This is a genomic window from Psychrobacillus sp. NPDC093200 (assembly GCF_050280345.1).
GTDB classification, from domain to species: domain Bacteria; phylum Bacillota; class Bacilli; order Bacillales_A; family Planococcaceae; genus Psychrobacillus; species Psychrobacillus faecigallinarum.
Window position 1 is genome coordinate 1,097,547 of record NZ_JBNNVC010000001.1, and the last position, 230,686, is coordinate 1,328,232.

General features: G+C 36.5%; 220 protein-coding genes, 3 pseudogenes and 1 other annotated feature (1 of these 224 running past the window's edge). Of the genes and pseudogenes, 182 read left to right on the plus strand and 41 right to left on the minus strand.

Annotation, left to right across the window (positions count from 1 at the left end; genetic code table 11):
• Window positions 1-446, minus strand: partial view of an ATP-binding protein gene (locus ACQKNZ_RS05330; protein WP_144537780.1) — the beginning only. 1,132 nt of this gene lie to the left of the window's left edge; the window shows 446 of its 1,578 coding nt (coding positions 1-446); the start codon lies at window positions 444-446; its stop codon lies beyond the left edge, outside the window.
• 101 nt (window positions 447-547) lie between these two features.
• Here ACQKNZ_RS05330 and ACQKNZ_RS05335 point away from each other — a divergent pair, with 101 nt between their 5' ends.
• From ACQKNZ_RS05335 to ACQKNZ_RS05360, 6 genes and pseudogenes are all read left to right on the plus strand, one after another.
• The gene (locus ACQKNZ_RS05335; protein ID WP_144537782.1) at window positions 548-1,597 is read left to right on the plus strand and encodes a M42 family metallopeptidase; all 1,050 of its coding nucleotides are present in this window, start codon (window positions 548-550) and stop codon (window positions 1,595-1,597) included.
• Between the two features lie 121 nt (window positions 1,598-1,718).
• Window positions 1,719-3,293 (plus strand): peptide chain release factor 3, encoded by a 1,575-nt coding sequence (locus ACQKNZ_RS05340; protein ID WP_154311239.1) that lies wholly within the window; start codon window positions 1,719-1,721, stop codon window positions 3,291-3,293.
• A 728-nt stretch (window positions 3,294-4,021) separates the two neighbouring features.
• Window positions 4,022-7,078 (plus strand): efflux RND transporter permease subunit, encoded by a 3,057-nt coding sequence (locus tag ACQKNZ_RS05345; RefSeq protein ID WP_427658483.1) that lies wholly within the window; start codon window positions 4,022-4,024, stop codon window positions 7,076-7,078.
• 95 nt (window positions 7,079-7,173) lie between these two features.
• Window positions 7,174-8,248, plus strand: a pseudogene (locus tag ACQKNZ_RS05350) (SDR family oxidoreductase).
• Between the two features lie 222 nt (window positions 8,249-8,470).
• On the plus strand, window positions 8,471-9,241 hold the full coding sequence (locus ACQKNZ_RS05355) for a TerC family protein (RefSeq protein WP_144537790.1): 771 nt from the start codon (window positions 8,471-8,473) through the stop codon (window positions 9,239-9,241).
• 154 nt (window positions 9,242-9,395) lie between these two features.
• Entirely contained in the window at window positions 9,396-10,748 is a 1,353-nt protein-coding gene (locus tag ACQKNZ_RS05360) for a TrkH family potassium uptake protein (RefSeq protein ID WP_151110747.1), read from the plus strand.
• Between the two features lie 197 nt (window positions 10,749-10,945).
• Here the strand turns inward: ACQKNZ_RS05360 and ACQKNZ_RS05365 are convergent, their stop codons facing one another.
• A complete protein-coding gene (locus ACQKNZ_RS05365) occupies window positions 10,946-12,709 on the minus strand; it encodes a B12-binding domain-containing radical SAM protein (RefSeq protein ID WP_191696452.1) in 1,764 nt (587 codons plus the stop codon).
• Between the two features lie 176 nt (window positions 12,710-12,885).
• Between ACQKNZ_RS05365 and ACQKNZ_RS05370 the strand changes: the two genes are divergently transcribed.
• Window positions 12,886-13,941, plus strand: coding sequence for an ATP-binding protein (locus ACQKNZ_RS05370; RefSeq protein ID WP_186318117.1), 1,056 nt, complete (start codon window positions 12,886-12,888; stop codon window positions 13,939-13,941).
• Between the two features lie 77 nt (window positions 13,942-14,018).
• On the plus strand, window positions 14,019-14,462 hold the full coding sequence (locus ACQKNZ_RS05375) for a MarR family winged helix-turn-helix transcriptional regulator (protein WP_144537796.1): 444 nt from the start codon (window positions 14,019-14,021) through the stop codon (window positions 14,460-14,462).
• A gap of 39 nt (window positions 14,463-14,501) precedes the next feature.
• Here ACQKNZ_RS05375 and ACQKNZ_RS05380 read toward each other — a convergent pair whose 3' ends face one another.
• The 3 genes from ACQKNZ_RS05380 to ACQKNZ_RS05390 all read right to left on the minus strand — a co-directional run bounded on the left by ACQKNZ_RS05380 (window position 14,502) and on the right by ACQKNZ_RS05390 (window position 16,065).
• A complete protein-coding gene (locus ACQKNZ_RS05380) occupies window positions 14,502-15,098 on the minus strand; it encodes a lipoprotein (protein ID WP_427658487.1) in 597 nt (198 codons plus the stop codon).
• 42 nt (window positions 15,099-15,140) lie between these two features.
• Window positions 15,141-15,752, minus strand: coding sequence for a CPBP family intramembrane glutamic endopeptidase (locus tag ACQKNZ_RS05385; protein ID WP_144537800.1), 612 nt, complete (start codon window positions 15,750-15,752; stop codon window positions 15,141-15,143).
• Window positions 15,753-15,876: 124 nt separating this feature from the next.
• The gene (locus ACQKNZ_RS05390) at window positions 15,877-16,065 is read right to left on the minus strand and encodes a YkvS family protein (protein WP_144537802.1); all 189 of its coding nucleotides are present in this window, start codon (window positions 16,063-16,065) and stop codon (window positions 15,877-15,879) included.
• Window positions 16,066-16,187: 122 nt separating this feature from the next.
• On the opposite strand from ACQKNZ_RS05390, the gene ACQKNZ_RS05395 reads away from it, so the two are divergent.
• From ACQKNZ_RS05395 to ACQKNZ_RS05425, 7 genes are all read left to right on the plus strand, one after another.
• A complete protein-coding gene (locus ACQKNZ_RS05395) occupies window positions 16,188-16,376 on the plus strand; it encodes a hypothetical protein (protein ID WP_144537804.1) in 189 nt (62 codons plus the stop codon).
• Between the two features lie 110 nt (window positions 16,377-16,486).
• Window positions 16,487-16,663, plus strand: a complete 177-nt coding sequence (locus ACQKNZ_RS05400; protein ID WP_144537806.1) for an aspartyl-phosphate phosphatase Spo0E family protein — start codon at window positions 16,487-16,489, stop codon at window positions 16,661-16,663.
• Between the two features lie 20 nt (window positions 16,664-16,683).
• Window positions 16,684-17,625 (plus strand): AAA family ATPase, encoded by a 942-nt coding sequence (locus ACQKNZ_RS05405; protein ID WP_144537808.1) that lies wholly within the window; start codon window positions 16,684-16,686, stop codon window positions 17,623-17,625.
• Entirely contained in the window at window positions 17,622-18,776 is a 1,155-nt protein-coding gene (locus ACQKNZ_RS05410) for a DUF58 domain-containing protein (protein WP_427658490.1), read from the plus strand. The genes ACQKNZ_RS05405 and ACQKNZ_RS05410 overlap by 4 nt, the downstream gene beginning before the upstream one ends.
• The gene (locus ACQKNZ_RS05415; RefSeq protein ID WP_427658492.1) at window positions 18,769-20,016 is read left to right on the plus strand and encodes a DUF4129 domain-containing protein; all 1,248 of its coding nucleotides are present in this window, start codon (window positions 18,769-18,771) and stop codon (window positions 20,014-20,016) included. Before ACQKNZ_RS05410 ends, ACQKNZ_RS05415 begins: the two co-directional genes overlap by 8 nt.
• Window positions 20,017-20,202: 186 nt before the next feature.
• Entirely contained in the window at window positions 20,203-21,072 is an 870-nt protein-coding gene (locus tag ACQKNZ_RS05420; RefSeq protein ID WP_342578232.1) for an NAD(P)-dependent oxidoreductase, read from the plus strand.
• Between the two features lie 67 nt (window positions 21,073-21,139).
• Window positions 21,140-22,045: a chemotaxis protein gene (locus ACQKNZ_RS05425; RefSeq protein WP_154311229.1), complete on the plus strand. Its 906-nt coding sequence runs from the start codon at window positions 21,140-21,142 to the stop codon at window positions 22,043-22,045.
• Between the two features lie 178 nt (window positions 22,046-22,223).
• Here ACQKNZ_RS05425 and ACQKNZ_RS05430 read toward each other — a convergent pair whose 3' ends face one another.
• On the minus strand, window positions 22,224-22,691 hold the full coding sequence (locus ACQKNZ_RS05430; RefSeq protein WP_144537818.1) for a YkyB family protein: 468 nt from the start codon (window positions 22,689-22,691) through the stop codon (window positions 22,224-22,226).
• Window positions 22,692-22,895: 204 nt separating this feature from the next.
• Here ACQKNZ_RS05430 and ACQKNZ_RS05435 point away from each other — a divergent pair, with 204 nt between their 5' ends.
• The 3 genes from ACQKNZ_RS05435 to ACQKNZ_RS05445 all read left to right on the plus strand — a co-directional run bounded on the left by ACQKNZ_RS05435 (window position 22,896) and on the right by ACQKNZ_RS05445 (window position 27,034).
• Complete coding sequence (locus tag ACQKNZ_RS05435) at window positions 22,896-24,932, plus strand: EAL domain-containing protein (RefSeq protein WP_195761934.1); 2,037 nt, start codon at window positions 22,896-22,898, stop codon at window positions 24,930-24,932.
• 349 nt (window positions 24,933-25,281) lie between these two features.
• A complete protein-coding gene (locus ACQKNZ_RS05440; RefSeq protein ID WP_340862822.1) occupies window positions 25,282-26,298 on the plus strand; it encodes an aminoglycoside phosphotransferase family protein in 1,017 nt (338 codons plus the stop codon).
• Window positions 26,299-26,578: 280 nt separating this feature from the next.
• A complete protein-coding gene (locus ACQKNZ_RS05445) occupies window positions 26,579-27,034 on the plus strand; it encodes a hypothetical protein (protein ID WP_427658495.1) in 456 nt (151 codons plus the stop codon).
• Between the two features lie 763 nt (window positions 27,035-27,797).
• Here ACQKNZ_RS05445 and ACQKNZ_RS05450 read toward each other — a convergent pair.
• Window positions 27,798-28,652 (minus strand): effector binding domain-containing protein, encoded by an 855-nt coding sequence (locus ACQKNZ_RS05450; protein WP_427658497.1) that lies wholly within the window; start codon window positions 28,650-28,652, stop codon window positions 27,798-27,800.
• A gap of 592 nt (window positions 28,653-29,244) precedes the next feature.
• Here ACQKNZ_RS05450 and ACQKNZ_RS05455 point away from each other — a divergent pair.
• The 5 genes from ACQKNZ_RS05455 (at window position 29,245) to ACQKNZ_RS05475 (ending at window position 34,611) form a co-directional block, all read left to right on the plus strand.
• The gene (locus ACQKNZ_RS05455) at window positions 29,245-29,400 is read left to right on the plus strand and encodes a hypothetical protein (protein ID WP_191696445.1); all 156 of its coding nucleotides are present in this window, start codon (window positions 29,245-29,247) and stop codon (window positions 29,398-29,400) included.
• A 523-nt stretch (window positions 29,401-29,923) separates the two neighbouring features.
• On the plus strand, window positions 29,924-31,399 hold the full coding sequence (locus ACQKNZ_RS05460; protein ID WP_427658499.1) for a spore germination protein: 1,476 nt from the start codon (window positions 29,924-29,926) through the stop codon (window positions 31,397-31,399).
• 4 nt (window positions 31,400-31,403) lie between these two features.
• On the plus strand, window positions 31,404-32,543 hold the full coding sequence (locus ACQKNZ_RS05465) for a GerAB/ArcD/ProY family transporter (protein WP_427658501.1): 1,140 nt from the start codon (window positions 31,404-31,406) through the stop codon (window positions 32,541-32,543).
• Window positions 32,518-33,609, plus strand: a complete 1,092-nt coding sequence (locus ACQKNZ_RS05470) for a Ger(x)C family spore germination protein (protein ID WP_427658503.1) — start codon at window positions 32,518-32,520, stop codon at window positions 33,607-33,609. Before ACQKNZ_RS05465 ends, ACQKNZ_RS05470 begins: the two co-directional genes overlap by 26 nt.
• A gap of 858 nt (window positions 33,610-34,467) precedes the next feature.
• Window positions 34,468-34,611 carry a hypothetical protein gene (locus ACQKNZ_RS05475; RefSeq protein WP_191696442.1) on the plus strand — a complete coding sequence of 48 codons (144 nt, stop codon included), beginning with the start codon at window positions 34,468-34,470 and terminating at the stop codon, window positions 34,609-34,611.
• A 52-nt stretch (window positions 34,612-34,663) separates the two neighbouring features.
• Here the strand turns inward: ACQKNZ_RS05475 and ACQKNZ_RS05480 are convergent, their stop codons facing one another.
• Entirely contained in the window at window positions 34,664-36,346 is a 1,683-nt protein-coding gene (locus tag ACQKNZ_RS05480; protein WP_427658506.1) for a sensor domain-containing protein, read from the minus strand.
• 69 nt (window positions 36,347-36,415) lie between these two features.
• Here ACQKNZ_RS05480 and ACQKNZ_RS05485 point away from each other — a divergent pair, with 69 nt between their 5' ends.
• From ACQKNZ_RS05485 to ACQKNZ_RS05515, 7 genes and pseudogenes are all read left to right on the plus strand, one after another.
• Complete coding sequence (locus ACQKNZ_RS05485) at window positions 36,416-36,745, plus strand: hypothetical protein (RefSeq protein WP_427658508.1); 330 nt, start codon at window positions 36,416-36,418, stop codon at window positions 36,743-36,745.
• A 458-nt stretch (window positions 36,746-37,203) separates the two neighbouring features.
• Window positions 37,204-37,410: a spore coat protein gene (locus tag ACQKNZ_RS05490; protein WP_144538241.1), complete on the plus strand. Its 207-nt coding sequence runs from the start codon at window positions 37,204-37,206 to the stop codon at window positions 37,408-37,410.
• Window positions 37,411-37,426: 16 nt separating this feature from the next.
• Window positions 37,427-37,789 (plus strand): spore coat protein, encoded by a 363-nt coding sequence (locus ACQKNZ_RS05495; RefSeq protein ID WP_427658510.1) that lies wholly within the window; start codon window positions 37,427-37,429, stop codon window positions 37,787-37,789.
• Between the two features lie 24 nt (window positions 37,790-37,813).
• Window positions 37,814-38,950, plus strand: coding sequence for a zinc-dependent alcohol dehydrogenase (locus ACQKNZ_RS05500; RefSeq protein ID WP_427658512.1), 1,137 nt, complete (start codon window positions 37,814-37,816; stop codon window positions 38,948-38,950).
• Between the two features lie 249 nt (window positions 38,951-39,199).
• Window positions 39,200-40,297: an L-dopachrome tautomerase-related protein gene (locus tag ACQKNZ_RS05505; protein WP_427658514.1), complete on the plus strand. Its 1,098-nt coding sequence runs from the start codon at window positions 39,200-39,202 to the stop codon at window positions 40,295-40,297.
• A 625-nt stretch (window positions 40,298-40,922) separates the two neighbouring features.
• Window positions 40,923-41,108: pseudogene (locus tag ACQKNZ_RS05510) on the plus strand (DUF1569 domain-containing protein); the annotation flags it as partial.
• 83 nt (window positions 41,109-41,191) lie between these two features.
• Entirely contained in the window at window positions 41,192-41,728 is a 537-nt protein-coding gene (locus tag ACQKNZ_RS05515; RefSeq protein ID WP_427658516.1) for a GrpB family protein, read from the plus strand.
• 213 nt (window positions 41,729-41,941) lie between these two features.
• On the opposite strand, the gene ACQKNZ_RS05520 is transcribed toward ACQKNZ_RS05515, so the two are convergent.
• Complete coding sequence (locus tag ACQKNZ_RS05520) at window positions 41,942-42,856, minus strand: LysR family transcriptional regulator (protein WP_427658920.1); 915 nt, start codon at window positions 42,854-42,856, stop codon at window positions 41,942-41,944.
• A 116-nt stretch (window positions 42,857-42,972) separates the two neighbouring features.
• Here ACQKNZ_RS05520 and ACQKNZ_RS05525 point away from each other — a divergent pair, with 116 nt between their 5' ends.
• From ACQKNZ_RS05525 to ACQKNZ_RS05595, 15 genes are all read left to right on the plus strand, one after another.
• Window positions 42,973-43,536 carry a flavodoxin family protein gene (locus ACQKNZ_RS05525; protein WP_340862830.1) on the plus strand — a complete coding sequence of 188 codons (564 nt, stop codon included), beginning with the start codon at window positions 42,973-42,975 and terminating at the stop codon, window positions 43,534-43,536.
• 315 nt (window positions 43,537-43,851) lie between these two features.
• The gene (locus ACQKNZ_RS05530) at window positions 43,852-44,634 is read left to right on the plus strand and encodes a transporter substrate-binding domain-containing protein (protein WP_144538243.1); all 783 of its coding nucleotides are present in this window, start codon (window positions 43,852-43,854) and stop codon (window positions 44,632-44,634) included.
• 33 nt (window positions 44,635-44,667) lie between these two features.
• Window positions 44,668-45,333: an amino acid ABC transporter permease gene (locus tag ACQKNZ_RS05535; RefSeq protein WP_144537847.1), complete on the plus strand. Its 666-nt coding sequence runs from the start codon at window positions 44,668-44,670 to the stop codon at window positions 45,331-45,333.
• Window positions 45,334-45,360: 27 nt separating this feature from the next.
• The gene (locus tag ACQKNZ_RS05540) at window positions 45,361-46,089 is read left to right on the plus strand and encodes an amino acid ABC transporter ATP-binding protein (protein WP_186318120.1); all 729 of its coding nucleotides are present in this window, start codon (window positions 45,361-45,363) and stop codon (window positions 46,087-46,089) included.
• Window positions 46,090-46,548: 459 nt separating this feature from the next.
• A complete protein-coding gene (fadH, locus tag ACQKNZ_RS05545) occupies window positions 46,549-47,319 on the plus strand; it encodes a 2,4-dienoyl-CoA reductase (RefSeq protein WP_154311220.1) in 771 nt (256 codons plus the stop codon).
• Window positions 47,320-47,535: 216 nt separating this feature from the next.
• A complete protein-coding gene (gene cbpB / locus ACQKNZ_RS05550; RefSeq protein WP_144537856.1) occupies window positions 47,536-47,988 on the plus strand; it encodes a cyclic-di-AMP-binding protein CbpB in 453 nt (150 codons plus the stop codon).
• A gap of 117 nt (window positions 47,989-48,105) precedes the next feature.
• Entirely contained in the window at window positions 48,106-48,981 is an 876-nt protein-coding gene (locus ACQKNZ_RS05555; RefSeq protein ID WP_427658519.1) for a LysR family transcriptional regulator, read from the plus strand.
• Between the two features lie 58 nt (window positions 48,982-49,039).
• Window positions 49,040-51,436: a hypothetical protein gene (locus ACQKNZ_RS05560; RefSeq protein WP_427658521.1), complete on the plus strand. Its 2,397-nt coding sequence runs from the start codon at window positions 49,040-49,042 to the stop codon at window positions 51,434-51,436.
• Window positions 51,436-52,365 carry an ATP-binding cassette domain-containing protein gene (locus ACQKNZ_RS05565; protein WP_427658523.1) on the plus strand — a complete coding sequence of 310 codons (930 nt, stop codon included), beginning with the start codon at window positions 51,436-51,438 and terminating at the stop codon, window positions 52,363-52,365. Before ACQKNZ_RS05560 ends, ACQKNZ_RS05565 begins: the two co-directional genes overlap by 1 nt.
• A 1-nt stretch (window position 52,366) precedes the next feature.
• Window positions 52,367-53,215, plus strand: a complete 849-nt coding sequence (locus ACQKNZ_RS05570) for an ABC transporter permease (RefSeq protein ID WP_151110697.1) — start codon at window positions 52,367-52,369, stop codon at window positions 53,213-53,215.
• Window positions 53,216-53,227: 12 nt separating this feature from the next.
• Complete coding sequence (locus ACQKNZ_RS05575) at window positions 53,228-54,655, plus strand: hypothetical protein (protein WP_427658525.1); 1,428 nt, start codon at window positions 53,228-53,230, stop codon at window positions 54,653-54,655.
• Between the two features lie 11 nt (window positions 54,656-54,666).
• The gene (locus tag ACQKNZ_RS05580; protein WP_144537866.1) at window positions 54,667-55,659 is read left to right on the plus strand and encodes an AAA family ATPase; all 993 of its coding nucleotides are present in this window, start codon (window positions 54,667-54,669) and stop codon (window positions 55,657-55,659) included.
• Window positions 55,656-56,531: a DUF58 domain-containing protein gene (locus ACQKNZ_RS05585; RefSeq protein ID WP_144537868.1), complete on the plus strand. Its 876-nt coding sequence runs from the start codon at window positions 55,656-55,658 to the stop codon at window positions 56,529-56,531. Before ACQKNZ_RS05580 ends, ACQKNZ_RS05585 begins: the two co-directional genes overlap by 4 nt.
• A gap of 11 nt (window positions 56,532-56,542) precedes the next feature.
• Window positions 56,543-58,303: a vWA domain-containing protein gene (locus ACQKNZ_RS05590; RefSeq protein ID WP_427658528.1), complete on the plus strand. Its 1,761-nt coding sequence runs from the start codon at window positions 56,543-56,545 to the stop codon at window positions 58,301-58,303.
• Entirely contained in the window at window positions 58,287-60,884 is a 2,598-nt protein-coding gene (locus ACQKNZ_RS05595; RefSeq protein ID WP_427658530.1) for a VWA domain-containing protein, read from the plus strand. The genes ACQKNZ_RS05590 and ACQKNZ_RS05595 overlap by 17 nt, the downstream gene beginning before the upstream one ends.
• A 66-nt stretch (window positions 60,885-60,950) precedes the next feature.
• On the opposite strand, the gene ACQKNZ_RS05600 is transcribed toward ACQKNZ_RS05595, so the two are convergent.
• The 6 genes from ACQKNZ_RS05600 to ACQKNZ_RS05625 all read right to left on the minus strand — a co-directional run bounded on the left by ACQKNZ_RS05600 (window position 60,951) and on the right by ACQKNZ_RS05625 (window position 67,080).
• On the minus strand, window positions 60,951-62,138 hold the full coding sequence (locus ACQKNZ_RS05600) for an MFS transporter (RefSeq protein ID WP_427658532.1): 1,188 nt from the start codon (window positions 62,136-62,138) through the stop codon (window positions 60,951-60,953).
• A gap of 603 nt (window positions 62,139-62,741) precedes the next feature.
• Complete coding sequence (locus ACQKNZ_RS05605) at window positions 62,742-63,815, minus strand: ABC transporter substrate-binding protein (RefSeq protein ID WP_427658534.1); 1,074 nt, start codon at window positions 63,813-63,815, stop codon at window positions 62,742-62,744.
• Window positions 63,812-64,618: an ABC transporter permease gene (locus tag ACQKNZ_RS05610; RefSeq protein ID WP_144537878.1), complete on the minus strand. Its 807-nt coding sequence runs from the start codon at window positions 64,616-64,618 to the stop codon at window positions 63,812-63,814. The genes ACQKNZ_RS05605 and ACQKNZ_RS05610 overlap by 4 nt, the downstream gene beginning before the upstream one ends.
• Window positions 64,602-65,426, minus strand: a complete 825-nt coding sequence (locus ACQKNZ_RS05615) for an ABC transporter permease (RefSeq protein ID WP_427658536.1) — start codon at window positions 65,424-65,426, stop codon at window positions 64,602-64,604. The genes ACQKNZ_RS05610 and ACQKNZ_RS05615 overlap by 17 nt, the downstream gene beginning before the upstream one ends.
• Window positions 65,416-66,522 (minus strand): ABC transporter ATP-binding protein, encoded by a 1,107-nt coding sequence (locus ACQKNZ_RS05620; RefSeq protein WP_144537882.1) that lies wholly within the window; start codon window positions 66,520-66,522, stop codon window positions 65,416-65,418. Before ACQKNZ_RS05620 ends, ACQKNZ_RS05615 begins: the two co-directional genes overlap by 11 nt.
• 15 nt (window positions 66,523-66,537) lie before the next feature.
• Window positions 66,538-67,080 carry a helix-turn-helix domain-containing protein gene (locus ACQKNZ_RS05625; protein WP_144537884.1) on the minus strand — a complete coding sequence of 181 codons (543 nt, stop codon included), beginning with the start codon at window positions 67,078-67,080 and terminating at the stop codon, window positions 66,538-66,540.
• Between the two features lie 200 nt (window positions 67,081-67,280).
• Here ACQKNZ_RS05625 and ACQKNZ_RS05630 point away from each other — a divergent pair, with 200 nt between their 5' ends.
• The 3 genes from ACQKNZ_RS05630 to ACQKNZ_RS05640 all read left to right on the plus strand — a co-directional run bounded on the left by ACQKNZ_RS05630 (window position 67,281) and on the right by ACQKNZ_RS05640 (window position 68,817).
• The gene (locus ACQKNZ_RS05630; protein ID WP_427658539.1) at window positions 67,281-67,724 is read left to right on the plus strand and encodes a TlpA disulfide reductase family protein; all 444 of its coding nucleotides are present in this window, start codon (window positions 67,281-67,283) and stop codon (window positions 67,722-67,724) included.
• An 86-nt stretch (window positions 67,725-67,810) separates the two neighbouring features.
• Window positions 67,811-68,470: a potassium channel family protein gene (locus ACQKNZ_RS05635; protein WP_144537888.1), complete on the plus strand. Its 660-nt coding sequence runs from the start codon at window positions 67,811-67,813 to the stop codon at window positions 68,468-68,470.
• Window positions 68,471-68,676: 206 nt separating this feature from the next.
• Entirely contained in the window at window positions 68,677-68,817 is a 141-nt protein-coding gene (locus tag ACQKNZ_RS05640; RefSeq protein WP_191696433.1) for a hypothetical protein, read from the plus strand.
• Window positions 68,818-69,209: 392 nt separating this feature from the next.
• Here ACQKNZ_RS05640 and rnjA read toward each other — a convergent pair whose 3' ends face one another.
• Complete coding sequence (rnjA, locus tag ACQKNZ_RS05645) at window positions 69,210-70,877, minus strand: ribonuclease J1 (RefSeq protein WP_151110679.1); 1,668 nt, start codon at window positions 70,875-70,877, stop codon at window positions 69,210-69,212.
• A gap of 3 nt (window positions 70,878-70,880) precedes the next feature.
• On the minus strand, window positions 70,881-71,090 hold the full coding sequence (locus ACQKNZ_RS05650) for a DNA-dependent RNA polymerase subunit epsilon (RefSeq protein ID WP_144537894.1): 210 nt from the start codon (window positions 71,088-71,090) through the stop codon (window positions 70,881-70,883).
• Window positions 71,091-71,377: 287 nt separating this feature from the next.
• Here ACQKNZ_RS05650 and ACQKNZ_RS05655 point away from each other — a divergent pair, with 287 nt between their 5' ends.
• Entirely contained in the window at window positions 71,378-72,151 is a 774-nt protein-coding gene (locus ACQKNZ_RS05655) for a Cof-type HAD-IIB family hydrolase (protein ID WP_144537896.1), read from the plus strand.
• Window positions 72,152-72,162: 11 nt separating this feature from the next.
• On the plus strand, window positions 72,163-73,098 hold the full coding sequence (locus tag ACQKNZ_RS05660; protein WP_340862840.1) for a carbohydrate kinase: 936 nt from the start codon (window positions 72,163-72,165) through the stop codon (window positions 73,096-73,098).
• A 142-nt stretch (window positions 73,099-73,240) separates the two neighbouring features.
• On the opposite strand, the gene def (ACQKNZ_RS05665) is transcribed toward ACQKNZ_RS05660, so the two are convergent.
• Window positions 73,241-73,798: a peptide deformylase gene (gene def, locus ACQKNZ_RS05665; RefSeq protein ID WP_151110673.1), complete on the minus strand. Its 558-nt coding sequence runs from the start codon at window positions 73,796-73,798 to the stop codon at window positions 73,241-73,243.
• Window positions 73,799-73,930: 132 nt separating this feature from the next.
• On the opposite strand from def (ACQKNZ_RS05665), the gene ACQKNZ_RS05670 reads away from it, so the two are divergent.
• From ACQKNZ_RS05670 to ACQKNZ_RS05705, 8 genes are all read left to right on the plus strand, one after another.
• Window positions 73,931-74,575 (plus strand): YkyA family protein, encoded by a 645-nt coding sequence (locus ACQKNZ_RS05670; protein ID WP_427658543.1) that lies wholly within the window; start codon window positions 73,931-73,933, stop codon window positions 74,573-74,575.
• 708 nt (window positions 74,576-75,283) lie between these two features.
• A complete protein-coding gene (pdhA, locus tag ACQKNZ_RS05675; protein ID WP_144537901.1) occupies window positions 75,284-76,396 on the plus strand; it encodes a pyruvate dehydrogenase (acetyl-transferring) E1 component subunit alpha in 1,113 nt (370 codons plus the stop codon).
• 3 nt (window positions 76,397-76,399) lie between these two features.
• A complete protein-coding gene (locus ACQKNZ_RS05680; RefSeq protein ID WP_144537902.1) occupies window positions 76,400-77,377 on the plus strand; it encodes an alpha-ketoacid dehydrogenase subunit beta in 978 nt (325 codons plus the stop codon).
• A 30-nt stretch (window positions 77,378-77,407) separates the two neighbouring features.
• The gene (locus tag ACQKNZ_RS05685) at window positions 77,408-78,760 is read left to right on the plus strand and encodes a dihydrolipoamide acetyltransferase family protein (protein WP_144537903.1); all 1,353 of its coding nucleotides are present in this window, start codon (window positions 77,408-77,410) and stop codon (window positions 78,758-78,760) included.
• Window positions 78,761-78,763: 3 nt separating this feature from the next.
• Window positions 78,764-80,176, plus strand: a complete 1,413-nt coding sequence (gene lpdA / locus ACQKNZ_RS05690; RefSeq protein WP_144537904.1) for a dihydrolipoyl dehydrogenase — start codon at window positions 78,764-78,766, stop codon at window positions 80,174-80,176.
• Window positions 80,177-80,254: 78 nt separating this feature from the next.
• On the plus strand, window positions 80,255-81,085 hold the full coding sequence (locus ACQKNZ_RS05695) for a polysaccharide deacetylase family protein (protein WP_427658546.1): 831 nt from the start codon (window positions 80,255-80,257) through the stop codon (window positions 81,083-81,085).
• Window positions 81,086-81,217: 132 nt separating this feature from the next.
• Entirely contained in the window at window positions 81,218-81,601 is a 384-nt protein-coding gene (locus ACQKNZ_RS05700) for a CidA/LrgA family protein (RefSeq protein ID WP_427658548.1), read from the plus strand.
• Window positions 81,598-82,275 (plus strand): LrgB family protein, encoded by a 678-nt coding sequence (locus tag ACQKNZ_RS05705; protein WP_154311207.1) that lies wholly within the window; start codon window positions 81,598-81,600, stop codon window positions 82,273-82,275. The genes ACQKNZ_RS05700 and ACQKNZ_RS05705 overlap by 4 nt, the downstream gene beginning before the upstream one ends.
• A gap of 75 nt (window positions 82,276-82,350) precedes the next feature.
• Here the strand turns inward: ACQKNZ_RS05705 and ACQKNZ_RS05710 are convergent, their stop codons facing one another.
• On the minus strand, window positions 82,351-83,820 hold the full coding sequence (locus tag ACQKNZ_RS05710) for an aminotransferase class I/II-fold pyridoxal phosphate-dependent enzyme (protein WP_154311206.1): 1,470 nt from the start codon (window positions 83,818-83,820) through the stop codon (window positions 82,351-82,353).
• 480 nt (window positions 83,821-84,300) lie between these two features.
• Here ACQKNZ_RS05710 and ACQKNZ_RS05715 point away from each other — a divergent pair, with 480 nt between their 5' ends.
• Together ACQKNZ_RS05715 and ACQKNZ_RS05720 are read left to right on the plus strand one after the other, a co-directional pair.
• A complete protein-coding gene (locus tag ACQKNZ_RS05715) occupies window positions 84,301-85,260 on the plus strand; it encodes an NAD(P)H-dependent flavin oxidoreductase (protein WP_427658550.1) in 960 nt (319 codons plus the stop codon).
• Window positions 85,261-85,271: 11 nt separating this feature from the next.
• Complete coding sequence (locus tag ACQKNZ_RS05720; RefSeq protein WP_144537910.1) at window positions 85,272-85,541, plus strand: UPF0223 family protein; 270 nt, start codon at window positions 85,272-85,274, stop codon at window positions 85,539-85,541.
• Between the two features lie 33 nt (window positions 85,542-85,574).
• Here the strand turns inward: ACQKNZ_RS05720 and ACQKNZ_RS05725 are convergent, their stop codons facing one another.
• Window positions 85,575-86,204 carry a DUF1054 domain-containing protein gene (locus tag ACQKNZ_RS05725; protein ID WP_340862842.1) on the minus strand — a complete coding sequence of 210 codons (630 nt, stop codon included), beginning with the start codon at window positions 86,202-86,204 and terminating at the stop codon, window positions 85,575-85,577.
• A 149-nt stretch (window positions 86,205-86,353) separates the two neighbouring features.
• Here ACQKNZ_RS05725 and ACQKNZ_RS05730 point away from each other — a divergent pair, with 149 nt between their 5' ends.
• Together ACQKNZ_RS05730 and ACQKNZ_RS05735 are read left to right on the plus strand one after the other, a co-directional pair.
• The gene (locus ACQKNZ_RS05730) at window positions 86,354-86,551 is read left to right on the plus strand and encodes a hypothetical protein (protein WP_144537912.1); all 198 of its coding nucleotides are present in this window, start codon (window positions 86,354-86,356) and stop codon (window positions 86,549-86,551) included.
• A gap of 156 nt (window positions 86,552-86,707) precedes the next feature.
• Window positions 86,708-87,499 carry an inositol monophosphatase family protein gene (locus ACQKNZ_RS05735; RefSeq protein WP_144537913.1) on the plus strand — a complete coding sequence of 264 codons (792 nt, stop codon included), beginning with the start codon at window positions 86,708-86,710 and terminating at the stop codon, window positions 87,497-87,499.
• A gap of 319 nt (window positions 87,500-87,818) precedes the next feature.
• Here the strand turns inward: ACQKNZ_RS05735 and ACQKNZ_RS05740 are convergent, their stop codons facing one another.
• The gene (locus ACQKNZ_RS05740; protein WP_144537914.1) at window positions 87,819-88,007 is read right to left on the minus strand and encodes a YlaF family protein; all 189 of its coding nucleotides are present in this window, start codon (window positions 88,005-88,007) and stop codon (window positions 87,819-87,821) included.
• Between the two features lie 103 nt (window positions 88,008-88,110).
• On the opposite strand from ACQKNZ_RS05740, the gene typA reads away from it, so the two are divergent.
• Both typA and ACQKNZ_RS05750 read left to right on the plus strand, forming a co-directional pair.
• Window positions 88,111-89,958 carry a translational GTPase TypA gene (typA, locus tag ACQKNZ_RS05745; RefSeq protein WP_144537915.1) on the plus strand — a complete coding sequence of 616 codons (1,848 nt, stop codon included), beginning with the start codon at window positions 88,111-88,113 and terminating at the stop codon, window positions 89,956-89,958.
• Between the two features lie 21 nt (window positions 89,959-89,979).
• Complete coding sequence (locus ACQKNZ_RS05750; protein ID WP_229653921.1) at window positions 89,980-90,303, plus strand: YlaH-like family protein; 324 nt, start codon at window positions 89,980-89,982, stop codon at window positions 90,301-90,303.
• A gap of 107 nt (window positions 90,304-90,410) precedes the next feature.
• On the opposite strand, the gene ACQKNZ_RS05755 is transcribed toward ACQKNZ_RS05750, so the two are convergent.
• A complete protein-coding gene (locus ACQKNZ_RS05755) occupies window positions 90,411-90,614 on the minus strand; it encodes a YlaI family protein (RefSeq protein ID WP_144537916.1) in 204 nt (67 codons plus the stop codon).
• 12 nt (window positions 90,615-90,626) lie between these two features.
• Window positions 90,627-91,124 carry a peptidyl-prolyl cis-trans isomerase gene (locus ACQKNZ_RS05760; RefSeq protein WP_144537917.1) on the minus strand — a complete coding sequence of 166 codons (498 nt, stop codon included), beginning with the start codon at window positions 91,122-91,124 and terminating at the stop codon, window positions 90,627-90,629.
• Window positions 91,125-91,301: 177 nt separating this feature from the next.
• On the opposite strand from ACQKNZ_RS05760, the gene ACQKNZ_RS05765 reads away from it, so the two are divergent.
• The 3 genes from ACQKNZ_RS05765 to pyc all read left to right on the plus strand — a co-directional run bounded on the left by ACQKNZ_RS05765 (window position 91,302) and on the right by pyc (window position 96,269).
• Window positions 91,302-91,583: a YlaN family protein gene (locus tag ACQKNZ_RS05765; protein WP_144537918.1), complete on the plus strand. Its 282-nt coding sequence runs from the start codon at window positions 91,302-91,304 to the stop codon at window positions 91,581-91,583.
• 63 nt (window positions 91,584-91,646) lie between these two features.
• Window positions 91,647-92,813, plus strand: coding sequence for an FtsW/RodA/SpoVE family cell cycle protein (locus ACQKNZ_RS05770; RefSeq protein WP_340862843.1), 1,167 nt, complete (start codon window positions 91,647-91,649; stop codon window positions 92,811-92,813).
• A gap of 15 nt (window positions 92,814-92,828) precedes the next feature.
• Window positions 92,829-96,269, plus strand: coding sequence for a pyruvate carboxylase (gene pyc, locus ACQKNZ_RS05775; RefSeq protein WP_340862844.1), 3,441 nt, complete (start codon window positions 92,829-92,831; stop codon window positions 96,267-96,269).
• A gap of 292 nt (window positions 96,270-96,561) precedes the next feature.
• Here pyc and ACQKNZ_RS05780 read toward each other — a convergent pair whose 3' ends face one another.
• Window positions 96,562-97,479, minus strand: a complete 918-nt coding sequence (locus ACQKNZ_RS05780) for a COX15/CtaA family protein (RefSeq protein WP_144537921.1) — start codon at window positions 97,477-97,479, stop codon at window positions 96,562-96,564.
• 323 nt (window positions 97,480-97,802) lie between these two features.
• On the opposite strand from ACQKNZ_RS05780, the gene cyoE reads away from it, so the two are divergent.
• The 7 genes from cyoE (at window position 97,803) to ACQKNZ_RS05815 (ending at window position 104,466) form a co-directional block, all read left to right on the plus strand.
• On the plus strand, window positions 97,803-98,726 hold the full coding sequence (cyoE, locus tag ACQKNZ_RS05785; RefSeq protein ID WP_144537922.1) for a heme o synthase: 924 nt from the start codon (window positions 97,803-97,805) through the stop codon (window positions 98,724-98,726).
• 97 nt (window positions 98,727-98,823) lie between these two features.
• Window positions 98,824-99,909, plus strand: a complete 1,086-nt coding sequence (gene coxB / locus ACQKNZ_RS05790) for a cytochrome c oxidase subunit II (protein ID WP_154311200.1) — start codon at window positions 98,824-98,826, stop codon at window positions 99,907-99,909.
• A gap of 32 nt (window positions 99,910-99,941) precedes the next feature.
• Window positions 99,942-101,804, plus strand: a complete 1,863-nt coding sequence (locus ACQKNZ_RS05795) for a cytochrome c oxidase subunit I (RefSeq protein WP_154311199.1) — start codon at window positions 99,942-99,944, stop codon at window positions 101,802-101,804.
• Window positions 101,805-101,806: 2 nt separating this feature from the next.
• On the plus strand, window positions 101,807-102,433 hold the full coding sequence (locus ACQKNZ_RS05800) for a cytochrome (ubi)quinol oxidase subunit III (protein ID WP_144537924.1): 627 nt from the start codon (window positions 101,807-101,809) through the stop codon (window positions 102,431-102,433).
• Between the two features lies 1 nt (window position 102,434).
• Window positions 102,435-102,770: a cytochrome c oxidase subunit IVB gene (gene ctaF, locus ACQKNZ_RS05805; protein ID WP_144537925.1), complete on the plus strand. Its 336-nt coding sequence runs from the start codon at window positions 102,435-102,437 to the stop codon at window positions 102,768-102,770.
• Between the two features lie 297 nt (window positions 102,771-103,067).
• Window positions 103,068-103,979 (plus strand): cytochrome c oxidase assembly factor CtaG, encoded by a 912-nt coding sequence (gene ctaG, locus ACQKNZ_RS05810; protein WP_151110659.1) that lies wholly within the window; start codon window positions 103,068-103,070, stop codon window positions 103,977-103,979.
• A gap of 25 nt (window positions 103,980-104,004) precedes the next feature.
• A complete protein-coding gene (locus ACQKNZ_RS05815; protein ID WP_144537927.1) occupies window positions 104,005-104,466 on the plus strand; it encodes a DUF420 domain-containing protein in 462 nt (153 codons plus the stop codon).
• A gap of 217 nt (window positions 104,467-104,683) precedes the next feature.
• Here ACQKNZ_RS05815 and ytvI read toward each other — a convergent pair whose 3' ends face one another.
• Both ytvI and ACQKNZ_RS05825 read right to left on the minus strand, forming a co-directional pair.
• On the minus strand, window positions 104,684-105,748 hold the full coding sequence (gene ytvI, locus ACQKNZ_RS05820) for a sporulation integral membrane protein YtvI (RefSeq protein ID WP_144537928.1): 1,065 nt from the start codon (window positions 105,746-105,748) through the stop codon (window positions 104,684-104,686).
• A gap of 102 nt (window positions 105,749-105,850) precedes the next feature.
• The gene (locus ACQKNZ_RS05825; RefSeq protein WP_144537929.1) at window positions 105,851-106,219 is read right to left on the minus strand and encodes a YugN family protein; all 369 of its coding nucleotides are present in this window, start codon (window positions 106,217-106,219) and stop codon (window positions 105,851-105,853) included.
• 153 nt (window positions 106,220-106,372) lie between these two features.
• On the opposite strand from ACQKNZ_RS05825, the gene ACQKNZ_RS05830 reads away from it, so the two are divergent.
• Window positions 106,373-107,440 (plus strand): CAP domain-containing protein, encoded by a 1,068-nt coding sequence (locus ACQKNZ_RS05830; protein ID WP_144537930.1) that lies wholly within the window; start codon window positions 106,373-106,375, stop codon window positions 107,438-107,440.
• A gap of 4 nt (window positions 107,441-107,444) precedes the next feature.
• Here ACQKNZ_RS05830 and ACQKNZ_RS05835 read toward each other — a convergent pair whose 3' ends face one another.
• On the minus strand, window positions 107,445-108,176 hold the full coding sequence (locus ACQKNZ_RS05835; protein WP_144537931.1) for an aspartate kinase: 732 nt from the start codon (window positions 108,174-108,176) through the stop codon (window positions 107,445-107,447).
• A 139-nt stretch (window positions 108,177-108,315) separates the two neighbouring features.
• Here ACQKNZ_RS05835 and ACQKNZ_RS05840 point away from each other — a divergent pair, with 139 nt between their 5' ends.
• Window positions 108,316-109,749 (plus strand): UDP-N-acetylmuramoyl-L-alanyl-D-glutamate--2,6-diaminopimelate ligase, encoded by a 1,434-nt coding sequence (locus ACQKNZ_RS05840; protein ID WP_427658559.1) that lies wholly within the window; start codon window positions 108,316-108,318, stop codon window positions 109,747-109,749.
• Here ACQKNZ_RS05840 and ACQKNZ_RS05845 read toward each other — a convergent pair.
• Window positions 109,695-110,195, minus strand: coding sequence for a PaaI family thioesterase (locus tag ACQKNZ_RS05845; protein WP_186318123.1), 501 nt, complete (start codon window positions 110,193-110,195; stop codon window positions 109,695-109,697). The two genes, ACQKNZ_RS05840 and ACQKNZ_RS05845, sit on opposite strands and share 55 nt — an antisense overlap.
• A gap of 85 nt (window positions 110,196-110,280) precedes the next feature.
• Between ACQKNZ_RS05845 and ACQKNZ_RS05850 the strand changes: the two genes are divergently transcribed.
• Entirely contained in the window at window positions 110,281-110,730 is a 450-nt protein-coding gene (locus ACQKNZ_RS05850) for a YlbF family regulator (RefSeq protein WP_427658562.1), read from the plus strand.
• A 247-nt stretch (window positions 110,731-110,977) separates the two neighbouring features.
• Here ACQKNZ_RS05850 and ACQKNZ_RS05855 read toward each other — a convergent pair whose 3' ends face one another.
• The gene (locus ACQKNZ_RS05855) at window positions 110,978-111,880 is read right to left on the minus strand and encodes a glycerophosphodiester phosphodiesterase (RefSeq protein ID WP_144537935.1); all 903 of its coding nucleotides are present in this window, start codon (window positions 111,878-111,880) and stop codon (window positions 110,978-110,980) included.
• Window positions 111,881-112,059: 179 nt separating this feature from the next.
• On the opposite strand from ACQKNZ_RS05855, the gene ACQKNZ_RS05860 reads away from it, so the two are divergent.
• Window positions 112,060-112,332 (plus strand): YlbG family protein, encoded by a 273-nt coding sequence (locus ACQKNZ_RS05860; protein ID WP_144537936.1) that lies wholly within the window; start codon window positions 112,060-112,062, stop codon window positions 112,330-112,332.
• 8 nt (window positions 112,333-112,340) lie between these two features.
• Here the strand turns inward: ACQKNZ_RS05860 and ACQKNZ_RS05865 are convergent, their stop codons facing one another.
• Window positions 112,341-112,727: a DUF7147 family protein gene (locus ACQKNZ_RS05865; protein ID WP_427658564.1), complete on the minus strand. Its 387-nt coding sequence runs from the start codon at window positions 112,725-112,727 to the stop codon at window positions 112,341-112,343.
• 52 nt (window positions 112,728-112,779) lie between these two features.
• On the opposite strand from ACQKNZ_RS05865, the gene ACQKNZ_RS05870 reads away from it, so the two are divergent.
• The 3 genes from ACQKNZ_RS05870 to coaD are packed head-to-tail and all read left to right on the plus strand — an operon-like array spanning window position 112,780 to window position 115,262.
• A complete protein-coding gene (locus ACQKNZ_RS05870) occupies window positions 112,780-114,195 on the plus strand; it encodes a hypothetical protein (RefSeq protein WP_427658566.1) in 1,416 nt (471 codons plus the stop codon).
• 16 nt (window positions 114,196-114,211) lie between these two features.
• A complete protein-coding gene (gene rsmD, locus ACQKNZ_RS05875; RefSeq protein WP_342578268.1) occupies window positions 114,212-114,787 on the plus strand; it encodes a 16S rRNA (guanine(966)-N(2))-methyltransferase RsmD in 576 nt (191 codons plus the stop codon).
• Entirely contained in the window at window positions 114,780-115,262 is a 483-nt protein-coding gene (coaD, locus tag ACQKNZ_RS05880) for a pantetheine-phosphate adenylyltransferase (protein WP_144537940.1), read from the plus strand. Before rsmD ends, coaD begins: the two co-directional genes overlap by 8 nt.
• 116 nt (window positions 115,263-115,378) lie before the next feature.
• On the opposite strand, the gene ACQKNZ_RS05885 is transcribed toward coaD, so the two are convergent.
• The gene (locus tag ACQKNZ_RS05885) at window positions 115,379-116,257 is read right to left on the minus strand and encodes a hypothetical protein (RefSeq protein WP_144537941.1); all 879 of its coding nucleotides are present in this window, start codon (window positions 116,255-116,257) and stop codon (window positions 115,379-115,381) included.
• A gap of 200 nt (window positions 116,258-116,457) precedes the next feature.
• On the opposite strand from ACQKNZ_RS05885, the gene ACQKNZ_RS05890 reads away from it, so the two are divergent.
• Window positions 116,458-117,504, plus strand: coding sequence for a SepM family pheromone-processing serine protease (locus ACQKNZ_RS05890; RefSeq protein ID WP_154311189.1), 1,047 nt, complete (start codon window positions 116,458-116,460; stop codon window positions 117,502-117,504).
• On the opposite strand, the gene ACQKNZ_RS05895 is transcribed toward ACQKNZ_RS05890, so the two are convergent.
• Window positions 117,505-118,719, minus strand: a complete 1,215-nt coding sequence (locus ACQKNZ_RS05895) for a nucleotidyltransferase (protein WP_427658570.1) — start codon at window positions 118,717-118,719, stop codon at window positions 117,505-117,507.
• Window positions 118,720-119,107: 388 nt separating this feature from the next.
• Between ACQKNZ_RS05895 and ACQKNZ_RS05900 the strand changes: the two genes are divergently transcribed.
• The 49 genes and pseudogenes from ACQKNZ_RS05900 (at window position 119,108) to ACQKNZ_RS06140 (ending at window position 167,658) form a co-directional block, all read left to right on the plus strand.
• Window positions 119,108-119,647 (plus strand): YceD family protein, encoded by a 540-nt coding sequence (locus ACQKNZ_RS05900; protein ID WP_144537944.1) that lies wholly within the window; start codon window positions 119,108-119,110, stop codon window positions 119,645-119,647.
• 24 nt (window positions 119,648-119,671) lie between these two features.
• Window positions 119,672-119,845: a 50S ribosomal protein L32 gene (gene rpmF / locus ACQKNZ_RS05905; protein ID WP_144537945.1), complete on the plus strand. Its 174-nt coding sequence runs from the start codon at window positions 119,672-119,674 to the stop codon at window positions 119,843-119,845.
• Window positions 119,846-119,933: 88 nt separating this feature from the next.
• Window positions 119,934-120,695, plus strand: coding sequence for an enoyl-CoA hydratase/isomerase family protein (locus ACQKNZ_RS05910; protein ID WP_427658572.1), 762 nt, complete (start codon window positions 119,934-119,936; stop codon window positions 120,693-120,695).
• A gap of 60 nt (window positions 120,696-120,755) precedes the next feature.
• Entirely contained in the window at window positions 120,756-121,157 is a 402-nt protein-coding gene (locus tag ACQKNZ_RS05915; protein ID WP_186318124.1) for a hypothetical protein, read from the plus strand.
• 222 nt (window positions 121,158-121,379) lie between these two features.
• Window positions 121,380-122,735: an acetyl-CoA carboxylase biotin carboxylase subunit gene (locus ACQKNZ_RS05920; protein ID WP_427658574.1), complete on the plus strand. Its 1,356-nt coding sequence runs from the start codon at window positions 121,380-121,382 to the stop codon at window positions 122,733-122,735.
• A 2-nt stretch (window positions 122,736-122,737) separates the two neighbouring features.
• Entirely contained in the window at window positions 122,738-122,950 is a 213-nt protein-coding gene (locus ACQKNZ_RS05925; RefSeq protein ID WP_144537948.1) for an acetyl-CoA carboxylase biotin carboxyl carrier protein subunit, read from the plus strand.
• Window positions 122,951-123,138: 188 nt separating this feature from the next.
• Window positions 123,139-124,680, plus strand: a complete 1,542-nt coding sequence (locus ACQKNZ_RS05930) for an acyl-CoA carboxylase subunit beta (RefSeq protein ID WP_427658576.1) — start codon at window positions 123,139-123,141, stop codon at window positions 124,678-124,680.
• A 154-nt stretch (window positions 124,681-124,834) separates the two neighbouring features.
• Complete coding sequence (locus ACQKNZ_RS05935; RefSeq protein ID WP_427658578.1) at window positions 124,835-125,716, plus strand: 2-dehydropantoate 2-reductase; 882 nt, start codon at window positions 124,835-124,837, stop codon at window positions 125,714-125,716.
• Window positions 125,709-126,095 (plus strand): DUF3397 family protein, encoded by a 387-nt coding sequence (locus tag ACQKNZ_RS05940; RefSeq protein ID WP_427658580.1) that lies wholly within the window; start codon window positions 125,709-125,711, stop codon window positions 126,093-126,095. Before ACQKNZ_RS05935 ends, ACQKNZ_RS05940 begins: the two co-directional genes overlap by 8 nt.
• Before the next feature lie 66 nt (window positions 126,096-126,161).
• Window positions 126,162-127,778 (plus strand): bacillithiol biosynthesis cysteine-adding enzyme BshC, encoded by a 1,617-nt coding sequence (gene bshC, locus ACQKNZ_RS05945; protein ID WP_427658582.1) that lies wholly within the window; start codon window positions 126,162-126,164, stop codon window positions 127,776-127,778.
• Window positions 127,779-128,314: 536 nt separating this feature from the next.
• Window positions 128,315-128,746, plus strand: a complete 432-nt coding sequence (gene mraZ, locus ACQKNZ_RS05950; RefSeq protein WP_151110644.1) for a division/cell wall cluster transcriptional repressor MraZ — start codon at window positions 128,315-128,317, stop codon at window positions 128,744-128,746.
• Between the two features lie 17 nt (window positions 128,747-128,763).
• The gene (gene rsmH, locus ACQKNZ_RS05955; RefSeq protein ID WP_144537954.1) at window positions 128,764-129,714 is read left to right on the plus strand and encodes a 16S rRNA (cytosine(1402)-N(4))-methyltransferase RsmH; all 951 of its coding nucleotides are present in this window, start codon (window positions 128,764-128,766) and stop codon (window positions 129,712-129,714) included.
• The gene (gene ftsL / locus ACQKNZ_RS05960; protein WP_154311185.1) at window positions 129,715-130,086 is read left to right on the plus strand and encodes a cell division protein FtsL; all 372 of its coding nucleotides are present in this window, start codon (window positions 129,715-129,717) and stop codon (window positions 130,084-130,086) included.
• Window positions 130,083-132,305 (plus strand): penicillin-binding protein, encoded by a 2,223-nt coding sequence (locus ACQKNZ_RS05965; protein ID WP_260866601.1) that lies wholly within the window; start codon window positions 130,083-130,085, stop codon window positions 132,303-132,305. Before ftsL ends, ACQKNZ_RS05965 begins: the two co-directional genes overlap by 4 nt.
• Before the next feature lie 101 nt (window positions 132,306-132,406).
• Window positions 132,407-134,272, plus strand: coding sequence for a penicillin-binding transpeptidase domain-containing protein (locus ACQKNZ_RS05970; protein ID WP_151110640.1), 1,866 nt, complete (start codon window positions 132,407-132,409; stop codon window positions 134,270-134,272).
• A 53-nt stretch (window positions 134,273-134,325) separates the two neighbouring features.
• Window positions 134,326-135,297 (plus strand): phospho-N-acetylmuramoyl-pentapeptide-transferase, encoded by a 972-nt coding sequence (mraY, locus tag ACQKNZ_RS05975; protein WP_144537957.1) that lies wholly within the window; start codon window positions 134,326-134,328, stop codon window positions 135,295-135,297.
• Window position 135,298: 1 nt separating this feature from the next.
• On the plus strand, window positions 135,299-136,657 hold the full coding sequence (gene murD, locus ACQKNZ_RS05980) for a UDP-N-acetylmuramoyl-L-alanine--D-glutamate ligase (protein WP_427658586.1): 1,359 nt from the start codon (window positions 135,299-135,301) through the stop codon (window positions 136,655-136,657).
• Window positions 136,658-136,706: 49 nt separating this feature from the next.
• A pseudogene (locus ACQKNZ_RS05985) lies at window positions 136,707-137,765 on the plus strand (FtsW/RodA/SpoVE family cell cycle protein); the annotation flags it as partial.
• 1 nt (window position 137,766) lies between these two features.
• Complete coding sequence (locus tag ACQKNZ_RS05990; protein ID WP_427658588.1) at window positions 137,767-138,564, plus strand: cell division protein FtsQ/DivIB; 798 nt, start codon at window positions 137,767-137,769, stop codon at window positions 138,562-138,564.
• Window positions 138,542-139,261 (plus strand): DUF881 domain-containing protein, encoded by a 720-nt coding sequence (locus ACQKNZ_RS05995; RefSeq protein WP_144537961.1) that lies wholly within the window; start codon window positions 138,542-138,544, stop codon window positions 139,259-139,261. Before ACQKNZ_RS05990 ends, ACQKNZ_RS05995 begins: the two co-directional genes overlap by 23 nt.
• Window positions 139,262-139,284: 23 nt before the next feature.
• Window positions 139,285-140,004, plus strand: a complete 720-nt coding sequence (locus tag ACQKNZ_RS06000; RefSeq protein ID WP_340862854.1) for a DUF881 domain-containing protein — start codon at window positions 139,285-139,287, stop codon at window positions 140,002-140,004.
• Between the two features lie 4 nt (window positions 140,005-140,008).
• Complete coding sequence (locus ACQKNZ_RS06005; protein ID WP_144537963.1) at window positions 140,009-140,359, plus strand: small basic family protein; 351 nt, start codon at window positions 140,009-140,011, stop codon at window positions 140,357-140,359.
• Window positions 140,360-140,458: 99 nt separating this feature from the next.
• On the plus strand, window positions 140,459-141,751 hold the full coding sequence (gene ftsA / locus ACQKNZ_RS06010; protein ID WP_144537964.1) for a cell division protein FtsA: 1,293 nt from the start codon (window positions 140,459-140,461) through the stop codon (window positions 141,749-141,751).
• A 40-nt stretch (window positions 141,752-141,791) separates the two neighbouring features.
• Window positions 141,792-142,955: a cell division protein FtsZ gene (ftsZ, locus tag ACQKNZ_RS06015; RefSeq protein WP_144537965.1), complete on the plus strand. Its 1,164-nt coding sequence runs from the start codon at window positions 141,792-141,794 to the stop codon at window positions 142,953-142,955.
• 136 nt (window positions 142,956-143,091) lie between these two features.
• Complete coding sequence (locus tag ACQKNZ_RS06020; protein ID WP_427658591.1) at window positions 143,092-143,217, plus strand: hypothetical protein; 126 nt, start codon at window positions 143,092-143,094, stop codon at window positions 143,215-143,217.
• A gap of 200 nt (window positions 143,218-143,417) precedes the next feature.
• Window positions 143,418-144,260, plus strand: coding sequence for a sigma-E processing peptidase SpoIIGA (locus ACQKNZ_RS06025; RefSeq protein ID WP_151110633.1), 843 nt, complete (start codon window positions 143,418-143,420; stop codon window positions 144,258-144,260).
• Window positions 144,260-144,967 carry an RNA polymerase sporulation sigma factor SigE gene (gene sigE / locus ACQKNZ_RS06030; RefSeq protein WP_144537967.1) on the plus strand — a complete coding sequence of 236 codons (708 nt, stop codon included), beginning with the start codon at window positions 144,260-144,262 and terminating at the stop codon, window positions 144,965-144,967. The genes ACQKNZ_RS06025 and sigE overlap by 1 nt, the downstream gene beginning before the upstream one ends.
• Window positions 144,968-145,056: 89 nt before the next feature.
• Complete coding sequence (sigG, locus tag ACQKNZ_RS06035; protein WP_144537968.1) at window positions 145,057-145,839, plus strand: RNA polymerase sporulation sigma factor SigG; 783 nt, start codon at window positions 145,057-145,059, stop codon at window positions 145,837-145,839.
• 88 nt (window positions 145,840-145,927) lie between these two features.
• On the plus strand, window positions 145,928-146,167 hold the full coding sequence (locus ACQKNZ_RS06040; RefSeq protein WP_144537969.1) for a YlmC/YmxH family sporulation protein: 240 nt from the start codon (window positions 145,928-145,930) through the stop codon (window positions 146,165-146,167).
• A gap of 74 nt (window positions 146,168-146,241) precedes the next feature.
• Window positions 146,242-146,931 carry a YggS family pyridoxal phosphate-dependent enzyme gene (locus ACQKNZ_RS06045; RefSeq protein WP_427658594.1) on the plus strand — a complete coding sequence of 230 codons (690 nt, stop codon included), beginning with the start codon at window positions 146,242-146,244 and terminating at the stop codon, window positions 146,929-146,931.
• Window positions 146,928-147,410 carry a cell division protein SepF gene (locus tag ACQKNZ_RS06050; protein WP_144537971.1) on the plus strand — a complete coding sequence of 161 codons (483 nt, stop codon included), beginning with the start codon at window positions 146,928-146,930 and terminating at the stop codon, window positions 147,408-147,410. Before ACQKNZ_RS06045 ends, ACQKNZ_RS06050 begins: the two co-directional genes overlap by 4 nt.
• A 17-nt stretch (window positions 147,411-147,427) precedes the next feature.
• Complete coding sequence (locus ACQKNZ_RS06055; protein ID WP_144537972.1) at window positions 147,428-147,688, plus strand: YggT family protein; 261 nt, start codon at window positions 147,428-147,430, stop codon at window positions 147,686-147,688.
• Window positions 147,689-147,864: 176 nt separating this feature from the next.
• Entirely contained in the window at window positions 147,865-148,653 is a 789-nt protein-coding gene (locus tag ACQKNZ_RS06060; RefSeq protein WP_144537973.1) for an RNA-binding protein, read from the plus strand.
• Between the two features lie 94 nt (window positions 148,654-148,747).
• Window positions 148,748-149,257, plus strand: coding sequence for a DivIVA domain-containing protein (locus ACQKNZ_RS06065; protein ID WP_144537974.1), 510 nt, complete (start codon window positions 148,748-148,750; stop codon window positions 149,255-149,257).
• A 52-nt stretch (window positions 149,258-149,309) separates the two neighbouring features.
• Window positions 149,310-149,528: a binding site (T-box leader), on the plus strand.
• 68 nt (window positions 149,529-149,596) lie between these two features.
• Window positions 149,597-152,359 carry an isoleucine--tRNA ligase gene (ileS, locus tag ACQKNZ_RS06070; RefSeq protein ID WP_427658597.1) on the plus strand — a complete coding sequence of 921 codons (2,763 nt, stop codon included), beginning with the start codon at window positions 149,597-149,599 and terminating at the stop codon, window positions 152,357-152,359.
• Window positions 152,360-152,670: 311 nt separating this feature from the next.
• Window positions 152,671-153,147, plus strand: coding sequence for a signal peptidase II (gene lspA, locus ACQKNZ_RS06075; RefSeq protein WP_144537976.1), 477 nt, complete (start codon window positions 152,671-152,673; stop codon window positions 153,145-153,147).
• A complete protein-coding gene (locus tag ACQKNZ_RS06080) occupies window positions 153,147-154,073 on the plus strand; it encodes an RluA family pseudouridine synthase (RefSeq protein ID WP_144537977.1) in 927 nt (308 codons plus the stop codon). Before lspA ends, ACQKNZ_RS06080 begins: the two co-directional genes overlap by 1 nt.
• Before the next feature lie 199 nt (window positions 154,074-154,272).
• A complete protein-coding gene (gene pyrR / locus ACQKNZ_RS06085; RefSeq protein ID WP_144537978.1) occupies window positions 154,273-154,812 on the plus strand; it encodes a bifunctional pyr operon transcriptional regulator/uracil phosphoribosyltransferase PyrR in 540 nt (179 codons plus the stop codon).
• Between the two features lie 23 nt (window positions 154,813-154,835).
• Window positions 154,836-156,155: a uracil-xanthine permease family protein gene (locus ACQKNZ_RS06090; protein WP_154311177.1), complete on the plus strand. Its 1,320-nt coding sequence runs from the start codon at window positions 154,836-154,838 to the stop codon at window positions 156,153-156,155.
• A gap of 149 nt (window positions 156,156-156,304) precedes the next feature.
• Window positions 156,305-157,183, plus strand: a complete 879-nt coding sequence (locus tag ACQKNZ_RS06095) for an aspartate carbamoyltransferase catalytic subunit (protein ID WP_427658600.1) — start codon at window positions 156,305-156,307, stop codon at window positions 157,181-157,183.
• A 1-nt stretch (window position 157,184) separates the two neighbouring features.
• The gene (locus ACQKNZ_RS06100; protein WP_427658602.1) at window positions 157,185-158,465 is read left to right on the plus strand and encodes a dihydroorotase; all 1,281 of its coding nucleotides are present in this window, start codon (window positions 157,185-157,187) and stop codon (window positions 158,463-158,465) included.
• Window positions 158,462-159,562: a carbamoyl phosphate synthase small subunit gene (locus ACQKNZ_RS06105; protein WP_154311174.1), complete on the plus strand. Its 1,101-nt coding sequence runs from the start codon at window positions 158,462-158,464 to the stop codon at window positions 159,560-159,562. The genes ACQKNZ_RS06100 and ACQKNZ_RS06105 overlap by 4 nt, the downstream gene beginning before the upstream one ends.
• Window positions 159,555-162,752: a carbamoyl-phosphate synthase large subunit gene (gene carB / locus ACQKNZ_RS06110; protein ID WP_427658605.1), complete on the plus strand. Its 3,198-nt coding sequence runs from the start codon at window positions 159,555-159,557 to the stop codon at window positions 162,750-162,752. Before ACQKNZ_RS06105 ends, carB begins: the two co-directional genes overlap by 8 nt.
• Complete coding sequence (locus tag ACQKNZ_RS06115) at window positions 162,749-163,525, plus strand: dihydroorotate dehydrogenase electron transfer subunit (RefSeq protein ID WP_427658607.1); 777 nt, start codon at window positions 162,749-162,751, stop codon at window positions 163,523-163,525. The genes carB and ACQKNZ_RS06115 overlap by 4 nt, the downstream gene beginning before the upstream one ends.
• Window positions 163,522-164,436 (plus strand): dihydroorotate dehydrogenase, encoded by a 915-nt coding sequence (locus tag ACQKNZ_RS06120; RefSeq protein ID WP_154311171.1) that lies wholly within the window; start codon window positions 163,522-163,524, stop codon window positions 164,434-164,436. Before ACQKNZ_RS06115 ends, ACQKNZ_RS06120 begins: the two co-directional genes overlap by 4 nt.
• On the plus strand, window positions 164,433-165,143 hold the full coding sequence (pyrF, locus tag ACQKNZ_RS06125; RefSeq protein WP_154311170.1) for an orotidine-5'-phosphate decarboxylase: 711 nt from the start codon (window positions 164,433-164,435) through the stop codon (window positions 165,141-165,143). The genes ACQKNZ_RS06120 and pyrF overlap by 4 nt, the downstream gene beginning before the upstream one ends.
• Entirely contained in the window at window positions 165,140-165,772 is a 633-nt protein-coding gene (gene pyrE, locus ACQKNZ_RS06130) for an orotate phosphoribosyltransferase (RefSeq protein ID WP_427658610.1), read from the plus strand. The genes pyrF and pyrE overlap by 4 nt, the downstream gene beginning before the upstream one ends.
• A 446-nt stretch (window positions 165,773-166,218) precedes the next feature.
• Window positions 166,219-166,542 (plus strand): hypothetical protein, encoded by a 324-nt coding sequence (locus ACQKNZ_RS06135; RefSeq protein ID WP_154311168.1) that lies wholly within the window; start codon window positions 166,219-166,221, stop codon window positions 166,540-166,542.
• 366 nt (window positions 166,543-166,908) lie between these two features.
• Window positions 166,909-167,658 carry a hypothetical protein gene (locus ACQKNZ_RS06140; RefSeq protein WP_154311167.1) on the plus strand — a complete coding sequence of 250 codons (750 nt, stop codon included), beginning with the start codon at window positions 166,909-166,911 and terminating at the stop codon, window positions 167,656-167,658.
• A 191-nt stretch (window positions 167,659-167,849) separates the two neighbouring features.
• Here ACQKNZ_RS06140 and ACQKNZ_RS06145 read toward each other — a convergent pair whose 3' ends face one another.
• A complete protein-coding gene (locus ACQKNZ_RS06145) occupies window positions 167,850-169,040 on the minus strand; it encodes a coenzyme F420-0:L-glutamate ligase (RefSeq protein ID WP_340862863.1) in 1,191 nt (396 codons plus the stop codon).
• A 114-nt stretch (window positions 169,041-169,154) separates the two neighbouring features.
• On the opposite strand from ACQKNZ_RS06145, the gene ACQKNZ_RS06150 reads away from it, so the two are divergent.
• Both ACQKNZ_RS06150 and psiE read left to right on the plus strand, forming a co-directional pair.
• Window positions 169,155-170,033, plus strand: coding sequence for a LysR family transcriptional regulator (locus ACQKNZ_RS06150; RefSeq protein ID WP_154311165.1), 879 nt, complete (start codon window positions 169,155-169,157; stop codon window positions 170,031-170,033).
• A 293-nt stretch (window positions 170,034-170,326) separates the two neighbouring features.
• On the plus strand, window positions 170,327-170,806 hold the full coding sequence (gene psiE / locus ACQKNZ_RS06155) for a phosphate-starvation-inducible protein PsiE (protein ID WP_154311164.1): 480 nt from the start codon (window positions 170,327-170,329) through the stop codon (window positions 170,804-170,806).
• A gap of 133 nt (window positions 170,807-170,939) precedes the next feature.
• Here psiE and ACQKNZ_RS06160 read toward each other — a convergent pair whose 3' ends face one another.
• Window positions 170,940-172,640 (minus strand): transglutaminase domain-containing protein, encoded by a 1,701-nt coding sequence (locus ACQKNZ_RS06160; RefSeq protein WP_427658613.1) that lies wholly within the window; start codon window positions 172,638-172,640, stop codon window positions 170,940-170,942.
• Window positions 172,641-173,533: 893 nt separating this feature from the next.
• Here ACQKNZ_RS06160 and ACQKNZ_RS06165 point away from each other — a divergent pair.
• The 7 genes from ACQKNZ_RS06165 (at window position 173,534) to ACQKNZ_RS06195 (ending at window position 184,206) form a co-directional block, all read left to right on the plus strand.
• On the plus strand, window positions 173,534-174,991 hold the full coding sequence (locus ACQKNZ_RS06165; RefSeq protein WP_154311162.1) for a DASS family sodium-coupled anion symporter: 1,458 nt from the start codon (window positions 173,534-173,536) through the stop codon (window positions 174,989-174,991).
• A gap of 45 nt (window positions 174,992-175,036) precedes the next feature.
• Complete coding sequence (locus ACQKNZ_RS06170) at window positions 175,037-177,832, plus strand: 2-oxoglutarate dehydrogenase E1 component (protein WP_427658616.1); 2,796 nt, start codon at window positions 175,037-175,039, stop codon at window positions 177,830-177,832.
• Between the two features lie 23 nt (window positions 177,833-177,855).
• Window positions 177,856-179,088 (plus strand): 2-oxoglutarate dehydrogenase complex dihydrolipoyllysine-residue succinyltransferase, encoded by a 1,233-nt coding sequence (odhB, locus tag ACQKNZ_RS06175; protein WP_154311160.1) that lies wholly within the window; start codon window positions 177,856-177,858, stop codon window positions 179,086-179,088.
• Window positions 179,089-179,821: 733 nt separating this feature from the next.
• Entirely contained in the window at window positions 179,822-181,090 is a 1,269-nt protein-coding gene (locus ACQKNZ_RS06180) for an ammonium transporter (RefSeq protein ID WP_154311159.1), read from the plus strand.
• 63 nt (window positions 181,091-181,153) lie between these two features.
• Complete coding sequence (locus ACQKNZ_RS06185; protein ID WP_154311158.1) at window positions 181,154-182,107, plus strand: DUF294 nucleotidyltransferase-like domain-containing protein; 954 nt, start codon at window positions 181,154-181,156, stop codon at window positions 182,105-182,107.
• 24 nt (window positions 182,108-182,131) lie between these two features.
• Window positions 182,132-182,851: an exonuclease domain-containing protein gene (locus ACQKNZ_RS06190; protein ID WP_427658619.1), complete on the plus strand. Its 720-nt coding sequence runs from the start codon at window positions 182,132-182,134 to the stop codon at window positions 182,849-182,851.
• Window positions 182,852-183,339: 488 nt separating this feature from the next.
• Complete coding sequence (locus ACQKNZ_RS06195; protein WP_427658621.1) at window positions 183,340-184,206, plus strand: alpha/beta fold hydrolase; 867 nt, start codon at window positions 183,340-183,342, stop codon at window positions 184,204-184,206.
• Between the two features lie 69 nt (window positions 184,207-184,275).
• Here the strand turns inward: ACQKNZ_RS06195 and ACQKNZ_RS06200 are convergent, their stop codons facing one another.
• The 3 genes from ACQKNZ_RS06200 to ACQKNZ_RS06210 all read right to left on the minus strand — a co-directional run bounded on the left by ACQKNZ_RS06200 (window position 184,276) and on the right by ACQKNZ_RS06210 (window position 187,914).
• Window positions 184,276-185,466, minus strand: a complete 1,191-nt coding sequence (locus ACQKNZ_RS06200) for a M14 family metallopeptidase (protein ID WP_427658623.1) — start codon at window positions 185,464-185,466, stop codon at window positions 184,276-184,278.
• A gap of 113 nt (window positions 185,467-185,579) precedes the next feature.
• Window positions 185,580-186,062, minus strand: a complete 483-nt coding sequence (gene rraA, locus ACQKNZ_RS06205) for a ribonuclease E activity regulator RraA (protein WP_154311154.1) — start codon at window positions 186,060-186,062, stop codon at window positions 185,580-185,582.
• A 166-nt stretch (window positions 186,063-186,228) separates the two neighbouring features.
• The gene (locus ACQKNZ_RS06210) at window positions 186,229-187,914 is read right to left on the minus strand and encodes an Rqc2 family fibronectin-binding protein (protein ID WP_427658626.1); all 1,686 of its coding nucleotides are present in this window, start codon (window positions 187,912-187,914) and stop codon (window positions 186,229-186,231) included.
• Window positions 187,915-188,198: 284 nt separating this feature from the next.
• On the opposite strand from ACQKNZ_RS06210, the gene gmk reads away from it, so the two are divergent.
• The 13 genes from gmk (at window position 188,199) to spoVM (ending at window position 200,732) form a co-directional block, all read left to right on the plus strand.
• Window positions 188,199-188,819 carry a guanylate kinase gene (gene gmk / locus ACQKNZ_RS06215; RefSeq protein ID WP_144538004.1) on the plus strand — a complete coding sequence of 207 codons (621 nt, stop codon included), beginning with the start codon at window positions 188,199-188,201 and terminating at the stop codon, window positions 188,817-188,819.
• Window positions 188,820-189,044, plus strand: a complete 225-nt coding sequence (gene rpoZ / locus ACQKNZ_RS06220) for a DNA-directed RNA polymerase subunit omega (RefSeq protein ID WP_144538005.1) — start codon at window positions 188,820-188,822, stop codon at window positions 189,042-189,044.
• 161 nt (window positions 189,045-189,205) lie between these two features.
• Complete coding sequence (gene coaBC, locus ACQKNZ_RS06225; RefSeq protein WP_340862871.1) at window positions 189,206-190,414, plus strand: bifunctional phosphopantothenoylcysteine decarboxylase/phosphopantothenate--cysteine ligase CoaBC; 1,209 nt, start codon at window positions 189,206-189,208, stop codon at window positions 190,412-190,414.
• Window positions 190,411-192,822, plus strand: coding sequence for a primosomal protein N' (priA, locus tag ACQKNZ_RS06230; protein ID WP_427658629.1), 2,412 nt, complete (start codon window positions 190,411-190,413; stop codon window positions 192,820-192,822). The genes coaBC and priA overlap by 4 nt, the downstream gene beginning before the upstream one ends.
• Before the next feature lie 24 nt (window positions 192,823-192,846).
• Complete coding sequence (def, locus tag ACQKNZ_RS06235) at window positions 192,847-193,338, plus strand: peptide deformylase (RefSeq protein ID WP_144538008.1); 492 nt, start codon at window positions 192,847-192,849, stop codon at window positions 193,336-193,338.
• Window positions 193,335-194,276, plus strand: coding sequence for a methionyl-tRNA formyltransferase (gene fmt / locus ACQKNZ_RS06240; RefSeq protein WP_427658631.1), 942 nt, complete (start codon window positions 193,335-193,337; stop codon window positions 194,274-194,276). Before def (ACQKNZ_RS06235) ends, fmt begins: the two co-directional genes overlap by 4 nt.
• Window positions 194,273-195,625, plus strand: coding sequence for a 16S rRNA (cytosine(967)-C(5))-methyltransferase RsmB (gene rsmB / locus ACQKNZ_RS06245; protein WP_151110599.1), 1,353 nt, complete (start codon window positions 194,273-194,275; stop codon window positions 195,623-195,625). Before fmt ends, rsmB begins: the two co-directional genes overlap by 4 nt.
• A gap of 38 nt (window positions 195,626-195,663) precedes the next feature.
• Window positions 195,664-196,410: a Stp1/IreP family PP2C-type Ser/Thr phosphatase gene (locus ACQKNZ_RS06250; protein WP_144538011.1), complete on the plus strand. Its 747-nt coding sequence runs from the start codon at window positions 195,664-195,666 to the stop codon at window positions 196,408-196,410.
• A gap of 2 nt (window positions 196,411-196,412) precedes the next feature.
• The gene (pknB, locus tag ACQKNZ_RS06255) at window positions 196,413-198,401 is read left to right on the plus strand and encodes a Stk1 family PASTA domain-containing Ser/Thr kinase (protein WP_427658634.1); all 1,989 of its coding nucleotides are present in this window, start codon (window positions 196,413-196,415) and stop codon (window positions 198,399-198,401) included.
• Window positions 198,402-198,417: 16 nt separating this feature from the next.
• The gene (rsgA, locus tag ACQKNZ_RS06260; RefSeq protein ID WP_151110593.1) at window positions 198,418-199,299 is read left to right on the plus strand and encodes a ribosome small subunit-dependent GTPase A; all 882 of its coding nucleotides are present in this window, start codon (window positions 198,418-198,420) and stop codon (window positions 199,297-199,299) included.
• A 2-nt stretch (window positions 199,300-199,301) separates the two neighbouring features.
• Complete coding sequence (gene rpe / locus ACQKNZ_RS06265; RefSeq protein WP_144538014.1) at window positions 199,302-199,970, plus strand: ribulose-phosphate 3-epimerase; 669 nt, start codon at window positions 199,302-199,304, stop codon at window positions 199,968-199,970.
• Entirely contained in the window at window positions 199,967-200,623 is a 657-nt protein-coding gene (locus tag ACQKNZ_RS06270; RefSeq protein ID WP_144538015.1) for a thiamine diphosphokinase, read from the plus strand. Before rpe ends, ACQKNZ_RS06270 begins: the two co-directional genes overlap by 4 nt.
• Before the next feature lie 16 nt (window positions 200,624-200,639).
• Window positions 200,640-200,732: a stage V sporulation protein SpoVM gene (gene spoVM, locus ACQKNZ_RS06275; protein ID WP_144538016.1), complete on the plus strand. Its 93-nt coding sequence runs from the start codon at window positions 200,640-200,642 to the stop codon at window positions 200,730-200,732.
• A gap of 61 nt (window positions 200,733-200,793) precedes the next feature.
• Here the strand turns inward: spoVM and rpmB are convergent, their stop codons facing one another.
• Window positions 200,794-200,982, minus strand: a complete 189-nt coding sequence (gene rpmB, locus ACQKNZ_RS06280) for a 50S ribosomal protein L28 (RefSeq protein ID WP_093263405.1) — start codon at window positions 200,980-200,982, stop codon at window positions 200,794-200,796.
• Window positions 200,983-201,304: 322 nt separating this feature from the next.
• Between rpmB and ACQKNZ_RS06285 the strand changes: the two genes are divergently transcribed.
• From ACQKNZ_RS06285 to ACQKNZ_RS06425, 29 genes are all read left to right on the plus strand, one after another.
• Window positions 201,305-201,667, plus strand: a complete 363-nt coding sequence (locus tag ACQKNZ_RS06285) for an Asp23/Gls24 family envelope stress response protein (RefSeq protein WP_144538017.1) — start codon at window positions 201,305-201,307, stop codon at window positions 201,665-201,667.
• Between the two features lie 16 nt (window positions 201,668-201,683).
• Window positions 201,684-203,339 (plus strand): DAK2 domain-containing protein, encoded by a 1,656-nt coding sequence (locus tag ACQKNZ_RS06290; RefSeq protein WP_154311149.1) that lies wholly within the window; start codon window positions 201,684-201,686, stop codon window positions 203,337-203,339.
• A gap of 224 nt (window positions 203,340-203,563) precedes the next feature.
• Window positions 203,564-204,226, plus strand: coding sequence for an L-serine ammonia-lyase, iron-sulfur-dependent subunit beta (gene sdaAB, locus ACQKNZ_RS06295; protein WP_144538019.1), 663 nt, complete (start codon window positions 203,564-203,566; stop codon window positions 204,224-204,226).
• Window positions 204,227-204,237: 11 nt separating this feature from the next.
• Window positions 204,238-205,137, plus strand: coding sequence for an L-serine ammonia-lyase, iron-sulfur-dependent, subunit alpha (gene sdaAA, locus ACQKNZ_RS06300; RefSeq protein ID WP_154311148.1), 900 nt, complete (start codon window positions 204,238-204,240; stop codon window positions 205,135-205,137).
• Window positions 205,127-207,175: an ATP-dependent DNA helicase RecG gene (gene recG / locus ACQKNZ_RS06305; RefSeq protein ID WP_427658639.1), complete on the plus strand. Its 2,049-nt coding sequence runs from the start codon at window positions 205,127-205,129 to the stop codon at window positions 207,173-207,175. The genes sdaAA and recG overlap by 11 nt, the downstream gene beginning before the upstream one ends.
• Window positions 207,176-207,272: 97 nt before the next feature.
• Entirely contained in the window at window positions 207,273-207,839 is a 567-nt protein-coding gene (gene fapR, locus ACQKNZ_RS06310; RefSeq protein WP_144538022.1) for a transcription factor FapR, read from the plus strand.
• Between the two features lie 15 nt (window positions 207,840-207,854).
• Entirely contained in the window at window positions 207,855-208,850 is a 996-nt protein-coding gene (plsX, locus tag ACQKNZ_RS06315; RefSeq protein ID WP_340862876.1) for a phosphate acyltransferase PlsX, read from the plus strand.
• Entirely contained in the window at window positions 208,843-209,793 is a 951-nt protein-coding gene (gene fabD, locus ACQKNZ_RS06320) for an ACP S-malonyltransferase (protein WP_154311145.1), read from the plus strand. The genes plsX and fabD overlap by 8 nt, the downstream gene beginning before the upstream one ends.
• Complete coding sequence (gene fabG, locus ACQKNZ_RS06325; RefSeq protein WP_340862877.1) at window positions 209,786-210,532, plus strand: 3-oxoacyl-[acyl-carrier-protein] reductase; 747 nt, start codon at window positions 209,786-209,788, stop codon at window positions 210,530-210,532. Before fabD ends, fabG begins: the two co-directional genes overlap by 8 nt.
• 115 nt (window positions 210,533-210,647) lie before the next feature.
• Window positions 210,648-210,884, plus strand: a complete 237-nt coding sequence (gene acpP, locus ACQKNZ_RS06330) for an acyl carrier protein (RefSeq protein ID WP_093263354.1) — start codon at window positions 210,648-210,650, stop codon at window positions 210,882-210,884.
• Window positions 210,885-211,061: 177 nt separating this feature from the next.
• Window positions 211,062-211,820 (plus strand): ribonuclease III, encoded by a 759-nt coding sequence (rnc, locus tag ACQKNZ_RS06335; RefSeq protein ID WP_151110581.1) that lies wholly within the window; start codon window positions 211,062-211,064, stop codon window positions 211,818-211,820.
• 3 nt (window positions 211,821-211,823) lie between these two features.
• Window positions 211,824-215,378, plus strand: coding sequence for a chromosome segregation protein SMC (gene smc / locus ACQKNZ_RS06340; protein WP_427658643.1), 3,555 nt, complete (start codon window positions 211,824-211,826; stop codon window positions 215,376-215,378).
• Between the two features lie 13 nt (window positions 215,379-215,391).
• Window positions 215,392-216,411 (plus strand): signal recognition particle-docking protein FtsY, encoded by a 1,020-nt coding sequence (gene ftsY, locus ACQKNZ_RS06345; protein WP_427658645.1) that lies wholly within the window; start codon window positions 215,392-215,394, stop codon window positions 216,409-216,411.
• Between the two features lie 73 nt (window positions 216,412-216,484).
• Complete coding sequence (locus ACQKNZ_RS06350) at window positions 216,485-216,811, plus strand: putative DNA-binding protein (RefSeq protein ID WP_144538029.1); 327 nt, start codon at window positions 216,485-216,487, stop codon at window positions 216,809-216,811.
• Between the two features lie 13 nt (window positions 216,812-216,824).
• Window positions 216,825-218,180: a signal recognition particle protein gene (ffh, locus tag ACQKNZ_RS06355; RefSeq protein WP_151110574.1), complete on the plus strand. Its 1,356-nt coding sequence runs from the start codon at window positions 216,825-216,827 to the stop codon at window positions 218,178-218,180.
• 103 nt (window positions 218,181-218,283) lie between these two features.
• A complete protein-coding gene (gene rpsP, locus ACQKNZ_RS06360; RefSeq protein WP_053590001.1) occupies window positions 218,284-218,556 on the plus strand; it encodes a 30S ribosomal protein S16 in 273 nt (90 codons plus the stop codon).
• Window positions 218,557-218,570: 14 nt separating this feature from the next.
• Window positions 218,571-218,801, plus strand: coding sequence for a KH domain-containing protein (locus ACQKNZ_RS06365; RefSeq protein ID WP_144538031.1), 231 nt, complete (start codon window positions 218,571-218,573; stop codon window positions 218,799-218,801).
• A gap of 118 nt (window positions 218,802-218,919) precedes the next feature.
• Complete coding sequence (gene rimM / locus ACQKNZ_RS06370) at window positions 218,920-219,435, plus strand: ribosome maturation factor RimM (RefSeq protein WP_144538032.1); 516 nt, start codon at window positions 218,920-218,922, stop codon at window positions 219,433-219,435.
• Complete coding sequence (trmD, locus tag ACQKNZ_RS06375) at window positions 219,435-220,166, plus strand: tRNA (guanosine(37)-N1)-methyltransferase TrmD (RefSeq protein WP_427658923.1); 732 nt, start codon at window positions 219,435-219,437, stop codon at window positions 220,164-220,166. The genes rimM and trmD overlap by 1 nt, the downstream gene beginning before the upstream one ends.
• A 128-nt stretch (window positions 220,167-220,294) precedes the next feature.
• Window positions 220,295-220,639: a 50S ribosomal protein L19 gene (rplS, locus tag ACQKNZ_RS06380; RefSeq protein ID WP_144538033.1), complete on the plus strand. Its 345-nt coding sequence runs from the start codon at window positions 220,295-220,297 to the stop codon at window positions 220,637-220,639.
• Window positions 220,640-220,987: 348 nt separating this feature from the next.
• On the plus strand, window positions 220,988-221,551 hold the full coding sequence (lepB, locus tag ACQKNZ_RS06385; protein ID WP_144538034.1) for a signal peptidase I: 564 nt from the start codon (window positions 220,988-220,990) through the stop codon (window positions 221,549-221,551).
• A gap of 81 nt (window positions 221,552-221,632) precedes the next feature.
• Entirely contained in the window at window positions 221,633-222,487 is an 855-nt protein-coding gene (ylqF, locus tag ACQKNZ_RS06390; RefSeq protein WP_144538035.1) for a ribosome biogenesis GTPase YlqF, read from the plus strand.
• Between the two features lie 101 nt (window positions 222,488-222,588).
• On the plus strand, window positions 222,589-223,365 hold the full coding sequence (locus ACQKNZ_RS06395) for a ribonuclease HII (protein WP_144538251.1): 777 nt from the start codon (window positions 222,589-222,591) through the stop codon (window positions 223,363-223,365).
• The gene (locus ACQKNZ_RS06400; RefSeq protein WP_191696389.1) at window positions 223,362-225,197 is read left to right on the plus strand and encodes a hypothetical protein; all 1,836 of its coding nucleotides are present in this window, start codon (window positions 223,362-223,364) and stop codon (window positions 225,195-225,197) included. Before ACQKNZ_RS06395 ends, ACQKNZ_RS06400 begins: the two co-directional genes overlap by 4 nt.
• Window positions 225,194-225,475: an EscU/YscU/HrcU family type III secretion system export apparatus switch protein gene (locus ACQKNZ_RS06405; RefSeq protein WP_144538037.1), complete on the plus strand. Its 282-nt coding sequence runs from the start codon at window positions 225,194-225,196 to the stop codon at window positions 225,473-225,475. The genes ACQKNZ_RS06400 and ACQKNZ_RS06405 overlap by 4 nt, the downstream gene beginning before the upstream one ends.
• A gap of 139 nt (window positions 225,476-225,614) precedes the next feature.
• The gene (gene sucC / locus ACQKNZ_RS06410; RefSeq protein ID WP_144538038.1) at window positions 225,615-226,775 is read left to right on the plus strand and encodes an ADP-forming succinate--CoA ligase subunit beta; all 1,161 of its coding nucleotides are present in this window, start codon (window positions 225,615-225,617) and stop codon (window positions 226,773-226,775) included.
• Window positions 226,776-226,793: 18 nt separating this feature from the next.
• Window positions 226,794-227,696 (plus strand): succinate--CoA ligase subunit alpha, encoded by a 903-nt coding sequence (gene sucD / locus ACQKNZ_RS06415; RefSeq protein ID WP_144538039.1) that lies wholly within the window; start codon window positions 226,794-226,796, stop codon window positions 227,694-227,696.
• Between the two features lie 103 nt (window positions 227,697-227,799).
• Window positions 227,800-228,684 (plus strand): DNA-processing protein DprA, encoded by an 885-nt coding sequence (gene dprA, locus ACQKNZ_RS06420; RefSeq protein ID WP_154311140.1) that lies wholly within the window; start codon window positions 227,800-227,802, stop codon window positions 228,682-228,684.
• A gap of 465 nt (window positions 228,685-229,149) precedes the next feature.
• Window positions 229,150-229,365, plus strand: a complete 216-nt coding sequence (locus ACQKNZ_RS06425) for a RusA family crossover junction endodeoxyribonuclease (RefSeq protein ID WP_195762016.1) — start codon at window positions 229,150-229,152, stop codon at window positions 229,363-229,365.
• Between the two features lie 81 nt (window positions 229,366-229,446).
• Here ACQKNZ_RS06425 and ACQKNZ_RS06430 read toward each other — a convergent pair whose 3' ends face one another.
• The 3 genes from ACQKNZ_RS06430 to ACQKNZ_RS06440 all read right to left on the minus strand — a co-directional run bounded on the left by ACQKNZ_RS06430 (window position 229,447) and on the right by ACQKNZ_RS06440 (window position 230,433).
• Window positions 229,447-229,827 carry an STAS/SEC14 domain-containing protein gene (locus ACQKNZ_RS06430; RefSeq protein WP_154311138.1) on the minus strand — a complete coding sequence of 127 codons (381 nt, stop codon included), beginning with the start codon at window positions 229,825-229,827 and terminating at the stop codon, window positions 229,447-229,449.
• Window positions 229,828-229,955: 128 nt separating this feature from the next.
• Window positions 229,956-230,081: a hypothetical protein gene (locus ACQKNZ_RS06435; RefSeq protein ID WP_340862882.1), complete on the minus strand. Its 126-nt coding sequence runs from the start codon at window positions 230,079-230,081 to the stop codon at window positions 229,956-229,958.
• A gap of 145 nt (window positions 230,082-230,226) precedes the next feature.
• Window positions 230,227-230,433: a hypothetical protein gene (locus tag ACQKNZ_RS06440; RefSeq protein ID WP_154311137.1), complete on the minus strand. Its 207-nt coding sequence runs from the start codon at window positions 230,431-230,433 to the stop codon at window positions 230,227-230,229.
• Window positions 230,434-230,686 lie beyond the last annotated feature (253 nt).

The window sequence follows — 230,686 nt, forward strand, 5'->3', positions numbered from 1 at the left end:
AGCATCATGAGGAGCAGTATAAATGCGATAAGGTCACCTAGAGTAAATATGTATGTATAGGTTGAATACTTGAAGTATATTAGCCCGAAAATTTCTGCTAATGTGAGAAAGAACAAGAATATCCTTGGTCCAATAGAATAATAGAGAACCGCTATGTAAATGGGATAAATAAAAAAAGCAATCATTACTACGTTTTCACTGTAAATATTGACGACTAAAAGATACAAGTTTAAGGATATGAACATAACATACTGAATGATTTCATTTTCGGAGTTCCCACAATACAACAGAGCTAATATTAATAAATAAATAATTGAAACGACAAGATAAGTTAAGATGTCCTTGTTTTGTAAAAGGGCTGCAAAGAAAATATGGCATATTGTAAAAACAGAAAAAATAATGAGAAATAGCTTATTTTTGTCTTTTGTAGTATTAAAAAATTCCATTTTTTCCACCTCCTTCAGTTACTTCTTATATTAGCGTATTTATAGGTATCTGAAAATACAAGATTTTGATAAAATTAAGTAAGATTAAAGGAGGAATAACGATGTCATTTACATTTCAACAGCAAGAGACAGTTTCTTTATTAAAGCAATTAGTAGAAATTCCAAGTCCCTCTGGTTACACAAAAGAAATCATGGATTTTATGGAGCAATTTTTAAAGGAAATTAATGTTGACTATAAACGTACAAACAAGGGTGCATTAATCGCCACAATCAAAGGAAATAATGACACAAAACATCGTTTATTGACGGCTCACACAGATACTTTAGGAGCAATGGTTAAGGAAGTTAAGTCTTCTGGACGATTGAAGCTTTCTATGGTGGGTGGTTTTAACTGGAACGCAGTAGAAGGTGAGTATTGTACTATTCACACAGCAGAAGGTAAAAAAATACGAGGAACCATTCTTATGCACCAAACAACGGTCCATGTATACAAAAACGCAACTGCATTAGCTAGAGATGAGCAAAATATCGAGGTAAGAATAGATGAAAAAGTTACAAATGCAGACGAAACAAGAAAGCTAGGAATAGAAGTAGGGGATTTTGTATCATTCGATCCTAGATTTGAGCAAACGGACACTGGCTTTATCAAGTCTCGTCATTTAGATGACAAAGCAAGTACAGCCCTTTTACTTCAATTAATGAAAGCTATTAAGGAAAACAGTTGGACTCTTCCTTATACTACCCACTTTTATATTTCTAATAATGAAGAAATTGGTTTTGGGGGAAATTCTAGTATTCCAGAACAGACAGTAGAATACATTGCTGTAGATATGGGAGCTATTGGTGACGGACAGGCTTCTGATGAGTATACAGTCTCAATTTGTGCGAAGGATTCTTCTGGTCCATACCATTATGAACTAACGCGAAATCTTGTAGAGCTAGCTAAAAAAGAGGGAATCGATTACAAATTAGACATCTATCCATATTACGGCTCGGATGCTTCAGCAGCGATAAGAGCTGGTTTTGATGTCAAACATGCACTGTTCGGTCCAGGGATTGAAGCATCCCATGCTTATGAGCGAACTCATGTAGATTCATTAGAAAATACCGCTAAACTTCTATATTCTTATATTAATTCTGAAATATTGTAATGGATACTAGTAGACATTTTTACGAGAAATTTGTAAAATTGTTTGCTAGTTCTTTTTTTACTTGTATTTTTGGCGTTAAATCCATATGATAAAAAAGTGAATAAGAAGGAGATATACAAATATGGACAATAAATTACAAGAAGAAATATTAAAAAGAAGAACCTTTGCAATCATTTCCCACCCCGATGCTGGTAAAACAACTATAACGGAGAAGCTGCTATATTTTGGAGGAGCAATTCGTGATGCAGGTACAGTAAAAGGGAAGAAGACAGGGAAATTTGCAACATCAGACTGGATGGAAATTGAAAAACAACGTGGGATTTCTGTAACATCATCTGTTATGCAATTTGACTTTAATGATTGTCGTATAAATATACTAGATACACCAGGACATCAGGATTTCAGTGAAGACACGTATCGCACGTTAATGGCCGTGGACAGTGCAGTAATGATTGTGGATGCTGCCAAAGGGATAGAGGCGCAAACTTTAAAACTATTTAAGGTTTGTCGTATGCGCGGTATTCCTATCTTCACATTTATAAACAAGCTTGATCGCCAAGGGAAAGAACCTTTAGAATTGATGGAAGAGCTAGAAGAGGTACTTGGAATTCAATCTTATGCAATGAATTGGCCTATTGGTATGGGTAAAGAGTTCTTAGGTATATACGACCGCTTTAATCGTCGTATTGAACAATTCCGCACCGATGAAGCTGAAAGATTCCTTCCGCTAGACGAAGAGGGAGAACTTGCAGTAGAGCATTCTATGAAAGAAACATCGTATTATACTCAAGCTATCGAAGATATTATGCTGTTAAATGAGGCTGGAAATGATTTTGATAAGGATAAAGTACTTTCTGGAGATTTAACACCTGTATTTTTTGGTAGTGCATTAACAAATTTTGGTGTGCAAACCTTCTTAGAAACTTATCTTCAGTTTGCCCCAACTCCGCAACCTCGAATGACAGATGTGGAAGAGGAAGTAAATCCTCTTAACGAAGATTTCTCTGGTTTTATATTCAAAATTCAAGCGAATATGAATCCTGCTCACCGGGATAGAATTGCTTTCGTCCGTATCGTTTCCGGAAAATTCGAACGTGGTATGACCGTTACTTTAGCTCGTACTGGTAAAACATTTAAAGTAACTCAATCCACTCAATTTTTAGCGGATGACCGCGAAACTGTTGAAACAGCAGTAGCGGGCGATATTATCGGTCTTTATGATGTAGGAAATTATCAAATTGGAGATACGGTAGTTGGAGGGAAGAAGGCATTCAATTATGAAAAGCTTCCTCAATTCACTCCTGAAATGTTCGTTAAGGTTACTGCAAAAAACGTACTGAAGTCTAAGCATTTCCATAAAGGGATCTTACAGCTTGTACAAGAAGGAGCTATTCAGTACTACAAAACACTTCATACTGAAGAAGTAATTCTTGGAGCGGTTGGACAGTTGCAATTTGAGGTATTCGAGCATCGTATGAAGAACGAGTATAATGTGGATGTACGCATGGAACCAATTGGCTCGAAGGTAGCTCGATGGATTGAAAATGAGGAAGAAGTAAAAGAATCCATGACAGGTCCAAGAAGTATGCTTGTGAAAGATCGCTATGATCATTACGTGTTCCTGTTTGAAAATGAGTTTGCGACTCGTTGGTTCCAGGACAAATATGAGCATATCAAATTGTATAACTTACTATAATAAAATTCCTATATATGCGAGGAAGTGAATGACAAATCGTTCACTTTCTCGCTTTTTTAGAGTGGAAGGTTATAAAGTATATGAATCTATTCTTTAAAAGTATGGAAGTTTGATTGGGAGATGGCTGATTTCCGCTTTCGGCGGTCGCTTTCCATGGGGTGAGCGATATGCCCTTACCGTCGCTGACGCGCCGTTTGTAAGGTCTTATCTGTCTCCCTCATCCCACTGGAGTCGCCGCCTTTCGCTCCAATCATAAGTTAAGAGTAATGGGAGAGTTGTATGGTTTCAACTAACTCAACATCTAAATACTTATTACTTAAATATAGCTTAGAGATGCTGATTTCCGCTTTCGGCGGTCGCTTTCCGCGGGGTGAGCGATAAGCCCTACCCGTCGCTGACGCGCCGTTTGTAAGGTCTTATCTGTCTCCCTCATCCCACAGGAGTCGCCGCCTGTCGCTCCAATTATAAGTTAAGAAAAATGGGAGAGTTGTGTGTGTTTCAACTAACTCAACATCAAGTCATATTACTTAAATATAAAATAGATATGGCTGAATATTTCGCTCTGATCGATAAGCCATTATCTCCGCCGTTTAGACGTCGTTTGTGATTCTTATCTATAAAATACAAAAAAAGTAAGTTAATTAATTCGATAGATAATAATAAAATTTGAACTCTTGCTTTCTAGAGCATATGATAGAAATAGCTAAAAAGAAGGTGGTCCCCTATATATGAAAATAAGTGATTTCTCCATAAAAAGACCCGTATTTACTACTGTTATTATGTTTTTAGTAATTATTTTAGGCGGGGTATCGTTTTTCAAAATACCAATCACATTAATCCCCGAGCTTAACCCTCCTATAGCTGTTGTTGTAACAAATTACCCTGGTGCAAGTCCTGTGGAAGTGGATGAAAAAATAACGAAACCATTGGAAACTTCCCTAAGTACGCTTCAAGGAATTAAGTCCATTAACAGTACCTCCCAAGAGGGGGCCAATTTCATCTTATTAGAATTTGACTGGTCTATGGATATGGACGATGTTCAACTAGATATCATGCAGCGTATTGATATGGTGCCGGTACCCAATGGAGCAGAGAAGCCTAGATTTTTAAAATTTGATCCTGCTCAATTTCCAGTTATTCAGCTATCTCTTAGAGCAACGGGAGAACAAGATATTCGATTAATAGCGGAAGAGCTAGAAAAAGAATTAGTTGGCACGGAAGGGGTAGCAAGTGTAAATATTTCTGGAACTTTAGTGGAAGAGGTTCAAATACTATTAAACCAAGAGAACCTCCAAAGTAAAGGTCTTACACAGAGTGATATTGTGCAGCTTATTCAGGCGAATAATATCTCTTTACCTGGAAACCCCGTAGAGACAGAAGAAAATATGTCGCTGACAACTCGCATCATCAGCACTCTCACATCTGTGGAGGATATTCAAAACCTGGTTGTTACGGTAAATCCGTTAGATGGATCCAAGGTGACGATTGCAGATGTAGCAACCGTTCAGTTAGCGGAGCAGGAAACTAATACCGAAACAAGAGCAAACGAAAATCCTGCTGTACTTTTATCAGTGCTCCAAGAGTCTAGTGCCAATACTGCGAAGGTTTCAACAGCTTTTCAAGAAGCATTGGACAAGCAATTAGAAAAAGATGAGTACAAGGGTGTAACCGCAGATATTCTCTTTGACCAAGGAGATTACGTCAAAATTGCTATAAACAATATTGGTTCCACTTTAATAACTGGCGGATTACTGGCAATGCTAGTGTTATTTGTATTCCTTAGAGGAGTTAGAAGTCCTATTATTATTGGGGTAGCTATTCCCTATTCGGTCATTGTGACATTTGTATTAATGTATTTTGCCGGCTTCTCCTTGAACATTATGACGCTTGGTGCACTGGCATTAGGAATAGGGATGCTAGTAGATAATTCGATTGTAGTTATTGAAAATATAGAAAGACATTTGGGATTAGGAAAGGATCCAAAGGCTGCCGCAATTACTGGAACAAAAGAGGTGCTTGGAGCTATTACCGCTTCGACTCTAACAACGGTAGCTGTTTTCTTGCCAGTCATTTTTCTCTCTGGTCTTATAGGACAAATTTTCACAGAATTTGCTTTAACTATATCCTTTAGTTTGTTTGCTTCCCTTGTGGTTGCAATAACCGTTATTCCTATGATGGCAAGCCGAATGCTTAAGAAGCCAAAAGGTAACATTGAGGCGAGAAGAAGAAGGTCAAAGGCATACAATAATTTAGATAAGTCTATCAAATGGTCATTGCAACATCGGGCAATTGTTCTCTCCCTTACAGTAGTATTGCTAGTTCTTTCTGTACTAGGGGTATTCCGAGTTGGAACAGAATTTTTACCTCCTACAGATGAAGGGTTTGTTTCTATCTCAGTAAAGCTTGAAAATGGCTCATCATTTACTGCGACAGACGAAATAGTAAATAAAATTGAAGATATACTAAAAGAGCAGGAAGAAGTAGATGTGTATGTAAGCTTTGTTGGCGGTAGTCAAGAAGGTATGTCGAGAGGAACATCTCGATCTAATATGGCTGAGATATCCGTGAAGCTTAAGCCATTGAGTGAAAGAGGTCAATCCACTTTTGAATTTGTAGATCAAGTACAGCCTACAATCGTAAAAGCTGTTAATGGAAAAGCAGATATTAATTTTAACGTCCAAACTGCTTCGGGCTCTTCGCCAAATGTTGTTTCCTTTAATGTATCTTCCTCCGATAAACAGGAGCTTTATCAGGCAGTGGAGGAACTCCAAAGTGACCTAGAGAAATTAGAAGGAGTTACAAAAGTTAATAATGATTTAATTTCTACTGTAGAAGAAGTACAAATGACGGTTAAACGTGACGCAGCTAACGAATTAGGCTTAGCTCCAGCTCAAATTGCTCAGATGGTTAATAATGTGACAAGAGGAGTTTTAGCTTCCCAGATTATTTCAGAAGAAGATGAAGTATATGGAGTGTATGTAAAGTATAATGAGTCAGATCGGGAGAGTATTGAAAAGCTTAAAAAGTTAAAATTACGTACTCCAGCTGGTCAATTTGTAAATTTAGAAGAAGTGGCCAATATAGAAGTGTCAGAAGGTCCAGTGGCGATTCGTAGTTTAAACCAAGCAAATGCTGTGGCATTTTCTATAAAATATGAGTCAGAAAACACACTAGGAGATATGTCCGATCAAATTGACCAAGTAATTGAAAATCAAAATTTTAGAGATAAAATAAATGTCAAATTCGGTGGGGACCGCGAGCTATTAGATAACGCGAAAAGTGATATGATTTTGGCGGTATTATTAGCAGTTGTTCTTGTTTACATTGTAATGGCAGCTCAATTTGAATCCTTTATATATCCTTTGGTTATTATGTTTACAGTTCCTTTAAGTCTTATCGGAATCGCTATTGCATTATTTTTTACTAGTACACCAATTAGCATTTCAGCAGTTATCGGGATCCTTATACTAGTCGGAATTGTAGTAAATAACGGTATAGTCCTTGTGGATTATATTAACCAACGTAAAGCAGAGGGCTATTCTTCTTATGAGGCAATCACGACCTCTGTTAAAGATAGAGTACGTCCAATATTGATGACTGCTTTAACTACCATTTTGGGATTAATTCCTTTAGCGCTTGGGATTGGTGAAGGGACGGAGATTAATCAGCCTATGGCTTTAACTGTAATTGGGGGATTAATCAGTTCTACCTTCTTAACCTTGTATGTAGTACCAGTAATTTATAGTTTATTTGATAAAGAAACAAGAAAAATAAAATCATCATAACATTCAGAAAAATATAAGGAAGGGTCTTCTGTTGAAGACCCTTTTTCAGTATAATTTTATAAAAGGGGCTGATTACTAGTATGAAAAATGCACTAATGACCGGATTTCCAGGATTTTTATCTAAAAATATCATAATAGAATTAAGGCAACAAAAGGCTTATACAACTATTTATGTGCTAGTTCTACCATCTCAACTAAAAAAAGCAGAGGAAGTAATAGCAGAAATATACGCGGATGGTTTGGACGATCAACGAATTGTGGTTATTGAAGGAGATATTACACTACCTAATGCAGGGTTAGATGGGCATATATTAGAAGAATTAAAGCATAAAATCGATTATGTTTGGCATTTAGCTGCTATTTATGATTTAGCTGTTCCTAAAGATATCGCATGGAAAGTTAATGTTCAAGGGACGAAGCTGTTTAATGAATTGGTCCTTCAGTTACCAAAATTAAAAAGGTATATGTATTTTAGTACTGCATACGTGGCTGGAAGAAGAGAAGGCAAGCTATTAGAGACAGAGCTCGTTAAGCCTAATGATTTTAAAAACCATTACGAGGAAACAAAATACGAGGCAGAAGTATTAGTTGATAAACTAAAAAAAACAAATTCCACTTACTATTATTAGACCGGGAATAGTGAGAGGCCATTCTAAAACAGGAGAAACGATTAAATTTGATGGACCTTATTTCTTTATCAACATGATTAATAAGCTAAAAGGTCTTCTATTTTTACCTTATATGGGAAAATCATCATCTTTTATTAATGTAGTTCCATCAGATTACATAACAAAAGCGTCCATATATAGTTGCTTTGATAAAGAAGCAGAAGGATTGACTATACATTTAACAGACCCTAAACCTTACCCGGTGGAAGAGGTATATAGAGCTTTTGTAAAAGAACTTACTGGAAAATATCCAAAGGGGAGATTACCACTAGGACTAGCAAAGGTATCAGTGTCTATTTTACCAATAAGAAAATTTCTTCAAGTAGAAAAAGAAACATTAGACTATCTTACATGGAATTCTTCTTTTGATACAACAAATGCTGAAAAAGTTTTATCAAAGGGTAATATTACTTGTCCAGATTTTATTGAATCGGTTCCCGCTATGATTTGTTTTTATAATAAACATAAAGATGATTCAAATTATCATATCCATATTAAGTAATTTTTCTTTACTAATTTGGAAAATGTGTTATTATAGTTTATATAACTAAATAGACTTTTGACATTTGTCAAAGGGGAGTAGCTATAGGGAAACCTATTTCATAGTCGTCATTACATGGCTTAGCCATCGGTTATGATAGCAATTATTTAAAATTTGCTTAGCAAGACCTTTGCCTTTTTAGGCAGGGGTCTTTTTATTTGCAAAAAAAAAGGAGGATATTTAATGGATTACGGAATTTTATTGGAGTACGGGTGGGTTTTACTAGTTCTAGTAGGACTAGAGGGACTACTAGCAGCTGACAATGCAGTAGTTATGGCGGTAATGGTTAAGCATTTACCGAAAGCTCAACAAAAAAAGGCATTGTTTTATGGTTTGCTAGGAGCGTTCGTATTTAGATTTCTCGCTTTATTTATGATCACTTTCTTGGTTAATATTTGGCAGGTACAGGCAATAGGTGCTGCTTATCTATTGTTCATATCTATTAAACATATTTACGATCAACGGAAAAATCCAGGACCGCATATTGAAACGGACAATCTTGAAGAAGGCGCAAAAGGTTCAGGTTTCTGGATGACTGTATTAAAAGTAGAGCTTGCGGATATCGCTTTTGCTATTGACTCAATGCTTGCTGCTGTGGCTATTGCAGTAACCTTACCATATTGGGGAGAATTTGAGATTGGTGGCATCAATGGAGGACAATTTGCAGTTATGTTCATTGGTGGTATCATTGGATTAATTATTATGCGTTTTGCTGCTCATAAATTTGTTCAATTACTCGAAAAATATCCAACACTCGAAACTGCAGCATTTTTAATTGTAGGTTGGGTAGGGGTTAAATTGACCGTACTGACATTGTCTCATCCTAATGTAGGAATTCTAGATGAGCATTTTCCACATTCAACTGGCTGGAAATTGACATTCTGGGTAGTATTACTGGTAATTGCAATAGGTGGTTATTTACTAGGTGTAGCTAAAAATAAAAAGACAGCTTAATATATAATAAAAAGTAGTGTAAATATATTGTATTGAAGCACTTGGATGTTTAAGAAGTTAAAAGCATAAAAAGATAGTTTAGTTAAAGCTATCTTTTTATGCTTTTTTTTTTTACAATGATGAAATAGGCTTCTTGTTGAAAGGAACATCTAAGATGATAAATAATACTTTTAAAGCAAGGTTCAAAATGACACCAGCCCAGATTATTGTGTCGTATTATTTTATAGCAATTGCAGTTTCGGTTATATTACTCTGCCTACCCGGAGTACATAGACCCGGAGTACATGTAGATTTTATTGATAGCTTGTTTACAGCAGTTAGCGCAGTTAGTGTTACTGGATTGACAACTATAAATGTTGCAGATACATACACACCTTTTGGTTATATTATGCTTATTTTGATTCTCCAGCTCGGGGGGATAGGAATTATGTCATTAGGGACTTTTATTTGGCTTCTAGCTGGAAGAAGAATCGGATTAAGAGAAAGACAATTAATCATGGTTGATCATAATCAATCTAAAATGTCAGGCGCTGTTTTACTGATAAAGGAGATTGTCAAAATTCTTTTGGTAATTCAGTTAGTTGGCTCCATATTATTAACCATTTACTTTACACAATACTACGATACATTTAAAGTTGCCCTAATGCATGGGGTGTTTACTTCTGTTTCAGCTACTACTAATGCCGGATTTGATATAACAGGTGAATCCTTAGTACGTTACCATCATGATTATTTTGTACAAATTATTACAAGTTTGATGATTATATTTGGAGCAATTGGATTTCCTGTTCTTATAGAGGTCAAGGAATTTTTGTCTAATAAAAATAAAAATTTTCGTTTTTCTTTATTTACAAAGCTGACTACACTAACTTACGGAGCATTATTAGTATTAGGTACGATAATGATATTCTTACTAGAAATGTTTAACACATTCAAAGATATGCCTTGGCATGAAAAATTCTTTACTGCCTTATTTCATTCCGTTTCTACTCGTTCTGCAGGCCTCACAACAGTTGATGTGACTTTATTTAATGAAGGCACCAATTTACTAATGAGTGCACTAATGTTTATCGGGGCTTCACCTAGTTCTGTTGGTGGGGGTATTCGCACTACTACATTTGCAATAGCTATTTTGTTTTTGATTAATTTTTCTAGAGGCAGAGAGAACATTCAAATATTTAATAGGGAAATTCATCTGTTGGATGTTTTCAGGGCATTTGCGGTAATTGTATTAGCATTCCTTATGGTATTTGCAGCTACTATTGTTTTGTCAATTTCGGAACCAGATGTACCGGTAACTTCACTTCTATTTGAGATAACCTCAGCCTTCGGGACATGTGGTATGTCGCTAGGTGTTACTGAGGAGCTTTCTTCTTTTGGTAAAGTAGTTATTATGATCCTCATGTTCATCGGAAGAGTTGGCTTGATATCCTTCCTGTTTACATTAGGAGGAAAAAGAAAAATTACAAAATATCACTTTCCAAAAGAAAGAGTTATTATCGGGTAACTTTATTCCATTTGTTTCACTGGCTCTAGAGTTTATGTATAACCGGAAAATTAAAATGAGGTTGGTTATGACATTAGTCATAACCAACCTCATTTTTTATATCATAGCTTTTATCTACTCGGTTGCCCATTATAAACTGAAAGTACAGCATTTAAACGGGATACCATTCTATCCATTAAACCGCTTGAGAGAATAACTTATAGAATAAAATCTGCTAAGTTGTTGTTCTTTTGAATATAAGAAAAATGCGGTGTATTGCCTTTATGGAAAGTTGTTAGAAGGAAACCTTGCTCTTCTTTTATGACTCCTTGTTTAAACAAATTCATGTCTATAGAAATAGGTGTAATAAATGTTTGTTTGTAAATCTCTCTTTCGGTCAAATCCATCTGCGCAAATTCTTCTCCCGCTATAGACGGACTCTCTAGAAGGAGCTTGTAGATAGCAGACTGCTCTTCCTTACTCATATCGTTTTCCCACCAAGGCTTGCGAGGCTGAAATTTTTGTTTGGATAAATAATCAAGCTTCATGACACTTTTAACAGTATTTAAGGGAATCCCCTCTAGATTTCCTAAGAAATCAAATAGACGTGTATAAAGATCCTCTAATTGATGACCGATTCTAGACCAATTTCTGTCTTCCCAAAACGTCCCGAATTGTTGGAAAAAGTCGAAAGGTGTTTCAAATATATGATTGAAAAGAAATTCTAATGTCTGATCCATTCTATGTGCATTCCAATATTTTTCTAATACGTCTTCTACTTGCTTAATGCGTAATATGTCGTTGAAGCTTAAGACATTATTCGAAAAGATTTCATAAGGAGCTTGGTCAACATATACGTACCCATATTTCTCTGCTTCAACTCGTAAGCCAGTGCCTCTAAGGAGCTTTAAAAATCCAAGTTGCAGTTCTTCAGGTCGCATTTCAAATACTTCGTTAAACGTCCTTCTAAAGGATGTATAATCTTCCTCTGGCAGGCCTGCGATTAAATCTAGATGCTGATCAATTTTACCGCCACTCTTCACCATTGTGACAGTTCGTTTAAGTTTCTCAAAATTTTGTCTACGTTTTACTAACTCATTTGTTAAATCATTCGTAGATTGGACTCCTATTTCAAAGCGGAAAAGTCCGGCAGGTGCGTTATCATTTAAAAATTGAATTACCTCAGGTCTCATAATATCTGCTGTTATTTCAAATTGAAAAACTACCCCTGGCAAATGTTCGTCTATTAAAAACTGGAACATTTCCATTGCATAGCTTCTGCTAATATTAAATGTACGGTCTACAAACTTAATCGTCTTTGCTCCGTTTTGCATTAGATAGCGTATATCTTCTTTTACCTTTTCGCGATTAAAGTATCTAACTCCAACTTCAATAGAAGAAAGACAAAACTGACATGAAAAAGGGCACCCTCTACTAGTCTCAATGTAGACAATTCGCTTGGATAGATATGCTAAGTCCTCTTCAAAACGGTAAGGTGAGGGAGACTCTCGTAAATCTAATTTTGGTGGTAGCGGATTTAGAATAAATTTGTCGTTTTGGACATATGCTAGTCCAGGTACATCTTTTACATCTTTTTTATCGGAAAGAAAGTCCAGCGTCTCCTTGAAGGCTTGCTCTCCTTCACCAACAACAATGTAATCAATTTCTTTCACTTGTCTAAGCCATACATTCGTATCGTATGAGACTTCAGGGCCACCTAGGATAATCGTTATGGAAGGATCAACTGTTTTCAGCATTTTTATCACTTTTATAGTCTCTTCAATATTCCAAATATAGCAGCTAAAGCCTACAATGCTCGGTTTTTTCTGGTACAAATCAGCTACTATATTAAAAGTAGGATCTTTAATAGTATATTCGACAATAAGGGGGGAATATTCAGGCTCAGCGTAAGCTTTAAGACAGCGTAAGGCTAAATTAGTATGAATGAACTTTGCGTTCAATGTAGTTAATATTATATTCATTTTTTCTTAACTCCTTTAGGTTTGCTTAACTATTGTAACAGTGAATATTCGTGTCGACAATATAGTCAAATATAACCATTTCCAGATTAGAATTAATGTGAAATAATCAGAATTAATTAATAATTTAAAAATTTGAAATGGTTTTCTCAGATTCTTATGAGAGGCAGGGTGAGGTAATGTTAGCAGAATACGAATACAAGCAAAGATTTGAACAGGTTTTTCAACTCTTTTCGAGTGGATTAATATTTATAAGTGAAGAAGGTAAAATTATAGATGCTAATCCTTATATAGAAAAAGTGTTGGGGCTGGACCGCACCGAATTATTGAAGATGAGTTCCAAAGCTCTTTTGAATATGCTATCTCTTAAAGGAGAGATAAAGAAAACTTTTCTACAAGATTTATCGACTAATGGACAAGCAGAATTCTTTTGTGAGCTTCAAACGTATATGGGTGACTACAAGTATCTACATTCTATTGTATCCAAACAAAGTGATTCCAATATCTTTCTTATGGAAATACATGATGAATCTGAAAAAATGTTTATGAAGAAAAGGCTCGATCATAACGAATCGCTAAGTACTCTCGGACAACTTGCTGCTAGTATAGCCCACGAGATACGAAATCCCATGACTTCCTTAAAGGGGTTCACCCAATTACTACTCAAAACAGCTACGGATGACGGTAAGAGATATTTAGATGTCATCGATCACGAGATTAACAGAATGGAAGATATATTAACCGAATTCTTGCAAGTATCCAAGCCGTGCAACAATGAATACACATACTTTGAAGTAGATCAACTTATAACAGAAGTAGCTGGCTTCATGTCCCCTCAATCTCTTATGAAAGCAATTGAGATTAATATAATTAATGAAATTTATCCCAATAATAAGGTTTTTGGGAATAGAAACTTATTAAAACAAGTTTTTATAAATGCGATTAAAAATGCTATTGAATCTATGGAAAAAAGTGGTAATATAGAGATTAGAATATCATTATATTCTAATTGTACAATTAGCGTTAAAGTTGTGGATCAGGGTAGTGGGATAGAAAAACAGGATATAGAAAACATTTTCAAGCCTTTTTTTACTACTAAATCTGCAGGAACAGGACTTGGGCTTTCCCATTCCTATGAAGTTATTGAAGCTCATGGAGGGAAAATAGAAGTAGAGAGCAATGTAGGAATAGGTACAACCTTTAATTTTCTGCTTCCATTGCACGGAACCTGCTGAGCTATTTTGACAATCTATTAGTCTGCCCTATATAATAATTGGTAATGTAATTTTTAATATAGGTGAGGATGACGACAATGACAAATGATTCAGCGAGTAGTGCTTTAAAATTATTTATAGTACTTTCCCGAGCACATAAAGTAATACATGAATGTACCAATCATTTTTTTCAAGAGAATGGACTAAATCCAACTGAATTTGCAGTTTTAGAGCTTTTGTTTCATAAAGGAAAACAACCTTTACAACAGATAGGCAATAAAATTTTGCTTGCTAGTGGTTCCATTACTTATGTGGTGGATAAACTGGAGGGAAGAGGCTTCATCAAGAGAGTGTCGAGTGATACGGATCGACGAGTTACCTATGCGGAAATAACAGAAGCAGGAACAGAGTTTATGAACGAACTTTTCCCCCGACATGAGCAACAGCTTATTCAATTAATGAATGCCTTGTCAGAAGAGGAAAAATTAGAGGCTATTGAGCTGCTAAAAAAATTAGGTTTATCGATTAAAAATTTATCCTAAAAAAAACTTCGAGCCTTTGCACGGCCCGAAGTTTTTATTTTAATCGATTTTAATTGTTTCTGCCATTTTAACAAAATCCTCTAAAGCTGGAGATTCGTTCGTATCAAAGATCGTCAATCTCACGCCTAAGCCGTCTTGTAAAAATGTGTAGCCATATACTTTGTTCTCAGTGCCTTCTGCTTCATAAGCTTTGACATCTTCTAGAAGTTTTCCTGAAGGAATAAGGTTAGCTTCTGTTATCTCATCTACCTTGCCTTCAGAAGTGGAAGCTTTTAAAATTTCTACTAAATTATTTGTTATATCAGCCATATTGACCTCAGAAGCATTATAGACTTCGATTCGCATAGATTGAACATCATTTTCTTTGTTGAATAACAAGTCCTTATTAGGTTCTTCGGCTGTTAGTTCGTAGCCATCTAATATTGTAATAGAGTATTCTTGGTTTTCACTTTTTACAGTAGTTCCTGAAACTTCGGTAGAATCTTTCTCTTGCTCGTTTTCAGTAGCCCCATTGCTAGTACTATCTTCGGACGGGCTATTGTTATCGTTAGGCGTTGCTTCTTCATCTGACGCGCCACAAGCAGCAATTAGAAATGTTAATAACAAAATAGATAAAATAGAGAAAATTTTCTTCATATGAACAGCTCCCTTTTAAGTAACGGTATTAATTGCAACGTTTCATATTATTGGTAGCACCAGGAATAAAAGTAATAGTAACACAATATGAGTTACAATATTTAGTGGCATACTTTTTTTCTTTTCATAGAGTAGGCCAAAAATTACTCCCATTATAATAGCGGCGAGTACACCAATGTAAAAGCCACTTGCAATAAAGACTGCTCCGTACAAGATGGAGCTTATAATTATAGCGTTAGTAGGGGAAAGCCAATTTTTAAGGGCTACTTGGATAAAACCTCTCCAGAATAGTTCTTCACCGGGAATAATGATGAAGAATAATAAAATGTAATGCCACAAAGCAGTAGGTGCAAAGGTTCCTAAAAAGTTAGAAACTTCTTTGGTAGTTTTAGATGGTAGAAAATCTAATAGCTGATAACCTAAAACAAATAATAAATAAGTTGCTACACCATATACTATACCCCAAAATAAGTAACTAAACGTTCTCAGTTGATCTTCTATTTTTGAAAAATAGAAAGCACCAGCTGTTAAAAATAGAGTTGTAAAAGAATAAAAGTACCAAAATACTTTTTCATTTGAAAAAGTTAGCCAGCAAAAAACAAAAGCCAGCAATAAGGATATTATTAATCCTAAAAAGAGTTTGCGGTTATTCATAAAAGCACATCCTTACCATAGTCACAACAATGAAATTTATTGATAATCATGACAGTATAGTAAAAAGAATTGCTTGCTACTTAGAAAAAAACCGTTCTTCTTACGAAGAGGAACGGCATGACGTTTAATCTTCATTACTATATAATATTTTATAACGCTTATGATTGATTACCGTTTTTTCTTCTAGTTCAAGCTCGTTGAAGTTCTCCATATAAGTTAGATCAACTATTACAGAGTTTTCATTTACTTTTTCTACTATACCTTGAAGACCATCTTTAAACTCAATAATGTTGCCGACTTCAGCGATTTTCATAGATTGTCCCATCCCCTTTAAGAACATAATATAATACAGTTTGCCTTAAAAAAAGAGGTACGTAAAGTATTTTTATCAAAAGTTTTGAAACTATACATTTCTTAGACAAAAGGAGAAACATTATGCATCCGATAGATGAACAACTTGATATGTTAAAACGAGGAGAAATAGAAAGCATTCAAGTATCCAAAGAAGATTTTTTAAATTTTAGGGAAGTACTTGTTAGAAGAGAGGATTTTAAACACTTTAGTGGCAACGCTATGCAAGGTGGGAATATAATATATACTTATCTTAATAATCCTAGAAGTTAATGTGTTCGTGCATTAACCTACCTAAAATAGTCGGTATATTCTGATTTCTAAAGGTTTAACTGTAAGTAAAATGAGGAAAATATACATTTTGCAAAAAGGGGAGTTCTCTCATGATGGAATCTATTTTAAATAGGCTAGAGACTACAAGAGAAAAGATGATTCAATCTGCTATAGAAAATGGTGTAACTAATAGAGAAACTATTCGCCTAAGTGAAGAACTTGATCATTTACTGAATGAATTTCATTCTCAAGTAAAGCAGCATAGTACTTCTGAACAGCTTGAATAGTATTTGGGGAGAGATTAGAAATGGACGCAGCTTTAATCAAACTAAAAAAAGAGTTGAATAGTTCAATCATTGGTAGAGAAAGAGAACTTGATTTTATGTTAATAGGGTTATTAGTTCAAGGTCACGTATTGTTGGAAAGTGTTCCAGGTTCTGGTAAAACAATGATGGCCAAGTCATTTGCCGAAGCTATTCAAGGGGTGTTTAAAAGAATACAATTTACACCAGATGTACTTCCCACAGATGTAACAGGGATCAGTTATTTTCACCCGAAGCAACAAGAATTCGTATTACGCGTGGGGCCAGTGATGAGCAATATTTTACTTGCAGATGAGATCAATCGTGCGACTCCCAGAACTCAATCTAGCCTCTTAGAGGCTATGGAAGAAAAGCAAGTCTCAATTGATGGAGAAACTATTAAGCTACCATATCCTTTTATGGTTTTAGCAACACAAAATCCAATAGAGTCTCAACAAGGAACTTTTCCGTTACCAGCTGCTCAGTTAGATCGTTTTCTTTTTAAGCTTAACATTGGTTATCCAACTATGAAGGAAGAAAATGATATTCTTAAACAATTTGGTAAAACACCTGGAGAAGTGAAAACAAAACAAGTTGTAACTTTGCAACAAATAGAAGAATGGTCAAAGCAAGTAAATAATATTAAAGTGCATGATGATATATATACTTATATTGTGCAAATAGTCCAAAGTTCAAGGAAACACCCATACATAGAACTGGGATTAAGTAGTCGAGCTTCTTTGGCAATGCTACAGGCTGCTAAAGCGTACGCCTTTTTAAATGGTAGAGATTATGTTATTCCTGATGATATTAAGAACATCATAGATCCAGTTTGTCTTCATCGATTAAGGCTTTCTTCACAAGGTATGCTCATTCATGATTTACAAGAAATTATGAGTGAATTGATTAGAGAAATAGAAGTGCCTGTTGAGGCGAAAATTCAATGATTTGGAAGCGGCAAGATTTAAGTTTTAAATATACAAAAAAATATGTAGAGATATTATTAATATGTGCTGTAGCATGTTTCTTCTTTAAACAAACATTACTCCCTGTTATTATTTCGTTTCCGTTATTTCTTGTACTTTTCCAGTTGTATTATTTTCGGAAGGTTGGAAATGGACTAGTGTTTGTAAATGACAAAAAAAGGGTTCGTTTAATGAAAGGGACTACTGCTTATTTGGAATTGTCTTTTCAGAACAATGGTTTACCAATTTGGAACGGTGCCATCGTATTAACATTTCAGGATTGTATTGCTCCATTCGATGCAGATTATAACTCTGCCTCAGGTTTTTATGAAGTAAATGTTCCTTTTTCAATTGGATACAAAAAATCAGTCACAGTTCAAATTCCTGTAGTAGGTATACGAAGAGGACTTTCTAGGATAAAAGGAATTGAAGTTAATATTCCGCATCCATTGACTGAAGGGTCAATTATTTTGAATTATGAACCATACATATTAATGGATGCAATTGTATATCCAACTATTTATACAATAAAAGAAGAATTTTATCCTTCACGTTTAAAGTCAGGGGAGTTGGAGTTAAATTCTTCTTTGTTTATTGATCCCTACTTTCCTGTTGGAACGAGAGATTATGAGCCAGGAGATCAATTTAATCATATTCATTGGAAAGCAAGTGCTAAAACCCAGCAACTTCAAACAAAAGTATTTACCAAAGTTGCTAATGTGTCTGTATTGTTTTTGGTGAATCTTGCAGATGGGTATAGAATGGTCCATGATTTTGAAAAAAAGATAGAGTGGCTTGCTTCTCATATAGAGGCTTGCTACAAAGCAAATGTCCCATTTGCTTTTGGTATCAACATTCGATCATCTGGAAAGAGGCCGTTTATTTATATTCCAATAGGTTCAGGAGATACACATAGAGTACAAGCGTTAGAGTGGCTTTCCATTTTATCAACTAGTAATATCACTGTTCCTTTTGAAAATATAATTAGATATATAGAAGCCCATGAGGAGTTACCGATGTCTGCATATATCCTGTCCCAACAGATGGAGAAGTATCAACCAATTTTAAGGACTTGGGAACAAAAAACGAGTGTTAACTATCTTTTGGAATACGAGGGAGAAAATTATGATTAATAATTCAAACCCTACGCATAAAATTCAAATAGTGTCATTTGAAAAATACCTTCAGGATATGTGGATTTTCGCAATTATATTTGTCATATTATTAAACGAGGCAATTGTTAGCACGCCTCTTTTATGGATTATTCTACAGTTCATAACGGTGTTTGTTGCCAATTACATTTTTTCTAAATCTGGGCCAAATATTTTAGTAGCAATAGGTCTGCCGCCTGTTTTATTAACTGTGTTATTATTGTTCGGTATTCCAATATGGTTATATGTTATAAGTGTATTAATAAGTGCTTGGAGCTTACATGCTAGATATAATTTGATACAATCTGACCCAAGTAGTGATTCACCATATTCATTAGTATTTTTTGCAACATTTCTCTCGGTTCATTTCTTATGTTATCTATTAGCTATTGAAGATTATAAACTCCCTTTGTATAGTGTATTTATAGGTGGAGTCATATTTTTTGCAGGGGCTCGATTATTTAATGTACGGAGAACATCCCATAAACAAAAAAATGAATCATTTTTAAAGGTCTCACTTTTTTATATGATAGGAATAATAGGTATATTTCTCTTAACTCTGTTTACGTATTTTCTCACCCCTCCAATCCGGACACTATTTAACTGGGTATTCCAAGGAATATTGGCTGTAGTAATGATTCCTTTAATGCCTCTTCTAAATATTCTAGAGAAGTTTTTAAGTGGAATAACAAAAAAGCCAACGGAGGAAGAGCAGAAGGACGTTGGAGCAAATGGAGCCATGATGGAAGATCTTCTTCCAAATACACAGGAAGCCTCCTCTTATACATTCAATTTTGAATGGATTGTTTTGGGAGTGATAGGGTTAGCTATTTTTGGTGTTATTGCTTATTTGATTAGTAAAAAAATAGAGCAGTCAACAGAAAAGGCAAGTAATGATATTATATATAAAAATGAGGAGTTAGTTGTCCCGCTTCAAGAAGAATCATCTTCTGAAAATACTTTATATAGAGTAGAGTCTTCTTTTTTAAGAGAATTATATTTGAGTTTTGAAAAAGAGGCTAATTCTTTTGGCTTTGAGAGAGAGAAGAGTGAAACCGTGAGGGAATGGTTTCAAAGAATGCAATGGCTTGCAAAAGATGAGTTCTTTTTTATATACGAAGAAGTAAGATATGGAGGCCATACGGTCAAAAAAGATAAGGCAGAATTATTTGTGCAAGAAATAGAAAAAATAAAAAAACTTTTTTTACAAAAAGAGGTTTAAAATATTGTGAATGGGGCATATTAATAAAGAACACAGCAACATTCTCATTTCCCCCTTTTTAAGGGCCATCTATAGGATGGCCCTCTTTTTTTATATTTTTTCGAAAAATAAACATTCTAATGAAATATACAGAACTATTTTTTTTGATACACTATATTTAATACATAGTTAATGGAGGAATGTGAAATGTCTGAACGATTGAATATCGGATTTATTGGTACTGGTGTGATGGGGAAAAGTATAGTAAAGCATTTGTTGAAAGCAGGACATAATGTGATTGTTTATACACGTACAAAAGAAAAAGCAGACGAACTGATTTCTTTGGGGGCAACTTGGGCTTCGAAACCAAGTGAAGTTGCTAGATATACACAGTATTTGTTTACAATGGTTGGCTATCCCCATGATGTAGAAGAAGTATATTTTGGAGATGATGGAGTTTTTTCTATTGAAAATCAAGGTTTAACGGTTGTTGATCTTACAACCTCTACCCCTACGTTAGCAAAGAAGATTTATGACAAAGCGAAGGAACTTGAAATGAACTCCATAGATGCGCCAGTATCGGGAGGAGATATAGGGGCTCAGTTAGGTAAGCTTTCCATCATGTGTGGGGGAGAAAAGCAAATCTTGGATTCTATATTGCCAGTGTTAGAGCTTTTTGGAGAGACTATTCTGTATCAAGGAACAGCAGGTGCAGGTCAACATACTAAAATGTGCAACCAAATAACTATTGCTTCTAATATGATTGGTGTTTGTGAAGCTCTTGCATATGGTAAGAAAGCTGGTTTAGACTTAGAACAAGTACTACGTTCTATTACTACCGGTGCTGCAGGATCATGGTCTTTGAGTAATTTGGCTCCTCGAATAATCGGTGGCGATTTGAATCCTGGTTTTTATATTAAACACTTTATTAAAGATATGAAGATAGCTTTAGAAGAATCGGAAAGAATGAATTTAACATTGCCAGGTCTGGAGCTGGCTAAGTCGATGTATGAGGAACTCTTAGCAGAGGGTTATGAAAATAAAGGTACTCAAGCACTAATAAAGTTCTATGAATAATATAGTAATATTTTACCTTTGTATGATACAATCGAATTAATCGAAGGACATAGAAAGGAAGAGTTTTGTGAACGACCACAAAGGAATATTACTAGAGAGCGGTACAAACGAGTTAGAAATTGTTGAATTTCAAGTTGGTTCAAATAGATTTGGTATTAATGTTATAAAAGTAAAGGAAATTATTCAGCCTATACCAGTAACCTTTATCCCACATGCACATCCTCATGTGGAAGGAATCATTCAATTACGTGGAGAGGTATTACCAGTTATCCAGGTGGGGAAAGTCTTAGGTCTTCCTATAGTATCCAATACCGAGCAAGAAAAATATGTGGTGGCCGAGTTCAATAAACAAAAAGTAGTGTTTCATGTTGATAATGTTACACAGATTCATCGTATCTCATGGAACCAGATCGAAAAACCATCTGACCTTTATCAGGGAGGAACATCTCATGTTATAGGAGTCATCAAAAGAGAAGAAGAGATGCTCTTATTGCTGGACTTTGAAAGAATTATCATGGACATCAATCCCGAATCAGGTATAAGTGTGGATTCCGTGAAAAAAATGGGTAAACGGGAGCGCTCCAACAAAAAAATTGTAATTGCTGAAGATTCCCCTCTATTAAGAAAATTACTTCATGACACCCTTAATGAGGCGGGTTATGTTAATTTAGAATTCTTCGAGAATGGAAAGGATGCACTAAACTATCTTGAGAGTTTAGAAAAAATATCTCCTGATGTCTCAGAGCATGTCCAAATGGTAGTCACTGATATTGAAATGCCGCAAATGGACGGTCATGCATTAACAAAGATGATTAAAGGAAATAATAATTTATCAAAGCTTCCTGTCGTTATTTTTTCTAGTTTGATCACCGACGACTTGCGTCACAAAGGAGATCAAGTTGGAGCAGAAGATCAAGTAAGTAAGCCAGAAATAACAGAACTTGTTCTCAAAATTGATCAATATATTTTATGAGTAATATTTCTAAAAAAAAGGCTATCAATTCGTAATGAATTGGTAGCCTTTCTTAATTTCTTTTAGTACGTTAAGTAACCTACTGTAATTTCATAACAGTATTTTAGTTATGAGATTACATAAGCGTTCTTTAATAGATGCTAGCCCTTAAAAGGCCTGTCCTCTTGACAAAAACAATTCATCTATCTAAATAAGATTTCATCGAGCTTGGACGCTTGTTGGATACACGCGTAAACTTAGCGGTGCAAGATGTAGAGTGATTAGTGGACTTTCTTGTAGTAGCTTGGGGAGGCCCTATATAATCGGTTAATAGTTGTTTTGCCGTTTTTAAATTCATTTTCCTGATAGGGTTTCTATAAGTATCATCTAAGTGACCAAGATGCTGTAAAGTTTTGAAATCTTCTTTTACCGGTAGAATATGGAAGTAATAATCTGCGCACTGTACTAAAACGGAGGATTGCTGTTGGCTATTTTTAGGGTTTCTAACAAAATGGAGTCCAATTTTACTTGCTCTTTTTTCTTTAATCATTTTTTTGATAGCTAGCCTTTTCAGTTCATAAAGTGGTTTATTGTCTAAAGCGGTTTTTGCATGCCTATTAACCGTATATATAGCAGTAGCCAATTGCTTGTCTGATTCAGAAATCATAAATAGTTCACTCCTTTCTTTTTATCTTTCTCTCTTATATACTATCATACCAACTTATACAAAAATTGTGTACACTAATCAAAAAATACTATATGAAAATATTTTGTAACCGCTACGTTAAGAGATGTAATTATCTGACGATATAATATAGTATAATGTGTGGATTTAGTGATATGTCTTAGTATGAGGCAACTGGAGGATTACATGAACAATAACGAACAGCTTAAGAAGAATAATTACTTAGTAGATATGATTCATGAACAGCAAAACCTACTAACCTGCCTATTTAAAAAAAACAAAAACAGTACCTATACGATTATTTATACAAATAAAGCGGCAACCAATTTTTGGGGAGAGGCACATATAAAAAACAACACTTTTAGTGAGGAATTATTGTCTCAACTGTTACCACTATTTACAAGTATTAAAGATGAACAACAAAATGTTAATAGCAATTATGAATTGTTGTTAAATGATAAACGATACACTTTTGATATCTCTATAATAGCTATTGAAGAGAAAGATATATATGGAATGATGATGTACGATAAAACAAATCAACTTCCTATAAATGATTCCTCAGAGATTACAGATAAATACATTTCTCTTATTGAGAATAATATAGATACAGTTCTTATTATTGACCAAGTGGGTATTATTCAATACGCCAATAAAATTATTTTAAAGGTTTTCGGCTACGAAGAGAAAACTCTTTTGCATCAGCCGATTGAGCAATATATCAGTGAGGAATCTCTAAGAAACTTTCAGCTTATTATTAAACAGACAATGAGTGGTTATTCTACAGAAATGCAAAATTGCTTAATTCAGCATGAAAAAGGACATTTCATCTCCACTTATTTAAAAGCAATACCAATCATTAGTGGTGGTACGGTTAAAGGTTTACATTTAGTGCTTCGTAATACAATTAGTGATTCCGAGGAACAAGACCAATTATTTTATCTTGTATACCATGATCACTTAACTGGTTTATGGAATAGACGTGCATTGAAGGAGCACCTAAGTGAAAATATCAAGCAAGCTTCTAAAACAAATAGTGAAATCTCTATTATTCGAATAGATCTGGATCGGTTTAAATTGATTAATGAATCTTTGGGATACACTTCTGGAGATGAGCTTTTAAAAAAAATTGCTGACCGGTTAAGCCTTTATATTGATAAATCGAGTAACCTTTATAGACAAAGCGGAGATGAGTTTGTCTTTTTGTTAAAAGGTAAAACGAAGGATGAAACTAGCCAGTTTGCAGAAAGCATATTAACAGAGCTTGCCAAGCCTATTTATCTAGATCATCAAGAATACTTCGGTACAGCTTCTATTGGAATTTCAATGTTCCCGTATGATGGACAGAAACAAGATGAACTTTTATTAAAGGCAGATCAAGCTTTATATGTAGCTAAAGATAGAGGAAGAGCCCATTATCGATATTTTCAGGAGCAAATGAATCTATCTTTTCCAAACGAGGCCTTGATGGAGTCGCATTTAAGAAGAGCAATTGAAAAGGAAGAGCTATCTATTCATTATCAGCCGCAAGTTAATCTATTAACTGGGGAGATTAATTCATTCGAGGCTTTATTACGCTGGAACAATAGAAAATTTGGATATGTATCGCCTATGCACTTCATACCAATAGCTGAAAAGTCAGGAATCATTTTCAAATTGGGAGATTGGGTATTGGAAGAGGTTTGTAGCCAATTAAAGCTTTGGCAAGATAAGGGCTACCGAATGGTTAGAATCGCTATGAATATTTCTCCACAGCAATTTAAGCAAGATAACTTTGCCTCAAAAATTAGAGAAAAGATAAATAAGTATAATTTATTGCCTTCATCGTTAGAAGTTGAAATTACAGAAAGTGCGATGACTGATCTGCAGGATACCTTCACTATTCTTAAGGAATTAAAGGACATAGGGGTGGTAATTTCAATTGATGATTTTGGGACGGGTTACTCTTCTCTTAGCTATTTAAGAAAATATCCAATTGACATTATTAAAATTGACCAGTCATTTATAAAGGATATGGAAACAGATGAAAAGAGTGCTGCAATCGCAACTACAATTATTCGTCTCGCTCATAGCCTTGGTATGGAAGTAATAGCTGAAGGAGTAGAAAAGGATACTCAAGTGGAAATACTAAAAGCAGCCAACTGTCAAAAGGCCCAAGGTTTCTTTTTCAGTCGTCCAGTTCCGATAGAGGACATAAACAAGTCATATATGAATTATTATTAAATTTGAAGGTCACATTTGGAGACGTCTTTTTCTAAATGTGGCTTTTTTTATCCTTGAATGTAAATAGTTTAGCTTCTTGGGCTAAGATTTTGAACCGGAAGAAACTTGCATACAACAATTCAATAGCCTGACTCCAACAGCGACGGTGCACTACAGACTATCGCGCTCAATACGAGTAGCACTAACGATATTTAAAAGAAGAAGAAATAGCACCTTCTCCCCATATTAATACAGGATCCATTAAATTAAAATCATTACTCCTAATTGAACGAACGCAGCAATTTAATTGAACAAGTAAAACAGCCTTATTTCTATAGTTAAAAGAAGTAACTCTAAGGGGAAATAAAAATTGTACCAATTATTAAAAAAAGCACTTGAACCTTACTCATTAGGAAACGAATCATTATTCATTGAAAAAGAGTTACACAAAGGAAGTTGGAATAGTGACCTCCATTACAAAATAATTGCTGATGGAAAATCTTTTTCAGCAAGATTCATTAGTAATAATCGTTCCCCAAACAATGCATTTGGTGAAATCTCAAATAATGCTTTAATTGAACAAACAAGCTTTTGTCGATTCCTTGTAAATAATCAAATTCCGTTTATGCAGTTACTACCCGCTTTAGAAGATATACCTTTTACTACTATTGAATGGGAAAATGGAATTTATCGTTTTATACTTTTTGAATGGATTGAAGGCCAACATTTAACTCATTGTGATGAGTACATTGCAGAGGAATTTGGTAAAATGGCAAGAAAAATTCACGATATTTCCAGTTTATATAAAAGTAAAAGTTCTGTTTTCCCGAAGAAATCTCAACTTGTTGGTTATTCCCAATTTGTTGATAATCTTCGAAATAAATTAAAATCAACTTACATTTCATTAAACAATTTAAAAATGTTCGATGAATATCTTGAAACAACCGAATATCATATAGAAAATGCAAGAACGAAGCATTATGACTTTATAATACAATCAGATTTAAATCCACTTAATATTATCTGGGATAAAAGTAAAAAAATAAAAGGAATTGTTGACTTTGAGTCTATAGGCTACAGCGATAGGATTGAGGGGTTAGCTTGGCTAATCAAATGGTATTCCCGAACAAATGGAATAGCTTCAACTGAGATGTCTCCAATTGTTGCAAATGCCTTTATAAATGGTTACAAAATAAATGATTTTCTTTGTAAAAATGATATTGGCCGTCTATCTTCACTAATATGGTTATCTGGCTGCATAAATTGGAACTTCGTAAGAAATACAACTAAAATCTTAGAAACTAATAATGAAGAAATATTAAGAGAACACATTGAGGCTTATAAACAGCGTGGCGAAAAATTGTTGAAATTGATTCCCAAAAATTAGGGTTATTGTTCAACTAACGGTGTGCTTTATAGGAACAGGGCTATCAGTAAACGGCCATTAATGTTATTCAACTAAAGGTGCAGGTTGTTTAATCAGGACTTGCAAATTTGGAAAAATTATGAAAGATCATTTTCATAAACATATATAATGCCAATTTTGAGGATTCTTATTAAACTAACGAATGCTTTAGTTAAAAATGTGTGTTGCTTAGGCAATTCTTTTTTCTTATTGAATTATCATTAGTGGTTAGTTACAAAACGGCATGTGAGGTAGGAATAGTATGCAATATAATTTAGCTTTCAATATACCAACCTACACGGATGATGAATCAACTTTTCCAAAGCCATTAAACGGAAATTACGATTATTGGACAGTATTATTCGAACACTTTTTAACATGTTCAAATACAATTGAAATTCATTGTTGGAACGAAGAGATTGAAACTATTTCAGAGATTAAATCTCTCTGTAAAAATGAACAAGAGATCGTTAAGGGAAAAAATCTCACTATATTTAGGTGTCAAAAACAGGCTCCCCTTTCAGATTATTTATTGAATAACTATTTAAATAAAATAGGAGAGTTCAAGTGGTTCACTGTTAATTTAGACAAGGATATGGTGTCTGCGTTTCATTCGGGGCACTGGGGGACGGAATTCTTTGTACCTAATGCATTAAAAAGTGATGTTGCATTAATCAAAAGTTTAATTCCCGATGAAACAAGTTTTCATCAAAGTTAACAATTCTTTATTCAACTTACGAGGTGCTTTACTTCAAGAAGGAGTAAAGCCTCTCCATTATCTGTCCTCCAATTTACTTTAGGTATTAATCCTAGCTTCAATACTTCTTATTAAACTAACCTTCCCCTTTAGTTCAATAAGAAAGGCGTAATAATACAAGCAGTAATGGAGTCTTTATGGACATCCATTCTACATGCACGATCAATGATTACTTCCATTGTAATCATCCTTTCTACGGCAAATAGTATTGAAGGCTGGTGCAATAACCAGAGTAGGATTAATCTCCCATGAGTGCTTCCCGTAAGGGAGCGACAGTCTGTGATGCACCGTGGTCATTGGAGTCAGACTAACGGATGGGCTCTATGGCACCATAGTTGATCGACCTTCCTTTCCCAGCCGTAGTATCCTATACCCGTTCTACAAACATTTTCATCCTCTGTAGTGTAGCGCCGAATTTGCGCTACATGGATGGCTAACGGGTGCTTCGTTAAATATTCGCTTACCGAAATAATCAATCTTTGTTCAAAATAGGGGCTATAATTTACTATTAGAATCAACATTTGTAGCTGTGTTTTAATCAATCTTTATTCAAAACCAGCAGATACACCGTGCTTATATAAATATTAGTTTACTCAAAGATAAAGCCTCCTTGCATGGTTTGGTCTCTGATAACACTCCGTTAAGTCTCGGAAAGGATATCTAGCCTCCATTCAAAAATCCCACTAGTCGTTTTGGCGTCGACTAATGGGACATCTATTTCAAATTATTTTAATGGAACCCAAATTTCTGAATAGCAATCTGGACTGAATGGATCATCTTCTGTATACATTTCGAACTCTGGAGTACCTGCATGTTGATATCCGTTAGCAGGGAACCATTCAGAAAAAATTTGTTTCCAAACTTTTGTCATTGCATCAGGCATTGGACCATGTACTTCAAAAACACCCCATTTAGAACCTGGAAGTTCGATTACTTCAAATCCTTCTTTAACGTCACCTGCATATTCTGTAGCAACCCAATAGTCAATTTTCTCATTAGGTTTTGCTACACAAATACCAAGAACTCCTTTAATTTGTCCATTATTAATTTGTGCTAGCTTGTTAGTAGTGCCATCACCATTTAATTCATCCCACATTTTAGGAATTCCGATTAAATTGCCCTCATTCTCAAGTAAAAATTCTTTCTTTACACCTATTGCTTGGAAGCCTTCACGTTCTACGATTTGATATTTCATTGGTTCTGCCCCTTTCAATCTCACCTCTATTACGAGGCGGCTATATGATTTGATCTTGCCAATATTTTTCCTAGCGTCACTTGGTGAAACCTCATGCTGACGCCTAAAGGCTTTTGAAAAAGCCTCGGGAGAATCATAGCCGTACTTAAATGCAAGGTCGATAATCTTACAGTCTGTTCTTTTTAACTCATCTGCCGCCAAAGTCAATCTTCTCCGCCGAATATATTCACCTACTGAGATCTCTGTTAATAATCCAAATGTTCGTTGAAAATTGAATGCAGAAGAGTTTACTTGATTTGCAATGTCCTCTATCGAAATTTCTTCTAATAAATTTTCTTCGATATAGTTAATTGCTTTTTGTAACGATTCTAACCAAGCTGACATGCTATTTCCTCCTTAATTAAATAGTAAAATTATTTCACATTAAATACCTGTCTTTAAATGCTCTGTTCTGTCAGGATTCATTTCTATAAATAATTTTATCTTTTAATTCACCAAAATAAAGGGGTATCCTAAAAGTTACATTGAAATAAAATTCTTAAGTAATGTGTAATAAGAATCTACTAGCTTTTCACTGGGGGGTGCAATGTTTGCTGTTTCGTTAGGAACCTCACAGGAACAGCAAAAAAGTAGCGTTTGAAATCCTTCGTTCATGCGGTGCGAGAATTCGATGGGATGTTTAATATAATGAGTGGAATAGAATAAGAATTGGTAAAAATAAAAGACTTAAAATAGAGACGTATTATAAGAACCCTACTTCCTGGGTTCTTCATTTTAAATACCTAAAAGATTGTGAAAAGATGTACTTAAAGTAACGGGTGCTTTAGCAAAATATGGCCATCTTTTAGATGGTCTATTTTTATGTCAAAACATTAAGTTGATCCCAGATATGCAACTAAAGGGGCAGATTACTTTTTAAAAAATACTGTTATCTGAAATTTATATTCACATTAACTTTTGTATAAGGATGGTTAAAATGATACTTTTATTTAAATCACTTGGATTTGGGGTTCTATTTGGATTAGTTATGTTACTTGCAAATTACGATAAGCCAAGTAAACTTTTGATTTTCCTTAAATACTTTTTAATAGGTACAGGCGGATATTTTTTATATGAATGGATTATGGGGTGAATTCCCTCTTTTTCTTTTACCAAAAGAAAGTTTGTGAAATATTGTACTTAAACTAAACCAGCTAATAGAGTGTCAAGAAAAATTGATCATTAGGGAAACGATAAAGATTCCTCTAGTTAGGGTAACAAAGACTAAGATTTATCAAAGATTAGATATTCAAGCAAGATTTGAGAAAAAAATTGATAAATTTCCTCAATGCAAGGGACTCCTTCAAGTTATTAGGAGACAGTCTGAGAAAGAAAAAAAGCTGGATAAAAATATACGTAATGACAATAGAGGAATGGAATGCAAAATATGAGGTGAAATTTAAAGAGAAAACAGGAATGACACGAATATAGTGAGCAAATTTAAATTTTGTCCTTCCATTTATTTTATGGATCGCCGTTGATTTCTTGGGTGGTTAAGGATGTGCCTCTGCATCTTATAAATTTAGTTTCGTATATTTTAAACTTAAAAAGCTAACAATGGGATTAATATGGAATTTTACCGTTCTTCCAAAAACATATAGAGGTGAGGGATGTACATGTTTTGGAAAAAACAATCAAATGAAAATAAGCCTGTTTCTCAATCAAACGCAGAATCAGAATTATCAATAGAAGCTCTAAAAAAAGCCCTCGTTCAAATGGATGATGCGGAATTTTTGGAAATCAACATTTCTGAAAATCAAAATGTTAATCTTATCTACGTAAGAACCCTGATTGACCAAGAAAGATTAAATGAAAGCATTGTAAAACCTTTATCAAACTTTTCCAAACAATCCATTCAGGAATACAATGTTCACTCAAAAATAAACTCCATTTCCACGTTTAAAGAGGCAAAAAAGCAACTGTTTAAAGGATCAGTCTTGTTATTTGACTATTCGTCAAACCTTTGGTTCGCTATCCCTTTAAAAAATCCACTTGGACGTGCAATTGAACCATCTGATACTGAAACCATCCTTTTAGGAGCAAAAGACAGCTTCAGTGAACAGCTAGAACAAAATATTACGCTCATTCGTAGACGTCTTCCAACACATGATCTGAAAACAGAGAAGTTCACCGTTGGTTCTTTAAGTGAGACAAATGTGGTCTTATTGTACATAGAAGGGCTGACCAATCCAGAATTTGTTTCAATTGCCAAAAAGAAGATTTCGGAAATTAGTTATGATCTCTTCTTTGATTCTTCTCAAGTAGCGGCATTCATTGAGGAACATCAAGACAGTATTTTCCCTCAGTTTCAGCAAACTGACCGACCTGATGTTGTTGCTTATTCACTGGGATTAGGAAAAATTACGATTCTGGTAGATAATACACCTTTTGCTCTCGTTGCTCCAATTACTATTTTTCATTTGTTCCAATCACCAGAGGATTATATTAATCGATGGGTAGTTGCCAGTTTTTTACGCATAATCCGATATGTAAGTTTTATTCTGTCTATCACATTAATCCCATTCTACGTGGCATTAACAACTCATCACTATCAAATGATTCCTTTACAAACACTTTTCGTCTTGGTGGAGTCAAGGAGCAAGCTTCCTTTCACTCCTTTTTGGGAAGCATTTATCATGTTGATTTTTATTGAAATTATAAAAGAAGCAAGCTTAAGGATGCCAACAAAGACTGGTCAAACACTTGGGGTTATTGGGGGCATAGTAATTGGTCAAGCAGCAGTTGAGGCTGGTTTGGCAAGTAAGGTGTTGATTGTCATGGTAGGTATTTCAACTATCGGATCCTTTCTTGTTCCTAATTACCTTGTGACAAAGGCGAATTCATTGATTCAATTCATTCTTCTTATTTTTTCTTCGTTTCTTGGGATAGTAGGGATTGTTCTGGCAATGATTATCATTTTAGCCCACCTTAATGGTTTGTCTTCACTCAAGCAGCCATATTTATCTCCTGTTGCTCCTTTCTACGGAAAAGATTGGCTTGACTTATTCATTCGAGGGCCTTTAGTCAAAATGAAGAAGCGTCCAGAACATCTTAAACCGCTGAAAATGAAGAGATATCAAACTAGGAGATGAACTGATGGAAGCCCTTCAATTATTTAATAAGAATGAAACCTATAATGGGTTCTATATCATGTTGATGGTAAATCGCCTCCAAATGCTTTACTTTTTTTTGATTATGCCAAGGTTTTTAATCCATTCATATATGATTTGGGTGATTATAGTGGTCGGCATATTGTCTCAACTAAACATTCTTCTTTTATCCAAATGGTTTTTAACCCGATTTTCTAGTGCCGGTTACAACGGATTTGTCCAATTATTCGGAAAAAAACTTGTTCGTCTCCTCTCATTCTTCGGTTTGTTCTTTATCCTGCTTAAACTTTTCGTGATTATGTTAGGATTCACGGAAATGGTACAAATATTTATGTTTCCAGCTACAGATTCAAATTGGCTTATCTTTTTTATCCTGTTGTCTTGTTTGTATGTAGCATGGAAGGGCATTGAAAAAACTATCCGTTTTGTCGTAATTTCATTTTTGTGCACATTTTGGATGTTCTTTTTCTTTGCTTTTTTCTTCTTTCCTCCAATAGCTCAACTCAGTGATTTGTATCCAATTATTCCAATGGAATTAAGTGGGGATTCCTGGAAAGGAATATTATTGATTTTATCTTCATTTTCCGGGCCTGAATTTCTGGTATTATTGGGACCATGGTTTAAAACAAATAATAAGACATTTCGTTATTTGTCATATGGGAATGCTCTAACCGTTATAGAGTATGTATCCTTATATATGGCTTCCTTATTCTATTTCGGTTCCAATTATTTAAGCAAAAGTCCATTTCCAATTGTCACTATGGCCCGTTATTTTCAAAATCCAGTAATTGAACGCATTGATATGGTCATGCTTTCTTTGGAATTATTTAACATCGTCTTTGCGAGCTCAATTTTTCTTCTGTTGTTTTATGGAGCATCTAAAATAGCTAATGGAAAAGTGGATAAACCACCCAGTCGAGTAGGTTTTTTATTCAGTGTATTCATTATTTTAATTGGAATGATTCTTGTGAATGAATGGATTTGGAAGTCAGATGAAAAGCAGGTTATTTTACTTAATCTTCAAATTTTAGCAGGGAGCTTAAGTTATTTAGTGGTTCCAATTATTATCGTAGCGATGAAGATAAAGGGGGTTAATAAACATGAGACTACGAAAGAAAATGGCTAAAAAATTTTCAATTATATTTTTTGCATTATGGTTAACTGGATGTGCTCCTTTTACTGAAAATAACATTATTGAAGAGCTTGCTCCAGTCACATTTTTATCACTTAGTAAAGGGGATGAAGGGAAAATAAAAATCAGTACGATATTGCCCCCTCTAAGCAAAGAAAAAAAGAGTGTAAAGACGCAAGAAGTAAGCTTAATAAAGGAGGGATTAATGGATTTTAATTTTAACTTCTACCAGGAAATGAAATCCGGGCAAATGCGAATGCTGATAATTAATGAAGACCTCGGAAAAGAGGGGATTATGTCCGTTATTAATGTGTTATTGAATGATCCGGATATTTCTTTGAGAATCTATTTAGTTATCGTAAAAGGAAATTTTGAAGAATACTTGGAAAATCAATTGGACCAACAAGAAAATCTTGATTACTCTTTTTACCGAATGCTGAAGCACTATGAGGAAAAAAATCAGGGAGAATTAAGTGTCATTAATCTACATGAATTTAAAAATTTGTTATATACTCCTTATTCAGATCCTTTCTTACCTGTATTCAAAATAGAAAATGACGCTATCAGCTATGAAGGTACAGCCCTGTTTCAAAATGATAAACTAGCTGAAATAATAACAACTTTTGATGATCGTATCTTCCAGCTGTTAAACAACGATCACTACTTAGCGGTTTTACCGATCCCAGAAATAGAAGTTGTTCTAGGTCATGTTAGGTCTAAAACGAAAGTGGATATCAATAAAAGCTTGTCTAAAATGACCTATACAGTTAATGTAGACTCAAGAATTGAAGAATACCGGGGAGAAAAGCAATTATTTGACCCAAAGGATTTAGAAGATTTGAAAAAAGATATTCAATCCAATCTTGAAAGACAAACACAAGAACTAGTAAAAAAGATGCAAGAATTGAATGTGGATCCACTACAGCTAGGCATTCATACATTAAAACCATTCTCAAAACCAATGGATGAAAAAAAATGGATTAAACTTTTCGAGAAGATGGAAATTAAGATTGATTATCAATTTAATATTCAGCCTTTGACGGATTCAAACGGACACTAAAAAACATTCCAATCAAAATGAATTGCAGTAATATACCAAGAGTTAATTCAACTTTTCCTTGTTTGTTTTTTTACAATATTGATGCTATCTTGAACCCATCTAATCGGTTAATTCTGTACTCAGCATCAGATGCCATACCTAATAATAGCTTTTCTATATGACTTTCAACTAGGTTCATATCTTAAGGACAAACGAGATTCTTCCAAAATTGAGGATTGTTTTCAAAATCCTTTTTTTGTATGCCTATGTATTTTGGCAACTTCATTTGAGTCGAAATGGGTGCTGCGCATATTTGCAGTGGAAGTATCTAGAGCGCTTTTATTTAACACACCAAGTGCTCTATTCATTGAATGACCTTAAAAAGAACAGCAAAACATTCAAGTAAAGAAATGTTCTATTCAAACAAATATTAAAGAAACTGAAACGAAGATTGATACAAATGAGTCCAAAATTGACCAAATTATGGCTCAAATCCAAGCGTTGGATAATGAAATTATGGCAACCGAGAAAAGTATTTTAGCAAGTATGGATGATGATGCTGGAACATTTGAACCTTATTTTTAAATATGTTGATAATCAAAAGAAAATACCTAAATCCACGTTGGATGATTGGGACCTTGATATAAATACAAGAACATATTCAAATTGCCATTTAACGAAATGTAGATATCGAAGTCAAGACAGGAAAAAAATGAAAGTTCATTTTTCTAAGAGGAAGAATAACCTGGATTGATCTAAAAAGAACAATTTGAAACTAAATCGCATTTAATACATTTGGATGAATGTGGAGATTTTTGTATGAAAATAGAGTCGAGTTGTTAAACATGAGATAATAAACAAAAAGAAGAAGTAAAACGATTGATAGAGGCCATGATAAAGAAAATGCCTCGAGAAAAAGCAATGGATAAATTAAGCCAACTACTACATATATCAAATGAAAACTTTGATGAGCTGACAGAATATTGTTGTATGTCAGATGAAATAGAAACCACCAACCGTTAATTTGGTAGGTGGCTGTTTTGAGATATTTTTTTGTTGGCCATAAAAGTTTTTCTTATTGGACTAAAGGAATTAGGTAGGTTTCTTCAATTTCATCCGCAGTTAAAGGTGGGTTGAACAGATACCCTTGGCCACTGGGACATCCAAACTTCCTAAGGAGATTTACATGCTTGTCTGTTTCAATTCCTTCAGCAACTACATTTAGGTTTAAATTTATTCCTATATCAATTATTGATTTAACAAGAGCCAAGTCCTTGGAGTCGTGCATTCCGCCACGAATAAAAGACTGATCAATTTTCAACGTATCTACGGGTAGTTTCGTTAATAGACTTAGAGAAGAGTAACCCGTCCCAAAGTCGTCTATAGAAATGCCAATACCCATTTTTTTTAATTGTGAAAGGATAGGAAGTACTATTTCAAAATCTTCAAAAACGCTTTCTGTCACTTCAACCTCAAAATATTTAGGTTCCACCTTTGTGGACATCATGCACATTTCTATATACTCAGTTAATTTGGTATAGCGAAACTGATGAGGAGAAACGTTCACTGACACTTTAACAAGAGAATATCCTTTTGCCTCCCATCTAGAGATCTGATTTAAAGCCTCTTTGATAACCCATTTCCCGATTTCATCTATTAAGCCTGTTTCTTCAGCAATTGGAATAAAATCCATAGGAGGTACATTACCAAGCACGGGGTTTCTCCAACGAATTAGCGCTTCCAGTCCATTGAGTTCTAAAGTGGCCAAATCTATCTTAGGCTGATAATGAAGAAGAAACTCATTATTTTCAATTGCTTTCCGCAGTTCTGTTTCAACTTTAATTTTTTGGTCTTGCTTTTCCTTTAGGCGTTTATTAAAGATCTTGAAATTATTTTTGCCAGCTTGTTTTGCAGAGTACATAGCCATGTCCGCAAGATTTACCAGTTCAGTTAATTCGGTACTATCAGAAGGAAAGTAGCTTACGCCTATACTAGTAGTAACATATATTTCATTTCCTTCAATGAAATAAGGAACCTTGATTTGTTCAATAATCTGTTCAGCAATCATAAGAGAAACATCTTGGCTTTTATTGGTGATTAATACGATAAATTCATCGCCGCTTAAATGGAACACAGAGATGGATTCATTTTGGATTGATTTTAATGTTTCAGCTATTCCTTCTAGCAACGCATCACCCACTCTATGTCCAAACTTATCATTTATCAGCTTCAACCTGTCGATGTCCATAAATAGAACTGAAACTGTATTGGAATGCTTTATGTCGGCAAGTTTTCTTTCAAGACTTCTTCTGTTAGGAAGATTGGTTAATTCATTATGATTTGCTAGGAAATCGATATGTTGTTCCTTGATTTTAATGTCGGTTAAATCCCTTACAACGCAAACAATTTTGTTTGTTTCTTCGACTTTGGAAAGCGTAAGCTCTTGCGGAAATTTCGTTCCGTCTACTCTGGTTCCAACTGTTTCGCCTCTCCAAAGCCCTCTTTCATTTAAGATGGGAATAACAGAAGAATTTAAAATTCCTTGCAATGCTTCTTCATCGTAGCAAATATGCCAGGTGTTATTCAACAGATGTTCTTTAGTAAATCCATACATGGTGGCATGAGCTTCATTTGCAAATACAAATTTACCATCTTCATCTGTAATGCCAATTCCATCTATTGAAGAATCCAAACCATATGAGTATTCAATCAAAGTCAACTCTGTCTGGCTTAATCCTTTTATATTTCGCTCTTTCATTGTAACCCCCTAATGACCCAACATAATTTACTTCTTAATCTTATTTTTTATCGGTAAAGAGAAGAGAATATGAAGGTGAAATCAGATTCACAACACTTGCAAGGGACTTCTTTAGAAACGAATTTGAATGATCAAACATCTGTAGTAGTTTCCTTAACAGACCGTCCCTGTCGACCTTGTGTGCTTGCACAAAGCCCTTTGCTTATTCCATCGATGAGCTTAATAGTTTCACTCGCCATTAATGCGATTAGTAGTTTTTTCCAGTCGCTAACTACTTTAATTTCGCTTACAGCAATTACATCTTCGGTGAGAACTTCTAACACGTCTTATGGTATGAGTTTTTCACTTAAATTTTGGTTATTCATAATTGATTCGATTATAAAATCCTTAACCGATTGATTGTCAACCATTCCTTTTATATATAATGGCTATTTTTATTTGAGAATTATGACCAATTTTTAAAGGGCGGATTACGATATCAGAACTGTTTCCTGTTTTTTGTTTAATGCCTTCAAGATTCTGGGACAAAGAGCTTTCAATGAGGTTTGGTGATCTATTGTTGGATTGATTTTGATTGTTTATCCTTTGGATCTTTCTATCATTTTTTGGATTCTTTCGTTTTAAAAATGAAAACATAGCTCAAATACCTTTCTTTTTCATCCCATTTTGTTCATGAAAGAACCTTTTTAAACACATTGGAAAAAGATTAGTCACGAATAAAAGTAAATGGAAGGTTTCTCTTGAAGATTATAAATCTATTTTAATCATACACACCGTTTAAGGATCTTAATTTTTCCGAATATAAATCTCATTTTTAGGGCAATCTTCAATGGATGATAAAATTCGGAGGTGGAGGAATGTTTGAAAAAAAATTAGCACTTCATGAAACTTTGGAATTTCATGAAGTAATTAACTTTAAGACAGTATGTTTACTCAAATCTAAAATGATGCAAGGTATCGTTTTTGACCAAGATCTAAAAGCACTACTGGAGAAGGACGTAAAACAATCTATACCTGCTTTAACTGCAATGATTAAATTATATTCAAATTCTGAATTAAAATAATCGGAGGTCGGTTCGTATGAATGACTATTTAGACCCTATAAATTCTGTTGGCATGCCGGAACTTACTGATTCAGGGATAGCCCTTGAATTTCTGTTATCAACAAAAACTGGGATTAGAAACCTTTCAATTGCATTGACAGAAACGGCAACACCTACAATTAGAAAGTTATTACAGGAGCAACTTGATGTAACCATTGCCTTATATTCCGAAATTGTAGATCTCATGATAAAAAAACAATGGTTAAACCCATATGATTTGGAACTTCAAAAACTCTTGGATATTAAATCCGCTCAAAATGCAGTAGATATAGCTAATTTAAATCTCTTTCCGGGCATTACAAATCGGAAAGGAATGTTTCCAAGCCCACCGAAGAAATAATGAATAAAGAAGGAGATTTCAATAATGAAAGCTGTTACTTTTCAAGGCGTTAAAAATGTTCAGGTAAAAAACGTGAAAGACCCAAGCATCAAAAAAACGGATGATATTATAGTTAAACTTACTACTACTGCCATTTGCGGATCAGACTTACACTTAATTCATGGGATGATACCGAACCTAGGAGAGGATTATGTTATTGGACATGAACCTATGGGAATTGTAGAAGAAGTCGGTAAGGATGTAACGAAAGTTAAAAAAGGGGATCGTGTTATAATCCCATTTAATATAGCATGTGGTCAGTGTTGGTACTGTAATAATGAATTAGAAAGTCAATGCGACAATGCGAATGAAAATGGAGAAATGGGCGCATATTTTGGTTACTCAGATACGACGGGCGGGTTCCCAGGTGGTCAAGCGGAATTTATGCGAGTTCCATATGCTAATTTTACACCTTTTAAGATTCCAGAAAACAGTGAAGTAGCGGATGAAAGTTTAGTGTTACTTGCAGATGCTGCATCAACAGCATTTTGGAGTGTAGACAATGCGGGAGTGAAAGCAGGGGATACGGTCGTAATTTTAGGATGCGGTCCAGTTGGTCTGTTAGCACAAAAATTCGCGTGGCTAAAAGGTGCTAAAAGAGTTATTGCAGTTGATTACGTTGGTTATCGTTTAAAACATGCAAAACGTACGAATAACGTAGAGATAGTTAACTTTGAAGATCATGAAAATTGTGGTGAATATTTAAAGGAAATAACAAAGGGTGGAGCAGATGTAGTCATTGACTGCGTAGGAATGAGTGGAAAAATGACTCCACTGGAATTTCTTGCATCTGGTCTAAAATTACAAGGAGGAGCCATGGGAGCTCTAGTAATTGCAAGTCAAGCTGTTCGCAAAGGTGGAACAATTCAAATTACAGGAGTTTATGGGGCACGTTATAATGCATTCCCATTGGGTGACATCTTTCAACGAAATGTGAATATTAGGACTGGCCAAGCTCCAGTTATTCACTACATGCCGCATATATATAATTTAATTGCGGAAGGTAAGGTTGATCCAAGTGATATTGTCACTCATGTACTTCCTTTAGATCAAGCTAAGCATGGTTATGAAATATTTGACACCAAAATGGAAGACTGTATAAAAGTTGTACTAAAACCGTAAATATACCGGGTTAGTTTTCGAGCATCTCTTATGAGATGCTTTTTTAGATTTTGGAAAGACTAATAATTTTATTCCTTTATAGAAAAATGCTCGTGATGAAATATTATTTAATCAGAATTTGTTAATTTGTTGTATAAACATGGATTGTCCCCATCCAATCACGATAGAAATAATTATCAATTACTAGGCATTAAAAGAAAACTTCAGCATATATAGGTATATTCGTTCAAATTTGATGAGGAGGATAACATGCAACCTATTTTACCTATGGAAAAATATTTTGGGCAGTTTGAACTGGTGCATGCTTTTTATGGGGCTATGCCTACAGGTGTCAGCGTTTCCGAAACTGGTCGTATTTTTGTTTGCTTTCCGAAATGGGGAGACAACGTTCAATTTACTGTGGGGGAAATTGTTGAGGGTGAATTGCAGCCTTATCCCAGTTTAGAAGCTAATTTGGTTAATACTAGAAATATTACGATGTCTTTCGTCAGTGTCCAAAGTATCGTTGCTGATGGAAGAGGAACACTTTGGGTATTAGACACAGGGGCACCAAATTTTTCTGAACCTATTCAAGGGGGAGCAAAATTAATTGCTGTTGATTTAAGCACGAATACAATAAGGAGAGTATATACCTTTACAGAAGATGTTGTCTTGCTAACAACTTATTTGAATGATGTCCGTTTGGATTTTCGGGTTGGAAGAGCAGGCTATGCATATATAACAGATTCTTCTTCCAGAGGGCCAGGGGGCATTATTGTCGTAGATTTAGAAAGTGGGAACGCGTTTAGACGGTTAAATGGGGCAATATCAACTTCACCTGATCCCTATTTTTTACCGAAAGTAGAAGGTGAAATTTTGATGAATCGAAACCCGGACGGCTCGACTTTCCCATTTAAATTGGCTTCCGATAGTTTAGCAATTTCTTCTGATGGAAAGGTTTTATTTTATGCTCCGCTAACCAGCCGACAGCTGTTCTCAATCTCAACAGAAGCCCTAAGAGACAGAAGGATACAGGACATTAATTTATCCCAATATGTGCAGTATTGGGGGGAAAAAGGCGCGTCTGATGGAATGATCACCGGCGCAAAAGGAACCATTTATGCGGGAGACTACGAAAACAACAGTATCCGGAAGATATTGCCGAATGGCGTAATGGAAACCATCGCACATGACCCGAGAATTTTATGGCCGGATACTTTTTCGATTGGCCCCGATCAATACTTATATGTCATAGTGAATCAATTACATCGGCAGGCGAGATTTCATTATGGAAGAGACCTGCGGGAAAAACCATACAGTTTATTTCGTATGAGAATTGATGAATTCCCTGCTCCTACCTTTTCATAATAATCTTAAACGAAGGTAGCTATCCCTCATGGGGGAGCTGCCTTTTTTGTCAGTTAAAATAAGAAACAGGCATCTGTGCAAGAAACGATTCGGATTATAAACTACAATAAAAAATCTACCTTATTCTAAAAACGAACCCTCAGATGAAAAAGAAGCAAATGGTGAAGTGGGTACGATTATAATCAACTGCTGAATAGTTTTGGTGATGGAAATCTGATGCGGTTTGAATATTTTAAACGTAATTAATCATTTTTTTATAAAATGTTAGTAAGTAAAGGAGCCGCTGTTTTTCCAGCTATTTCTTAGAATTTGTAATCGAGGAGTTAGAGTGTTTTATGGGGAAGAAGATATAACCAAATTAATAATTAAGAAGACCCCTGTCTAATAGTTAGAAAAAGTGAGATTGGACATTAATAAGTCTATTATTTCCGGTAGATTATTAGTATAGACTCCACTAATCATTCTCATTCTCTGTGGTTTAGCACTGATTTTGCGCTTCATGGATGGCTAACGGGTGCTTTACTTCAAGATGGGGTAATGCTATTTTCTTGTTGAAATAAATGGGCATTTAGTTCAGTAATCAATTAGCGATATGTGGTAACAAATATGCAAAGGGGTTACAAAAATGAAGGATATTTTTAATCAATCGGACTCAGAGGAAATTTTAAACCGAATAGACAATTTAAGCCGAAATTCAAAACCACAATGGGGTAAAATGGATGTTGCCAAAATGCTGGCACATTGTTCATCCTTCCAAGACATTGCAATGGGAAATGCTTTTCCTCCGAGAGGCTGGTTAGGGATATTAATAAGAAGGAACTGAATACTGTTTTATAGAAGTTACAATTATAAGGGGGAGAAAAATAATGATTAAATTAGTTTTAATGAATTCGGATGAGTAATCTGTCTGGTATAGTAATAGTTACATACAACGAGAAATGGGAAAAATCATTCATATTATTAGAAGGTTTCCTTAAAAAAACTTTAGGTGATTTAATAATATGCGTGGAACACGTTGGAAGCACATCAGTTAAAGGGCTGAGTGCCAAACCAATTCTAGATATAGATGTAGTAATAGAAGATTATTGTGTTTTCCCTGCTGTTATAGAAGGTCTTAAAAAGATAGGTTACTATCATCAAGAAAATTGGAGTTTTGAGGGTAGAGAAGCCTTTGGAAGAAAGGATCCATTAGTTCCGTGGGATGAAAAAAATACAAATTGGATTGAACACCATTTATATGTGTGCATTAAAGATAGTAAAGAACTAGCCAGACATTTAGCATTTAGAAATTATCTTCGTAACAATACAGAGGCAGTTGCTGAGTATGAACAGTTAAAGAAATATTTGGCAAAGAATGCGATAGACAGAGCAACTTACACTGAGGGTAAAACTAAATTTGTTAGTGAGATATTAGAGAGAGTTATGAAATAATGTATTTAGTGTGCCTATAATAATTAATATTTTTTAGTATCTTGTTCAACTAATGGGTGCTTCACTCCAAGAAGGAGTAAAGCTTTTTTTCTATTGAACTTATGCAGCAGTTTAGTTTAATTTAATAAGAGTTTTAAAGGGGGAGGGGAGAACTTGAATAAGAAAAAATTGATGTACAGTATCTTTACTTACAAGAAACCTGAAGGCAGTATTTCAGGTTTCTTTCATTTTACATTGAATGTTCTTGTAATGCCCGCGAACGATTTGAATAAAATCCTCTAAATAAGAGGGGATATGCTTGTCTTTATGCCAAGCTATCTCTGTATAAATTTGATTCAATGCTAAAGAAATAGGTAATTGTAGTAACGAACCACTGTTAAGTTCCTTTTCCACAACCATTCTGGGTAAAAGTGCAATGCCCAATCCTGCAATCGCACATTGTTTAATAGCTTCAATACTGACAAATTCTATCACGTTGTCAGGGTATATTCCTTCTAGTTGGAACTTACTTTCAAATTGTGTTCTATAAGAACAGCCTTTTTCGGTTAATAAAATCGTTTCTTTTGCTACTTCCTCTAAAGTCAGTTTTTCTTTTTTATGCAAATGATGTGTAGGGGGTGCGACTAGCATTATATCTTCTTCTAGCAAAGTTTCAGTATGGATGGTTGACACAATCTTTCGTGTATCGGTGATGAATGCCAAGTCTAGAGTATCAGTTTGTAATAAGTTCTTTGCAATTTCGTTCGTATGGACAGGTTTAAATATTAGTTTGACTTGAGGATGCAACTGTATAAATTCCTGTAGTATAACCGGTAATCTGTATGTACATTGACTTTCTTGTGCACCAATTGTCAAGATTGGTTTAAGTTCATTTTCACCTGTTATTGCATCGCGCATTTCTTTATCGAGTTTGATCATCTTTTCGGCAAAATGCTTTAATTGCATACCAGCCTCTGTAAGGAAAATCCGTTTCCCTAATCGTTCAAATAGAGGTGTTCCTAGCTCTTCCTCTATTGATTTGATTTGTGCTGTAATACTTGACTGTGCATAATCCAACATTTTAGCTGTTTGAGTAAAATTTAAAGTCTTTGCAGCAGTTAAGAATGTATATAAATGCTTTGTTTCCAATGCTTCCACCTCTATATCGAAATATCCGATTGATTTAATCATTATATTCAGCTTTATTGATTCTTGAGGCAATTATATACTTTTTACACAGCGATGCATAGGAAGGAGTACGGAATATGAAGATTACAATACTTGTTGGTAGTTCGAGAAAAGGTGGAAATAGCGAACTCTTGGCGGATTTTGTAGTACAAGATATTGAACATGAAAAAGTGTATATAAAAGACTTATACATTCGACCGATTGAGGATTTACGTCATACAAGAAATGGCTTTCAGGCAGTTAATGATGATTATGATAGATTGGTTGAAGCAATAATGAAAAGCGACGTGTTAATCTTTGCAACACCGATTTACTGGTATAGTATGTCAAGTTTAATGAAGAATATGATAGACCGATTTAGTCAAGCAATTCGAGATGAAAGATATCCAAATTTGAGAGAGCATTTAAAAACAATACGAGCAATCGTTGTAGTTGTTGGTGGCGATGACCCAAGGATAAAGGGGCTGCCTCTTATTCAGCAGTTTCAATATACATTTGACTTTTTAAATATGCCTTTTTCATCTTATATTATTGGAGAAGCTAATCAACCGGAGGAAATACTTAAAGACAGTCGCGCTTTATTGCAAGCTGCTTGGTTAAATGAAAAACTCAAATCAGAACTATACGCAGAGGAAGAATAGATGGTTATGAAAGCAACTACAGGTAGAGAATCGGAGCTCCTTAGAGAAAACATCATAAGTAAATGAGGTATAATTAGATCATTTCTAGCCGTAGCAGTAAAAAGGCAGTAGGTACCCATCTACGAGACTAGCCCTTTCATAAATGAAACGTGTAAGGTATGTGATATACAAAGAGTGTCAGTCACCATTAAAGGTGCCTGACACTCTTTTGTTTATGCGGGGAGTAAATGGGGTATTAAACATTCATTAGTTAGCTACTCAGTTAGCTAAGGGTATTGTAGAAATAAAAAAGAGTGAAAGGGATTGATAGTTAGCATGTGGTTGAACAAAAAGTTAATATTGGTTTTCAGTTTGATCGTGATTTGCTTTTTATCTGCTTGTGCCGAGAAGGATAAGCTTGCCGACGGATCTGAACTTATACATAAAGATCAATTTGTTTTTGCTGCTTCTGGTGAGTTTAAGCCATTTAGTTATATGAATGATGATCTCACCATGTCAGGCTTTGATATTGAGGTTGGCGAAGCCATTGCTAAGGAAATGGGTCTTAAGCCGGTTCAAAAGCGAATTAAATTCAAAGGGATTGTAGAAGGGGTAAAAACAGGCCGTGCGGATGCAGCTGTTGCTAGCCACACGATTAATTCGCAGCGGAGCGAACATGTTTCCTTCACTACGCCTTACTATTATTCTGGACCGCAAATTTTCACCAGACCGGACAGTCAAATTAAGACTGTCGACGATTTAGCGGGAAAAGAAGTTGCTGTAGCAAAAGGTTCGACTTATGCCGATACAGCCTCTAAGTATACAGACAAAATAAAAACATATGACAGTGATATTACAGCTTTACAAGCATTAAGCAGCGGACGTCATGATGCGGTAATCACAGATTTTGTTACTGGGAAAAATGCTGCAAAGGGAGGATTTAAGATTAAAGAGCAGCAGTTAATCGATCGTAGTGAACAAGCGATTGTGCTGCCCCAGGATAATCCAAAACTATTGAAGCGAGTAAACGAAGCGCTGGAGAAACTCCGGGAAAATGGGACCCTAACTCGAATTAGCATCAAATATTTTGGTGAGGATATTACCATTAAACCGGAATAAATCAATACCAGGGAAAGAAAGGAAGAAGATACATTGCCAAGTTTTTCACATTTTTTTCACACACTTATAGAAACAAAAGATGTATTCATACAAGCCATGATTTTAACATTAGAGCTGACTGCTGTTTCTATCTTATTCGGAATAATTATTGGTCTTTTCTTTGCCTTATTAAAAATCTCTAAAATAAAAATATTAGAATTCATTTCAGATGCATATGTCTATTTGGTCCGCGGAACACCGCTAATTGTTCAAATATTTATCCTCTACTTCGGAATAAGCGAGATTTTCCTCCTTCCTGATTTCTGGGCTGCTTCATTTGCCCTCGCGTTACATAATGGAGCTTATATTTCCGAAATCCTTCGAGGAGCGATTCAGGCAATCGATAAAGGACAGATGGAGGCAGGACGCTCTTTGGGGATGACAAAAGTACTGACATTACGGAGGGTTATTCTTCCGCAGGCATTCCGCCGGGCGCTACCGCCTTTAGGCAACCAATTTATCATCGGGTTAAAAGATTCTTCGTTAGCCGCATTTATCTCCATGAATGAACTGTTCAATGTGGCGACAACACTAGGATCCAATAATTTTGACGAAATGACCTATTTACTCATTGTAGCAGTCTACTATTTATTGCTAGTGGCGCTGTTGACATTCGTAGTGAACCGATTTGAACTGAAATTAGCAGTAAGTGACAGATAGGAGACGAGGACATTGGACACAAAGGAAATGATTAAAATTAATCAATTGAATAAATCATATGGAGACTTACATGTATTAAAAAATATCGATATGACAGTTTACGAGGGCGATGTAGTTTGTTTAATAGGAGCGAGTGGCTCGGGGAAAAGTACTCTTCTTCGCTGTTTGAACTTTTTAGAAAGGAAGGATAACGGCAATATTATAATTAAAGGAAATGAAGTCGACCCAGGCACCGATAACCTCAATAAAATTAGGGAAAAGGTAGGAATGGTATTTCAGCATTTTAACTTGTTCCCACACAAAACTGTTTTGGAAAATATTATCGAAGCACCTATTATGGTAAAAGGAGTTGACAAAGAGGAGGCTATCTCGAAAGCAAAACAATTACTGAATAAAGTAGGCTTGGAGGATAAGTTAGATGTCTATCCCAGTAAACTATCAGGCGGGCAAAAGCAACGGGTGGCGATTGCTAGAGCACTTGCGATGGAACCAGAAATTATGCTTTTTGATGAGCCAACATCGGCACTCGATCCCGAGCTTGTGGGAGAAGTTTTAACAACCATGAAAAAATTGGCTGAAGAAGGAATGACGATGGTTGTTGTTACCCATGAAATGGAATTTGCTAGAGAAGTAGCGGATTGGATTGTGTATATGCACGATGGAAAAATTGTCGAGCGCGGCAACCCTGAGCAATTTTTCAGCCATCCAAAGGAAGAGCGAACTCAGGAGTTTTTAAAGACGACATTTCTGAAATAAAATATGAAATTTTGTTTATATATTTAGGCATGACCGCGTATTTTAATTGTACTTGGACTTTTAAACCTATTGAATTTTGAGCTACCAATTATAATGTCATTGGACAATTTGTCCATTTACAACTTAGTTAGTAACCGTAGTTGTAAAGTTATGCATTAATATTCACATTTTAGTTGGATTATAAATTAAAATCACCTCTCTGATTTTCTGAGAGGTGATTTTTTAATGGATATTAATCTTTAATATTGTAAAGGCTTTGTTTAGTGTTTCTAGATAAAGGGGGAAGTATTTTGAGATGCTTGTTATTTTTTATTGCCTTATAGGAAAATCATTAAGAATAGAAAAGGTGAACTAACCGCTCTTACACTTATTCAATGTAATAAAAGGAGAGTGCTTTTACATACTTGTTATGCTAAAATATTGAGTGAATGTTCATTCAATTTATAAAGGGGTGTTTGTATGTTGTTGAAAGGGAAAACGATTATTGTTACTGGTGGATCTAACGGTATGGGTAAATACATGGCAATGAGTTTCGTTGCTGAGGGAGCGAACGTAGTTATTACGGGTCGGGACAAGGAAAGGCTTGAAAATGCAAAGCTAGAAATAGCGCAGCATGGGGACCATATTGAAGTTTTTCAAATGGATGTAAGAGATCCCGATCATGTTGCTGCAATGGTAGAATTTACTGACAAGACATTTGGCAGTATAGATGGATTAGTTAACAATGCTGCTGGTAACTTTATTGTAGAGACAGCCAAGCTTTCTCCAAATGGCTGGAAGGCAGTGATTGATATTGTACTTAATGGTACTTTTTATTGTTCTAGTGCTGTAGGCAACTATTGGATCAATAAAGGAACGAAGGGCTCTATTATAAATATGCTAGCCACATATGCATGGGGAGCAGGAGCCGGTGTGGCCCACTCTGCAGCAGCAAAAGCAGGTGTTATGTCTTTAACTAGAACTCTTGCAGTAGAATGGGGAAGTAAATACGGCATACGAGTAAATGGAATCGCTCCAGGTCCTATCGAGCGAACTGGGGGAGCAGGAAAGCTGTGGGAATCAGAAGAAGCAGCGAAAAGAACAATTCAAGCAGTGCCTTTAAAACGTTTAGGTAAGCCTGAGGAAATAGGAGATCTGGCAACATTTATTATGTCCGATAAAGCATCCTACATGAATGGAGAAATAGTAACACTTGATGGTGGTCAATGGTTAAATCAATTCCCATTTTAACTAATCATTTATTTTAGATATAAGTTAGATAAAAATATAAGTGGGATATGCTGGGGAGTATTAGTGGAGTACCTTGGTGTTAAATTGACCAACTAAGTCTAAAAAAATATAAATAAATTGTAAGCGATTTCATAGTTTTTTATTCCTTTCATATGCTATCATAGTTTTATAGGTTGTGTTTTCAATTAATGAAAACAGACAAAGGAGTAGGATTCAATGATATTTGTAAGTAGTAAGGATTTTTTACAAATTCCTATTAAGGATTTCATTATTTCAGCCGAGAAGGTTGCTCATGTGCAATTAGGCAACAATGCAGAACATGCACTTTTGGTATTAACGAAAACTGGATATTCATCCATTCCTGTGCTTGACGTTAAATATCGCCTTCAAGGATTGATTAGCACTCAACAGATTACAGATGAAATACTTGGTTTAGAGCATATTGAATATGAGCGTTTGCCAGATCTAAAAGTTGATCAAATTATGAAAAAAGACATTGCCTCTATTCATATTGAAGAAAAATTCCAAAAAGGTTTAGATCTGTTAGTTAATAATCCATATGTATGTGTCGTGGATGATGAAGGAACATTTATGGGAATTTTAACTAGAAGAGTTATTCTAAAGCAAATGAAGAAGTATTTATACCAATCCCAGGAATCTCAAGTATAATTATATATAGACAGAAAAAAAAAGGCCTTTTACAGAGGGCCTTTTTTTTATAGTGAATCCACCTAATAGTTAACTCCTGTTATTAAAAGAATACATTCTAAAGAAAGAGGCTAAAAAATGAATTCGGACTATCTTATTATCAAAACACTAGCGGAAGAACAAAATATGCGTAAAGCTGCAGAGAGACTATTCCTTTCTCAGCCAGCGTTATCTCTTCGCCTACAAACAATTGAGAAGGAATGGCAGACAAAATTGTTTTTACGTTCGCAAAAAGGTCTCACTGCTACTCCAGAAGGAGAGCTAGTAATTGAGTTTGCCAATAATATGCTACAGCAAAGAGAAGAAGTATTCGAAGCTATTCAATCATTGAGCTCTAAGGTTCATGGAACATTAAAAATTGCTTGTGCCTCTATTGTAGGTCAAAACTGGCTACCCAAAGTGCTAAAGGACTTTGTACAAACTTATCCGGAGGCTAAAATTTCCTTGTTAACCGGTTGGAGCTCCGAAATTGTGAAAGCAATATATGATGGGGAAGCTCAAATAGGAATTGTGCGTGGGCAAACAGATTGGAAAGGGAACAAAATACACTTATTTAGAGACACGCTATACTTGGTTGACAAAGACATGACAGCTATTGACGATGTTTTGACTACAGAAAAGCCATTAATCCAATTTAAGAGTGACTCGAACTATTACCAAGAAATTCAACAATGGTGGCAAAAGCACTTTTCTGTAAATCCTAAGCGTCAAATTATTGTCGACCAAATTGAAACATGTAAACAAATGGCGCTAAATGGGATTGGCTATGCTATTTTACCTTCAATTACGCTGACAGGCCATGAAAATGTGAACAAGATACCTTTAACTAATAACGAAAAAGAGTTTGAACTCACTCGAGATACATGGTTAATAGGTTACGACGCCTCTTTTGATCTTCCACAAGTTGACGCTTTTGTAAAAATTGTTAATGAACATGCGAAGAAATTCCAATAAAGGAACTTTCTTTGGGGAAAAACGTACTAAAATATATACATAATAGGAGGGAAAAAATATGCAGATACGCAAGTTTGCTTTGGCCATCATCGCACTTTTTATCATTTTTAGTATAAATCCATCAGATGCCTCAGCAGCTCCAAGCTTACAGGTCAAGATTAATCTTGGCTTTGACGGAAAGGCAAAGTATGGGGAAGGACTACCTATAACCATTACTGTGGAAAATTCAGGTGACCCCTTTTCTGGGGATATCGTGCTGGATATGTTCGAGTCTTATAATTTAGGTAATGGTCAAGCTATACCATTTGAAATAGGGGCTGGAGAAACAAAAACAATCCAAATAGCTTCTTCTGGTTTAAGCGATGATTACTTATACTCAGGCTCCAATATTCAACTTGTTCATTTTTATGAAGGTGGCTGGGAAAAAGGAAAGTCAATTGATTATAAAGGTTCTAAAAATCTTAAAGCTAACATGATGGATCCTTCTTCTATATTTTACATGACACTAACTAACAGTGCCGACCGTTTAACTGTTTTAAATCAGTTAAAGCAATCGAATGCTCAAGTAATTCATTTAGGTCAACTAAATAACTTTATTTTTCCATCAGAGGGTGTAGCCTGGCAAATGGCGGATTATATAGTTATTGATGAATTTGTCCTTGCGGATCTTTCAGAAGTTCAGCAGAATGCGCTTATAGAATATGTGAGTTCTGGGGGATATATCCTTATTGGAGCTTCTGAAAATACATCGGCTGAGCTTGGATTACTATCGCAACATCTTCCATTAAATTTACAAGGAGTCACAAAAAATCTTTCACCTGAAAAAATTAGTACTATAACAGGTGGTAAATTACTATCACAAGATCTTACTCTACACGATGCAACATTAACAGATGGAGGGCAGCCCTTAATCAACTTAGATGGGACATTGATAGCTGCTAAAAAATCACTAGGTAGTGGAGCCATTATTCAAACAACCTTTTCCTTAGGGGATGCACCTCTTGCAAAAGATGATGTTTATAAAGAGCTAATAAAAGCAGTGCTGCAGCCTGTAAATACGCAGGCAACTAATTATATGTATGGAAACAATCTAAAGGATCAGCTAGTCTATGAAATTGGAGAGACAAATTCATTGTTTGCTTCTTTTAAAGTTTCGACGCCACTGATGATTGGTATTGTAATTATTTATATGCTTCTAGTCGGTCCACTTCTTTACTTTATCTTGAAACGGAAGGATAAAAGAGAATATGCTTGGGGAATTATTCCATTGATCGCTATTTTAACTTCTGCTGGGATATTTGGCTATGGTGCAAAGGATCGCATCGCTCGACCTCAAGTGCAACAATCCTCTTTCTTATATGTTAATGAAGACGGTAGTTTAAATGGCTATTACGCCGAATCGATTTTAAGCAATAAGGGTGGAGAATTCTCTTTTACTTCACCAAATTCAACTTCTATGGTCGCACAACGAAGTTTTAATTCCTTTACAGGGAATCCTACTAATATACATGAAAATGTTATTCTAGAAAAAAGCTCCAACAGTTCAGATCTTACATTCAGGGATCTAGGGTATTGGTCCGTATCTTCTTTTTATGGAGAAACCTATATTCCAAATGCAGGGCAACTAGCTTCTGACCTTAAAGTGGAAGCCAGTAAAATAACCGGTACTTTAACTAATGATTTTCCATTTTCTCTTAAAGAAGTTTCGATTTGGTCCGGTTCAAAGCTAATTGTGCTAGGAGACCTAAAACCTGGAGAACAAATGCAAGTCGACAAAGACTTAGGATCCGTAATGTTAAGCCCAACCTCTAATCCTTTTATTAATACTAGTGGTAATTGGGGACAAAATACAATGAATCAAGAAGATTTAATGACACAACGTAAACAATCCTTATACTCTACAAGCAAATTAATTGAACAAACTGGTGGTAAGCCAGCGATTACTGCATTAGTAGAGGAGAATATTGTTCCAATTGAACTTAAAGGTAAAAAAGTAGAAATGTCTGCTCTAAACTTACTAATACAACCTTTTGAGGCAGAGACAATTTTAACAGGCGAGTTTACACTACCTGCAACTAGCTTTATGGTAAATGTTGAAACAACTTCCTTTGGAAAATATATGGAACCAGTGGAGAATAGTAATTTTGAGTGGTATTTAGACGACGGTGAATACATTACGTCCTGGAAACTACCTCAGAATCTTCCTGTAGAAGGCGTAAATTACACACAATTACAAATAGCTAATACAGATCGAAACTCCCATACTATCGAGTTATTAAATAATAAAACAGAAATATATGAGCCTATTGAAGAAAGTAGATTTACAATAAAAGAAAATATATTAGATTATATCAATCAAGATGGAGAAATTATTTATAAATTAATTAAGGATTCCAATAATGGAGATCCATATACACGACTTCCAGAGGTACGTATTAAAGGGGAGGTTAAGTAATGATAGAGATTAAAGGACTAACTAAAAAGTATGGCTCGTTCTATGCTTTAAATGATTTAAATTTAACTTTACAAGAGGGAACAGTTTTTGGATTTGTTGGAGCAAATGGAGCTGGTAAATCTACCACCTTCTCCATATTAGCAACACTACTACAGCCAACCTCTGGTGATGCGCTAGTGAATGGTAAAAGTGTTAAAACAGAGCCACATGAGGTTCGAAAACAGATTGGATATATGCCAGACTTTTTTGGTGTATACGACCAACTAAAGGCAAATGAATATTTGGACTTCTATGGAGCTTCTTATGGTATAACGGAAGCAGAGAGAGCGGTTCTAATTCCTCAATTATTAGAGTTAGTCAACCTAACACATAAAAGATACGAATATGTAGATCTTCTTTCTAGAGGTATGAAACAACGCCTATGCTTAGCAAGAGCATTGATACATGATCCAAAGGTTTTAATCTTAGATGAGCCAGCCTCTGGTCTAGATCCGAGAGCTAGAATCGAAATGAGAGACATATTAAGACAGTTAAAGGATATGGGGAAAACCATCTTAATCTCCTCTCATATATTGCCAGAGCTTGCAGAAATGTGTGACGAGATTGGAGTCATTGACGGAGGCCGATTGATTGCTCATGGTTCGGTGTCAGAAATTCAAGCACAACTTGCTGGCGAAAGGCATATAACCGTCAAAGTAAAAGGTTTGCTTGAAATTGCTACAACTTTCTTTGAAGAGGATCCTTTTGCTTCTAAAGTAGAGACTGACCCAGTTAAAAATATAGTTACCTTCAACTATAGAGGTACAGAGGAAGATCAAATTAGTCTGCTTAAAAAGGCAGTGGAACAGGAAATAAAGGTTATATCATTTGCAGAAACAGAGACAGATTTAGAGGATGTCTTTATGGAAATTACAAAGGGGGCGAAATAAGATGAAGCAAGCATTAAGTAATCCAGTGCTTATTAAAGAGATAAAATTACGTTTTCGCTCTCTAAAAAGTTTCACAGGAATCCTATTTTATCTTATTGCTATGTCTATATTTGTGTTTGGTTTTATCCTGTTAACGACCTCTTTTACGGGCACAGGTTATTTTAGACCCGAGGAAAGCTTTTTCATGTTTGTAATGCTCACATATATCCAGCTCGGTTTGATACTTTTTATCACTCCGGGTCTCACGGCTGGTGCTATCAGTTCAGAGCGTGAGAAGCAAACATTGAACATATTATTAACAACATCGCAAACTTCTTTTCAAATTATTATGGGTAAATTGTCATCGTCGATTGCATTCTTGCTGTTACTGTTAGTAGCGGGCTTACCCGTGTATAGCTTTGTTTTTCTATTCGGTGGAGTTTCACCAGGGCAGCTCGGACTAATATTTTTGTTTTTCTTTTTAACTATGTTGGCGGTCGGTGGAATAGGGATTATGTATTCTACAATTATTCGAAAAACGATTGTATCGATGATTGCAACATATGGTACGATGATTTTTCTAGCTGGGGTAACAGGTTTCATTTATCTCGTTCTTACAGGAATGAATAGCTTGGCAACTGGGGCATTGGCCACGACTCCTCAACCCATTGCCCATTTTTTTGCAACGATTAATCCAGTTATACTAATGATCAATTTAACAATGTCTAGTTCAACAGACTTTATAAGCCAAACCACTAATATAGATTTTCCAATTTGGGCTGGATATGCAATTTTTTATGTTTTGCTAACGGTTTTAACAATCTTTATAGCAGTAAAGAAACTACGGGTTAATATGAAGAAATATAAGTAAGGAGGAAAATAAATGGAGAGCAGAAAAAGATTATTGCTATGGATTAAAAGAGCAAAGCGCAGCCTTACAACAGAGCATTATTTTAAAATGTTACAAGGAGCTTTGTTTTACTCCTTTCTTTCTGTTGCTGTAATTCTACTAGTATCTCGCTTATTTGTTTTTCCCTATTACACAATATATGCCTGGTCTTTAGCGGGTATTGTATTTTTTCTTCTTTTAGGAAGAGCTTTTTGGAAGAGACCTACGAAAGAAACAGCATTGTATAAATTGGATTCTTTTTTTTCTGATAATGTCCTTTTAACTGCCGTATCATTTTTAAATAATAATTCTCCACTTGCTCATGGAGTTTTGCAAAAAGCAGCAAAGAATGGCCAGGAAGCTTTGGATAAATTTAAAAAAAGAGAAAAGCATTATTTTCAGGCAAGGTGGTCCATAGGCTTTTTAACCTCCCTTGCAGTGGTGTTTTTATTAGCATCATTTCCTGCTACCACGCAGTTAGAGGCAAAGGACATTGAACAAGAAAAGCAAGTGATCAATGACATTAAGAAGGAAGTAGAAAAATTAGAGAAAAAAGAATTAGCTAAGTCAGTAAAAAAAGATTTAGAGGAATTAAAAGAGAAACTGAAAAATACTGAATTGGCCGAAGAAGCACTTAGAGAATTAATAAAAAAACAGAAGGAACTTGCATTAAAGGAACAAAAATTAGAGGAAAAGAAAGAATTAGCGAACAATGAAGGTAAAGAAAGTTCAGCTTTGTCAGAGAAAGAGCAGAAAGAACTTGCTTCCTTGGAAACAGCGAATAGCGCATTATCTCAAAGTTCTGCCACTGCGCAGTCTACTCTTAGCAAAATGGGTAAAAAGCTTCCGTTTTCATCAAATAATGTAGCACAAGGTAATCAGAATTCTAATAATAACAGTCCTAATACTAGTTCTAATAATCAACAAGGGCAACAAGGTCAACAAGGCCAACAAGGTCAGAATCAGCAAGGTCAACAAGGCCAACAAGGTCAGAATCAGCAAGGTCAAGGCCAGGGTCAAGGTCAAGGCCAGGGTCAAGGCCAAGGTCAGGGTCAAGGTCAAGGCCAGGGTCAGGGTCAAGGTCAAGGTCAAGGCCAGGGCCAGGGTCAGGGTCAGGGCCAAGGTCAAGGCCAAGGTACGGGGGCTGGCAAAGGTTCTGGAGGAAGAGATCTGTTATCGATTCCATCAAGAATTGGGGGCACTGGAGAAACTACTATAGATGGTGGAAATCTTGGTGAAGGAAATTTCTCTAGCGAAGAACCAGCGGAGGCGCCAACTACTAGAGGCACAGCCAAACCTTATGAAGAAGTTATTAATGAATATTCAGATTCCTATTTGAAAAGCTCAGAACGAATGCAACTACCTTCTGATTTACAGCGGATTGTTCAGGATTACTTCTCGTCCGTAGAAAATAATAATTAATGGAGGAAACTATGGAGTTAACAACTGAAGACTATATGAATATGAGTAAACGATTAGAGGAAGTGCGCCATGAGATTGGTCAATTTATAGTTGGCCAAAAAGAGGCAGTAGAGTTTTCAATTTATTGTGTTTTAGCAGATGGTCATGCTCTTTTAGAGGGATTGCCTGGACTAGGTAAAACTATGCTCATTCGTACCATTTCTGAAGTGCTTGACCTTTCTTTCTCACGTATTCAATTTACGCCAGATTTAATGCCATCTGATATTACAGGTACGAGCATGATTGAACGATTAGAGAATGGAAAACAGCAATTTAATTTTCAAAAGGGGCCAATATTTAGTCAGATGGTGTTAGCTGATGAAATTAACCGAGCTACTCCTAAGACTCAAAGTGCTCTCTTAGAAGCAATGGGAGAGAAAACAGTAACTGTGCTTGGAGAAACTAAGCAGATGGATAGACCATTTTTTGTGTTAGCTACTCAGAATCCAATAGAAATGGAAGGGACTTATCCCTTACCAGAAGCACAAATGGACAGATTTTTATGTAAAATAATTGTTTCTTACCCAACTAAGGAAGAGTTAATGGAAATTTCTAAGCGAACTACTGGAAGCCAAATTATTGAGTTGAGTAAAATAATGAATGCACAAGATATTGTGACAGCACAGCAAATGGTGAAGGAAGTATTGATAGCTGATGATATGTTGGAGTACGCGGTAGATATTATCGCTGCCACTCACCCAGAATCTTCTGTAGTTTCAGAGGTACAGCAATATGTTCAATATGGAAGTGGACCTCGTGGTTTACAGAGCCTTATAAAATTGGCGAAAGCACGTGCCCTAGTAGCAGGGCGCTATCATGTTTCTATAGCAGATATTAAAACAGTGGTAAAACCAGTTTTAAGGCATCGTTTGCTGCTTAATTATGAGGGAGAAGCGGAAGGTAAAAGCGCGGATGACTTAATAGAAATTATTCTACAAACAGTTAAGCAAGGACAAAATGTATGAGTAAAGAATATTTAATCCCAAAGGATTGGAGCGGAAAGCTAAGTCGCTTGTCTTTAGCAACCAAGTCTAAACTACGCGGGCAACATAAAGGGTCTCATCGCTCGCAAAGATTTGGTGCTTCTCTAGATTTCTCTGATTTCCGAGAATATACACCAGGAGATGACGTTCGCCAAATCGATTGGAATGTGTATGCTCGGACAGATAAATACTTTATTAAGCGTTTTTTAGATGAGCAGGAAATGAGAGTACATATTTTATTAGACTCATCTAAGTCGATGGGTGATCCTCTAAAGTGGAATTTTGCAAGACAGTTAGCAGCTTCTTTAGGAATTCTTGTACTCCAAAGAGATGACAGATTATCATTTGCTGCCGTTACTAATGATAAAAATTTACCTTTTAGAAGAAAAGGAGCAACCTACCGGAAAGCATTTACCCAAGTAATAACTGATTTAAAAGAGCCTACCATGGCAGACTCCTTTGCAAAAAACGCCGTCTCATTTCTACCTAAAGACAGTACGGTATTATTCCTTATTACAGATTGCCTAGAAGACTTGGAAACATTAAAATCTCTTATACAAAAGCTACCTCGTTTTGCTGGAGATATACGAATTTTACAAGTTGTCACAAATGAGGAACTTGTTCCGTCTTATTCTGGAGATATTCAACTAGAGGATGTAGAAACTTCTCAGCGATTAAATATTTCTATGTCATCTAGAGTAATAGAGACATACGAACAAGAACATCAGTTACATCAGCGTGGTTTAGAGAATATTTGTAGTAAATTCGGAGTGAGACTTCTACAGGTAAATGCAGATGAAGGTATCTCTCATGTAATATTTCATCAATTACTACGAGCAAATTGGGTGCAATGAGGTGAGTATATATGGGTTTTAGTCAATTACCATATTTATGGACAGTAATATTTCCGATTGCCGTTCTTTTATATTACTTTTTTCGAAAGAAATATAAAAAGCAATCTGTCTCCTCAACTCTTTTTTGGGATGAAGTGATGAAAGAGACAAAGGCCTCTCCTTATTTACAGCATCTTCAACGTAATGCGTTATTTTATTTACAAATGTTAGCAATGATTTTGCTCGTAATTGCACTTATTCAACCTTTTTTGAAAAAAGAAGCACTTGCTGGTGAGCAAATTGTCTTTATTGTGGATACTTCTGCCACGATGGAGGTTAACGTGGATGACGCTATCTTATTTAACAAACATAAGCAGGAAATGCTCGATCTGGTTGAACAGTTATCTGGAAAGCCATTGACACTTATTACTACGGGAAATGAACCTGTCGCAGCTTTAAGGCAGGAAACGAATATCAATGAAATTAAAAGAGTAATAAATAAGTTAGAAGTGACTTATGAGGATGAGAATCTTTCAAAAACTTTGGATTTTGCTCAATCCTTTTTTCAAAATAAAGCTACTTCGGTATATGTGTTTACAGATCAGATAGATCGTCAGACCTTGCCGTTACAATATGAAAATGTAAGCTGGAATGTAATCGGTCAAACTAAGGAAGTATCCAACATATCTATCAAACGCCTTGGGGCAACCAAGATGAAAAATGGAACTTCAGCCTTGATCCAATTAGCTAGTCAAAATAGAGAAGAGCAAACAGTGTCCTTAACCTTGTCAAATGGAGAAGGTGAATTTGTTAAAGAATCCGTTAGATTGCCTGCGGGTGAAACAGTCACCCTTTCCTTTGATGAGTTACAGGAGGCAATTTTTCTGAAGGCAACTATAGATGTGGAAGACGATTATCTCATGGATAACGAGATGACCGTGTTCTTGCATGATCAACTCTCTAAGATTTTCATAGATAGCTCTCTTCACACTTTGGTACGCACTGCCTTTCAATCACTTGGTGTTGACATGAGTAGTATACCAGCTGAACAGGTAAGCCTAGTGAAGGAGGAGGGAATTCTAGTTACTAATCAATTTAGCTTAGTAGATCAATTAGAAAGACCTGCCTTATTTATCGGAAGGAATGATGAAAATCCTGTAGAGGTTAATGGAACTGTTCAAACGGATGATCACCCTTTGTTTTCCTTTGCTGACCTTTCGGATATCTATGTAAGTAGCGTATATCCGGGTGTGGAGGGCTATAAAACGATAGCAACAGTTGCTGAGCAGCCCTTTATACAGATCTCTCCAAGGGGAGATATTATTGTACTTTCCGATATACAAATGACAGATTGGCCGTTAAGTCCTTCTTTCCCATTGTTTATGTGGAGTGTGAAAGAGCAGCTATCTAATAGTAATACTTATTTAGGATCTTTCACTCCGAATGAGAGAAAACCACAATCCTTAGGTAGCGCTACTAATGAGTGGGAAATTTATACGCTAGACGATTCTTATGAATATTCTATTGAGAATGGAGGAGCATTTGTTGCTCCTAGAAAACCAGGTTTATATGTTATACGTTCTGGTGAGAAAGAAAAATATTTTTCAGTAGCAATATCTCAAAAAGAAAAAGAAATTATAAAAGGTTCCTCATATTCTATTGGAGGACTGGGAGTAGAACAGCAGGATGAGAACTATGAAAAGTATTCCATTGTTCCATTTTTAATTGTTTTATTATTATTGTTGTTTGTTATCGAGTGGGAGGTGCAAAGACGCCGTGGATTTACGAGTTGATCAACCACTGCTTTTACTATTATTAGTACCTATTCTCATTTATTTTGTTTGGACATGGAAAAAGGACAGAAATATATTGAGGAAAGAGGGAAGGACTGTCTTCTTTATACGAGTGCTTGCTATATTTTGCTTAGTGCTGGGTCTTACAAATCCTTATTTATTGCTGCCCATTAAAGAGGAACAGATTGTTTTTCTGATTGACCGTTCCGCTTCAGTACAAGGAACTGATCAGCAGGTAAGTGAATGGATTGAAGCAAGCTTAGATTCTCGAAAAGATAGACATTTAGTAGGCGTATATACATTTGCAGAGGATTTTCAAACGGAGATACCCCTGACTGATGAGGAAATAAAACTTCCTGTTTTTAGTCCTATGAAATCACCAGGTAACACCGATATCGCTAGAGCGTTACAGTTATCAACCGGAATAATAGAACCAAACAAAGCAACAAGAATTGTTCTATTTACAGACGGAATTGAGACTAGCGGAACTATAGCAGACGAGCTTATGAAAATAGCTGGCAGTAATGTAACCGTAGATGTAGTACAGCTTGAGAGAGTATCATCGGAGGACGTTGCTGTTACATCCTTTGAAACACCTCCTGTAGCCTTCGAAGGAGAGCAACAGCAGCTTAATGTAGAACTCCAAGCGACTAAGGCTACAAATGGCGAATTATTACTTTATCAAAATGATCAACTACTAAGTAGAGAGCAAGTCGCCTTGGAGCAAGGATCTAATAGTTATACTTTCCGCAACACCTCCAAGGGTGAGGGTCTGTTAAAATATGAAGTACAGGTAATTGTTCAGGGGGATGCCTTGATTGAAAATAATAAGCTTACGAGTGTAACTAATGTAGAGAGTTCTCCAAGGCTACTGGTTGTTACAAATGAGGATACTTCTACTAATATTCCTTTAGTTATTGACAAAGAAGCCATTACAACAGATGTTATCACCGCAAACTCTCTTCCATATGATTTATCTAATTATCTTGCGTATGATGCAATTATTTTTGACAACGTGCCAGGACACATAGTTGGCGAGCAAAAAATGAATGTGATTGAGCAGGCAGTTAAAAATTTTGGTACCGGCTTTATGATGGTGGGTGGGCAGAATAGCTTTGGATTAGGTGGTTATTTTAAAACTCCAATCGAAAAGTTATTACCTGTTGAGATGGAAGTTAAAGGGAAGCAACAATTACCTTCATTAGGGCTTATTATTGTAATGGATAGATCAGGAAGCATGTCTGGTTCGAAAATGGAATATGCGAAAGAGGCAGCTGCTCGTTCGGTAGAAATGCTTAGAGATGATGATCATTTAGGCTTCATAGCGTTCGATGATCGTCCATGGCAAATTATTGAGACAGAGCCTCTTAAAGATAGAGAAGCAGCTGTTGAAAAAATCTTGTCTGTAGGTGCTGGTGGAGGAACTGAGATATATACAAGTCTTGCCCTAGCATATGAGCAGTTACAGCCATTAAAACTACAACGAAAACATATTATTTTACTGACAGATGGTCAATCTAGTTCCTCTAATGACTATCAAACTTTAATCGAAGAGGGAAAAGAGAATAATATTACTGTTTCAACTGTAGCCGTTGGACAGGATGCAGACCGTGCTTTGCTAGAAAGCCTTGCAGAAATGGGAGGGGGAACTTTTTATGAAGTACAGGATGAATCTACAATTCCTGCCATTATGTCTACTGAAACAGCTATCATCTCTAGAACCTATATAGAGGATAACCCATTTTATCCTACCATTTATGGAGACCCTGCATGGTCTAGTCTGTTCGTTGATGGTGTTCCACAGATGAATGCATATATAGCAACTACTGCCAAGCAAACTGCAAATGTAATAGCTCAGAGCGAGAAGGAAGACCCAGTTTTGGCTGAATGGATGTATGGCTTAGGAAGAACTCTTGCCTTCACTTCTGATTCTACGGGTGCTTGGAGCGGAGATTTTGCACGTTGGAATAATTGGGGTGATTTTTGGAACACAGCTATTTCTAGAATGCTTCCATCTTATAGTGAGGTACCTTTTACCATTCAAAAATCTACCGATGGAAGTTATACGGTGACAGATCCTTCGGGAAGCTCATCCTTTATCGAGGTGGCAGCAGTTAATGAAAAAGGGGAAGAGTTAGCTGTAACCTCAGAGCCATTGGCGCCTGGAAAATCCAGAGTTACGGTTGAGAGCGAGCCGGGACTAGTATTTTTCCGAGTTTCTAATGAAAAGGATGCCCTCTATCAAGCAGGGATATCCATTCCCTACAGTGAAGAATATAAGGTTCAACAGCCAAATGTACAAAACCTTCAGTTAATCACTAGTAGAACTGATGGAGAACTTTTAAGTGAACCAGCAGAGGTATTTCGAGATATCGGTATGACTAGCTCGGAAAAGCAACCTATAAGACAGTTTTTAATCTTGGCGGCAATCATCCTATTTTTTATAGACATAACAATTAGGAGATTTGGATTTAAACAGCTTATAGCACCTTTTAGAAAAAATAAAAAAGAAGCAACTTCTCCCGCTACAAAAACGACCAGTAATATGGAAAAGCTTGTGAGAGAAAAGAAAAAAAGATAGATAAAAGCGCAATGGAAGAGATGTACCTCCATTGCGCTTTTATTGTGAGCTTTAAAATAGCTTATGTTATAAAATGACTGGATTTTTCTTTTTAACCCAGACAAGAGTGATAATCCAAGTACAGATTAAGATTACTGCACCGACTACAAATGGTATGTTGATATTCACATCAAATAAAATACCTGCTAGAGCCGGACCAATCATATTACCTAAACTCATATACGCATTGTTCATACCAGCAGCAAACCCTTGTTCATTGCCAGCAAGTTTAGAGACAATTGTATTTACAGCTGGACGAATCAATGTTGTAGCAATTGAGAAGGCAGTTGCTAAAAATAAAATAAGCCAGAAAGAGTCTACTAAAAAGAAAAGTACTAATGATACAGCCGCAACCACTAAGTTAACAAGAATAACATTTAATTCGCCAAAGCGTTTAAAGAGTCGGTCTATCACAACAGTTTGGATAACTACCCCTACAAATCCACCCACAGTTAAAATAGCAGCGATTCGTTGAGGACTATAATCATATTTGTGATCTACATACAATGAAAAGGTTGATTGGAAGTTAGCAATTCCAAATGAGAAAACAAAAATGATAAATAACATCATAAAGTAAGGCGTGTATATAGAGCTTTTCATTTGTGAAAGGATATTTTCACGTTTTTTAATAGTAGGTGTTAGTTCACTAATTACATTTTTAATGTCAGGCAAGATAACTAAGGAGACTATTGCGGAAAGAAAAGATACAACTGCAGCCATGTAAAATGGAAAGGATAAACTTACACCTGCTAAAAACCCTCCGATAGCCGGCCCTATCATAAAGCCTAATGACATGGAAGCCCCAATGTAGCCCATGCCTTTTCCACGATCTTCAAGGCTTGTTAAGTCAGCGACAAATGCCATAGTAGCTGGTACTAAAAATGCTCCGCCAACTCCCCCCATAAACCTTGCAATATAGAGCATCCATTCGTCTGTGGCTAAACCAAACCATAATTGTGATAAGGAGAAGACGATCAAACCAATAATGATTAATTTTTTTCTTCCGTATTTATCGGATAGTTCACCAGCTAATGGTGAAAATATAAATTGTCCTAAAGCATAGGAAGCAATGATAAATCCTAATGCTTGCCCAGCGACGCCAAAAGTCTCCAAATATGAAGGCATTACTGGGATAACAATTCCTATCCCTGACATTACGATAAACATATTGAACATTAGTATATATAATGCAAATTTATTTCTTTTTTCTGTCATAATGGCTCCTGCTTTCTTTCATACTATTATCATCTATCGATAATATCATATTTTCTCTATAATACATACCTTCGTGTCCCGAAAAAATTTCACTTACGACCTTCTTGAAAAACTTGATAATACATGGCTAATTTTCACTTTAGGCGAACGCTTTCCGCGGGGGGAGCAATAAGCCATCCCCGTCGCTTGTGCGTCGGTTGTGATGTCTTATCTGTCTCCCTAATCCCGCAGGAGTCGTCGCCTGTCGCTACAATCATATATATTAATGATAAAGTAGTACGGAGAAACTACCTCAAGAACATATTGTATGGTTATATGATCAATCCTATTAATAAAATTACAGTAAAATTTTGGATAATAGATGACTGATTTTCGCTTTAGGCGAACGCTTTTCGCGGGGGGGAGCGATAAGCCATCACCGCCAGCTTGCAGTTATAATCATATATGGTGTACTAATTATGGTGTAGTTTAAGCTAAAAAAAATTTTGCTGGTTTCATTGGAAAGGCAAAAGGAGGATGGCCGTGACGTGAGTCGCGACCATCCTCTCTATAATTTTTTAATAATATTTAAGTTAATTAAAGGGTAAATGTTAATTTGCTAATTTACTTTGAACCCATTTTAAATTTCAAGAACAACTCGTTATAAACACCTAACATTTCAAGTCCTAGGTTATTGTATACTTCTAAATTGTCTCGAGCTTCTTCGGAAGGATAGAAGCGTTCGTCTGTTATGACTTCTTCGTCCATTAGCTCCATTGCTGCAGTATTAGGTGTAGAGTACCCTACATAATCTGCATTTTGTGCAGCGACCTCTGGATCTAACATGAAGTTGATAAATGCATGAGCGCCTTCGATGTTTGCCGAGGTTTTAGGGATTACCATGTTGTCAAACCATAGATTAGAACCTTCTTCAGGAACAGAGTAATCTAGTTCTTCATTTTCCCACATCATATCAGCAGCTTGTCCCGACCAAGTAAGCGCAACGGCTGCTTCCTCGTTTACCATAAGCTGTGTTACTTCATCACCAATAATAGCCTTTACATTAGGCGATAGCTTTTGAAGTTTCTCTAAAGCCTCTTGAAGCTCAGTTTCATCAGTTGAGTTTAAGGAATGGCCAAGGCTATTTAACCCCATTCCGATTACCTCACGCGCTCCATCTACTAAAAGGACCTTGCCTTGTAGTGAAGAATCCCACAAATCATCCCAACTTTCAAATGACTGGCCATCTAAAAGGGAAGGATTATAAACGATTCCTACTGTTCCCCAAAAGTAGGGAACTGAAAATTCATTTTTAGGATCGAAGGATAAATCTAAAAAGTAAGGATCTATATTTGCCATGTTTGGGATTTTCGATTGATCAATTGGAAGAAGTAAGTCATTTTCCTTCATTTTTTCGATAGCATACTCAGAAGGTACAGCTATGTCATAGGAAGTTCCACCTTGTTCAATTTTCGTCATCATCGCTTCATTAGAATCGAACGTTTCATAGACAACACGATAACCAGACTCTTCTTCGAATTGATCGATTAACTCAGGATCTATATATTCACCCCAGTTGTAAATAGTAACTGTATCACTACCAGCATTGCCGGAGCTTTTCCCTAAGTAGTCATTCGCTACAAACAATCCTATACAAACAATAATAATTGCTGCTGACGCTTTCACAATATCTTTCATTTCCTTACCCCCATTCCTGTAGGGTTTTTCCCGCCACGTTGGCTAATAAAGTAATAGCCCACTACCAACAATAAAGTGACGATGAAAATAATTCCTGAAAGTGCATTAATCGTTAGAGTGATTCCGGCACGAGCCATAGAATAAATCTCTACTGATAATGTACTAAAACCATTCCCAGTGACAAAGAAAGTCACTGCAAAGTCATCTAATGAGTAAGTCAATGCTAGGAAGAATCCTGCAAAGATTCCCGGTTTGATGAAAGGGATAATAACTCTTCTTAAGATGTCTCTTCTAGTAGCGCCTAGATCGGCTGCTGCATCTATTAACGAGCTGTTCATTTCTTGAAGTTTTGGCAATACCATTAAGACTACGATTGGAATACTAAAAGCAATATGAGAAATTAATACTGAGGCAAAGCCTAACTTAACCCCAACCATAGTAAATAGGATCAAGAAGGAAGCACCAATAACAACGTCTGGGCTAACAATCAATACGTTATTCAATGATAATATTGAGTTCCTTAAGGATTTGTTTCTAATATAAACTATACCTAAGGAGCCAAGAACACCTATTACGGTCGAAATTAAAGCAGATAGTAACGCCACAATAACAGTGTTGATAAGAATCATAATTAGACGAGTGTCAGAAAACACTGCTGCATAGTGCTCCCAAGTAAAGGACTCAAAGTCATTCATCGTACCACCGCTATTAAATGAATAGAATATCAAATAAAAAATAGGTACATAAAGAATAACGAAGATCAGGGCTAAAAATATTTTTGCCGACTTACTTGTTTTTTCCATTAGAAGTGGCCCCCTTTTCTCTTTGTCCGGTAATGATCATGACAATTACCATAAAGATAATTAAAAACACGGCGATGGTTGAACCCATTCCCCAGTTTTGTGTTACAAGGAACTGTTGTTCAATAGCAGTACCTAGTGTAATTACTTTGTTCCCTGCAATTAATCGAGTAATCATAAATAATGAAAGGGAGGGGATGAATACAGCTTGAATCCCGGCCTTTACACCATTAATAGTTAAAGGAAAGATGACCTTAGAAAAAGTTGTCCAGCTTGAAGCCCCTAAGTCTCTACTTGCATCTATCAGAGATGGATTTAACTTATCGAGCGAGTTAAAGATAGGGAGAATCATAAATGGTATGAAAATGTACACCGATACAAAAATAAAACTAAAATCAGTAAATAGTATTTGCTGTTCACCTATCCCAAAAACATTTAAAAATGCATTGATTGGACCATATAAACCAAAGATCCCGATAAACGCATATGTTTTTAATAGAAGGTTAATCCATGATGGAATAATGATTAAAAGTAGCCATAATTGTTTGTGCTTTGTTTTAGTCAAAAGATAAGCTGTTGGATACGCAATGAGCAAAGAAAATAAGGTAATTAAAAATGCGTACCAGAAAGAGCTAAGTGTTAACTTTAAATATACAGAAGTAAAAAAGTTCTTATAGTTTTCTAATGTAAAGCTTCCGCTTAAGTCGAAGAAGGAATAATAAGCGATTAATGCTATTGGAGCTATGACAAAGAATAGTATCCAAGCATAGTAGGGTATCAGATAAAGCGTTTTAGCTTTTTTAGTTTCCATAAGCGTCTTCCCCATAAGACTCAAGTCGTTTGTCAAATTCTTCTTCTGTTTCATTTAGACGCATAACATGAATAGACTCCGGATCGAAATCTAATCCAATCATTTCACCTACAGCTGCTTTTTTAGTTGAATGAACTAACCACTCATTTCCTTCTTCATCGTAAGTGGATAGCTCATAGTGAACGCCTCTAAATAGTTGGGTATCTACTTTCACTTTCATCTTCCCATTATCTACTCCAGTAATTTCTAAATCCTCTGGGCGAATAACGATATCAACCTTCTCATTTGGATTTAACCCTTGGTCCACACATTCAAATTCCTTACCACCAATATGCACACGGAAATCTGCGACCATTGTTCCTTCTACAATATTAGATTCACCGATAAAGTCCGCAACAAAGCGATTGATAGGTTCATCATAAATATCCATAGGAGTTCCACTTTGTTCAATATTTCCGGCATTCAATACAAATATTTCATCGGACATAGCAAGTGCTTCTTCTTGGTCATGCGTAACAAAGATAAAAGTTTTTCCGAGACGTTGCTGTAACTCACGAAGCTCGTACTGCATTTCTGAACGTAGCTTTAGGTCAAGCGCTGAAAGTGGCTCGTCTAGTAATATAATTTCAGGGTCATTGACTATTGCACGGGCGATAGCAACACGTTGTCTTTGTCCCCCAGACATTTCTGCTATTTCTCTATACTCATAACCGCTTAAATTAACAAATCTCAATGCTTCTAATACTTTGTCTTCTATATCTTTTTTTGCTAATTTTTTTATGCGTAGACCAAATGCTACGTTTTCAAAAACATTTAAGTGAGGAAACAAAGCGTAGTCCTGAAATACGGTATTAACTTGGCGTTCGTTGGCTGGTACATTGTTGATTAGTTTTCCATTAAAATAAATGCTCCCACTTGAAGGCTGCATAAATCCTGCGATTAAGCGGAGAATAGTTGTTTTCCCACAACCTGATGGTCCTAATAACGTATAAAATTTTCCGCGTTCTAATTCAAAATTAATGTTACTAAGTACGGTAGTGTCCTCATCATAAAATTTAGTGACGTTTTCAAAGCGAATAATAGGTGTCTCTGACATAATAACCCTCCATTTTCATAAGTAAGAATTGGTGACGACATAAATAACCTTCGCGATATCATCCGATGCATTTTGTAAAAGATGGTGATCAGATGCTTCAAAATAGAGGGATTCTCCTATTGATGCGAAGTAGTGCTGCTTGCCTAATGTTAACTGGACGCGACCGTGTAAAACATATATGAATGTTTGAGATAGGGACGGTTCGAACTCTTTAAATTGCCCGCCTTTATCAAGAATAATAAGTACTGGCTCCATATCATTTTCATTGGATTCTGAGATAAGCCAGTGCAGTGTATACTTTTTTTCTTCATCTACATTAACGGTTTGTTCTTCTTTTTCAAAAACAACCTTTGTTCTACTGTGTTCATCATCAAAGAAATCCTTAGGCTTACAACCTAAAACATTTAAGATGGAAAAAAGAGTTTCAATAGAAGGAGAATTGAGGTCACGTTCAAGCTGAGAAATAAATCCCTTACTTAAATCTGTCCTTTCTCCAAGCTCCTCTTGGGTAAGTCCTTTTTTCAACCGTAATTGCTTAATTTTTTTACCTATTTGCATGTAATTACGCTCCTTCTCTTATTTGAAATAAAGAGCTTTTCCATAAAACAAAGTTTATTTTAACATAACTTTAAGTTTACTTTAACAACTTTTTAATGATTTTACAAAAAAAAATTATTCCATTTTTTATTGAATGAAATAATCGATAGTTTTTGTACTGCATACTATAACAATGGATGACAGAAAAAGGAGAGAATTTAATGCGTTTAAGAGAGGAGTTACCGGAGTTTCCGAATTCGGCAATATGGTTAAACGGAGCATGGTCAAAGGAACAACTAGTGGGAGAAAAGCCTGTTCTTGTCTATTTTTGGTCTGTTAGCTGTCAAGCCTGCAAAAGGGCTCCATCAGTGATTAACTTATGGAAAAGCAAATACGGAGATCGTTTTAATGTAATCGCTGTTCATATGCCAAGATTCCAAGAGGATGCTAATACAAATATTGTTCAATCTACAGCTGCTGCTATCGGTATAAATCATTCGATATTCTTAGATCATGATTTAACCATTTCTAAAAAATATCAGAATCAAATGGTTCCTAACTTTTACTTGTTTGATAAAAAGGGACAGCTAAGACATAGGCAAACAGGGGAGTACGGTTGGCATATGCTAGAAAAGCGACTTGTGTTGTTGATAAATGAACGTTAGTTATGAAAATGGCTATAGTGAAATCTCATAGCCGAGGAACAGCTGATGTGTTAAACTAATGGCAATTAGTTCTAGGAGGCGCAGTTATGCATAAGGAATTTGTTGTTATTGGTTTGGGTCGTTTCGGAGGAAGTATCGTAAAAGAGTTAATGGAGCAAGGCGCGGATGTAATGGCAATCGATAAAATTCAAGAACGAGTAGATGAGTTCGCTACAATAGCAACTCATGCGGTGATTGCAGATACAACAGACGAGGCAGTTTTAAAATCCCTTGGAATAAGAAATTTTGAACACGTGATTGTTGCAATAGGGGATGACATTCAATCAAGTATTTTGACTACACTTATGCTAAAAGAAATAGGTGTGAAAAAAATTACTGTGAAGGCTCAAAATGATTATCATGAAAAAGTGTTACGAAAAATAGGTGCAGATCAAGTAGTTCATCCAGAACGAGACATGGGGATACGAATTGCCAATAACATCATATCTAATAATGTATTAGATTATTTGGAGCTATCCGATGAGCATTCGATTATGGAAATCAAAGTAAACGAGAAAATTGCCGGATTCTCAATTATAGATTTGGATATCCGTGCGAGATATGGCATCAACATCGTTGCGGTTAAACGAGGAAAGGATATCATTGTCTCACCTCAAGCCCACGATAAAATGCAACTTAATGATGTACTTATTATAATTGGTGCAGATGTTGATATTAATCGTTTTGAAAAGAAAGTTTTATCTTAACTAAGCCAAGGGACTATTCCCTTGGCTTTTATATTTATTAAAATAAATAAATTTTAGATTATAAAACATTCGTTCAATATGAAATAAACAAACAAAGTATAGATGAGTCCTTAAAATGTTAAGAGCGTTCCAATTGGAGCGCTCTTTTATTTTTGTATATTTTTCTAAAAGATAGACACATTAAGCATAAGAATGGAGGGATTAGGATGAAGAATAAAAGGTATGTTCTTACTATTATGTCTGTTATTTTATCAACAGGTATACTATTCGGATGCAACGGTACCGATGAAAATGAGCCGGACCCAAGTGAAGAGCCTTCTGAGCAGCAAAAAGATGAGAATCAATAATTGCTCGTTTATAAGTCTTAAAAAGAGAGTATAAAACGTTAAATCGTTTATGCTCTCTTTTGTTTGGCAAAATCTTTGAATCGGCGATGCTTATTTTAAATATGGTAAATCTGAAAGAGCTCTCATCATACTATTATTATCTCCAAGTATTTTGAAATTTAATACTTTATTATTAGCTAACACTAGTCGATTGGAGTGAATGACTTGAAGAAACCTACGTAGCCGAAGCGCCGAGTCTGAGGTCGTGCTTTTGGAAAGCGTGGCTTATGAATATCTGAATCGACGATTTCTTACTATATATTGTAAAAAAAAGACTGTAGACAATTTCAAATTTCTTTGAATTTGCCTACAGTCCGAAGCATCAAATAAAATATTGGATGCTTTTATATAATTTATACTTCCATAATAATTGGTAAAATCATTGGGCGACGTTTTGTTTTTTCATATAAATAAGGGCTTAACACATCTGTAATTTCATTTTTTAGCTCAGACCATTCAATAGACTTGTCCTGTATAGTGTATCTTAAATGCTTGTTTAACATTTGCTGAGCTTCATTGATCATCGTGCCTGATTCTCTCATGTAAACGAATCCTCTAGAAATAATATCTGGACCTGACACAATTTTCTTTCTTTCCATATCAGCACTAACAACTACAATTACTAGGCCTTCTTCTGAAAGAATACGGCGATCTCTTAGCACAATATTCCCAATGTCTCCAATACCGCTACCATCAATATATACATCACCAGAAGGGATACGTCCTGCCACGTGAGCTTCAGTTGAGCTCAAAGCAAGAACGTCGCCATTTTCCATAATAAATGTATTTTCAATTGGTACATCACAATCTGCAGCAAGCTCGGTATGAAGTTTTAACATACGGAACTCCCCATGAATAGGCATAAAAAATTTAGGCTTCATCAAACGCAGCATAAGCTTTTGTTCTTCTTGAGAACCATGCCCAGATGTATGGACGTTATTTAAGGAACCATGAATTACTTCTGCGCCAGCACGGAACAATAGGTTAATCGTTCTGTTTACGCTTGCTCTATTACCTGGAATAGGTGAAGAAGAAAATACAACGGTATCTCCAGGCTGAATTTGAATTTGTCGGTGAGTACCGTTAGCAATTCTAGATAGGGCAGCCATTGGTTCACCTTGGCTACCGGTACATAGTATTAATACTTCGTTTGCCGGTAGTCTATTTAAAGCACTTGTATCTATAAACATTTCCTTAGGGGCTGTAATATATCCCAGCTCTCTCCCGATGGTAATGTTATTATCCATACTTCTTCCAAAAACAGCAATTTTACGATTATGATGCACTGCGGCATCGATAACCTGTTGAAGTCTATGGATGTTAGAAGCGAAGGTTGCAAAAATAATACGGCCATTCACTTTACGGAAAATGGAATCCATACTTTCTCCAACTTTACGTTCGGACATTGTGAAATTAGGAACCTCTGCATTAGTGCTATCAGAAAGTAGACAAAGAACACCATCGCGTCCGATTTCAGCCATTTTAGTCAAATTGGCTGGTTCGCCAACAGGTGTAAAATCAAACTTGAAATCTCCTGTATGCACAATATTACCAGGAGGGGTTTTCACCACAATCCCGAAAGCATCAGGTATACTATGCGTAGTCCTAAAAAAGCTAACTGCGGTTTTTCTAAATTTAATTATATCGTCTTCTTCAATCACATTCATCTTTGTTTGACGAAGTAAACCATGCTCTTCTAATTTATTGCGAAGTAATCCTAGTGCTAGTTTGCTCCCGTATACTGGAACATTAAGTTGCTTTAGTAAGTAAGGGATTCCACCGATATGGTCTTCGTGACCATGCGTAATGAATAATCCTTTAATCTTGTCTACATTTTTAACTAAATAAGTGTAGTCCGGAATAACATAATCAATCCCAAGAAGGTCATCCTCAGGGAATTTAATACCAGCATCAATCAGAATGATTTCATCTTGAAACTGAACTCCATACGTATTTTTGCCGATTTCACCTAGTCCGCCGAGGGCGAAAACAGCAGTTTGATCATTTTTTACAAATTTCATAAATTATAACTCTTCTACTTTGAAATTTGGGCTTGCTTGTTCGTATTCCAAGTGGTTTCCTTCAAGCAGCTGGATAAGCTCAATATTATACTTGCGGTCCTTTAGAAGGGAGCGAACTTCGCGTTCGGATTCACCCTCAACATATAAGCTCTTTGTGTTTTCGCGAACTGGTACTTCTAGTGCATTTTCTTGATAATAAACTTTATAAATCATTTTTATACTCTCCTTTTTCACGTTCATAATAAATCAATTCTCTTTATATTATCACGCCACTTCTTTAAAATAAAGAAAAGCCCTCCAAATTTTGAAGGGCAAGACATTTGACTTAAGCAATAGTTTTATTTCTGAGCATTCCGCCGAGTCGTCTCAACAATTTCCTTTTCAGGCGTTTCAACATGGCAATCCACTCCTTAAGACGTATTATATACGAAAAAATTAAATTTGTAAAGGTTTTTAACGGAAAAGTCAAATAATTCGAATCGGAAAAGAGGAAAATTTTGATGGTACAAAAAGTATTGATTTTTGACATTGATGGCACTATTTTAGATATGGAGAAAAATATACCTACAGGTGTAGAAGAAGCATTTAAACAAGCAAGAGCAAATGGACATATCACTGTGATTGCTACTGGAAGAGCTCCATTTCTTGCCAAAGCAATCGTAGACCAGTTACAAATAGATTCCTATATTAGCTACAATGGTCAAATTGTCCAATTTGAAGGTAAGACTATACATAAAGGAATTATTGATAAGGACGAACTAAAAAAGCTTTCTGAATTTGCTGCTTTGAAAGATCAGCCTTTAGTATACATGGACATCAATGAAATGGTTTCCAATGTTCCAGATCATCAAGATGTAATTGAAAGTATTTCAACATTAAAAGTTGGCTTTCCTCGGAAAGCAGAAGATTTCTATTTGAACAATGATATTCATCAATCTCTTGTCTTTTGCAATGAAGAAATCCAAAAGGAATATGAAGAGGCATTTCCCAACTTGTCGTTTGTACGGTGGCACAGAGTTTCATGTGATGTGCTTCCAAAAGGGATGTCTAAAGCAATAGGGATAGAAATTCTTTTAGATTATTTAGGTAAAGACAGAAAAGATGCAATTGCTTTTGGTGATGGTTTAAATGATGTAGAAATGTTGAAATTTGTAGGTACAGGAGTCGCAATGGGTAATGCAGTGGAAGAACTTAAGAAACACGCTACAATAGTGACAGATCATGTTGCTGAAAATGGGTTAGTAAATGCAATGAAGAAATTAGAGTTAATTTAAAGGAGTTACATATGAACGAGCAAAAAAACAAAAATGTATTAATTTATGGAGATGCCTTCGTTGATTATATTGCAGAGGATCAGACAAATAGAAAATTCACAAAATTTTTAGGTGGGGCTACAGTAAATGTTGCTGCAGGTATTGGTAGACTAGGGGCTTCCTCATCTTTTATTACGATAATTGGAGAGGATGAAACCTCGAAGTTTGTCAGAAGAGAATTGGAGGCAGAAGGAGTAAATCTTTCGTATGCCCAAGTGAATTCAGAGAAATGTGTAAGTGGTGTCTATGTTCATTTGACTGAAAATAATGATCGGCATTTTCACACGTACGTTGATGATACTCCTGATTTGCAAGTAGATTTCTCCCTGATTAACGAAAAAGCTTTTGAACAAGCGGCAGTATTCCATTTTTGCTCTGGGACGTTATTTCATCCAACAGCACGTAAAACTACACGGAACATTGTTAATAAAATAAAAAAATCTAGTGCTCTTTTATCTTGTGACGCAAACATACGACCTTTGCGCTGGGAAACAGAACAGAATTGTAGAGAAACGATTTGCTCTTTTCTTCATGATATAGATATTTTTAAATTGACGGAAGAAGAGCTATTCTTTTTGACAGAAACTAGTTCCCGATTGGAAGGACTTAATAAGCTAGCTCCTTACAATATTCCAATTGTTCTTGTAACGGTTGGTTCAGAGGGAACGTACGCACTTATTAACGGAGAATTGGTTCATATCCCTGTTGAAAAAGTAGTGGCTATAGATACAACTGGGGCTGGCGATGCCTTTATGGCTGGAATTTTATCGAAAATCCAAGCAGAGGGTAAGCCAGAAGCAAAAGAAGAATGGATCGAGTATATCGCTTTTGGAAATAAACTTGGTTCTATTTGTGCAACTAAGTTTGGTGCACTATCTGCGATGCCAAGACTATCTGATTTAAAATAATTTGCAGTAAGACTATAGACGTACAGCATCCATCTGGTGGTGTTTATCTATAGTCTTTTTCTAACCTTGTTATTTTTTCCAATACAAAAAAGGTTCGCCTTTTTAAAGGCAAACCTTTCTTCGGTATAACAATAATAAGATACTATTTACGTTCATATGGGAATGCGTCAGGAATTTCCTCATATGGATTTTGTGGATTGATATGGTCATAAAACATAATTCCATTTAAATGATCTAATTCATGTTGAAATGCGATAGCTGCTAAGCCTTTTAAACGTTTTTTGAAGGGAGTACCGTCTGGATGAAAACCTGTAGCGGTAATACGTGCATATCGTGGAACATAACCTTCAATAACTTCGTCCACTGAGAGACATCCTTCTCCAGCCGCTATGTACGTTTTCTCTACAGAATGGCTAATAATTTTAGGGTTAACTGCCACAAAGCTGACTTCATTTTCATCTTCGTCGGTTAAATGTAAGGCGAACATCCTTTTAGATACGTTTACTTGCGGAGCAGCAATTCCAATCCCCGGTCGAAGGTTGTATTTCTTCACCATTTCATCATCTTGACTATTTATAACATATTGCAATAAGTCATGAGCAAGTGTTTGTTCCTCTTCTGAAAGTGGAAATGTTAACTCATCTGTTTTCTTACGTAGAGTAGGATGGCCATCTCTAATTATATCTTGCATTAAAATCATCATAATCGTCCTTTCAAATTTCATATTCCTATTATATCGAATTATGTCGTTTTACTAAACAAAAAGGTATATCGTCAGTTGAATTTAATAACTAGAACAATTATAGTTGAAAATGGTATAGGAGGTTGCTGTATGAAAAAAATTAAATTCATAATTCCTTTAAGTATGCTTCTACTCCTTACGGCTTGTTCTTTTGGAGAGAGCACGGAGGAAAAACTGTCCAATGTATTAACCGAAATCTATGAAACTGAGAAAGGGTACAGAGAAGTGCAACCCTTATTAGCGGAAACTGAGTTAAAAGAACTAACCAATTTTCAAAGTATGATGGAGTTAACTCAAGACCAACAGGATGAGCTGAGTGCTCAAGTAGAGGCAACTGCTACTCTTTTAGAGGAACGTTTAGCATTGGTGAAAAAAGAAAAAGAATCGATTGCTAAGGCAAATGAAAAACTTGTAGATTTAGAAGCAGTCATCTCTGATGCAAAAGAGGAATCTGACAAGGAAAGTATACGTTTAGTGGAAGAGGCCTTAAAGAATCGCTACGCTGCCCATGATAAGTTGGTTGAACAATACAATTCTCTTGCTAGTTTGCAAGAATCGCTTTATAACATGCTGGTTGATGAGGAAGCTAATGTTACTTCGATTCAGGAGAAGGTTGCAGAGGTCAATAAGCAAAATGAAGTGGTACAACAATCTGTCAAGGAATTTAATGATTTAACTACGCATTTAAACGAAGTGAAGGATCAAGCCTTTTCAACACTTCAAAATCAAGAATAATTTCTACTAATGCAGCCCTATTAAAGGGCTGCTTTTTTTGTAAAAAAATAATATAAATTTAGCGCCATGAAACAGATGTTCATGGTATTTTTATTATTTCGAAGCTATTGCAAAGTGTTACACATCTAACGACTATTTATAGTATGAAGGATTATAAGAATACCTTACAGCGATTATTGTTGGAAAAATCACACGACAAGTGATGAAGCACTTGAGATTTCTTTTGATTAGAATGCATAAAGAAGATAGGAAGTGTAAAAAATAACAGAGGTGGTATGTATATTGAAGAGGTTGTTAAACCATATGCTTATGTTGTTTCAGTTATAAGTAAGATTTAAAATATTTTAATTTCATACAAGGTGTTTAGAGGATGTTCTTTACTATATTAAGCGAATTTCATCGATAAAATTACTCAAAAAGAAGCGTGAACTGTAATGATTGACTAAAAGATCGACCAGCAAAAAGATCCCCCTTGTATATTATTACTATTAATAAAATAAATTTTAAGCATAATACTTCAAACTGATATAGTACAGACATAATTAATTAGTAGTACAGAAAAGAATGTTTATAATATTCTAATATAAAATTAGTAGAATTCTAGATGATTGACCGACCATTTATTCTTGAGTATACTTAAATGGAATTGAGCTTGTACCAATCAAGAAGTAAATAAATTTTAATACAGAGGAAAAGGAGAGGTGCTTTATGGCTTCAAACAAGGAAAAACAGTTTGACCCAATGAAAACGCTTCATGAGATCGAAGAAAAATTTGAAATGTTCCAGATATTGAACGAAGAAGGGGAAATTGTTAACGAACAAGCGAACCCTAATTTATCTGATGAAGATTTAGTAGAACTAATGAGTCGCATGGTTTATACAAGAATTCTGGATCAACGTTCTATTTCCTTAAATCGTCAAGGACGTCTTGGCTTCTACGCGCCTACAGCAGGGCAAGAGGCTTCACAGCTTGCATCTCATTTTGCTTGTGAAAAAGAAGACTTCATCTTACCTGGCTATCGTGATGTTCCACAAATAGTATGGCATGGTTTACCTTTATGGCAAGCGTTCCTATTTTCACGTGGTCATTTTATGGGTAACCAAATTCCAGAAGGTGTAAACGTGTTCCCACCACAAATTATTATTGGTGCACAATTTATTCAAGCAGCTGGAGTAGCTTTAGGAATGCAAAAACGCGGTAAAAAATCTATTGCTATTACATATACAGGAGATGGTGGTTCTTCACAAGGTGACTTCTACGAAGGTATTAACTTCGCAGGTGCTTTCCGTGTGCCAGCTGTGTTTATCGTCCAAAACAACCAATACGCTATTTCAACTCCTCGTGAGCTACAAACAGCAGCAAAAACAATTGCACAAAAAGGTATTGCAGCGGGATTACCAAGTATTGTTGTAGATGGAATGGATCCGCTTGCTGTATACGTGGCTACAAAGGATGCAAGAGACCGTGCTGTTAAAGGAGAAGGGCCAAGCCTAATTGAGACAGTTTGTTACCGTTATGGTCCGCATACAATGGCTGGAGATGACCCAACACGTTACCGTACTTCTGAAACAGATTCAGAGTGGGAAAAGAAAGATCCTCTAGTACGTTTCCGCAAATATTTAGAAGGTAAAGGTATTTGGAGTGAAGAAAAGGAAGCAGAAGTAATTGAGAGAGCGAAAGAAGAAATTAAAGACGCTATCAAAAAAGCAGATGCTGCTCCAAAACAAAAAGTGACAGATTTGATTAATATTATGTATGAAGAAAATCCATATAACTTAGATGAGCAATTAGCTTACTATACAGAGAAGGAGTCGAAGTAACCGATGGCACAAATGACGATGATTCAAGCAATTACGGATGCTCTCCGTAATGAGCTTAAAAATGATGAAAATGTGTTAGTCTTCGGTGAAGACGTTGGTAATAACGGCGGTGTATTCCGTGCAACTGAAGGTCTACAAAAAGAGTTTGGGGAAGATCGAGTATTTGATACACCCCTTGCAGAATCAGGTATTGGCGGGTTGGCAGTGGGTCTTTCTCTACAAGGATTCCGTCCAGTTCCAGAGATTCAATTCTTTGGTTTCGTATACGAGGTAATGGATTCTATCAGTGGGCAATTAGCTCGTATGCGTTTCCGTACAGGTGGAGCATTTAATGCGCCTGTTACAATTCGTTCTCCGTTTGGTGGAGGCGTTCATACACCTGAGATGCATGCAGATAGCTTGGAGCTTCTAATGACTTCTACTCCAGGAGTAAAAGTAGTTATTCCATCTACACCATACGATGCAAAAGGTTTATTGATATCTGCCATTCGTGATAATGACCCTGTAATCTTCTTAGAACATATGAAATTATATCGTTCTTTCCGTGGTGAGGTGCCAGAGGAAGAATATACAATTCCACTTGGAAAAGCAGATGTAAAGCGTGAGGGCACTGACTTAACAATTATTGCTTACGGGGCAATGGTGCAGGAGAGCTTAAAAGCTGCTGAGGAACTAGAAAAAGAAGGTCATTCCGTTGAAGTAGTTGATCTTCGCACTGTGCAACCATTAGATATTGAAACAATTATTGCTTCTGTTGAAAAAACGAATCGTGCTATCGTTGTACAAGAAGCTCAAAAACAAGCAGGTATAGCAGCAAATGTAGTAGCAGAAATTACTGAAAGAGCTATATTAAGCTTAGAGGCTCCTGTATTACGTGTAGCTGCACCAGATACTGTATTCCCATTCTCTCAAGCAGAAACAGTTTGGCTGCCAAACTCAAAGGATATAGTAGAAACAGCGAAGAAAGTATTAAACTTCTAATAAAAACAAACAATAGAAAGGGTGAGCACTTTGGCATTTGAATTCCGCCTACCGGATATTGGAGAAGGTATACATGAAGGAGAAATCGTTAAATGGTTTGTTAAAGCCGGTGACGAAATAGACGAAGATGATATTCTTTGTGAGGTACAAAATGATAAAGCTGTAGTTGAAATTCCTTCGCCTGTTAAAGGAAAAGTAACAGAGGTATTGGTTAGTGAAGGAACTGTTGCGGTAGTTGGTGACGTACTTGTCAAATTAGACGCACCTGGCTATGAGGATCTTCAATTCAAGGGAGATCACGGCGAAGAAAAAACAGAGGCGCAAGTTCAATCTACTCTAGAGAACGGCCAGGAGGTTGAAAAAGAACCAGTTAATGCTTCTAAAAATCAGCAACCAGCTACAAAAACGGAAGTGAAAGAAACTTCTCAAGAAGCGAAGCCTGAGCCAAAAGGTGATACTCGTGTAATTGCAATGCCTTCAGTTCGTAAATTTGCTCGTGAAAACGAGGTAAATATTGCAGACGTTAATGGCACAGGAAAAAATGGTCGTATATTAAAAGAAGACATCGAAGCATTCTTATCTGGAGACCAAAAAGTAGAAGATACATCTACTTCTGTAGCTGAAGAAAAAGAAAAAGTACAAGAAACGAAAGCTTCTGCTCCAGTTAATTTAGAAGGAGAGTTCCCTGAAACTCGCGAAAAGCTATCTCCAATGCGAAAAGCTATAGCGAAAGCAATGGTCAATTCTAAGCATACTGCTCCACATGTTACGCTAATGGATGAAGTTGACGTGACTGAGCTAGTTGCACATCGCAAGAAGTTTAAAGAAATTGCTGCAGAAAAAAATATCAAGTTAACGTATTTACCTTATGTGGTTAAAGCACTTGTAAGTACGTTACGTGAATTCCCTGCATTGAACACTTCTTATGATGACGAGTCAAATGAAGTAATTCAAAAGCATTACTACAATATAGGAATCGCAGCAGATACGGACAAAGGTTTATTAGTTCCTGTTATTAAAAATGCAGATCGTAAGTCTGTATTTGCAATTTCGGATGAAATTAACTCTTTAGCAACAAAAGCTCGTGATGGTAAGTTATCTCCAGCTGAAATGAAGGGCGCTTCATGTTCGATTTCAAACATTGGCTCTGCTGGAGGGCAATGGTTTACACCTGTTATCAACCATCCAGAAGTAGCAATTCTCGGAATTGGTCGAATTTCAGAAAAACCTGTAATAAAAAATAGTGAAATTGTAGCTGCTCCTGTGTTAGCATTATCATTGAGCTTTGATCATCGCATGATCGATGGTGCGACTGCCCAACATGCGTTGAACCATATAAAACGTTTATTAAGCAGTCCAGAATTATTATTAATGGAGGCGTAAAAAATGGTAGTAGGAGATTTCCCGATTGAAACAGACACTTTAGTAATAGGTTCAGGCCCTGGAGGTTATGTAGCTGCAATTCGTGCTGCACAAACTGGTCAAAAGGTATTAGTTGTAGAAAAAGAACATATCGGTGGAGTTTGCTTAAACGTTGGATGTATTCCTTCTAAAGCACTTATTTCAGTTGGTCACCGTTTCGAACAAGCTAAACATTCAGATGATATGGGTATTACAGCGAGTGATGTTAAAATAGACTTTTCAAAAGCACAAGCTTTCAAAGAAAGCGTTGTAAAAAAATTAACAAGTGGTGTTTCAGGTCTGTTAAAAGGAAATAACATTGAAGTGGTTTCTGGTGAAGCATACTTCGTAGATGCTAACACAGTTCGTGTAATGGATGAAAAATCTGCACAAACTTATACTTTTAAGCATGCGATTATCGCAACTGGATCTAGACCAGTTGAAATACCTACATTTAAATATACAAAACGCGTTATAAATTCGACTGGCGCTTTAAATCTTCAAGAAGTCCCTGAAAAACTAGTAGTGATCGGTGGAGGTTATATTGGAACTGAGTTAGGCTCTGCTTATGCTAACCTTGGTTCTCAAGTAACAATTATCGAAGGCGGAGACGATATCTTAGCTGGATTTGAAAAACAAATGACTACAATTGTTAAAAAAGGCTTGAAGAAAAAAGGTGTGGACATCGTAGTAAAAGCTTCTGCAAAAGGTGTCGAAGAATCAGATACTGGTGTAGTAGTAAGCTATGAGGTTGGTGGCGAAGAGAAAAAAGTTGAGGCTGACTATGTATTAGTAACTGTTGGTCGTCGCCCGAATACTGATGAAATTGGTTTAGAAGAACTTGGTATTAAATTCGCAGAACGCGGATTAATCGAAGTAGATAAGCAATGTCGCACAAGCATTAGCAATATCTTTGCTATTGGTGATGTTGTAGCTGGCCCTCAGCTTGCTCACAAAGCTTCTTACGAAGGTAAAGTAGCAGCTGAAGCAATTGCTGGTCAATCATCTGTAGTTGATTATCTTGCAATTCCAGCTGTATGCTTCACTGATCCAGAACTTGCTACTGTTGGTTTATCTGAAGCTCAAGCGAAAGAACAAGGATTTGATGTAGCAGCTGGTAAGTTCCCATTCGGAGCTAACGGTCGTGCACTTGCACTTAACGCTACAGAAGGCTTTGTAAAACTAGTCTCTCGTAAAGAGGACGGATTATTGCTTGGAGCACAAATCGTTGGTCAGGGAGCGTCTGACATGATTGCTGAACTAGGCTTAGCAATTGAAGCTGGAATGACTGTAGAGGATATTGCAATGACTATTCATGCACATCCAACACTTGGAGAAATTGCAATGGAAGCTGCTGAAGTAGTAATGGGCCACCCTATTCATATTCTTTCTAAATAATCATGTAGGACCAAAAAACCGTGTAGAATTACTCTACACGGTTTTCCTTATGCCTGTTAGAATGGAAATAGAAGGGATATGGTGATTAAATTGAAACTTACAACTTGGTTATTACCCGCAGCAATATTACTATTACTCTCCGGATGCTCTGAAGAGGAGACAGAAGTTGAAAAAGAAGTTGGCGACACAATAGAAGTTACTCAACAACCAGAATTAGAAGAGGAAACGGAAGAAGTTGAATCAGCAGAAGAAGTAGTAGAAGAACCTGTTACTGAAATACAATATGAAATTAATGAAGCCAATTGGACAATAAAACCAATTGGAGATGCAAATCCTAAGGCGGTACTTTTAACTATTGATGATGCACCTGATAAATATGCTTTAGAAATGGCGAAGCTGTTAAAAGAGCTTGACGCTCCTGCAATCTTTTTTGTGAATGGTCATTTCATAGATTCAGAGGAGGAAAAAGCTAACTTAAAGGAAATCTTTGATTTAGGATTTGAGATAGGAAACCATACACAAACTCATGCAAACCTTAAAAATAGTTCAGAAGAACAACAGCAAGAGGAAATATTAAACGTAAATGAGACTGTAGAATCAGTGATTGGAGAGAAACCTAAATTCTTCCGAGCGCCTTTTGGAGTCAATACTGATTTTAGTAAATCTCTAGTAGAACAAGAAGATATGGTCTTGATGAATTGGACATACGGTTACGATTGGGAAAAGCAATATATGGAGGCTACTAGTTTAGCAGATATAATGGTTAATACAGAGTACTTAGTTGATGGTGCAAATTTATTAATGCATGACCGTGAATGGACTTTAGCAGCTTTACCTCAAATTGTAGATGGATTACGTGCAAAAGGGTACGAGTTGATTGATCCACATGCCATTAAAGTAAAAGAATAATTTCTTTCACCTCTGTTTGTTTAACAGAGGTGATTTTCTTTACATAGACATACTAAAAGAGAAGGCGTAAAATAATTTCTATTATCGTTTAGTGGAGGTGAAACTTTAAAAGATATAACTTTTAAAGTGTATATGGAAAAAATCACAAAATTAATTCAAATAATCTTTCAAGTTATTATTCTATATTTGTTTTTTCTACTTGGATCTTTGACTGTGGGATTGCTACCATTTTCGTTCCCAGGTAGTATTGCTGGATTGTTGATACTACTTGCATGTCTCCTACTAAAAATAGTTCCAGTTAATCTTATAAAAGATGGAGCAGGGTTTTTACTTGCCTTTCTTGCGTTGTTATTTGTTCCTGCAACAGTTGGAATTATGGATTATCCTCAATTATTTTCAGTCACAGGAGTATTGATTGTTCTTGCACTAATCATCAGTACCATGGTCACTATTGTATTGACAGGTAAAATATGTCAATACATTGAAGGCAAAATGATAAAGGAGGATGTTAAATGATTGCTATAGGAATGATTATAGCGACAATTCTCATTTTTATCGGAATGACCTTTGTCTATAGAAAATTTACGTATCCTTTGTTGTTACCAATATTAACTACTACTATTGTTTTGGTAGTTATCTTAAGTTTATCTGGAGTTACATATGATACATATATGTCGGGAGCTAAGTGGATTGATGGTATGCTAGGCCCTGCAGTAGTTGGGATGGCCTATCCTTTATATACACAACGAGAAAAAATCATAAAAAACAAAGTTCCAATTATATTAGGCGTTACAGTAGCAATGCTTTCAGGACTTATTAGTATTGCTATCTTATCTAAACTGATGTCCTTCGAGGATTTTCTTCAAAGATCCTTATTACCAAAGTCCATTACGTCTCCGATTGCTATGCCAATTAGTGAATCAATTGGAGGAATCCCTGCTTTGACAGCAGTTTTTGTCATTTTAGCTGGTTTAATAGGAGCATTAACAGGCTCTTTGCTATTTAAATTATGTAGGATAGATACCGCAATTGGTAGAGGAATCTCTGTAGGAAGTGCATCCCATGGAATAGGCTTATCTAAGCTGGCAGAATACGGGGAAGAAACGATGACTATGGGATCGGTAGCGATGACTCTTAGCGCTATATTAGGAGCCTTTATATGTCCGATATTTGCGCTTATAATTTTTTAATGAGAGTAAAATTATTTTGTATTAAATAAAACAGTCATTTGACAGTAGTCAAATGACTGTTTTAGATTAGTGTGTTCAAATAATTGCTTGATGCTCTTTAATCACATGAATCATTTCTAAAGTGTCGTCCTCTGGACCTTGAACTGGTAATCCAGCCTTTAAATTCATTTGAATATAGTCAATGTTCCCAGGTGTGATTATTTCCCCGGGAATAAAAATTGGAATCCCAGGAGGGTAAACCATTACGAATTCTGCAGAGATCCTACCACTTGCCTCTATTAATGGGATAGATTCAGTTTCTGCGTAGAAAGCATCACGAGGAGACATTGCTAGACCAGGAATATCAGGCAGGGTTACAGATGACTCTACAATGGTTGCTTCAGATTCATGGGCAACCACCATACGCGATAAAGCATTAACAAGCATATCTGTTTCTTTTTTCGTATCCCCAAGAGTAATGAGGCATAGAATATTATATAAATCTGAGAGTTCTACTTCGATATTTGCTTTTTCGCGGAGCCAAATTTCTGCTTCAAATCCTGTGATTCCTAAATTTTTAACGCTTATAAGAAGCTTAGTTGGATCAATATCATAAGTAGCTGAGCTTTGTAATATTTCTCTGCCAACGCAATGAATATGCTCAATTTCATTTATTCGTCTACGAGTTTCCTCGGCAATTGTTATTGCTTCACCTATTAAATCCTCACCATGTATAGCTAATTGTCTTCTAGCCGTATCCAATGATGCTAAAAGAGGATAGGATGTAGAAGTTGTTGTAAGCATGGAAAGAATGGATTGCACCCTTTTAGCTGATACTAAGCCTTCTCTTACATTAAGGACCGAGCTTTGTGTCATAGATCCGCCTAGTTTGTGTACAGACGTAGCAGCCATATCCGCACCTGCAGCCATAGCTGAAATTGGAAGGTCGTCATGGAAGTGGATATGAACTCCGTGAGCTTCATCAACTACTACAGGAATACCTTTTTCATGGGATATATCTACGATTCTCTTTAAATCAGCAGCTAGTCCAAAATAGGTAGGATTAATTACAAGTAAACCTTTTGCATCCGGATGCGCTTCTATCGCTTTTTCTACGGATTCAACAGATATGCCATGGGAAACACCAAGCTCTTTATCTACCTCAGGGTGTATAAATACGGGTATAGCACCGGCAAATACGATGGCAGACATAATGGATTTATGAACATTTCGTGGAACGAGAATCTTATCACCAGGTCCACAAATAGTAAGTATCATAGTCATAATAGCTCCGCTCGTTCCTTGAACGGAGAAAAAAGTTTCATCTGCCCCAAATGCCTCTGCGGCTAAATGTTGAGCTTTTTTTATAGCTCCCTTAGGCGAATGTAAATCATCTAATGGGGCAATGTTTATCAAATCGATTGAAAGTACATTATCTCCAACAAACTCTCGAAATGCAGGGTCCATTCCTTTCCCTTTTTTATGACCAGGAATATGGAATTGAATTGGATGACGATTTCGATGCTTTAATAGCGCATCGAAGATAGGAGTTTCTAATTGTGACAACGTTCATACCACCTCTAATTTAAAATTTTGCGCATGTAAACGATCCTAGTAGTTATAGAGACGTAGATGCTATTTTAAAACAAATGAATTATAGCATTTAAGGAAATTTATTACTATAAAAAACATCAAAATTTAGTTAATGATTCAATTTCATAATTAAATTGAATTGTAAAAAACATGGGCAATAGGAGAAAATTAATAATATATGAATAAAAAATAGCTGATTTGCGCTTTCTGCGGTCACTTTCCGAGGGTGTGAGAGATTACTCATCCCACAGGTGTCAAAAAAGTGTTGGTTTTTAATATGTAAATGAATTAATTAATAACTGAGGCGAAAATTAAATAAATACATTAATACTTTTAAATTAAATCGGAATATCCACCTAAAACAAATATTGGAGATACCCTACTTTAGGATATAGATCAATTGAATCCTTTTTAAAATATCTTTACACTAGTATAAAAGGGGAGGGCTAAGTAATGTCATTTCAAACAAGAGTCACAGATCTATTGGGAATTGAGTATCCAATCGTGCAGGGTGGACTAGCATATCTTGCATACTCAGAGCTTTGTGTGGCAGTATCGGAAGCAGGGGGATTAGGTCAGATAACAGCTATGAGTCTCTCAACGCCGGATGAGCTTCGCCAAGAGATTAATAAAGTGAGAGAGCAAACAGAAAAACCTTTTGGAGTAAATTTTGCTATTGGTCAAACAGGCAGACCCTATGAGCATATGCTTCAAATAGCTATTGATGAAAAGGTGCCAGTAATTTCCATGACTGGAGGCAACCCGGCACCTATTTTAGAAAAATTGGCAAAGACAGATATTAAGAAGTTGGTGCTGGTTGCTTCCAAGCGGCAAGCTCAAAAAGCTGAACAACTAGGAGCAGATGCAGTAATGGTTGTAGGTCAAGAAGGAGGAGGGCATCTAGGGAGAGATGACGTCGGCACGATGGTTCTTATCCCGCAAGTAGTGGATGCCGTGAATATCCCTGTAATTGCTTCTGGTGGTATCGGAGATGGTAGAGGGTGGATGGCTGCTCATGCTCTTGGCGCAGAAGGAATAGAGAAGGGTACTCGTTTTATCGCAACGAGAGAATGCGTCCATGCATCAGAAGCTTATAAAAATGCCATATTAACTAAAGAAGAAACTGACACAGTTGTTATTAAAAAAGAGTTGGGATCACCAGCACGAGCCATTCGAAACGAGTGGACAGAAACCATTCTTTCTATGGAAAAGGAAAATCCATCATATGAGCATTTGAAGCAACATATTAGTGGAGAAGCGAACAAACAATTTATTTATAAGGGATTAGAGGACCAGGGTTTTGCATGGGCAGGCCAGGTCATAGGTATGATTCATGACATCCCAACTACTAAAGAGTTAATCGATCGAATGGTAGTTGAGGCAATGGACATTAGAAAAAAATGGGAATTATAGGAGAGTTGAAAATGGAATACACATACCCTTTTTCGTTAGATTGGTCTACAGAAGAAATTGTAGATGTAGTACAGTTTTTTGAAGCAATTGAAAACGCATATGAGAAAGGAATTAAGCGAGAAGATCTTATGAAAAAATATCGTCGCTTTAAAGAAATAGTTCCTTCCATAGCCGAAGAAAAAACTTATTTTCGTGAATTTGAAAAAGAAAGTGGCTATGCAAGCTTTCCAATAATAAAAAAAATGAAAGAACAAGGAAGCGAATCAATTATTAAAGGATAAATTAAATCCCTCCAGAGTGGAGGGATAGCTTTCTTATTTTAAATTAATCATGGTTTTGTAAATGGGAAGAAGTTGTTCAAATGTATTTTCTACTAACTGGAATAACTCTTCCTCTGTTAATTTAACCGCTTGTTCTTTAGGAATGTGACGGCCAACCAAAAATTCACCCTTCTTAACGTCTCTAAGGCGCGTTAGAAGTTCTTCAAAATCCTTTGGAGTAATATCCTTTATAGAAGTAGCCTCAGGCTTCATATGGTCCCCTGAAACGATAAAATCATTTGGCAGTTTTTTTAATAGACTCTTTTTTTGAAGGAGTCGCTCAGCAATTGCAACTTTATCGGGAGCTTCGTAAATAACTGCAACTATAATAAATAAATGCGTACCCCATAATCCAATTTGGAAGTGTGGCAGCGCCTTATATCCTCTTTTATAAGGAGCAAATGCAACCCAGCTATCCTTTGGAGGGTTAACAGATCGTCGAGCATGCTTAGCTACATGACTATAATATTCATCTCCTAATACTCCTGAAAAATAAAGGCTATATTGTTTCCCTAATTCTTCAAATTTAGGTCGAACATTCTCTATAAGCGCAGTCATTCTATTTTCTAATCCTTCGATTTGAAACACTTCAAAATCTGTATCTTGCCAGAAAGTTTTACTCATATATTAACTCCTTTCAATTTCTATGTTTATTTTAGCGGATTTTTGGGTAAAAATCTTGTAAGTAGTTTTTATTAACACAATTCAATTTATAGCATAATGTAAGATAAAAGTTCCGAATATTACGATAAAATAATGGAGAGGTGTTAACTATGAAACAGGTTGTGCATATTATTCGTAAATATGATATGGAAAAGGAAAAAATTCAAACGCTAAAATTAGAGTTGGATTACCAATTAGCCACTTTATATGATGCAATGCAAGATGGAAATGAAGAAGAGATTAAAGATGCGAAGATGCAATTGTCAGAGCTTCACAAGTCACTGGATGAATTAAATGCGTTTACGTGAATTGAATTCTCCAATAGTGCCATGAAAAAACACCAGCTAATTAAAAAGACAGCCGGTGTTTTTTTCTTTATACTTATACTTAGACTGCTCATTTTGAAGAAATGATAAAACAGATGAACAAGTTATAACTAGGGAAATATTAAAAGGGGTGCTTTTATGAACATACATATGCTAGACAAATATGCAAAATCATTGATTAAACAAGCGGCTATTCAAATAAGAAGTTCATTTTCTGAAGAACTTATCATCGAATCTAAATCAGAAGCGAATGATTTGGTTACTAATATAGACAAAGAAACGGAAAAATTTTTTATTCGACATATAAAAAGTGATTTTCCAGACCATCGTATATTTGGGGAGGAAGGCTTTGGTGACAAGATAGATAATTTGGACGGCTATGTTTGGATGCTAGATCCTATAGATGGGACTACAAACTTTATACACTTCAAGAAAAACTTTGCCATATCCTTAGGTATCTACAAGGATGGTGAAGGAATACTCGGCTACATTTACAATGTAATGGATGATGATTTAATAAGTGCAGCTCAAGGACAGGGTGCTTATTTGAACGATGTGAGAATCCCTATGCTTGAAAAAGCTAGTGTAGAGAAATCCATAATTGGAGTTAACGCAAGCTGGGTTATTCCCAACAAATTTGTCCAACATGATCAAATGATAGAACTAATGCAAACAGCTAGAGGTACTAGATCATTTGGGTCGGCAGCCATTGAGATTGCGTATGTTGCCACTGGAAGACTAGACGCCTATATGTCCATGAGACTCTCACCTTGGGACATAGCTGGTGGTATGGTAGTAGCAAAAGAAGTAGGAGCTATTGTCACTACCTTATCTAACGAACCTATAAATCTGTTAAAACAAAATTCATTTATAGTTTCTAAACCTAATCTTCATGAACAACTGTTATCAAAATATATTATTTTAAAGTAAAATGGAAAACAGGCTTATTGCGGTTTTGAGAATTTAGAACTAAGCATGAACAAACAACAGTTGCTTTCCAATCTAGATGGAAGTGTTTCGCATGATAAACCGAAAAGCTATCACTAAAGCAATATAGACCTTATTAACTAAATTATCTTTAAGCTGGTTCTCCGAGCTGTAGGTGGAAGAGCAAAATTTATACTAAAAAGAGGCTATTCATGACTTAAGCCATGAACAGCCTCTCAAAGGTTCTGCGATGATAATATAGATTAAGTGCAAGTCTACCTGAAATGAGGAGATATGGCACTAAAAGTTGTTAATGCTTTAGTTATTCTAATAATCCTTGTTCACGCATTTTCTTTTTCGTTTTAAAGCCAAATCCCATGACAACAAATAACAATACTAAAAACAGTAAAGCCAACGGAATATTACGTAATGCAATTGCAATTCCTATTAAACCCATAGACAACATTGCGCCTAAAGAAAACAATACAAAAACCCATTTTATGTTACCCAAAACAATTACCCCCAAGAAAATAATGAAAAATAATATAACTTTAGTTCCACTTGTGTTATAATAGCACAGTTATGGACATGAAAAAAGAATATGGAGTGGAAATATGACAAAATTACGTCAAGATTTAAGAAACATAGCTATTATAGCACACGTTGACCACGGAAAAACGACATTAGTCGATCAATTATTAAAACAATCTGGAACGTTCCGTTCAAATGAACACGTTGACGAAAGAGCAATGGATTCAAACGACATCGAACGCGAGCGTGGGATTACTATATTAGCAAAAAACACAGCTGTAAATTATCATGACACACGCATTAACATTTTGGACACACCTGGACATGCCGATTTTGGTGGTGAAGTAGAGCGTATCTTAAAAATGGTAGATGGTGTTTTACTAGTAGTAGATGCATATGAAGGTTGTATGCCTCAAACACGTTTTGTATTGAAGAAAGCATTAGAACAAAAATTAACACCTATCGTTGTAGTTAACAAAGTTGATAAAGATTCTGCTCGTCCACTAGAAGTAGTAGATGAAGTTTTAGAACTTTTCATCGAGTTAGGTGCAGATGACGATCAATTAGACTTCCCAGTAGTTTATGCTTCTGGTGTGAACGGAACTGCTTCTTTAGACGCAGACCCTGCAAATCAAGAAGAAGATATGAAGTGTCTATTTGAAAAAATTATCGAATCTATTCCAGCGCCAGTTGACAATTCAGACGAACCTTTACAGTTCCAAGTTGCATTACTGGACTATAATGATTATGTAGGACGTATCGGTATTGGCCGTGTGTTCCGCGGAACAATTGAAGTTGGTCAACAAGTTTCATTGATGAAATTAGATGGCAAAGTTAAAAACTACCGAGTTACAAAATTATTTGGTTTCTTCGGTTTGAAACGTGAAGAAATTCAAACAGCAAAAGCTGGTGATTTAATCGCAGTATCAGGTATGGAAGAGATTAACGTAGGGGAAACAGTTTGTCCTACTGATCATCCTGACGCATTAACACCATTACGTATCGATGAACCAACTTTACAAATGACTTTCTTAACAAACAATTCTCCGTTTGCTGGTCGTGAAGGTAAATGGGTTACATCACGTAAAATTGAAGAACGTCTTCGTTCACAGCTTCAAACAGATGTATCTCTACGAGTAGAAGATACAGATTCACCAGATGCTTGGGTTGTTTCAGGCCGTGGAGAACTACATTTATCTATCTTAATAGAAAATATGCGTCGTGAAGGCTATGAGATTCAAGTTTCTAAACCAGAAGTTATCATTCGTGAAATTGATGGTAGAAAATGCGAACCAGTTGAGCGTGTACAAATTGATGTACCAGAAGATAGCGTAGGTTCTATTATTGAGTCCATGGGAACACGTAAAGGTGAAATGGTAGATATGATTAACAGTGGGAACGGACAAGTTCGTTTGATCTTCATGGTTCCTGCACGTGGATTAATCGGGTATTCAACTGAATTCATGTCATTAACTAAAGGATTCGGAATCATAAACCATACATTTGATAGCTACCAACCAGTAGTTGCAGGTCGTGTTGGTGGGCGTCACCAAGGTGTGCTTGTTTCTATGGAAACAGGAAAAGCAACAACATATGGTATGATGCAAATTGAAGACCGTGGTACACTATTCGTAGAACCAGGTACTGAAATTTATGAAGGTATGATCGTTGGTGAAAATACTCGTGATGCTGATATCACTGTAAATATCACTAAAATGAAACAAAAAACAAATATCCGTTCAGCAAATAAAGACCAAACTAATGTTATTAAGCGCCCACGTATTTTAACTCTAGAAGAAGCTTTAGAATTCCTAGGCGATGATGAGTATCTAGAAGTAACACCAGAGTCAATTCGCTTACGTAAAAAAATTCTTGAGAAGAGCGAACGTGAACGTGTAACTAAGAAAAAGAAAAGTGCAGATCAGGAATAGTAACTGAAAGGGTGACAAGCCTTGGAGGAACAAGATCTAGTCTTTGGTAGAATGTCTTCTATAGCTAGGTTTATATATGAAACAATGCCATCCTTTACTGTGGCAGGCTATATTTTATTTATCGTTATATTTTTATTGTCAGTGCTAGTGTATAAGCTTGGGTTTGCAAAGAAACTGAAGTTAAAGCAAAATGTTGTTATTTACATTTTCTTATTATTGGGTTGTTTAATGTTGACTTTCTTGGCATTTTTCCTCCCGGTAGTAGAAGCATTGTTAGTTGCTGCGTTGATTTTAATTATATACAAAATACGATTAAAGCTAGAAAAAAGAGGCTCGACTACTTAATTAGTCGAGCTTTTTTTTATGTTTAAATATAAAGAAGGAATCTTTTGTGGCATTTAATATTTTGACGACAAAAAACACTAGAGGCACATTGTGTCTCTAGTGTTTTTTTAAAACTCATTTTCAATTAATCGAGAGCTTTTGTAAAAGATAAACTTACCAGTAGCAAGCCTTTCTTTTGTTTTAACTTCAATGCGGTCGTGGCATTCATCGCACATATACGTATGAATCGGTCGATTTCTTAGTTTTTTTGCTAATGGTAAATCGGTAGAAATTTCATCGATTCGGTCACAAATAACACATTGTACCTTCATAGTCCTTCACTCCTACTCTAATCGAAATGCAGTTACGTTTCTGATTGGGTCGTTTAAGTTAGAGCCATCTTTTTTAATAATGTGGACAGGACCATCTTCTCGCAATGGTTTTCCTTTATGACTAAATTTAACTAGAATATTGTCTACTTCCTCTAATGAAATGGTATGATTACCTTCATTTGTTTCGATGACTAAATTCTTAGCCTCATTTAATGGCTCGGCGTTAAGGATAAATTGTTTAAGCTCTATGCCGTAAGTGTTTGAAAGCATCTTGGTTTTCTCATATTTTTTTTCAGATTTTAAGGTAGGTGGATTTGTTGAACCTTCAATTATTTCTCGAGACCAATGAGCAGATGTTACCTTTGTATATTCTTCATCGGCATCTTTGTATTCATACTTGCCCTCAAAAAACTCATCTAGATCGATTCGGCGATCATCAAAAATCCACACAGTGGGATCAAGCGTTATATTAAATTTAACTGCTCCTGTAATAGGTATAATAAATTCCATGGAAATTGCCTCCTCTATACTGTCTAATCTATATTAGTATACAGATAAAAGTTAAAGTTAAAAAGAATAATTCCTTATATATGTAATCTATATAAGAGAACACTTGCAATTTTGCTTATCAAAAGATACACTTTAGGGAGGTGAAGAATTAGAAATAATAATAATGGGGGCGTCCTCATGGATACTAATATACAACTTTCCTATCAAGATAAGGCGTTAGAGCTTTTAAAAAAAGATGCAGAAAAAATCGCCCAATTGATAAAAGTGCAAATGGATAACTTAACAATGCCTCAATGCCCTCTTTATGAAGAGGTTTTAGACACGCAAATGTTTGGATTATCTCGCGAAATAGATTTTGCGGTGAAACTTGGACTTCTAGAGAAGAGTGAAGGTAAAGAAATTATAGCTTCTCTTGAAAAAGAATTGTCCAATTTACACGATATCCATACAGAAAAATAAAGTTGAAACTCAAACAATCAGACTGTTTGAGTTTTTTTCTATAAAGAAATTGAGGTACCTATTATGAATATTTATTTTAAACGTTTTTTTAAAAATTTTGATTACCCTTTGTTTTTCGTTTATATTGCCCTATGTTTGTTTGGGCTTGTCATGATCTATAGTGCCAGCATGGTTTGGGCTGTTGAAAGGTACGGCTGGGAGCCGGATCATTTCTTTAACAAGCAAAAAATAAATTTGGCATTGTCCATTCCTGTATTCTTTGTGGCTGCTTTGTTTCCATACAAACATTATAAAAGTAGATTTATGATGCAGTTAATGCTTGGAGTAATGTTTATCCTCCTTATTCTCGTACACATCATTGGTGTTGGGGGAGAGAGTGGCTCTCAAAGCTGGCTTAACCTTGGTTTTGGTAATATACAGCCTTCAGAGATTGCTAAAATAGTAATAGTATTATATTTTGCAGGAATATTTACAAAAAAATATCAAAATGGAACTTTAGACAAATTGAATGAATCAGTTGGTCCTCCATTAATCGTTTTATTCTTTGTCTTCCTTCTGATCATGCTTGAAACGGATGTTGGTAATACATTGATTATAAGCTTTGTAGCTATTTCAGTTATTGCAGCAAGTGGCATAAAGTTTAAGTCATTTTCTAAAATTATTGGTTTAATAGGAATTTTGTTAACTGTGGCATTAGTGTTTCTCTATTTTTTAAAAGATTCTCTTCTTACAGATCGGAGAAGAGGCAGACTAGAAGCCTTTTTTAACCCTTTTGATTATGAGCAGGGCTTCGGTTACCAAATAGTAAACGGCTATATAGCTATCGGGTCCGGAGGTTTGAGTGGTTTAGGATTAGGGAATTCTAATCAAAAATATGGATATTTACCAGAGCCACATACAGATTTTATAATGGCTATAATAGCAGAGGAATTAGGTTTGATAGGTGTCCTCATTGTGTTATGTGGATTGTTCTTTCTGGTATTTAAGGCAATTATGATAAGTATTAAAACTAGAGATCCTCAAGCAAGAATGATAGCTGCTGGGATAGCAAGTATCATCGGTTTTCAAACATTTGTAAATTTGGGTGGAATGCTTGGCATTATCCCACTTACAGGAGTCCCTCTCCCATTCATTAGCTACGGGGGTACTTCAATCATCATTTTATCGGCAGCAATTGGGATACTGATGAATGTATCAATGTTTGTTAAACTAGAAAAGACTAAAACATAGGGAGTTGGCAATGAAATGAATAATATTAAGAAAATAGTAGTAGCAAATAGAGGCGAGATTGCTATTCGTATTTTTCGGGCTTGTACAGAGTTAAATTTGCGTACCGTGGCTATTTATTCAAAAGAAGATAGCGGTGCCTTTCACCGTTTTAAGTCGGATGAGTCCTATTTAGTAGGAAAAGGTAAAAAGCCAATTGATGCTTATCTAGACATTGAAGATATTATTCGCATTGCCAAAGAAAGTAAAGCTGATGCTATACATCCTGGATATGGTTTCCTATCGGAGAATGTAGAGTTCGCCAAAAGATGTGAAGAAGAAGGAATTATATTTATCGGTCCAACCTCTAAGCATTTAGATATGTTTGGAGATAAGGTGAAGGCCCGTGAGCAAGCTGTTAAAGCTGGCATTCCTGTTATACCAGGTAGTGACGGACCATTAGATAGCTTGGAAGACATTCGTGCTTTCGGCAATGAACATGGTTATCCATTAATGATCAAAGCTTCCCTAGGGGGGGGTGGACGGGGAATGCGGGTTGTCCAAACAGAGAGCGAATTGGAGAGTGCTTACGATAGAGCCAAATCTGAAGCTAAGGCAGCTTTTGGATCTGACGAGGTTTACGTAGAAAAGTGTATATTCAAACCTAAGCATATTGAAGTACAAATATTAGGAGATAAAGAAGGAAACCTCATTCACCTTTATGAGCGTGATTGTTCTATTCAACGTAGACATCAAAAAGTCGTAGAGATTGCTCCTTCAAATTCATTAAGCACTGAATTGAGAGATGAAATTTGTGATGCAGCAGTTAAATTAATGAAAAATGTCAGTTATATAAATGCGGGAACTGTCGAGTTTTTAGTAACCGATGATGAGTTTTACTTTATCGAAGTAAACCCCCGAATCCAGGTGGAGCATACTATTACGGAAATGATTACAGGAATAGATATTGTCCATGCTCAAATCAAAATTGCGGATGGTATATCATTAAAGGATACGAATATGGGCATACCGGATCAGAAGAATATTCCGCTTTTCGGATTTGCGATACAATCTCGTGTGACTACTGAGGATCCGTTGAATAATTTCATGCCTGATACTGGTAAACTGGCTGTTTATCGATCAGGCGGTGGATTTGGTGTTCGCCTAGACGCAGGGAATGGGTTCCAAGGAGCTATTATTTCTCCTTACTATGATTCTTTACTTGTAAAGGTATCTACATGGGGAATGTCCTTTAAGGAAGCTGCTGCTAAGATGGATAGAAATTTGCAAGAGTTTAGGATTCGTGGTATTAAAACGAATATTCCATTCTTGGAGAACGTTGTAAAGCATCCTTCTTTTCTTTCTGGCCAATTTAATACAAGTTTCATTGATACAACTCCTGAATTGTTCCTTTTCCCTAAGAGAAAAGACAGAGGTACAAAATTATTAAATTATATTGGTAATGTGACGATAAATGGATTCCCAGGCATAGAAAAGAAAATCAAGCCCGAATTTGGGCAAGTAAGAAAACCCAATTTTGATTTATCAGCTCCTCTTCAGCCAGGTACAAAGGATATATTAGAGCAAAAGGGTGTTGAAGGACTACTTCAATGGGTGAAAGAGCAAAAGGATGTATTATTAACAGATACAACCTTCAGGGACGCACATCAATCCTTACTTGCTACTCGGGTGCGTTCGTATGATATGTTCAACATTGCAAAAGAGTCTGCTCACGGTATGCCTAATCTTTTCTCATATGAAATGTGGGGAGGAGCAACCTTTGACGTTGCCTATCGTTTCTTGAAGGAAAACCCTTGGGACCGTTTGATTAAAATGAGAGAAATGATTCCTAACACGTTATTCCAGATGCTCTTCCGTGGAGCAAATGCAGTAGGCTATAAAAATTATCCGGACAATGTGATTCGAGAATTTATAGCGAAATCTGCTGAAGCAGGCATAGATGTATTCCGAATTTTTGATAGTCTTAACTGGATAAAGGGAATGGAAGTAGCTATTGATGCAACAAGACAATCCGGCAAAATTGCTGAAGCTGCTATTTGTTACACAGGGGACATTTTAGATGATTCCAGAGATAAATATACAGTTCAGTACTACAAAGATATGGCGAAGGAGTTAGAGGCATTAGGGGCACATATTTTAGCGATTAAGGATATGGCAGGTTTGTTGAAGCCAGAAGCAGCTTATCGTTTAGTTTCCGAATTAAAAGAAACAGTAGATATTCCAATTCACTTACATACCCACGATACTAGTGGAAATGGGATTTACACTTACGCAAAAGCAATAGATGCAGGAGTAGATATCGTAGATACGGCTTTAAGTACAATGGCAGGCTTAACATCTCAGCCGAGTGCTAGCAGTTTGAGTTATGCGATGCAAGGTTCTAAACGTGGAGTTATTGGTGATGTAGAAGCATTTGAAAAAATTTCTTGTTACTGGGAAGACGTGCGCAAATATTATCAGGACTTTGAAAGTGGAATGATGAGCCCTCATTCTGAAATATATGTACACGAGATGCCGGGAGGACAGTACAGTAACCTCCAGCAACAGGCGAAGGCAGTTGGACTAGGTGAGCGTTGGGAAGAAGTAAAAGAAATGTATTCCCGTGTAAATCTTATGTTTGGAGATGTAGTTAAGGTTACTCCATCCTCTAAAATTGTCGGTGATATGGCCCTATTTATGGTACAAAACAATTTAGATGAGCTGTCTGTTGTGACAAGAGGGAAAAAGATTGACTTCCCTGATTCCGTTATCGAATTTTTCGAAGGGTATATAGGGCAACCATATGGCGGATTCCCAGAGGAGCTTCAAAAAGTCGTTTTAAAGGACCGTAAGCCTATTACAGTAAGACCTGGAGAACTATTAGAACCAGTAGACTTCCAAGCTGTTAAGGAGCTATTATTTAACAAATTAGAGCGTCCTGTAACTAGTCAAGAAATATTAGCCTATACATTATATCCTAAAGTGTTTGATGAGTATTGTGCAACTGAAAAAAACTTCGGTGATGTTTCTGTTCTAGACACCCCTACTTTCTTGTATGGTATGAGATTAGGTGAGGAAATCGAGGTTGAAATAGAGGTTGGTAAAACATTAATCATCAAATTAGTTTCAATCAGTAAGTCTGACACGGAAGGAAATCGTATTATCTATTTCGAGCTTAATGGTCAACCACGTGAAATTAAGATACAGGATATGAACAAAGAGGTAAGTCATCTTTCTAAGCTTAAGGCCGATGTGTCAGATGAAAGTCATATTGGTGCTACAATGCCAGGGACTGTGCTGAAGATGGTAGTTGCAACTGGCGAGAATGTGAAACGAGGTCAGCATCTGATTATTACAGAAGCGATGAAGATGGAAACTACCGTCCAGGCCCCGTTCGACGGAGTGATAAAAACTATTCATGTAAGCGCTGGAGAAGCAATATCAACAGGGGATTTATTAATTGAAATGGATAAAGCGTAAAGTTTAAAAATCTGGAGCAAAGCTTCTAATAATAGATACTAGAATACAAAAAACGTAAGCAAGCTAGAGAATCTAGTATGCTTACGTTTTTAGTTTTTATTAAACTAAATTGCCTTGAACTATTTGCTTAGTCACTTTGAACCTAGTAGATAATTTAAAGATAAAGCTATACTCCGCAGTATTACAAGATAAATTCTATCTAAAGGGCTAAGCAAAGGGTTGAAAAGGCGTATTTGATGCTTTTATTTCTATAATTACTTAAAATAGAAGTAGAGGAATGAAATTTTGTTTTCTATTTTTGGTTGTTTAACTTGCTTCTGGATAAAAGTAATATCAAATAGCATAACAAACCAAATAAAAGAGAAATGAATAAGGAATGTAATAATGCAATATAAAGATTTAGACTTGAAAGCACTACAATCATACCTGTAATTACTTGGCAAGTAACAAGGGTTAAGGAGATAATCCAACTCCAATATATTGCTCGTTGGCTTTTATAGTACTTGATCACATGAATAGCTATGATTAAAATCCAAATGAATATAAGGCCAGCAGCAGCTCTATGTCCCATTTGAACCCATTCGTACATATTGGTTGGCAGAGCAAATTCCTTGTTGTTACAAAGCGGCCAGTCTTTACAGATTAAACTAGACTCTGTATGGCGTACTAAAGCTCCAGTATAAATAACAATATAAGAATATAAAGTTACACCTATAGTATGAAACCTTAATGTTTTACCGATTCTAATTTTGTCAGTATCAAATTTCCTATCTACCTCAAATATTAAAAGCGTTAAAAGTAAAACAGCTGCAAATGAAATAAGTGATATACCAAAGTGTAATGCTAGGATAAAATCTCCTTGGCCCCATTTAACTTGAGCGGCACCAATTAAAGCTTGTAATACTAGAAAAAAGAAGGCCATAAATGATAAGAACTTTGTTTCTCGGACATGTCCCAATGCACGCCATGACCATATAGATAATGCTACGATTAATATTCCAACTGCCCCTGTAACTAGGCGATGTGAAAATTCGATTAAGACTTCAGCTGTGATAACGTCGGGTATAAGCTGTCCATTACATCCAGGCCAATGTCTACCACACCCCATGCCACTGTCTGTTTTTGTAACAAGTGCTCCACCTAAAAGTATAAGAAGCATACCTATTGAAGAAGCTACAGCCAGCCATTTTAAATACTTGTTTATTTGCAATACCTCACCTACTCTATGTATATATGCTCGCTTTCAAAAAGCGGTGTCTGCTACTAGATAATATCGAAACCTGAGCAAAAAAACAATGTAAAACAACCGAACACTTAAATATGACAAATTACATTCACAAATTGTTCATAAAATCGTTGATTAAGATTCACACATAAGGGGGGGAAATGATTTACTATTGATATGTTCAGTAAAGAAACACTTAACAGTAGGACTATTATGCGAAAATTTCTTTGAGTGTAGAAATATGTTAGAGTTTTCGCTATAGTATAAGGTAGCGGAGTATGCTTACAACTTAGAAAGGAGGGTGCAGCATGTCAAATAGTCATTCTATAACCGCTAATACCGAAACGGAGAGCCAGCCTGTGGCTTCATCTTTTATGAAAGATTTTCTTTCATTGATAAAAATTGGAATCGTGAATTCTAATTTAGTTACAACTTTCACAGGTTTATGGCTAGCTTTCCAGTTTACTAATACAAATTTTCTTCATGAACTAGATTTATTGTTCTTTACGCTTTTTGGATCGGCTTTAATAATTGCAGGTTCTGCTGCGATGAACAATTTCATTGATCGTGATATCGACCCCGTTATGAAGAGTAAAAAAGGCAGACCAACTGTCACTGGAAGATTTAGTCCCTCAGCCGTGCTGATGACTTCTTTCACGTTTCTAATTGTAGGCGAGATTTTCTTATTTATGGCATCTACCTCTGCTGGGATTTGGGGATTAGCTGGTATAATCAGTTATGTCGTTCTTTACTCTATGTGGTCTAAAAGAAAGCATGTTAGTAACACAATTGTCGGTAGTATTTCTGGTGCAATCCCACCGTTAATCGGTTGGGCTGCTGTAGAGCCAGGACTAAGTTTGGGTGCATTAGGCTTGTTCTTAATAATGTTTGCTTGGCAACCACCTCATTTCTATGCTCTTGCTATGAAACGTACGGAAGAGTATAGAGCAGCTAATATTCCAATGTTACCTGTTGTAAAAGGATTCAAGCGTACAAAGGTTTCTATGCTTCTTTGGGTGATTTTATTATTCCCACTGCCATTGTTTTTAATGGAGCTAGGTACTGCTTTTGTCGTATTGGCTACAGCATTAAATGTTGGATGGCTAGTATTAGCTATTAAAGGATTTAAAGTAGAAGACGATATTAAATGGGCGACAAAAATGTTCGTTTATTCATTGAACTATATGACTATTCTATTTGTATCAATGATTATCTTCTCAATGTTTGTTTAATTTTTGGGATTCTTTCTTAGTCAACAAGAATTCATATAAAAGAACCACAGTCCAAATGTACTTGAACACAATAATGAAAGAGGGGTTTGATTTAGCTATGATGAAAGGGCTTAAAAAATGGCGACTTTTTTCACTGTTAGCAGCTCTTACGATTTTTCTGTCGGGTTGTGGCGAAGAATACTTATCAACGCTAGCACCTGCGGGACAAGTCGGGAGAGATCAATTCAATCTATTACTACTTGCATCTGCTATTATGGCATTAGTTATTATAGTGGTAGTAATAATCTATGTAATTGCTCTAACAAGATATAGTCGCAAAAAAGTTGGAGAAAATGTGATTCCTAAACAGGTTGAAGGAAGCCATACGCTTGAGATAATTTGGACAGTTATTCCAATTTTACTTTTAGTTATTCTTGCAATTCCAACTGTATATTACACTTACAAGCACGCAGATGTTGCTGCAATGGATCAAGTGGATGAAGAAGGAAACAAAACACATCTTACAGTAAACGTAACTGCAAAGTTATACTGGTGGGAATTTGAGTACCCAGAGCTTGGTATTGTTACAGCACAAGAATTAGTAGTACCTACAGATGAGCAGGTGTTCTTCAATTTGAAGGCTGCTGATGTAAAACACTCATTCTGGATTCCATCCATCGGTGGTAAATTAGATACTAACGTTGAAAATGTAAACAAATTCTACCTTGTATTCGATAAAGAATCAGCGGGCTTAGAAGACGGAGTGTTCTACGGTAAGTGTGCCGAGCTATGTGGACCTTCACATGCTTTAATGGACTTTAAAGTAAAATCGATGAACCGTGATGATTTTAACGAGTGGGCTGAAGCAATGAAAACCACTGTACATACTGCAGAAGGGGATCTTGCAAAACAAGGGGAAGAACTTTTCCAAACAGCTTCTTGTATCGGATGTCATGCTACGGGTGGCGAAGGTATGGCTCCTCAGACAGGACCAAGCTTAGCTACTTTTGGAGATCGTAATCGTGTAGCCGGCTTCATGGATCATACGAAAGAAAATGTAAAAGCTTGGATTAGTGATCCTCAAAAGTACAAACCAGGTAACGTAATGCCTGATGATACACAATTAAATGGCGGTAAAGAATTTACAGACGAGCAGTTAGATGCTCTTGCAGAATACTTAATGGGACTATCTATTGAAAAATAATTCCATAGATAAAAATGAGGGAGGTAAAAGTTGTGAGTTCTATAGCTAAGAAAAAGGGCTTTGGCGCAACTTTATGGGACTATTTAACAACAGTAGACCATAAAAAGATTGCTGTCCTGTACCTCGCTGCCGGTGGTTTATTTTTCGTAATCGGTGGTATAGAGGCAATGCTAATTCGTATCCAATTAGCTAAACCGGATAACGACTTTGTTAGTGCAGGTCTTTTCAATGAAATTATAACAATGCATGGTACGACAATGATTTTCCTTGCGGCCATGCCGATATTATTTGGTTATATGAATGCCGTTGTACCACTTCAAATTGGTGCACGTGACGTAGCATTCCCATTCTTAAATGCACTTGGTTTTTGGTTATTCTTATTTGGTGGTATCTTCTTAAACCTTTCTTGGTTTATGGGAGGAGCTCCTGATGCTGGATGGACTTCATATGCATCTCTATCTTTAGCATCCCCTGGTCATGGTATTGACTTCTATGCACTCGGACTTCAAATATCCGGTGCAGGTACGTATATTGCCGGGATTAACTTCCTTGTAACGATTATTAATATGCGTGCACCTGGTATGACGTATATGCGTATGCCATTGTTCACTTGGACTACATTCGTGGCAAGTGCATTGATCTTATTTGCATTCCCACCACTTACAATTGGTCTTTTCTTCCTAATCATTGACCGTATGTTTGGAGGACAATTCTTCAATCATGAAATGGGAGGAAATACAATTATCTGGGAGCATTTATTCTGGATCTTTGGACACCCTGAAGTATACATTCTGATTTTACCTGCTTTCGGTATTTTCTCAGAAATCTTCTCGTTATTTGCTCGCAAACGTTTATTTGGATATTCATCCATGGTATTTGCGACCGTATTAATCGGTTTCTTAGGATTCATGGTTTGGGCCCATCACATGTTTACAGTTGGTTTAGGACCAACAGCTAACGCAATTTTTGCTGTTGCGACAATGGCTATTGCCGTTCCAACAGGTATGAAAATATTTAACTGGCTGCTTACAATTTGGGGAGGAAGTATTAAAGTTACGGTTCCAATGCTTTACGCATTAGGATTTATCCCTTCATTCGTAGCAGGTGGTGTAACTGGTGTCATGCAAGCTGCGGCTCCACTTGACTACCAATTACATGATTCATACTTTATCGTTGCCCATTTCCACTATGTAATCGTTGGTGGGGTAGTACTTGCTATCTTAGCTGCATTACATTTATATTGGCCTTTAATGTTCAACCAAATGTTAAGTGAGAAATTAGGTAAATGGACTTTCTGGTTCTTCTTTATCGGTTTCCATATGACATTCTTTATTCAACATTTCTTAGGTTTAATGGGTATGCCGCGTCGTGTATTCACTTTCAGAGCAGATCAAGGTTGGGATTTATTCAACGCAATCAGTTCTGGTGGTGCAGTATTCATGGCAATCGGGGTAATAATCCTTGTAATTAATATTATTATGACTGTAGCTAAAAACGAAAAAGTTGGAAATGACCCTTGGGAAGATGGACGTACATTGGAGTGGGCTATTCCACAACCAATTCCATTCTACAACTTTAAACAAACTCCACTTGTTCGTGGATTAGATACTTTCTGGATTGAAAAACAAGAAGGAAACAAAGAAGGTATGACATATGCAGAGCCAATCTCTGATATCCATATGCCAAACAACTCTTTCATTCCTTTCGTAATGACATTAGGTTTATTTATCGCAGCATTCGGTGCACTTTACAACGGAGAAAAAGATTGGGCTGTTCCAGTATTAGTACTTGGTTTAGCAATCACAGTTGCATCTATGGCTGTTCGTTCACTGAAAGACGACCATGGATATCATATCCATAAAGAAGATTTAATGAATGACGAAGGGGGTAAATAAGAATGGACTTGAATAAAAAGTACTCCCCACAAACTTGGCCAGATCATCCGGAACAAGCAACAATGGAAGGTAAGAATAAATTCTTAGGCTTCTGGTTGTTCCTAGCTGGAGAAACTGTACTGTTTTCTAGTTTATTTGCTACTTATTTAGCTCTTAAAAACAAAGGACCAGAAGGTATGGAATTCTCCACTCAAACATTGTTTGAATTACCTCTAGTTTTTGTTATGACCATGATCCTGTTAACATCTTCGTTAACAAGTGTATATGCAATGTACCATTTGAAAAATCATAATTTCCGTGGTACGCAAACATGGATGGCTATTACAGTACTATTAGGTTTTACTTTCTTAGGCCTAGAAATTTATGAGTTTAATCACTATGTACATTTAGGATTCCATTATGGACAAAGTGCTTTCTCAACTGCGTTCTTTACTTTAGTTGGTACTCACGGTCTTCACGTAGTAATTGGTTTAGGCTGGATTACTCTATTACTTTTACGTAATGCTAAACGTGGTTTCAGCTTATATAACGCACCAAAATACTATACTGCTTCACTATACTGGCACTTTATTGACGTTGTGTGGGTATTCATCTTTACAGTAGTATACTTGATGGGAGTTGTTGGTTAATATGTCATCACACGACAATCATGTTTACGTAAGATCTCAAACTGAATTTGAGTACTTGAAGCGAAAAAGAAAAGAGAGTATGCGTACGCAAGTAACTACATTCTCTATTATGATTTTCTTGACATTAATCTCTTTCACAGCAGTGGTTGCAGGTTTCTCAAAATACTACATTATCCCGATTATTTTATTGTTAGCTGCAGTACAAGTAGTTTTACAACTTTACTACTTCATGCATATGAGTGAAAAAAATCATAACATTCCAGCATACTTTATTTACTTTGCGGCAATGGTTGGATTTACTTTCCTACTAACTTTTATAACAATTGTTTGGTGGTAATTACAAAAAGAGAGCTAAGATTTTCTTAGCTCTCTTTTGTTTGTTTTAAACAAAAGACTTTTCTAGAATTATGTTAAGATTGATTGAGTACAAAGCTCGAAAGAATGAGGGAGTCTCCTTAGCGTCCATTAATTTTGTTGGGAATAGTTGTCCCCATTAATGAGGGCCTATATTGGATATTAATTTGAAACATTCAACTCATAAGTATATAGTAATAATTGTCATAGTTCGTTCATTTGATGTTACTTGTACTGCCCTATATAATAAAGGTAGCAACTTAAAAAGGAGCGTAATAGAATGTCAATTAGCATATTCGGCTTCCAGGCTTTATGGAGTCCTATTTTATTAGGACTTTTAGTTTGTATAGCTATTCTATATTTTTTGATCACCGTCAAATGGAGAAATGATTTTAAAGTTTCTGAGCCATTAAAAAGAAAAGAAGCGGTATTTTTTGTATCTGGTTTATTGCTTTTATATATTGTAAAAGGTTCTCCGTTAGATTTAATGGCACATATTATGTTTACCTTCCATATGGTGCAAATGGCACTATTGTTATTATTAGTTCCGCCACTACTTATGAAAGGGATTCCATGGTGGGTGTGGAAGGTAGTTATTGAGCTGCCGGTTTTAAGAAAAGTGATTCCTTTCTTGACTAAACCACTATTTTCTTTAGTATTGTTTACCATGACATTCTCGCTCTATCATATTCCATTAGTCTTTGACGCGATTAAGATGAATGAGGTACTCCATGGAACATATACATTATTGTTATTCTTTGCAGCTGTATTTATGTGGTGGTCTATTGTTGACGTAATTGAATCAGAGAAAAAACTACATGGTCTAAAGAAAATTGGTTTTATTGTTGCTAGTGCTATATTAATTACTCCAGCCTGTGCTCTAATCATTTTCTCTAGTAACCCAATGTATGATACTTATACAGATTCAGATGTTTGGCTAAAAAATATGGAACTTTGTGTTCCTTCTGACACTTTAGCTGGTCTAAGTCTATCTGGCCCAGAGTTATTTTCTAACTTGGATCCTCTTGAGGATCAGCAGCTTGGTGGAATTGTGATGAAGATTATTCAAGAGCTTATATATGCTGCCTTCTTATTCTCCATATTCTTTGCATGGTATAAAAATGAGCAGGATAATGCAGATGAAATAACTCAAAAAGCATTAGACGACTTAAAGGTACAAGCTAAACTATAATTTTTTATATTAGAGGAGAATGAAGATGAGTGTTCCAGTATTACCTACAATAAGCACGTTTTTTATTGTCTTAAGTGCTGTACTTGTTGCAATTGGTTGGATTTTAGTGAAGCAAAGGAAAATTGAGGCACATAAAAAGACGATGTTTGCTGCAGCAATATCAGCATTAACATTTTTTATCATTTATGTTTCTCGTACATTGTTTATAGGGAATACTGCTTTTGGTGGACCAGACGATATAAAAATTTACTATACGGTTTTCCTAGTTTTTCATATTATCTTAGCTACAACAGGAGCAGTATTTGGGCTAGTTACAATTTATCTAGGCTACAAAAATAATATAAAGAAACACCGTAAACTTGGACCAATTACTAGTGTCATATGGTTCTTTGTTGCAATAACAGGAGTAGCGGTTTATGCGTTACTTTACGTAATTTATGAGGGCGGCGAAACGACTTCCGTTTTTAAAGCAATCCTTGGTGGATAATTAACAACTAAAATACACAAAGGCAATCAAGATTATTAATTCTTGATTGCCTTTGTTTTTGTACTATTATAATCGTATGTAATAGGTGAAACAAATACAAGCGGTCTATTTCGTAAGCTATTAAACCGATAGCAGGCAAAAAAATAAGGCATTCTGTTAAAAAGAACAGTAAGGCCTTAAATTGCTATTTCGTTAATAATAATGTCTTTGTAAATATTCATATTTTAAAGTTTAAGCGGATCATACCTGCTTCTCTTGCTGTAATAAACAATATGACTACTAGTGGTCCGATTAAAAATCCTAGGAAGCCAAACAACTTGGCACCGATGAACATGGCAATAAGGATAGCAAGGGGGGAAATACCCATTTGAGTACCCATTAGTTTAGGTTCCACAGCTCTTCTAATGATTAGTAAAATAAGAGCTAAAACGGTCAATTTTGTGGCAAATACAGTGTCACCAACTAAAAACAAGTAACCTGCCCAAGGAGCGAGTATAGCAATAGAACCAAGAATTGGTATTACATCTATAATCCAAATAACTATGGACATAATAACAGCCACCTTAGGGCTTACTATAAATAACAGACCTATTAAAGAAGCACCTAATATGATAAAGCTTGCTAATATTTGAGCTTTCATAAAGCCGATTACAACCTTTTTTATGCTGGAAGACATGACACGTACCTTTTCGGCAGTTCCTTCAGAGAGGAAATAAAAGAATTTTGCTCTTATATTTTCTAAGTCCAACATAAACAAAAAAAGGGCAATTATAAATACAATAAAATTAACAAGAAAGTTAGGAATATTTGTTAGCAATGCCGAGATGTTAGAATAGCTAAGAAGATCTAGGAGGGCATCTCTCATGCTGGTTAATGCAGAGTCAAACTTGTCTTGTATAGATTCTACTACTTCTAGAGGTAAGCCCTCGGTATATTTAAAAATATTATTTTGCACATTGATCCACACACCAGTCAAGCTATTTAGATGAAATGGAATTACTTTGGAAGTATATAAAAGTTGGCTTATCAGCTTCGTTACAGTGAAGTATAAGAGAGCTGAAATAATTGTCATGAAAAAAATAAAATTAGTAATAACTGCAGGTTTTCTCTTCCATTTAAATATCTTTTCAGTAAATTTTACAATTGGTTCAATAATTATAGCGGTAAGCAAAGCCAAAATAATTGGAACCGATACAGGAAGGATGAAAATAGAAATTAACAGGATAAAAAGAAAGAGGATTATATATTTAATATGCTCTTTTTTTAAAGCTTTAAAAGCCATTCCATTTTGCTCCTTTGTAGGTCGTTCTTTTAAGTATAGACAAGAAATACCAGTTTTAACAGCTAAAAAAACGTTAGAGAAATTATCTCTAACGTCTAGAAATTATTTTGATTGAATAGCAAACTCAGTTAGTTCAGCACTCAAAGCTTTTAACGTTTGATCACAAGATTTAACTAAGTGGTTTGGAAATACTTCATTTTCTCCGTACTCTACACCATGTGGATAATAGTGTTTTCCTAAAACCGGTTTTAAAAGAGTAATGTTAGCTTCATGAGCGCCTACATCGCCTTCTTTTGTAAAGCCGAAAATTCGAAGATAAAATGTACCCTCTTTTATTTCAAATTTCTTATCATAAGTCACACGCTCATAATCCCATTGCCCTGCACGAATTAAGCCATGTTTTTTCATAACATCGTCTAATACGTTAAGGTCTAAGACTTTGTTTTCTATACCTGTATTTTCAAAATACATCGAATTGTCCTCCTTCACATTGAAGTTATCCTAAGAATCTGTTCTTATTAATATTAATTCAAATTCAAAAATGTTGCAATGACAACATTGTGTATTTGTATATATCCTTGATATACTAGGAATACGAAGTAACTTCGAAGGAGCCAAGATAAAATGAAAACTCTCTTTCATATTTTAGTTGGCATTGCTATTTTGCTATTAATATTTATATATTTTGATACACCAATCCAAGAAAATGATCTAATAACAGGTTCAAATAACTCAGGACAACTAATTCCTGTGGAAAAAGAGGAAATAGTAGAAGCGGTCAATATATTCACTAGACCAAAGGAAGGTATTTCTTCGCTGATCGGTAAAGCAGCTGAAGAAGTGACAGCACTTTATGGTACTCCGACTAGAATCGATCCCTCAACCTTTGGATATGATTGGTGGGTATATAATGACTCGTTCTCTACTTATAAGCTAATAGGAGTAGAAGATAATATAGTTACACAAGCGTATGCTCTAGGAAGAAATGTGGATGCATCTCCATACAAAATTGGTCAATCACTTGAGGATATATATCGATTTACACTTGTTCAATCTGAAATAACTATGACCATTGGTGAAAATACTTATATTTTTTCTTTAAATGAAGAGGACATTAACACAAGGCTGTTAGTCCAGTTCGATGATTTATATGCAATACTCTATATCGATCAACTTGATCAGCAGCTGGAAGCGGTGAGATTTAGTGATTCCAAAACTCTATTGATGCATAAACCCTATGATATTTTATATAGTGGGGACGTTATAGAATCCAAAACACCATCTTCTGTTCTCCAAGCAGCAGCTGACAGAGCAACTGCTAAACAAGTTGTAGAAATAACCAATGTCTTAAGACTTCGCCATGGTTTACGGGTGTTAGAGTCTGATGTAGGATTACAAAATATATCCTACGAGCACAGTGCTGAAATGGCGAAGAATAATATTGTAACTAACGAAAAATTTGAAATACCGAAGTTTAAAGATAAGCTTAAAGAAGCCTCATTAGACTTCTCCAGAGCAGGGGGTAATACTGCAGCGTTTTATTTTGATGCAGGTGAAGCTGTGAATGGATGGTTGAATTCAAAAGAGCATCGAGAAACTTTGCTAGGAAGATCTTATACTCATACAGGAGTTGGAGTATACAGTAATTACTACACGCAAAACTTTATTGAGAAAAAGGATAATCTTGAATGATTATTTATTGATATACAAACGTACCATTCGTTTCTTCATACAGAGAACGAATATGAAGGGGAACGCTATGAAGGGCAGCGAATTTTGCTGCTCTTTTTTGTATGACTTCAACTGGTTCATTTATTTTAAGCTGGAGCTCTTCATAGGTCATATAAGATATTAATTCAACTTGTTTATTTGTAGATGGATCTGATGTCATGACTCCTGGAACATTTTTATAAAATTCTACGACATCTGCCTTTAAATAATGACCATATACAACAGCTGTTAAATCACTTCCTCCTCTACCTAACGTTGTAAAGTTGTTTGAATATTTGGAGACGCCTTGAAATCCAGGAACAACTACACAATGATAGGTTTCAAAGGCTTTATTAATCTCAGATATATCGACGTATTCAATATTTGCATTACCATATGACTCGTTTGTAATAATTCCAGCATTTTTGCCATATAAAATAGTTGAGTGAAGCCCCTCATTTTTTAGTTCGGCTACTAATACAGAGGCAGATATGAGCTCTCCGCAAGCAGAAAGTAAATCTGTTTCAATGCTATGTGGTGTATTCGGAATAAGATCTAGTAAAGTATCTGTAGCGTAATGTTGACCTCTTCTTCCCATGGCAGATACAACAACCAACACTTTCTTATGGGTAGTGACTGCTTTTTGGATTCTTTCGATGACTAGACGTCTATTCGAAGAATCCTGCATCGCAATACCACCATATTTTTGCACAATCATATTTTCAACCACTCTTCTCGTGACATTTCAAACACTCCGTTCATACGATACAAGGAATTCATTTTACTGTATGCGATGTAACTAGAATGGTGTAGGGAGTTGAGTTACTATTTATTCATTAAAAGAGCTATTAGACGGGTTGGAGTATAAAATTTTTGGTGATTTAAGCGGTTTGGCTATTGATCGTTTTATTGATCATTCCAAGCAAATTCAAATAGGGGATGTATTTGTTTCGGAATCGAACAATCGAGCGTATATAGAAGAGGCAATTCAAAATGGGGCAAAAATAGTTATTACAAAATATTATGTATCAGATTGTAGTATTCCCCAAATTGTCCTTCCTTCGGATATGTGCCTTTTGCAAGACAAAATTGCATACTTAACGCACAAAATGTATGGTCAAAAAATAAAAACAGTAGGAATTACAGGAACTAACGGAAAAACAACTGTTGCATCCTTTACTGGACAACTGTTAATGCAACAAAACAAATCTGTATGTGTTGTTGGTACATTAGGTGTATACGTCAACGGAAAAAAATTAGAGAAACAGTTTAGAAGTAATACAACGCTCCCTTTTTACGATTTTATCCAAGTTGTGAGATATTGTTATGAACATGATGTTGAATATATAGTTTTAGAGGCCTCATCACAAGGATTATTGGACAATCGGTTAGGCGGTTACCCAATGGACATAGCAGTATTTTTAAATATAGGTAAGGATCATTTAGAGTTCCACGGGGGCATGGTACCATATAAGAAATCTAAAGAACTGCTAATTCCATTAGCTAAACAATTGGTTATTAATAATAATGACGAATGGTGTCGCTCAGTTGCTCAAAAGTCATATATCCCTACTATCCGATTTGGAGACCGGGAAGGAAATGATGTGGTTTTCAAGAGAGAGAAGCATTTAGATGAAAACGTTAAATATGAGTATGATGTGAACGGCAGACAAACAGAAGTTACTATGAGAAACAGTGGTTATCACAATGGTATGAATTTAGCAGCAGCAATTGGAGTTTTGTTAGGATTAGGTATTTCCTGTGAATCCATTAAACCTGTAAGCCTCCCAGCTGGAAGATTACAGAGAGTGGAAAACAAAATGGGTATTGAGGTGCTAATAGACTATGCCCATACCCCCGACGCATTAGAAGCCTGCTTAAGCTCTATTTATAGTTATGCGAAGCACAATATTTACGTTGTATTCGGTTGTGGCGGTAATCGAGATAAGCAAAAGAGAAAATCTATGGGAGAAGTTGCGTCAAAGTATGCTACTAAGGCAATTATTACTTCTGATAACCCACGTAATGAGAAACCAGAAGCAATTATTGCAGATATTGTTCAAGGCATTATGCCAAGCAAAGTGATTGTGGAGACTAACCGTAGAAAAGCTATCGAATTGGCACTTGCCACCGCAAAAGTGGGAGACGTCGTTCTTGTAGCTGGGAAGGGACACGAAAAAGAACAAATTATCAAAGATGTTGTTTTACCCTTTTCCGATGTGGAAGTTGTCCATTCCTATTTTAAAGAATTGGATGTCGGTGTTATAACAAAAAATGATCCGGTTGCATAAGCAATTTTTTTTCCATCTGGCTGGGTTACCGTACATTCCATAACTAACGTTTGCCGTCCTTTATGTAAGTATGTAGAAGTAGCAATCAGTTGTTTTTCAGATGCTGCTTTTATGTAGTGGATTGTCATATTTGTTGTAACTGCACCTTTACCTTCTGCATGGAGATCTTTGTTGACTAAGAATCCCATTGCATTGTCTACTAGCGTTGCAATAACTCCTCCGTGTGGCATATCAAAGCTATTATAGATTAAAGGAGTAACTGGAAGAGTCACGATACAATGGTTATCTTCGTAGCGAGTATCCATCTGAAATGTTGCATTTAAATAAGTAGGAGCAGTGCCTTGTCGTTTATGCTGTAGACCTAGAATGAAGTCAGTCAGTAATCCTTTTTCTGTATCGGAAGCTTCCTTGGTAACTTGTTCAAAGAGCGTTTGTAATTCATTCATAATATATTCTCCTGACATTTAAGATATTAGTTTAGCAATTGTCTCCATTTTTCTGTTATGATAGACAGGATTGGAGGTTTTATTTATGATTATGACCGATGAATGGGTCGATATTATGGACCACTCAGATTTACTATGTACTATGGTTTTATCCTCTGAACAATTTTACCATTACTTAGATGCACATCGTGCTGTATATACAAAACCTGAACTCGTTCGGGAGATCAACAACTTCACCAGACTGAAGGACCAATATGAAGAGGTTCAGCGTTTTGGAAAATACCATCCAGATTATTCAAGAGTAATGAAGGATATTCGTGTAACTAAACGTAACCTTGATATGGTAGACGAAGTAGCTGCTTTAAGAGTAGCAGAAAACGAATTACAAGACCTTCTAGATGAAGTAAGCTTGATTGTAGGTAAATCTGTATCAGAAGGTGTCAAAGTCCCTGTAAGCAACCCATTTTTCGCTTCTAGTAGCTCAAGCTGTGGAAGCGGATGTGGATCTGGTGGTTCGTGTTCTTGTTCTGCATAAATTAGGAAGGATGTGTGCATTTATTTGCACACATCCTTTTTTAATGACAAGAAAGCATATGCTTTTTCAATTCGTGTATAAACTAAAGCAGGCTCCCTTTATTTCAAACAGGAAAAGGGGTGAATTATTTTTTAAAAATTGAAGTTAATTACATACGTGCTATCTATTTTTTTATTTATTGGTGTAACAGACGGTGACTACCTCGGAAAGCGTCGGCCTAAATTGGAAAGCAAGCTATTTTTATACCTTAGTCTAACTTTAGTGCGTCAATAGCTAAATCAGGTCTGTCTGTAATAATTCCCTTAGCTCCATTTTGGATGAGCTTTTTCATCACCACAGGATCGTTGATAGACCAATAGTGTACAGGAATATTTAAAGTTGATAAAAATTTTATAAATCCTGGGCTATCTAAAGATACCATTCTAGCTTTTAATGGTAGCTGGAAGACGTCTGATCTAGGGTGATATAAATGTCTAAACTGACTTGTATAAGCGGTATATGCTTTTTTAACCTCTTTTTCCCCGGCTCCTAGGGTAACAGTGTTTTGTGCATAAAGATTGAAACGATCAATTTGCTCATCAAAGAAGCTAGTTACTACCACTCGATCGAAAGCTTGTTTTTCTTCTATCAATCTCCATAGCTTAGAGGGCATTAGACTACCTTCATAGGTTTCAGGGTTGTCCTTAATATCCATGTTAATAAGCATTTGGGGATAGGCATCAAGCAATTCACCTAAAGTCAATACTTGTTCTCCCGTTCCCCTAAATGAATAAGCATCACTTAAATCTTTGAAATAATAACCCAGGTCAGCAGCCTTAAGTTCTGATAATGTGTAATCGGAGACTTTGCCTGTGAAGTCTGTTACTCTTTCTAGTGTTTCATCATGGAAAACGATAATTTCTTCATCTTTTGTTAATCTCAAATCAATCTCGAAGCCATGAACTCCTAATTTTGCAGCGTTTTCGAAGGCAGCCATCGAACCTTCAGGTGCCAGGGCAGCTCCTCCACGGTGTGCAAGAATAATGGGATGATCATACTTTAGTGCTTCTTTTGAAGGACGGCCAGTTGGCTTTGACAAAGCTTTTGTACTTGCCCATGCGGCACCAGCGGCAGCTGCAATGGCGATAGCTACATTAGATTTTTTCCCCATTCTTATCCCCCTTTTTATAAACTAACTAAAATTATAGCAAGATAATATGCTCTCATCTATCTAATTTTAAATGTCTTTTTTCTTTTATTATAGCTAATGTATATTTAACTGTCAGCTAGTTGTTGTTGCTATCAAAATCCTCCATATGTTATTCTTGAAGGAAGAAATGAGGGAAACGTATGACAGAACGACAAGGACTAATTGTCTATGTGCATCATTTAAAACAGGCAAAATCTTTAAGAAAATACGGTCATGTACATTATATTTCTAAAAAGATGAAATATGTAGTTTTGTATTGCGACCAAGACCAAATAGAAGTAGCTAAACAAAAAATGAATAAACTTCCTTTTGTAAAAGAAATTTTAGAATCGTATCGACCATTTTTAAAAACTGAGTTTGAAAATAGTAAACCAGATAAAGCGAAAGAGTACGATTATAAAATTGGGTTATAAAATACCCATTAATGGAATGGTGGTATATAATGGTTTAATCTTAATATGCCAATAATATACTGATAAAATAAATCATTGTCTGCAAAAGTAGACGAATGCTTGATAGAAATCCGAATAGGTTCCACATGTAACTCTTTTAATGTTTCTGTAAATGTACTTAGTCTTTTGGATTCAGGCAGTGTTTGGGGAATCCCTTCACGGCAAATATAAATTGGGAAAAAATTAGTATCATTCACGGGTTTTAGAGCAATTGCTATTGATATAACTTCCTTCCCGTTTTTTGGGGATGTGAAGATAAATGCTCTGTATATACGATCTTTGTTTACTCGTGCGAGTTCACAAAGCTCAAATGAATCTCCGTAACCTTCGCCAAGCTCTATAAAACGTTGGATCAATGAAAACACTTCCTTTCCAATCCATCTTACCACTTTGTTGGAGGACAATTCCATGAAAATTATTGTTGGCTTTTTATCCATGTTTTTAGTTGTTACAAACTGTGTTTTATTATTATTTCAGTATGAGGTTTACTCTTCTAATATAGATGAAGAGGGACAAGCCTTTTTATATGAACAAGAAATTGATATTCAGTTATTAAAGGATAGCGTTCAAGTGAATCAGCACTTTTTCGATCTTCCTTCAGAAAAGCTTTCTATCGCTTGGCCACTATCCAGTGAAAACAGAAGCTGTATTAGCAACAACATAGACAGCTGCGATAGATTAACTGAAGATTTAGCTAGCTTTCAAGAGGGAGAATCTTCTAGTCAAAGTATTTCTTACACTATACCTTTAAAAAAAGGCTTACAGGAAGGAATTATTCTTTCAGATTTTCTAAGTAAGATTGAAAATGGCGGTGTTTCCTTTTCTACCCTACATATTACTGATTCTTTAAAAAGGGGAGGAGTTTGGGTAAGTGGTTTGCCCAATGTTGGTAATTCATCGTTAGACTTAATTGACTATTCTCTGTTTTTTGGTGAAGGCCCAGTACAGGATTTATATTGGCAACAAGAGGTTCTACCTATACAATACGAAAATCAGAACTTTACCATTTACTCCAAGGATCCAATCACAACCGGACTTAAAGAACTATTGGATGAATTGCACTTACCTAATGCTAGTCATTCCTCGGTTTTATTTACACCAAACAAGAATGATGTGAATCCAAGCAGTATTTTATTTGTCCAAACAGATGATTTACCATCTATACAGAGGGAGCTAATTGTTAAAAATGTTCAAATGGGTTATAAGCTTCCTGCCGATAATCTTCTACTTGCAGAAGTGGTAAGCAGCTTTATAATGGAATCCCCTGTTGGAACCGAAAAATCAATTTGGATGTATGAGACACTTACTAATTATCTTACAAGTAGCCAGGCTCTAGAATGGAAGACTAAGTTAGAGGGGCAGAAACAGCTAAGTGCAGAGAAATTAGATAATCTATTATCATCCATCATTGATTCAAAGACATCGTTCTTTCATTTAAATGAACAGACAACAGAGAAATTTCCATTGCTGTTTGAGGATTCTCGAGAAGTGTATGTGAATAATAGTCTGCAAAAAGATATACATGTGTTACTAAAGGATGGAAAGGTTCTATATGCTGCGGAGCCATTGTTAGATGTTCTTGGCTATACTTATGATGACACAGATAAAGGTTTATATGTTCAAAATGCAACTAGAGCTTTTAGATTTCCGATTCAAGAGCCATTTTATGTGTATAATCAGAAGAGATATGATGCTATGTCAGAGCCATTTGAAAAAATTGGTTCAAAATTCTATATAGAAGAGACGTGGATGATTCGTTTGTTTTTATTGAACACTGATAAAAATGAAGAACGAATAAACTTGCAGGAAGCTACGTCTAACTAATGCTAGGAGAAATTGTATGAGAGTTATTTCAGGTAGTAGAAAAGGGCTTCCTTTAAAGGCGGTTCCAGGTACTAACACTAGACCAACTACTGATAAAGTAAAGGAATCAATATTTAATATGATCGGTCCGTATTTTGACGGTGGGACTGCAGTAGATTTGTTTGCTGGTAGTGGAGGTCTTGGTATTGAATCGTTAAGTAGAGGAATCGATATATGTATTTTTATCGAAAAAGATCAAAAGGCTGTTCAAACCATCAATGAAAATTTGAAAAAATGTCGGTTAGAGGATGCAAGTGAGATTTATAAAATTGATGCTTCTCGTGCTGTAAAGGCTTTTGAAAAAAGATCATTAAAACTCGAATTGTTATTCGTTGATCCACCTTACAGTAAGACCCCTTTTTACAACTTAGTTGGAGAGATAGTCGAGAAGGGTCTTATGTCTGATACAGGTATTATCGTATGTGAGCATGAGAAAATGGTCGATTTGCCAGATTCCTATGGTAATTTTGAGCTTTCACGTAGAGAGAATTATGGAGGAACGGTTATTTCAATTTACCGCCATCAAGTAGAAGAGGAGAATTTAGATGAGTAAAATTGCAGTCGTTCCAGGAAGTTTTGATCCCATTACTTACGGACATCTTGATATCATTACTCGAGGTGCTTCTATTTTCTCAGAGGTCTATGTGGTTGTCTTGAATAATTCCTCTAAAAACCCTCTGTTTTCAGTAGAAGAGCGAGTAAAGCTTATTCAAGAAGTAACAGCTCATTTGCCAAACGTGAGAGTGGAAACCTTCTCTGGTCTACTAATGGACTATGCACAAGAAGTAGGGGCAAGTGCTATCATTAGGGGGCTAAGAGCAGTGTCGGACTTTGAATACGAAATGCAGATCACCTCTATGAACCGAGTTTTAAATGATGAAATCGAGACTTTTTTTATCATGACTAAAAATCAATATTCCTTTTTAAGCTCTAGTATAGTAAAAGAAGTTGCCAAGTACGGTGGTAATATAGGAGAACTTGTTCCTTCCCAAGTGGAACAAGCCCTAAAGGAAAAATATAAACATTAAAAACCTTACCTATTGGTGAGGTTTTTTTTACGAAAAGAAAATATCTATTTTTTAGATAGATATTAGAGGTTTGTTGCAAAAGTGTTACAGGTGCCTGGCACCTGTAACACTTTTGTTTATATTATTACAAAGATTAGTGGAATGATTAACATATGGAGAATTCGGAATAGGATATACTTTCGAATAGATATCCCTGCTTTTTGGGCAAGTACAATAATTTGCATATGAATACTTAAGCCACTAAATGCAATGATAAGAGCAACAACAAAGGGCAAAGAAGTAGATCCAGAAAGTATATCTCCCGCAAGGCTTATTCCTCCAGTCATTTCAAAAAATGATGATACAAACACTAGAGCGAAGGAGGAAATAGAAGGAATGATTTCTTTTAAGGATTCAAAAACGATATAGCTGACAGTTGTAAAAAATATAACGGTCGTCCCAATAAGCAATAGTATTTGAGAGGTTTCTCTAATACTTTCTTGGAATGGAGATCCACTTATTACTTTTTCATGGTTATTCATTTGAATAGGCTTTGAAAAAATAATGAATACTAGGAGGAACAAAATATTTACCACATGAATGATGATTAACAATTTAAGTCCTGCTATCTCGGCGTTAAATATTTCAATTCCTACAAATCCAATAACAAACATGGGACTCGGTGCATGACAGATAGCCAACAGCCAGCTCGCATTTCTTGCATTTAATGTGCCTATTTCTTTTAAAGAAGAGATAATAGCTGCTCCGCTTGGAAAGCCTCCTAGAGCAGTCAGGAGGTAAATATTAAAATAAAGTTTAAATTTGTTCTCAGTCTTTAAAAATCCTTGTTGGGAGCGAATGAACATCTGAGTAATAACTAAATAAGGCAATAAATAGGGCATGAGAGCAGTAGTAAAGATGCGCATACCCTCTAAGGCACCCTTATGTGAAACCCCTGGCTGCAAGAATAGGAGAATAATTAGTGCCCAACTGCCAATCGTAACAATAATATGCATTCTAATTCATTCCTTGTCTTCTAAAGAGAAAAATGCCTTTTCTCTCAAGCTTAGTTTTATAGTTGCTCAGTTTTTATGAGCTGTGTGTTCATTTTTACTCCCGTCATTAGTAAAATTTTCTTGATATGTTTTGTCAGTCAAAAATGTAAGTGATAAACTTATACTTACATTTAATTATTTATGAAAGAGAGGGATAACTTATGAAGAAGATTAAACCAATCATCCTTCTTTTTGTTGTTGTAATCATTTTAGTGCTGGGCTTCTATCCAATGGAATCCTATATTTCTAGACCAGGTGGAGCTTATGAGCTTACGCCATTCGTTGAGGTCGATGGCGGAGATAAAGATGATGAAGGAACTTTTAGTCTTTTGACAATTGCCTTGTCCAAGGCGACACCACTGACGTATGCCTATGCCAAAGTAATGGATAGTCAAAAAATTTATAAAGCCAATCAAATTCGTCAAGAAGATGAGGATGAAGAGGAGTATAATGTCCGTCAATTAAAGCTTATGTCTGATTCTCAATTTAATGCTATTTCGGTAGCCTTCGATCGGGCTAAAAAACCTTTTACGGTTATTAACCATGGCATTTTTATTTTTAATGTTATAGATGGCGGTGGAGCAGACAATATCCTTAAAGCCGGGGATAAAATATTAGAAATGGATGAATTAACTGATTTGACAGGTGAGATCATCGCTGACTATCTGGCAAGTAAAAAAGAGGGCGATAAAATTCGTTTGAAGGTCGAAAGAGATGGAGATGAGCTGACAAAGGAGGTAACCCTTAAGGCGGTGCCAGGAGTGCTTGAAAAGGCAGGAATCGGTATTTCCTATACGGAAAACAAGGTAGTGGAAACTACCCCTGTAGTTGAGATTCATTCTGAAGATATTGGTGGACCATCTGCAGGTCTAATGTTTACTCTTGAAATTCTAAATCAGTTGCTACCAGAAGACATTACAAAAGGCTACAATATTGCTGGAACTGGTGAAATGTTACCAGACGGTACAGTTGGAAGAATTGGTGGAATTGATTTAAAGGTGATTGCGGCAGACAAAAAGGGAGCAGAAATAATGTTTGCTCCTGATGATGAGATTGCAGAGGAAATTCTTGCTAAAAATCCTGATCTAATTTCTAATTATGAAGAGGCTGTGAAATCTGCAGAAAAAATAGGCACAAAGATGAAAATTGTGCCTGTGAAAACTATTGATGACGCACTAGCTTATTTAGATAAGCTGGAGCCCAAATGATTATTGACGGAAAGGAATTTGACGAAAATCGCTTCCAACCATAGATGCTCCATAATTTGTTTGAAGACCCAAATAATAAAGATTTGCAGCTTTAATATCAAGTTGGAGTAGTATATTTTCCTTGCTTGCAGCCACTCTACTAACTAGAGGGAGCTGCAAGTCTTTTTTTATGGATTGCAGATAGGCTTGACCACTACTACTCATCGCTAGTGGACGAATATATGTCGGATACTCTATCGCTCTTAACTGCTCCCAAGTAAAATCAGTATAGATATGTGTCAGCATTCTTTGAATCCTTGTCCATGTGAAGCGTTTTGACTTAATTTGCTCCATGAAAGGCTGGAAGTGTTCATTCTTGACAGCGGCATTCCAAATTGCATTTTCTATCCCTTCTGTAACCTCAGCATATTTAGCTATGCTTTTTTTGTTCTGACGCAAAATAATTAACCTTAATAAAGGATAAAAGCGTTCCCAGCTACCGAAGTTTTCTGCATGCTCTAACCAATGCTCCAGACCAGCAATACTTGTTGATGGTAAAAAAGAATGAACCTTGGATAGCTCTTTCTCTTCAAAAAGCACCTTTCGAATTCCAGTTGCACTTGCAATGGATTCTGTTTCCCTCGCATCATCGTGGTAATTGGCAACTATTCTTTGTATAGTCGCAGGCTGAATTGGTGAATTTAATTGACGCGCTGCTTCAAGGTAGTGAAAGCCTAAAATGTTATTTGGCTTAGAGAGATCTACAAGTGGTTCTTCAGAATACCGTGAAATACTTTTGTATGCCTCGTTTAAAGCCTTTGGATAACTGATCCCTTGCTTCACAAATTGAGAAATAGCCTCGTTATACTCTATTTTTTTGGAAGAAAGCAAATTATACGTATGTTCAAAGGATGCTATGGATCCCTCCTCGCTTCCAAAACAAAAAGTATCACATTTTAGAGCGTCTAATAGGAAAATAGCTCCCTTAGCAAAATCACTTGCTTGAGCAGTGGCAAATGCATACGGTAGCTCTACAATTAAATCTACTCCAGCGTCTAAAGCCATTTTAGCTCTAGTCCATTTGTCCACAAGGGCAGGTTCTCCTCGTTGGAGGAAATTGCCCGACATGACAGCAATTGTTATGTCGCTAGATGTCTGAATTTGAGATTGCTTTAAATGATGTAAATGACCATTATGAAATGGGTTATATTCAACGACAATTCCTGTAGCCTTCATGATTTCCATTCCCTTCTTTTTTAAAGGTAAAAATATTTAATTTCTTGTTATCTAGTTTCTTTACTTTGCCCATCGAGTTCAAATGGGTAAAAAGCTGCGCAAGCAAATCTAAAATAAGTGCGTTTACTGTTGCTGAGAAAATGCCTACTCACAATTTCTCCTCTACTTGTTGGGGGTATAGAAAGGCGCTGGCGTATTTAGTGTTTCTAGCCAGATTTTCATTGGTGGAGCCATCTGAATCTTTAATTCGTCTGTTAAAAATATATGGAATGCATTTACTTTCCTTACTGAAAGTATAATGTTAAAATAAAGTAGTGACAAGAAATTATCTTGACATCTAAAACCAGTCATTATATAATCAACTTTGTTGTCTTGAGGTGATAATCGTATGAAATGGGCAATTCATCAGCTATCCAAATATCGTGAGAACGGTCTAGAATTAGATGAATTCGTGGAACTCGAAAATGTGAAGAAACGAAATCAGGACGTTCGAAAGATTTCACCCGTTCATGTAAAAGGGCACTGCACATTTGGTGCAGCGCAAATGACTTGTCATTTTCAGCTTTCAGGAACTCTAACATTACCATGTGCACGCACTTGGGAAGATGTAGAATATCCATTTGAGATTCAATCTGATGAAGTATTCAGTTGGTCTGATAGTGCACTCGCTTCTGCAAGAGCGTATGATAATTTTCATGTTGTAGAAGGGGATGTCATTAATGTCGACCCTGTTCTAGAAGAACTAGTTCTTTTAGAAATACCATTGCAAGTGTATAAAGAAGGTGCAGACCAATTTAAACACGAGGGTGGTACAGGCTGGAGCTACACAACAGATGAAGATCTGAATGATTTGCAAGAAGATGAACAACCAAAATTGGATCCAAGACTTGCTGAATTAGCTAAGTATTTTGATCAAACAGACGAATAATAGATCTGTAAGGAGGTGCCACCAATGGCAGTACCAGCTAGAAGAACTTCTAAAACTGTAAAAAGAAAACGTCGTACACATTTTAAATTATCCGTACCTGGTATGGTTGCTTGTTCAAATTGTGGTGAAATGAAATTGGCTCACCGAGTTTGTAAATCATGCGGTCAATACAAAGGGAAAGAAGTAGTGAGCAAATAATACAGTATTTGTTCCTTAAAAGGCTACCAAAGAGACCATGGCTCTTCGGTAGCCTTTTTCTCTATATTCATTTTAGGAGGTACGTTTTGTGGCTTATACAATGATAGAAAAAGAAGGCATCCTATTTTTTGAAATTAATCGACCAAATATACATAACGCTATCAACTTAGAAGTAATAGAAGGATTTAGACAGCTTGTTAATAATGTTAGAACAAACAAAACTTTTAAGCTGGTCGTTATTACAGGTGTAGGTGAAAAATCATTTTGCTCAGGCGGAGACTTGTCCGTTTTTCATAAGCTAAAAACTGCTGAGGAATCTTATAGTATGTTAAGTACTGTCGCTGAGGTGCTTTATGATGTGGCTACGCTAGAGGTTCCGACAGTTGCCTTAATCAATGGAACAGCAGTTGGCGGAGGCTGCGAGATAGCTACATTATGTGACTATAGACTTGTTAAAAAAGAAGCGAAATGTGGTTTTATTCAAGGAAAATTAGCGATTACCACTGGATGGGGTGGTGGAACATACCTTTTTGAAAAAGGAATGCGCTATGACAAAGCTTTAACAATGCTAACTGAAGCAACTCCATATGATTCAAATGAGCTTCTATCAATCGGTTGGGCTACTGATCTCTTTGAGGGGGATAAATTAGATGCACTCAATGAATTTATCGCAAAAATGATTGTTCCTCATTCAACAGTTTTGAAGGCATACAAAAAACAACTCATAAGAAAATGGGAGCAATCTCAATTATTCGAGAGAATAATGGAGGAAGTAAAAGAATGTTCAATTCTTTGGGAGGCAGATGTGCACCATGAGGCAGTAAATTCTTTTTTAACAAAAAAGAAGTAAAATAAGAGTCTATTTATACCCACTTTGCATATATTAATAAAAAAGCAAAGGGTGATTAATGTGAATGTTAAATTGAGAAAAGATAGCTGGACCCTCGAAGAAGACAATCTACTAAAAGAAATAGTATTAAAAAAGATTGAACAAGGCCACACCCAAATCTCCGGATTCCAGGAAGCAAGTGTTTTGTTAGGACGTTCTAAACAGGCTTGTGCATTTAGATGGAACAAAAATCTTCGCCCACAACTTTTCCCAAAAGAAGATTCCCCGAAGGAAGAAAGCTACAAGGAAACAGTAACTGATCCCTCTTCCCTTCAAAACCATTTGCAGCTTGCAATGCAAAGCTATGACCAGATGAAAAATTCCTATGATGAAATATCTACTGCGTATAATTTACTGAAAAGAGATTACGAGGTATTAGTGAACTGGGCCAAACAAGGTGTTCAACATATAGACAGAAATTAGCCAAGAAGTCTCTAAATTATAGAGACTTTTTATTATGGCTTCGACCATGTTAGCTTTCGAGGGGAGATGACAACTTTGTTACAGGTGCCTGGCACCTGTAACAAATTCATCATCTAGTAAACAGGAGGAATTTACCCATTTTTAGGATGAAAGTTGAATTCGCTTTCATTTATCGTATAGACTAATAGGGGGGAGAAATTTTTTGACAAAGGGGAGATACATATGAAAAAGCTATTAATAGCAAATAGGGGAGAAATTGCAAGACGTATTATTAAAACATGCAAACGGTTGAATATTGAGACAGTCGCTATTTATTCGGAGGCGGATGAACAGTTGCCTTATGTAAAAGAGGCTGATTATTCTTTTCATATCGGACCAAGCCAGGTACAGCAATCGTATTTAAAAGCAGACGAAATCATTGAACTGGCAAAGAGAGAAGGCGTTGACGCTATTCACCCAGGCTATGGTTTTCTATCAGAAAATGCAGAGTTTGCTAGAAAAGCGGAGGCTGCTGGGATTAAATTCATTGGACCTAAGCCCGAAACAATTGAAAAAATGGGTGATAAGATTGAGTCACGTATAACAATGATTAAAGCAAATGTTCCAGTAGTTCCGGGTACGGAAGAAGGGCTTAACTCTTTAGAGGCTGCACTAGAGGCAGCTAATCAAATTGGCTACCCCATTATGCTGAAGGCAAGTGCAGGTGGCGGTGGAATTGGAATGATTAAATGTGATGATGAGGCGACTCTTAGCAAGCATTTTGATTCCATTAAAACAAGAGCAAAATCCTATTTTGGAAGCGATATAGTATTTTTAGAAAAATTTATAGAGGCTTCACGGCACATTGAAGTACAAATCTTCGGAGATACAAAAGGAAATATTGTTCATTTGTTCGAGCGTAATTGCTCTGTACAAAGAAGAAATCAAAAAGTATTGGAGGAATCTCCATCTCCTAACTTTCCTGAGGAAGCTCGTTTAAAACTATATGAAGCAGCAGTAAACGCAGCTAAAGCGGTCGATTATGTAAATGCTGGTACTGTTGAATTTATCGTAGATCAAGAGCATCAATTTTATTTTCTAGAGATGAACACGCGCTTACAAGTGGAGCATCCTGTCACAGAAGCAGTAACGGGCTTTGACTTGGTAGAATGGCAGCTAAAGGTTGCTGAGGGAGAGGAGTTGCCTGTTAAGGAACAGCAAAATATTACTTCCAATGGGCACGCGTTTGAATTTAGAATCTATGCTGAAGATCCAAAAACATTTTTCCCTTCTCCGGGAACTATCTCGACTCTTTCATGGGGAGACCTGACTGAGGTGCGAGTAGATGCTGGGTATGAGGAAGGTGATAAAGTAACGCCTTTCTATGATCCGATGATCTCAAAAGTCATTATCCATGCAGATAACAGAAAATTAGCAATTGAGAAAGCACAAAAATTGTTTTCTTCTGCTAAAATAGAAGGAGTAAAAACTAATATTCCACTGTTTAATCAGTTTTTACATGATAGTAACTTTACAAGTGGAATATATTCAACGTCCGTTTTAGGGGAATGGATGGCCAAACAAAGGGAGGAAATTTAAAAATGAAGAATTTAGAATCAACAATGGCAGGGACAGTATTTACAGTAAATGTAGCAGTTGGTGAAGAAGTAGAGGCAGGACAAGTAGTAATGGTTCTTGAATCGATGAAAATGGAAATACCAGTAGAAGCAGACACTTCTGGGAAGGTTTCAGAAATCAAAGCACAAGTTGGAGACTTCGTTAACGAAGGTGACGTATTAGTAACCTTTGAATAAGTTTTTAGTTTGTAATTATTCAAGATAATTAAAACAGAGGATACCACTTACATTGGTAGTGCTCTATTGAATATTATTGGAATTGACGCAACTATGTATAAAATCATTGTTTAGTAGTTTATTCTATCAAGTTTGTATCAGTCGGTGGAATGACCGGCTGAAACTACTTGAATTGGGGGTTTTGCAAAGTGGGAGAAACAAAAGGGTATAACGAAAAATTAGAAGAAAAGCTATCGTCCATATATGCAGGGGGACATTCTAAATATCATGAAAAAATGAAGGAACAGGGCAAGTTATTCGTTCGTGACCGTCTTAAGCTATTATTTGATAATGGAGAATACGTTGAGGATGGTCGCTTTGCAAACGTGGAGGCTAGTGACCTACCAGCGGATGGCGTAGTTACTGCTACTGGTAAAGTGAATGGGCAAACTGTTTGCGTAATGGCAAACGACTCAACAGTAAAAGCGGGGTCATGGGGCTTTAGAACAGTTGAGAAAATAATTCGTATACAAGAAATTGCTGAAAAAAATAGAGTGCCTTTGTTATATTTAGTTGATTCTGCTGGTGCTCGTATTACAGACCAGTTGGCTATGTTCCCTAATCGCAGGGGGGCGGGAAGAATCTTCCATAATCAAGTAAGACTTTCTGGGTTTATCCCTCAAATCTGCTTGTTGTTTGGACCTTCTGCTGCTGGAGGAGCATATATTCCAGCATTTTGTGATATTGTATTCATGGTAGAAGGCAATGCCTCTATGTATTTAGGTTCTCCACGTATGGCTGAAAAAGTTATTGGGGAAAAGGTTACATTAGAAGAAATGGGCGGTGCAAGAATGCACTGCACAGTAAGTGGAGTTGGCGATGTCCTTGTATCAACAGAAGAAGAAGCAATTGAAGAGGCGAAAAAGTACTTAAGCTATTTCCCTGCTAACTACACAGAAAAGCCTAAAAAAATAGAACCTAAGGACATTAAAGTTGGCAGAACGCTTGAAGCAATTATTCCAGAAAATCAAAATGCTCCTTTTGATATGTACGAGGCAATTGATGCTCTAATAGATGAGGGTTCGTTCTTTGATGTTAAAAAACTTTTTGCTCCTGAGTTAATTACTGGATTCGCTCGAATTGAAGGACAAGCTGTTGGCATTATAGCTAACCAACCTAAAGCAAAAGGCGGAGTACTATTTGTTGATTCGGCAGACAAGGCAGCTAAATTTATTTCGCTTTGTGACGCTTTCTCTATCCCTTTATTGTTCTTAGCAGATGTGCCAGGATTTATGATTGGAACCAAAGTGGAACGAGCAGGAATTATCCGTCACGGAGCAAAGCTAATTGCAGCCATGAGCTCAGCAACAGTACCTAAAATTTCGGTAATTGTACGTAAAGCATATGGGGCTGGATTATATGCTATGGCAGGCCCTGCATTTGAGCCTGATGTGTGTATTGCTCTTCCAACAGCTCAAATTGCTGTTATGGGACCTGAGGCTGCTGTAAATGCGGTCTATTCAAACAAGATTGAAGCAATTGAGGATCCAAAAGAGAAACTGAAGTTTGTTCAGGAAAAGCATGCAGAATATAAGGAAGAAATTGATATTTATAAACTTGCTTCCGAAATGATTATTGATGAGATTGTTAAGCCAAGTGATCTACGCAATGAATTGGCTAACCGTTTAAGATATTATGAAAATAAAGAAATAACAATTGCACCTCGAAAACATCCAGTACTTCCTGTATAATCTTTTTTAACTAAGGTCTACCCTAGAGGTAGGCCTTTTTCAAAGGATATATATTTTTTTCAAGGTTTATATTTGTCGTTTAACATAGGACTTGTACTTTGCTTAAAGAGTTTCTTAAACAAAATGCAATAAATAATATAGGGAGGAAATGAATTTGCGCATTGGAATTGTAGGGGCGGGAGCAATAGGTATGTTATTTGGTGGCTATTTATCAAAGCATGGACATGACATAACCTTTTTAGTAAGAAATAAAAACATAGAACAACTATACATACAGCAAGAAAATTTGTCTGAGCCAGAGCCGATTAAATGTCAAATAGTCTCTTCAATAGCAACTATGAATCAAATGGAGTTAATTATAGTGGCAGTGAAATACCACCATCTCTCTTCCTTAAAAAAAGATTTAGACTCCTTACCAAGAGAAATTCCTCTAATGTTTATACAAAATGGTTTACTCCATATACAATTTATAGATACTTTAAAACAATCAAACATTATACTTGGGTCTGTGCTTCATGGAGCGACCAAAAGTAACCCCGCTACAGTCCAACATTTAGGAGTCGGTGTGACATCAATAGGGATATATAAAGGGAAATGGACATCTCTAGAGCAATTCCTACATAGTAATATAGAAAATTTCCCTATTCAATATTCTCAAAATATATACCAAATCCTGTTTAAAAAAGCATTGCTTAATAGTTTAATAAATCCACTGACGACAATTGCTCATGTACAAAACGGAGAGCTTATTAAAAATGAATCGTATAAAGAGATATTACGAAGTATTTATGAAGAAAGTTTAGAGGCATTCGTTGAGTGCAAGGAACTTTTATCGTGGGAGGAAGTAGTGTCACTCTGCCAAAATACAGAAAAAAACTACTCATCTATGTTAAAGGATTATCAAAGTGGTCGTATCATGGAAGTGGAGACCATAGTGGGAGCGATTTTAAGAGAAGCTGAAAATAGAAATAAAGCCTTACCAATCTTAAATACTTTTTATTTATTGTTAAAAGAAATGAATAAAGCAGGTGAATGACATTATTAATCTAATTTCTGCATTTATTTTAATTCCAGCCATTTTATTTATATTTACTTTCGCAGTTGCTAAGTATGCTCTAAAGAAACGAAAAAAGTCTATTGGAATTGCGGCAGACATTACTACTTTTCTATTATTTTTCTCTGTATCCATCGTTTTCAATATTGTTTTTGTTAAGGAGATAGGCTTTTTAATCATAATTATTGCCATCCTGATAGCCACGCTACTAACTATTTTGGAATGGCGTAGCAAAAAAGAAATAGAGGTCCAACCATTACTCCGTAAAATATGGAGGCTATTTTTTATTTTGCTTTGCGTTACTTATGCACTTTTATGGTTAATCGGAGTAATCCGATATGTTTTAAAGTATATAAGCTAATAATTTTTATCTCTTTATCATGAAATGATATACTCTAAAAGGATTATATTAAAGAGGTGGAAAATCGTGCGATTAGAGCAATACACACAACCATTTGTTTCCTCATTCTATCAAACATATTTAGAGGATACTGAAAGCCTATCTTCATTCTTTCACTATAACTGGAACCAAGAGGCTTTAAACAAAAGAATTCAGGAAACTGATTTTACTAATCATAAAAGAACCGAACTGGTAGAAGTAATTACTAGCTATATGAACATGTTTGGAATTTCAGAAAAAAGTAAAAAGCATTTAGAGGAATTGAAAAATAATGGTGTGGTTGTAATTGGCGGACAGCAGGCAGGTTTACTGACAGGCCCTATGTATTCCATCCATAAAGCAATTTCTGTAATTGCTCTTGCAAAGCAACAAAGAGAAATACAAGGAGTACCAGTAATTCCTGTATTTTGGATTGCGGGCGAAGATCATGATATCGATGAAATTAATCATATTTACATAGAGAAAAGTAGAATGCTTCATAAGCTCGTCTTCCCTGAAAAATCAAAGTTAAAGAAAATCGCCTCTGAAACAACATATACGAAAGAAATGATGATTGTATATTTAGAGGAAATTTTCAAAAGCTTACCTGAAACAGCATACACAAAAGATCTATATAATAAATTCGTTATTCTTATAGATGAACATTCAACCTATACATCTTTCTTTACGGCAATAATGAATGAATTGTTTAATGAAGAAGGATTGCTGATGATTGATGCTGCGTATAAGCCACTTCGTGAATTAGAATCAGCTTTTTTTCAAGAAATGATTAACCGCTCGGCTGAATTAGGATCATTAGTTTTTCATCAAGAGCAAAAGCTTGAACGATTAGACTACGGAACGCCAATTCAAGCGAAAGAAACTGCAGCAAACCTGTTTTATGTAGAGGATGGCGAACGATTCCTTCTAGAGAGAGAAAACAATCTTTTTATACATGAAGCAAAAGGTATTGCCTTTACAAAAGAGGAACTTCTCCTTATCGCTCAAAATACCCCTGAAAAGCTTAGCAACAACGTAGTTACTCGTCCAATTATGCAGGAAATGGTTTTTCCTGTTTTAAGCTTCATCGGCGGTCCTGGCGAAATTGCGTATTGGGCAACCCTAAAGCCGGCATTTGAATTATTCGATATGAAAATGCCAGTTATAACACCAAGACTTAGCGTAACACTTGTTACACCTAAGGTTCAGACGATTCTTAAGAAACTTGAATTTTCAGTTCCAGATGTATGGAGTGGAGTAGTGGGACAATCTAAGGTACAGTTTATCGAACAAAATAGAAATGAAGATATTCCAAAATACATCCAGTCTATTAAGGATGAGCTGTCCAATAAGTATGAAAAGCTTGAGGAACTACTACTAGAAAACGATCTTAAGTTAACACCTTTAGTAGAAAAAAACTTGAATTTTCATTTCAAACAGCTTACCTTTATCGACCATGCTGTGGAAGATACACTTTTATCTAAATTAGATTCGTCTATTTATCGTTACGACCAATTAATGATGGAGTTAATGCCTAACGATGGTTTACAGGAAAGAGTTTACTGTCCTGTTCAAGTGTTAAATGAAATGGGTCCAACTCTCATCCAGGAATTGTTGCAAATTCCATACAAATTCAATGGTAAGCATCAAGTAGTTTTTCTATAAGGTTTATCAATTCCCCACCTTAACTGGTGGGGGATTTTTTCGTTTTTGTAGCTTTGAGCGTTTACTTTGATATGTACGGTGTTATTTTGGTGAATGGATAGATTTCTCGTCGCCCTCAACTATAGGATTATCTATTATTCTATTATTTTCGCTAATTACAAAAATAGTAAGAATGATAATTTGGTATTTTTTTAGGATTAGAAAAATTGCTTATTTCTCGGTGGTAATTATACATTCAGCATAACTCAGTGTCATTAAGAAACCTATAAAGACGAGAAGAATGAATATCTTTTTTTGATTTGAAAAATATATTTCAGTTTTCATTTAAATTTATTCTAAATTTAATATAAAACAGGTTTATATTTTATGAATACGGGTATGCTTTTTATCTTATAAAACCCTGTCGTATTCGCTCTAAACTTGTTTCAACAAGTACTTATTACGCATTTTGAAAAATTGTATGCTTATTTAAGAAAAAAATGTGGAGGAAAGTGGAGGGATGTGGTATGTTATTGACATAAAGTGGGGTGAGTAGCATGTTCATGGGCGAATACCAGCATAACGTCGATCCTAAAGGGAGAATAATCATACCTTCTAAATTTAGAGAGCATTTAGAGGAATGTTTTGTTTTAACCCGTGGTCTTGATAATTGCTTATTTGGTTATCCTATGAATGAATGGCGAAAGCTCGAAGAAAAGTTAAAAGAACTACCCGTTACTAAAAAAGATGCACGGGCATTTACTCGTTTTTTCTTTTCTGGTGCCACTGAGGTAGAAATTGATAAGCAAGGCCGCATTAATATACCGAATAATCTTCGGTCTTATGCAAAGATGGACAAGGAGTGTATTATCCTTGGTGTTTCTAATCGTTTAGAGATATGGGCTAAGGAAGCATGGGAAACATACTTTGAAGACTCTGAGGATTCATTTAACGATATTGCAGAAAATATGATCGGCTTTGATATATAAGAAATGGAGGGAAGAGCTTGTTTCATCATACAACAGTATTACTCCACGAGACGGTAGATGGACTAGCTATTCGTCCCGATGGAATCTATGTAGACTGCACGCTAGGCGGAGCAGGTCACAGTGAGTATTTAGTAAAACAGCTTAATGAAAAAGGTAGATTAATCTGTTTCGACCAAGATACCGTAGCAATAGAAAATGCAAAGATTAAGTTAGCGCCATACCTAGAGCAAGTAACGTTTGTTCATGCGAACTTTCGATACTTAAAAGAATCATTATATGATTTAGGAATAGAAAAGGTCGATGGGATTTTATACGACTTAGGAGTTTCTTCTCCTCAGCTAGATACCCCTGAACGAGGCTTTAGCTATAACTACGATGCCCCTCTTGATATGAGAATGGACCAAACAAGCGAACTAACAGCCTATCATGTGATCAATGAATGGCCCTATGAAAAATTAGTTAAAATCTTTTTCCGTTATGGAGAAGAAAAGTTTTCTAAGCAAATTGCTAGGAAAATTGAACAGGCAAGAGAAGTATCACCTGTCGAAACTACCTTCCAGCTAGTAGAGTTGATCAAAGCAGGAATACCAGCTGCAGCTAGGAGAACAGGTGGTCATCCTGCAAAACGAATTTTTCAAGCAGTTAGAATTGCGGTTAACGATGAGCTTGGAGCAGCGGAGGAATCTCTGGAGGACGCAATACAGCTTATTAAAGTAGGTGGAAGAATAAGTGTGATTACCTTCCATTCCTTAGAGGACAGACTTACTAAGACTATTTTTAAAGAAGCTTCATCTTTACCAAACTTACCGCCAAACTTGCCGGTCATACCTGCAGGAATGGAGCCAATGTTAAAGCTAGTTACTAAAAAGCCTATTTTGCCGTCTGAGGCTGAGCTAGAAGTTAATAATCGTTCAAGATCTGCTAAGCTACGAATTGTGGAAAAACTAATCGAAAAGGGAAGTGTTTAAATGGCTTTACGTAATTACCAATCCGAACCATACATAGCTAGGCCTTCTTTTCCGGAGCAACCACCACAACCAAAGAAGCCAGCAATACAGAAAAGTAAAATATTTTCAAAAGGTGAAAAAGTTTTGTTTTTAGGTTTATTAAGCATTGTTACTATTCTGTCTTTAATGATTGTCCAAACTCAATCAACTGTAAGAGCAACTACAAAGGATATATCCTTACTAGAACAACAAATAGATACTACTTCAAAAGAAAATACAGACTTGTCCATACAAGTGCGTGAATTATCTACCTATGATCGAATTTGGAAAAAGGCGGAGGAACTCGGCTTGAAACTAAATGAGCAAAATGTAAAGGTAGTACCAGGACAATGAATAAGAAATTTCGTTTTCAATGGGGAGCCTTTCTAATGTTTTTACTTTATGGAGGGCTCTTTTTTGTATTACTTAGCCGCTTCGTATTTATTCAAGTGACAGGAACAGCAGAAGGACAGTCTTTGGCAACTAAGGCAGAATCTAAATATAATAGAGTTCAAGAAATTCCAGCGAGCAGAGGAGAAATTCTAGATCGCAATGGGGAAGTCATCGCTGAAGATACACTTAGTTATAAAATGATTGCAGTTACTAGGGAAGATGTATCTAACAACAGTTCTATTCCTCGTCATGTAGTAGATCCAGGGGATACAGCAAACATACTTGCTGAATATATAGACCTCCCACAGGAAGAAATACTAGAAATATTGAACAATGGAATAGAAAAGGACAAGTATCAGGTAGAGTTTGGGAAAGCTGGACGGGATTTAAGTCACCAAAAAATGTTAGAGATTAAGAGTTTAGAATTACCTGGAATTATGTTTATCCAGGATTTAAAAAGATTATATCCTAACGGCACTTTTGCTTCTCATTTAATCGGATTTGCTTTAAAGGAAGAAACAGAGGATGGCAAATCTAAAGCGGTTGGTAAAATGGGACTAGAATATATTTACGACAAAGCACTAACTGGGACACCTGGAAAAGTGGAATATCAAAGCGACACAAAAGGGTTTTTACTTCCTAAGGCAGACAAAATGGTCACAGATGCACAAGACGGCTATAACATTCATTTAACACTAGATAAAACGATAGAAAACTTTCTAGAAGATGCTATGAATAAAGCAGAAGAAAAGTATAAGCCAGAAAAAATGACAGCAATCGTTGCAAATGCTAAAACTGGAGAGATTTTAGCGATGTCTCAAAGACCAACATTTGAACCTAATACACGCGAAGGACTATCAACTAACTGGTTAAATGAAGCAATAGAGCAAACAATAGAACCAGGTTCCACGATGAAGATTTTTACACTTGCCTCTGCAATAGAGGAGGGTGTCTGGAATCCAAATGAAAAATTTAAATCGGGTACTTATAAAGTGTTTGACCGTACAATTAGAGACCATAACAATGGGTTAGGTTGGGGACCAATTTCATATTTAGAGGGTTTCCAAAGGTCTTCTAACGTTTCTATGGCTTTTTTACTAAATAAGATTGGCGATGAAACCTTTATAGAGTATATTCGTCGTTTTGGTTTTGGGCAGCCCACGGGTATAGACCTTCCAAATGAAGCAGCTGGAATTGTAAATGATAAATATCCTATCAATAGAGTTACCACTACCTATGGGCAGGGAGTAACTGTAACGCCAATTCAAATGGTTCAAGCTATGACAGCTATTGCAAATGAAGGTACTATGATGCAACCATTTGTTATTGATAAAATTGTAAATCCCAATACAGGCGAAATTATCGAAGACAATGAACCAGTTGAAAAGAAATCTCCAATTTCAGCTAGTACTGCAAATCAGGTGAAGGACATTTTAGAAAGCACAGTTACTTCGGATCATGGAACTGCCCAACGATTCAAGCTAGAAGGATATACTTCTGCAGGTAAAACTGGTACAGCTCAAATTCCAAAAGGTGATGGTTCCTATTTATGGGGGAGACAATTATTCCTATACTCATTCTTAGGTATGGCGCCGGTAGAGGACCCACAGTTAATAGTTTATGTAGCAGTTCATAAACCTAAGATTAAAGATACGGAAGTAGGTTCTCAGCCAGTAGCAGAGATATTTAATTCCGTTACAGAAAGTAGCTTAAAGTATTTAAACATAGAACCTGAAAATCTTGAATTGTCTAAGCCTATTACAATGCCAGATTTAGTTGGAAAAAATTTGGTTGATATCCAAATGGATTTAGAAGCACAAGGCTTGAAAACTGTTATAATTGGTCAGGCGGATAAGGTTGTTGAACAATATCCTAAGGCGGGTACTTCAGTTATTTCTAAAGGAACGGTCTTTGTTAAAGGTAGTGGGGAAATACAGCTTCCTAACTTTAATGGTTGGTCTAAAAGAAATCTAATGATTTATAAGTCACTTTCTGGACTACCTATTGAAATAATTGGTGATGGTTATGTTTCTAAGCAAAGTTTAACAGCAGGATCAATTGTTACAAGCGAGACACCGATAGTTGTTCAACTATCTACTCCTCAGGAAGTAGCTGATCCAGTCGTAGAAAAAGAAGAAACAGAAGAAGTCGAAGAAACAGAGCAACTACCACAAGACTAGAAGAGTGATAGAATAGTTACTGACGTTTTTTCATAAGCTATCTAAAACGGGCTAAAGGAGAAAACTTTATATCTAAACTTAAGCAAGTTATTCGATTACGGATGATATGGATTATCACGCTTCTGTTGTTTATAGCGGTAGCAGGAAAGCTTATTCAGCTTCAGTTTGTCCAATTTGAGGAACTAACTACTAAAGCGAAGGAAAGTTGGGACAGAGAATTACCCTATGCTTCCGAGAGGGGTAATATACTCGATAGAAATGGTGAGGTAATTGTTGGGAATAAGCTATCACCAACTCTATTTTATATGCCATCTCAAAACAAAGAGCCTGACAAGGTTGCAGAAGAGATAGCTCCACTATTAGAGGTAGAAGAGCAAAAATTATACGACCAAATTAACAAAAGAGCATATCTTGTTAAAATAGCTCCTGATGGAAAAAATATTACCTCTGATTTGGCTATGCAAATTCAAGATAAAAATATTAAAGGATTGTATGCTGGGATTGACTATGTAAGAGATTACCCGCATGGCAGAATGTTGTCCAGATTACTTGGTTTTACTGGATATGATGCACAGGGACTTGCTGGGATTGAATATCAATACGATTCCGTACTGAAGGGGAAAGAATCAGCCATTCGTATGTTTACGGATGCAAAGGGGATTCCACTTCCCCATGTAGATGACGGCTGGAAAAATGGACAAAATGGCAACCATGTTCAGCTGACTATTGATATGAAGATACAGACTGTTGTAGAAAGAGAACTGTCTCAAGCTATGGACAAATATGAAGCTACTCAAGGTATTGCTATAGTAATGAATCCAAACAACGGGGAAATTCTTGCGCTTGCTTCCGCACCGAACTTTGATCCGTCCTCCTATCAAGAAGTCGATTCTACTGTTTATAATCGTAACTTACCAGTTTGGATGACTTTTGAGCCAGGATCTACATTTAAAATTATTACATTGAGCGCAGCCTTAGAAGAAAATGTGGTGGATTTAGACAATGATCATTTCCATGATGCAGGTTATACGATAGTAGAGGGTGCGAGATTGCGATGCTGGAAGCGTCAAGGACATGGCAGTCAGACATTTTTGGAGGTTGTTGAAAATTCCTGCAACCCAGGCTTCATAGAATTAGGCAGAAGAGTTGGACCTGATAAGCTTTCAGAGTACATTAAAAAATTTGGTTTTGGTCAATCCACTGGTTCTGGAATGGCTGGAGAATCCTCGGGTATTCTATTTAGCAAGGATGCATACGGACCTGTCGAACATGCTACGACTTCTTTTGGTCAAGGTATCTCTGTAACACCAATCCAACAAGTACAGGCAGTTGCTGCTGCTATTAATGGCGGTTATCTATATAAGCCATATATCGTAAAAAATATATTGGATGGAGAAACAAAAGAAGTTTTATCGAAAGCTGAACCGGAGATGAAAACTCAAGTAATTTCGGAGGCTACATCTCAAAAGGTTCGTGAGGCTCTTGAACATGTTGTGGCCCATGGATCTGGAAGAAATGCTTATCGAGACCAATTGCGTATCGGTGGAAAAACTGGGACTGCACAAAAGGTTCAAAACGGTCGATACATGGAAGGGGAATATATTGTTTCTTTCATTGGTTTCGCGCCAGCTGATAACCCAGAGCTTATTGTATACGTGGCGATTGATAATCCTAAACATAGCACACAGTTCGGAGGAGTTATAGCAGCGCCAATTGTTGGTCAAATAATTGAAGATTCACTTGAAGTTACTGGCAGTGGTACTCAGCTAGAAAAAGATTACAGATGGGGTGACGTCCAAACTGTTAGAGTTCCTGACTTAGTAGGTACCAAAAGAAAAGAAATTACATCTTATATGTATCCATTTAAAATTGTTTGGCACGGGGATGGGGATGAAATTTTAACCCAATTACCTAAAGAAAACAGTCTTATTCCGTTAGATGGGACGATACATGTTTACACAAAATAAAAATAACTATAGTACATTCGTAAATAGTTGTGCGTATTTAAGGAGATTTTTTTATGACATTGTCTACAACGATTATTACACTTATTGTTAGCTTTCTAGTATCTGTTTTACTTGCCCCGATTATTATTCCTTATCTAAGAAAAATGAAATTTGGGCAGAGTATTAGAGAAGAGGGCCCAGAGTCTCATCAGAAAAAAGCTGGTACACCTACAATGGGAGGATTAATATTTTTAATCTCCATTATTGTGACAACGCTTGCCATTTCCTTTATTTTTGACAAAATTACTACTCAATCCATTGTATTACTATTAATATTAGTTGGATTTGGATTAATAGGTTTCTTGGATGACTTTATAAAAGTAGTTTTAAAACGAAATTTAGGTTTGACTTCATGGCAAAAGCTAATCGGTCAAATCATTGTAGCGATTATCGGCTACTTCTTATTAAAATTAGGACCATTTGATACATCCTTGTCTATACCGTGGACAGATATTAGATTCTCATTAGGTCAATTTTATGTGGCTTTTTTAGTCTTCTGGCTAGTTGGTTTCTCCAACGCAGTAAATCTATCGGATGGACTAGATGGCTTAGTATCTGGTACAGCATCAGTGTCATTCGCTACTTTCGGTGTACTTGCATTAATCTACGAACAAACAGACATAGCAATTTTCACATTTAGTGTAGCAGGTGCTTTGCTAGGCTTCCTGTTGTTCAATAAAAACCCAGCAAAGGTATTTATGGGTGATACTGGTTCTCTTGCTTTAGGTGGAGCATTAGCAATGGTATCTATTCTTGTAAAACAAGAAATTCTTTTACTTATAGTGGGGATTATATTTGTAATAGAAACTTTATCGGTTATTTTACAAGTTATCAGCTTTAAAACAACTGGAAAGCGAATATTTAAGATGAGTCCTATTCATCATCACTTTGAATTGTCTGGCTGGAGTGAGCGTAAAGTTGTAACGACCTTTTGGGCAATTAACTTTATTTCGGCAATGATTGTAGTAATCATGGAGGTAATGTAAATTGAATCAGCTACCATTTGTGTATCATAAAAAAATTCTCGTGCTAGGCTTAGCCAAAAGCGGAACAGCTGCTGCGGAAATCCTACATGACTTAGGAGCATTTGTAACGGTCAATGACTCCAAGCCTTTTGAACAAAATGAAAACGCTCAATATCTCCTATCTAAAGGCTTGACTGTAATTTGTGGGAGCCATCCAGAGGACTTATTGGACGAAGGGTTTAGCTTGATAGTAAAAAATCCAGGAATTCCTTATACAAATTCTGTGGTTGCAGAAGCTATTAAAAGAAATATTCCTGTCTGGACAGAGGTAGAGCTTGCTTATCGTATTAGTGAAGCTCCAATAATAGGTATCACAGGATCGAATGGTAAAACTACTACTACAACACTTATTTATGAAATGCTAGCACACGCTCATAAACAGCCATTAATCGCTGGTAATATTGGTACGGTTGCCTCTGGGGTAGCTAAAACGGCGACTAAGGAAAATTACATTGTAATGGAATTATCTTCCTTCCAATTAATGGGAACTGAACTATTAAAACCTAAAATAGCTGTGCTAATGAATTTATATGAGGCGCATTTAGACTATCATAAAACCTATAAGGAATACACCGATGCTAAATTCAATATTACTAAGAAACAAGATGATTCCGATTGGTTTGTTTATAATGGTGAACAAAAAATTGTTAAAGATTATGCAGAAAAAAGCTTAGCACAAAAGGTTCCTTTTTACGTGAGTAAAAAAACAACCGAAGGAATAAGTGCAGACGATCAGTATATATACTGGAATGGGGTGGAGCTTTTCGAACGCTCTATCATTGCTCTTCGCGGAAAGCATAATTTAGAAAATGTGTTAGCTGCAACTGCAACCGCTATATTGTTAGATTGCTCTTTAGAAAGCATCAAGGCAGTATTGCAATCCTTCCAAGGTGTCAAACATCGTACACAATTTGTTTTAGAATCTAATGGACGTAAATATTACAATGATTCTAAGGCAACAAATACGCTGGCTACTAAAAGTGCTTTAGCAGGCTTTACAGAGCCAGTAGTATGGATTGCTGGTGGGGTAGATAGAGGGCATTCCTTTGATGAACTTATTCCTTATCTTCCAAATGTCCGTGCTTTAGTACACTTTGGTGAAACTAGTGAAAGGCTCCAAAAGTTTGGTGAGGAGAACAACATTCCTTTTGTCAAAAAAGTGTCTAATTTGAAGGACGCTACAAGCTTAGCTGTAGAAGTCTCCCAAAAAGGTGATGTTGTTCTACTTTCGCCAGCTTGTGCAAGCTGGGATCAATATGAAAGCTTTGAACTGCGAGGAGATGAATTCATCGAAATCGTAAAGGCGTTATCGACAAGTTGAAAGGATGAAATAATCGAAAGATAAAAGAAAGTTATTATTCTTATCGTCTGTATTATTTTTATCTATTATCGGTATTTTGTTTGTACACTCTGCTGGCTCTTATTGGAGCGAGGTACATTATCAAGGACAAACACCGTTTGCTTTAAAACAAGGAATGTACCTAATAGTGGGAGTAGCCGGAGCATTTTTTATTCAAAATAAATCATTTTTGCGGCTTACCACATTTTGGCACGTTTTATATATCATATCGGTGGTATTGCTTATAGGGGTACTGATCCCAGGTATCGGTGTTGTACGGAATGGATCGCAAAGTTGGATATCACTTGGTTTCACAAATTTTCAGCCTGCGGAATTATCCAAAATTGCAGTGTTAGGAGTTTTAGCGCTAGCTTTAGCAAAAGAGCCTAAAAACAAAGGCAAACTATATATGAGAAGTGCTTTGTTGCTTTTGCTTCCAATTGGGCTTATTATGGTTCAGCCTGACTTTGGTTCAGCATTTGTATTAGTAGTAGCAGTCTTCATGCTTCTATTCGTTGCAGGACTTCCTTTAAAATTTTTCTTTGCTATTGGTTTGTCAGGTGTAATCGGTTTAGCTGCCCTAATTATTTCTGCCCCGTATAGGCTAGTTCGTATTCAAGCCTTTTTAGACCCTTGGAAAGACCCTCTTGGTTCTGGGTTTCAAGCTATTCAATCCTTACTAGCGATTGGTCCAGCAGGTTTGTTTGGTTTTGGATATGGTAACAGCCGCCAGAAATTTTTATACTTACCAGAGCCACAAAATGATTTCATTTTCTCTATCTTGTTAGAGGAAACAGGGTTTATAGGAGGGTTGATTGTTATTATGGCCTTTGTTGTCTTTTTCACAACCAGCTATACAATGGCGGCGCGAGCAAAGACACGAGAGGCTCAATTAATGATAGTCGCATTAACATCCTTGCTTGTAGTACAGACATTTTTAAATATGGGTGTTGTGACAGGCTTACTTCCGGTAACAGGGGTAACGTTACCTTTCATCAGTTACGGAGGGTCATCCTTAGTCATGACTTGGGGAATTATTGGAATTATTTTGAATTTGGCAAACACATCTGGTACAGAAGGGAGGCGGTAGAATGGAAAAAATCATCGATATTGAAGATCGTATACCCACTTTAAAAGAAAAAAGAAGACGTAGAACAAATAAAAAATTTTCCATTCTACTTTTTCTCTTTATCTTTACACTGCTCGTTGTTTTGTACTTCCAATCATCCTATAGTCAAATACAACAAATAGATTTGGAAGGATCTAATCTTTTCTCTAAAGAAGAATATATTAAACAGACAGGTTTGACGATTGGGGACTCTATGTGGAGCTTCAAGGAAAAAGATATAGAAGAAGCTTTAGAGAAAAGTGATTGGGTTGAAAATGTACAAGTTAAAAGGAAATGGCTTTCCAGCATACATATCCAGGTAGAAGAATATAAACAGGTTGGATATGTGGAAAGCGAGAATACTCTTCAAATAGTATTGGAGAATGGCAAAACGATAGCTCCAGAAGGACATATTGTTCCAATGGAGGGACCTATTATCACAGGATTCGAAAACGAAAAGATTCGATTACGTCTAATAAAAGAACTTAAAAAAATGAAAAATGAAGTATTATTGACGATTTCTCAAATAAGTTATGTACCGAAAGAGAATGACAAATATTCCATTCAGGTATACATGAATGACGGGAATGAAGTACAAGCCTTGATTCCATCTTTTTCGGAAAAAATGAATTACTACCCTTCGATAGTTTCGCAACTAAATCCAGATCAAAAGGGCGTAATCGATATGGAGGTAGGTTCATTTTTTGAACCTTATGTAGAGGTTTTTAACGAGACAACTGATGAGGAGGCGATTGAAGATGAAGAAGAGGAGGCTCCTTAATGTCCCTTTTCGAGGACGAATTCTGATTTCGCTGGTTAGTTTAGTTTTAGGTTTCATTCTAGCTTATTCCTACAGTTTGGCTTCTGCTGATAAAGAAACGGGCGGAAATAGCGATTATTCACTTGAGCTTGAAAAGTATAGGGAAAAGCTGATTGATCAGAAAGAAATGAACAAGGAATTAACAGAAGAAATAAATACAAAACAGCAAGAGATTAGAGAATATGAAAAATCGTTTGTGGAAAGTGAAGAAAGTGTTGAGGAGTTAGTAAAGGAGGCAGAGATGCTTCGTTTGTTAATGGGGGATATGCAGTCGCAAGGAAAAGGATTATCTATTTCGTTGCAGGATGGTGAATATAATCCCTCACAAGAAAATCCAAATGATTATATTGTTCATGAAAGTCACATATTCAAAGTGATAAATGAGTTAAAAATATCCGGCGCCGAGGCCATTTCTATTAATGGACAAAGGCTCCATGCACAATCGTACATAAGCTGTACTGGTCCTGTAATTACCGTGGATGGTAGAGCATTTCCTGCTCCTTTTGTTATAGAGGTAGTTGGAGATCCAAAGGTTTTACTAGCCTCTGTAAATTTAGGTGGTGGTGTTGTCGATCAATTAACAAGTGACAATATTGTAGTTACAGTAGAAGAAAAAAGTAAAATAGTCATGCCTGCTTTGCGAGGTGACCAAAATTAACAAAGGTGAAGGAGGCCGAATACATGAAAAAAACCGTCTATATTCGGTTTACTATAATTTTGTTAATCGTTGGTTTTATGATAGCAGTTCAATATAATACAGTAAAAGACCCAGAAACCCGTGATACACGAGATGTATGGGAAATACGACAAGAGCTAGCCACGGAAACACAGTTACATTCAGAACTGTTGTCAGAGGTTCGCGTTTTAGAGGAAACAGTAGGTAAGTATGAAAATATGGTCAATGCTAGTCCTGAAGTAGCTCTAAATGAAACAATTAAACAGTTAAAGCAAGAAATTGGTTTAGATGCGTTTAAAGGGCCAGGGCTGTCCATTACAATTGAGCCTTCTATAGAGAGTATGATTGTAGGAGAACAAATAGAAGAGATTTCTCCAGATTTGTTAATAAGACTCATAAACGAAATTAATCGTTTTAAAGCAGAAGCAGTAGAGGTGGATGGAAAACGGATTATTTATTCCACAGCTATTCGTGATGTAAATGGCAGGACTACTGTGAATAACCTGGCTATCAAAAAGGCCCCCTTCACCATTAAAATTGGGACGCTATCATTTGAGGATGCGAAAAAAATGTATAACCAGTTAGAAGCATCCCCTATCGGCGATGATTTCTATATAGATAATTTGAGACTGACAATAGGTCAACCTGAAAATATCATTACAATACCAGCGTTTGACCAGTCTGTAAATATGCAATTTTTACAAGAAGTTCCAGGGGGAGAGTAGTATTATGTGGTTGCCGTTTTTAGGTTTATTACTTGGGATTTCACTTGGTTTAATGACTGATATTCAAATTCCAGAAATATATGAGAGCTATCTATCCATTGCTGTTTTAGCAGCACTAGATACTTTGTTTGGTGGAATACGAGCACAATTACAGCATGTTTACGATGACAAAGTATTTGTTTCAGGTTTCTTCTTTAATATTGCATTAGCAGCTGCTCTTGCGTTTCTGGGAGTTCATTTAGGAGTAGATTTATATTTAGCGGCAATCTTTGCTTTTGGAGTTCGACTGTTTCAAAATATTGCTGTAATTCGTCGAATTTTATTAACTAAATGGGCAGAAAGAACAAAAAGATAATGATTTAAGTGTCAATTTACTATTTGTTTAGAAAATTTTAGACTTTATATGTTTTTTACAATAGAATAATAAATAAAGAGTTATTAGGAGGTGCCACGGGTGAATCAATCAGAATTGTACGTATCATTGGATATTGGATCGTCTTCCATTAAAGTATTAATAGGCGAAATGAGTGATGACTCGCTGCATGTAATAGGAGTAGGAAATGTTAAATCGAACGGTATACGAAAAGGCACCATTGTTGATATAGATGCAACTGTTCAATCCATTAAAAAGGCCGTTGGTGAGGCTGAGAGAATGATAGGGATGTCCATTCAAGAAATTGTGCTAGGTATACCCGCTAATTTAGCAAATATACAAAATGTCAAAGGTGTAGTAGCTGTCAATCGTGAGGACAGAGAAATAACAGATGCTGATTTAGATCGTGTATTAGAATCTGCACAGGTAATGTCTATCCCACCAGAAAGAGAACTTATTAACATAGCTCCAAAACAATTTATCGTGGATCACTTAGAAGAGATTAAAGACCCTCGAGGCATGATTGGTACTCGTCTTGAATTGGACGGTATAATGATGACTACATCAAAAACAATTTTACATAACGTTCTACGATGTGTGGAAAGAGCTGGTCTTCAAATTAGAGAGATTTACTTACAACCTTTGGCAGCAGGACATTTTGCATTAACAGAAGATGAAAAGAATCACGGAACCGCTTATATTGACATAGGTGGAGGTTCTACAACCATTGCTATTTTCAGAGAAGGGCATTTAGTTAATACTTCTGTTATACCTGTAGGTGGTGACCATATTACTAAAGATTTATCGATTGTGTTGAAAACACCAACTGAACAAGCGGAAATGATAAAATTAAGATATGGACATGCCTTTTACGATGATGCTTCAGATGATGAGTTGTTTGAAGTACCAGTTATTGGAGCAGACATGAAAGAACAATATTCCCAACGTTATATTGCCGAAATTATCGGTGTGCGCTTAGAGGAATTGTTCGAGTTAATCTTAGAAGAATTCTACCGCATGGGCTTGCAAGATCTACCGGGTGGAGTAGTAATTACCGGCGGTGTAGCTAAGCTTGAAGGTATTGGTCAATTAGCGAGACATATATTACAATCACGTGTCCGCCTATATACACCAGATTATATCGGCGTTAGGGAACCACAATATACAACAGCTGTTGGCCTTATAAGATATGCCTATAAAGAAGATCTTTTCTATGGTAAAATTGGCAATAGCCATGCATTATCTCAAACGGCACACAATGAAGTAGTAGCAAGTACTAAAAAACAAAAACAACCACAAAAAAATGCAAACAATGAGAACAAAGAGAGTGCAATGAGTAAAGCGAAGAAACTGTTTGACAAGTTCTTTGAATGAAAAAACTTTATCATAGTTGAAAGATATAGGAGGCAATAGCATGTTAGAATTTGAAACAAATGAAGATCAATTAGCAATTATTAAAGTTATTGGAGTAGGTGGCGGCGGTAACAACGCAGTAAATCGAATGATTGAACATGGAGTTCAAGGTGTAGACTTTATTGCGGTTAATACAGATGCTCAAGCTCTTAACATGTCAAAAGCCGAAGTAAAGCTACAAATCGGAGGCAAGCTGACTCGTGGGCTTGGTGCAGGAGCTAACCCAGAAGTAGGAAAAAAAGCAGCAGAAGAAAGCAAAGAGTTAATCGAAGAAGCGCTTAGAGGAGCAGACATGGTTTTCGTTACTGCTGGTATGGGTGGAGGAACCGGTACTGGAGCTGCACCTGTAATCGCTCAAATCGCTCGTGATTTAGGGGCTTTGACTGTCGGAGTAGTTACACGTCCATTTACATTTGAAGGCCGTAAACGCTCTACACAGGCTGTAGGCGGGATTGGTATGATGAAGGAAGCTGTCGATACGTTAATCGTTATTCCTAATGACCGTCTATTAGAAATCGTAGACAAAAATACTCCGATGCTTGAAGCATTTAGAGAAGCTGATAACGTTCTTCGTCAAGGGGTTCAAGGTATCTCTGACTTAATCGCTGTTCCTGGTCTTATAAACCTCGACTTTGCTGACGTTAAAACTATTATGTCCAATAAAGGAGCAGCACTTATGGGTATAGGTATCTCTGCTGGAGAGAATCGTGCTGCAGAGGCTGCTAAAAAAGCAATCTCCAGCCCATTACTTGAAACTTCTATTGACGGAGCTACAGGTGTTTTAATGAATATTACAGGTGGATCTAACCTTTCTCTATTTGAGGTACAAGAGGCTGCGGACATTGTAGCATCTGCGTCTGATGAGGAAGTTAACATGATTTTCGGTTCTGTAATCAATGATAATCTGAAGGATGAAATCGTTGTAACAGTTATTGCAACAGGTTTTAACGAAGAAGTGATTACACAAAAGCAACCAAGAGGGACAGGCTTTGGAGCTGCACGTGCACAACAGGCAGCTACAACTCCACACCGTGAAACTAGAAAAGAAGAACCACAGCCACAACAGCCTTCTTTTCAACAAGAACGTCCAAATCCAACTCATCATCAACAAGACGATGCGTTAGATATTCCAACATTCTTGCGTAATCGTAATCGTAGAAGCTAATCTAAACGTTTTATAGATAAAAAGCAATCACCATTAATGGTGGTTGCTTTTTTGTGTTTAATAAAGAATATTAAATGGCCCAAAAAATATAGAAAGATGCATTCTTTAATCATTACTATCTTTTAGGAAGATAATATTGAAGAAAATAATATCAGAATCAGCAAGTATACGTCCTTGGGCCGACATTTATGACCGGATAGAAATATTTATGACTGTTCGGGAGACATTTATGACCATTCAAGAGATATTTAAAGTCGAATAACAATTAAATAACCTTTCACTTATTTTTTGCATATTTAGTCTTCTTTTTCCTGTTAAAAGTCTCTTATTTATTAACTACAATCGTTACTTATTTAATATTTACTTATGGGATTTTGTCGTTTAAAAAATTTACTTTTGGACGTTCCTTTGACAAATTTCTTATAAATTGGGTGTTAAGCTTTTATCAAAAGGAGGAGAGCTATGTACGCAGAAGTTATGATTGCAACAAACACATTTTTCAACTACACCGTTTTAGCGTTTGCAAACAGAATTGGCTGGATTGAAAACCAAAAAAGATACCTGCTTCTGTCGGCCTTTGTTGCGGGAGTGATAACAGTTGTTTTTTCAAATCATTTCAGTACGCTATTTTTAACTTTCTTTCTCATGATAGGAATAGCATTCTGGAAAAAAAGGACACAAATCGTCAAGGCTATTACATTAACTTTACTCGCAAGTATTTTTGCAGGTGGATTACTTACAGCCATTGCCCCTATGTACAGTAACGCTAGCAATTCATTCATGATTCTTAACTATGCAGTTATTGCTACAGGTGGTTTATACCTTCTTACTAAACATGTACTGCACCTTCATATCTCACAAACGGAAAGAGAACTTATTTATCCTTCAAGCATCAGGCTATTCGATCAAACTAAAGAACTCATATTATTTATCGATTCGGGAAACGTATGCACGGAGCCTCTTTCTAATGATCCAGTACATTTTATAGCCGCAGAAGCTCTCAAACCAATCCTTCCAGATATTCTTTATGAAGTGATTAATAGCTGGGATAGTACGCATTACAAAGGTTTGGATATGCTTCCAAAAGAATATGCCAGCAAAGTACGTTTAATACCGATTGCTACAGTGCAGAAAGAGAAGTCGTGGGTTATAGGTATTAAATATGAAGAATGGATTGTTAACGATCAACCATTACCAAAAGGTTATATTGTTTTAACTAGAGGCAAGGACAAATTTCCTCATGAAGCAGATGGGATATTGCATAGTTCCACTTACTATCATCTTAAAAAAAGGAGTGTTAAATAATGATATTAAATTTGCTACGTCGATTTTACTTTTGGATTCTCTCGTTTAAAAGAAAGGGAGTCCATTATATTGGTGGAAGTGAGTCGCTGCCAAAACCATTGACGAGAGATGAGGAACGTGAAATGTTGTTAGCCTTTATGGATGGAGATGAGCATGCTAGAGACGTATTAATCGAAAGAAATTTACGATTAGTTGTATATATTGCAAGAAGGTTTGATCAAACAAACACTAACATAGAAGATTTGATAAGCATTGGTTCAATAGGTCTTATAAAAGCAGTTGAGACATTTAATTTAGATAAAGGAATTAAACTGGCTACCTATGCTTCTAGATGTATAGAAAACGAAATTCTCATGCATTTAAGAAAAACAAATCGTATGAAATCAGAGGTTTCCTTTGATGAACCATTGAATTCTGACTCGGATGGAAATGAATTATTACTATCTGATATTTTAGGTACAAGCGAGGATTTAATCATCGAGGATGTAGAAAAAAAATTAGAGAGACAGCATGTTTTTGAAGCAATTAACTTATTGGGGAATCGAGAGAAATATATTATGCAATGCAGATTCGGACTCAATGGACAAGAGGAAATGACACAAAAAGAGGTTGCAGATCATCTCGGAATTTCACAGTCATATATATCACGTTTAGAGAAAAAAATCATATTAGATTTAAAAGAAGTGTTGAACGAGCCAATCGCCTAATGGGTGAAATTGGATAGCCGAGCTCGGAATAATCTTTTAACCTCAGGACAAACTGACTAAGAACTATTAAAAAGTCCGGAGGAAGAACTATGACGAGAACAAAAGTAGAATTATGCGGCATTGACACATCAAAGCTTCCTTTACTATCCCATGAAGAAATGAAAGCATTATTTATACGTTTACAGGGTGGAGAAGAATCAGTTAAAGATGAATTAGTTATGGGTAATTTAAGACTAGTTTTAAGTCTAGTTCAACGATTCGCATATAGAGGAGAACAGGCGGACGATTTGTTTCAAGTCGGCTGTATAGGATTAATTAAGTCCATTGAAAATTTTGATTTAAAACATAATGTTCGGTTTTCTACGTATGCGGTGCCTATGATTATAGGGGAGATAAAAAGGCATCTACGTGACCATCATTCTGTACGTGTTTCTCGTTCTTTAAGAGATATCGCTTACAAGGCGATGAAAGCGAAAGAACAATATATTAACGAACATCTGGAAGAACCGACATTAGAAGATTTATCAAAAATATTAGAAATTCCTGTTGAAGATATATTACTTTCTTTAGACGCTATTCAAGACCCTGTTTCCCTACAAGAACCTATTTTTAGTGATGGGGGAGATGCTATCTATATGATGGACCAATTATGTGATAATGATGTATCGGAAGATCAGTGGGTAACATATTTCACCGTAAAGGAAAGCTTTCAGAATTTAGATTCTAGACAGCGAAAAATTCTAACGAAGAGAATTTATTTTGGTGCTACCCAAACAGAAATAGCTACAGACTTGGGATTATCCCAGGCTCAAATATCACGTTTAGAAAAAAGTGCGTTATCTACTATTCAAAGCCAGTTAAATCCAAAGTAACTTAAAAAACAAATTGACGCTTTTTCTTCATTCGAAAAAGCGTTTTTTTCTATTTTCATGAATATACTAAGAAAAAGGGAGGGAACTGATGAAATTTTCAGATGCACAGCAAAAAGAAGTCATCGAGGCAAACTCCGGCCAATTGCTAGGGTTTATAGTAGACGCTGAAATAGACAAAGAAACAGGTTTTATAACTTCTTTTATAGTGGAAACTAATGGGGCATACCCCACATTTTTTAATAAAAAAAGAGAAACTAAAAAAATTGACATACAAAATATAGCGATAATTGGAAAAGATGTAATAATCGTTTCAAAAAACCGAGAATAGGTACTGTTCTTTATTGATAAAACGCCATTTCATTGATACAATGAACAAAACAAAAGATGAAGAGTTGGTTTTATATGTCAAATGTTAAAAGTAATTTAATTAGTATCCAAAAGAATATAGAAAAATCTTGCGTACGAGCTAATCGAAATATAAAGGATGTAACTCTGATCGCAGTTACAAAAGAAGTTTCTGTAGAGCGGACAGAGGAAGTTATACAAAATGAAATTTTACATCTTGGTGAGAATCGACCAGAAGGATTAATGAAAAAAATTGAAGCTATTTCAGCTGATGTTAAATGGCACTACATAGGCTCTTTACAAACTAGAAAAGTAAAATCGGTTATTAATGAGATAGATTACTTGCACTCTTTAGACCGGAAAAGCTTAGCTGACGAAATTGAAAAAAGAGCAAGCACAGTGAAAGATTGCTTTGTTCAGGTAAATGTTTCGAAGGAAGAGTCTAAGCATGGCCTTTCTTTAGAAGAAGCCGAGTTATTTATTGATGAACTTAAAGACTATTCTCGAATACGTGTTGTTGGTCTTATGACAATGGCACCTAATACGGATGATGATTCGCTTATAAGACAGGTTTTCAGTGATTTAAAAAAGCTACAAACGAGAATAGCTGCAAAACAACAGCCTCATGCTCCTTGTACAGAATTATCTATGGGTATGTCTGGAGATTATGAAATTGCTATTGAAGAAGGAGCAACATTTGTAAGAATAGGAACTGCATTAGTCGGTAAAGACAAGGAGGATGAATGAGTATGAAAAATTGGGTAAAAAACTTTTTCTATTTAGAAGAGGATGAAGATACATCTGTTCCACAACAACAGCAAAGACCACAGCAGCAGCCTGTAGAACCTCAACAAATAAAACAACAGCCTGTTAAGTCTTACGCTAAGGAACGAAAATTCAATACTGCTCCTAAGGAAACTGCTGCAACCAATCTTGTAAGTATACAAAATATGCAAAAATCCTCTAAGGTAATCTTAATCGAGCCAAGAGTATATGCGGAGGCGCAAGATATTTCTGAGCATTTAAAGAATAAAAAAGCCGTTATAGTTAATTTGCAACGAATCGATAAGGAACAAGGAATCCGAATAATCGACTTTCTAAGTGGAACAGTATATGCTTTAGGTGGAGACATTCAACGAATTGGAACAGATATTTTCCTATGTGCTCCTGATTCCGTAGAAGTTGCAGGTTCGATTTCAGATTATTACTATAACGATCTAGATTAATAGAGGAGTTACTTACAATGGATTTAATATTAGTTTTGTTAGCTCAATTAGTACAAATATACTCATTTGCATTGATTATTTATATCTTTATGTCGTGGGTACCCAATGTGCGTGAATCTGCAATAGGGCAGTTTTTAGGGAAAATATGTGAGCCCTATTTAGAGCCATTTCGCAAAATCATTCCACCAATCGGTATGATTGATATTTCTCCGATTGTAGCTATTTTTGTTTTAAATATAGCTATGAGAGGAATTTTATCTTTAGGTCAATTCATTTAACCTCACATTAGTGAGGTTTTTTTGTAGGAGCAAGTGGCTCTTATCGATAAAACCAATGCCAAGCGCGCTTAAAGCGTAAACAAAGACTTTGATCCATGTCTTATTTTTTGGAAAAGTATCCCTGCAAGGATGCTAGCGTGTTTTCTTACTATAAATTTCAGCGAGGTCTCAGCAGTATGGAACATCTATTACAGCATTTTAGAAAAGAAGAGCAACCATTTATTGAACAAACCACTAATATGATGCGAGAAGTTGAAGATCGTTATGCTCCAAGGCTAACTGATTTTCTAGATCCTAGGCAGCAGTTTATTTTAAATTCTGTGCGAGGACAATATGATTCTATTGAGTCAAGTGCAGCAGGAGCATTAGAAGATGCTGAAAGAAAAAGAGTACTTCTATATCCGTCATATTTTGAACCAACAGAAGAAGATTATAATATGACTGTAGTTGAAGTAAAATATCCTCAAAAGTTTGTTACCTTAAAGCATAAAGACGTGCTTGGCTCGATGATGTCCCTAGGAATTGACCGGAGTAAATTTGGAGACATTCGAGTGGAGGAAGGCTCGATTCAATTTGTTGTTGCTACAGAGGTTTTAGATTATGTGAGGGCGAATTTTGTTGGGATTGGGAAAGTGAAGGTTCATATCGAAGTAGTAGATGACTCTTCCAATTATTTCAGACAACACGAGGAATGGGTATCAGAAAATCACACGGTGAGTTCTTTAAGGCTAGATACTGTTATTTCATCTATTTTCAATATATCTAGACAAAAATCTGCTTCTCTTATTCAAAGTGGTAAAGTAAAGGTCAATTGGACTGAAAAAGACCAACCGTCTATGGAATTACAAGAGCTAGATATGATTTCTATTCGTGGATTTGGTCGCATAAAATTATTGATGATAGAGGGAAGAACCAAAAAAGACAAAATAAGACTTCAAATTGGTAGAATAGAGCCAAAAAAATAATTTTCTTAAATTTAATTTGAAATTTAGATGTATTCAACCAGTCTGAAATGTATAATAGAGGGAAGAACATTAGTATGTAAAGGAGATGGATAGGATGCCACTAACACCACTTGATATACATAACAAGGAGTTCAGTAAGGGATTTAGAGGTTACAATGAAGATGAAGTAAATGAATTTCTTGATCAGATTATGAAGGACTTAGAAATACTTATCAAAGAAAAAAAAGAGTTAGAGCTCAAATTAAAGTCCTCCAGTGAAAAGGTTGGTCATTTCACGTCTATAGAAGAAACCTTACATAAGTCCATTGTAGTTGCGCAAGAGGCTGCTGAGGAAGTTAGACGCAACTCACAAAAAGAAGCAAAGCTCATAGTAAAAGAAGCAGAGAAAAATGCAGATCGTATTGTCAACGAAGCTCTTTCCAAAGCTCGAAAAATAGCCTTAGAAATTGAAGAGTTGAAGAAACAGTCTAAAGTTTTCCGAAATCGATTTAAAATGCTTGTAGAGGCACAACTAGATCTTATTAATACTGATGACTGGAATCATTTGATGGAGTATGATGTAGATACAACAGCTGTAGATCGTATTTCTGCTACAGAGGAATAAGAGATTTCTTGACTGATGGTCGTACATTTCCTATAATAATTTCATATCATATATATATGCATTGAAAAAGACGTCTAAAAATGATTTCTGTAAAGCGACTTGAGGATGGTGTGAGCTCAAGCAATGAAACGTTTTAGTGGATCACTTTGGAGCAAGGATACTGAATTTTTAAGTGTCTTCGGATTATGTCCCGTTACGACATACTAAGCGGCGGTTACTTTTAGTGATCGCAAGTAGGGTGGTACCGCGAGCATAACTTCTCGTCCCTTTTGGGATGAGGGGTTTTTTTATTTTCCAAGAATTATACCAGCACCTGCGAAAAACAAAGGAGGAAGAAAAATGGAGTACAAAGACACACTATTAATGCCAAAAACAGATTTTCCTATGCGTGGAAATCTACCAGTGAAAGAGTTAGATATCCAAGCAAAATGGGAAGAACAGGATATTTATAAAAAAGTTTTAGAAAGAACGGAAGGGCGTCCATTCTTTGTTCTACATGATGGCCCACCGTATGCCAATGGTGATATTCATATTGGGCATGCTTTAAACAAAGTTCTTAAAGACATGATTGTTCGTCACAAATCGATGACAGGCTTCCATGCTCCTTATGTTCCAGGTTGGGATACACATGGACTACCAATTGAACAAGCTCTAACTAACAAAGGTGTTAAACGTAAGGAATTATCACTGGCTGAATTTAGAAAGCTATGTGAGGATTATGCATACCAACAAATTGACAACCAACGATCACAGTTTAAACGTTTAGGCGTTCGTGGAGATTGGGATAATCCTTATGTAACATTAAAGCCTGAATTCGAATCGCGACAAATTGAAGTATTTGGTGCTATGGCTAAGAAAGGTTACATCTACAAAGGATTGAAGCCTGTTTATTGGTCACCTTCAAGTGAATCTGCCCTTGCAGAAGCTGAGATTGAATACCAAGACAAAAAATCTCCTTCTATTTATGTTAGCTTTGCTGTAACAGATGGCAAGGGTGTTTTAGAAGAAGGGACAAAGTTCATTATTTGGACTACTACTCCTTGGACCATTCCTGCAAACTTGGCAATTTCATTACATCCACGAGTAGAATACGCAGTAGTACTAACAAAAGGGAACAAATATGTAATTGCAAAAGACTTAGCAGAATCTGTAGCAGCTGAGCTAGGATGGGAAGAATACTCTATTGAACGAACAATTCTTGGTCAAGAATTGGATCGTCTAGTTGCTAAGCACCCATTATATGACCGTGACTCTTTAATAATCCTTGGAGAGCATGTTACAACTGAATCAGGTACTGGCTGTGTTCATACAGCACCTGGCCACGGGGAAGACGACTTCTACGTAGGAAAAGCTTACGGTCTAGATGTGCTTTGTCCTGTTGACGAGCGTGGGGTACTGACAGCTGAGGCACCAGGCTTCGAAGGGCTATTCTATGATACAGCAAACAAAGCAATTACTGAGGCATTAGAGAAAGTAGGAGCATTAGAGAAGCTTACATTCTTTACTCACTCATATCCACATGACTGGCGTACGAAAAAACCTGTTATCTATCGTGCAACTCCTCAATGGTTTGCATCAATTGAGGCTTTCAGAGATGAATTATTGCAGTCTATCCGCAATACTAAATTTACACCAGCATGGGGAGAAACTCGTCTGTATAATATGATTCGTGATCGTGGAGATTGGTGTATCTCTCGTCAGCGTGTATGGGGTGTGCCAATTCCAGTATTTTATGCAGAGGACGGCGAACCAATTTTAACAGAAGAGACTATCTCTCATGTATCAAATCTATTCCGTGAGTATGGTTCAAATATTTGGTTTGAAAGAGAAGCAAAAGAGTTACTTCCTGAAGGGTTCACACATCCACATAGTCCAAATGGAATTTTCACAAAAGAAACAGATATTATGGACGTTTGGTTTGACTCTGGTTCTTCCTACCATGGTGTCTTAGAGGAACGTGATGATTTAGTATTCCCAGCAGATTTATATCTAGAAGGATCTGACCAATATCGCGGATGGTTTAACTCTTCTCTAATTACGAGTACTGCAATGTATGGTCATGCTCCATACAAAGGGTTATTAAGCCACGGCTTCATTTTAGACGGTAATGGCCGAAAAATGAGTAAATCATTAGGGAATGTTGTAGTCCCTGCTAAAGTAATGAATCAATTAGGTGCTGATATTCTACGTTTATGGGTTGCATCTGTAGATTATACAGCGGATGTTCGTGTATCTGATGCAATCATTAAACAAGTTACAGAAGTCTATCGTAAAATCCGTAATACGCTTCGTTTCTTACACGGGAATATTAGCGACTTTAATCCAACAAGTGATCGTGTTGCATTTGAGAACTTACGTGAAGTAGACCAATATATGTATATGAAATTACAAGAGGTTATCAAGACGGTAAGAGCTGCTTATGACCGTTATGATTTTGCTACAGTTTATCACACTGTTAATAACTTTGTTTCTGGTGAATTGAGCTCATTCTATCTTGATATCGCTAAAGACGTTGTTTATATTTACGGAACAGATGACAAAGATCGTCGTGCAATGCAAACTGTGATGTATGATACACTTCTTGCTTTATTAAAATTATTGACACCAATACTTCCACATACAGCAGATGAGCTTTGGGCTTATTTGGAGTTTGAGAAGGAAGAAAGTGTTCAATTAACAGATATGCCAGAAGCTCTTGACTATCCTGCATTTGAAGCACTTGCTCCAAAATGGGAAAAAATCATGGGATTACGTGATGATGTATTAAAAGCATTAGAGGAAGCTCGTAATGCGAAAACAATTGGTAAATCATTAGAAGCAAAAGTAACGTTGTATGTTAGTGATGAATATAAAGCGTTGTTCGACACAGACGCAATTGATTTCGCGCAACTGTTTATCGTATCTAAGTTTGTTTTAGGTGGTTCTCAATCTGAAGCACCAGCAAACAGTTTAGTGCTTGAAAATTCATCCGTTGTAGTTGAAAAAGCAGACGGAGAAAAATGTGAGCGTTGCTGGACTATTGCTGAAACAGTAGGAGAAAGTGAAGCTCACCCGACACTTTGCTCTCGCTGTGCAGAAGTAGTAGAAAAACATTACGTATAATATATACAAAGTGGCCCTATGCTAAATAGGGCCACTTTTTTAAAAAATTAAGACAGAGTATTTGATTAGAAAAATAGATCACATGAATATGAATTACACTAAAAGTTTGAATAATAGATAAAAGAATTAATTTTTTCTTTTGTAAATCATAGATGCTCTTTTACGTAGGATAGGTTTCTATGGTAAACTATTGTAGATTGTTTAATATTATCAGCAAAAATCTTTTTAAATAATTAGTGGGTGGATATAATATTCACTGCAACAAACGTAGAGAGGTCTTTAAGGCTTATTTGATTATCGGGGGAATTAATGTGTGGAAATTTTATGGACTAGCAGCATTTGTCATTGCATTAGATCAATGGACAAAATGGCTTGTTGTTAAAAATATGACGCTTGGTGAACAAATTATGATTTGGGACCCATACTTTGCACTGCTTTCACATCGTAATCGTGGTGCTGCATGGGGTATGCTACAAGGACAAATAGGTTTTTTTGCAGTTATCACTGTAGTTGTGATTGTTGCGATTATTTATTACTTTCATAAGGAAGCAAAAGGGAAACCTCTTTTTCAAGTAGGATTAATGCTTTTATTAGGAGGAGCAATTGGTAACTTTATAGATCGACTTTGGAAAGGTGAAGTAGTCGATTTTGTAGATGTACTCATTCCGGTTGTTAACTATGATTTTCCGATTTTTAATATTGCAGATGCTGCCCTAACATTAGGAGTTGTGGTTGTAATTATTTTTATACTACGAGAAGAACGAGCTGAAAAGAAAAAGGTGAAATAATGGAAGAATTAACGTTTATTATTGAAAAGGACCAGGAAAAAGAGAGAATTGATAAAGCAATTGCCTCTTTTGAAACAGATTGGTCTCGTACACAAATTCAAAATTTTATAAAAGATGGTAGTGTTTTAGTCAACAATGAGCCTGCAAAAACAAGCTACAAGGTAAAAGAGGGTGATGTAATTGTAGTAACTCCACCAGAAGCGGTTGAGCTAGATATAGTTGCAGAAAACTTGAATCTTGAAATCGTTTATGAAGACGAGGATGTAGTGGTAGTGTACAAGCCACGAGGTATGGTTGTTCATCCTGCTCCTGGCCATCTAAGTGGTACGCTCGTTAATGGTCTAATGCATCAAATTAAGGACCTTTCAGGTATCAATGGAGTTTTGCGCCCAGGAATTGTCCATCGTATTGATAAAGATACAACTGGCCTTCTAATGGTTGCTAAAAACGATGTTGCCCATGTTTCGTTAGTTGATCAGCTAGTAAAGAAAACAGTTACTCGTAAATATACTGCACTTGTTCATGGACATATCGCGCATGATAAAGGAACAATTGATGCGCCGATTGCTCGTGATAAAAAAGAGCGTCAAAACATGGCGGTTGTGGATAACGGTAAGCATGCTGTAACACATTTCCGTGTTTTAGAACGTTTTAACAAATTCACTTTAGTGGAATGTCAGTTGGAAACTGGAAGAACGCATCAAATTCGTGTTCATATGAAGTATATCGGTTATCCATTAGCAGGAGATCCTAAATATGGACCGAAGAAGACTATAGATTTTAATGGTCAAGTTCTACATGCAGGAGTTCTCGGTTTCATACAGCCAAGAACAGGGGAGTATTTAGAATTTTCTTATCCTCTACCAGAGGACTTTACAGATTTGTTGCAAGACTTGCGAAAACAATCATTGCCAAAAGAAGAATAGTCCGTTATACTAATTACAATAAATTGAATAGCTTCACCTTTAATAACAGTCCAGAGAGGCTGAGAAGGTACATGTGAAAGTGACTCACTATTATTCTGCGGATTAATAGGTTCACTATATTTTATCGCGCACATACAACCTCTTGGGCTTCTCTAGCTTAAGAGGTTTTTTTATATTATGGATAGGAGGATGTAATCGTATGGAAGAAAAGGCAAGCATATTGGATGAGCAAGCTATCAACAGGGCACTCACTAGAATTGCCCATGAAATTATTGAACGTAACAAAGGAATTGAAGAGTGTATATTAGTAGGGATAAAAACTAGAGGTACATTTTTAGCGCAAAGACTTGCAGAAAGAATCGTAAAAATTGAAGGTAAACCAATCAAAACGGGTGAGTTAGATATTACATTGTATAGAGATGATTTATCTTTAAAAAATGCTTCTAACGAGCCACTCGTACAACAAGTTGATATTACACATGATGTTACAAACAAAAAGGTTATTTTAGTAGACGATGTTCTGTTTACTGGGAGAACGGTTCGAGCAGCGATGGACGCAGTAATGGATTTAGGAAGGCCATCCCAAATACAACTTGCCGTGTTGATAGATAGAGGTCACAGAGAGCTACCAATCCGAGCAGATTATGTAGGTAAAAACATTCCTACCTCTAGTAGTGAAAAAATAGTGGTTAAAGTTACAGAGACGGACGAAGTAGATGCTGTAACAATATTTGAATAATCCTAGAAAGGTGGGGACCTTAAATGTCGAAAGCGATATTAGATGTAAATGACAAGCCTACAAGCGGACAACTGATTACTCTAAGTTTTCAGCATATGTTTGCGATGTTTGGCTCAACAATATTAGTACCACAGCTTGTAGGGTTAAGTCCCGCAATCGCGTTACTGACTAGTGGTATAGCAACAATCATTTTCTTAATGATAACCCGATTTCAAGTGCCGGCTTATCTAGGTTCCTCATTTGCTTTCATAGCACCAATTTTATTGGCAGTAAATGGACTTGGCGAATCGGGTAAAGCTATTGATCCAGGTAATGCAATGATTGGAGCAGTATTTGTAGGTTTAGTATATGGTATTGTGTCACTGATCATTTGGAAAAGTGGATACAAGTGGATTATGAAGCTATTGCCACCAATCGTTGTTGGTCCGGTAATTATGGTTATTGGTCTGGGATTAGCAGGAGTTGCTGTGGACATGGCGATGAATATCACAAATGTAGAGACAGGTTTAAAAGAGTATAGTTTCTTACATTTTTCTGCTGCACTTGTAACATTGTTTACAGCAATCATTTGTACTATCTTCTTTAAAAACATTATTAGTACTATGCCAATTTTGATTGGCTTAGTAGTTGGATATCTCTATTCTATACTAATTGGAATCGTAGATTTTACTCCTGTTAAAGAGGCAAGCTTCCTAGCGTTACCGGATTTCTTAGTACCAGGAGTTCATTATGATTTTGAAGTTACTTCTAAAATCTTGCTCATTATGGTTCCTATAGTCATTGTTACTATCTCTGAACATATTGGGCATCAATTAGTATTAGGGAAGGTTGTAAATCGAGACTATATTAAAGAGCCTGGTTTACATCGCTCACTTCTTGGAGATGGGTTAGGAACATTTGTAAGTGCTCTAATCGGCGGTCCACCAAAGACTACTTATGGCGAAAATATTGGTGTGTTAGCCATTACACGAGTTTATAGTGTGTACGTAATAATGGGAGCAGCAGTTGTTGCAATCTTGCTATCCTTCTTTGGTAAAGGAATGGCGCTTATCACAACAATACCTACCGCAGTTCTCGGAGGGGTATCTATCCTGCTGTTTGGGATTATTGCCTCTAGTGGGTTGCGCATGCTAGTAGAAGCAAATATTGATTTTGGAAACAGTCGCAACCTAGTTATTGCATCTGTTATCTTAGTAATCGGTATTGGTGGAGCTAAATTTATCGTAACGGAAGCATTAAGTATAGAAGGAATGGCACTAGCTGCCATCGTTGGAGTAGTTTTAAACTGGATTCTTCCTGGAAGAAAAGAAGCTGAATCATCTGGAAATGACACAATAGAATAATGACCTTTTAATAAGTTGAACAGAGAGTCAGCGAAGGGTTCGGACCAAAAAAGAGATTTTTACTTATAGAATCTCTACTTTGGTTATGCTTAACGGACCTTCTCGAATTTTTCGAGGAGGTTTTTTTTATAAAAGAAAGGCGGATATTCATGAAAAATTTAGTATCAATGAAAGATTTGTCAGTTGAACAAATACTAGCTATTTTAAAACAAGCACAAGCGTTTCGTGAAGGCGCCGTCTCAACTTTAAAAAACAAATATACAATGGCTAACTTATTCTTCGAACCGAGTACAAGAACGAAAATGAGCTTTGAAATGGCTGAAAGAAAGCTACAGCTGGAGGTGTTACCTTTTGATGCGGATTTTTCTAGTACATTAAAGGGTGAGACACTATATGACACAGTAAAAGTACTAGAATCTATAGGCTTGGATGCATTAGTTATAAGACATGAACAAAATAACTATTTCAATGAACTGGTAGGGAAAGTGAGACCTGCAATCATCAATGGAGGGGACGGAACTGGAAACCATCCCACTCAAAGCCTTTTAGATATCTTTACTATTTGGCAAGAATTTGGTGGATTGAAGGATAAAATAGTCACAATAGTAGGGGACATAGCGCATAGTAGAGTGGCAAGATCGAATGCAGATGCTTTAACTAGGCTAGGAGCTAAAATACATTTTGTGTGTCCACGTGAATGGCAAGCAGAATTTGAATCTACTAATAATTTTGATGATGTAATTGAAGTAAGTGATGTTTTAATGATGCTACGAGTGCAACATGAAAGGCACGATGGTTCGATATCATTTTCAAAGGAAGAATACCATCAATCCTATGGTCTGACTTTGGAGCGAGAAAGCAGGATGAAAGAAGGATCAATTATTATGCACCCTGCTCCGTTTAATCGTGATGTGGAAATTGCAAACGAATTAGTAGAATGTGAGCGTTCTAGAATTTTTAAGCAAATGGAAAATGGTGTTTATATCCGAATGGCTGTTATTGAGATGATCTTGAAAGGGAGAGAATAACATGACAAAAATAATTCAAAACGTTCAACTAGTAAACCAATCAGGTGAATTAGAAACTACTTCTGTTGTAGTTAAAGAAGGGAAAATAGCAGAAATCCACCCTACTCCAACTTTAGCAGAGGCACAAGTAATCGATGGTAAAGGAATGTTACTTTCAGCAGGTTTTATTGACGTACATGTGCATCTACGTGAGCCAGGTGGTGAACAAAAAGAAACGATTGAAACTGGTACAAAAGCTGCTGCAAAGGGTGGGTATACAACTATCTGTGCAATGCCTAACACTCGTCCAGTCCCAGATACAGCTGAAAACTTCTCTCATGTACTAAACTTAGTAGAAAAAAATGCACTTGTAAGAGTGCTTCCATATGCTTCAATTACAATACGCCAAGCTGGTAAAGAACGTACAGATATTGCTTCACTTAAAGAGCTTGGGGCATTTGCTTTAACCGATGACGGCGTGGGAGTACAGACGGCCGGGACAATGCTAGAAGCAATGCAAGAAGCAGCAAAGTACCATATTCCTGTAGTAGCGCACTGTGAGGATAATTCACTTTTATATGGTGGAGTAATGCATAAAGGGAAACGAAATGAAGAGCTTGGATTAAAAGGAATCCACTCTGTTTCAGAATCAGTACATATTGCGAGAGATATATTACTAGCTGAAGCTGCAGGTGCACATTATCACGTATGCCATGTTAGCACTAAGGAATCTGTTCGAGTGATACGAGACGCAAAGAAGGCAGGCATCCATGTAACGGCAGAAGTAAGTCCTCACCATTTAATACTTTGTGAGGAAGATATTCCATCCAATGATGCAACTTGGAAGATGAATCCCCCCTTAAGAGGAAGGGACGATATGATGGCATTGCGTGAGGGACTATTAGATGGAACATTAGATTTTATTGCGACAGATCATGCACCTCACACAGAGGAGGAAAAAGCACTAGGATTTGAAAAGGCTCCATTTGGAATCGTTGGATTAGAAACGGCATTTCCATTGTTATATACACATTTTGTGAAAACTGGAGAATGGACGTTAAAGCAACTTTTAGATTTCTTAACGATCAAACCGGCGAACGTGTTTGGCTTTGAATTCGGTAAGTTAGATATTGGAGCTCCAGCAGATTTAGTATTGATAGATTTAAATAAAGAACAAAAAATAGAAAAAGAAGCATTCTTATCTAAAGGGAAGAATACACCATTTGAAGGCTGGGTTTGTGCAGGTTGGCCACAAGTTACTATCTTTAACGGTGAAATCGTATGGCAGGAGGAACAAGCATGAAAACTAGATATTTAATATTAGAGGACGGTACGGTATTTAAGGGGAATGCTTTTGGAAGCGAAAAAGGAACTATTGGTGAGGTTATTTTCACTACAGCAATGACAGGCTATCAGGAATCTATTTCGGACCCATCCAATTGTAGTCAAATTCTGACTTTCACGTATCCAATGGTTGGTAACTACGGTATAAATCCAGACGATTTTGAAGCTATTGAAATAGGCTTGTCAGGAATCGTTGTTCGTGAATTAGCGGAGCATCCATCTAACTTTCGCAACCAAAGTACATTAGATGAATTTTTAACATTAAAAAATGTACCAGGAATTGAAGGAATAGATACGCGTAAGCTAACACGCATTATTCGAAAGCATGGTTCACTAAAGGGTAAGCTGACAAACGCTGGAGAAGAAGTAAATGTGGAAGAAATTGTAGCTATACTAAAAGCTATTGAAATACCTAAAAACGTAGTCGAGCAGTCATCTATTACTAGGCCGTATCCAAGTCCTGGACGTGGAAAACGAGTAGTATTAGTAGATTTTGGCATGAAGCATGGTATTTTAAGAGAGCTAAACAAGCGTGACTGTGACGTGATTGTAGTACCTTTCAACACATCAGCAAAAGAAATTCTAGCAATGCGTCCCGATGGGGTCATGTTATCTAACGGACCTGGGGACCCAACAGATATACCAGAAGCAATTGAGATGGTAAAGGACTTAATCGGTAACGTCCCGATCTTTGGAGTTTGTCTTGGTCATCAGTTAATTTCTTTAGCAAGTGGTGCCACTTCATTTAAATTAAAATTTGGTCATCGAGGTGGGAATCATCCAGTAAAAGACTTAACTACTGGAAGAACTGAGCTAACTTCTCAAAACCATGGCTATGCGATTGATGCAGATTCTATATCCAATACTGACCTTGAAATTACTCATGTAGCTTTAAATGATGGAACAGTTGAAGGTGTCAGACATAAAACATATCCTGTCTTCTGTGTACAGTTCCATCCGGAAGGTTCATGTGGACCAGAGGATTCCACACACTTATTTGATCAATTTATAGAGTTAATGAATAAAGAAAGCAAAAAGGAGACTTCACATGCCTAAACGTAAAGATATAAAAACTATTTTAGTAATCGGATCTGGTCCAATTGTAATCGGTCAAGCTGCAGAGTTTGACTATGCGGGGACACAAGCATGTATTTCCCTAAAAGAAGAAGGCTATAAAGTAATACTAGTTAACTCCAATCCCGCAACTATTATGACAGATACGGAAATTGCGGACAAAGTATATATTGAGCCAATAACTCTTCCATTCGTAAGTAAGATTATCCGTAAAGAGCGCCCAGATGCAATACTTCCGACTTTAGGCGGTCAAACTGGCTTAAACATGGCTATTCAGCTAGATGAATCTGGCATATTGGACGAGTTAGGGATAGAAATTCTTGGTACGAAGCTAGAAGCAATTCACAAAGCAGAGGACCGGGATTTGTTCAGAACATTAATGAATGAACTGAACGAGCCAGTACCTGAAAGTGACATTATCCACAATCTTGAGGAAGCAAAAACCTTTGTGGAGCGTATTGGATACCCAGTAATCGTAAGACCAGCATTCACATTAGGTGGAACTGGAGGGGGTATTTGCCATAATCATGCAGACCTAGTCGAAATCGTTACAAGTGGTTTAAAGTATAGTCCCGTGACTCAATGTCTATTGGAGAAATCCATTGCTGGCTATAAAGAAATAGAATATGAGGTAATGAGAGATTCTTCTGACAATGCAATCGTCGTATGTAATATGGAAAACGTAGACCCAGTAGGGATTCATACTGGAGATTCAATTGTAGTGGCTCCGACACAAACATTATCTGATCGTGAAAACCAAATGCTTCGAAATGTATCCTTAAAGATTATTCGTGCTTTGAAAATAGAAGGTGGATGTAACGTACAACTTGCTTTAGATCCACATAGCTTCAATTACTATATTATTGAGGTTAACCCACGTGTAAGCCGTTCATCTGCGCTTGCTTCAAAGGCGACAGGTTATCCAATTGCAAAGCTCGCAGCAAAAATAGCGGTAGGACTTACATTAGATGAAATGATGAATCCTGTCACTGGAAAAACATATGCTTGCTTCGAGCCAGCTTTAGATTATATTGTAGCGAAAATACCTAGATGGCCATTTGACAAATTTGAATCAGCTAAACGTAATCTTGGAACCCAAATGAAGGCAACAGGAGAAGTAATGTCCCTTGGTCGTACTTTTGAAGAAGCAATTCTAAAATCAGTTCGCTCTTTGGAAACAGGTCACTTTCATCTTGAAATGAAAAATAGTGATTCTATTACAGATGAATGGATTGCTAAGAGAATTCGCCGCGCAGGAGATGAGCGCTTATTCTTTATCGGTGAAGCTTTACGCCGTGGAGTGACAATCGAGCAAATTCATGCGTGGAGTCAAATTGATTTATTTTTCTTAAATAAATTACAAAATATCGTTAAATATGAAAAGGTAATTCAAGATAATCCTTTCAATAAGGAAATTTTATATAAATCAAAGAGAATGGGTTTTGCAGACAAAACAATCGCAAAATATTGGAATGTGAAAGAGATAGAAGTATATAACTTTAAAAAGGAAAGCGGTATTGTCCCAGTTTATAAAATGGTAGATACATGTGCAGGAGAGTTTGAATCAGAAACGCCTTATTTCTATGGAACGTATGAAGAGGAAAATGAATCTATTCGTACGGATAAAGAAAGCGTGATTGTGCTTGGTTCTGGTCCAATTAGAATCGGGCAAGGTGTAGAATTCGACTATGCAACTGTTCACTCTGTATGGGCGATAAAAGAAGCCGGTTATGAAGCAATTATTATCAATAACAATCCAGAGACAGTTTCGACTGATTTCTCTATTTCAGATAAATTATACTTTGAACCGTTAACTGTGGAAGACGTTATGCATATCGTGGATCTTGAGCAGCCAAAAGGTGTAGTTGTACAGTTTGGTGGTCAAACAGCGATAAACCTAGCAGAAGCATTAGAAGAAAGAGGAGTAAAAATACTAGGTACTACTTTAGAGGATATCGATCGAGCAGAAAACCGTAATAAATTTGAATCTGCTCTTCACGAAATTGGAATACCTCAACCACTAGGTAAAACTGCAGTATCTGTAGAAGAAGCAATTGAAATTGCTAATGAAATTGGTTACCCGGTATTAGTGAGACCTTCTTATGTTCTTGGTGGACGCGCAATGCAAATCGTTTATAACGAAGATGAGATAAAGCACTATATGGAAAATGCTGTAGAAGCGAGCCCTGAAAAGCCGGTTCTAATCGACCGTTATTTAACTGGAACAGAGGTTGAAGTAGATGCAATCTGTGATGGAGAGAATGTCTTAATACCCGGTATTATGGAGCATATTGAGCGAGCAGGAGTCCATTCAGGCGATTCTATTGCCGTATATCCACCACAAAAGTTATCTCAAAAGCATATAGACACCCTGGTTGACTACACAACAAGGCTTGCTAGAGGCTTAAAAATCGTAGGTCTGATGAATATTCAATATGTAATTTCTAAAGATGAGGTTTATGTGATTGAGGTAAACCCACGCTCAAGCCGTACTGTACCATTTTTAAGTAAAATAACCTCTATACCAATGGCAAACATTGCAACAAAAGCGATCCTAGGACACTCTATTGTTGAACAGGGATACAAAACAGGACTGGCACCAAATAGTCCAGGAGTATTCGTAAAAGTACCAGTTTTCAGTTTTGCTAAGCTTCGTAGAGTTGATATTACACTAGGACCTGAGATGAAATCAACAGGAGAGGTAATGGGGAAAGATATAACACTAGAAAAAGCACTTTATAAAGGCTTAGTGGCAGCAGGTATGGAAATTAAAGATCATGGATCTGTACTAATGACTATTTCTGACAAAGATAAAGAGGAAGCAACAGATATTGCTAAGCGTTTTCACGCAATTGGATTCCGTATCATTGCGACAGAAGGGACGGCAAAAGCGATTCTATCCGCAGGTATTCCAGTAGATATCGTAGACAAAATTGGCTCGAAGGGAACTACTTTATTAGATGTGATACAAAAAGGGGAAGCTCAATTTGTTATTAACACTTTGACGAAAGGAATGCAGCCAGAGCGTGATGGCTTCCGTATTCGAAGAGAGTCAGTCGAAAATGGAATACCTTGCTTAACTTCATTAGATACTGCAGAAGCTATGGTTCGAGTAATTGAGTCGATGAGTTTTTCTACAGATACGATGAAATTACAGGAGGTTCGCGCATGATTAGACAAGAGCAAATGTACGTTGTACATCAGCAAAAGATAGCAACGAACATTTTTGAGCTTACATTAAAAGGTCAGCTCGTGCAGGATATGAAACAGCCAGGCCAATTCGTTCATATACGAGTGTCTGATCAAATAGAACCTTTATTGCGTAGACCAATTAGTATTTGTTCTATAAACAATGAAGCTTTAGAGTTTACAATGATTTATCGTGCAGAGGGAAGTGGAACAGTTCTACTTTCGAAGAAAAAACCAGGGGATATTGTAGATGTGCTTGGTCCCTTAGGTCAAGGTTTTCCTTTAGATAAAATTACAGCTGGAGAGAAAGCTCTGCTAGTAGGTGGGGGTATTGGTGTTCCACCTCTTTATGAACTGTCCAAAAGACTGGTGGAAAGAGGTGTGCAACCCATCCACGTATTGGGCTTTCAATCGCTAGATGTTGTTTTTTATGAGGAGCTGTTTAAACAACTAGGTGAAACTTATATAGTAACAGTAGACGGAAGCTATGGACATAAAGGATTTGTCACAAACGTTTTAGACAAAATTGCTGACGACTTTGTCATATATTATAGCTGCGGTCCGACTCCTATGCTTGCAGCACTTGAAAAAATGTATCCACATAAAGAAGGCTATCTTTCTTTTGAGCAACGTATGGGCTGCGGTATCGGAGCATGCTTTGCTTGTGTATGCGAAACAACGGAAAAAACGGATGTTGACTATTTGAAGGTTTGTTCTGATGGTCCAGTCTTCCAGTCAGGAGTGATTCGAGTATGAACAGATTAGCGGTAGAGTTACCAGGTCTGTCGTTAAAAAATCCAATAATGCCAGCTTCTGGGTGCTTCGGATTTGGTAAAGAGTATGCACAGCTTTATGATTTGTCTAAATTAGGTGCAGTTATGATAAAAGCTACCACACTAGAAACTAGACTAGGAAATCCCACTCCTCGTGTCGCAGAAACTCCTGCGGGAATGCTTAATGCAATTGGATTACAAAACCCTGGTCTTACAAAGGTAATGGCAAATGAGCTTCCTTGGTTAGAGCAATTTGATGTACCCATTATCGCAAATGTTGCTGGCACCTTAACGGAGGATTACGTTGCAGTTGCGGAAGCTATTTCCAAAGCTCCAAATGTGCATGCACTTGAGTTGAATATATCTTGTCCAAACGTTAAACAAGGTGGAATTACGTTTGGAACAGACCCTCAAATAGCAGAAGAGCTGACAAAAGCAGTTAAAGCAGTATCTTCTGTAGCTGTGTATGTGAAGCTGTCTCCGAATGTCACAAACGTTGTAGAAATTGCCAAAGCTGTGGAAGCCGGTGGTGCAGATGGTATAACAATGATTAATACTTTACTTGGTTTACGGTTGGATACTCGAACGGGCCGTCCTGTTATTGCTAATGTAACAGGCGGTCTCTCTGGCCCTGCTATTAAGCCTGTTGCATTACGCATGGTATATGACGTTGCTAATCAAGTTTCACTACCTATTATCGGAATGGGTGGGGTATCTAACATAGATGATGTTATTGACTTCTTATCTGCAGGGGCAAGCGCAGTCGCTATTGGAACAGCTAACTTTGTTGATCCATTCATTTGTCCGTCGTTAATCGAGCAGTTACCTGATAAGCTTGACGAGCTAGGGTATGAAACAGTAAACGATTTAGTTGGAAGGAGCCATCGATCATGATAAACAATCCGATTATTGCATTAGACTTTGCTTCTGCTGAGGAAGTGTACAGTTTTTTAACCCCCTTTAACGAATCTCTCTTTGTTAAGGTAGGAATGGAACTTTACATGCAGGAAGGCCCAGCTATAGTTTATAAGCTGAAGGAAATGGGGCATGATGTATTTCTCGATTTAAAGCTACATGATATTCCAAACACAGTTGGCCAAGCTATGAAAGGACTAGCTCGTTTAGGAGTCGATCTTATCAATGTTCATGCTGCTGGAGGAGAGGCAATGATGATTAAAGCTCGTGAAGGACTGGAAGCGGGAACCCAAGCTGGAAAAATGAGACCTGCTATTATCGGCGTTACTCAGTTAACCTCTACATCAGAGCAACAAATGCAGGAGGAGCAGCTTATCAATACTTCTTTGGAGGAATCTGTCCTTCATTATGCTAGGCTTTCAAAAAAAGCGGGATTAGATGGAGTGGTATGCTCTGTGCTCGAGGCAAAAAAAATAGTTGAATCTTGTGGGGAAGGCTTTTTACGAGTGACACCAGGTATACGACTTTCTTCTGGAGATGCACACGACCAGGTAAGAGTGGCAACTCCCTCTAATGCTAGAAAGCAAGGCTCATCTCACATTGTAGTTGGACGTGCTATCACAAAGGCGGATAATCCAGTTGAGGCTTACAAAACTATCTTTAATATGTGGGAGGAATACGCATGAAACTTGATCATAAAATTGCAAAGGCACTACTTGAGGTAGGAGCAGTAGAGTTACAGCCAAACAACCTTTTTACTTGGGCTTCAGGCATTAAATCACCAATCTATTGTGATAATCGTATAACTATGTCTTCTCCAGCCATTCGGAAAGAAATTGCAAATGGCCTTGCAGAAGCCATTAACAACAATTTCCCGGGGACAGAAGCAGTAGCGGGAACAGCCACAGCTGGTATTCCTCATGCTGCATGGGTAAGTGATGTGTTAGACCTTCCTATGCTGTACGTACGGTCGAAGGCAAAGGAACATGGTAGGGGAAATCAAATTGAAGGAAAAGTAGTACCCGGTCAAAGGGTAGTAGTCATTGAGGATTTAATATCCACAGGTGGCAGTAGCTTAACAGCTGTAGAAGCGTTAAGAAAATCAGGATTAGAAGTACTTGGAGTTGTAAGTATTTTTACATATGGACTTCCAAAGGCAGAGGATTCGTTTAATGAAGTAGGTATTAACTTTATTAGCTTGACTAATTATGACGCTTTAGTTGATGCAGCATATGAGGTAGGCACAATTGCGGAGGCAGATATACCTATGCTTTCTAAATGGCAAAATGATTTAAAGCACGGCTTGTTGAAATAATTTACTTCCCCGGAGATGTTAGAGGTTTGTAAAACATTCCGGGGTTTTAATGTTAAGTATTATTGTTATATTTATATGGGAAATTAAGTACTAATAAATTTTAACAAAAAAACCTCTGTAATTGACCTTCACAAGAAGCTATATCTTTAAAATTTTCGCTTCCATATGAAGAAATCTTTAGATTAACCGCAACTTCATCGCTATTCTCAGATAATCTTTTTATCCACCTTTTAAATAATTACATTCTTTTACCCAACTTGTTATAAAAACCTTAAGTACTAAAGATGATATGTTCCAAATTATGGATTAAAATTGGTGAACTTAACTTAAGTTTATTATTATTTAATAGGTAAAAAAACATAAGAAAGCCAAGACATACGAGAATGAATATGGTATATTTTTAATAATATTAAAAATAATTCAAACAAAGGATGTCGGTCGCAATTATGTCAAACACAAAAATATTAAAATGGGTTACAGGAGGATTGGAGGCACTTTTAGGGATACCAGTTCTAGGTGGAATTATAATCATGAGCTTTCTCTGGATACCTTTGGTAATTATGTTGGCTTTGCATATCGTTACCCTTGTCATAACGAAAAAAGAGGGAGGGGAAACTACGACTGGGAGTATTCTTGGAATAGTAACCTCTTGTATCGGCTTTATACCTATTGTTGGAATGATAATGCATATTATAACAGCCGTCATATTAATGCTTGAAGCGTCTAAGCCAGATGTTCACAAAGAAAGCATGTTCAACGAAGAGTTTTAAAAATATAAATAAAGACATACACTTAGCTTAGAGAAGGTGTATGTCTTTATTTGTTTATCCTAAACCCTAAAAATCAAGTGGAAAGAGGTGATGAATAGAGAATTTCCTTTCCCGTACTCTTATGGGCATATATATAACCCCCTAAAGCTTTTCTATGTATTGGAGATATAATTACTTATAAATGTACAAAAATAGGGTTATGTTAGCTGGAGGACTATAAAAAGATGTATGAAAAGTATTCCCCCAAGTTTTGTTTATAGAATTTTTATTGCTTTCTTCTTAAACCAGTAGTATTTATCAAAAAATAATCCTTAATCAATTGGCCAATTTGTTCTTCATTAAGAAGATAACAGAAGGAGTTTTAGTATGATACGTGGCAGGAAGACGAAATGGGCTATTCCAATTTTAGCGATAATCAGTATTGAAATATTTTACATTATTATTCTCATAACCGGTTCATCAATTAGTAACTTCTTTTGGGAAGGTACCTATATGCCAACATTACTTTCCTTCATTCCCCTTGCGCTAGTTCTTACTATTTATTTTTCGTGGATAAAAAAATGGAGCTTTTATGGATTTAATCTCCAACTTAAAAGTGAAAGTCTCGTCTTTTTTTTACCACTTATTTTAGTAATCGTTATATTAAGCAATCAAGATTTTTCTAAAGAATCATTTTTAATGACCACTTTCCTTATTGCTTATGCTATATTAATCAGCTTTGTGTTACTAGGCATATTTATTGGGATAGTGGTTACCACTTTATTACCTTTAGGCAACATAGCTGCCATCTTAGCTTCAGGAATATTGTATTCACAAGATGGGTGGTTTCTTCTCCTAACAGGCAACAATCTGACTGAGACGAGTGTTCATATTGTTTTATGCTTTTTGTTAGGCATTGTACTGGCTCAAGTATTTGTAATCACTCGAAATTTATATCCTTTATTTGTATTTCAAAGTTTATTTTCCTTGATTAATACAATGAGTATAGAGTCTTTCAATTTGTGGAGAGAGGGACTGGTTATATCATTCCTAGCTGTAACAGTGATTTTTCTATGTTTTTCTATTAGAAAAGATGAGAGTCTTGTAAGTCGATCATTCAATGAATCAACATTATGATTTGTAATAGGAAAAGAGATGAGAAATCATTTCTTTTCCTTCTCTTATTGGAGGGCAAATTTGTTTTCGATAGCCTTACGATTGTAAGATTAGCGATTTAACATTTAACTATACCTCGCTAATTTGCAATATATTAAGTACAAAAAAAGAAGGCTCGAGACATTAAGTCCAAGCCCCCATAAGTAAGGAAGTTATTTAGTGTAATTATCAAAGTAGCCCTGAATATATATCATTGGAGTACCCTTATCTCCACTACCTGAGGTTAAATCAGAAAGCGATCCAATAAGGTCTGTTAATCTTCTAGGAGTAGTGCCTTGCGCCTCCATTGCACCAACGAGATCATCACCTTTGTTGTTAATATGCTCGGTAATTGCTTTTTTCAGTTCTTCGCCTCTCAAATGTGCAAAATTATTATCGGCAAGATATTTTAATTTTACTTCGTTTGGTGTCCCTTCTAATCCAGCAGTAAAGGCAGGTGAAACAACTGGATCAGCAAGCTCCCAAATATGTCCGACCGGATCTTTAAATGCTCCGTCTCCGTATACCATTACTTCCACATGTTTACCTGTTTTTTCTTTAAGCATATCTTGAATATTATCAACAATTGGTTGGCAATTACGCGGGAATAACTTTACACTATCTTCAGTGGATTTGTTGGACCCAAGTAAACCATATTCTTCATTAAAGCCACTTCCATCTACTGAATCAGAGAGTAAGTTATCCAGGCTATAAATTTTTTCTCCGCCATTGGATTTAAGGATTTTTTTCGTTCTAAATCTCGAATGAATATCACAAGTTAGTACGTTCTTAGTATAATCCAAAATAGATTTCGGGTTGTTAGAGAATATTACTTCACATTCAACTCCATATTCTTCTATTAGAGATTTATAGTAAGCAATGTAATCTACTCCAGTAAAAGGATGTAGCTTATAACCAAAGTGGTCACGGAATTGTTTTTCTGTAAGAACATCAGTCCAAGGGTTAACTCCCTTTTCATCTAACTCATCGATATCTACTAGATGATTACCGACTTCATCTGAGGGGTAGCTAAGCATCAAAACAATTTTCTTCGTACCTTTTGCAATACCACGTAGAACGACCGCGAAACGGTTACGACTTAGAATAGGGAAAATAACACCCAGTGTGGTGTCTCCAAATTTTGAATGAACATCTTTTGCAATTTGGTCAATGGTTGCATAATTTCCTTGAGCACGTGCAACGATCGATTCAGTCACTGTCACGATATCTTGATCGTTAATAGAAAAACCTTCCACTTCTGAAGCTTTTAAAACGCTATCTACAACAATCTCTTCAATATTGTCACCTTTATTTATAATAGGGCCACGAAGACCTCTAACAACTGTACCAACTACTCTTTCCAAATTGAACGCTCCTTCAACTGTAATATATATATATTATTTCCACTTGTAATATTACTCAATACAATGATATAAGTAAAATTAATATATATAATAATAGATATAAGAGGTGCTTATATGTCAGAGAAACTGGATTTATATAAAATATTTTGTGTGGTTAGTAAAAGTAGTAGCTTCTCAAAGGCTGCAAAAGATTTGTTTATGACACAACCAGCAATTAGCCAAGCAATTATGCAACTTGAAAGAGAACTAGACACAAGGTTGTTTTATCGAACAACTAAGGGAGTAACTTTGACAACAGAGGGCTCTGTATTGTTTGAATATGCTAGCTCTGCCTTGAAACTAATTGATACAGGGGAGGAAAAAATACTAGAATTTAAAAATCTAACAGCAGGGGAGCTTAAAATTGGGGTAGGAGATACAATTTCACGATTTTTCTTGCTCCCTTACTTAGAAGAATTTCATAATAAATATCCTAGTATTAAATTTACAATTGTGAATGGTACAACAACAGAGCTTTGTGCCATCTTAAAAGCAGGCGAGGTGGATATTGCTTTTTGCAATTTTCCAGTAGAGGACGATAGTCTTGGACAAAGACCTTGCTTAGAGGTGCAGGACATTTTTGTTTATGGGGAAAAGTTTAATAAAGTCTTGTCAAAGCCAATTAGTTTAAATGAGCTAGTAAAATTACCTTTAATATTTCTCGAGTCAAAATCTATTTCTAGACGATATGTAGAAGATTATATGCTCACAAAAGGAGTGAAAATTTCTCCCGAGTTTGAATTGGGTTCTCATGATTTACTATTAGAATTTGCTAAAATAAACCTAGGTATTGCTTGTGTGACTAAACAATTTGCTAAAGAATATTTAAATAAGGGAATATTAAAAGAGGTGCAATTAAAAGAGGACATACCTAAAAGAAATATAGGGGTATGCTTTTTAAAAAGAGTACCCCTATCAACAGCTGCCACAAAATTTGTCGACTTAATCGAATAGGTTAGATAAAAGAGGCTTGGACAAAACTTGTCTTTTAAATTCAAAACCCCCGGAAATTTTATCATTCGTAAAATTTTCGGGGGTTTGTTCTTTTATCCAATTCGTAGCAGTTTTTGCTCTTATCACTAGACATCTGATTCATTAAATAAAATTAAATAAGTTTTATCAACAAATAGACGCCTTTAAAAATAGACTGAATACCTTTTAAAGAAAAAATTTAAAATTTCAGAAAAATATAGACATGTTAGGTTATCTTACATTATAATAATGTATTATTAAAAAGGAGGAATTGAATGGTTAAATTTACAGCTATGTTATCGATCATCCCAAAAGCCTTGCAAGTTTTTTTAAATCTCTGTTTAGTCCTCTTGGCATTTATATTAGCATTTTTGCTAATGAAGGAACTTACAATTTTTATCCAAATGTTAGTCACTGTAGGTACCAGCGACTATAAGATGTTCCTTGCTAACATCCTCATATTCTTTTTATATTTTGAGTTCATCACCATGATTGTGAAGTATTTCAAAGAAGACTACCACTTTCCTCTCAGGTATTTTTTATACGTAGGTATTACCGCTATGATTCGCCTCATTATTGTAGAACATGATCACCCTATTGATACACTTCTTTACTCGCTAGTTATTCTCATTTTAATTGTAGGATATTTTATTATGAATATCACTCCTTTGGAAAGACCGAATAATCCGTGGTTTATAAAAAAAGGAGAAGAAGGGAGAGTTTTTGGGCTAGAGGGTAAAAATGAAGGTACTTGATAGCAGTCACCTTAAATATATTTTTTTCATAAAAAAAGACAAAGGCAGTTGAACAACAGGGCTTCCTTTTGATCAACTAGCTTTGTCTAAATTTGTAAGGTATTAGGTGTTTGAGTTTTTCTTAAGAATAAATTTAGTAGACTATACCATTGCGTGTATGGGTTTTGGTAAAATCTTCATCAGCAGGGTCAAAGTAATCTTCACTAAAGCTTGCTATAAATTTGTTTTCTTTAATATAGCCAGCCCCCCAGGTTGGATCCATAGTTAACCAACTGTCATCCACCCTTGCCTCAACCCAAGCATGCCTATCTGTTGTGTATCCTTCTACAAAGCGAGCCTCAATATGGACTGCTCGTAAAAGGGCAATTGTTAAATAGGCATAGTCCTGACAAACTCCCGTTTTTAACTCCAGCGTTTTTAAAGCGCTATCATCCCAATTAAAATCTTCATTTTGAAATTTAGTAACGTCGTAGGAAATATTGTTTGCAACAAAGTCATAGATGGCTTTTGTTTTATCTCTTTCGGAAACTTTGTCTTTTATGAGATTGTTTGCTAGTTCAATAATTTGAGGTGAATCTGATTCTACTCCTCTAGAAGGAAGGATATCTCGTTTATCTTGTTCTATAGTTGAAAGTACTTCAAATTTTGCTACCTCATAGTATCTAAAAAAGTTATTCTTTGTGCTAGTGATTTCAGGAACGCTAATAGAAATCTCATATTTTCCAGGACCAAACCTCAAGTAAAAAGAATGATCAAATGCATAATTACTAATAGGAATTACTTCTAAGGCTTGGTCTTCTCCTTTTTTAGTTTGTACATAGAGGTGAGTTGTTTCCGCTGATAGTAACGCTTCTGGATCGATAAAACCTTTTATATGAAATTTATGCCCGCTAACGCTACTAGCATAGATGGGCTCTAATAGATTAACTCCTCGTTCGGTATATAGGGAGGAGTAATGAATAGGCTCCATTTCTTCAATAGATGTATTTTCTATGAGTAAATCTGTTGCAGTTTTGTAATAGTTTTCTTTATCTGAATCAGGAATCATTACCTCTAGTGTATGTAATCCTTGACCATATAAAAGGGGGATCTTAGTAGTAAAAGTTCCATTTTTAACAGGAATCACTTTGCTCCATATCTGGCCATCCTTAGTCAACCGAACCATAATATCTTGGTAACCTGCGGCTTTCAGGATTTCCCCGTTCAATGTAAATACACCATCTTCTGCTACTACGTAACTAACCTTAGTATCAAGACCTAGTCCAGCTTCTAAACCAAGTGGTGTATAAGTAACGTCTCTTATCCTTTCTGGGCTGATATTAATAACCTCAAAGTTTGCTGTATCATAATAATAGTTTTCTCGCTCCGTGCTAGGAACTTGAACTTTTATTTTATATTTTCCTTCTCCGTTAAAAAAATGAACTGTTTGATTGAATTCCCCATCATTAATAGGAACGAAATAATTCTGTTCTTTTCCTGCAACTCCTACTTTTTCTGCTTGGATGTTAATCCATATATAGTGTGATTTTAAGTCATCTATTTTATCTGTTTTCCCAGCAATGGTGATTTCTCCATTAGCAGAAAATTTCTTGTATTTTGGTTCAGAAAAAGTAATACCAAGCTCGCTTGCATTAGGGGATGTGATATCAAGCGGGAGGAGGTTTATGCTTTTGTTTTTTTCTTCTACTATCGCTTCATAATCATCTTCTTGCATAGCTATAGGCACAGTCTGCTCTTTTGTTAAGGGTTTTTCAAGAGAGCTGGAATCTTTATTGCAAGCTGTTAGAAAACATAGTAGGAAAAGTAGGGAAATTCGTGCTAACCAAGGCTTCATAGAGTTCCTCCTTTCATTTCTAGAGAACTTCTTCTTATAACCATTCTCTCATAAAAAATGGAAAAAGAGAGAATTATTTTAATCTCATTTATTCAAACACTAATTGAACTTATTTAAAATTATATGCGTTTTAAATGTGCCCGCTTCTTGAGCAGGGAGAAAAATCATCCCAACTCATGTGAAGTTCTACAAAGTCGTTTAGCTCACTGAGGACAGACGCATCGATTGATTAGCTAGACACTTAATAATTCGAATTTACTTATTAAGTACTATTGAAGAAGTGGATTAAATGTGAGTATATACCTTGTAAACCATAAAAAAATGACAAAAATATGAACAAAAGATTAAATAATATTGAAAATTTTATGAAAAAGATTGGTATATATAAACAAAAAGAATTTGTAGAGGTATACTTATTGTGAATTAATTCACATTGTTTAATGATATATAGTTCTTCCGAGCTTACTAAGTAACCAAGAAAGGTAGAGATAACCTAACTGAAATGCATTTTTAATATCCTTTCGGAAGAAAATCTAAAAGTTAATAGTACATATGCAAGGAATGACAATATCTATTACCCCGAGAGAGGCATAGTAGTTTATAGTGAAAAAATTAGAGATTTATTCCAGCTAATTAGATCTTGGATTGAGTCGGAAAACGCCAGTCAAATTTGCTTAGAAAGCATCGTATAAAAATGACTTCTATTAGCAAAATAAGTAACGATAACTAGCATGGATTCTCAAAGGGTCATAATTAATGGATTAGGTAAGATTTTTGAAGAATCACAGTAATAGAAAGTGTACTCCTATAGTTTGCAAAATAAAACTATATTAAAATTTTAAGATATATTCTATTTTACAATAATATTCTATAGAGATAGAGGAGGAATTGTAATGAAAAAGAATAAAACGTTTTTTATTCTCCTAGCTTTTGCAGTATTTTTAATTATTGTATTATTGCCCAATCCTGAAGGACTTCCGGTTGCAGGGCAGAGAGCTCTAGCTATTCTTGCGTTGGCGGTAATTCTATGGGTAACGGAAGCTGTATCGTTTCCAGTGAGTGCGGCAATAATCATTGTACTTATTTCTGTATTCATCGGTCTAGCACCAACCATCGATGATCCTTCAATAGATTACACAACTTCAGGTGCTTTAAAGTTAGCATTAGGAGGTTTTAGTTCCTCGGCTGTCGGCCTAGTTGCTGGAGCAACATTCATAGCTGCAGCAATGGAACTTACTGGATTACATAAACGTTTAGCACTGTTCATCATGTCTAAGGTAGGTACAAAAACGAAAAGCCTAGTTTTTGGAACAATAGTTGTAAGTATCGTGCTAGCGTTATTTGTTCCAAGTGCTACAGCTAGGGCAGGTACTATCTTGCCTATTCTATTAGGGGTTGTCGCTGCCTTCAACCTTCCTAAAACAAGTAGACTTTCTGCGCTATTAGTAGTCACAGCAGTTCAGTCTATTTCTATCTGGAACATAGGGATTAAAACAGCAGCCGCTCAAAACATGGTCGCTCTAGGATTCATTGAAGAAAACTTTGGTATCAATATTACTTGGGGTCAATGGTTTATATATGCTGGGCCGTGGTCAATTTTAATGTCTTTCGTATTATTCTTCATCATGAACAAGCTTATTAAACCGGAGCTATCTGAATTAGAAAATGGCGATGTAGTCATTAAAAATCAATTAAAAGAATTAGGTCAAATAACTGGTAAAGAAAAACGGTTAATCATTATTTCAATTGCTTTATTAATTCTTTGGGCAACTGAAGGCATACTTCACCCACTAGATTCAACGACTGTTACATTTATAGCTGTAATGGTTATGCTCTTGCCGGGTATTGGAATTTTCACTTGGAAAGAAGTCCAAAATAAGATTCCTTGGGGAACTCTAGTAGTATTCGCAGTTGGAATCTCTATGGGAACAGTACTTTTACAAACAGAAGGTGCATCTTGGTTATCTGAAAATACATTAGAGGCAGTCGGGTTAACAGAAATGCCACTTATTTTCATTATCATGGTTCTCTCACTGTTTAATATATTGATTCACCTAGGTTTTGCAAGCGCAACAAGCTTAGCTTCGGCGTTTATCCCTATCGTTATTGCGTTGGTGGTTTCAATGCAACCTACTTCGTTTAACGGTCCAGGTCTAGTATTGATCCAGCAATTTGTTGTTTGCTTTGGGTTTTTACTTCCGGTAAGTGCGCCTCAGAACATGCTCGCATATGGTACTGGAGCATTTACAACAAAAGACCTTTTAAAATCTGGGCTACCAATTACTATCATTGGGTACGCGTTAATCATTATCTTCAGTATGACTTATTGGCAATGGGTGGGACTACTTTAAGACGTGGTACGATACGAACTAAAAAGATTAGGATGTGTTAGTAAAATGAAAAGTAATTTATATCCGTGGAATGAATTTCAAGGTCCCAATTTGGCCTACCTTTTAGAACAGTATGATCTATATTTAAATTCTCCTGAAAATGTTTCAGAGGATATAGCGAATCTCTTTAAACAATACGGGGCACCGGTCGATTCTTTAAACAAAAATGAAGCGGTTGTAGGAAGAGGAAGTTCGGAAAACCTTGAAAAGATTCTTCGAGCTATTGAATTAGCAGATTCCATTCGAAGACATGGACACCACAACGCTAATATTTATCCGCTTAATAACGGCATGAAGGACCCTTCTAAAATTGATATGCAAGGATATGGTCTTTCTGAACAGGACCTTATGGATGTTCCAGCTGATCTAATAATACCTAATCCTCCTGGTGACATAGTTAATGGCCTACAAGCTATAAATTATTTAAAGTCTATATACACAGATAATATAGCTTTTGAAATTGGGCACATAGTTAACTCTGAGGAACGACAATGGCTTCAAAAAAAAATTGAAGGAAATGCTATCAAGGCAAATCTTTCCACTGGGGAAAAGAAAGAACTTTTGAAGCGTTTAACCAAAATTGAGGGCTTTGAAAAATTCATACATCGTACGTTTGTAGGAGCTAAACGGTTCTCTATAGAAGGATTAGATTCCTTGGTGGTCTTAATTGATGAATTAGTATCTCAAGCAAATCTAACCAATACAAAGCAGATTAATATTGGAATGGCACACCGTGGTCGATTAAATGTACTAACACATGTTTTGAAAAAACCTTATGAAATGATGTTCGCTGAATTTGCCCACGTTCCATCTGAATCTTTTTTACCAAAAGATGGTTCATTGGAGATTTCAGAGGGTTGGTATGGAGATGTGAAATATCATAAAGGGGCAACCTATCATTCAGGTGATGGAATGACCATTAAACTTGCCTATAACCCATCCCATCTCGAAGTTGTAAGCCCAGTAGTAACTGGTCAAACACGAGCAGCTCAGGAAGTGAAAAATGTTCCTGGCTATCCAGAGCAAGACAAAAACGCGGCTTTCGCAATTTTAATACATGGAGATGCAGCTTTTCCAGGACAAGGAGTTGTAACTGAGGTACTAAATTATAGTCGTGTGCGCGGTTTTCAAACAGGGGGCTCTATTCATATTATAGCTAATAATATGATTGGATTTACGACAGAGCAATACGATTCACGCTCCACTAACTATTCTTCTGACCCTGCTAAAGGATTTGAAGTTCCGGTTATTCATGTAAATGCGGATAATCCTGAAGCGGTTATAGGAGTAGCTCAACTTGCGTTTGAATATCGTAGACAATTTGGCAAGGATATAGTTATTGACCTCATTGGTTATCGTCGTTATGGGCACAATGAGATGGATGAGCCTTCGGTAACTAATCCAATGATGTACCATATAGTCCATAAGCATCCTACTGCAAGAAAAATTTATGGAGATCAGCTTGTAGAAGAGAAGGTAATTGAATCGACTGAAGTAGATGCACTAGATGAAATGATCTTAGAGGAAATGCAACAGGCATATGATCGTGTCAAAGAGTTACCTCAAACAACTGCACATGAAGTGATTATTCCAGAAGCAGTGTTAACTGGTTATCCCAAATTTACAACAGGAGTAGAGGGTGAAAAGTTAAGAAAGGTTAATGAGGAACTTTTAACTTGGACAAAAGAATTTACTCCATTTAAAAAGCTTGAGAAAATATTGAAACGCCGAGAAGAGCCTTTTACTAGCAATGGTAAAATTGACTGGGGGCATGCGGAAACACTTGCATTTGCCACAATCTTGCAAGAAGGGATTTCCGTGCGTTTATCCGGACAAGACGCTCAACGTGGAACGTTCTCTCATAGACATTTAGTTTTACATGATGAAAAAAATGGTGAAGAATTAATTCCTATGCATTTTATTGACAGTTCAAATGCATCCTTCGTTGTCTATAATAGCCCATTAACCGAATCAGCTATTTTAGGCTATGAGTTTGGATACAGCCTAGAGGACAAAAATACTTTGACAATTTGGGAAGCGCAATACGGGGATTTTGCAAATATGGCCCAAGTAATGTTTGATAACTTTATTAGCTCCGCACGAGCTAAGTGGGGGTTAAAGTCAGGGCTTGTTATGTTGCTGCCACACGGTGCTGAAGGGCAAGGAGCAGAGCATACAAGTGCAAGGTTAGAACGTTATTTACAGCTTTCTGCTGAAAATAACTGGACAGTGGCTAATCTTTCGAGTGCAGCAAACTACTTCCATATATTGCGCAGACAAGCGGCATCATTAAATGAAGAGTTTGTTCGTCCGTTATTAATCGTTTCACCAAAATCTCTGTTACGAAATCCTTTAGTAGGTGCTGATGTATCAGATTTGACTGAAGGAAGTTTCCAAGTTGTGATTGAACAGTCTGGTCTTGGTGGACAACCTGAAAAAGTAAAAAAAATCGTCTTTGCAAGTGGTAAATTAGCAATTGATTTAGCAGAAAAAATAAAGGACAGCTCTGAATTTAATTATTTGCATATTATTCGCGTGGAGCAGCTTTATCCTTTCCCAAAAGAAGAAATTACTGATATTGTGAAACGTTACCCTAATGTAGAACAACTCACTTGGGCACAAGAAGAACCTGAAAACATGGGTTCTTGGAATTATGCTCTTCCGTATTTGTTGCATATAGCAGATGGAAGAAACATTGTTTATACAGGACGAGTTCATCGTGCGAGTCCCGCCGAAGGTGATGCAGATACTTATAAAGTAGAACAGGCAAGAATTATAGAAGAAGCATTGAAAGGCTTGTAAGCAACTAAGAGGAGGTAGTTTAAGTGGCTGAAATTATTGTTCCAGAACTAGCAGAGTCTATTACAGAGGGCACTATCGCTCAGTGGTTAAAAAAACCAGGTGATACTGTTGAAAAAGGTGAGTTCATTGTTGAGCTTGAGACAGATAAAGTAAATGTTGAGGTTATTTCGGAGGAAGCAGGAGTAGTTAGTGAGCTATTATTTGGTGAAGGAGATACAGTGCAAGTAGGAGAAGTTATTGCGATTGTTGGTGAAGGATCTGGAGCTCCTGCTTCACAACCTAAAAATGAGAAAGTGGAAGTAGAAGAGAAAGTACCAGAAATACCTAAGGCAGAAAATGCACCGATTACTAATACAGAAGGGACCTCTGATCATCAAGGTCGACCAATTGCTAGTCCTGCTGCACGAAAACTTGCAAGAGAAAAAGGTATTGACTTAAATGATGTATCACCTGTCGATCCAATGGGACGGGTTCGTGTACAAGATGTATCTGCTCATGGTTCAAAACAAACAACAGAGTCGCCTAAATTAGCATCTGCTCCTGTTAATGAAAATGATGGGCGTACCACTCGCGAAAAAATGTCTCGTCGACGCCAAACCATTGCTTCACGTTTGTTAGAAGTTAGACAAAGCACTGCAATGCTAACGACGTTTAATGAAATTGATATGACGAATGTTATGGCTTTACGCTCTCGTAAAAAAGATAAATTCTTTGAGGATAACGATGTTCGTTTAGGATTTATGTCATTTTTCACAAAAGCTGTAGTTGCTGCTCTTAAAAAATATCCTTATGTCAATTCTCAACTCGATGGAGAATATATTGTCAAAAACAACTTCTATGATATCGGTATTGCTGTATCTACAGAGGGAGGTCTTGTAGTACCTATCGTCCGTGATGCAGATCGCAAAAATTTTGCGGAAATTGAAGGAGATATTGCTGGCCTTGCTAAAAAAGCTCGAGATAACAAGCTAGCTCTTTCTGACATGACTGGAGGCTCCTTTACCATAACAAATGGTGGTGTATTTGGGTCTCTCATGTCGACGCCAATTTTAAATGGGACTCAGGTTGGTATTTTAGGTATGCATACGATACAAAAACGTCCGGTAGCTGTGGGTCTCGAAATAGAAATTCGTCCAATGATGTATGTGGCTTTGTCTTATGATCATCGCGTAATTGACGGAAAGGATTCCGTGGGATTTTTAAAAACCGTAAAAGAGCTACTGGAAAACCCGGAGGATTTAATGCTTGAATCCTAACAAATCTAGATGGGACAATAAAAGGAATTATAAAGTTAACTCAGCTAGAAATAATTTGAAAAATAGAATTTAAATATCTTCCAAGGAATGGTGTGCAGTAAATAACCGTGTTAATTCCTAATGGAAAAGTGATTCACACAACATAAAAGCTTACTGGATAGATTGTATAATCCAGTAAGCTTTTTTTATTAAGAAACCGAAAACCGTCTAAAGAAGTAACAAAGCGATAGAGTTATTATTTTCTGGGAAATACTTTTGCGTAACGGATAATTGAAATGATAAGAATAACACTGTATTTAAGTGGTGACACATTAAATTTTATTTCAATGGACATTTCATGTCTGATGGTAGGTGATCTTTTAGATAAAAAGCTCGAGGATTAATGTGGATTTGTGAAAGGCACTGAGATACATTTCATATGTCTGTACTAATTCCAATAAATTTGCATGCACCTCTCGACTATTCTTCTTTCTATTGGAGTTGTTTGTCATGTCATCTTTTAAAAAAGCTTAAAGCAGTTATTAGCCTTGTGTGACAAGGAAAAGGGAAGGATTTATTCATAAATCGTATTCACAAGTCTATGTCACATATATTCACATAAAATAAATTAAATTCAGAAAATAATATTGACATTCGTTATAAAACCAGTAAAATAAAAATATAAATAATTTATGTTATATTTCCTAACATGATAAAGGGAGTAAACATAACATAAATAAAAGGGGGAGTTAGAATGGAAGATGTCATGTATTTGATGAACAGCTTATGGACCATGGTTGCTGCAATTTTAGTTATTTTTATGATTGGTGGATTTATACTTTTAGAAGCTGGTTCAACAAGAATGAAGAATGCTGGTCACGTTGCTGGTAAAACAATTTTTACATTCGGCTTGGCTTCATTAGTATTTTGGGCCGTCGGATATGGATTTATATTTGGAGGAAATGCTAACTTTTTTGTAGGAATGACTGATTTCTTCTATGGTGGTGGAATACAGGAGGGAGCGAGCGTTTCTCCGACTGTCTTTTTTGTCTTTCAATTAGCGTTTGCTGGGATTGCAGTTACCATTGCTCTTGGTGGATTTGCAGAGCGTGCAAAATTATCTGCGTATGTTATTTTTACCATTCTATTCGGCATAATCGTTTATCCGGTAATCGCTCATTGGGTATGGGGAGGCGGATGGCTAGCGGAGCATGGTAAGCAAGATTTTGCTGGATCTACAGTAGTTCATTTAACAGGTGCAGCGGCTGCACTTGCTGCAACAATGATTCTTAAGCCTAGAATTGGAAAATATAATAAAGATGGCTCTGCCAATAACTTAGCGGGTCATAACCAAGTGTATACTGCATTAGGCGTATTGATCCTATGGGTTGGCTGGTTTGGATTTAATGCAGGCAGTACTGTTTCTGTAGATGCGGCATTCTTTGGGTATGTAGCCTTAAATACTGCACTTGCAGCCGGTGCTGGAGCTGTAGCGGCGACATTTATATCGTGGGTAGCTTTAGGGAAATCGGATATACCGACTATTTTAAACGGTGCTTTAGCTGGGTTGGTTGCTATTACTGCGTCTTGTGCTTTTGTGGATGTATGGGCGTCGGTTGTGATTGGATTAATCGCTGGCGTTTTAGTATTTTATAGTGCACGATTCTTTGAAAAGAGAAAAATTGACGACCCAATATATGCTCTTTCGGTTCATGGAACTGCTGGTATTTGGGGAACTTTATCAACGGGTTTCTTTGCTACAACAGAACTTGCGACTACTGGTAAACCAGGTTTATTTTATGGAGGTGGGATTGACCAATTATTAGTCCAATTAATGGGAGTAGCGGCGTGTGGAGCATTCGCATTTGCAGTGTCATATGCTATCCTATTTATAATGAAAAAAGTCATGGGTGGTATTCGAGTGACTGAAGAAGAAGAAATTATGGGCTTAGACATGAGCGAGCATGGAAACTATGGTTATCCAGAGCAAATGGTTTTAGAGGAAGCAAAAGGCACTAATTGATTCGAATAAAATAGAAACAAAAGCCTCTGGTTCAGAGGCTTTTTGCTTAAAGGGAGTGTGGTCGTGGAAACATATGAATCCATAAGAGAATGGAAGGACCGGCAAATAATGTCCTATTTGAAAGATACCATTTCTCTCAATGTTTTTCATGATCAAGTAATGCACAAAGTAATGGATGTTGCTAAAACCACGGCAGGAACACCTCCTTGTGATTTTACGTGGTTCATCACGGGGAGTGGTGGGAGAAAAGAGCAAGGCTTGATCAGTGACCAAGACCATGGAATTGTATACGAATGGTCGAGTGAAAAAAATGATACTTATTTTAAAACACTGGGAGATGAGCTTGCGCTTGGCCTGTACGTAGTGGGTTATCCTTATTGTAAAGGGAATATTATGAGTTCCAATCCTATGTGGTGCAAATCGTTTGAGCAGTGGCAAGAACAATTGGGTGATTGGTTGAGTGATGAAGGATGGGAAGCTATTAGATATCTACAAATATTCTTTGATGCAAGAGCATTGTACGGCAATCAAAGTTATACACATCAATTAAAATCTATTATTTGTGAATTCGTACGGCAACATCCTTCCACCCTTCCACGCTTCTCCTCCAATATAAAGCATATAAAAAATGTGATTGGTCCTTTTGGTCAAATATTGGTAGAAAGACATGGACCCTATCAAGGAAATGTGAATTTTAAGTACGCAGCTTTTTTGCCATATGTAAACGCAGTGCGCTTATTGTCGATAAAGGAATGTGTTTTGGAGACCTCTACTTTAAATAGGATGAATCAATTGACTAGGCTAAATGATTATAAAAAAATGCTTCAAAATTGTGAAAAAAATTTCATGGAGTTATTAAAATACCGGATGATTTTACTTCAAAAAGAAGAATATGAGGATACGCATTACTTAAATATAAACAACTTAAACAAGGAACAACTGCAAAATATGAAAAGAATATTAAAGGATGGAAAAAGGCTACATGCGGAAGTAATTGAACTAACTAGTATAAGTTAATGAAATAAAGGGTGTTGGTTGGCGATGGCTTTTGAACCGTTTATGCAAATATTGAGAGGGCTACAAGGGAAGCGGACAAATGTGGGTATTAGTGACGTACAAAATGCTCAGCAAATGGCATTTTTACGTAATTTGCAAAAGGAAATAACTCAAGATGTGCTGAATATCCCTTTGGAGAATTTAAATGTTGTAGTCTTTGATATTGAAACAACGGGCTTCTTTCCTGAAAAAGGTGATTGCATCATTTCTATTGGAGCTATTAAAATGACAGGGGAAAAGATTATAGAAGAAGATTTTTTTTATTCTCTTGTACATGTCAAACGAGAAATTCCTGATGAAATTGTTCAATTAACTGGCATTACAAATGAACAATTAAGGGATGCATTGTCACTTGAGGAGGTATTTATTAAGTTTCTTCAATTTAAACAAAATAGCACCTTGGTTGCTCATCATGCTACACATGAAAGGAACTTTATGGAACATACCAGTTCAACCTTATTTCGAACACCATTTAAGCATCGGATTGTAGATACATCTTTTCTTTTAAAAGTAATAGAGCCTAATTTGAATATAATAGCATTAGAAGATTTGTGTGATTATAATAATATTCCAGTAATTGGACGCCATCATGCTCTAGGAGATGCTAAAATGACTGCTAAGCTATGGAGTGTTTATGTGAATAAAGCAAAAGAGGTTGGCTGTGAGACGTTAAACGATGTCTACCATCGCTTTGCAAGAATATGAGCGAAATAAAAGAGATTCAAGTAAGTGGACGGGTCAAAATCCAACATAAAAATTTATACGCCCTAAAAATTTATCGATTAGTAAATTTTTAGGGCTTTTTTCTACTGCATAGCCGTTGTTCTTCGTTGCGGCGGCAGCTTTCCTGGGGCATGGGTCGAGCCTTTAGTCTCTCCTGCGAGCTTGTCCACTAGGTGTCGCCGTCTTCGCTCCGAACAACTATAGTTTTCTTCGATATCAAGTGAAAACTGTACATAATTTCAGGTATAAAAGAGGACAACTTCACTTAAATTAATTTTTACGAAACAAGAAAATCACTCAGAATGAAGTGTCCTTTTGGTTAGAAATTATAACAAAAATCAATTCCCGGCATTTTTAACTAGCATTAAACTCCTCATTTTCCAGCCTCTTATTATTATTATTATTTTAGAAGAGGGTATCTCTATATTTAAATCGAATATATACAGGAGATGAAGATAGGGAGTGAGTGCTTGAAGGATAAACAACTATTAATAGATAGAAGAAATATTATTAATTACTATGAAGCTGGTGATAAACGAAATCCTTTAATTATTTGTCTACATGGACTGGCTGGGAACTCTATTTACACATACAGTGAGTTATCTGTTCTATTAGACAAGGATTTTCATCTTATCATGTTAGATCTTCCTGGTCATGGAGGCTCGAGCCCTTTAAAGGAAGAAGACGATTATTTATTTTCTTCATTGGCACAGTGGTTGCAAAAAGTTATTAAACAAATTACTATAAAGCCTTTTTATATAATGGGCCACTCCTGGGGAGCTGATTTAGCACTTCATTATACAAGGTATCATCCTACGGATCTATTAGGGATTATTTTGTTGGATGGAGGATTTACATTTCCTGTGAATCAACCAGAAATGACATTTGACGTAGCGTTAAGTGGATGGGATACATATATGGATAATTCCACATTAGTAGATTGGGATACTATTATAAAGGAATACAAGACTTATACAAAACAATGGAATAATGAAAAGGAGGAGTTTGTAAGTTCGCTTTTTCGAAAAGAAGAGAATCGATATACTTTAATCTCAACTAAATTTACGGTCATATCGATTATAAAAGCTTTCTTCCTAGAGCCTTTTACCGATACCTATCCATCCATACGTGCTCCATTATTGCTTATTCACGCAACCTATCCGAAGTTTTTAGATAAAGCTCGTTTACTAGGTATACATCAGATAGAAACAGCTATTAAAGACGTAACCATTTTTGCTATGGAACATTCAGGACATATGCTTCAATGGGATGAACCAGAACAAACTGCAATTGAAATTAAAAAATGGATTTTAGAGAAAGAATATATAACCAAATAGAAATTATATTGTCGTATTCATAGGTTAAAGCACTTAATCCGGTTTCGCAAAAGGAAACCGGATTTTTGCTTACAAATATAAGGCTGATAGAAAGATTCCTAGTGCGTCCTCATAAATTTCATCAAATTGAGATAGTGGAAGGGGATTGGTACCAATGCCAAGCTCAATAGTGAATCCTGGCCTCCTCCAATCTTGTATGAACCAGTCTTTATAGCCAGCATAGCTATTAGTTGTTTCTACAGGAATATAGCCGCTAGCTTCACCGAATTGAATAGCGAGGACCTCGTTTTCAGGAGGCTGAAGATCTTCAAAACCCCAATATATGACTTGGCCTTGTGTGTGAAAAGGGAGTACTCGAGCAAAGTCTCTTTTTCTAGTTAAATCAGCCATTGCGATTGCCTCTGGTTCAGAAAGGGGGCTTTCTCCACCGTAATCTCTCGGTCCGGGAGTTTTAGGGTTTCTATCTCTTTCTAGCTCCCATAGTGCGGGAAACTGATCATTTAAGTCTACACCGTTTATATTGGCCTTCCATCCAGAAAAGTTAGTACTTCCGCTATTCCATTCGATAACGTTGCTTCTATATGGCTCCTCAGTTGGAGGACCATTAATGACTAAGTTTACACCGTCTGGATTGACCATCGGCACTATAGAAAGGAAGGTTTGCTCATATAATGGTGTTGTAAGAATCCCTCTAATCGAACCTTGACTTGTCAAAGAGAGCAAATAGTCATTTAAAAAAGTCATAATAATTGGTGTGGTGATCCATTCATTTGCGTGGAAGGACCCATCATAATGGACTCGCTTGTTTCCGTTGCCGATTATAATTTCTTGAAGGTCTTTGCCCATAACAGAGCTGCCAATCGAAGAAACTTTAATAAATGGATACACTGTTTGGAGGCGTCTAATATCGATAGACAATGCCTCGTAGTCGTAATTTTGTTTACCATTAACGACTCTCCATGTAATTCTTAGGGGAATTTTAATTGTTTGACCAATCTGCAAAGAGCTTGGATCAATATTGGGGTTAGCTAAAAGAATTTCATCTACTGAAACATTTCTACTTTGAGCAAGCGCCCACAGAGATTCTCCTCGTCTGATTTGGTAATCCAATCCTACGTATCCAGGGACTTGTATACGCTGACCTAATGGAATTTGTTGAGGGTTTACGCTTTGGTTAGAATCGAGAATTAACTGTAGTGGAATATTAAACAACTGACTATAATAATAAAGGGAATCCCCTTGTCTTACAAAAACATCCATGCCTTTCCTCCACTTCATTCTATACATCTTAAAAGTATATGTATGTAGGGAGTGTAAGATGACTTTTTAAACAATACAAATAAGCGGCCAAAATTTATTTTGACCGCTGTTGTTTAGTCAATCAGTTTTCTCTTAGAAATAACTAGGCCATCTTCATCGACATAAACATAATCTCCTGGATGCCAATCAACCCCTAAGAAAAACAATGGGATATCTTCTTCACCGGTTCCTTCTTTTTTACTTTTTAAAGGATTGCTTCCAAGTGCTAGTATTCCAATATCTAGCAGAGATAAATCTTTAGAATCTCGAATACAGCCATTTATAATAATTCCGGCTAAATTTCGACTTTCGGCAATTCTTGCTAGCCGATCTCCCAATAGAGCGCACTTTTTAGATCCCCCTCCATCGATTACTAAAACATTACCTGCTGGAATGCTTTCTAAAGCATGACTTACTAACACATTGTCCTCAAAAACTTTAACGGTACAAATAGGGCCAGAAAAGCTATGGATTTTACCGTAAGATTTAAATTCGGAACCTATTACCTGTAGCTCATTTGAATAATCATCACATAAATCAGCGGTTTGAAATGTCATAGAATTTGCCTCCTAGTTTATTAAAATTATATTTCTACTAATTTACTATTACTTTATTCTATTATCAAAGGTTATGAGATATAATTCTGAAAATATTTGTGTGTTTTACTGATGTATTAGACTAAAAAAACGACTGGCAGGGATAGCCCTATCAGTCGTTTCTAAATTATCTTTTCATCTGTCTTATTTTCTCCTCGTCTGGAGTAACGAACAGGGTAGTTTGTTCAAAATAAATGACAAATCCAGGTTTTGAGCCATTTGGCTTTTTTACTTGTCTTACAACTGTGTAATCAACTGGTACTGAGGAAGATTCACGTGCTTTACTGTAATATGCTGCGAGGTTAGCTGCTTCTGACAATGCAATTTCTGATGGTTTATCAGAATGTATAACTACGTGGGAACCAGGTATATCCTTTGTATGCAGCCATGTGTCTGATTTCTTCGCTATTTTGAAGGTCACATAGTCGTTTTGTTTATTGTTCTTTCCAACAGAAATTTCTGTGCCATCAGAAGCGATATACTTTTCAGGTGTTGGTTTTACCGGCTTTTTCTTCTTTTTTGAAGCACGCATTTTTAGTAATCCCTGCTCCATCAATTCTTCTCGGATTTCCTCTATATCCGTTGGAGAGGCTTGCATCACTTGCTGAAGTAGCAATTCAAAATAGTCGATATCTTCTTTAGTAATTTCAAATTGCTGTTCAATTTTTAATAAGGCAGTTTTAGCTTTTGTATAGCGGCTATAGTAGCTCTGTGCATTCTGTGTAGCCGTCTTTCTACTATCTAAAGGGATAACTATTGTTCCTTGTGTTTCATCGTAATAGTTAACGAGCTCAACCTCAGACAACCCTTTTTCGATCGCGTAAGCATTCGCCATCAGTAATTCACCGTATAATTGGAATGTATCTAATCTTTCGGCCTGCTCGAAATCCTTCTGGAGTTTTTTCATTTTTAGTTTTAGCTTATTTAGTTCGTTTTGGAGCCATCTTTCCAAGTCTCCTGCCTGCTGCTTCACTCTGTCACGTTCAGCCTTAGCAAAATAAACGCGATCGAGTAAATTACCTAGTGTTTGTTCATTGAATTTATCTCCATCCAAATGAGTAAGTGCGTTCGGAGAGTAATATGTTTTACCATTTACCTCTACAATTTGCTTAGCGATTCCACCTTTTACAAATTCGTCCATAAATGATTTATATATCATTAGACAATCAGAAACGCCATCCATACGATGAAGTAATTCCTTGGCATGAAGTGGAGAAAAACCCGAAATTTGCTCAACTATTTCTTTAGAATCCTGAACCGAAAGAATCACATTTTTCAGGTCCTCTGAATATACTAGTGGGTTGAGCTTGTTCTGAGATGGTGGCGAGATATAGGGTTGACCAGGTAAAATCGTCCGATAGCTGTTCATAGATGGTGATAAGTGTTTTATGCTTTCTAATATAAGATTTCTGCTAGGGTCTATTAAAAGTAGATTACTATGACGACCCATAACCTCCATATGAATCTCACGTGTAATCTCATCACCTATCTCATTTTTTCCGAGTATTTCAAGGACAATAATGCGGTCCGTTTCATGCTGGCGTACCGCGGTGATGATTCCTCCTTCTAAATGCTTGCGAAGTACCATGCAAAACATTGGGGGAGAAGATGGGTTATCGATTGTCTCATGTGTAATTTGTATGCGCGAGTATGAAGGATGAACAGAAAACAGTAATTTGAAATTCTTTCCTTGAGCACGGACTTGCATTAATATTTCCTGAGCGTTTGGCTGGTGTATTTTAGAAATACGGCCTGTTACTATTTGTTGTAATTCAGTTGTCATTGAGATAGTAAATAATCCATCAAAAGCCATAATAATTCCTCTTTCAAAAACATTTTTTTATCAATCGAGTGCTAGCTATAATTGTGAGAGATGTATATCTGTCTAATTTGCTAATCTTTAAAGTGATTCATCTAGCTCTACTTTTATAAAAAAGACTAGAAAAAAAGTAAAAAGTCATTGTTACATTATAAAAGTAACAAACAAGTCTTTGCTTTTCTTTTAATCTTATCATTTTATAGAGGACTTGTGTTATAATCAGTAAAGTATGTATTAAAGTTAGCAGTCTGAGATAGCATGTAATTGAAGGAGATTTTATGCGAAGAGAAAAAGGTATACTAATCGTATTATCAGGTCCATCCGGAGTTGGTAAAGGGACAGTGAGAAAAGAATTATTCTCGGAACCGGGAACAAACTACGAATATTCCATATCTATGACGACAAGACTTCCGCGCGAAGGTGAAGTAGATGGTGTGGATTATTTCTTTAAAAAGAAAGAAGAATTCGAAGAGTTAATTGAGCAAGGTAAGTTGTTAGAGTATGCCTCTTACGTAGGGAATTACTATGGAACCCCAATCGATTATGTGAATGAAACGCTTGACTCAGGTCGAGATGTCTTTTTAGAAATTGAAGTCCAAGGAGCTGCATTGGTACGTGAAAAAGCACCAGATGCGCTTTTTATATTCCTTGCACCTCCTAGCTTGAGTGAGTTGGAGCAACGTTTAATAGGTAGAGGAACTGAAACAGAAGATGTCATCAATTCACGTATTCTTGCTGCAAGGCAGGAACTAGAGATGATGCATCTGTATGATTATGTCGTGGAGAATGATGAAGTAACAAAAGCTTGTTCAAAGATTAATGCAATTGTTGCTGCAGAGCATTGTCGGCGCGAACGTGTAGAAAAAAGATATTTATCCATGTTGGAAGGGGAATTTTAAATGTTATATCCATCAGTAGATTCATTAAAAAATCAAATCGATTCAAAATATTCATTAGTAAGCGTTGCTTCTAAGAGAGCACGTCAATTGCAAGAAGAGGGTGGAGAGCGTCTCGGCATCTACGTTTCTGCAAAACAAGTTGGAAAAGCGTTAGAAGAAGTAGCAGCTGGCGAACTTAAAATCGAATCAGCTAACGAAAACGCTGTATACGAGGACGAAGTATAAAATAACCTTCATTTAGCTTAGATATTGTTAGCTAAAGGAATTGCTAAAAGCCTCGACGGATACCTTAGGAGTAAACCCGCAAGGCTAATCGGATGATGAAGACACCTCCCAAAGAATGTATCTGTTCTTTGGGAGGTTGTTGTTTAGAGAGGGGATTAATAATGTTAACTTCTAAAAGAATTCTTGTTTGTGTTACGGGAGGTATAGCTGTTTATAAAGCGGTTGCTTTAGTAAGCAAGCTTTCACAGGCTGGAGCTGAAGTAAAAGTGATTATGACAGAATCCGCTATGGAATTTGTAAAGCCTTTAAGTTTTCAGGCGATGTCACGAAATGATGTTTACTTTGACACGTTTGATGAAAAAAACTCTAAAGTCATTGCCCATATAGATTTAGCAGACTGGGCAGATTTAGTTATTGTTGCTCCTGCAACAGCTAATACTATCGCAAAGTTAGCAAATGGAATTGCTGATAATATGGTGACCACTACCCTTTTAGCAACTACCGCAGATGTTTGGATCGCACCTGCTATGAATGTACATATGTACGACAATCCTGCAGTAAAACGTAATATTGAAAAGCTTTCAAACGACGGTTATTCATTTATCGAGCCATCTGAAGGCTTTTTAGCATGTGGTTATATTGGTAAGGGAAGACTAGAGGAGCCAGAAAAAATAGTTAAGCTAGTGGAAGAACATTTTGCACCTTGTGATTTGCCTTTAAAAGGTAAAAGAGTAGTTGTCACCGCTGGTCCAACTAGAGAAAAATTAGATCCAGTCCGCTTTTTGACTAATTTTTCTAGCGGAAAAATGGGTTATGCAATGGCAGAGGCTGCATCTAGGCTAGGTGCAGAGACTATTCTCGTTTCGGGTCCAGTTGCTATAGAAGCGCCAAGGAATGTTAAGGTAGTTAATGTTGAAAGTACTGAAGACATGTTTGTTGCAGTACTGGAGCATTTTGATAGTGCATCAATTATAGTCAAAACAGCTGCAGTAGCTGATTATAAAGCGAAAGAAATACACCCTCAAAAGATGAAGAAAAAAGATGGTGAAGTCACTATAGCTCTTGAAAAAACTACGGATATATTGTCAGAGCTTGGAAAACGTAAATCACATCAAATACTAGTTGGTTTTGCAGCTGAAACGAATGATGTAGTCCATTATGCTAAAGGTAAATTAGAGAAGAAGAATGCAGACTATATAATAGCTAATGATGTTACTGAAGAGGGTTCAGGTTTTGGGACAGAAACTAATTCTGTTACGCTGGTTGGAAAGAACGATATAGAAGTTCATTTCCCTCAAAACAGTAAGAAGGAGCTTGCTCTTCAGTTATTTCACACTATTATTGAGCTTGAAAAAGATGAGGCTCTATGATTGTAGAGGTCATAGTTGACGTAGCTGCATATCCTATTGATCGGCCATTTGATTATGTAGTGCCAGGGCATTTAGAGGATTTAGTGGAGCGAGGAAGCCGTGTCCATGTTCCTTTCGGTAATCGAAAAGTGCAAGGATTTATCACGAATATAAAACGAGAAACAGAAGTAGATAGATCGAAGCTAAAGGAAGTTCAATCTATAATAGATGTAGAGCCAGTTATTACAGAGGAACTGCTCAAATTATCCAAGTGGATGACAAAGAAAACTCTCTGCTATGAAATTGATGCACTTCAAGTAATGCTTCCCGCAGCATTGCGAGCGTCTTATAAAAAAAATATTAAAATTGTAGACCCCACCCAATTGGAAAAAGAGATTCTAGAGCTTTTTGGTAGAAAAGAAGTGCTTCCTTATGAAGCTTTTGAAAAATCGGGAATGCTAAAGATGATGAAAAAGCATTTAACTGAAGGAAGTTTAGAGCTCGAAAATGTTATCAAGCAACAAGCAAGGGTCAAAACAGTTACTAAATATACGCTTGTAGATGATAAGGATTTTGTTGTTGGCCAGCTCAATAAACTCACAAAACAAGCAGTGAGACAAAAAGAGTTAATCGAGTGGCTATTAGCTCAAGAAAAAAACTCATTTACAATGCAGGAATTAATTCAGGCTGCAAATGTTAGTAATGCTACCGTCAATACTCTTATTAATAAAAAAATATTAGTGAAAGAGCAAGAAGAAGTGTATCGAGAGATTACTTCGCTCGATTATCAGGATCGTGACAATCACGTTCAGCTAACAGTTGAACAGGAAACTGCATTATCTCATATAACTAAAGCTCAAAACAACGAAGAGAATACAACTTTCCTACTTCATGGCATTACTGGCAGTGGTAAAACAGAAATCTACTTACATGCAATTGAAAAATCTATAGCAGAAGGAAAACAGGCAATAATGCTAGTACCTGAAATTTCCTTGACACCTCAAATGACACGCCGTTTCAAGCTTCGCTTTGGTGATCAGGTGGCTGTCATGCATAGCGGTTTATCTACCGGAGAGAAATTTGATGAGTGGCGCAAAATTTGGCGTGGTGAAGTTATGGTTGTTGTCGGGGCAAGATCCGCAGTATTTGCTCCATTTAAGAATTTAGGTGTCATTATTTTAGATGAGGAGCATGAGTCCTCTTATAAACAGGAGGACACACCTCGCTATCATGCTAGAGATGTGGCAATTTGGAGAAGTGAGTTTCACAAATGCCCCGTTATTTTAGGTAGTGCCACCCCCTCATTAGAATCATATGCACGTGCATCAAAGGGAGTTTATACACTATTATCGTTAAGCATGAGAGCAAAAGAGCAGGCTCTTCCAACAGTTAACATAGTGGATATGCGCGCGGAACTGAAAAGTGGCAATCGTTCCATGTTTAGTCTACCTTTAGCAGATGCAATTCGAGAAAAATTAGAAATGAAGGAACAAATTGTATTATTCCTTAACAAAAGAGGGTTCTCTTCCTTTGTACTTTGTAGAGATTGTGGGACAGTTGTAGAATGCGACCAATGTGATATTTCCTTAACCTACCATCGAGAAGGCGAACGATTAAAATGTCACTATTGTGGACATGAGGAGCCTGTGCCCCAAGAGTGCCCTGAATGTCAAAGTGAGCACATCCGTTTTTTTGGTACGGGTACACAAAAGGTTGAAGAGGAAATAACTAAATTCTTTCCTTATGCCAGAGTATTGCGTATGGATGTGGATACTACAAGGACAAAGGGATCACATGAACGTATACTTAAAAAGTTTGGCGATGGCGAAGCAGATATTTTATTAGGTACACAAATGATAGCCAAGGGATTGGACTTTCCTAATATTACTTTAGTCGGGGTTTTAAATGCAGATACAACTTTGCATATTGCAGATTTTCGGGCTGCTGAAAAGACGTTTCAGCTTATGACGCAGGTTAGTGGTAGAGCAGGAAGGCATGATAAAGAAGGAGTTGTATATATTCAAACATATACTCCAGAGCACTATGCGATAGAGTACTCAAAGGATCAGTTGTACGAGCCTTTTTATCACAATGAAATGATCATGCGTAAGCAATATGAATATCCACCCTTCTATTTCGTAACACTTGTGCAAGTGACTCATGAAAATGTACTCCTTGCAGCTGAATATGCGAAACTTGCTACCGATTGGTTAAGAGATAATTTATCAAGCACGAGTATGGTAATAGGACCAACAGCAAGCGCAATAAGCAAGATACAAAATAGATATCGTTACCAATGTTTGATAAAATACAAAAAAGAACCACTATTAATCGAAAAACTACAGCAACTGATTAAAATTTATCGTACGGAGTGGATAAAAAAAGGTGTCGTGCTTACGGTAGACCTTGACCCATCCACAATTTTATAGGCTGTTTGAAAAGAGGAATAAGAAATGGCAATTAGAAATATTATTACACACCCAAATGATTTATTGACTAAAAAATGTGAAGAGGTTCATGTATTTGATGAGAAGCTTGCAAATTTATTGGATGATATGTATGACACGATGATCGCCTCAGATGGAATTGGTCTTGCTGCGCCACAGGTCGGCGAAACGATTCAAGTGGCTATCGTGGATCTAGGAGAAGGACAAGAGGTGATCGAAATGGTCAATCCAGAAGTCGTCGAAATAGGTGGATCAGAAGTAGAAGTTGAAGGCTGTTTAAGCTTCCCGGATATTTATGGAGAGGTGGAGCGACCTTTTTATGTGAAGGTAGAGGCACAGGATCGTGATGGCGCTTTATATGAGTTAGAGGCAGAGGACTATGAAGCAAGAGCAATCCTTCATGAAATTGATCATCTACACGGGGTTCTATTCACTACTAAAATTACTCGTTATGTTGATGTGGAAGAATTGGAGAATGAACTGGAGGAAGAGCTATGACATCCATTGTATTTATGGGTACACCTGCCTTTTCGGCTCCTATTTTACGCATGCTAGTGGAAGAGGGTTATGAAGTAAGTGCAGTCGTAACTCAACCTGACCGCCCAGTTGGAAGAAAAAAAGTTTTAACGCCGCCACCTGTAAAGGAAGAGGCTTTAGAACTTGGATTACCGATTATTCAACCTAACAAGTTAAAGGGCTCTGAGGAGCTCAATCAAATACTTAACCTTGCTCCAGATTTAATCATAACTGCTGCCTTTGGACAAATATTGCCGAAGGAGCTCTTAGAGGCTCCAAAATACGGTTGTATTAATGTGCATGCTTCCTTGCTTCCTTCCTATCGTGGAGGAGCTCCAATACACCAAGCAATAATAGATGGTCAAGAAAAAACCGGGGTTACCATCATGTATATGGAAGAAAAGCTAGATGCAGGAGATATTATATCGCAACGTGAAATCCCTATTACTCATTTAGATGATACCGGAATTCTTTTTGATAAATTAAGCGAAGTAGGTACACTGCTTTTAAAAGAGACTTTGCCGCTAATCATCACAGGTCGAAACGAACGCATAGTACAAGATGAATCGCTTGTGACCTATGCGAAAAATATTTCACGTGAGCAGGAAAGAATAGACTGGACTAAATCTGCTTTAGAAATTCACAACCAAATACGTGGTCTTCATCCATGGCCAGTAGCATATACAACATTGGATGGACAAACAGTGAAGCTTTGGAAAGCGGATATAATAGAAGTAAATACAAATGAACTGCCAGGTACAGTTGTAAAAATAGAATCGGATTACCTTGTTGTCCAAACAGGCGCTGAAGAAGCAATTCGAATTGACGAACTACAGCCAGCTGGAAAGAAAAGAATGTCTGCAAATGACTATTTGCGTGGCGTTGGTTCTAAATTGCGAATAGGAGATAAATTTGAATGACAAAAAAGAACGAAAAAATATGGACTGGTAATGTTAGGGATGCAGCCTTAACTATTTTAATGGCGGTTGAAAAACAACAAGCATATAGTAACCTTTTGCTGCATCAGACAATTGAAAAGTACGATATTGAACCAAAAGATCGAGCGTTGTTAACCGAGTTAACCTATGGAACACTTCAGCATAAAATGACTTTGGATTATTATCTAAAACCATTTATAAAAGGAAAGCTTGACGATTGGGTTAGACAGCTTCTTCGATTATCTCTATATCAAATCCATTATTTATCTAGAATTCCTGATCATGCAGCAGTGAATGAAGCGGTTAATATAGCAAAGAGAAGAGGTCATAAAGGAATTTCTGGAGTAGTGAACGGTATTTTGCGTTCAATTCTTCGAGAGGGGGTTAGTTCGACAGAAAGTATTGTGGACGATGTCGAGCGTCTTTCTATTGAAACAAGTCACCCTCTTTGGATGGTTAAACGATTTATATCAGAATATGGTTTCGAAACAACTAAGAAAATGCTTGAGGAAAACAATGAGCCACCAGTAACAACTTTGCGTGTCAATTTGTTTAAACGAACTGTAGAGCAAGTGATGCATTTGATGACACAAGAAGGATATGTCGTTGCACAAAGCGAAGTTATTCCAGAGTGTATTTATTTGTTTAATGGCCAGGCAGCAAAAACCACCGCTTTCCAAAAAGGATTTGTTACGATTCAAGACGAAAGCTCCATGATCCCAGCGTATGCCCTTCAACCTGAACCGGGCATGATTGTTTTAGATATGTGCTCAGCACCAGGAGGAAAAACAACACATATTGCTGAAAAAATGAAAAACACTGGTAAGCTTGTAGCTATGGATATCCATCAACATAAATTGAAGCTAGTAAAAGAAAATGCGGAAAGGCTGGGCTTTAGTTTCATAGAAACAGTTGAAAAGGATGGACGCAAAGCTTCTGAGTTATTCCCAGAGCAAACATTTGACCGTATTTTAGTGGACGCTCCTTGCAGTGGTTTAGGTGTTATGAAAAGAAAGCCAGATATTAAATACACAAAAAATGAAAAGGATTTTGATTCATTAAAGCCTATTCAGCTCAAATTGTTAGATGAAGCATATAAGCTATTGAAGCCAAATGGATTAATGGTTTATAGTACGTGTACAGTGGATAAGGAAGAAAATGAAGGAACCGCTAAACTATTTTTGGAAAATCACCCAGATATGCAACTAAAATCTTTTCCAGACGTTGTAAAAAATATAAAACAACAAGAAGAGGATGGTATGTTACAGCTGTTTCCTCAAGACTTAAGAAGTGACGGATTTTTTGTAGCAGTTTTTCAAAAACAGAGCTGATTGCAACGAGCTCTATCTATGAAGAGGTGAAGGTATAAATGAGGTTCGTTGTTAAAACTGATGTAGGCATGAAAAGAACGATCAATGAAGATCGTGTGGGTGTATTTCAGCGAGAGGATGGTCGTGTATTAGCGGTTGTTGCAGACGGAATGGGCGGACATAATGCCGGGGATGTAGCAAGTGAAATGGCCATTACAGAATTTGAAAAATATTTTCATGCTTATAATCCTTCTGTTGTTCCAGAAAAAGAATGGTTAATGTACACTTTCCAAACGATAAATCAGCTTATAGCTCAGCATTCTACCTCAAATACAGGCTGTGAAGGAATGGGGACTACATTAATTGCCGGCTTGTTTGAAAACAGTAAAGGCAGTAAAGGAATTATTGCGCATATAGGAGATAGCCGTGTTTATCAAATTACAGAAAATTTGGTTCAACAGATTACAAGAGATCACTCTTTTGTAAATGTACTGCTCGATTCAGGAGAAATTAATGAAGAGCAAGCAAAAACCCATCCTATGAAAAATGCAATTATGAAGGCTGTCGGAACAGAAAAAACTATTCATCCAGATTTTTTTGAGGTAGAATTTGTCGCTAATTCTTATTTTCTTTTTTGCACAGACGGATTAAGTAACAAATTAAGTGAATCCTTTATACAAAGCCTGCTTTACTCCAAGAAGTCTCTTCAAGTAATGGGAGATGAATTAGTGGAGGAAGCGAACAAGTCAGGTGGAGAAGATAATATCTCTCTGATTTTGTTAACAAACAAGGATGAGGAGGTGTAAGGATGTTAATCGGTAAAAGAGTTAGCGGCAGATATAAATTGCTAGAAATGATTGGTGGAGGCGGCATGTCCAATGTTTATTTGGCACATGACATGATTTTAGACAGAGATGTCGCGATTAAAGTATTGCGATATGATTTTTCTAACGAAGAAGAATTACGTCGTCGCTTTCAACGTGAAGCACTATCTGCAACAAGCCTTACACACCCTAATATAGTCAATATTTATGATGTCGGAGAAGATGAAGATATTCATTATATTGTTATGGAACATGTAAAAGGTGAAACGTTAAAACAATACATACAGAGTAATGCACCGGTTTCACCGATCAAATCAATCACTATTATGAAACAGTTAACTTCTGCAATTTCTAATGCACATAATAATCATATTATTCATCGAGATATTAAACCCCAGAATATTTTATTGGACGAGCAAGAAAATGTGAAAATAACTGATTTTGGAATAGCGATGGCATTGAGTGCGACCTCCCATACGCAGACCAATTCAGTATTAGGTACAGTACATTATTTATCACCAGAACAAGCACGTGGGGGCACAGCAACTAGAGAATCTGATATATATGCATTAGGTATAGTATTATTTGAACTTCTAACAGGACAGCTTCCTTTTTCGGGAGAATCAGCTGTTTCGATTGCCTTAAAGCACTTACAGGCTGAAACACCTTCAGTTAGAGCAATTAATCCAGCAATCCCACAAAGTCTTGAAAACGTAGTATTAAAAGCAACTGCAAAAGATCCTAGAAATAGATATCGTTCTGCTGAGGAAATGGAAAGAGACTTATCAACTGCCATGTCACCAGAAAGGTCTAATGAACCAAAATTTGTTGTACCGGTAGACGATGGAGCTACCAAGGTGCTTCCTATTATTAAAGAGCCTGTTTCTTTCGAGGATGTAGCAGAAACAAAAAAAATACCTACGGAGGCTCCTTCACAAGTATCAACAAAGAAGCCAAAGAAAAAAATAAAAAAATGGAAAGTTATAACAGGGATAATTGCTGGCTTGATTTTACTTGCATTAATCATCATTATTGCTTTCCCGGGATTGTTTAAACCAGACAAAATAGAGGTTCCACCTATTGCTGGGTTAGAATTAGAGGCTGCCATAAAGCTACTTGAATCAGAAGGCTTCGTCATTGGGGAGCAAATATTGGAATTTGACGATGAGATTGAAAAGGATCATGTTATTCGTACAACTCCGGAAGAGGGGAAAATGCGCGATAAAGAAACTGAAGTAGATCTTTACGTATCTCAAGGTAAAAAAACATCAGCAATGAGTAACTATGAAAACCAGGATATTGATCAGGTGAAGGCTTTGTTACAAAAGCAAGGATTTCGTAGTATCGATGATAGTGATAAAATATACTCTTCTGCTTCCGCAGGTACCATCTTAAAGCAAGAACCTGCAGCTGGAGAAGATATTATACCAGAAGAAACTGACATCTATTTCCAAGTTAGTCTTGGACCAGAAATGATTACACTAAGAGACTTAAGGGAATATAATGAAAAAAACCTTAACGAATATGCAACAAGTACAGGTATAAAGGTCGTAAGAACAAAAGAAGTACATCATGATAAGATTCCAAAGGGAGCAGTTGTAGAACAATCCCCTGCACCTAATGTGAAGATAGTTAAAGGGAGTACGGTAGAGGTAGTAATTTCTAAAGGACCTCAGCAAAAGAAGACTCAGACAGTTGTGAAAACCGTAACCATTGAATATTTACCTCCAGAAATAGATGGAGAGGACGGAGAAGAGGACGGAGAGATGGAACAGGAAGTGGTTCCACAAATTATTCGTATCTACATCCAAGACAAAAACCATAAATTAACTGATCCCCCTGTGGAAGAATTTGAAATTACTTCAACAATCGATAAAAAGATTTCATTAGAAATTGTAGAAGGCGAGACAGGTGGATACCTTATCAAAAGGGATCAAGAGGTTGTAGCGCAAGATAGCGTATCATATGAATAAATTAGGGAGGCATAGGATGCCAAACGGACAAATAAGAAAAGCACTTAGTGGATTTTACTATGTATATGACAACGGTAACATCATACAATGCAGAGGGAGAGGCGTCTTTAGAAATAGAGGCGAGTCTCCTCTAGTAGGTGATTTTGTCGACTATACGGTAGAAGGAGAAAACGATGGAACTATCACCGTTCTTCATGAAAGAAAAAATAACCTAGTTCGTCCGCCAATTGCTAATATTGATCAAGCGATTTTAGTTTTTTCTATTAAAGAACCAGATTTTAATACCATTTTATTGGATCGCTTTTTAGTAGTTCTCGAATCGTTTAATATTGAGCCAATCATTTGCTTGACGAAAAGTGATTTAATGGATGAAAAAATGAAAAAAACAATGGCAGTATATATTTCTGACTATGAAAAAATTGGTTATGAAATATTAATGACCTATAAAGATGATCCGGCTTTTCATGAAAAAATTTCCCCGGTTTTAAAAGGAAAAACCACGGTACTAGCTGGTCAGTCTGGAGTAGGGAAATCTACTTTACTGAATACAATTCTACCTTCGCTAGATTTAAAAACAGGTGTAATTTCTGATGCTTTAGGAAGAGGAAAGCATACGACCAGACATGTAGAGTTAATAGAGGTTTGTGATGGTCTTTTAGCGGATACGCCTGGTTTTAGTTCCTTTGAATTCGATTTAATGGAAAAAGAAGAACTATCTAGTTGTTTTCCAGACTTTGTAGAACGTCAAGATGGTTGTAAATATCGTGGATGCTTACACGTAAATGAACCTAAATGTGCAGTTAAGCAAGCAGTAGAGCTAGGAGAAATAAAAGATTACCGATATAAACATTATCTACAGTTTTATGAAGAAATCGTAGAAAGAAAGCCGAGGTACTAAAAATGATAAAAATTGCACCTTCCATCTTAGCCGCAAATTTTGCTAAATTAGGAGAAGAAGTTTTAGAGGTTGAAAAGGCTGGAGCTGAACTTATTCATATTGATGTGATGGACGGCCACTTTGTTCCCAATATTACGATGGGTCCAATTGTTGTGGAAGCTCTTCGTCCACTAACAAATCTACCGCTGGATGTACATTTAATGATTGAAAATGCAGACCAGTACATTGAAGCTTTCGCTAAGGCAGGAGCTGATTATATTACAGTACATGTGGAGGCCTGTCCGCATCTACATAGAACTATTCAACTGATTCGTTCCTTTGGAGTTAAGCCCGGGATCGTATTAAACCCACATACACCAATAGAAACTATTCAACATGTGTTAGAGGATATAGACATGGTTTTATTTATGACAGTGAATCCAGGATTTGGTGGTCAAAAGTTTATTCATTCTGTTGTACCGAAAGTAAAACAGCTTTCACAGATTATTAAAGAAAGAAATCTTTCTATAGAAATAGAGATTGATGGTGGTATTAACGAAGAAACTATTGTTCCTTGTGTAGAAGCTGGTGCAACTATTCTTGTAGCTGGCTCTGCTATATACAACGCACCAGATAAAGCTAAAGCTCTTCAAAGAATTAAAGCTGCTGGATTAAGCGCGGTTTCTAGATGAAACGTGTCTTCATTTGTTCTGGAGGCCCTTTAGAGGAAGTTGTTGATCTTAGACAGCTTCCTTTTTTTCAAGAAGAAACTATTTTCATTGGAGCAGATAGAGGTGCCTTTCATTTAATCAATGCTAACATTATTCCAAATGAGATTATTGGTGATTTCGATTCTATTAGCGAGGAAGAGCTGAACGTTTTACGTGAAAAAATAACTCATATATCTATTTTGCCTACGGATAAGGATGAGACAGATACACACTTAGCGTTATTAGAGGCTATGAAATATAATCCAACAGAAGTCATTTTAACTGGTGCAAGTGGCGCACGCTTAGATCACTATCAAGCTGCTTTACATGACGTTTATTACTTCCAGAAACGGTATCCAAAAGTATCCTTTTATATTCAAAACAATAAAAATAAACTTCAATTTTTACTACCTGGTACTCATTACATACAAAAACAGGAAGAATACAAATATATTTCCCTCTACCCTTTTGGTGAGAAGATTGGGAACGTGAATCTTGATGGTTTCTTATACAATGTAGAAAATGAAGTAGTGAATTATGGTAATGCGAAGTTTACTAGTAATGAACAAGTAGAACGAACAAGTACTATCTCCTTTGAGTCGGGCATATGTTTAATGATAAGAAGCAGTGACTAAAAGGGAGGAAATATGTGTGAAGGTCTACACTTTTAAATTACCTAAATCAGTTAGTAGTATTATGAAGGTATGTATTCGTCTGTTTAAAAAGGACGAGGAGAAAAAATAGTTTTAGACAGAAATAATGCCAGGTCGACGAATAGTCAACCTGGCATTAACTATGAGAGCGATTATACGCGCTCAATTTTTCCTGATTTTAAAGCTCTAGCAGAAACCCATACACGTTTAGGTTTACCGTCTACAAGAATACGGACCTTTTGAAGGTTTGCCCCCCATGTACGCTTGTTAGCGTTCATTGCGTGAGAACGAGCATTACCAGAACGAGCTTTACGCCCAGTGATTGCACATACTTTTGGCATTATAATTTCCTCCTTTAAAAAAGAAGCTGAAAGATTTTTCAGTTCGATATTTCACATACTTTAATAATTTACCACAGTCTCTTTTGATAAGCAAGTATATCAAGAAAAAAACCTTTACACTATAAAATAGAAAAGTTGGTTTGGCTTTGACTTGCAGTAATGGTCTTTACATAGTTACTATAGTATCAGGAATTGTATTTTCACGAAATGGCAATCTAATTACACTTTATGCAAAAAGTAGACGAATAGAAACGTGTCTTTTATAATTTTAAAGGGTGTAGTACAATAAGGGATAGTCAAAAAGGACTTGGGAGGTTTCAACATGTCAATAGAATTAACAAATGAATTCGGGCACATTGATATATCACAAGATACAATTGCACAGATTGCTGGCGGAGCCGCGATTGAATGCTATGGTATCGTAGGTATGGCATCAAAGCATCAAATCAGAGATGGTTTAACAGATATATTAAGAAAAGAAAATTTTACTAAAGGTGTTATTGTTAGACAGGACAAAGAAGATCTACATATCGATATGTATATTATTGTGAGTTACGGAACAAAAATTTCTGAAATCGCTTATCAAGTCCAATCCAAAGTGAAATATACACTGAATAAATCTCTTGGTATGTCGGTGAAATCCGTAAATGTTTACGTACAAGGAGTTCGCGTGGCAAACGTGTGATTAAGGAGAGAAAACAATGAAATCAATCAATGGTAATCAATTTGCAGATATGGTCAAGATGGGAGCACACCATCTTTTTCAAAACGCGGACTATGTCGATGCATTAAACGTATTTCCTGTTCCTGATGGTGACACAGGGACAAATATGAATCTTTCAATGACCTCGGGAGCTAAAGAAACTGCTGCCCACACGAGTGAGCACATCGGTAAAACTGCTCAAGCATTATCCAAGGGGTTATTGATGGGGGCAAGGGGAAACTCAGGAGTTATCTTATCTCAGCTTTTCAGAGGCTTCGGTAAATCTATTGAGCAATATGCTACTTTGGATGCGAAGCAATTTGCTCAAGCTCTGCAATACGGCGTGGAAACTGCCTATAAAGCGGTTATGAAGCCGGTCGAAGGTACAATTTTGACTGTTGCTAAAGACTCTGCTAAAAAAGCAGTGGAAGTTAGTGAAACTGTTACAGATATCCCTGAATTAATGGCAGCTGTTGTAGAAGAGGCAAAACAATCACTGAATAGAACTCCAGACCTATTACCTGTTTTAAAAGAAGTTGGGGTAGTAGATAGTGGTGGACAAGGCTTAGTATTTGTATATGAGGGCTTCTTAGCAAGCTTAAAGGGAGAAGAACTTCCTGAGAAAACGGTTAGTAACTCTATGGATGATTTGGTAAGTGCCGAGCATCATAAAAGTGTTCAAGGATTTATGGACACGGCAGACATTGAATTCGGATTTTGTACGGAGTTTATGGTTCGTTTCGAAGAAGGGAAAAAATCCTTTGACGAAAATGATTTCCGCAATGATTTAAGTGCATATGGAGATTCTCTATTAGTAATTTCTGACGATGAGATTGCTAAAATTCATATACACTCTGAAACTCCAGGTGAAGTATTGACGTATGGTCAGCAATATGGAGATCTTATCAAAATTAAAATTGAAAATATGCGTCAGCAACATACGGAAATAGTTGGTGAAGGCCATTCAGCTGAAGCTGCTGTAAAAAAAGCTGAAGTGCATCCATATGCAGTGGTTACTGTTGCAATGGGTACCGGAGTTGCAGAATTATTAAGAAGCTTAGGTGCTTCAGCTGTAATAGAAGGTGGACAAACAATGAACCCTTCTACAGAGGATATTGTAAAAGCAATTGAATCGGTAGGTGCAGAGCGTGTATTAATCCTTCCAAATAACAAAAATATTGTAATGGCTGCTGAACAAGCGGCTGAAGTATTAGGAATAGAAGCAGCTGTTGTGCCAACAAAAACGATTCCTCAAGGGATGGCTGCAATTTTGGCATTCAATGCTCAAGTAAGTGTTGAAGAAAACAAAAAGAATATGACTGCAGCATTTTCTCATGTAAAAACTGGTCAGGTTACCTTTGCTGTTCGTGATACGTCCATTGACGGCGTTGAGATTAAAAAAGATGATTTCATGTCTTTAGCAGAAGGTAAAATTATTCTTTCTCAGCCTTCTAGAGTCGAAGCAGCCACTAAACTGGCAAATGAATTGATTGATAATGATTCAGAAATAGTAACTGTTATATACGGCGAAGATGTTTCTGAAGAAGAAGCAGGCAAGTTTGCTGCTTATATCGAAGAACAATTTGAGGATGTTGAAGTAGAACTTTATAACGGTAAACAACCGTTATATCCATATATCTTATCGGTCGAATAAAGAAGAGCGACTCCGCGTGGGAGAAATCCCACGCGTTTTTTTTAAGATGTGAGGCTGAATTATTAAAAAAATATTTGCTGACATTTTCATCAAACAATTAGGATATGTTAATTTAATCATCCTTTAACAAGTATGAGTATTGTATTTCTTTCGTACAATACTTTTGTTTAAACATCCCAATAAGTGTAAAATAGAATTATTAACATGAAAGAGAGGTCTGTCAATTGAAATTCAAGTCTGTTTTTGACATAATTGGACCGGTTATGATTGGACCATCCTCTTCTCACACTGCTGGAGCAGCACGTATAGGGCGGGTGGCAAGAGATTTATTTGGAAAGCAACCTACATGGGCAAAAATCCATCTTTATGGTTCCTTTGCCGAGACATATAAAGGACATGGAACGGATGTCGCAATTATCGGCGGCTTACTTGATTACGACACTTTTGATGAGCGGATTAAAACTGCGTTTAGTGATGCAGAAAAAGTTGGCTTGTCTTATGAATTTATCCCTGAGACAGGACATACCGAGCATCCAAACACAGCAAGGATTGTGTTAGGAGACGACGAACGAGAAATGTCGATGGTTGGTATTTCTATTGGTGGAGGTAAGACAGAAATAACTGAACTTAATGGTTTTCCATTAAGGTTATCCGGCAACTTAGCTGCTATATTAGTAGTTCATGAAGATCGTTCAGGATGTATTGCAAGCGTTGCCAATTGCTTGGCAAAGTATGATATAAATATCGGTCATATGGAGGTTTCTCGAAAAGAGAAAGGGAATATGGCCCTGATGGTTATTGAAGTTGACCAAAATGTGAACGAGGATATATTAGAAGAACTTAAGACCTTGCCGAATATAACCAAGGTTACAAGGATAGTAGATTAAGGAGGGGTACGATGGAAGTCTTATTTCGGAATGTGCGTGAATTAGTAGATAGAGCTAACAAAGAAAATAAGCTGATATCTGAAATAATGATCGAGCAAGAAATTCTTATGACAGAACGCACCCGTGAAGAAATTTTAACACAAATGGATCGTAATCTAACGGTTATGGAAGAAGCTGTAGAGAAGGGACTAAAGGGAGTTCATTCAACTTCTGGGTTGACTGGAGGAGATGCGGTACTTTTACAAGCTTATATGCAAAAGGGGAACTCTCTTTCAGGAGAGTTAATGCTGGATGCTGTAAGTAAAGCAGTGGCAACCAATGAGGTAAACGCGGCAATGGGTACTATCTGTGCAACACCTACAGCTGGATCTGCAGGTGTTGTGCCAGGAACTTTATTTGCTGTCAAAAATAAATTAAATCCAACTCGTGAACAGATGATCCGATATCTTTTTACTGCAGGTGCATTCGGGTTTGTCGTAGCTAACAATGCTTCTATATCTGGAGCTGCGGGTGGTTGTCAAGCAGAGGTAGGGTCTGCAGCGGGTATGGCCGCGGCCGCTATTGTAGAGATGGCTGGTGGTACACCGTCGCAATGCTCAGAAGCATTTGCTATTACACTAAAAAACATGCTTGGATTAGTTTGTGACCCTGTTGCCGGATTAGTGGAAGTACCTTGTGTGAAGAGAAATGCAATGGGTGCCTCTAATTCTTTAGTGGCAGCAGATATGGCTTTAGCCGGGGTTACTAGTCGAATACCATGCGATGAAGTAATAGATGCTATGTATAAAATAGGTCAAACAATGCCAACAGCATTAAAAGAAACTGCTCAAGGAGGATTAGCTGCTACACCAACAGGAAAATGGTTAGAAGCAAAGATCTTTGGCGGGGCTGTGGTCAGCAGTGGAAAATAAGGTAGACGAATTAGTTACCTCTTTAAAGGGTGTTGGAAGTGGGACTGCTAAGGCGTTAGAAGAGCTAGGGATTATCACATTAGAGGATTTAGTGATGACCTTTCCTTATAGACATGAAGATTTTCGATTAAAAAACTTAGCAGAAACAGCTCATAATGAGAGAGTAACAGTGGAAGGAAGGGTCGAAAGTGAACCTTCTCTTCTTTTTTTAGGAAAAAATAAATCCAGATTGCAGGTTCGTTTGTTGGCTGGACAGCATCTGATTAAGGCAGTATTTTTTAACCAAGCCTATTTGAAATCTAAAATTACACCTGGATCTGTAATCACGGTTACTGGCAAGTGGGACAGAGGGCGTCAGGTTATTAATGTCTCTACCTTTTCTGCAGGACCGAAAACGGACCAACAGGATTTTGAACCTGTCTATTCGCTAAAAGGGTCCATAAGCCAAAAGATTTTCAGACGATTCATGAGACAAGCTTTAGATGAGTTAAAAGGGTATATTATGGACCCTTTACCGGAATCTATCCGTTCCGCTTATAAACTACCCGACATAGTAGAAGCTCTCGAGGGGATACATTTTCCGCAGGATGCCAATCATTCAAAAAATGCAAGAAGACGGTTTGTTTATGAGGAATTACTTAACTTTCAACTAAAAATGCAGGCGATTAAGAAAGTCCGAAAAGAACAAAATGTTGGGAATAGTATTGCTTTTGACAATGAACGATTAAAAATCCTCATTGAATCCTTACCTTATGAGCTAACGGATGCTCAAAAGAGAGTTGTCAATGAGATTTGTCGAGATTTGAAGGAGCCACATCGTATGAATAGACTTTTGCAAGGGGATGTGGGATCTGGAAAGACAGTCGTGGCCGCTATTTGTTTATATGCAATTATTACTGCTGGATATCAAGGAGCTTTGATGGCGCCAACAGAGATACTTGCAGAGCAGCACGCCGCTTCCTTAGATGCATGGCTCGCTCCGCTTGGAGTTAGAATTGCACTTTTAACAGGATCTACCAAACAAAAAGCAAGAAGAATTGTATTGGAAAATTTAGCAGAAGGTAATATTGATTTGCTCATAGGTACTCATGCATTAATCCAACCTGAAGTTTCTTTTAAAAAGCTTGGTTTGGTTATAACCGATGAGCAGCATCGTTTCGGTGTAGAGCAAAGAAAAGTATTAAAGGAAAAAGGAGAGAATCCTGATGTACTTTTTATGACGGCAACTCCTATTCCACGAACTTTAGCGATAACAGCATTTGGAGAAATGGATGTTTCTATTATCGATCAAATGCCAGCTGGAAGAAAATCAATTGATACACATTGGATGAAGGAGGACCAACTTCCTAAACTAATTAGTCGGTTGAAAAAAGAACTAGCAAATGGTAGACAAGCCTATATTATCTGTCCCCTAATTGAGGAGTCTGAAAAATTAGACGTTCAAAATGCTGTCGATGTTTACAATATGATGTCAAATGAACTTGGTAAAGATTACACTGTTGGCTTAATGCACGGTCGACTTCACTCCGATGAAAAGGATGAAGTGATGAGAGAATTCACGGATGGAAATATTCTTGTGTTAGTTTCTACAACAGTTGTGGAAGTAGGAGTAAATGTTCCTAATGCTTCGTTCATGATTATTTTTGATGCAGAACGCTTTGGACTTGCTCAACTGCACCAACTTCGCGGAAGGGTAGGACGTGGAGAGCATCAATCTTATTGTATACTTCTTGCAGATCCTAAAACAGAAGAAGGAAAGGAACGCATGATGTCTATGACGGAAACTAACGATGGATTCGTTTTGGCAGAAAAAGATTTAGAACTTCGTGGACCTGGGGATTTCTTCGGGAAAAAGCAAAGTGGCTTACCTGAATTCAAAATTGCCGATTTGGTTCATGATTATAGAGCTTTAAATACAGCTAAAATAGATGCAGAACGTCTACTAGAATCTGAGCATTTCTGGAAATCCGATGAAATGGAAGGTCTTCGAAACACTCTGATAAATTCAAAAGCATTGGATGGAGAAAGGATTAACTAAAAAGAATGCATGGATGATGTGAAATCATTCCTTGCATTCTTTTTTTAATGTTTATATACTGATATTAGTACCAAGTGCTAAAATGGCGGTGAATAGCTTGAAATATACGAAAAAAGAAAGACAAAGGCTTTTATTAGAAACTCTAGATAAAAATCCTTTTATAACGGATGAAAATTTAGCATCTACCTTTAAAGTGAGTGTGCAAACTATTCGTTTGGATCGAATGGAGTTGTCCATTCCTGAGTTGCGTGAGAGAATTAAGTCTGTAGCTGCTCATAATTTTGAAGAAGAGGTTAAATCACTCCCAATCGATGAAGTGATTGGAGAAATTATAGATATAGATTTAGATAAGCAAGCAATATCCTTATTGGATATAACGCAAGACCATGTTTTTGCTAGAAATGGTATAGCTAGAGGACATCATCTATTTGCCCAAGCAAATTCATTGGCGGTCGCGGTCATTAACGATGAGCTGGCTTTAACGAGAAAATCCAACATTACATTTGTGCAGCCAGTGAAGGCTGGAGACCGAGTTATAGCAAAAGCTGTAGTTCTTTCCAGTGATCCTGAAAAAAACAGCACACTTATTAAAGTCACAAGCAAGGTAGAAAATGAAACAGTGTTTGTTGGCGAATTTAATATGTATCGAGAAACTATGACTTAAAAAAGGTGATTAAAAATGAAAATATCTATAGATGCAATGGGCGGAGATAACGCCCCTCATGAAATAGTTAAAGGGGTCTATGAAGCTTTAGAGGCTTTCGACGATCTAGAAATTATTATGTTTGGGGACGAGAATAAACTAGAAACGCTTGTAACTAAGCATGAACGTTTGAAGGTTGTCCATACAGATGAAGTGATTGAAGGAACAGATGAGCCAGTGCGTGCCATCCGTAAAAAGAAAAATTCCTCTATGGTCAAAATGGCAGAATCGGTCAAAAACGGTGAAGCGGATGCTTGTGTTTCTGCTGGTAACACAGGGGCACTGATGGCAGCGGGATTATTCATAGTCGGCAGAATTGACCAAGTAGATCGTCCGGCATTGGCTCCTACTCTACCAACAATTGATGGAAAAGGGTTTGTAATGCTTGATCTTGGTGCAAATGCAGATGCAAAGCCCGAGCATTTGCAGCAATTCGCAGTAATGGGAAGTGTCTATGCGGAGAAGGTTCGTGGGATTTCTAATCCGCGCGTTGGTCTTTTGAATATTGGAACGGAAGATAAAAAGGGAAATGAGCTAACGAAAGCCGCGTTTACACTTTTGAACGAGACCCCTGTTAATTTTATAGGCAATATAGAAGCTAGAGATTTATTGTATGGTGTGGCGGATGTAGTGGTAACAGACGGATTTACAGGCAATATGGTATTAAAAACGATTGAAGGTACGGCAGCAGGGATATTTACCTTATTAAAAGAAGCTTTTAATACTTCGACAAAAACTAAAATCTCAGCATTGCTTGTAAAGGATCAACTAAAAGTATTAAAAAATAAATTGGATTACTCAGAGTATGGTGGAGCAGGGCTTTTTGGCTTAAAGGCTCCTGTTATCAAGGCACATGGTTCTTCTAATGGACGTGCGGTATTCCATGCGATTAGACAAGCGCGAACAATGGTAGAAAATAATGTTTCCGACATTATCTACACAACATTACGAAAGGAATCCTCCAATGACTAAAATAGCTTTTATATTTCCAGGACAAGGTTCCCAGACTGTCGGGATGGGGCAACAGCTAATCGAAAGTAACAGTGAAAGAAAGAAATTTTATGAACGAGCAGATCAAAAGTTAGGGTTCTCCCTATCGGACATCATGTTGAATGGTCCATCTGAGGAACTTACTAAAACTTATCACGCGCAGCCAGCATTACTAACAACAAGCATAATGATTGCAAAATCTTTGATTGACATAGGTATTACGCCAGATTATACTGCTGGTCATAGCTTAGGTGAATACTCTGCGTTAGTAGCATCTGGAGCACTTAGCTTTGAAGATGCAGTTTCGCTAGTTCACCAGCGTGGTCTTTATATGAATGAAGCTGTTCCAGCTGGAGAAGGGGCCATGGCTGCAATATTAGGCCTCGAAGCTTCTTTGTTAAAAGAGGTCACGCAGGAAGTTTCAACCAATGGAGATATAGTGCAAATTGCAAATCTTAACTGCCCTGGTCAAATTGTTATTTCAGGAACAGCGGCAGGAGTAGAAAAGGCTTCTGCTAAAGCGAAGGAGGTAGGTGCTAAAAGAGCAATCCCCTTAGCCGTAAGCGGACCATTCCATTCCGAATTAATGAGACCAGCTGCACATAAACTAGATGCAGCAATTGATTCTATTAATCTTTCGGATGCAATACCTCCAGTTATTTCAAATGTGACAGCCTTGCCAGTAGAGAAGGCGGCAGATATGAAGGATCTATTAGTGGAGCAATTGTATTCTCCAGTCCGCTGGGAAGAGTCTATTCGACAAATGCTTGATCTTGGTGTGGATATATTTATCGAATGTGGTCCTGGTAAAGTATTAAGTGGTCTAGTCAAAAAAGTAGATCGCTCTGTTGCTACTTATTGTGTTTATGATGAGGCTTCCATGCAGCAAGCGATTACTGAAATAGGAGAGGTTATCAATGGGTAAATTAGATGGTAAATCCACAATTGTCACAGGTGCATCTCGAGGTATTGGTAGGGATATTGCACTTTACCTAGCAAGCGAAGGAGCAAAGGTAGCGGTAAATTATAGTGGGAGCAAAGAAAAGGCAGAAGCCGTAGTGAAAGAAATTCAATCGCGCGGTGGTGAAGCCTTTGCTATTCAAGCAAATGTAGATCAAGCTGAGGATGTCCAAAACTTGGTCAATCAAACCATTGAAACCTTCGGCTCCATTGATATTTTAGTTAACAATGCTGGCATTACTCGTGATAATCTACTGATGCGTATGAAGGAGCAAGAGTGGGATGATGTTTTGAATACAAACCTAAAAGGTGTGTTTCTCTGTACAAAAGCTGTTACGAGACAAATGATGAAACAGCGCAAAGGGCGTATTATAAATATAACTTCCATTGTCGGGGTATCTGGAAATGCTGGACAAGCCAATTATGTAGCTGCTAAGGCGGGTGTAATAGGTTTAACAAAATCCTCTGCAAAGGAATTAGCTTCTCGTAATATTACAGTTAACTCAGTTGCTCCTGGTTTTATCACAACTGATATGACTGATGCTTTACCTGAAGATATCAAAAAACAAATGCTTAGCCAAATACCTTTGGCAAAATTCGGTAATCCTGAAGACATTGCTAACGCGGTAGCATTTTTAGCATCAGACGATGCTAGTTATATTACTGGGCAAACTATCCACGTCAATGGCGGCATGTATATGTAATGCCAGACGGAACTTAAGTAAGCACTATCTGATTTAGAATGTATTATATTTCATGTGAAATAGCCTTTCATAGACAAGAAGTTTTTTGTATAATCATTGAGGGGAGGTGACAAATGTGTCAACAGTTTTAGAACGTGTAACTAAAGTTATCGTAGATCGTCTTGGAGTAGACGAAAGCGAAGTAAAATTAGAAGCATCCTTCCGTGATGATTTAGGTGCCGACTCACTAGATGTAGTTGAGTTAGTAATGGAGCTTGAAGATGAGTTCGATATGGAGATTTCGGATGAAGATGCTGAGAATATTTCAACTGTGGGTAGCGCAGTTAGCTATATTGAAAGCAAACAAGGCTAATATTAAATAGTCACATTTTTATATAGTTGCTCTATATACGAAGGTGGATAAAGTTAAATAGCAACAGAGACGTTTTTTATTCATCCGAATAAAAAGCGTCTCTATTTCTTTTTGCACATTGCTTTATAAACAGGTAAACTTAAACAGATAGATGTTAAGTAAGAAAGGCAGATCAGGATGAAAGTAAATAGAAAAAACAACCACCCTAAAAAAACGGGGTTCCCAGAAAGCGTTAAACAACAGTTCCAAAAATTTCAAAATCATTTTGAAATCCAATTCAATAATCCGACATTATTGTATCAAGCCTTTACCCATTCATCCTATGTGAATGAGCATCGACGTAAGTTTTTCACCGATAACGAACGCTTAGAGTTTCTTGGAGATGCCGTATTAGAATTATCGGTTTCTCAGTACCTATTTCAGCAATATGAGGTAATGAGTGAAGGTCAGCTTACTAAGCTTCGCGCAGCTATTGTATGCGAGCCTTCTTTAGTTGTATTTGCCAATGAATTAGGATTTGGTAAATATGTATTGCTTGGTAAAGGAGAAGAATTAACCGGCGGGCGTGAAAGACCGGCACTTTTAGCAGACGTGTTCGAAGCATTTATCGGTGCATTATATTTAGATCAGGGATTAGAGGTAGTCGTTTCTTTTCTAGAAAAGATTGTCTTTCCTAAAATCGAAGTCGGTGCTTTTTCGCATGTGATGGATTATAAAAGCCAGCTACAAGAAGTAATTCAACAAAAAAACAATGGTACACTTAGCTATGAAATTGTAGAGGAAAAAGGTCCGGCACATAACCGTACCTTTGTTTCACGTGTTATTTTAAATACTAAAGAACTTGGCGTCGGTATAGGACGTTCTAAGAAAGAGGCAGAGCAGCAAGCTGCCAGACTGGCGATACTCGCAATAAAGGATCAAGAACAGGAGGAATAATCGTTGTTCCTTAAGAGATTAGAAATTATTGGATTTAAATCATTTGCTGACAGAATTGGAATAGATTTCGTTCCAGGGGTAACAGCAGTGGTAGGTCCAAATGGTAGTGGGAAAAGTAATGTAACGGATGCTATCAGATGGGTACTAGGGGAACAGTCTGCAAAGTCGCTACGTGGAGCAAAGATGGAAGACGTAATCTTTGCAGGAAGTGATTCTAGAAAGGCATTAAACTTTGCAGAAGTAACCTTAATACTAGATAATTCTGATAATCGCGTCCCTCTTGATTTTGCTGAAATCAGCGTAACAAGAAGAGTTTATCGTTCTGGTGATAGTGAATATCTTCTGAACAAGCAACAGTGTAGATTGAAGGATATAACAGATTTATTTATGGATTCAGGACTTGGAAAAGAAGCGTTCTCTATTATTTCTCAGGGACGAGTGGATGAGATATTAAACAGTCGTCCAGAGGACAGAAGAACGATATTCGAGGAAACAGCAGGTGTTCTAAAATACAAGCAACGCAAGAAAAAAGCAGAATTCAAACTTATCGAAACCGATGACAATTTAAACCGAGTGCTCGATATTCTTCATGAGCTAGATGGACGAATGGAACCTCTGAAAATTCAATCCTCATTGGCTTCTGATTATTTAGAGATGTCTACGGAACTAAAGGATATTGAAATAGCGGTCATTGCTCATGATTTAAATCTTTTTAAGCAGGAAAGTGCAGAGCTACATAATCAACTTCAGCAAATAGACGAACAGAAGAAGCTTCTTCTAACGCAGGTTAGTGAGGCAGAAGCTGATATTCTTACTGTTAGAAGAATTATTGGTACAACTGATGAAAAGCTAGATAAAGATCAAGGGGAATTACTTGAAGTAAGCTCTGAGCTAGAACGTTTAGAGGGAAGAAAACTGCTACTTGCCGAGAAAAAACAGAATGCAAGTCAACAAATATCACAGCTTAAAAGAGCTTTGGAAGAAGAAAAGACCAAGCTGCAAACATTTGAAAAGCAATTGGAAGAAAACGTAGTATCCAGTTCTGAGAAAAAAATATTATTAAAAGAACTAAGAGCAAAGAAACTTCAAATAGACCATGTACTTAGCAAATCGGCCTCCGAAGTAGAAGAAGAAATCGAAAACTTGAAGGGCTCTTACATTGATTTGTTAAACGAAGAAGCAACGATGAAAAATGAAATGAAGCATATGGAACAGCAGCTTCAATTTGAACTAGTTTCTTCAGAAAAAATGGTAGAGGATTACCGTGAGATTAAAGAAGAGCTCGAAAAGCTTACAAATAGAAAAAAAGAGATAGAGAAGCAGCTAGAAAGTTGTCAAAAGAATTTGGCGCAAAAGGTGCTAGACTTTAAAACTAAACGAGAAACCTCTGATAAATTAGAGGCCTCCTATGAAGAACAACAGTCAATGCTTCAAAAAGCCTATCAAATGAAGCATCAAATGCAGGCAAGAAAAGACTCTTTGGAGGAGCTTGAGTCAGAGTTTTCCGGATATTTCCAAGGAGTTAAGGAAGTACTGATGGCTCGCGACAAAAAAGAACTAAAAGGGATTCATGGAGCAGTTGCGGAACTAATTCAGATTCCATCGGATTATATGAATGCAATTGATACGGCCATAGGCCAGCAATCGCAACATATTATTACAGATACAAGTCAAGATGCTCGACTGGCAATTGAATGGTTGAAAAAGAAAAGGGTGGGAAGAGCTACCTTCCTTCCATTACAGGTTATGAAGTCTCGTAAATTAACGGAGCAAGCATTGGCCCCTATTAAACAGCATCCATCATTTGTAAATACTGCTGATATGCTAGTGAATTATAATCCTGATTATAAAATTATTATCGAAAGCCTGCTAGGAAATATCATTATAGCGACTGATCTAAAGGGTGCTAACGAAATGGCAGCCCGATTACAATATCGATATCGTTTTGTAACGTTAGATGGAGATGTAGTAAATGCTGGCGGTTCCTTGACTGGGGGTTCCGTGAAGCAGCAGTCATCCGTCTTTACTAGAAAAGCTGAGCTAGAACAATTGAATGACAAGCTAGTGGAGCTACAACAATCTGTTCTACAAGCCGAAAAATCCGTTTCCTTTAAAAGGCAACAGGTTCAGCAACTGAAAATAGAGCTAGAAGAAGCTCGTCTATCCGGAGAAGCATTGCGCGAGGAAGAGCATAAGCTATTATCAGAAGACAGAGAATGTGTGGCAATTATTTCTCGGCTGACCAATCGATTATTAGAGTTTGACGAGGTGCAGACTGAAAAAAATCACCTACATGAGGATTTAGTCCGCAAAAAAGAACAAACAGCTAAACGTAGTGCAGAAATTAATGAATCCTTAAATTCCATTCAGCAAACAATTGATCAATTGCAATTATTAAAACAACAGTCGTTGCAGGAAAAAGACCAAGTACAAAATGAGCTTGGTGAACTTTTATCCTCTATTGCTGTAGTCAATGAACAAGTAAATCAGCAGGACAAAGAAAAGAAGCAACTGGAACAAGAGATTCAAACTTGTTCACAAAAAATCGGTACATTAGAAAAAGAAATTAGCTGGTTTGAAAATGATGATCAGTCTGGACCATCACCGGAAGAAATCAGTCAAATGATTATAAACTTTAAAGAGAAAAAAGATTATTTGATTGATCAAATCAAAACTGACAAAGAGAAAAGACTAGTACTTTCTCAAAAAGTTAATGATTCCGAAAATCATCTAAAGCAACTTCAGCAGCATGTAAATATATACGCCAATGATGAGCGTACATTAGAATTAAGGCTTGGAAAGCTAGAAGTAGAATCTAACTCGCTTCAAAATCAACTAGAAGAAACATATGAATTAACTTTAGAAGAAGCAAAACGAGATTACCCATTTAATATGGATGAGGAGCTTGCTCGTAAAAAGGTCAAATTGTTAAAGCGTTCTATTGAAGAGTTAGGTCCTATTAACTTAGGGTCTATACAAGAATTTGAACAAGTAAGTGAACGCCATTCTTTCTTGACTGAACAACGGGAAGATTTGCTTTCTGCTCAAGAGACACTTCATGAAGTCATTAAGGAAATGGATGAAGAAATGACCATCCGTTTCGAAACTACCTTTAATGAAATTCAAAGGAATTTTAAAGTGGTATTTAGACAGTTATTTGGTGGAGGACAGGCAGACTTAGTGTTAACGGATCCTAGTTCAATGCTTGATACTGGTATAGATATCGTGGCGCAGCCACCAGGCAAAAAGCTCCAAAATCTTTCTCTCTTATCTGGTGGAGAGCGTGCGCTAACAGCTATTGCCTTATTATTTTCTATCCTGCACACACGTCCGGTTCCATTCTGTATTTTGGATGAGGTGGAGGCTGCACTGGATGAAGCTAATGTAACTCGCTATAGTGATTACTTGAAGAAATTTAGTCATGATACGCAGTTTATCGTTATTACTCATCGCAAGGGCACTATGGAGGGAGCGGATGTCCTGTATGGAATCACTATGCAGGAATCAGGAATATCCAAGCTCGTTTCTGTAAAATTAGAAGAAGAATTAGTAACTTAAAAGGAGTTTAACTATGAGCTTTTTTAAAAAAATGAAAGAAAAGATGTTAGGTTCTACACCAGAGGCGGCAGAAACAGTCTCCATTACCAATAAATTTAAAGAAGGTCTATCGAAAACACGAAATCAGTTTACTTCTAAAGTAAATGACTTAGTAGCAAAGTATCGTAAGGTCGATGAGGATTTCTTTGAGGAATTAGAAGAAATTTTACTTCAAGCAGATGTTGGATTTGAAACAGTAGTGGAGTTAATGGACAAACTCCGCTTTGAAGTTCAACGAAAAAACATCAAGGATACAGCTGGTATTCAATCTGTTATTTCAGAAAAATTGGTAGAAATTTATGAAGCTGGAGATAAAGATTTAACAGAGCTTCAGCTAGAAGAAGATGGGTTGACTGTTATTCTTTTTGTAGGAGTAAATGGAGTAGGAAAAACTACGACCATTGGCAAGCTTGCACATCGATTAAATAATGATGGCAAGAAAGTTATGCTTGCTGCTGGAGATACATTCCGTGCCGGCGCAATCGATCAGCTTCAGGTATGGGGAGATCGTGTAGGAGTAGAGGTTATTAAGCAGGCGGAAGGATCGGACCCTGCTGCTGTTATGTATGATGCAATTCGAGCTGCAAAGACAAGAAAAGCGGATGTCTTGATTTGTGACACTGCTGGTCGCCTACAAAATAAGGTCAATTTAATGAATGAATTAGAAAAGATCCATCGTGTCATTTCAAGAGAAGTACCAAATGCCCCTCATGAGGTATTATTAGCTCTAGATGCCACTACAGGTCAAAATGCGCTTGTTCAAGCTCAAACTTTCAAGGAAGCAACAAATGTTACCGGAATTGTTTTAACAAAGCTTGACGGCACGGCTAAGGGCGGTATAGTACTTGCCATTCGTAACAAACTGCATATTCCAGTTAAATTTGTTGGTCTGGGAGAGCAAATGGATGACCTTCAGCCTTTTGATGCAGAGAAATACGTATATGGATTATTTGCAGAAGGCTTAGAGTTAGAAGAAACAACAGAAGACAAGTAATTTTACTTGACAGTTAAAGGCTCTGTTTATAAACTATAAGATGAACCATTACACATGGTAAGGAGAGATGGGCATGATTGAAAAAACAACTCGCATGAATTTTCTCTTCGATTTTTACCAGGCTTTATTGACAGATAAACAACGAAGCTATATGCAGCTTTATTATTTAGATGATTTATCACTTGGAGAGATTGCAGAAGAATATAATATCTCTAGACAGGCTGTTTATGATAATATTCGTCGCACTGAAGCTATGTTAGAAGAATATGAAGATAAATTAAATCTTCTATCTAAGTTTGAAAAACGACAAGAAACCATTAAACAGCTTTTACAAATAGCAAAAGATAAATCATCAGTAGAACTGACTCAACTCATTGAGCAATTAAAAGAATGGGATTAGGAGGCGAGCTTGCATGGCATTTGAAGGATTAGCTGAGCGTCTTCAAGGGACGATTCAGAAAATCAAAGGAAAAGGCAAAATTTCTGAGGCTGATGTCAAAGAGATGATGCGTGAGGTTCGCTATGCGTTATTGGAAGCGGACGTTAACTTAAAGGTAGTAAAAGAGTTCGTCAAAAATGTTTCAGAACGAGCTGTTGGTCAAGAGGTTATGAAAAGTCTAACTCCAGGTCAACAGGTCATTAAAATTGTAAAAGACGAATTGACCCAGTTGATGGGTGGAGAACAAAGTCAAATAGCTTTCTCTTCTAGACCACCAACTGTGATTATGATGGTGGGGCTTCAAGGTGCCGGTAAAACAACTACTACAGGTAAGCTAGCCAACGTACTTCGTAAAAAATACAATAAAAAACCTTTATTGATTGCTGCGGATATTTATCGTCCTGCTGCTGTTAAGCAGCTTGAAACGATTGGAAAACAGCTTTCTTTACCTGTTTTTCAACTTGGTACTGATATTTCACCAGTAGAAATAGTTAAAAAGGGTCTAGAGCATGCAAAAGAGGAGCATTATGACGTTGTGATCGTCGATACGGCTGGTCGTCTTCATATTGATGAGACTTTAATGCAAGAGCTTAAAGATATTCGCGCCTTAAAAGAACCAGATGAAGTATTCTTAGTAGTAGATGCAATGACAGGGCAGGATGCAGTCAATGTAGCTAATAATTTCAATGAATCGATTGGAATAACTGGGGTAGTTCTTACAAAGTTAGATGGGGATACTCGAGGAGGAGCAGCTCTTTCCATACGTTCAATCACTCAAAAACCGATTAAATTCGTCGGAATGGGAGAAAAAATGGATGCTCTAGAGCCGTTCCACCCGGAGCGTATGGCTTCTCGGATTTTAGGCATGGGCGATATGATGTCTCTAATTGAAAAAGCACAAGCGAATGTGGATGAAGAAAAGGCGAAGGAATTGGAAGAAAAATTCCGTACGCAGTCTTTTACATTCGATGACTTTTTAGAGCAGCTTAGCCAAGTTAAACAAATGGGTCCACTAGATGAAATTTTAAAAATGCTTCCAGGAGCAAATAAAATTAAAGGGTTGGAAAATGCAAAGGTCGATGAGAAGCAAATGGATCGTGTAGAAGCGATTATATACTCTATGACTACGCAAGAGAAGACGAATCCTGAGATTATTAATGGACCAAGAAAGAAAAGAATTGCTAAAGGGTCTGGAACAACAATTCAAGATATTAACAGACTTTTGAAGCAATTTGAAGACATGAAAAAAATGATGAAGCAAATGACTAATATGCAACAAAAAGGAAAGAAAAAGATGAAAATGCCTGGTTTTGACTCTCTTTTCAAGTAAATTTCCTAGAAAAAAATAAGGTGTTAAGAAAAAACACTTTACAAACAATTAAAACCTTGATAATATACTATCTTGTGTGAAACTATTCGGAGGTGCAATAAAAATGGCAGTTAAAATTCGTTTAAAACGTATGGGAGCAAAAAAATCTCCTTTCTATCGTATTGTAGTAGCAGACTCTCGCTCACCACGTGACGGTCGTCAAATTGAAACAGTAGGTACTTACAACCCACTTACTAAACCAGCAGAAGTTAAAATTAACGAAGAATTAGCGTTAAAATGGCTTCAAGATGGTGCAAAACCATCTGATACAGTACGTAACTTGTTCTCTGAACAAGGTATTATGGAAAAATTCCATAACGCAAAACTCGGCAAATAATCGGAGGGGACATTGTGAAGCAGCTGATCGAAGCAATCGTTAAACCATTAGTTGATTATCCGGACAAAGTTCAGGTGGAAAAGGAAGAAAGTGCAAACCGTATAGTTTACAAACTTTCTGTACATCCTGAAGATATGGGAAAAGTAATTGGCAAACAAGGAAGAGTAGCTAAATCTATTCGTACTATTGTTTACTCAGCAGCAGGCAGTCACCAAAAGAAAACATATGTCGACATATTAGATTAACTTCATTTTAGAATGAAGCTAATACCACTAGCGAATATATTTTGCTTTAGGTAAATGTAATATTAAGAAGAGGGAGAACAATTTGTTCTTCCTTTTTTGATAGGAGGAAATATATTATATGGAATGGTACAATGTTGGAAAAATCGTCAATACCCATGGGATTTGGGGAGAGGTACGTGTCATTTCTACTACAGACTTTCCGGACGAGCGTTATCAGGTAGGAAATGAACTTGGACTTTTTAAGACAGATGGCTCTAAGCCGATTATCGTAAAGATTACAAGTTACAGAAAGCATAAAAACTTTGATTTGCTAACTTTTGAAGGTTATACATTGCTTAAGGATGTGGAAGCTTTCCGTGATGCGACATTGAAAGTATCAGAGAAATATCTGACAGAGTTAGACGAAAATGAATATTACTACCACGAAATTATTGACTGTACAGTTATTTCTACTGAAGGAGAAACAATCGGAACAGTTACTGAAATTCTACAAACGGGTGCGAACGACGTTTGGACAGTGCAACCTTCTAAAGGAAAGGCGCACTACATCCCTTACATTGAGGATGTAGTGAAGAAAATAGATGTGGACAAGAAGGAAATCACGATTGAAGTGCTAGAAGGTTTATTATCATGATGAAAATTCATATTCTTTCGCTATTTCCAGAAATGTTTACAGGTGTATTTAATTCATCTATTTTGAAAAAAGCGCAAGAGAAGAATGAAGTATCTATTGATGTAGTAAATTTCAGAGAGTATTCAGGAAACAAACATCATCAGGTGGATGATTATCCTTATGGTGGTGGAGCAGGTATGGTATTAAAGCCAGAGCCTATTTTTAATGCAGTAGAAGCTCTTCCTCCAAGTACTAATGGGAATAGAAGAATTATATTGCTATGTCCCCAAGGAGAGCGTTTTAACCAGCAAAAAGCAGAGGAATTAGCGAAGGAAGAGGAGCTTGTTTTTATATGCGGTCATTATGAAGGATATGATGAGCGTATCAGAGAGCATTTAGTGACAGACGAAATTTCGATTGGCGATTTTGTTTTGACAGGTGGAGAATTAGCAGCAATGACAGTAGTGGATAGCGTTGTGAGATTACTGCCAAATGTTCTCGGTAAGGCTGCATCTCATGAACAGGACTCTTTCTCGACCGGACTTCTTGAGCATCCTCATTATACACGTCCAGTAGAATATCGTGGATATAAGGTACCTGATGTTTTATTGTCAGGTAATCATGCTGCTATAGATAAATGGAGAAGAGATCAGTCCTTAAAACGGACGTTCGATAGAAGGAATGATCTACTAGAGAATGCTGATTTAACTGAAGCAGAAAAACAAATGCTTCAATCTATCAAAGGGTTATAAATTATGATTGCATATTGCTAGTAGGTATGATATATTTTACTATGTGCTTTTATGTAAAGTACTGATTTTGGGTGTTCCGCTGCAACAGGTAATGTGTGTAAGAGCATTCTATATAAGGAGAGAAAATGATGCAAAACATTATTTCAGAAATCACAAAAGAACAATTACGTACGGATCTTCCAACTTTCCGTCCTGGTGACACAGTACGTGTACACGTTAAGGTTGTTGAGGGAACTCGCGAACGTATCCAAATGTACGAAGGTGTTGTAATCAAACGTCGTGGAGGCGGAATTAGCGAAACTTTTACAGTTCGTAAAATCTCTTCCGGTGTTGGTGTAGAACGTACTTTCCCAGTACACACACCAAAAATTGCAAACTTAGAAGTTATTCGTCGTGGTAAAGTTCGTCGTGCTAAATTGTACTACCTACGTGAACTACGCGGTAAAGCTGCTCGTATTAAAGAGCGTCGCTAATAGTGTAAGTAAGGCAGAAATGCCTAATGTAAATGTTGTAGTGGAAGTGAACTCACTTTTGCTACAACATTTTTTACTTTTAGGAATTTATAGTATAGGTGTTTTATTAATCTAATATATAATTCTTGCGTTTTAGGGCATATATAATTAAATAGCTTTTAAAACTATGTCAAAAAACGCATTCATTTACCTCTGTTTGTTGTAATTACAATAATGGAGTACATAGTTCTAAATTTAAAATGACTTAAGCATTAAATTTATGAGAATTTATTATTGTCGATGGAAATCTTTTTGCCTCTCTAACATTTTCCTTGTACAATATAAAGAGTATATAAAGGGGGCAAATGAATGAGACAAGCACAAAAAGAAAAGAAGAATGAGTTATGGGAATGGTCAAAAGCACTTTTAATTGCTTTTGGACTAGCGGCAATAATTCGCCTCTTTTTGTTTACCCCTATAATTGTGGACGGAGAATCAATGATGCCGACCTTAGAAAACGGGGATAGTATGCTAGTTAACAAAATTGGTTATATAGTTGGTGAGCCAAAACGATTTGACATTGTTGTATTTCATGCTCCTGAGCAGAAAAATTATATCAAACGTGTAATTGGACTACCTGGTGATCATGTTGAATACAAAAATGACCAACTTTACATTAATGGTAAAGAAGTATCTGAACCCTATTTAGACCAGTATAAGGATGATATAACTGAGGGAACACTAACCGATGACTTTACTCTTGAAAGTATAACTGGGGATAAAGAAATTCCGGAAGGTTATGTTTTCGTAATGGGAGACAACCGCAGATATAGTAAAGATAGTCGAATGATTGGTTTAATTGAAATTGATGAAATTATAGGAAAAACAAACTTTGTTTTTTGGCCAATTGGTGAGGTTGGCTTTGTTAAATAAGCATTTACGAAAGTAAGGAGGTAATTACCTCTTCCGGCTATTTTGACGAATTAGCTGAGTGCTTCAAGAAGGAGGTGCGATATGACGATACAATGGTTTCCAGGTCATATGGCCAAAGCGAGAAGAGAAGTTACCGAAAACCTAAAGCTAGTAGATATTATATTTGAATTAATTGATGCACGTTTGCCTTTGTCTTCAAGAAATCCAATGTTAGACGAGGTAGTCCATCAAAAGACAAGGCTACTTATTTTAAACAAAATGGATATGGCAGACGATACTCAAACAAAAAAATGGATAGCGTATTTTGAATCAAAAGGGCATCCTACAGTAGCGATAAACTCTTTAGAAGGAAAAGGTCTACAAACTGTTTTTAAGGCCTCTAAAGAGCTTTTAAAGCCTAAATGGGACCGTATGAAAGAGCGTGGGATTAAACCGAGAGCTATTAGAGCCATGATAGTGGGTATTCCGAACGTAGGGAAATCCACATTGATTAATCGATTCGCTAAAAAGAACATTGCTAAAACTGGAAATACTCCAGGTGTAACAAAAAGACAGCAATGGATTAAGGTTGAGAAGGAAATAGAGCTGCTGGATACTCCGGGTATTTTATGGCCGAAATTTGAAGACCAAGAAATAGGTTACAAGTTAGCTCTTACTGGCGCTATTAAGGATGCGGTCATAAATATGGAAGACTTGGCGATATATGGACTGCGCTTTTTGGAGAGCCATTATCCGAGAAGAATGGAAGAACGATATAAAGTTACAACAGTGAGTGAAGACCTAGTGGAAACCTTTGATCATATCGGGAAGCTAAGAAGATGCTATGGACCCGGTGGAGAGGTTGACTACGATCAGGTTGCTGAGTTAATTGTTCGTGATATTAGAAATCAGCAATTAGGAAAGCTAACTTTTGACTTTGTAAATGAATATGAGTGAAAAATTTTACCCTTTTTACCTTTTGGTAAAGAGGGTTTTCTCGATTTATAATATTTTTAGCCGATACATATATAAATTGAAAGAAAGATGAAGTGAATAAAATGCTACGTTTACAGGAATTAAAAGAAAAATTAAACTTTGCAGATGGTACAGAATCGTGGATGAAAGAATTAGAACAGGATCCAAGGGCAGGGGCGCAGAAGTTATTAGGAAGCTGGAAGAGAAAACAGCTAATTCAGCAACTAGAAAGAGAAGCGCATATAGAGAAAGTAATGTTTGATAAGAGTTTTGACATTAACCAAAGTGGACTCATTGCAGGAGTAGATGAGGCAGGCAGAGGGCCATTAGCGGGCCCAGTTGTCACTGCCGCTGTGATTTTAAACGACAATACAGATAGCTTAATTGGCCTAAATGACTCTAAGCAGGTTTCTAGGGTTAAAAGAAACGAACTAGCTATGAAGATTAAAGAAAATGCTATAAGCTATTATGTACATTTTCAACCTGTTGAAAAAATTGATGAGTTAAATATTTATGAAGCAACGAAGCAATCGATGGTGGAAGCTGTCTATAACCTAAAAAAACAACCTGCTGTTGTATTAGTAGATGCTATGAAGTTGCCAATAGAAATAGAGAATCATTCCATAATTAAAGGCGATGCACAAAGCTTAGCGATTGCAGCGGCTTCCATTCTTGCCAAGACGGCAAGAGATGAATATATGGACGAACTTCATGAAAAGTTTCCTGTCTATCTATTTAACAAGCATGCTGGTTATGGAACGAAAGAACATATTGAAATGATTATGCAGCATGGTCCAACCGTGCACCACCGTAAAACTTTTGAACCGATTAAAACTTTATTGAGCGAGGTGAAACTATGACTGGATCCTCTTTTTCATCTATTCAAGCGCATATGCCAAACGCCATTTCTTCGAAAATGCCAATGACTATGAAAGATGGACAAGTAGTACATGGTACTATTAAGAAGCTTTTCCCAAATCAAACAGCAGAAGTTCAAATAGGTAATCAAAAGATTATTGCTAAGCTAGAGACTCCTTTGAAGGCAGGAGATGCTCACTTTTTTCAAGTAACTAAATCCGAACCTGAAGTACAGTTGAAAGTAGTCGCAGGTCCCTTAGGCGGAAACACAGCAGTGCAACAGGCACAGCAACTGCTACAGGCGATGAACCTGAACAAGTCTAGTGAACTACAAGCAATTGTTCAGTTTTTTATAAAAGAACAAATTCCTATTTCCAAGGAATTGCTATTACAGGCAGAACAGCTGATCAAGCAACTTCCTGCCAATATTTCTGTAAGAGAAGGATTGGAAGCAATTCAAAAAATGATAGACTTGAAGGTTCCTTTGACATCAAATATGTTTGAAACAATATTGAGTGGGAAATCTACTGATGGTTTTTCTTCCTTAATTGCTAACATGAAAAATGTATTACAACAGGATCAAATACTCTCTCCCTCCTCTAAAACACTTATTCTTCAAAGTCTACAGAAGGTAGGAGAACCTTTTAACATGCCCGTGGCAGGTGCTATTTTAGGTAAACAGCTGGAAATACTTCAAAATTTACAGCTTCCTACAAGCACCCGACTACCAATATTACAACAGTTGAAAAATGCTGCTATTTTACCTTCAGAAGCTACATTAAATAATCCTGTGCCAACTTCAAGCAAGCAGGCACTAACACAAACAGCGGGTGAAATAGTTAGTAAATTAATACAACCTAATATAGAAAATAGAGGTGGGGCTATAGAGCAAGTGCGTCAATGGATTCAAGCTCAGCCTTTGCTTACAGCAACACAAAAGGATCAAATTTTAGCAACCTTGAAAAATGGGGAAGTTAGTCCGAATGTTGTAGCACAATCCTTGGTAAAAGTTTTTTCAGAGCAAAGTCAACAAGCCATTTTTATGAGGGACTTAAATGGGTTTACGCCTAAAGACCACTTAGTTTCTTTGTTAGGAAAAGGTTCTTCAAATGAAATGATTAACCAATCCTTAGACCAAGTAAGCCTATTAAGTAAGGACTTATCCTTTGCTACTCAGAGAAATCATGCAGAGCAAGCAGTGCTAAGTCAATTAGATGGCAAGGCTTTTGAACACGCGATGAAAGAAGTATTAAAATCTCTTGGCTTTAGCTATGAGGGGAGTCTTGGAAGTGAAAAAGAAAATGTTAGACAACTAGCAAACCAGTTAAAGCCACAACTTGTTGAGCTACTGCAAATGTCTAATTTACCTAATGTCATTAGAGAAGGAGCAGAATCAATTCTTGGAAGAATGAATGGCTTGCAGCTCCTTTCTGGAGAAAATGGTCCACAGCATCAGTTACTAATGCAAATTCCGTTAGAATTTTTAGGCAAACGAATGGATGCGACATTAGAATGGAATGGAAGAATGAAGGAAGACGGGAAGATAGATTCAGAATTTGCAAGAATCATGTTCTATCTTCAATTAGACTCTCTAAAGGAAACGGTTGTTGATATGCAAGTTCAAAACAAGATTGTCACTATTAATGTCTTCAATGATGATCAAACGATTGGTATGATTGCTAATCAGTTTAAAGCTTCACTCAAGGATGGTCTCGCTTCCACAGGGTATCAATTATCTGGAGTTTTCGTAAAAACATTTGATGAACAGAAATCTAATGCGCTATGGAAACAAAAAAACACTTCTATAGAGCAAGGAGTGGATATACGAATATGACAGAGGGGAAGTTCGTCAGAAAAGAAGCAGTTGCTTTAACTTATAAACCAGGGAACAATGAAGCTCCAACAGTTGTAGCAAAGGGAAAAGGGAAGATCGCTGAGAACATATTAGAAAAAGCTAAAGAGCACTCAGTACCTATACAGGAGGATGCTAGCCTAGTGGAGCTCCTTGGACAACTAGATATTAATCAATCTATTCCAGAAGAGTTATACCAAGCAGTAGCTGAAGTCTTTGCATTTATATATAAGGTGGATAAAGAAAAGGGCAAAGTATAATATTTTACCTTTTTCGACATCTATTTTGAATATTCTATGTTTTTAAGAATCATTAGACTTTTGTGGACAAGTTGTGACAGCTTTATTACAATGATAGAGGTAGCAGATTAGTGACATTAGTTTGAGGGAGGATGTATAAATGAATATCCATGAATATCAAGGTAAACAGCTCCTTAGACAATATGGCGTAGCAGTTTCTAATGGAATCGTTGCTTTCTCACCAGAAGAAGCGGTGAAGGCAGCTAAAGAATTAGGCTCTGACGTTATTGTTGTAAAAGCGCAAATCCACGCAGGTGGACGTGGTAAAGCTGGTGGAGTTAAAATTGCAAAAAATTTGGACGAAGTACGTGAATATGCTAAAGAACTTTTAGGCAAAGTTCTAGTTACTCACCAAACAGGACCAGAAGGTAAAGAGATTAAACGTCTACTTATCGAAGAAGGTAGCAAAATTAAAAAAGAATATTATGTAGGCTTAGTATTAGACCGTGCAACTTCACGTGTAACATTAATGGGCTCTGAAGAGGGCGGTATGGACATCGAGGAAGTAGCAGCAAATTCTCCAGAAAAATTATTTTATGAAGAAATTGATCCTGTTGTAGGATTAACTGGATTCCAAGCTCGTCGTATGGCATTCAACATGAATATTCCAGCGAAACTTGTGAACAAAGCAGCTAAATTTATGCTTGGTCTATACCAAGTGTACAAAGAAAAAGATGCATCTATCGTTGAGATTAACCCATTAGTAGTAACTGAGGACGACAATGTTTTAGCGTTAGACGCAAAATTTAACTTTGACAGTAATGCATTATACCGTCATAAAGACATTTTAGAACTTCGTGATTTCGATGAAGAGGATCCAAAAGAAATCGAAGCATCTAAATATGACTTAAGCTATATTTCTTTAGATGGGAATATCGGATGTATGGTTAACGGAGCAGGTTTAGCTATGGCAACTATGGATACAATTAGCTACTATGGCGGCTCACCCGCTAACTTCCTGGACGTTGGGGGCGGTGCTACAGCTGAGAAAGTTACTGAAGCATTCAAAATTATCTTAGCTGATCCAAACGTTAAAGGTATTTTCGTAAATATTTTTGGTGGGATTATGAAATGTGACGTTATTGCTGAGGGTGTTATCATCGCGGCAAAAGAAGTTGGACTTCAAGTACCACTAGTAGTTCGTTTAGAAGGAACTAATGTAGATTTAGGTAAAAAATTATTAAATGAATCAGGCTTAAACATTGTTGCGGCAGATTCAATGGCAGACGGTGCTCAAAAAATCGTTAATCTTGTAGGATAAGAAAGGCAGGGACATAAAATGAGCGTATATATTAATAAAGATACTAAAGTAATTGTTCAAGGAATTACGGGCTCAACTGCTCTTTTCCATACAAAACAAATGCTAGAATATGGTACAAAAATCGTTGCTGGGGTTACTCCTGGTAAAGGTGGAACAGAAGTAGAAGGCGTACCTGTATTCAATACAGTAACTGACGCTGTAAAAGCTACAGGTGCTAATGTATCTGTAATTTATGTACCAGCACCATTTGCTGCTGATGCGATTATGGAAGCGGTTGACGCTGAGCTAGATATGGCTATTTGTATTACAGAACATATTCCAGTTTTAGACATGGTAAATGTGAAGCGCTATATGGAAGGTAAGAAAACACGTTTAGTGGGACCAAACTGCCCAGGTGTTATCACTGCTGATGAGTGTAAAATTGGTATTATGCCAGGATATATTCATACAAAAGGTCATGTAGGAGTTGTTTCACGCTCTGGTACTTTAACTTACGAAGCTGTTCATCAACTAACTCAAGAAGGCATTGGTCAAACTACTGCCGTTGGTATTGGTGGAGACCCAGTAAACGGCACAAACTTTATCGATGTATTAAAAGAATTTAATGAAGATGAAGATACTTATGCAGTTGTTATGATCGGAGAAATCGGTGGTACTGCTGAAGAAGAGGCTGCTGAATGGATTAAAGCTAACATGAAAAAACCAGTAGTTGGATTTATCGGTGGACAAACTGCACCTCCAGGTAAACGTATGGGTCATGCTGGAGCAATTATCTCTGGTGGCCAAGGTACAGCAGAAGGTAAGATTAAAGCAATGGAAGCAGCTGGCATGAAAGTAGCGGCTACACCATCTGTAATCGGTGAGACTTTAATCGAAGCTATTAAAGAAGCCGGAATTTACGACGCTTGTAAAACACATTAATAATATTTGTGCGGCTCATCAATGATGGGCCGTGCTTTTTAATAAAAATTAAAACAGCTAGTTATAATCATCATTAACAATCCAATTAAAAAGGAGCAAATAGATGACAGTACGATTTAAAAACCGCATACTTGCCCTCCATTATGTATTCCCAGTCCCTCTTCCCAAAATATACTCACTTCTTAAGCAAGATCCAGATTTATCACAACTTGAAGAAATCCAACCAAGCCTTCTAGCAAAATTGTGTAATATTACTATAGAACGAGCTATTCATCTGAAGAATATGTACAAAGAGTTTATTCGACATCCAATCCTCGAAACATATGAGAAGCACAATATCCTTCCGATTATTTACAATGATGATATTTATCCAGAAAGTCTTCTAAATTTGTACGATCCTCCAGCTATTTTATACGTACAAGGGGATATTCGTTTCCTAGCAAACAAAAGGAAGATTGCTATAATAGGTTCTAGAAAGGCAACCTCTTATTCAGAAACTAGTATTGAGAAGATATTACCTCCTCTAATTGAAAAAGATTTTATCATAGTAAGTGGACTAGCAAGCGGTGCAGACACAATAGCTCATCGGAAAACGATTGAAATGGGCGGCAAAACAATAGGAGTGCTAGGCACAGGGCTTTTTAATATGTATCCAAAAGATAATAAGGAACTAGCTAATTTTATGTCGAAGCATCACTTATTAGTAACAGAATACCCTCCATATATTACCCCTAAAAAGTGGAATTTCCCCATGAGGAATCGAATTATTAGCGGTTTGTCGTTAGGTGTCGTTATTACAGAGGCGAAAAAAAAGAGTGGTACAGTTTCTACAATGGAGCATGCCTTAGAAAATGGAAAAGAAATTTTCGCAATCCCGGGTTCAATCGATTCAGATCTTTCAGAAGGGCCACATCACCTTATTTTAGAAGGGGCAAAGCCAATTTGGAACGGCCATCAAATCATAGAAGAATTGATCAAAATCACCTAAATTTTGCTTTTTAAAAATTGCATTTCTCAGAAAAATGTTATACTTTTTTGGAAATCTCATCAATACCAAGCTGAGTACCGCAAACTAGAGGTCGATTATCGTAAACAAAGTACTGAACTTGCTCGAGTAATAAGTAATGCTTGAGAAGTTAAAATACACCGCTCAAATCAATGTGAGATAAATGAAGCATCATAGAACAGGCAGATTTGATGGCTACTAGGATGTGATCCACATTGCTAATCCCAACTATGTACATGGCCGTGGACCGCCAAGTGATGACAGTTAGTGGACATTTAAACAAACAAGAGATTAGTAGTTTTAAACGGAGGGTTGGCGATTAGAACAACCACAAATCAATAAAACAGGAATACCAGTACAAACCTAGAGGAGGGAACATTCAAGAAACCAATTATCGATTTAAATACATTTGCAAGTGGTGCACTAGCTGAAAAGGTAAATATCGAGTTGCAGATAGCTCTTGATAACATTGCTGACCCAAATACGGACCATAAGAAAGCTAGAAAGGTTACAGTTAGCTTAACACGTAAGGCAAATGAGAAGCGTAACCTAGCTGATGGAATGAGTAAAGTGATATGGCATGATGATGCTCAAATTGTAAAAATGAATGTTCGTAAATTTTACTCGGAGAATCCGAGGGCTGTAGTGAAGGTGGAATGGTAATTATCAACACTATTACCACAGCTGTGGATAATTTATTGAAAATTTAAAAAACGTGGTGTTATGAGATGGTGAATTAGGAATCTATTGCCTAAAAGTACTAAGCCAGTCAAATAATTGCTCATAGTTACTAGAGAATAATACATTCTCCTTGCTATTAGAATTTTGAAGATGATTTAAAATATCCCCTTCTTCTAATAAAAAAGCGATTGCAATAGTGTTGTCTAGTATATTATTAGAAAAAAATTTATCTTTCCATAATTTTTGAACAGAAAAATGTTCTGGAGTATAACCTTTACGATTAACGAACAACTTAAACTTTTTTTCCTGACTAATAAAGGGATAGCATGCTTTCTCGAATGAATTAAACCAAGTATCTACATCAGTAGTGGTTATGTAACCTGTCAAATTAGTAATAATAATATCTTCATAAAAAATGGATGTACTCAAATTTTTAATATTCAAGTGAAAATCAACTCCTTACCATTATTATAAAGTAATGTAGCGAAAAAAAAGAGCCATAGAGGCTCAGAAGCAAACTGATTAAGTAATGGATATTCTGTTCGATTTAATATTTACATCTCATAATCGCACTATACACCGCTTGAATCACTGACAACAGCCTTTATTACTTCAACTTTTTTATCAGCATGTGCAGGTGAGGAAACAACTAAAATAAGTGCAGAAGTTAACAATGCTGTAGTAATCCACTTTTTCATATTTTCACCTCCTTCAACACTAATAATTAAACTATATAATATTATAAATATTTTGAAAACACTGAATGAGTAATAGGTAAATAGGCTAGTTGATTAGAAAGTAAGTGACTTATAGGTCGCACTAGAAACATAATGAGCAACAACTCTATTTTCTTGCATCTTCATATCTAGCATCTTTATTTCTAAATAGAAGCCAAGTAAAAAAAATATTTAATGAAACCATGATGATGTCATGACCAAGTTGCCCACCGTCAATTGTATGTAAATTATTCATTATGGCAATTGGGATTACAAGCAATAATAAAATGGACAAAGCAATCCAATGTAAATTAATACATATTTTTCTAAACATATTTCCACTCCTTATAAGAACGCTTACCAATTTTAATTGAGTGTTAATAATATGTAAAGAATGTGTCATAGTTCGTAGATAGTACGTCGCAATATAAAAAGGATCTTCTAAAGAAGATCCTGAGACCAACTGGACAATAAAGCGGAGGTTAAAAACAGACACACACCCCAGCTGTTTTATAGCATATGAGTGGGGAAAATTATTGAATGGGTATTTGTCTAGAAAGGTGCAATGGTTTAGCACTTTATTTAAG

Bases quoted from the DNA above. Each gene is read 5' to 3' on its own strand.
- ACQKNZ_RS05335 (WP_144537782.1), top strand. From the start codon at position 548: ATGTCATTTACATTTCAACAGCAAGAGACAGTTTCTTTATTAAAGCAA.
- ACQKNZ_RS05340 (WP_154311239.1), top strand. From the start codon at position 1,719: ATGGACAATAAATTACAAGAAGAAATATTAAAAAGAAGAACCTTTGCA.
- ACQKNZ_RS05345 (WP_427658483.1), top strand. From the start codon at position 4,022: ATGAAAATAAGTGATTTCTCCATAAAAAGACCCGTATTTACTACTGTT.
- ACQKNZ_RS05355 (WP_144537790.1), top strand. From the start codon at position 8,471: ATGGATTACGGAATTTTATTGGAGTACGGGTGGGTTTTACTAGTTCTA.
- ACQKNZ_RS05360 (WP_151110747.1), top strand. From the start codon at position 9,396: ATGATAAATAATACTTTTAAAGCAAGGTTCAAAATGACACCAGCCCAG.
- ACQKNZ_RS05365 (WP_191696452.1), bottom strand. From the start codon at position 12,709: ATGAATATAATATTAACTACATTGAACGCAAAGTTCATTCATACTAAT.
- ACQKNZ_RS05370 (WP_186318117.1), top strand. From the start codon at position 12,886: ATGTTAGCAGAATACGAATACAAGCAAAGATTTGAACAGGTTTTTCAA.
- ACQKNZ_RS05375 (WP_144537796.1), top strand. From the start codon at position 14,019: ATGACAAATGATTCAGCGAGTAGTGCTTTAAAATTATTTATAGTACTT.
- ACQKNZ_RS05380 (WP_427658487.1), bottom strand. From the start codon at position 15,098: ATGAAGAAAATTTTCTCTATTTTATCTATTTTGTTATTAACATTTCTA.
- ACQKNZ_RS05385 (WP_144537800.1), bottom strand. From the start codon at position 15,752: ATGAATAACCGCAAACTCTTTTTAGGATTAATAATATCCTTATTGCTG.
- ACQKNZ_RS05390 (WP_144537802.1), bottom strand. From the start codon at position 16,065: ATGAAAATCGCTGAAGTCGGCAACATTATTGAGTTTAAAGATGGTCTT.
- ACQKNZ_RS05395 (WP_144537804.1), top strand. From the start codon at position 16,188: ATGCATCCGATAGATGAACAACTTGATATGTTAAAACGAGGAGAAATA.
- ACQKNZ_RS05400 (WP_144537806.1), top strand. From the start codon at position 16,487: ATGATGGAATCTATTTTAAATAGGCTAGAGACTACAAGAGAAAAGATG.
- ACQKNZ_RS05405 (WP_144537808.1), top strand. From the start codon at position 16,684: ATGGACGCAGCTTTAATCAAACTAAAAAAAGAGTTGAATAGTTCAATC.
- ACQKNZ_RS05410 (WP_427658490.1), top strand. From the start codon at position 17,622: ATGATTTGGAAGCGGCAAGATTTAAGTTTTAAATATACAAAAAAATAT.
- ACQKNZ_RS05415 (WP_427658492.1), top strand. From the start codon at position 18,769: ATGATTAATAATTCAAACCCTACGCATAAAATTCAAATAGTGTCATTT.
- ACQKNZ_RS05420 (WP_342578232.1), top strand. From the start codon at position 20,203: ATGTCTGAACGATTGAATATCGGATTTATTGGTACTGGTGTGATGGGG.
- ACQKNZ_RS05430 (WP_144537818.1), bottom strand. From the start codon at position 22,691: ATGATTTCTGAATCAGACAAGCAATTGGCTACTGCTATATATACGGTT.
- ACQKNZ_RS05435 (WP_195761934.1), top strand. From the start codon at position 22,896: ATGAACAATAACGAACAGCTTAAGAAGAATAATTACTTAGTAGATATG.
- ACQKNZ_RS05445 (WP_427658495.1), top strand. From the start codon at position 26,579: ATGCAATATAATTTAGCTTTCAATATACCAACCTACACGGATGATGAA.
- ACQKNZ_RS05450 (WP_427658497.1), bottom strand. From the start codon at position 28,652: ATGTCAGCTTGGTTAGAATCGTTACAAAAAGCAATTAACTATATCGAA.
- ACQKNZ_RS05455 (WP_191696445.1), top strand. From the start codon at position 29,245: ATGATACTTTTATTTAAATCACTTGGATTTGGGGTTCTATTTGGATTA.
- ACQKNZ_RS05460 (WP_427658499.1), top strand. From the start codon at position 29,924: ATGTTTTGGAAAAAACAATCAAATGAAAATAAGCCTGTTTCTCAATCA.
- ACQKNZ_RS05465 (WP_427658501.1), top strand. From the start codon at position 31,404: ATGGAAGCCCTTCAATTATTTAATAAGAATGAAACCTATAATGGGTTC.
- ACQKNZ_RS05470 (WP_427658503.1), top strand. From the start codon at position 32,518: ATGAGACTACGAAAGAAAATGGCTAAAAAATTTTCAATTATATTTTTT.
- ACQKNZ_RS05480 (WP_427658506.1), bottom strand. From the start codon at position 36,346: ATGAAAGAGCGAAATATAAAAGGATTAAGCCAGACAGAGTTGACTTTG.
- ACQKNZ_RS05485 (WP_427658508.1), top strand. From the start codon at position 36,416: ATGAAGGTGAAATCAGATTCACAACACTTGCAAGGGACTTCTTTAGAA.
- ACQKNZ_RS05490 (WP_144538241.1), top strand. From the start codon at position 37,204: ATGTTTGAAAAAAAATTAGCACTTCATGAAACTTTGGAATTTCATGAA.
- ACQKNZ_RS05495 (WP_427658510.1), top strand. From the start codon at position 37,427: ATGAATGACTATTTAGACCCTATAAATTCTGTTGGCATGCCGGAACTT.
- ACQKNZ_RS05500 (WP_427658512.1), top strand. From the start codon at position 37,814: ATGAAAGCTGTTACTTTTCAAGGCGTTAAAAATGTTCAGGTAAAAAAC.
- ACQKNZ_RS05505 (WP_427658514.1), top strand. From the start codon at position 39,200: ATGCAACCTATTTTACCTATGGAAAAATATTTTGGGCAGTTTGAACTG.
- ACQKNZ_RS05515 (WP_427658516.1), top strand. From the start codon at position 41,192: ATGAGTAATCTGTCTGGTATAGTAATAGTTACATACAACGAGAAATGG.
- ACQKNZ_RS05525 (WP_340862830.1), top strand. From the start codon at position 42,973: ATGAAGATTACAATACTTGTTGGTAGTTCGAGAAAAGGTGGAAATAGC.
- ACQKNZ_RS05530 (WP_144538243.1), top strand. From the start codon at position 43,852: ATGTGGTTGAACAAAAAGTTAATATTGGTTTTCAGTTTGATCGTGATT.
- ACQKNZ_RS05540 (WP_186318120.1), top strand. From the start codon at position 45,361: ATGATTAAAATTAATCAATTGAATAAATCATATGGAGACTTACATGTA.
- fadH (WP_154311220.1), top strand. From the start codon at position 46,549: ATGTTGTTGAAAGGGAAAACGATTATTGTTACTGGTGGATCTAACGGT.
- cbpB (WP_144537856.1), top strand. From the start codon at position 47,536: ATGATATTTGTAAGTAGTAAGGATTTTTTACAAATTCCTATTAAGGAT.
- ACQKNZ_RS05555 (WP_427658519.1), top strand. From the start codon at position 48,106: ATGAATTCGGACTATCTTATTATCAAAACACTAGCGGAAGAACAAAAT.
- ACQKNZ_RS05560 (WP_427658521.1), top strand. From the start codon at position 49,040: ATGCAGATACGCAAGTTTGCTTTGGCCATCATCGCACTTTTTATCATT.
- ACQKNZ_RS05565 (WP_427658523.1), top strand. From the start codon at position 51,436: ATGATAGAGATTAAAGGACTAACTAAAAAGTATGGCTCGTTCTATGCT.
- ACQKNZ_RS05570 (WP_151110697.1), top strand. From the start codon at position 52,367: ATGAAGCAAGCATTAAGTAATCCAGTGCTTATTAAAGAGATAAAATTA.
- ACQKNZ_RS05575 (WP_427658525.1), top strand. From the start codon at position 53,228: ATGGAGAGCAGAAAAAGATTATTGCTATGGATTAAAAGAGCAAAGCGC.
- ACQKNZ_RS05580 (WP_144537866.1), top strand. From the start codon at position 54,667: ATGGAGTTAACAACTGAAGACTATATGAATATGAGTAAACGATTAGAG.
- ACQKNZ_RS05585 (WP_144537868.1), top strand. From the start codon at position 55,656: ATGAGTAAAGAATATTTAATCCCAAAGGATTGGAGCGGAAAGCTAAGT.
- ACQKNZ_RS05590 (WP_427658528.1), top strand. From the start codon at position 56,543: ATGGGTTTTAGTCAATTACCATATTTATGGACAGTAATATTTCCGATT.
- ACQKNZ_RS05600 (WP_427658532.1), bottom strand. From the start codon at position 62,138: ATGACAGAAAAAAGAAATAAATTTGCATTATATATACTAATGTTCAAT.
- ACQKNZ_RS05605 (WP_427658534.1), bottom strand. From the start codon at position 63,815: ATGAAAGATATTGTGAAAGCGTCAGCAGCAATTATTATTGTTTGTATA.
- ACQKNZ_RS05610 (WP_144537878.1), bottom strand. From the start codon at position 64,618: ATGGAAAAAACAAGTAAGTCGGCAAAAATATTTTTAGCCCTGATCTTC.
- ACQKNZ_RS05615 (WP_427658536.1), bottom strand. From the start codon at position 65,426: ATGGAAACTAAAAAAGCTAAAACGCTTTATCTGATACCCTACTATGCT.
- ACQKNZ_RS05620 (WP_144537882.1), bottom strand. From the start codon at position 66,522: ATGTCAGAGACACCTATTATTCGCTTTGAAAACGTCACTAAATTTTAT.
- ACQKNZ_RS05625 (WP_144537884.1), bottom strand. From the start codon at position 67,080: ATGCAAATAGGTAAAAAAATTAAGCAATTACGGTTGAAAAAAGGACTT.
- ACQKNZ_RS05630 (WP_427658539.1), top strand. From the start codon at position 67,281: ATGCGTTTAAGAGAGGAGTTACCGGAGTTTCCGAATTCGGCAATATGG.
- ACQKNZ_RS05635 (WP_144537888.1), top strand. From the start codon at position 67,811: ATGCATAAGGAATTTGTTGTTATTGGTTTGGGTCGTTTCGGAGGAAGT.
- ACQKNZ_RS05640 (WP_191696433.1), top strand. From the start codon at position 68,677: ATGAAGAATAAAAGGTATGTTCTTACTATTATGTCTGTTATTTTATCA.
- rnjA (WP_151110679.1), bottom strand. From the start codon at position 70,877: ATGAAATTTGTAAAAAATGATCAAACTGCTGTTTTCGCCCTCGGCGGA.
- ACQKNZ_RS05650 (WP_144537894.1), bottom strand. From the start codon at position 71,090: ATGATTTATAAAGTTTATTATCAAGAAAATGCACTAGAAGTACCAGTT.
- ACQKNZ_RS05655 (WP_144537896.1), top strand. From the start codon at position 71,378: ATGGTACAAAAAGTATTGATTTTTGACATTGATGGCACTATTTTAGAT.
- ACQKNZ_RS05660 (WP_340862840.1), top strand. From the start codon at position 72,163: ATGAACGAGCAAAAAAACAAAAATGTATTAATTTATGGAGATGCCTTC.
- def (WP_151110673.1), bottom strand. From the start codon at position 73,798: ATGATTTTAATGCAAGATATAATTAGAGATGGCCATCCTACTCTACGT.
- ACQKNZ_RS05670 (WP_427658543.1), top strand. From the start codon at position 73,931: ATGAAAAAAATTAAATTCATAATTCCTTTAAGTATGCTTCTACTCCTT.
- pdhA (WP_144537901.1), top strand. From the start codon at position 75,284: ATGGCTTCAAACAAGGAAAAACAGTTTGACCCAATGAAAACGCTTCAT.
- ACQKNZ_RS05680 (WP_144537902.1), top strand. From the start codon at position 76,400: ATGGCACAAATGACGATGATTCAAGCAATTACGGATGCTCTCCGTAAT.
- lpdA (WP_144537904.1), top strand. From the start codon at position 78,764: ATGGTAGTAGGAGATTTCCCGATTGAAACAGACACTTTAGTAATAGGT.
- ACQKNZ_RS05695 (WP_427658546.1), top strand. From the start codon at position 80,255: ATGGTGATTAAATTGAAACTTACAACTTGGTTATTACCCGCAGCAATA.
- ACQKNZ_RS05700 (WP_427658548.1), top strand. From the start codon at position 81,218: ATGGAAAAAATCACAAAATTAATTCAAATAATCTTTCAAGTTATTATT.
- ACQKNZ_RS05705 (WP_154311207.1), top strand. From the start codon at position 81,598: ATGATTGCTATAGGAATGATTATAGCGACAATTCTCATTTTTATCGGA.
- ACQKNZ_RS05715 (WP_427658550.1), top strand. From the start codon at position 84,301: ATGTCATTTCAAACAAGAGTCACAGATCTATTGGGAATTGAGTATCCA.
- ACQKNZ_RS05720 (WP_144537910.1), top strand. From the start codon at position 85,272: ATGGAATACACATACCCTTTTTCGTTAGATTGGTCTACAGAAGAAATT.
- ACQKNZ_RS05725 (WP_340862842.1), bottom strand. From the start codon at position 86,204: ATGAGTAAAACTTTCTGGCAAGATACAGATTTTGAAGTGTTTCAAATC.
- ACQKNZ_RS05730 (WP_144537912.1), top strand. From the start codon at position 86,354: ATGAAACAGGTTGTGCATATTATTCGTAAATATGATATGGAAAAGGAA.
- ACQKNZ_RS05735 (WP_144537913.1), top strand. From the start codon at position 86,708: ATGAACATACATATGCTAGACAAATATGCAAAATCATTGATTAAACAA.
- typA (WP_144537915.1), top strand. From the start codon at position 88,111: ATGACAAAATTACGTCAAGATTTAAGAAACATAGCTATTATAGCACAC.
- ACQKNZ_RS05755 (WP_144537916.1), bottom strand. From the start codon at position 90,614: ATGAAGGTACAATGTGTTATTTGTGACCGAATCGATGAAATTTCTACC.
- ACQKNZ_RS05760 (WP_144537917.1), bottom strand. From the start codon at position 91,124: ATGGAATTTATTATACCTATTACAGGAGCAGTTAAATTTAATATAACG.
- ACQKNZ_RS05765 (WP_144537918.1), top strand. From the start codon at position 91,302: ATGGATACTAATATACAACTTTCCTATCAAGATAAGGCGTTAGAGCTT.
- ACQKNZ_RS05770 (WP_340862843.1), top strand. From the start codon at position 91,647: ATGAATATTTATTTTAAACGTTTTTTTAAAAATTTTGATTACCCTTTG.
- pyc (WP_340862844.1), top strand. From the start codon at position 92,829: ATGAATAATATTAAGAAAATAGTAGTAGCAAATAGAGGCGAGATTGCT.
- cyoE (WP_144537922.1), top strand. From the start codon at position 97,803: ATGTCAAATAGTCATTCTATAACCGCTAATACCGAAACGGAGAGCCAG.
- coxB (WP_154311200.1), top strand. From the start codon at position 98,824: ATGATGAAAGGGCTTAAAAAATGGCGACTTTTTTCACTGTTAGCAGCT.
- ACQKNZ_RS05800 (WP_144537924.1), top strand. From the start codon at position 101,807: ATGGACTTGAATAAAAAGTACTCCCCACAAACTTGGCCAGATCATCCG.
- ctaF (WP_144537925.1), top strand. From the start codon at position 102,435: ATGTCATCACACGACAATCATGTTTACGTAAGATCTCAAACTGAATTT.
- ctaG (WP_151110659.1), top strand. From the start codon at position 103,068: ATGTCAATTAGCATATTCGGCTTCCAGGCTTTATGGAGTCCTATTTTA.
- ACQKNZ_RS05815 (WP_144537927.1), top strand. From the start codon at position 104,005: ATGAGTGTTCCAGTATTACCTACAATAAGCACGTTTTTTATTGTCTTA.
- ytvI (WP_144537928.1), bottom strand. From the start codon at position 105,748: ATGGCTTTTAAAGCTTTAAAAAAAGAGCATATTAAATATATAATCCTC.
- ACQKNZ_RS05825 (WP_144537929.1), bottom strand. From the start codon at position 106,219: ATGTATTTTGAAAATACAGGTATAGAAAACAAAGTCTTAGACCTTAAC.
- ACQKNZ_RS05830 (WP_144537930.1), top strand. From the start codon at position 106,373: ATGAAAACTCTCTTTCATATTTTAGTTGGCATTGCTATTTTGCTATTA.
- ACQKNZ_RS05835 (WP_144537931.1), bottom strand. From the start codon at position 108,176: ATGATTGTGCAAAAATATGGTGGTATTGCGATGCAGGATTCTTCGAAT.
- ACQKNZ_RS05845 (WP_186318123.1), bottom strand. From the start codon at position 110,195: ATGAATGAATTACAAACGCTCTTTGAACAAGTTACCAAGGAAGCTTCC.
- ACQKNZ_RS05850 (WP_427658562.1), top strand. From the start codon at position 110,281: ATGATTATGACCGATGAATGGGTCGATATTATGGACCACTCAGATTTA.
- ACQKNZ_RS05855 (WP_144537935.1), bottom strand. From the start codon at position 111,880: ATGGGGAAAAAATCTAATGTAGCTATCGCCATTGCAGCTGCCGCTGGT.
- ACQKNZ_RS05860 (WP_144537936.1), top strand. From the start codon at position 112,060: ATGACAGAACGACAAGGACTAATTGTCTATGTGCATCATTTAAAACAG.
- ACQKNZ_RS05870 (WP_427658566.1), top strand. From the start codon at position 112,780: ATGAAAATTATTGTTGGCTTTTTATCCATGTTTTTAGTTGTTACAAAC.
- rsmD (WP_342578268.1), top strand. From the start codon at position 114,212: ATGAGAGTTATTTCAGGTAGTAGAAAAGGGCTTCCTTTAAAGGCGGTT.
- coaD (WP_144537940.1), top strand. From the start codon at position 114,780: ATGAGTAAAATTGCAGTCGTTCCAGGAAGTTTTGATCCCATTACTTAC.
- ACQKNZ_RS05885 (WP_144537941.1), bottom strand. From the start codon at position 116,257: ATGCATATTATTGTTACGATTGGCAGTTGGGCACTAATTATTCTCCTA.
- ACQKNZ_RS05890 (WP_154311189.1), top strand. From the start codon at position 116,458: ATGAAGAAGATTAAACCAATCATCCTTCTTTTTGTTGTTGTAATCATT.
- ACQKNZ_RS05895 (WP_427658570.1), bottom strand. From the start codon at position 118,719: ATGAAGGCTACAGGAATTGTCGTTGAATATAACCCATTTCATAATGGT.
- ACQKNZ_RS05900 (WP_144537944.1), top strand. From the start codon at position 119,108: ATGAAATGGGCAATTCATCAGCTATCCAAATATCGTGAGAACGGTCTA.
- rpmF (WP_144537945.1), top strand. From the start codon at position 119,672: ATGGCAGTACCAGCTAGAAGAACTTCTAAAACTGTAAAAAGAAAACGT.
- ACQKNZ_RS05920 (WP_427658574.1), top strand. From the start codon at position 121,380: ATGAAAAAGCTATTAATAGCAAATAGGGGAGAAATTGCAAGACGTATT.
- ACQKNZ_RS05925 (WP_144537948.1), top strand. From the start codon at position 122,738: ATGAAGAATTTAGAATCAACAATGGCAGGGACAGTATTTACAGTAAAT.
- mraZ (WP_151110644.1), top strand. From the start codon at position 128,315: ATGTTCATGGGCGAATACCAGCATAACGTCGATCCTAAAGGGAGAATA.
- ftsL (WP_154311185.1), top strand. From the start codon at position 129,715: ATGGCTTTACGTAATTACCAATCCGAACCATACATAGCTAGGCCTTCT.
- ACQKNZ_RS05965 (WP_260866601.1), top strand. From the start codon at position 130,083: ATGAATAAGAAATTTCGTTTTCAATGGGGAGCCTTTCTAATGTTTTTA.
- ACQKNZ_RS05970 (WP_151110640.1), top strand. From the start codon at position 132,407: ATGATATGGATTATCACGCTTCTGTTGTTTATAGCGGTAGCAGGAAAG.
- mraY (WP_144537957.1), top strand. From the start codon at position 134,326: ATGACATTGTCTACAACGATTATTACACTTATTGTTAGCTTTCTAGTA.
- ACQKNZ_RS05990 (WP_427658588.1), top strand. From the start codon at position 137,767: ATGGAAAAAATCATCGATATTGAAGATCGTATACCCACTTTAAAAGAA.
- ACQKNZ_RS05995 (WP_144537961.1), top strand. From the start codon at position 138,542: ATGAAGAAGAGGAGGCTCCTTAATGTCCCTTTTCGAGGACGAATTCTG.
- ACQKNZ_RS06000 (WP_340862854.1), top strand. From the start codon at position 139,285: ATGAAAAAAACCGTCTATATTCGGTTTACTATAATTTTGTTAATCGTT.
- ACQKNZ_RS06005 (WP_144537963.1), top strand. From the start codon at position 140,009: ATGTGGTTGCCGTTTTTAGGTTTATTACTTGGGATTTCACTTGGTTTA.
- ftsZ (WP_144537965.1), top strand. From the start codon at position 141,792: ATGTTAGAATTTGAAACAAATGAAGATCAATTAGCAATTATTAAAGTT.
- ACQKNZ_RS06025 (WP_151110633.1), top strand. From the start codon at position 143,418: ATGTACGCAGAAGTTATGATTGCAACAAACACATTTTTCAACTACACC.
- sigE (WP_144537967.1), top strand. From the start codon at position 144,260: ATGATATTAAATTTGCTACGTCGATTTTACTTTTGGATTCTCTCGTTT.
- sigG (WP_144537968.1), top strand. From the start codon at position 145,057: ATGACGAGAACAAAAGTAGAATTATGCGGCATTGACACATCAAAGCTT.
- ACQKNZ_RS06040 (WP_144537969.1), top strand. From the start codon at position 145,928: ATGAAATTTTCAGATGCACAGCAAAAAGAAGTCATCGAGGCAAACTCC.
- ACQKNZ_RS06045 (WP_427658594.1), top strand. From the start codon at position 146,242: ATGTCAAATGTTAAAAGTAATTTAATTAGTATCCAAAAGAATATAGAA.
- ACQKNZ_RS06050 (WP_144537971.1), top strand. From the start codon at position 146,928: ATGAGTATGAAAAATTGGGTAAAAAACTTTTTCTATTTAGAAGAGGAT.
- ACQKNZ_RS06055 (WP_144537972.1), top strand. From the start codon at position 147,428: ATGGATTTAATATTAGTTTTGTTAGCTCAATTAGTACAAATATACTCA.
- ACQKNZ_RS06060 (WP_144537973.1), top strand. From the start codon at position 147,865: ATGGAACATCTATTACAGCATTTTAGAAAAGAAGAGCAACCATTTATT.
- ACQKNZ_RS06065 (WP_144537974.1), top strand. From the start codon at position 148,748: ATGCCACTAACACCACTTGATATACATAACAAGGAGTTCAGTAAGGGA.
- ileS (WP_427658597.1), top strand. From the start codon at position 149,597: ATGGAGTACAAAGACACACTATTAATGCCAAAAACAGATTTTCCTATG.
- ACQKNZ_RS06080 (WP_144537977.1), top strand. From the start codon at position 153,147: ATGGAAGAATTAACGTTTATTATTGAAAAGGACCAGGAAAAAGAGAGA.
- pyrR (WP_144537978.1), top strand. From the start codon at position 154,273: ATGGAAGAAAAGGCAAGCATATTGGATGAGCAAGCTATCAACAGGGCA.
- ACQKNZ_RS06090 (WP_154311177.1), top strand. From the start codon at position 154,836: ATGTCGAAAGCGATATTAGATGTAAATGACAAGCCTACAAGCGGACAA.
- ACQKNZ_RS06095 (WP_427658600.1), top strand. From the start codon at position 156,305: ATGAAAAATTTAGTATCAATGAAAGATTTGTCAGTTGAACAAATACTA.
- ACQKNZ_RS06100 (WP_427658602.1), top strand. From the start codon at position 157,185: ATGACAAAAATAATTCAAAACGTTCAACTAGTAAACCAATCAGGTGAA.
- ACQKNZ_RS06105 (WP_154311174.1), top strand. From the start codon at position 158,462: ATGAAAACTAGATATTTAATATTAGAGGACGGTACGGTATTTAAGGGG.
- carB (WP_427658605.1), top strand. From the start codon at position 159,555: ATGCCTAAACGTAAAGATATAAAAACTATTTTAGTAATCGGATCTGGT.
- ACQKNZ_RS06115 (WP_427658607.1), top strand. From the start codon at position 162,749: ATGATTAGACAAGAGCAAATGTACGTTGTACATCAGCAAAAGATAGCA.
- ACQKNZ_RS06120 (WP_154311171.1), top strand. From the start codon at position 163,522: ATGAACAGATTAGCGGTAGAGTTACCAGGTCTGTCGTTAAAAAATCCA.
- pyrF (WP_154311170.1), top strand. From the start codon at position 164,433: ATGATAAACAATCCGATTATTGCATTAGACTTTGCTTCTGCTGAGGAA.
- pyrE (WP_427658610.1), top strand. From the start codon at position 165,140: ATGAAACTTGATCATAAAATTGCAAAGGCACTACTTGAGGTAGGAGCA.
- ACQKNZ_RS06135 (WP_154311168.1), top strand. From the start codon at position 166,219: ATGTCAAACACAAAAATATTAAAATGGGTTACAGGAGGATTGGAGGCA.
- ACQKNZ_RS06140 (WP_154311167.1), top strand. From the start codon at position 166,909: ATGATACGTGGCAGGAAGACGAAATGGGCTATTCCAATTTTAGCGATA.
- ACQKNZ_RS06150 (WP_154311165.1), top strand. From the start codon at position 169,155: ATGTCAGAGAAACTGGATTTATATAAAATATTTTGTGTGGTTAGTAAA.
- psiE (WP_154311164.1), top strand. From the start codon at position 170,327: ATGGTTAAATTTACAGCTATGTTATCGATCATCCCAAAAGCCTTGCAA.
- ACQKNZ_RS06160 (WP_427658613.1), bottom strand. From the start codon at position 172,640: ATGAAGCCTTGGTTAGCACGAATTTCCCTACTTTTCCTACTATGTTTT.
- ACQKNZ_RS06165 (WP_154311162.1), top strand. From the start codon at position 173,534: ATGAAAAAGAATAAAACGTTTTTTATTCTCCTAGCTTTTGCAGTATTT.
- ACQKNZ_RS06170 (WP_427658616.1), top strand. From the start codon at position 175,037: ATGAAAAGTAATTTATATCCGTGGAATGAATTTCAAGGTCCCAATTTG.
- ACQKNZ_RS06180 (WP_154311159.1), top strand. From the start codon at position 179,822: ATGGAAGATGTCATGTATTTGATGAACAGCTTATGGACCATGGTTGCT.
- ACQKNZ_RS06190 (WP_427658619.1), top strand. From the start codon at position 182,132: ATGGCTTTTGAACCGTTTATGCAAATATTGAGAGGGCTACAAGGGAAG.
- ACQKNZ_RS06200 (WP_427658623.1), bottom strand. From the start codon at position 185,466: ATGGATGTTTTTGTAAGACAAGGGGATTCCCTTTATTATTATAGTCAG.
- rraA (WP_154311154.1), bottom strand. From the start codon at position 186,062: ATGACATTTCAAACCGCTGATTTATGTGATGATTATTCAAATGAGCTA.
- ACQKNZ_RS06210 (WP_427658626.1), bottom strand. From the start codon at position 187,914: ATGGCTTTTGATGGATTATTTACTATCTCAATGACAACTGAATTACAA.
- gmk (WP_144538004.1), top strand. From the start codon at position 188,199: ATGCGAAGAGAAAAAGGTATACTAATCGTATTATCAGGTCCATCCGGA.
- rpoZ (WP_144538005.1), top strand. From the start codon at position 188,820: ATGTTATATCCATCAGTAGATTCATTAAAAAATCAAATCGATTCAAAA.
- coaBC (WP_340862871.1), top strand. From the start codon at position 189,206: ATGTTAACTTCTAAAAGAATTCTTGTTTGTGTTACGGGAGGTATAGCT.
- priA (WP_427658629.1), top strand. From the start codon at position 190,411: ATGATTGTAGAGGTCATAGTTGACGTAGCTGCATATCCTATTGATCGG.
- def (WP_144538008.1), top strand. From the start codon at position 192,847: ATGGCAATTAGAAATATTATTACACACCCAAATGATTTATTGACTAAA.
- fmt (WP_427658631.1), top strand. From the start codon at position 193,335: ATGACATCCATTGTATTTATGGGTACACCTGCCTTTTCGGCTCCTATT.
- rsmB (WP_151110599.1), top strand. From the start codon at position 194,273: ATGACAAAAAAGAACGAAAAAATATGGACTGGTAATGTTAGGGATGCA.
- ACQKNZ_RS06250 (WP_144538011.1), top strand. From the start codon at position 195,664: ATGAGGTTCGTTGTTAAAACTGATGTAGGCATGAAAAGAACGATCAAT.
- pknB (WP_427658634.1), top strand. From the start codon at position 196,413: ATGTTAATCGGTAAAAGAGTTAGCGGCAGATATAAATTGCTAGAAATG.
- rsgA (WP_151110593.1), top strand. From the start codon at position 198,418: ATGCCAAACGGACAAATAAGAAAAGCACTTAGTGGATTTTACTATGTA.
- rpe (WP_144538014.1), top strand. From the start codon at position 199,302: ATGATAAAAATTGCACCTTCCATCTTAGCCGCAAATTTTGCTAAATTA.
- ACQKNZ_RS06270 (WP_144538015.1), top strand. From the start codon at position 199,967: ATGAAACGTGTCTTCATTTGTTCTGGAGGCCCTTTAGAGGAAGTTGTT.
- rpmB (WP_093263405.1), bottom strand. From the start codon at position 200,982: ATGCCAAAAGTATGTGCAATCACTGGGCGTAAAGCTCGTTCTGGTAAT.
- ACQKNZ_RS06285 (WP_144538017.1), top strand. From the start codon at position 201,305: ATGTCAATAGAATTAACAAATGAATTCGGGCACATTGATATATCACAA.
- ACQKNZ_RS06290 (WP_154311149.1), top strand. From the start codon at position 201,684: ATGAAATCAATCAATGGTAATCAATTTGCAGATATGGTCAAGATGGGA.
- sdaAA (WP_154311148.1), top strand. From the start codon at position 204,238: ATGGAAGTCTTATTTCGGAATGTGCGTGAATTAGTAGATAGAGCTAAC.
- plsX (WP_340862876.1), top strand. From the start codon at position 207,855: ATGAAAATATCTATAGATGCAATGGGCGGAGATAACGCCCCTCATGAA.
- fabD (WP_154311145.1), top strand. From the start codon at position 208,843: ATGACTAAAATAGCTTTTATATTTCCAGGACAAGGTTCCCAGACTGTC.
- fabG (WP_340862877.1), top strand. From the start codon at position 209,786: ATGGGTAAATTAGATGGTAAATCCACAATTGTCACAGGTGCATCTCGA.
- rnc (WP_151110581.1), top strand. From the start codon at position 211,062: ATGAAAGTAAATAGAAAAAACAACCACCCTAAAAAAACGGGGTTCCCA.
- ftsY (WP_427658645.1), top strand. From the start codon at position 215,392: ATGAGCTTTTTTAAAAAAATGAAAGAAAAGATGTTAGGTTCTACACCA.
- ACQKNZ_RS06350 (WP_144538029.1), top strand. From the start codon at position 216,485: ATGATTGAAAAAACAACTCGCATGAATTTTCTCTTCGATTTTTACCAG.
- ffh (WP_151110574.1), top strand. From the start codon at position 216,825: ATGGCATTTGAAGGATTAGCTGAGCGTCTTCAAGGGACGATTCAGAAA.
- rpsP (WP_053590001.1), top strand. From the start codon at position 218,284: ATGGCAGTTAAAATTCGTTTAAAACGTATGGGAGCAAAAAAATCTCCT.
- rimM (WP_144538032.1), top strand. From the start codon at position 218,920: ATGGAATGGTACAATGTTGGAAAAATCGTCAATACCCATGGGATTTGG.
- trmD (WP_427658923.1), top strand. From the start codon at position 219,435: ATGAAAATTCATATTCTTTCGCTATTTCCAGAAATGTTTACAGGTGTA.
- rplS (WP_144538033.1), top strand. From the start codon at position 220,295: ATGCAAAACATTATTTCAGAAATCACAAAAGAACAATTACGTACGGAT.
- lepB (WP_144538034.1), top strand. From the start codon at position 220,988: ATGAGACAAGCACAAAAAGAAAAGAAGAATGAGTTATGGGAATGGTCA.
- ylqF (WP_144538035.1), top strand. From the start codon at position 221,633: ATGACGATACAATGGTTTCCAGGTCATATGGCCAAAGCGAGAAGAGAA.
- ACQKNZ_RS06395 (WP_144538251.1), top strand. From the start codon at position 222,589: ATGCTACGTTTACAGGAATTAAAAGAAAAATTAAACTTTGCAGATGGT.
- ACQKNZ_RS06400 (WP_191696389.1), top strand. From the start codon at position 223,362: ATGACTGGATCCTCTTTTTCATCTATTCAAGCGCATATGCCAAACGCC.
- ACQKNZ_RS06405 (WP_144538037.1), top strand. From the start codon at position 225,194: ATGACAGAGGGGAAGTTCGTCAGAAAAGAAGCAGTTGCTTTAACTTAT.
- sucC (WP_144538038.1), top strand. From the start codon at position 225,615: ATGAATATCCATGAATATCAAGGTAAACAGCTCCTTAGACAATATGGC.
- sucD (WP_144538039.1), top strand. From the start codon at position 226,794: ATGAGCGTATATATTAATAAAGATACTAAAGTAATTGTTCAAGGAATT.
- dprA (WP_154311140.1), top strand. From the start codon at position 227,800: ATGACAGTACGATTTAAAAACCGCATACTTGCCCTCCATTATGTATTC.
- ACQKNZ_RS06435 (WP_340862882.1), bottom strand. From the start codon at position 230,081: ATGAAAAAGTGGATTACTACAGCATTGTTAACTTCTGCACTTATTTTA.
- ACQKNZ_RS06440 (WP_154311137.1), bottom strand. From the start codon at position 230,433: ATGTTTAGAAAAATATGTATTAATTTACATTGGATTGCTTTGTCCATT.